The sequence below is a fragment of the Hyphomicrobium album genome (assembly GCF_009708035.1).
In the GTDB taxonomy this organism is placed as follows: domain Bacteria; phylum Pseudomonadota; class Alphaproteobacteria; order Rhizobiales; family Hyphomicrobiaceae; genus Hyphomicrobium_A; species Hyphomicrobium_A album.
On sequence record NZ_WMBQ01000002.1, the window covers coordinates 283156 to 508698 of the forward strand.

A 225543-nucleotide genomic window follows, 5' to 3' on the forward strand; every position below is an offset into this window, starting at 1 on the left:
TCGGCAACGCCATTAGCGGCAACGCAACGGGTCTCGGCGCCAGCCGCTTCGATGACGCCGACCGGAGCACTATCGGCTCCAACAATGTCCAGTTCTCCGGCAGCCTCAGCCAGATGCGCGGCGACGCCGCGCAGGCCCGCATGAGCAAGGACCGCATGGCGCTCGGCGCCGGCGACGGCGGCACACTGCCGCTCGCTTTCGAGGGCACCTCGCCGTGGGATATCTGGGTGGAAGGCCGCTACTCGCACTTCGACGACGACGCCGGCAACCTCGACCGCAACGGCCATGTCGGTGTGCTCTACGTGGGCGGCGACTACCGCGTCGCCCAGAACGTCATCGTCGGCGCGCTCATGCAGTTCGACTGGTCGAAGGACGACTCCTCGGTGCTCGCCTCCAAGGTCGACGGCAACGGCTGGATGATCGGCCCCTATCTGTCGGCTGAGGTGCACGAGAACGTCTACTTCGACCTGCGAGCCTCCTGGGGGCGTTCTGACAACGACCTCACCCTCGGCACCACCACCGGTGCCTTCGACACCTGGCGTTGGCTGGTGAAGGGCGCACTCGCTGGCAACTGGGTGCACGACGCTTGGCGCTTCACACCTTCGGCCGAGCTGGCCTACGTGACCGAGAGCCAGGATGCCTTCACCAACTCGGCCGGCACCTTTGTGCCGGGCCAGGACGTTTCTCTAGGCCGGCTGCAGTTCGGCCCCGAGTTCGGCTACCGCTTCGCGCACACGGCCGGCACGTTCATCGAGCCTTTCGCCGCCATCAAGGGCGTGTGGGACTTCGACAACCCGAACGTCGCCATCATCGACGGGTTCGTCGTCGGTCCCGGCGACTTCTGGGGCCGTCTCGAAGGCGGCCTCAACGTCATGACCACCAGCGGCTGGCTGGTACGCGGGCTGGCCTCCTGGGACGGTGTCGGCTCCGACGACTACAACGGCTACACCCTGCAGGGCATCGTCAACGTGCCCCTGAACTAGGCGGCTCCAAGCCAACCGTAGGTACAATTCCCATTGCCGGCTGCCCGTCGCCCGGCTTAGATCGCCCCGGGGCATATTGCCGATTGTGGGGGTTGGGAGCGACCAAATGATGTTCCGTTGTCTTGCGTTGATTGCCGCCGTGGCGCTGCTGGCGCCTGCTACATACGCCGCCGAGGAATGGTGGATGGTGCATCGCACCGAGGAGGGCGCCCAGTGCGGGCCGCCGCTCGAGGCCGACGGCGTCGTGCTGACGCCCGGCGAAATTCTCAAGCGCTTCGACGAGTGTAAGCTGATGGACGAGACGCCGTCGCTCGACCTCAAGAACGTGATGGTCAACTGCGAAGGCAACCTCAACTCGGTCTTCATCTTCTCCAAGACCAAGGAAGGCTGCGAGGCGATCAAGCCGCAGTAGCCCAACTTCCCGCTGCACAAGCCTAGGGCGCGCTGCGTGACAGGGGCGAGGATGTGCGTATAGTGCGGCCGAAATTCCACGAGGCCGCTCCACCCATGCCGACCAGCGCTGTCGCCAAATCCGCTGCCCATGCGTCCGCCACCGAGGCGGCCGCGCTGCATCCGAAAAAGTCTTTCCAGGATCTGATCTTCGCCCTGCAGCGCTTCTGGGCCGAGCAGGGCTGCGTCGTGCTGCAGCCCTACGACATGGAGGTCGGCGCCGGCACGTTTCATCCGGCGACGACGCTTCGCTCGCTCGGCCCCAAGCCGTGGAACGCCTGCTACGTACAACCCTCGCGCCGGCCGAAGGACGGACGCTACGGCGAGAATCCCAACCGCATGCAGCATTACTATCAGCTGCAGGTGATCATGAAGCCGGCGCCGGCCGACATTATCGATCTCTATCTCGAGAGCCTGCGCCGCATCGGCCTCAACCCCGACCAGCACGACATCCGCTTCGTCGAGGACGACTGGGAGAGCCCGACGCTGGGCGCCTGGGGCCTCGGCTGGGAGGTTTGGTGCGACGGCATGGAGGTGACGCAGTTCACCTACTTCCAGCAGGTCGGCGGCTTCGACTGCGAGGTCGTCTCGGCCGAGATCACCTACGGCCTGGAACGCCTCGCCATGTACGTCCAGGGCGTCGATCGCGTGTTCGACCTGTCGTTCAACGGCCGCTCGGACGCCCGCAAGCTCTCCTACGGCGACGTGTTCCTGCAGGCCGAGCAGGAATTCTCGCGCTTCAACTTCGAGCACGCCGATACGGCACTCTTGCTGCAGCACTTCAACGATGCCGAGAAGGAGTGCAAGGCGCTGCTGGAGAGGGGCCAGACGCCCGAGGGGCGTCACGAGATGGCGCTGCCCGCTTACGACCAGTGCATCAAGGCCTCGCATCTTTTCAATCTGCTCGACGCGCGCGGCGTGATCTCGGTGACCGAGCGGCAGAGCTACATCCTGCGCGTGCGCGAGCTGGCCAAGGCGTGTTGTGCTGCCTGGCTGAACACCGCGGGAGGCGGCGCGTAAATCTCCTGCGGAACTGCCGGCCGCCGCGGCGGAAGTTATTTTTTAGGACGAAGCTCATTCCTCGGCCGCGCATCGAGCGGCAATTTTTCAACGGTTAGCTCGCATGTCAGGTATCGCGCGGTGGATCCCGGGCCCTTGGAAGGATCGCTCTGAGTTCGTCAAGGCAATCGCAGCGACCGACTGCGGCGTCATCGCGGCCGGCGGGATGATGGTCGAGGCCGCGCATCAGCGGCACGCGATGTTCGAGATCCTCGAGCCCGACGGTAATCTCACCAAGGAAATGTTCATCGGTTCGGGGCGCTCGCTCGACGGCGCGACCCTCGAGGCGATCGAAGGTCACAAATCGATCGCCGCGCTGCTGCTACCCGATACGGGAGAAGCCCTGGTCAAAACGCTCGGCGTCTTCACGCGCGCGGTCCGCGCCGCCGGCGGCTTCGCCGTCAAGGTGCATTTCTCGGGCTTGAGCCACGGCTGGGACCGCTGGGAGGGGGAGCTGTCCGCGGAACAGCCTGCCGGCCTTTTCCGCCTCTTGGTCGTGCAGGTCCCCGATCCCGAGGCGGGGGTGGTGAGCTCCTTCGGCATGAAGCAGTTTGCCCTTGCCGATGCGAGCATCGAGGACGACGGGGAAGGCTTCGACGCGGCCTGGGTGCTGTTCGAGTTCAATATCTATCTGCGGGCGCAGCGGCCGTCCCTGCAGGATGGCCACACGTTCTCGCGCCCCATTGAGGGTGCCCCGTGGTATCGATTGAAACATGTATCGGACGGGCGCTATGCAGAGGGGCACCCCTACGTCAATCCGCAAGGGCTCTGGGAGCTGACGTTCGCATAGGCTTTTGCAGCACGACAAAGGATAGCCGCATGATTTCTCCTGAGCTGATCGGCGCACTCACCATCGTCATTCCGGCGATCGTCGTCGCCTACATCGCCTTTTTCTGGCGCCGCCGTCCGATCTTCTGGTTCGTCGTGGCACTGGCGCTCGTCGGCAGCGGCTACCTCTATTCGACCGGGGCGCTGCGCGACATCGGCTTGTCCATCATCGGCGACATCGAGGCCGTCGAGCAGGCGCGTTGAGGCATGACGCTCGTCGCCTATACCGGCAGCGAGTGCCCGCCCGGCGATAAGACGCCGGCCATCAAGCCGCGCCTCGTGTCGTGGACCTCGCGCATCTGGCGCGAAAGCCCCGAGCGCTCGTTCCCGCTGTTCAAGATCGAGGCGCGGCTGGAGATGCGCGACGTCGACGACCGGGCGCTTCAGGAGGCGCTGCGTCCCTACGCGGCGCAGTTGCAGAAGATGGTCATCGTGCCGTTGGCCGGGGAGACCACGCGGTTGGCGCCGTGGGCGGTCGGACGCTTCGACATCGACAGCAAGAGCGCGTACATGTTCTTCCATGACTTCCTCGGCGCGCCCAACGGCATGCTGATGCTCCACCTGATGCAGACGGCCGGTTCGTCGAGCGACATCGTCATTTCGCTGGTGCCGATGATCGTCGAGCCGCAGCGCCTCGCCTTCGCCGTGTCCACCTACGACCTCGGCATCCACGCCCGCATCTCCTGACGGCGCTTGCGTGAGAGGCCCGGCATGCCCACTCACCTCGTCATTCCCGCGTCATGGCGAAGCCATGCTCCGCATGGACGGCGGGAACCCAGGACAAGATGCTTCACGACGGCCGTCCCCGTTGGTTGAAACGTGGCTGGGTCCCCACCTTCGTGGGGATGACGTCTGCGGAGGCGAGGTCGGGCGGCTTCCGGGATGACAGTGGGGTGCCGATCACGTATGTGTTCGCCTCCCTTTGACCCCCGAGACCCCCATGTCTGAGCTGCTGCTCGAGCTGTTCTCCGAAGAGATTCCCGCCCGCCTGCAGGTGCGCGCGGCCGAGGACCTGCGCCGGCTGATGGTCGACGGCCTGACGGCGAAGGGTCTCGAGGTGGGCGAGGCGCGCGCCTTCGCCACGCCGCGCCGTCTGGCGCTCGTCATCGCCGACGTGCCGAAGAAGTCGCCGGCCGTTTCGGAGGAAAAGAAGGGACCGCGCGTCGGCGCGCCCGAACAGGCGATCGCCGGCTTCCTCAAGGGCGCCGGCTTGAAGGCGATCGGCGAGGCGAGCGTCGTCAAGGACGAGAAGAAGGGCGACTACTATGTTGCGCGCATCGACAAGCCCGGGCGCGCCGCCGGCGAGATCGTCAACGAGGTGCTGCGCGAGACGATCCTGAATTTCCCCTGGCCGAAGACGATGCGCTTCAATGCCAAGCTCGACAACGGCGCCGAGCTGCGCTGGATCCGGCCGCTGCATGCGATCGTGCTCTTGCTCGACGGCAAGGTGGTTGCGTTCGAGATCGCCGGCATCAAGTCAGGCGCGACGACGCGCGGCCACCGCTTCATGGGCAACGAGCCGTTCAAGGTGACCGGCTTCGCCGACTACGAGAAGCAGCTCAAGGCGAACAAGGTGGTGCTCGATTCCGCCGCCCGGTCTGCCGCCATCAACGAGGCGGCGCACGCGGCAGCCAAGGACGCGCACCTGACGCTGGTGGAGGACGACGCGCTCGCCGCCGAGAATGCCGGCCTCACCGAATGGCCGACGGTGCTCATGGGCGCCTTCGACAAGTCGTTTCTCGCCGTGCCGGGCGAGTGCCTGACGAGCGCGATGAAGACGCACCAGAAGTGCTTCTCGCTGCGCCATGGCAAGAAGCTGTCGAACCACTTCCTGCTCGTCACCAACCTCAAAGCCAAGGACGGCGGCAAGACCATCGTCGCCGGCAACGAGAAGGTGATCGCCGCGCGCTTGTCCGACGCCAAGTTCTTCTGGGAGACTGACCTCAAGAAGTCGCTCGATCAGATGCGCGACGAGTTGAAGGGCATCACCTTCCACGAGAAGCTCGGCACGCAGTTCGAGCGCACCGAGCGCATCAAGGAGATGGCGCACCAGCTCGCCACCTCGCAGGAGCTGTGCGAAGCGGCGCTGGCCCTGCGCGCCGGAGAACTGTCGAAGGCCGACCTCGTCTCCGGCATGGTTGGCGAATTCCCCGAGCTGCAGGGGCTCATGGGCCGCTACTACGCGGAGGCCGAGCACATGAACCCGGCCATCGCGCGGGCGATCGAGCTGCACTACAAGCCGAAGGGCCCGACCGATAGCGTGCCGCTGGAGAGCGAGGGCGACGGCGCCGCGGTGGCCGTGGCGCTGGCCGACAAGCTCGACATGCTGGTGGGCTTCTGGGCGATCGGCGAGAAGCCGACCGGGTCGGGCGATCCCTACCAGCTGCGGCGCGCCGCACTTGGCGTCATCCGCCTTGTCATCGACAACGAGCTGCGCCTGCCATTGAGGCACACGTTTGTGCTGGCACAGGGTAAGAAAAAAGACGATGCCGCGAGCAACGACCTTCTCGCCTTCTTCGCCGAGCGGCTGAAGGTCTACCTGCGCGACAAGGGTGCGCGCCACGATCTGATCGACGCCATCATCTCGCTGCCCGGCCAGGACGACCTGGCGCTCATCGTCAAGCGCGTCGAGGCGCTGACCGAGTTCCTCAAGACCGACGACGGGGCCAATCTCCTCGCCGGCGTCAAGCGCGCGCAGAACATCCTCACCATCGAGGAGAAGAAGGACAAGACGAGCCACGCCGGCGACTACGACGCTGCGTTGTTGCAGGCCGACGAGGAAGAGGCGCTCGCCGCTGCCATCGACAAGGTGAAGGACGACACGGTCGCGGCGCTCGCAGTCGAGAACTTCGCCGGCTCGATGCGGGCGCTGGCCGAGCTGCGCGCGCCCGTCGACGCGTTCTTCGACAAGGTGACGGTCAACGCCGACGATCCGGCGCTGCGTCAGAACCGCCTGCATCTGCTGTCGCAGATCCGCGCCGCCACCCTGAACGTCGCCGACTTCACCAAGATCGCCGGCTAGCCAAGTCCTCCGCGCATAACCTCTCCCATTGGGAGAGGCTAAGGGTTCGTCGCCACGGCTAAGCTCTCCCGCCCATGCCAAGCATTGGCTCCGTCAGGTAGGCCGGGCATGACGCTTCGGTGACAACAACCCCGTAGAATGAAGCTTTCACGACCAAATTGTAACGTGGGCTCCATGATCGACGCAGACACCTGCCGCTACCTGTTCGTCTACGGTACGCTGATGAGCGGCGCGCGCACTAAGCTCGGCACCGCGCAGCGGCTGCGCCTCGCCGCCGATTCCGACAGCCTCGGCTCCGCCTCGCTCCACTTCGCGCGCCTCTACGATCTCGGCCAGTACCCGGGCGCCGTGCTCTCCGACGGCGAGGAGGAGATCGTGCACGGCGAGGCCGTACTGCTCGCCAATCCACAAGCCGCGCTCGCCTGGCTCGACGCGTACGAGGGCTATGTGCACGGCGGCGGCGACGCCAACGAATACGACCGCCTTATCCGCGAGGTACGCCTCGCCGGCGGCGAGACCTTCGACGCCTGGGTCTACCTCTTGCGCCGTGCACCCGACGAGAAAAAGCGCCTCGTCAGCGGCCGGTGGGTCGGCCGCTGACGGTGCATCTCGCGTTGGGGGAAGTCGTTGAGAGCTGGCCTGCGGACCCCGAACGGCCCTCTACCGCGCAGGCACGGTCCCCGCTTAAGACCGAGGCGGCCAGCTCCCACACGTTCGGTCATACACCTGTCGCGATGCCGCCTCCATTGGGGCAAGCAAAAACAAATTTTCATGTGCAAATCGCGCGGATGTGACTTGTCACGGATTCGTCACGCGATCCTCGCGGCTTACGCTTCCGCAGCGTCCACGCTCGCCGCTTCGTACTCTTCTGATGCCATCAACCACTGCTCTTCCACCTCGTTCAATTTCTTCGCCAGCTGGCCGCGCTCGATGGCGGCGCTCTGCGCGCCCTGCGGATCTTTGGCGTAGAGCTGCGGATCGGCGAGCTTCGCATCGAGACGAGCAATTTCGCCGTTCAGCTTCTCGACCTGCTTCTCTGCCGTCTGCATCGCCTTCTTCAGCGGCGCGAGGGAAGCGCGCTTGTCGGCGGCGGCGCGACGCTGCTCGGCGCGCGTGTCGGCCTTCGCTTCCGTCTTGCCGTTGCTTTTGCCGCGCGTCGTGGCGCCGCGCTCGGCGAGCAGGTCGGCGCGGTAGCTGTCCATGTCGCCGTCGTAGGATTTCACGGTGCCGCCGCGCACCACCCAGAGCCGGTCGGCACATGCCTCGATCAAATGCCGGTCGTGGCTGATGAGGATGACGGCGCCTTCGAACTCGGCGAGCGCGTGGATGAGCGCCTCGCGGCTGTCGACGTCAAGGTGGTTGGTCGGCTCGTCGAGGATCAACAGGTGCGGTGCGTGGAAGGCCGACAGCGCTAGCAGTAGCCGCGCCTTCTCGCCGCCCGACAGCTTGGCGCACTTGGTGTCGGCCTTGTCGGCCGAAAACCCGTACGTGCCGAGCCGCGTGCGCCGCTGCGCCTCCGTCGCCTCCGGCATCAGCGCCAGCATGTGGTCGTAAGGCGTCTTCAGCGGGTTGAGCTCGTCGAGCTGGTGCTGGGCGAAGTAGCCGACGTCGACGCGGTTGGCGCCGAACACCTTGCCGTCGAGCGGCGCCAGCTTGCCGGCGATGAGCTTGGCGAAAGTGGACTTGCCGTTGCCGTTCTGGCCGAGGAGCGCGATGCGGTCGTCCTGGTCGATCCGCAGGTTGAGCCCGCTCAGCACCGGCGTGTCGGCCGCATAGCCGATCGCCACGTCCTCGAAGCGCATCAGCGGCGAGGCGAGCGCCTTCGCCGGGTTCGGCAGGTGGAATGGCTTGACGCGCTCGTCGAGTTGCGCCGCGATCGGCTGCATTTTGGCCAGCGCCTTGACGCGGCTCTGCGCCTGCGCCGCCTTCGTCGCCTTCGCCTTGAAGCGGTCGATGAATACCTGGATGCGGCGGCGCTCCTCGTCCTGCTTCTTCTTGAGCTTCAATTCCAGCCGCTGCTTCTCGCGCCGCGCTTCCTCGAAGTCGTCGTAGCCGCCCGAGTAGAAGGTGAGCTTGCCGCGGTCGAGATGCAGGATCGCCGTCACCGCACGGTTGAGCAGATCGCGGTCGTGGCTGACGATAACGACGGTATGCGGATAGGAGCGCAGGTAGCTTTCGAGCCACATCGCGCCTTCGAGGTCGAGATAGTTGGTCGGCTCGTCGAGCAGCAGGATCTCCGGCTCGAGGAACAGCACGGCGGCGAGCGCCACGCGCATGCGCCAGCCGCCCGACAGCGATCCGCACGCCCGCTGCTGTGCCGCCTCGTCGAAGCCGAGGCCGGCGAGGATCTGCGCCGCGCGGGCAGGGGCGGCATGCGCGCCGATGTCGTTCAAGCGCTCGTGGATCTCAGCGATGCGGTGCGGATCGGAAGCGCGCTCCGCCTCGCTCAGCAGCGCGGCGCGTTCGGTGTCGGCGTTGAGCACCCAGTCGATCAGGCTGTCGTTGCCGCCCGGCGCCTCCTGCGCCACGTGGCCGATGCGCGCCGCGCGGGGCACGGTGATCGAGCCCATGTCGGGTGCGAGGTCACCGGCGATGATCTTAAGAAGCGTCGTCTTGCCCGCGCCGTTACGGCCGACGAGGCCCACCTTGTGGCCGGTCGGAATGCCCGCTGTCGCGCCCTCGAAAATGGGCCGTCCTTCGATGCGGTAGCTCAGGTCGTTGATGTGCAGCATGGGCCGAGGGCATAGCGGCTCGGCGCCCGGCTGTCATCCGGTCCGCCCTCGACTAAATCGCGATGCCGAAGAGCTTGAGAATGCCGAGCATCAGGAAGTAGCAGGCGACGGTAAGTGCAGCGGCGCCGATCAGGCTTGGCGCGAAAGGGACGCCGGCGCGCAAGAGCAACGGCAAAGTGATGAATAGCACGAGCGACGGCAGGACCAGCCAGAAGACGCCCGTGGCCAGGTCGGCCACCTTCTCAGTGCTACCCGTATCGGCGTAGAGCCAGATTATCGCCAGCACGGATGTAAGCGGTATCGACGCCAGTACCGCACCCATCAGGGAGCTGCGTTTGGCCACCTCCGAGATCGCGACCACCAGGACGGCGGTCGCGAACACTTTGGTTGCCGTGGCGAGCATCGCCGTTTTATCCCGAGACAACTGGCTTCAGCGTCTCGACCAGGAGGCGTTCCTGCGTGCCCTGGTCCGCGACGGCCAGATGCGCATTGAACCAGTCCTGCACCATCTTGCAGACCCGCTCCGGCGGCTCGCGCGATAGCAGCGTCGGATTGGAGAACACCTGCAGGTCGGCTTCCTTCCAGCCGAGCTTGGTCAGCTCCTGAACCAACACGTCGTAGTCTTCCTTCAGCGCCTTGTCGTGCGCGGTCGGCGTTTTGCGGCCGTCGGCGATCGCCTCGAAGATGGCGGCGACCTGCGCCTGCACCGCGGCGCCCTGCTCGGGCGACTGCAGCATCTCGAGCACGACCGGCGATGTCTCGCCCTGTGAGATGAAGCCGTAGCAGGCGCCGACGCTCTTCTCGGAAAGCACCTTGAGATTGTTGAGGAAGGCGCTCGCGACCTCCTTCAGCTTCGGAGTGCTGGCCGAGAGCGCATCGTTGGCGTGCTGGCGGCGCAGGGCGACCAGCGCCTCAGTAAGATGCTTGTTGACGGCGGCCTCCGGCTGGTTCTGCGCGGCGAGCGCCGCAGCCTGACGAAGCTGCTCGCCGTACCAGTCGGGGAACTCGCGCTTCACCACGTTCCACGCAGCAAGCTTTTCGAACTTTGTGTCGAGCTCTTGCGCGCCAGCTTCGACGACGGCCTGCGACACGGGTGGGGCTGCGGGCGCGGCGGTGTCGCCGGCAGCCGGCGAAGAAGATGAGTCCGGTGCGGCGACGGTCGGCACTTGCTCGCCTTCCTTCGAGGTCAGCGCGCCGAGGTTGCCGAGCATGCCGCTATGCCAGAGGTACCAGCCGCCGCCGCCGAACAGCGCCAAGAGCACGAGCGCGCCGACGGCGCGGCGGATGCCCGAGCGACCGCCGCTGTCAGCGGATCCTCGTGCGACACGGATACGATCCGGCTCGAACGAGGGTTGGCCCGGTGCCGCGGCCGGTCCGCCACGCGGAGCAGGCTGAGGCGCGCGACCCTGTTGCGTCGTGGGACGCGGCGGAGCGGCGGGCGCCGGCTCCGCTTGCTGGAACGGAAATACGGCCGGCGCCGGACGCCAATCGGCAAACCCCGGACGCCAAATCAGATCGGTCGGTTTGAGATGACCTTGCGCGACAAAAGTGCGCATTTCGGCATCGGACAGCGGGCCGTGCTGTTTGCCTTCGCGTGCGATGTACCACTGAATGTCAGCCTGCTGGCCTGTCATAAAAGTCTCATGTCATTGCGGGGAGCCGTCGGCTTCGAGCACGCCGCACCCAGGCCTAGCATGGCCTTTTTGCATGGCGCCAATGTGGTTCGGCGCACCCCGGCTCGTCAATTGGCCGCACCAGCGCGGGCACGGTAGTCCACGGCGGCATTTTGGCGGCCTTGCTGCGAAGCATGGTCCCAGCTATAAGGCGCCGCAAATCAAGAACATTCGAAACCCTAACAGAGGTCGAGGGATGGCCGTCGAGCGAACACTTTCCATTCTCAAGCCGGATGCCACCGGCCGCAATCTGACCGGCGCGATCAATACGCTGATCGAAAAGGCCGGTTTGCGCATCGTGGCGCAAAAGCGCGTCGTTTGGACGAAAGCGCAGGCGCAGAAGTTTTATGCCGAACACAAAGGTCGTCCGTTCTTCGACGAGCTGTGCTCGTTCATGACGTCGGGCCCGATCGTCGTCCAGGTGCTGCAAGGCAAGGATGCCATCGCTACCTACCGCAAGCTGATGGGCGCTACCAACCCGGACGAGGCCAAGCGCGGCACAATTCGCAAGCGTTTTGCCGAATCCAAGGGCCGCAATTCGGTGCACGGCTCCGATAGCGTGGCTTCCGCCACGCGCGAGATTGCATTGAATTTCAAGTCGGCCGAGATTGTTGGCTAAGGCCGCGCACTCCTGACGCGGCCACCGGGGCACTAACCTCATGGCACGCGTCAGGTTCTACGTTGCCACCAGTCTCGACGGGTTCATCGCCGACCGCGAGGGAAGCGTCGAATGGCTGGCACCGTACGATGCCCGTCTCTACGGCTACGACAAGTTTGTCTCCGAGGTCGGCGCCCTCATCATGGGGCGCCGTACTTATGAGTTGATCTTCGCCATCGGCGAGGATTGGCCATACAACGGCAAGCCCGTCTACGTTCTCTCATCGACATCGCTGGGCGATGTGCCTCCGGGCGTTGTCACCACAACGCGCGGCCTCCGCGCCGCCTTGCAGCAGGCGCGCGATATGACGCGCAACGACATCTGGATCGTCGGTGGCGCCGTGACCATGCAGTCGGCGCTCGAGGAACGGCTCGTCGACATGCTCGAAATCTTCCTCGTCCCGGTGCTGCTCGGCTCGGGCCTCAATCTCCTGAACGACCTCTCGCGGCACCCCACGCTCATCTTCGACGGCATCGAGGCGTTCCCCGACGGCGTGGTTAAGCTGCGCTACCTCGTTCCCCGCTGATGCGCGTGCTGTTCCGATAGGAACAGCGGGACTGATCGCGCCGTGCACACCTCATTGTTCCGGCCACATGCCCGCATTGGCTGTCGGCTAAAGAACCCGCGAGGATGCCGTGAGCGTCAAATACGAAGCCCTCCGCGCGCCGTGGCCGCTGACATTGCCGGCGCGGCCCGCCCTCGATACCGCGACCAACGCCCGCCCGCGTCTCGATTCCATCGATCTGTTGCGCGGCCTCGTCATGGTGCTCATGGCGCTCGACCACACACGCGACTTTTTCGGCGCGAGCGGCATGAACCCGCGCGACGTCGCCGATCCGGCGCTCTTCCTGACGCGCTGGATCACCCACTACTGCGCGCCCATCTTCATATTGCTGGCCGGCACATCGGCTTACCTTTACGGCGCCCGCGGGCGCTCGACCGCCGAGATCAGCCGCTTCCTCATAACGCGCGGATTCTGGCTCATGGTGCTGGAGTTCACCGTCGTCCGGCTTGGCTGGACGTTCGACACGGGCCTCGATTTCTTCGTCACCCAGGTGATCTGGGCCATCGGCGCCTCGATGGTCGTGCTCGCCGGCCTCGTGTGGCTGCCGCGTGCCGCCATCGGCGCCATCGGCATCGCCATGATCGTTGGCCACAACGCGTTCGACGGCGTGACCGCGAGCGACATCGGTATGCACGGCTGGATCTGGAATTTCCTGCACGAGCCGAAGCTGCTCACGCTGGCGCCCGGCTCGCAGCTCTATGCGCTCTACCCGCTCATCCCCTGGGCCGGGGTCATGGCGGCCGGCTATGCGCTCGGGCCAGTCTTCCTGCTGGACGCCAAAGTGCGCCGTCGCCTGCTCCTCGACCTCGGCGCCGCCATCACAGTGGCGTTCGTTGTCCTGCGCCTCAGCAACGTCTACGGCGACCCGGCGCCCTGGGCCGTGCAGGACACCACGTTGTCGACCGCGCTGTCGGTGCTCAATGTCGAGAAGTATCCGCCCTCGCTGCTCTACTTGATGATGACGCTCGGGCCGGCGTTGATGCTGCTCGCCCTATTCGAGCGGGCGCGCGGCGACTTGGCGCAGTGGATCACCACTTTCGGCCGCGTGCCGCTCCTCTACTACGTGGCGCACATTTTCCTGATCCACGCGGCGGCCGTCGTCCTGGCGCTCGTGGTGATCGGCGATGCCGCGTGGCTGCTCGGCGGGCTGCCATCCGCCAAGCCAGCCGGCTACGGCTTGCCGCTGCCCGGCGTCTATGCCGTGTGGCTGATGGTGGTCGTCGCTCTCTATCCGCTGTGCGCCTGGTTCGCGCAGCTGAAGCGCCGCCGCAGCGAGTGGTGGTGGAGCTACCTCTAGGGTCTCATGAACGCGAGCGGCCGCCGGGATCTCACCCGGCGGCCGCATTGCATTTCAGCGATGTGCGAGGCGCTAGCTCAGCTCGCGGATCTTGAACTTGAGGCCGCCCTTGGGCGTCAGTGTCACGGTGGCATTGATGCCCGCCGGATCGGTGCCGACGTACTCGGGACGGAAGCGGCGCAGGAGCAGCGACAGGGCGAGGGTGTTCTCGACCTGGCTCATGGCGCCGCCGATGCAGGAGCGCTTTCCGCCGCCGAACGGCAGGTAGGAGTACTTCACCTGCTTCTTTGCTGCGCCGGCCATCCAGCGCTCGGGGCGGAACTCCTCCGGCGCCTCCCAGAAGCGCGGGTTGTGGTGCGCGCCATAGGCGAACAGCACCACGCGGTCGCCGGGGCGGATTTCCTTGTCGCCGATCACGTCGTGCTCGTTGGCGACGCGGATCAGGCCCCAGATCGGCGGATAGATTCGCATCGTCTCCTGAATGACGGCGCGCGTGTAGGCGAGGGCGGAATAGTCGGCGGCAGTCGGCTCGCGGTCGCCGTATACCTGCTCGCCTTCCTTGCGGATGCGCTCGGCGGCTTCCGGGTGGCGAGCCGTCTCGTACAGCGCCCAGGCCAGGGTCAGCGCCGTCGTCTCGGTGCCGGCCCACAGATATTGCTTCAGCTCGTCGATGGCCTGCTGCTGGTCGAACTCCGGCATGTTCGGATCGTTGACCGCAGCCTCGATCATCTTGAGCAGGGTGCGCTCGCGCTCCTCGCGCGGCTCGGCGCCGAAGACGGCGGGCGGCACGCTGGCCCACACCTCCATCGCCTTGGCGGCATCCTCCTCGGTGATCTCGAAGATCTCGCCGGCCTGCCTCTTGAGGCGGATCTCCTTGTGATTCATCACGTCGGTGTAGGTCTTCACGCACTTGAAGACGAAGTGCGGATTGAAGGGCATGTCGCGGTCGAACAGCGCCTTGCAGATCATGTCGGCGGCGAGCGTCCACGTCTGCTCGACCATCTCGATGGTCTCGCCCGACTTCGCCACGTCCGACCACATGTCCATCTTGGTGCGGATGGCCGCCAGGAAGTACGGGATGTACTCGGCGAACATGTCGGGGTGGAACGCCGGCTGCTGCGGCATGCGGATCTTCTGCCACAGCGCGCCGTCGTTGGTGATCATCGACTTGCCGAAGATCGGCTTCAGGCCGTCGAAATACTTGATGTAGGCGTCAGCCTTGGTGACCAGCACGTGCTTGAAGTGCTCGGGCTCCGACAGGAGCACGATCCGCTGGTTGGCGAGATTGATGGGGATGACCGGGCCGTAGCGCTCGGCCATCTGCATGATGATATGCAACGGATTGTCGAGCCCGCCCTTCAAGAGAGGGGTGAGCTTGAACCAGATGCTCGATTCGTCGCCTAGGCCCTGAGTATGGGCTGGCGCCGAGGTATCCGGTGCGGGCTGCTTTGCCGTCGCGGTCATGACGTCTCTCCCGGCGAGAATGCCGTTCAAACGCACTTCTATGCCTAATCCAGCCAACGGGTTCTAAACTGGGTAACGGGCGGGGCCCGTCTGATACCTTGCGCGGCTAGGCCGGCTCCCCCAAGGCTGCATCCTACGTACCACCCGTCAATCGCAAGTGTCCATGCGACCACGCGTTTCCGCTTCATTTTGGCGCTCGACCGCTGACCTGGGGCAACGCTCCCGGTTAGGGGATGGATGGCCAATACAATGGTTTTGCTTGGTTAATCGGGCCTTGCGGAAGTTGAACGATTTCGCCCGCCACCACGGCTCTGCCTGAGGCAAGAAGCGAAAGTGCATGGGGATAGAGCGTGTGTTCGGCCTCCAGCACCCGGGCGGCGAGCCGCTCGGAGGTGTCGCCCTCGAGCACCGGAACGGCGGCCTGGGCGATGATCGGCCCGGCGTCGAGCTCGGCGCGCACGACGTGCACCGTGCAGCCTGTCAGCTTGACCCCGGCTTCCAGCGCGCGGGCGTGTGTGTCGAGGCCCCTGAACGACGGCAGTAGCGAGGGGTGGATGTTGATCATCCGGTCGCGCCAGCCCTCGACGAAGCCGGCGGTCATTTTCCGCATGAATCCGGCGCAGGCGACGATGTCCACCTCGGCGGCACGCAGGGCCTTGTCGAGGTCGGCCTCGAAGCCCTCGCGCGAGCCGTAGCTCTTGTGGTCGAAAGCGCCCGTGCGAATTCCCGCGGCCGCGGCCTTAGACAGCCCCTCCGCCTCGGGCCGATTGGACAGCACGCAGACGATCTCGGCCGGGTAGTCCAACTCCCGCGCCGCGGCGATCAGCGACATCATGTTGGAGCCGCGTCCGGAGATGAGGATGCCGACTCGCTTCTTGGCTGTGCTCATGGCGCGGGCATAGCACGATGGCTCGCCGGGTACAGCGTCCTCAACGCATGTCGAGCTGCAGCCACCATCCATCACCGATCGAACGCTGAAGAAGGGCGTCCTTGTCGGTGAGTGCCGCAGCGGCCGCGTCCAGGTCGCCGTTAACGACAGTGGCGTCGGCGTCGGCCTGGGGCGCGTGGACGAATGCCTTGGCACTGCCGCTGATTGCGAGCCCGCGCGTGGAGACAATGAAGGTCGCCGTGTTGCCATGGCGGGCGAGCCCGTGGGCAATTCCCGCTCCGGCGAGCCGTGCGCGATAGTCGGCAATCCGCCCCGGCGCCACCGTCAGGGGATCGGGGCGGGTGAAATCCGCAGCGAGGCGTTGGATACCCGGGTCTTGCCCAAGCATGCCGACCAGTTCCTCCAGCGCCGGCCGCTGGGCCGCGAACTGCGCCAGCAACGCGCCGTCAGAGGGATGCTGCGGCCCGCCGAACGGATCGACGATCGCCAGCCAGGCGACGAGAGCCGCAAAGGTGAGCGCGCCGGCGGCGGCGATGCCGGCAATGGAGAGTGCCAACAGTTTGAGATAGGCGCGCGGCGGCATGGTCTTCGAGCGGAGCTTCGGCGGTCCAATACTGCCTGGTGCACGCGGCGACACCGAGGCAGCGGATTGTCGCCGCTGGGCCCCCGTTCAGGTCGGTTCGCCCGTCGCCAGGCGCTTGGCGAACATGCGCGAGAACCCTCCCGACGCGAAATAGAGAACGGCAAAGAACACCCCGACGACGAAGATGGCGATGAAGGCCACGAGCCCGACGTTGGCAGCCACCCATGCCCGCGTTTCGTCGGCCAGCTGCGGCAGCTCGGCGGCGCTGAAGTAGATGGGCAGAATCACGGCCATCTGCACGATGCTCAAGAGCATCGACGCGGCCGTCGCCAGGAGCGCAAAGCGCAACTGCTCGCGGCGCGACAGCGCGCGCCCGTGGCCGGCGACGAACTTCTGTGCAGCCGCTGCGGTGGCGGCGATCAGGATGGCGACCGACACGCCCGTATTGGAATTGAGGTCCAGGTAGACCAGCACCGCGGTCACCATCGCCGACACGATCATATAGGCGATCGAAAACGTGATCAGCGCCGGCCAGAGATTGGCTTCGCCGGAGGTGGGCGTGCTCGTCATTGCAAATCCTCCTTGCCGGCAGCTTCAAATATCGGCGCTGCCCAGGGCGGCATAGCTCTAGCATGCCGTCGGCCTTCCCGCTCGCCGTCCGCCCAATTTGCCGTCGTCCCACGAAAAAGAGCCGCCCTGGCGGGCGGCTCTTCCGGTTGTCGCGGAACTCCAGTGCGGATCAGAACTGGATGCGCGCGCCGCTGATCACCATGTCGAAGTCGTCGATCTCGACCTTGGCGCCCGCCGTGTTGGTGTAGTCGCCCTCGGCGTGGCGGTAGATGACATAGAGGTCCATCGCGGCGGCCTCGATGTTCTGCACGACGCCACCGGCCCAGAACGTGAGGTCGGCGCCGCGCGTGGTCAGGACATTGGCGGTCGAGACGTTCGCGCCTGGGTCGTCCTTGCGGTACTCGGCGAAGATCGTGGTCTTGCCGATGTCGTGCCACTTGCGCTCGATACCCGGCTGCAGGAACCACGTCGTGCTGGTGTCGTCGGCGACACCGGGCAGCGAGTCGATTTTCTGCTCGCCATAACCGGCATAGAGGTAGAGGCCGGTCGGGGTATGCATCGCCGTGCCGGCAGCGCCCCACCAGGTGCACTTGAAGTTGACCGGGGAACCGCCGCAATTGCTCGCCACAGGATCGGTGCTCTCGCCGTAGCCGACCTTGCCGAGCAGCTTGATGCCGTTGAACTCGCCCTTGTACGTCAGCGAGGTGTCCCAAAGGTCATCCTCACCCCACGAGGCCGAGGCAACGAAGCCGGCGAACTCCGGCGAGTCGTAGCGCACGATGTTGCGGCGGCCATCTTGGCCCGGCGTCTTGTTGTTGAAGCCGCGCATCACGTCGCCCCAGCTCAAACCCGTCAGAGCGCCGGCCGAGTTGCGGACGAAGAAGCCGCCCATTGCCACGCCGGCCGCTTCCGCGTCGGAGTAGTTGCGCGTGTTGGCCCCGTCGGCATCGTCGAGCAGGTGATAAGTCGAGCTGCCCTCGAGGCCGACCGTCAGCTTGCCGTAGGTCTTGCTCTTCACCCACCAGTTGCTCTTGCGGAGGGTGAAAGTGTTGGAGCCGGTCTTGTCGCTATCCTGGGTCCAAGCGCCCGACGAGTTGCCAACGATGCCAACCTCGACGGTGTAGCCGGCCGACCAACCATCGGCGATGGTGGCTTCACCGGCGAACTTGAAGCGCGACTGCTCCAGGCTGTTCGTGCCGACGTAGACGTTCTGCTCGGTGCCGTCGTCCCAGAAGAACGCGGCCTCATTGACCCAGCCCGAGATCGTCAGGCTGACTTTGCGGTTGCCCTTGCGGGCGGTCGTCGCCTCCAGCTCGGAAATCCGCTCTTCCAGATCCCCGCAGCAGTCGCCGCCGAGATCGGCGGCCTGCGCGGCTGCGCTACCGAGCGCCAATCCGCCTACGGCGAGGATGGATAGCCATCCTGCCTTCGTTACTCCCCCACGCATACGCAACTCCTACGCTTACACTTACGCCTCAACTCGGACTCGGTCGCCGCAACTGCGATTACGCGACCGCGCCACGCAGCGCCCCAGAACACTCGGCGCGCTTCGCTGATCTCGATCTAAGCTGGGAGGGAAATGGCGTAAACGCTAAAAGCGATTATGACAGTTTATATCAAAAACGCTGTGGCGGGTTCGTCTATTCCGGCTTGCGATTACGCGGCCAATTTCCATTGAGCATGCGGCGGATCACTTCCGGATGAAACGCAGAATCATGCTGATCCACATATCCGCTTTCGGCGAGCTGCGCGCTTATTCCGCGCAGCGTAATTCTTTCGCCGCTCGCTTTGCTCGACTGATAAAGCCGCTTCGCCATCAGCGTCGCTTCGGGGTGCAGCTCGGCGTAGGTCTTGCGGTGCGGCTTGCCGGTGCGGGCGCGGCGCGCAACGCTCACCGAACGGGTCGCCGCGGAAGCTGCGGCGGCGTCAAATTGTGCAGTTGTTGCAAGTACTTGTAGCACGTCTCGGTGGGCATCAGATTCCTGCGCGAAGGCGTCAGGGGCGTCGGCGGCGATCAGCTCGACGCCGCGCTCGCGCAGCCGCTCGTAACCGATGATTCGATCGATCGATTGTTCGGAGAAAAGGGTCGCCGTGCTGACGATGACGGCGCGCACATGGTCCAAATCAATGCGGACAAAAAGCGAAGTTATATTGGCGAGCGTCAATACGGGAGAAGACGTTTCGGAAGCGGCGTCCAAAGCCATACTTAATTCTGAGACTATTTCAAAACCAGAGGCCACCGCAAAAGCGCTGATAGCGCTGCGCTGGGCGACGCCGTAGCCGCGACGCAAAAACGCCATAGCAGGCTGTAGATCGGTACCTACTTTCTTGAGCATAGAAACCGCTGATTTAGTTTCCGATCAGGAATTGAATCCCTATGCGAATTCTGTCTGGGCAGATCGGCCGCTGCGTTCGCGTACGGCCTTCAACGCATGACTGTCTCCCCAGCGACGCACGATGAGCAACGGCAACACTGCCTCGCCAAGTTGGCCGCGACCTTTCCGGCGCCTTACCGATCGGTAAGGTTCGTCCGCGGACGTCACACACCGTCACAGCGCGTGGCGGCATCGTGGAATTGTGGGGGTTGCTCACCCGCAGTGGCGCGCCGCCGCGGCGTGCGCATGACGGCCCGGCGAATTCCGCGGGGTGTCCCCGGAATGCCACGGCAACACGGGGGCGAGTGCCAAGTGATCAGCCGAAGCGCAAGGCGCCCGTGTACTGGACCGCCCAGGCGTTGCCGCGGCCCTTGGCCTCCGACCGCTCGCCGCCGGGCGGTACGATCTCGCCGATGAGGAAGGGCGCTTCGCCCGCTTCCTGCAGCGTCCGCACGACGGACTGGGCCTCCGACTTGGCCACGACCATGACCATGCCGATGCCGCAGTTGAATGTCTTCAGCATCTCCGCATCGGGGAGCCGTCCAGTCTGCGCCAGCCAGCCGAACACCGGCAGCGCCGAGAAGGAGGTGAGATCGATGCGCGCTGCGACGGTTTCCGGCAGCACGCGCGGCACGTTCTCCGAGAGACCGCCGCCCGTGATGTGCGCCAGCGCCTTCACGGCGCCTTCGGTTCCGCCTACCGCCTCGATCGCCGCCAGCAGCGGTTTCACATAAATGCGCGTCGGGGCAAGCAGCGCCTGGGCCACGCTCTGGCCGGGCTCGAACGGTGCCGGTGCCTCCCAGGAAAGCCCGCTCTCTTTGACGAGGCGGCGCACCAGGGAATAGCCGTTCGAGTGCACGCCCGAGGACGCCAGGCCGATCAGCACGTCGCCGACGACGATGTCGCCGCGCGGCAGGATCTCGCCGCGCTCCACGGCGCCGACGGCAAAGCCGGCGAGGTCGTAATCGCCTGGCTGGTACATGCCGGGCATCTCGGCCGTCTCCCCGCCGATCAGCGCGCAGCCCGCCTCGCGGCAGCCGTCGGCGATGCCGGCGACGACCGCCCGGGCGATCTCCACGTCGAGTTTTCCGCAGGCGAAATAGTCTAGGAAAAACAGTGGCTCCGCGCCCTGCACCACCAGGTCGTTCACGCACATGGCGACGAGGTCGATGCCGATAGTGGCGTGCCGGCCGGTGTCTATGGCGATCTTGAGCTTGGTGCCGACGCCGTCGGTGGCGGAAACGAGGATCGGATCGCGGAAACCCGCGCCTTTGAGGTCGAACAGCCCGCCGAAGCCGCCGAGATCGGTGTCGGCCCCCGGCCGGCGAGTGGCCCGCGCCAGAGGCTTAATGAGCTCGACCAGCCGGTTCCCCGCGTCGATATCGACGCCGGCGTCGCGGTAGGTGATGGCCGGGTTGCGTTCCCGATCAGGCTCTGTCATGTGACCTTGGAACCCAATTTTGCCCCGTTGCCCTCGAAAGATGCGGCGTCCTAGCAGCTTCGGCAGGCGAAGCGCAAATCGCGGCGATTCTGGCCTCATGGCAAGAGCGCAACCCAGAAAGGGATATGGCGTGCGGCCGGTTCGACCCAATTTTTTCCACGCCATTCTGGCCGCCGCCGTGTTCGGCCCCGTTGGCCCCGCCCTGGCGGCCAATGACGACGTGTTCACCGTTGGCAACTATCCGGTCGATGCCCAGGCCGCCAACGCCGTCGACGCCAAGAAGCAGGCGCTTGCCGATGGCCAGCAATCCGCATTCCGCTCGCTCCTGAAGCGGCTGGTGCCCGTCACCGACTACGACCGCCTGAAGCGGCTATCGGCGCTCAAGGCCTCGGGCTTCCTCGAAGGCGTCTCGGTCCGCTCGGAGCGCAACTCGTCGACCCGCTATATCGCCAGTCTCGACTTCTCCTTCCGCGCCGACAGCGTGCGCTCCGTCCTGCAGCAGGAAGGCATACCCTTCATCGAGGACCAGGCGCGCGAGATCGTCGTCGTTCCCGTCGTGCGCAATCCCGACGGCTCGATCGAGGCCGGTGCTGCATCGCGCGCCTGGAATTCCGCCTGGAAGAGCCTCGACCAGGAGCACACGCTCGCCCCGTTCAGCCTCCAGGCTGTCAAAGGTGCGATCAACGCCGACACGTTGAAGCAGGCGGCCGAAGGGGGCGGCGGAGCGGAGCGCACTCTCGCCGCTGAGTACGGCTCGCCCTATGTCGTCCTCGCCATCGCCGAACCCGACCCGGCGGCCAAGCGCCTCAATGTGACGCTCTACGGCATCGACGGCGTCGGCGGGTTGTCGCTCAAGCGCAGCTATCGCGTCTACGACGGCGACACCGCCTATTCGATGGAGCTCGCCGCCGTCGTCGGCCTCGGCGTACTCGAGGGCCGCTGGAAGGCGCAGAAGGCGCCGCCGCTCGCCGCGTCGTCCTATTCCCCCGCTTACTCCTCGGCCAATTCCGGTGGCGGCACCGCGGTCGCGATGCGGGCGCAGTACCAAAGCCTCGCCGAATGGAGCGAGATGCGCCGCCAGCTCCTCGACCTGCCGGGCGTCGAGGACGTCCGTATCGAGACGGAATCGGCCCGCGGCGCCGATCTGACCCTCCGCTACCCCGGCGGCGCGCGCGAGCTCGCCTCGGCCCTTTACGGGCGCGGTCTGGCACTTGAGAATGGGACCGACCGGCTCATTCTTCGTTCGGCCAACTAGGCCCCAAGAAACCGCAGCGGCGACAAGCGGCGATACAACAAGGCGCAGGCGCGATTGGCGCTCGCCACAGCGGGTGGATTGCAAGTGGACCGGGCGTTGAACCTACCCAACCTGATCACCCTGCTGCGGGTGATCCTCGTGCCGGTCGTGTTCTGGCTGCTGATCACCGGCCAAACCGAGCTCGCCTTCATCTTGTTCATCGTCGCCGGCATCTCCGACGCGGTCGACGGCTACCTCGCCAAGACGTTCGGCTGGCAGACCGAGCTTGGCGCCTACCTCGATCCGCTCGCCGACAAGCTCTTGCTGGTCAGCATCTTTCTGGCGCTCGGCGTTGACGGCAAGCTGCCGCTCTGGCTGGTCGTCGCTGTCGTCTCGCGCGATATCCTCATTGTCGCGGCGGTGATGCTGTCGTGGGTGCTGGGCAACCCCGTGCGCATCCGCCCGCTCATCGTCTCCAAGGCCAACACCGTGGCGCAGATCGTCCTCGCCGGCACCGTGCTCGCCGACGAGGGCTTCGGTCTCGGGCTCGGCTGGCCGCGCTTCGTCCTGGTCTGGCTGACCGGCATTTTGACCTTCGCGTCGCTGGCTGCCTATTTGCTCAGCTGGCTGCGGCATATGTCGGGCAATGAATCGCCGGATGCACGCGGCTGACGTGCCCATGCGCTTGGCTATCCGCCTCGTGCGCTGTGCCGCTTCGCATACGGCAGCACGAACATGTACAGGCCGGTGAACAGCAGCAGGAACAGCGGGAGCAGCGGTGAATAGACCACCCATGCGGGCGGCTCTCCCAGGCTCATGGCGAAGAAGTTGGCAATGACCGTCACCGTAAAGGCGATGGACAGCCAGCGGTGAAATTGCCGAATCCACGTACTCCAATTCAATGTGACCTCCTCTCTGAAGACGAGCCGAAGCACAACGCGGCAGACGTCAGTCCGTCCGCGCCAGCACCTGCTCCAGGTTTGCAAAGAACTGCTGCCACCCCGCCTTGGCGCCGCCGAACGCCTGCTTCTGCTCCGGCCGGAAGCCCGACTGCTCCATCCGCAGATGCGTCCTCGTGGGCGTCGGGGTGAGCGTAAAGGCCACGACGCTCTGCAGATTGAAGGCCGCGTCGTCGTGCGCAAAATTCCACGTGTAGGAGAGCGTCCTGTTCGGCTCGACGGCGAGGACCTCGCAGTCCAATACGCCGCCCCAGTTGCCGCGAAGATTGAAGCGGTGGCCTACGGCCGCCTTGAAGTCGTTCTGCATGAGCCACTCCGCGATCAGGTGCGGTTGCGTGGGCGCGCGCCAGATCTTTTCCGGCGGATGAGGGATCTCACGTTCGACGACGACGGTGCGGGTTTCGCTCATTGGTCCATTCTCTTCAGCAGGTCTTCGAGGTCGTCGAACCGGCTCTCCCAGAACCCGGCCATCTGGCTTGTCCAGTCGATCAGCGGGGCCAAGGCACTGAGCTGCGCGCTGTAATGGGTCTGGCGACCTTCGTGGCGGTCGCGCACCAGCCCGGCCTGCTTCAGAACGCCGAGATGCTTTGAGACAGCGGGCTGCGAGACGCCGGCCCGGGCCGTCAGGGCCCCGACGGTCTGCTCACCGTCGCGGCACAACCGCTCGAAGATGGCCCGCCGAGTCGGATCGGAGAGCGTTCTGAAGAGCACGTCGTGGGGATTTGGCTTTTCCAATCGATAACCCATTGGTTATTGATTGACGTATAACCGCGGAGTTATGCGTCAGTCAAGCGGGCAGAATCAGCCTCTCGTCGTAGGCAACGCCATGCGGGACGCGCTGCAGGTTGGCGTCACCAAACAGACGCAACTAACCTGCGTCGTCGGCATCGCCCATCGGTCGGCGGTTTCGCGCGGCGTCGACGACAGCACCGTCGCATCGCTGGCTGCCTATTTGCGCAGTTGGCTGCTACATAGTCCGGATATGAATCGCCGGATGCGCGCCGCTAACGTCCGTTGCGCGGGCCGACCGATGGGCCGAGGGGGCTCAAATCCATGCGCGTGGAACGTCAGGTGCTGTTCTGGCTGGCAGCCGCGCTCATGCTCATACTTCTCGTGGCGCTCCTGCGCGGCGTGATCCTGCCGTTCGTCGCCGGCATCGTCATCGCCTACTTCCTCAACCCCGCCGCCGACCGGCTGACGCAATGGGGATTGCCGCGCGGCGTCGCCTCCGCGGTGATCGTTGCCGCCTTCGGTGCGCTGATCACGGCCGCCCTCATCTTCCTCGTGCCGCTGCTGCTCACCCAGGCGCAGCAGTTCGCTGTCGCCCTGCCGGACGAGATCTCGCGCCTGCGGGCACTCGTCGAGGCGTGGGCGCGTGACCAGCTCGGCACGCATTACCCCGATTTCGAGGCCGGTCTCGACCGCACCTCGCAGACGCTGACCGACAACATGGCGAACCTCGCCGGGTTCGTCGCCGGCTCCCTCTGGAGCCAGGGACGGGCGCTCTTCGATTTCCTGTCGCTGCTGCTGGTCGCGCCGCTCGTCGTTTTCTACGTGCTGATCGATTGGCATCCGATGCTGGCCAAGATTGACAGCTGGCTGCCGCGCGCGCATGCGTCGACCATCCGCCGCCTCGCCGCGGAAGTGAACGATGCGGTCTCCGCCTTCATTCGCGGCCAAGGCACCGTCTGCTTCATCCTCGCCATCTATTACGCGCTCGCGCTGGGCGCCATGGGGCTGCGCTACGGCCTGCTCGTCGGGCTCGCGACCGGCCTCATGAGCTTCGTGCCCTTCGTCGGCTGGGCGCTGGGCTTGATCACCGCGACCATCATCGCCATCGTCCAATTCTGGCCCGAGGCCGTGCCGATCCTCACCGTGATCGGCATTTTCGCCGGCGCCCAGGTGCTGGATGCCGGCTTCCTCAGCCCCAACATCGTCGGCTCAAAGATCGGCCTGCACCCCGTGTGGCTGATCTTCTCGCTGTTCGTGTTCAGCTACCTGTTCGGCTTCGTCGGCGTGCTCGTTGCCGTGCCAATCGCCGCGGCGATTGGCGTGCTCGTGCGCTTCGCGCTCAACATCTATCTCGCGAGCCCGCTCTATAGCGGCATCGAGTCTGCGGCACCGGCGCCGGTTCTGCCCACAGCGCCGGCGTCGCTACCGGCGTCGCAGAATTCAGTTTCGCCGTAATCATTCGCGATCACCCTCGGCATGACCGCTGCACCACGCCAACTCGTCTTCGATCTCGCTCACCGGCAAGCGCTGGGGGCGGAGGATTTCCTCGTCAGCCGTTCAAACGAGGCCGCCGTCGAGATGATCGACCGCTGGCCGCATTGGCCGCATCCGGCGTCGCTGGTCGCCGGACCGCAGGGCTCGGGCAAGAGCCACCTCGCCAACGTGTGGCGCCTGCGCTCGGCAGCCGACGTCATCTCGGCTGGCGCCCTCGATGACGCGGCCGTCGCCGCCCTGCCCGATGGGGGCGCGCTGGTCGTCGAGGACCTCGACCGCGGCATCGCCGACGAGAAGGCACTGTTTCACCTGTTGAACCGCGCCCGCGAGAGCAAGCTTGCGGTGCTCATCACCTCGCGCATCCCGCCCGGCGAGCAGGAGTTCCGCGTCCCCGACCTGCGCTCGCGCCTGCGGGCCCTGCCGCTGGTGGAGGTGCAACCGCCCGACGAGGTCCTCCTCAAGGCAGTGCTTGTGAAGCTCTTTTCCGATCGCCAATTGAATGTCGAACCGCCGGTGATCGACTACCTGAGCTTGCGAATGGAGCGGTCCATGGCGGCGGCGAACCGTATCGTCGCGGCCGTCGACGGGCTGGCGCTCGCCAAGCACCGCAAAGTGACGCGACCGCTGGCCGCAGAGGCGCTTGCCAGCCTCGGCGAGACCCGTGAATAACTAGTTTTTGCCGCCGCGGCCGGCGAGCATGTCATATTTGTGACTTAGCGTGCCCTCCGCCCGAACCCGCGGGCGATGGGGCCAAGGATTATCCAAAATGGCGAGCGCGAGGAATAAAGTGCGCGATAAGGCAATCGTACGTAAGGAACTGGCCGAACCGCCGCCCGACGGTCCGGAGCGCTACTACAATCGCGAGTTGTCGTGGCTGCAGTTCAATCGCCGCGTCCTCGAGGAGGCGCAGAACGAGCGCCACCCGCTGCTCGAACGGCTGCGCTTCCTGTCGATCTCGGCATCGAACCTCGACGAGTTCTACATGGTGCGCGTCGCCGGCATCTACGGCCAGATCGCCGCCGGCGTGCAGACGCTCTCGCAGGACGGCCTCAACCCGGCGCAGCAGCTGCGCACCATCAACCGCTTCGCCGCGAGCCTCGTCGCCGACAAGCAGGCCTGCTGGCGCACCATCAAGGCGGAGATGGCGCAGTCCGGAATCCACATTCTCGAGCCGGGCGATCTGAAGCCCGCCGAGAAGAGCTGGCTGCAGCGCCTGTTCCTCACGCACATGTTTCCGATCCTGACGCCTATCGCGGTCGATCCGGCGCATCCCTTCCCCTTCATTCTCAACCGGGGCCTCACCCTTGCCGTCGAGATGCTGCACGAGCGCGACAGCAAAGCGATGAACGGGCTGATCCCCATTCCCGGGCAGCTCGAGCGCTTCATCCGTCTCGGCGGCATGGACGTCGAGCACAAGGATCTGCGCTTCATCAAGGTCGAGACGATGATCGGCCTGTTCATCTCCGAGCTGTTTCCCGGGTTCACGATCAAGAGCCAGGGCGCGTTCCGGGTGCTGCGCGACAGTGATATCGAGATCCAGGAAGAGGCCGAGGACCTGGTGCGCTCGTACGAGTCGGCGCTGAAGCGCCGCCGCCGCGGCCACGTGATCCGTCTCGAGCTCGAAGCGGCGATGCCGAACCGGCTGAAGAAGTTCGTCGTCGAGGAGCTTGAGGTCGGCGAGGACGCCGTGTTCATCAAGGACGGTCTCTTGGCGCTCGCCGACACCGCGCAGCTCATCGTCTCCGACCGCCCGGACCTCCTCTTCAAGCCGTTCTCCAGCCGCTTCCCGGAGCGTATCCGCGAATTCAACGGCGACTGCTTCGCGGCGATCCGCAAGAAGGACCTCATCGTCCACCACCCGTACGAATCGTTCGACGTCGTCGTGCAGTTCCTCCGCCAGGCGGTCGCCGACCCGAACGTCATGGCCATCAAGTGGACGCTCTATCGCACCTCGCGCGACAGCCCGATCGTGCAGGCGCTGAAGGAGGCGGTGGAGGCCGGCAAGTCGGTCACTGCCGTCGTCGAATTGAAGGCGCGCTTCGACGAGGCCGCCAACATCCGCTGGGCCCGCGATCTGGAAAACGCCGGCGTGCACGTCGTCTATGGATTCATCGAATTAAAGACGCACGCCAAGCTCGGCATTATCGTGCGCCGCGAAGGCACGGAGCTGACGAGCTACTGCCACATCGGCACCGGCAACTACCATCCGCAGACGGCGCGCGTTTATACGGACCTCTCGCTGTTCACCACCGATCCGGCGGTCGCCCGCGACGTGACGCGCATCTTGAACTTCGTCACCGGCTACGGCGAGCCGGCGGAGCTCGAAGCGATGGCGGCGAGCCCGCACGGCATCCGCCAGCGAATCATCGCCCACATCCGCGAGGAGATCGAGCACGCCAAGGCCGGCCGTCCCGCGCAAATCTGGATGAAGATGAACGCGCTCGTCGACGGCCAGATCATCTCCACACTTTATGACGCGAGCCAGGCCGGCGTTGAAATCGATCTTGTCGTGCGCGGCGTATGCTGCCTTAAGCCGGGAATCCCCGGGCTTTCGGAGAACATTCGCGTCAAGAGCATCATCGGCCGCTTCCTCGAGCACGCGCGCATTTACTGTTTCGGCCGCGGCCAGGGGTTGCCTTCCCCGAAGGCGGCCGTCTACATCAGCTCGGCCGATATGATGCCGCGCAATCTCGATCGTCGCGTGGAGGCCATGGTGCCGGTCATGAACCCGACCGTGCACGAGCAGGTGCTCGATCAGATCATGGTCGCCAATCTCAAGGACAACCAGCAGAGCTGGAGTATCAAGTCGGATGGATCGTCGGAGCGCATTCATCCGGCTAAGGGAGAGGAAGCCTTCAACGCGCATCAGTATTTCCTCACCAACCCGAGCCTCTCGGGTCGAGGACAGGCGCTCAAGGAGAACTTCCCGCCCCGCTTCAGCCTGCTCGCCAAAGACTGACGCTAAGATCAGAGGCTGCATTTGACGAGCTTGGAACGGTTGTTCGGCGAGCAGAGCCGGGTTCATGAGCTCGAACCCATCGGCGTCATCGATATCGGCTCGAATTCGGTGCGCCTCGTCGTCTACGAGGGCGCGGTGCGGGCGCCGACGCCGGTGTTCAACGAAAAGGTGCTGTGCGGGCTAGGGCGCGATATCGCCTCGACCGGCAAGCTCGGCACCGAGCCGGTCGACCGCGCGCTCGCCGCGCTCACCCGCTTCCGCTCCATAACCCGCCTTCTCGAGGTGAAGAACGTCCGCGCCTTCGCCACCGCCGCGGTGCGCGAGGCCGACGACGGCGCCGACTTCATCGCCCGCGCCGAGAAGGCGCTCGGAATGCGCATCGAGGTGCTGTCGGGCGAGAAGGAAGCGCGGCTCGTCGCCCATGGCATCATGATGGGCTTCGTCGAGCCCGACGGCGTCGCCGGCGACTTGGGCGGCGGCAGCCTGGAACTGATCGACATCGCCTCCGACCGGCTGAAGCAGGCTTCGACACTACCCGTCGGCGGCTTGCGCCTTATCGATGCCACCGGCAACAAGATCGAGAAGGCGCAGCCGCTGATCGACGAGGCGATCGCGCAGGTACCGTGGCTGAGCCAGGGCGCCGGGCGGCCGTTCTTTGCCGTGGGCGGGAGCTGGCGGGCGATCGCGCGCCTGCACATGGAGCAGACGAACTATCCGCTGCACGTCACGCACGGGTATTCTATTCCAACGCTCGAGGCCGTCGTCTTCTGCGAGTTTCTGCGCAAGACCAAGAAGCTCTCCGGTCTCGCCGGCTTCGAGGAGCTGGCGAGAGCCCGCCGTGAGGTGCTGCCCTACGGTGCCTTCGTGCTCGAGCGCCTCTTGAAGACGCTCAACCCGAGCGAGGTGATTTTCTCGGTGTTCGGCATCCGCGAGGGACTGATTTACTCGCTGCTGCCGGCGCACGAGCGGCGCAAGGACCCGCTCCTGTCGTTCTGCGCCGAGTACGCGGGGCTGCGCTCGCGCTCGGTCGAGCACGCCTGGGAGCTGTGCAAGTGGACCGACGCGCTGTTCGAGCCGCCGGGACCGAAGGAGATGCCGGAAGAGCGCCGCCTCCGCTACGCCGCCTGTCTCATCTCGGATATCGGCTGGCGCGAGCACCCCGACTACCGCGGCGAGCAAAGCCTCAACCTGCTCGCCCACGCCGGCCTTTCCGGCATCGACCACCAGGGCCGCGTGTTCATGGCGCTGGCGATCTTCTATCGCCACGCCGGGGCGAGCCAGGAGCATGCGGCCGAGCTCTCCGAGCGCCTCAAGGCCATCTCGACCAAGCGCGCGCAGAAGCGCGCCCGCATCGTCGCCGCCGCCGTCCGCACCGCGCACATGCTGTCGGTCGGCGTCCCGGGCGTCATCGACGAGGCGCCGCTCTCGTATGACGGCGACAAGCTGGTCCTCACCATCCCCAAGGCCTACGCCCAGCTCGACGGCGAGCGCCTGCGCCGCCGCTTCGACACCTTGGCGCAGCTGGTGGAAAAGGCGCCGGAAATTCGCATCGGCCGCTGACCATCCAGCGGAAGGCCAAAACAAAACCGTTTTCGACCGTGCGCAACCATTGCCGACGGCCTGCCGCCGCCATATTTCCTGGTAGACTAATGCTGCCAGCCGGGGGGCTGGATTTGGGGACAGGACGTTTCCGCGATGGCCGATGATCCTTATGCCACCCTGGGCGTAGCAAAGAACGCCTCGGACGAGGACATTCGCCGCGCCTTCCGCAAGCTCGCCAAGGAGCTGCACCCCGACATTTCCAAGGGCAACGAGGAACGCTTCAAGAAGGTCTCCTCGGCCTACGAGATCTTGGGCGACGCGGAAAAGCGCCGCGCCTACGATCGCGGCGAGATCGACGGCCGCGGCGATCCGCGCCATGCCGGCTTCCGCCAATACCGCGGGGCCCGCGCCGGTGCAGCGGCCGGCGGCGGCTTCGATGAGTTCGGGTTCGGCGACATCTTCTCCGACATTTTCAGCGGCGCTGGGCAGCGCGCCGGCGCGCGCTCCGTCTCCAAGGGCCATGACGTCCGCTATACGCTCGAGGTTGATTTCCTCGAGTCGGCGGCCGGCGCCACCAAGCGCGTGACGCTGCCGGGCGGCGGCACGCTCGACCTCAACGTGCCGGCCGGCGTCACCGACGGCCAGGTGCTGCGCCTCAAGGGCAAAGGGCAGCGCGGGGCCAGCGGCGCTGAGGCGGGCGATGCGCTGGTCGAGATTCGTGTGCGCCCGCATCCGCTGTTCAAGCGCGAGGACGACGACATCCTCGTCGAGGTGCCGATCACCATCGACGAGGCGGTGCTCGGCGCCAAGGTCGAGGTGCCGACCATCTCAGGACGCGTGCAGCTCACCGTGCCGAAGGGTACGAGCTCGGGCCGCGTGTTCCGCCTGAAGGGGAAGGGTGTAAAGAGCGCCGGGCGCACGGAGGCGGGCGATCAGCTCGTGACCGTCAAGATCGTGTTGCCCGAGACGATCGACGACACGCTCGCCTACTTCTTCTCCGAGTGGCGGCAGAAGAACGGCTACGATCCCGGCCGCAAGTAGAGCGCGTTCAGCTCACGCGTCGGGTTTGCCGGAGATAAGCACGCGATATGCCGTGATGATCAGCAGGAACGCGGCGATGCCCAGGGTAATCCAGTCGAGCGCTGTCGCGGCTCCGCCGAGCACCCTCGCCAAGTAGACGAAGACGAATATGCCGAACACCAGCAGGTAGGCGAGCTGCGCCAATGGCACGCGCGGCGGAGGGGCCTTGGTCATCGGTTCACGCTACCTACTGCGCGGCTTCGCGGCCGGGCTTCTCGGTGGCGATCGCGACCACCTCGCTCCCGGCGAGCGTCAGCGCGATCTCGCCGCGCTTCAAGCGCAGCGCGTCCTCGCCGAACAGGCGCCGCCGCCAGCCCTTCAGCGCCGGAATGTCCGGCTCCCCTTCGACCGCGATGCGCTCCAGATCCTCGGAGCTGGCGATCAGCTTCGGCGCCACGCGGTTGCGCGCGGCCGACGCCTTCAAGAGCACGCGGAGCAATTCCATCAGCGCCGTCGACTCGGCGGAGAGCTGCGCTCCGCGCGACACCGCCGGCACGGTCTTCATGTCGCGCCCGAGGCCACGGTTCACTGCCTCGATGATGTCGCGCGCCCGTGCCGAGCGCGAGAACCCTTCGCTCAGCGTGCGCAGGTGGCTCAACTGCTCGGCCGACGTCGGCGCCTGGTTGGCGATGTCGTACAGGGCCTCGTCGCGCAGGATGCGCGAGCGCGGCACGTCCTGCGATTGCGCCAGCCGCTCGCGCCAGGCGGCCAGCTCCATCAGCACGGCCAGCGCCTTGCGATTCTTCACCCTGAGCTTCAGCCGCTGCCACGCTTCTTCCGGGTGGGACTCGTAGGTCTTCGGGTCCGTCAGAATGCCCATCTCTTCGTTGAGCCAGTCGGCGCGGCCGGCCTTGTCGATGTCGCCCTTGAGGTGGCGGTAGACGTCGCGCAGGTGGGTCACGTCGCCGAGCGCGTACTCGAGCTGCTTGTCGGACAGGGGCCGGCGGCTCCAGTCGGTGAAGCGCGAGGACTTGTCGAGGTCGGCACCCGTCACGTTCTTGACGAGGTTGACGTAGGAGACGCTCTCGCCGAAGCCGCACACCATCGCCGCCACCTGCGTGTCGAACACCGGCTTGGGCACCAGCCCGGCGCGCGCGTAGACGATCTCGATGTCCTGGCGGGCGGCGTGGAAAACCTTCACCACCGCCTCGTCGGCCATCAGCTGCCAGAACGGCGCGAGGTCGAGGCCCGTCGCCAGAGGGTCGATGATCATCGCCTCGTCCGGCGAGGCGATTTGGACCAGGCAGAGCTGGGGCCAGAAGGTCGATTCGCGCAGGAACTCGGTGTCGACGGCGACGAAGTCGCTGGTCGAGAGACGCCGGACGGCTTGGGTGAGGTCTTCGGAGGTGCTGACGATACGCATGTCGGCGCGGTATAGCGCATCGCACCCGGTTTGTCGCGGGGGCGTGAAGCCACCCGGCTTAGCCGCCGCCGGACCCCTTTTTCCGGCGCCCCAGGGCCTTAGACGGGCACCACCGGGGCCTTCGTCTTGCGCAGCGCCTTTACGGTCTTGGCGTCGATGTTGAGGCTCGCTTCGACCAGCTCCGGCGGCGTCAAGGCCAGCCACTGGTTGAGCGACACGTCCGCATAGTGGGCGCTCTTGAACATCTCCAGGAAGCGCAGCGGGCAGGAGCCGGTGTTCTCCACGTAGTGCCCCATGGCGAAGGGGACGTAGCCGACGTCGCCGGCGCGGAAATCGAAGGTGCGCGCGTTCCCCGTCGAGCCGAACACGCCCATGCGCGCCTCGCCCTCGATGTAGTACTGCCACTCGTCGGTGTTTGGATGCCAGTGCATCTCGCGCATGCCGCCGGGCTCCACCTCAACCAGCGCCGCGGCGATCGCCGTGGCGACGGGGAAGTTGGATGAATCGGTGATGCGTACCGCGCCGCTCTTCGTCTTGATCGGCTTCTGCGCCATCATCTTGTGCGTGTAGGCGAGGGGCGTCGGGATCGCGCCCTTGACGCGGTCGCGCTTCAAGGGCGGCGGCACCTTGCCGGCGAAGATGTAGAGCTGGTCAGGGTCGGGCACGCGCGCGAAGGACTTCGCCGGCACGCCGAAGTTCTTGGCCATCACTTCCGGTGGCGTGTGCTTCACCCAGTCGGAGAGGAGGAACGTGTTGTCCTCGCTGAACGTGCCGTCGTCGAACACGAGCAGGAACTCGCAGCCGTCGGGGCCGAGCCCCTGGATCGAATGCGGCAGGCCCGGCGGGAAGTACCACAGGTCGCCGACGCCGAGGTCGTTGATGAACATGCGGCCCTGCGCATCGGTGATGGTGATGCGCGCGCGACCGTAGAGCATGTACGCCCACTCGGCTTCCTTGTGCCAATGCATCTCGCGGATGGCGCCGGCGTTGAGCCGCATGTCGACGCCCGCCATGTTGGTCGAGATCGGCAGCTCACGCACCGTGATCTCGCGCGTCCAACCGCCGCGCTCTAGGCGCATGTGCGCGTCGGCGAACGAGAAGCGCAGGTTGGGCAGGATACCGGCGTCGGTCTTCGGCGGAATGAAGAGGTCGGGGTTCTGCCGATCGAGCGTGACGTTGCGCGGGCCCGGGTCCGTGCCGCCGCGGCGCGGCCGCGTCGGCTGGCGCGGCGGCTGCAACTTATCGTTGGCGACGGGCACTTTGAAAACGGGCGCCGACTTGCGGGTCGGCTCGCGGACTGCCTTCGCCAGGATCGTCGGTCGCGTCTTTGACGCGCGCTTGCTGGGTTTGCGGGCAGCGGTCATGTCGGTGCGGCTCCCTGCGCGGGAGGCGCCCCGCGATGTTCGCACCAGAGAGCCACAAACGTGGGTAACGGACGGTAAAGACGATGGATTATGCGTATGGTTGGGTCAGTCGGCGCGGCTGACGTCGCCGCGCTTGAGGCGCAGCACCCCGTACACGTCATGGCTTGTAAGAGCGCTGGTGGCCTCTACGGCGGCACCGGATGCCTGGTGGACCCGCCGCCTGACGGCCTCGACGGCCTGCGACTTATCGGGCTCGGCGACGTTGAACTTTAGCGCCGGACTGGGCCCGCGCGGCGTCACCTGCACCACCCAGCCGAAGGCCTTTGCGGTCGTCATGAAGGTCTGCTCCTAGCGGGTAATGGCCCGCGGCACTTCGGCTCAGCATCTGCTTGAAACTCTAAAGGCGCCCGATTTGCCGCGAGTGCAACCCCTTCAAATCAATTCGCCTTATGGGTTGCAGCAGGAAAGATCATTTTACTCGTGGGGTTCGAGGCGGCTCCTTCTGGCTTGCACGTAGCCACTCCGGAGCCATCCCCGATGACCGACAAGAAAACCCTCACCACCACGGCCGGCGCCCCGATCGCCGACAACCAGAATTCGATGACCGCCGGTCCACTCGGGCCACTGCTCATCCAGGACTACCAGCTTGTCGAGAAGCTCGCCCACCAGAACCGCGAGCGCATCCCCGAGCGCACCGTGCACGCCAAGGGCTGGGGCGCCTTCGGCACGTTCACGGTCACCAAGGACATCACCTCGTACACCTCGGCCGACATCTTCGCCGCCGTCGGCAAGAAGACCGAGATGCTCGCCCGCTTCTCCACCGTCGCCGGCGAGATGGGCGCCGCGGACCACGAGCGCGACGTGCGCGGCTTCGCACTGAAGTTCTACACGGGCGAGGGCAACTGGGATCTCGTCGGCAACAACACGCCGGTGTTCTTCGTGCGCGACCCCTACAAGTTCCCCGACTTCATCCACACGCAGAAGCGCCACCCGAAGACCAACATGCGCTCGCCCACGGCGATGTGGGATTTCTGGTCGCTGTCGCCGGAGAGCCTGCACCAGGTGACGATCCTGATGTCGGACCGCGGCATCCCGCAGTCGCCGCGCTTCATGCACGGCTTCGGCTCGCATACCTATTCCTTCGTCAACGCGGCGGGCGAGCGCCACTGGGTAAAATTCCACTTCCGGACGCAGCAGGGCATCAAGATCCACACCAACCGCGAGGCCGAGGAGATCGTCGGCAAGAACCGCGAGTCCTACCAGGCGGACTTGTTCGGTGCGATCGAGCAGGGCGACTTCCCCAAGTGGACGATGTACGTGCAGGCGATGCCCGAGGCCGACGTGGGCAAGCACTGGTACAACCCGTTCGACCTGACGAAGGTGTGGCCGCACGCCGACTATCCGTTGATCGAGGTCGGCGTGATGGAGCTCAACCGCAATCCGGAAAACTACTTCAACGAGATCGAGCAGGCGGCGTTCGCGCCGAAGAACGTCGTCCCCGGCATCGGCTTCTCGCCCGACAAAATGCTGCAGGCGCGCATCTTCTCCTATGCGGATGCGCATCGCTATCGGCTCGGCACGCACTACGAGCACCTGCCGGTGAACGCGCCGAAGTGCCCGGTGCACCACTACAACAAGGACGGCGCGATGCGCTTCTTCGGCCAGCAGACCGGCAGCCTCGACGCCTACTACGAGCCGAACTCGTTCGGCGGCGCCACCGAGGACAAGCGTTTCAAGGAGCCGCCGTTGGCGATCTCCGGCGCGGCCGACCGCTACAACCATCGCGACGGCAACGACGACTACAAGCAGCCGGGCGACCTGTTCCGGCTGATGACGCCCGAGCAGCAAGGGCGGCTGATGGACAACATCGTCGAGGCGATGGCCGGCGTGCCGGTGGAGATCGTCATCCGCCAGATCGGCCATTTCGCCAAGGCCGATCCGGCGTACGGCGCGGGTATCGCCAAGCGCGCCGGCCTCGGCGCCGCCGACCTCGCGCGCTCCGAAGCCGCGGAATAGCGGGCGGCACAGCAATTGTCATCGCTTGCACCGGCACCCGGCAACAAGGTGCCGGAATGACGGGCACAGCGACAGACCTAATTAGAAAGCGAGTACACATGACGATACAGACGCCGAAACCCATCACCGCCGCCGAGACGGTCGGCGAGTTCTTCACCGAGGCGCGGCTCGATGCGCTCAACGCCGCACTTGCCGCCCACGGCGTCGATGCGAGCCGCATCATCACTATCTTCGAGGTCCCGGGGCAGTCTGTCGCCAACGCGCGGCTGCCGCGCTACCACGTGCTGTATCGCAAGCCGTAACCTGATTGAAACGTAAAGGGCCGCGCGGCGTGTGTTGCGCGGCCCTTCTTCGCTCTCGGTGGTTAGCGTCCGGCGAGGCGCCGCAGCAACCCGCCGCCGGCCTTGGCTGCGCCTAGCATCTTGGAGCCGAGGCCGCCGCCACCACCGCCGGACAGCTTGTACTTGACCTTCTCCTTGAAGCCCGCTGCCGCCTTGCTCAGCAGGCCGTCGCCGGACCGGTCCTTTAGCTTGGATTTCAGCGCTTCCTTGGCGCCGGACATCGCCTTGTTGATGCCGCCGGCGCGGTCTTTCAGCTTGTCCTTGAGCTGCGTGAAGCTGCGGGTCTCGAGACTCTCCTTCACTTTGTCCTTGAGGTCGTTCGTCAGCGGCGCCGAAGCCAAGTTGCCGTCATACGTTCCAGGGTTGCCGTCACACGTTCGCCCGTGCACTGAAAAACTCGCGCGCGCGTCTCGTTTTGTGTCACGAGTTGGCGTGAACTTAGCGCTGCACGGCACTGAATTTTAAGCAGATTAGTCGCAATTTGTATGGGTCTTTCAAGCGCGTCTTAGCGCTCCGCGCCCCTTCAGCTCCGAGGACCCCGTCATGCGTATGGCTCCCCTGCTCCCCTTATTACTCTCATCAATAGCGATGCCGGCCGCCGCCGGCGATTACAGCTTCTGCTATGCCCAGCCGGACAGCGTGAACTGCCTCATTCAGCAGATCGAGTTCGAGCGCAGCCAGAACGCGCTCGCCACCGCCTCCGTCGCCCGCGTCGAAGCGAGCCGGGCGCGCGAGCTCGCGCTCAGCCTGACGCACTGCAAGTCGCGCTGGTCGCGCACGCCGCGCTGCATGGCCGAAAAGGCGCAGCGCTTCGCCGCCCAGCAGAACCAGCTCGCCGACGCGTCGATCCAGCGGGTCAACAGGGTCCGCACCGCCGAAGCCGCGCGCAATGCCGAGATGGCCGGCTACATCGCCCGCATCAAGGCGATGCGCCAGAGCCAGCTCGAGATCGAGCAGAACAAGCTCATCGAGGCTTCCCTTGCCGCGGTCGAGGCCCAGAAGCAGATCCGCTTCGCCTCCCGGCAGAACGCCCTCGCGACCGCCTCGGTGATCCGCGTCGAGATCGAGCGCAATCGCCAGCTGGCCTTGAGCCTGTCGCCCTGCAAGTCGGCCGACGATCAGCGCCCGCGTTGCCTCGCCCAGCGTGATCGCGAGTTCGCCGCCGCTCAGAACGCCATCGCCATCGCATCCGCCGCGCGCGTGAAGGCCGAGCGCGAGCGCGCCTTTGCCGCGGCGCGCAATGGCGAGATCAACGCCTCGATCGCCGCGGTTGACCGCAATCGCGCGCAGACGATCGCTTACAACACGTCGCATTGCGCGACGAATGAAGCGAGCCCGCGCTGCGAAGCCGAGCGCAATCGCGAGCTGCAACTCGCCCTGACCCACTGCAAGACGGCGTCGGACACGAGCCCGCGCTGCGCCGAGCAGCTCAATCGCGAGTTCCACATCGCTCGCAACGCCGAGATCGACCATTCGATCGCCGCCGTCGCCGGTGCCCGCGCCCGCCTGCAGGCAAACAACTCCATCACGACCGCCTCGGTGGACACGCCCGCTGCATTGAGCGCTGCCGAGTATGCGGCGCTGACCTCGCACTGTGTCCGCGCCCCGCAGAGCCCGCGTTGCGAAGCCGAGCGGATCCGCGAGTTCGCCGCCGCCCGCAACGCCGAGATCAACGCTTCGATCGCCGCCGTCGAGCGCAACCGGGGATACTCCCCGGCAAACAACTCGATCGACACGGGGGCCACCTGCAAGCCGTACAACTGCAACGTGGAGCAGGCTGACCGGGCGCCCGCGCTGAGCGCCATCCAGTACGCCGCTCTGACCTCGCACTGCATCCGCGTTCCGGCGAGCCCGCGCTGCGCAGCCGAGCGGATCCGCGAGTTTGCGGCGGCCCGCAACGCCGAGATCGATCGCTCGATCGCCGCCGTTGCCGCTGCCCGCGCCCTGAACCGCCAGCAGGCCAACACCGCAACGGGCAGCAACAACACGGACAGCAATTCGAGCTTCTCCGCTTATGGCGACGTGATCGCGCCGCTCGAGACGGGTGCCCTCGGCGTTCTGCCGCGCCCGACGCTCCCCGAGGCACGTCCGCTGCCGGAGTTCGAGCTGCGCCAAGACATCTCCGCCGAGTCCTGCCGCGCCACCGGCACGCCGTTCGGCCCGCTGCATTTCTCCAACAGCCTCGACATCGACGCCGCGATGCGCCCCGAGCTCGATCGCCTCGCCCACCTGGCAGCGACCTGCCCCGGCATGCGCATCGAGGTTCACGGCTACTCCGACGGCCGCAGCTCGGCGTTCATCAACCGCAGCATGGCGCAGGCTCGCGCCCAGGCGGTTGCCGACTACCTGATTACTGCCGGTGTGTCCCCGAACCGCCTCGCCACCATTGGCCGCGGCGCTCTTGCCCCGGTGCTCCCGTACAGCAAGAACATCGATCCGGCTCACGGCCGCCGAGTCGAGTTCCTGATCAAGGACCCGGCGATGGATGCCGCCGCCCGCAAGGTGATGTGGGACTTGGCCGAGCTCCTCGATCCGACCTACGTTCCCGCCGTCGCCGGCCTCAGCCCCTGAGCGCCCCCGACCGCTAAGCCACTCGGCCCCGAAGGTTGCCACCGCCGATCGCCGCCGAGCCTCACGAAGGGCCCCCAAAATCGGGGGCCCTTTCGTTTTTTCGGGCCCTGCCCGCACTTTAGCTGCCAAGTGCGACGTGCTCGTTGTTGAAAATGCCCAGATCGCATGGACAACTGCCCCCCTCGGGGGCCACACCATCGCGGGTGGCCATACAGGATGGGCAATTCAGGGCTGGCGCGCGAAATGCACGCTGACGAGATCGTGCTGCAGGGGCCCGGTGCGTCGCAGACGGCAGAGCACCTGGCTGCGCTGCGTCAGCGGCGCGACCGGGTATTCTGGGGTGGGCTGTGCGCGGCCTTCTTCGTGCACGCTGCGTTCATCGTCGGCATCGGCAGCGCCCACCAGCGCACGCTCGGCACGCCCGAGGGAGCGGCGGACGCCATTGCGGTTGAGATCGTCGACGGCGCGACGCTGAAAGACAGCATGGAGCCGCCATCGCCTGCGGCCGCGCCGCCGGGCGCGGAGCAGACCGCCGCCCTCCAGGCAGAGAAGCCGGGACCTCCGCCTCCCCCGCCGCAGCCGGAAGTGCAGCCGCAGCCCGAGCCGCAGCCGCAACAGCCGCAGCCCGAAGCCGCGCAGCCGCCTCCGCCCGAGGCCCCGCCCGCCGAGAAGGAGGCACCGAAGCTCAGCGCCGAGGCCATCCCGGCGCTCGAGGACGCGGCGCCGGCGGAGATTCCCGAGACACCGAAGGAAGCGGAGAAGCCGCCGGAGGTGAAGCCGGCGGAGACCAAGCAACCGGAAGCCAAGCAGCCGGCAAAGAAGCAGGAGCAGGCGAAGCAGCCGTCGAAGAAGCGTACGCAGACCTCGGCGCTCGATCTCTCGGTGCCCTACGACGATGGCGGTGGCGCCCCGGAAGCCGGCGGCCAGTCGGCCGTACAGCGTCCGCCCGGCATCACCCGATCGGGGGAGAACGATGAGTTCGCGCGCAACGTCATTCGCGCCTTGCAGCGGACCATGCCGCGCGAGCGGGCGCGCGGACGCGTGACGGTCCGCATCGTGCTCAACGAGAACGGCAGCCGCGCCGACGTGAAACTTCTCAACAGCGGCGGCGATTCCGACCTCGACTTCAACGTGGTGTTCGCGGCACGGCAGACCGCCTTTCCGTTCCCGCCGAAGAACGCGACGCTCGTCGACCGCACGTTCACGGTCACCTACATCTATCGCTGACGGGCCGCGCGGGCGCGGTCCGGCTGCGCGCAACGAAACCAGGGGCAACGCATGGACTTCAATCTCACCACTGCGCTCGTCACCGTGGGGCAGCTGTTCATCGGCGCGCTCTACGTCTACGGCGGGTTGAATCACTTCGGCCCCGCGGCGGAGAAGATCGTCCCCGTGCTTACCGCCCGAGGCGTGCCCATGCCGCGTCAGTCGCTCTATGCCGCGAGCGTCTTCCAGGTCGCGTGCGGCGCCTGCCTAATGCTCGGCATCGCCGTCGTGCCCGCGGCGATCGGGCTCGTTGTCTTCACGCTCGCCGCCAGCCTGGTCATGGTGAATTTCTGGGATCTGCCGCCGGGGGAAACGCGTGACCTGCTGCAGGGCGTCTTCGCCTCCAACGTTGCCATCATTGGCGGTCTGCTCGTCGTCATCGCCCAAGTGCTGTGAGGTCCTAGCGTGCGCGCAACCGGCCGATGCTCGCATAAGGGCCGTAACGAAGCCCGCAATTACTGGGGAACGACCTCTTAGGCTCACGCGTTTCAATGCCGTGTCCAACCCCCGGAGGAAATGCGATGAATTGGGACCGCGTCGAAGGCAACTGGAAGCAGTTCACCGGTAAGGTCAAGGAGCAGTGGGGCAAGCTCACTGACGACGACCTGACCCAGATCAACGGCAACCGCGAGCAGCTCGAGGGCAAGATTCAGGCCCGCTACGGCTACGCCAAGGACCAAGTGAAGTCGGACGTCGACGACTGGCTGAACCGCTCCTAAGCCTCAGGCATCTGCCTAAAGATAACGCGGCTTCGGCCGCGTTATTCTTTTTGGGCACAGGGGAGAGCTAATTTATTGACTTCCCTGTCAGACCCCTTGTGAGCCCCCTCGACTCGCCCGCACTATGGCCGTGGGGATTGGGCTGGGGGTTGGCGATGAAGACCTTTCGCGCAACGACGCTTACCGAAACAACTGTTTCGACGGATAAGCGGCGCTTCCAAATGACCTTCGTGGACGCCGACGGGCAAGAGCACGCCGTCAGCATTCCGTCGGCGATTGCCGCCGATCTCGTACCGGTGCTGGAAGCGGTAGCTGCTTCGCAGCCGCGCGCCACCGGCGGCGAGATGACGAGAGTGCCGAAGACGTGCGCCGTGGGGCACGCCACGGGCGACCGCATGGTCCTGCTCCGCTTCGACGACGAGGCGCCCTACGCCATCGAGCTCGAGGTCGCCCAGGCGCTCGCCGAGCAGCTGCAGGAGCAGAGTGCCGAGCTAATCGACGAGCCGCGGCCCGCACTGCACTGAGGGCCCGCATTCCCGCCGACGCGCGCACTCGCAAGTGGCGTCCGTGTCACTCCGCCGTATAGTGGACTTTGCTGGATTCAGCCTTGGCCCCGCGCGGTAGCATCATGCCGAAAAGCCCGACCGTCGAGATCACCTACTGCCGGCTGTGTGGCTGGGGCCTCCGAGCCGGCTGGATGGCGCAGGAGTTGATGCACTCGTTCGCCGAGGAGCTCGGCACCGTGATGCTCACTCCGGACGTCGCCGGCGGCGTTTTCGAGGTCCGCATCGACGGCGACCTCGTCTGGTCGCGCAAGGAGATGGGGCACATCCCGGACATCAAGGAGCTGAAGCGGCTGGTCCGCGACCGGGTTGCCCCCGACCGCTCCCTGGGACACGTCGATCGCAGCTAGCGCGCACGCCTTCTAGCGCGCTACGGGCGCCGGCCTGCGGAGGATGGCGACGGCGGCGAGCGCGAGCCCCAGGATGACGACGCCGAGACCGATGATCGCCAGGTCGTCGCCCGGCCAGACGAGCCCCAAGCCCTCTCCGATCCAGAAGACGCCGAACGCCAAGAGCATCACGCCCACCGCGAACTTCAGCGTGTTCTCAGGTACGCGCGCCAACGGCCGGTGCACGACATAGCCCGCGCCCACGACCAGCAGCGTCGCCGCAATGGCGCCGGCGCTCACCGGCACGAGCAGCTCTGGCCGCGTGCTCAGCGCCAGCACGATGAACACGACCTCGACGCCCTCCAGCAACACCGCCTTGAAGCTCGCCACCGCCGCGAGCCATTGCAGGCGCGTTTGCCGCCGCCGGTCCTCGTCGCGCAGCTGCGCGGTCTCGGCGGCGAACGCCTCGTCCTCGTCGTGCAACGGCTTGCGCCCCGCCGCGCGCAGTACCGCCTTGCGCAGCCAGTTGCCGCCGAAGAGGACGAGCAGGATGCCGATGGTGAGTTGCAGGAGATGTTCGGGGAGGAGCTTGAGCAGCGGCCCGAGTGTCGCCACCAGTGCGACGAGCACCACGAGCGCCGCCACCGCGCCGCCGATCGCCGGGCGCCAGCCGCGCACGATGCCGATGGCGAGGATGATCGTCAGCGCCTCGACCGCCTCGACCAGCGTGGCGAGGAAGGCAGCCGCAACCGCCGGCAGCACGTTCACAAGACCGTCCATTGTTTCTGCGATCCCGGCTCTTGAGCCCTTCCGAGCTAGTGTCGCGCTCGCCGAGAATGTCCCAGTCATAGTAAGGCGAGCCTGCGGTCATACCTATCCCAGCAGCAGATCCGCCTGCCGTGCCGCGCTATCCAAGATGGCGCGAGAGACCTCGGCCAGTCTGGCAGACCTGTTCATCAGGAAATCCGAGATCCGGGATGCCGGAACGACCTCCAACTCATCGTATTCGCGATCCGTCAGCGCGGCGAACAGCTCACGCACTTGGGCGGCCGAATGATTGACGCGAACGATGAGGCCCACGTCAGTCACATGATTTAGTTGGTCTTCGACCATCACGAACGCTTGCGGGGGCTTAGAAACCGCTGCTGCCTGGATGCCGGTTTCCTCTTCCAGCTCAGTAAGAAGATGTGCCCCAAGATCGGGCTGTCCAGTCCCATCCACTCGGGAGCCGTCGACACCGCCGGACGGCACCAACTCCCAAAGACCAGCGTCCATTTCGACGTGGCCTGCGCGACGACCAAGCACAATACCATCGGTGCAACAGAGGAGGCCCGTCACTCCCAACGGCCTGATCTTCAGTACCTGATAGAGGCTCGGGTCCCTCCGCTGAGCGAGGAACCAGCGATACTCGGCAAACCAACCCGTAATCCGTTCCGGACCTGAATGTTCAATGCTGAAGAGCCGCCCATTGAACAGACTGTCACCTCGGCGCTCCTTTTCCGATTTCCAGATTGCCTCGACCCGCGCCAGCACTTCGCTAGGGACCGCTGGACCTGCTGACCCTAACTGCACCTTCAAACTAGCGTTGACGGCATGAACGGTCAGCACGTTCTGAGTATCTCCAGCAGGTCCGGGAGGCCGCTTACAAAGCCGACCTCCGCAGGCCATCCACTGCGGTCAGTCGGGTCGGCCACTACCCAAGTGGAAAGGCCAGCAGCAACCGCCGACATCGCCCCTAGTCGTGAGTCTTCCACTGCGAGCGAAACGGCAGCTGCGCAGTTCACTCGCGAGAGCCCTAACACATAGGGGTCCGGTGCCGGCTTGCCGTTGGCAACCTCATCGCCGCCTACGACAGCGTCGACTCGGTCGGATAGGCCGCTCCGCACCAGCCAATCCCAAGCCGCCGATCGCGCTGACGACGTTACCACTGCGATTTTCCATCCGCGCGTCCGCGCTTCCTGGAGCAATTCAGTCGCGCCCCCAACCGGAGGCGCTGTTTGATGCGCGTGGCGGATCATATCGGAGTAACGGCGTAGTAGAGCGGCTGGTTCGTCACGAAGGCCGTGGGCCTTCTTGAGCACCCGAATAATTTCAGCCAACGGGGGCCCGTTGAGCCTCCCGAACTCGTCGTCAGTTCCTGTGGCGCCCAGTCCGGACAGGAATGCGAAATACACGGCTCTGAGGGCTGGCACGCTGTCCGCCAACGTGCCATCCAAGTCCAGTAGTAACCCCTTGCCGTTCAAGCGCGTCCCTATTCTGCCACCTAATAGCTAGGTCAACCTTCGACAGACGAACAAGCGGTTCTGCCCATAGCTGCCGAAGGTGCCAGTCGCTTCAGCGGCGAGCTCCCTCGACAGGGTCGTCGCCGCCTGCACCAACGGATGATCATAATCAACAGCGCCTCCATTTATGGCCGGCACCAGCACGTAGAGCATAAGGTCGTGCAAGCTGCTGAAATCTTCCACGTCGACAAGTTCAAGGCCTGCTGCTGTGACATGCAGCAGAATTTCATCTTCATCAAAGAATAGATTGAAGTCAGCTGGCTTGCGCGCTGCGAGCCCGAGGGCCTCGCGGCACCGATTTTGTTTGGCATATGAAGTCAAACTGTTTTCGATCATCAAGAGGTAACCGCCAGGTTTCACTTTTGATGCGAGAATCGAGATGGCCTGTTTCTGCAATTCTATCGCGTCCAAATTTATAAGGCACCGATCAGTAAACACCACATCATAAGAGGGCTGCAATTCTGGAAGATTGCCCGCGCCAATTGCATCGCCGACAAAGAAGCGTACGCGATCTTCGACGTCAGCAGACCGGGCGTTTTCAATGGCGGCAGTTACCATTTCCGGGACAAAATCAACCCCGTCGAAGCTCAGGTTGGGGAAAAACTTAGCCAGCTCGACGCAATTAATCCCATTGCCACAGCCCATCTCCAAAATTTTACCGCCACCGCTATCGCCGACGACCGAGCGCAAGCGGCGAGATAACGCGTCGATTTCAAGCGCCTTCGCTGTCCAGGTCTTCGTAGTGGCCCGTAGGGCGGAGCCGTATGTGGTGGCCCAGTTTGTCCAATGCCGGCGTATATCACGGCTGTCCATCTATAGTCGGTTCCTTCGGATGGGCGGCGCGATTGCGCAGTCGCGATACGAGGCGTTGCTCGGCAATCGATACCAGTAGATCCGGGACTTCGATTGTAGCGTGCGCAAACAGGTATCTTCCTTAGGCTGTTTGCGCAACCGTAGGGCATGGCGATTGCGCCTGGCAGCGCATCGACGCGGGCGCCGTGCGGAGGTCCGTGCGAAGCATGGCTGCGCCATGACGCTTTGCCATGACAAGGTCGCCGGAATTTGCAACTGGATGGCGGTCGTTTAGCACCCGCGCTCCCTCGCACTTTGACATCTCTCGAGAGCAGAGCGCAGCGAGGCTCGGACGCCGTCCCGGCGCGGCGGAGAACGCATTTTTGCGACTTCCACAGGGCTCCGCGACGAGGACGCCGACGGCGCCGACGGCAATCCTTGACAACCCCCGGTGCGCATGCGCTTTTCCCGCGAACTTCCAGGACAATTCGCGGTACGGAACGGACGCACGATGGCTGAGCCGAAGGCTAAGGATAAGTCGACCAAGAAGGCGGAAACGGGGGCGGGCGAACTGCACCGCTATCGCTCGCATACCTGCGGCGCGCTGAGGTCGACCGACATCGGCAACAACGTGCGCCTGTCCGGCTGGGTGCACCGGGTACGCGACCACGGCGGCCTGCTGTTCATCGACCTGCGCGACCACTACGGCATCACCCAGGTCGTGGCCGATCCCGACAGCCCCGCCTTCAAGACCGCCGAGAGCGTGCGCTCCGAATGGGTGATCCGCATCGACGGCGCCGTGCGCCAGCGCCCCGAGGGCACGGTCAACGCCGACCTGCCGACCGGCGAGATCGAGCTGTTCGCCTCCGAGATCGAGGTGCTGTCGCAGGCGAAGGAGCTGCCGGTTCCGGTGTTCGGCGAGCCCGACTACCCCGAAGACCTGCGCCTGCAGTACCGCTTCCTCGATCTGCGCCGCGAGAGCCTGCACGCGCTCATCATGAAGCGCCTGCAGATCACCCGCGCCATCCGTCAGTATATGCACGAGGCTGGGTTCAACGAGTTCCCGACGCCGATCCTCACCGCGTCGTCGCCGGAAGGTGCGCGCGACTTTCTCGTGCCCTCGCGCATCCACGCCGGCAAGTTCTACGCCCTGCCACAGGCGCCGCAGATCTACAAGCAGCTCCTCATGGTGTCGGGCTTCGACCGCTACTTCCAGATCGCGCCGTGCTTCCGCGACGAGGATCCGCGCGCCGACCGCCTGCCGGGCGAGTTCTACCAGCTCGACGTGGAGATGAGCTTCGTCACCCAGGACGAGATCTTCTCCACCATGGAGCCGATCATCACGCGCGTGTTCGAGGAGTTCGGCAAGCCGATCGGCAAGGCGCTCAAAACGACGCCGTGGCCCCGCATCCCGTACGACGAGGCGATCGCCAAGTACGGCTCCGACAAGCCCGATCTGCGCAACCCCATCGAGATGGCCGACGTGACGGAGCAGTTCCGCGGCTCCGGCTTCAAGATCTTCGCCGGCATGATCGACAAGGACCCGAAGGTCCGCGTGTGGGCGATTCCCGCGCCGGGCGGCGGCAGCCGCGCTTTCTGCGACCGCATGAACGCGTGGGCGCAGGGCGAGGGGCAGCCGGGCCTCGCCTACATCTTCTATCGCGAAAACGAGGCCGCCGGGCCGGTCGGCAAGAACCTCGGGCCAGAGCGGTCGGAGGCGATCCGCACCCAGCTCGGCCTCAAGGAAGGTGACGCCGTCTTCTTCACCGCCGGCAACCCGGCGCGCTTCTACAAGTTCGCCGGAGAGGCGCGCACGCGCATCGGCGACGAGCTGAAACTCACGGACGAGAGCAAATTCGCCTTCGCCTGGATCGTCGACTTCCCGTTCTACGAGTGGAACGAGGAGGAGAAGAAAGTCGACTTCTCGCACAACCCGTTCTCGATGCCGCAGGGTGGTCTCGAGGCGCTACAGGCGGCGAAGTCGGACGAGGACTTCCTCAAGCTCAAGGCGCACCAGTACGACATCGTCTGCAACGGCTACGAGCTGGCGTCGGGCTCGGTGCGCAATCATCGCCCTGACACCATGGTCAAGGCGTTCGAGGTGACGGGTCTTACGCAGGCCGACGTCGAGGCGCGCTTCGGCGGCCTCTACCGTGCCTTCCAGTACGGTGCCCCGCCACACGGCGGCATGGCGGCCGGCATCGAGCGCATGGTCATGCTGCTGACCGACTCCAAGAATGTGCGTGAAGTCGCGATCTTCCCGATGAATCAGCAGGCCGCCGATCTGTTGATGAACGCGCCGTCTGAAGCGCCGCCCAAGCACCTGCGCGAATTGCACATCCGCGTCGTCGCCCCGGAAAAGAAAGACTAGCCGGCCGCAGATCGTTTCCCCGCGGCAAAGGAGACCAAGATGGCCCATTCGGTCGAGGTGAACATCACCGGTCACCCGCTGAGCCGCGAGGAGAACGGCATCGTCTTCGTCGTCAACGACGGCGAGGGCAAGTTCGGCGAGCTCACCATCAGTAAGGGCGGCGTGCGTTGGCGTCCGCGCGGCAAGCATCAGCCGCATTTCATGACCTGGGCGGCGTTCGACCGCTCGATGCGCGATGCGCGCAAGGACTAGGGCTATCCACCAAGAGCGATGCCGAAACCTGCGGATTGGTGAGTTTGGATGTGGGTCTTCGTCATCAACCTCGATAGGGATCGCGAGCGCCTCGCGCGCATGCTGAGCGAGGGCCAGCGCGTCGGCATTTCCTTCGAGCGTTTCGTCGCCGTCGACGGCAAGCATCTCGACGGCGAGCTGCGCGATCAGTTCTATCAAGGCGCCGCCCCGCACGAGGCCGCCTTCACCGCCGGCGAGATCGGCTGCTACGCCAGCCATCTGCGCATTCACCGGCTGCTCGAGGACAGGACCGGCGAGTTCGCGCTGATCCTCGAGGACGACGTGCGCCTCGCCGATGACCTGGTGCCGACGATCAAGGCGGCGGTTGGGTGCGCCCGCGACTGGGACATCATTCGATTGTCCAACGCGACGAAAAGCGTGGTGCAGCCGGTGGCGCCGCTCGGCAACGGCCGCGATCTCGTGCGCTATTGGACGGTGCCGAACGGCACGGGCGCCTACCTCATCAGCCGCACCGGTGCCATCAAGTTCGCCGACGCCTATGCAAGGCGCACGCTGCCTATCGACGAGGACCTGCGCCGGCCCTGGCGCAGCGGTCTCGTCACCTACGGGGTGGTGCCGCCGCCGGTCGATCCCGACGTGCTCGACACATCGCAGATTGACGCGATGGGCCGCGACCGCAAGCTGTCGGCGCGGGCGCGGTTCAAGGATGCGGCTCCCCGGCGCGACGCGCTGGCCCAATGGCGGTATCGGCTCGCGACGTTCGGCGCGCTAGGTTCACTGCGCGCCGTGGCGCATTCCGCGGCGGCCTCGGTCGTGAAGCGCATGCGCGGGCGCAAGGCGGCCGAGAAGTTCTATAGGCTGTGAGGCAGTCGGCGGATGGATTGGAGCAAGGTCTATAGCTATTGCGAGCGCGGCGGCGACCCAAGCTTCTGGGCGGAGCCGCTCAATGCCATCTCGAACGGCGCCTTCGTCGTCGCCGGGCTGATCGCTGCCTGGCAGCTCGCCCGCGCGCCGCGGCGCGATCCGGCGCTGTGGGAATGGCTGATGATCGTGCTGGTGGTTTGCATCGGCATCGGCAGCTTCATGTTCCACACCTACGCCACGGTGTGGGCCATCCCCTTCGACACGATTCCGATCTCGCTGTTCATGCTCGCCTACCTCGGCTACGCGCTGCGCCGCTTCGCCGGCGCGCCGTGGATCGTCGTGATCGCGGCGCTGGTCGGCTTCTTCTACAGCGTCAAGTACATGCAAGGCATGCAATGCTCGAACGAGTTGCTGCCGATGACGCGCGGGGCGGGCAAGCGCTGCTTCAACGGCACGCTCGGCTATACGCCGGCCTTCGCCGCTTTGCTGCTGGTTGGCACGCTGCTGCTCCTGCAGGGCCATCGCGCCGCCAAATACTTGTTCGCCGCCGCTATTCTATTCCTCGCGGCGATGACCTTCCGCACCGTCGACTACGAGGTATGCCGCTGGGCGGTGCGCGGTGGGCGCGGCGTCGGCAGCCACTTCCTCTGGCACACCTTCAACGGGCTCTTGCTCTACGTTCTGCTGTTAGGTGCCATCCGGCATGGAGCGCCAAAGCGCACCGAGTGATTGCGCACGGTTCGCCGGGGCCTCATAACGGCGCGGCGCGGACGTGGTGGAACTGGTAGACACACAGGACTTAAAATCCTGAGGCGGCAACGCCGTGTGGGTTCGATTCCCACCGTCCGCACCATCCGAATGTATTTCTCAACGAGGTAATCCATGGCCGCTAGGAAGCGCGAGCTCATCGAGCCGCACAAGGGCGACAAGCGCTACGTGCGTCGCAACAAGCAGGGCGAGTTCAATGAGGTGGTCGACGTCGGCCGCTCGCTCTCAGCCGATCGGCGCAGCAAGTCGAAGACCGTCGTCAAGGCGGGACAGGGCGACAAGGGCGATCGCGCCGCGCCGAAGAAGGCCGCGGCCAAGAAGGCCAAGGTGAAGGTCAAGGCCACGCCGAAGGTGAAAGTGAAGCCGAAGGCCAAGGTGAAGACCAAGGCGAAGCGCCGATAGGCGCGCGCGACAAGACTGCCGACTGAGACCGGCACAAACGAAGAGAGCCCCGGACCGATAAGGTCCGGGGCCGTGATTGCCGCGGGAGGGCGCCTCGGGCAATCGAAGATGAAGCCGCGGGGGGATCGGCTTCGTGCAGCAACAACGCGGGCTCTGGGGCACCGTTCCCGCCGCCATAAAAAATCTTCGCCCGACGCGCGGATAGGGGTGGCGAGAACGAATTGCTGCCCGGCGAATCAGCTAACGCTCGGCAATGCTCGATTGGCTGCAAAGTCTCAAGCCCGCCGCGCTCGCAGGCCTCCCGGCGGATCTACCGCCGGTGCTCATATATGCGGGCGCGGCCGGCGCCGTTTTCGTCGTCGCGCTGCTGCTCATCGTCGTGAGCCGGTCGCGGGCCCGCGCCGCGCAGATGGAATTCGCCGAGCTGAAGGGCCGGCTGTCGGCGATGGCCGAGCTCGCCGCCCAGCAAAGCTCCGACCAGGCGCGCGCGCTGAACGACCGCATCGACACCCTGGCGCGGCACCTGTCGCAGACGCTCGATACGACCGCGGCGCGTCTCGGCGACAACCTGAGCGAGGCGGGGCGGCGCACCTCGGAAAGCCTGTCGACGCTGAACGAGCGCCTGGCGCTGATCGACGAGGCCAACCGCAGCTTGTCGGATCTGTCGAACGAGGTCGGCTCGCTGCACGGCGTGCTCGCCAACAAGCAGGCGCGCGGCGCCTTTGGGCAGGTGCGCATGGAGACGATCGTACGCGACGCGCTGCCGGCGGGCGCCTACGAATTTCAGGCGACGCTGTCGAACGGCAAGCGGCCCGACTGCGTGATCCGCCTTCCGGGTGCGCATGCGGCATTGGTGATCGACTCCAAATTCCCGCTGGAAGGCTTCGAGGCGCTGCGCGTGGCGCAATCGGCCGACGAGACGAAGCTCGCCTGCGCCGCCGTGCGCGAGGCGGTCGGGCGGCACGTGGCCGCGATCGCCGACAAGTACCTGATCCCCGGCGAGACGCAGGAGACGGCGCTGATGTTCGTGCCGTCGGAATCGATCTGCGCCGATCTGTTCGAGAAGTTCCCCGACCTGGTGCAAGCGGCGCACCGCGCCCGCGTCATGATCGTGGCGCCCAACACGCTGATGCTGGCGGTGCAGACGGTGCTGGCGCTGTTGAAGGACGCCAGGATGCGCGACCACGCCGACGTCATCCGCCGCGAGGTCGAGCACCTGCTGACCGACGTGGCGCAGCTCGTCGAGCGGGTCGGTGACTTGGAGCGCCACTTCGCGCTGTCGGGCAAGTCGCTGGAGAAGGTGTCGGTGTCGACCGCCAAGATCCTCGGCCGCCGCCAGCGCCTGAACGCCTTCGACGTCGACGCGATGGGCGAGGTCGAGGGCAACGTCACGGCGTTGCCGAGCGCCGCGGCCCCGAAAGAGGCAAAGCGCGGACGCACCGGGTAGCTAGCGCGATAGGATGCCCCGCACGGCGCAGATGATAAGCGCCGCGAGCGCCAAGCCGGCGATCACGTCGCTCGGATAGTGGACCCCCAAATAAACTCGCGACAGGCCGATGCCGCCGATGAGCGCCAGCGAGCAGCCTAGGATTGCGGCGCGCTGCCACCCGCGCGGCGCCGCTGCCGCCAGCATGCCGCCGAGCACGCCGTAAAGGCAGCCGGCGAACAGCGCGTGCCCGCTGGCAAAGCTGTAGCTGGCGGGCAGGTCGCCGAAGAAGGCTTCCGGGCGCGCCCGCGCGATCGACATCTTCACCGCGTTGTTCAAGATGCCGGCCACGGCCATGACCACCGCCAAATGCAGCGCCGCCGGGCGCTTGCCGAGGAGCCAGAGAGCCAATACGGCAATGACGGTCAACGAATAGACTACGGCCGTCGAGCCGAGGTGCGTCAGGCTCTCGAAGTACGACGTGAGGCCGGGCGACGCCCAAGCATTCACCGCCCCTCGCACACTTGCATCGAGTCCGTCGGTGACCCCGAACACGACGCCGAGCGTGGCGCTGGTGAACAGCAGCAGCGAGATCGCGAGGCAGGCATAGCTCCAGCCGGATCGCTCTTCGGTGTCGGGTGTCGCCATCGTTCGACCTGCCGCGCGGTTGCGAACGGTCTATGTGCCTTACCGCGCCGCCGATGGCTAGCTCTGCGCCGGCACCAGCACCCGCAGGGCCAGAGGCAGGATGCGGTAGTGCAGCGGCGAGCGCGTCGCGAACACCTCGCCGTCGTTGGCGAGCTTGATGCGGCGATTCTTGCGCGTCTGCACCCAGAGTTCCTCGACCTCGTTCACCTTGAGCTCGCCCGGGGCCGTGCGTCCGAACAGGGCGCGAAACGCCATCCACATGAGCGTAAGGCGGTCGGCGTCGGGTGCGCGGCACACCCATAGACGTCCGGTGTCGAGCCGCTGCCGCTCGCCGATCTGCAGGCCGTTCGTCTGGTAGGGGTTGTTGCCGACGAAGATGAAGGGCGTGCGGTCGCGTCCGTCGTATCGGCCGTCCGCACGCACCGTGGCGTGGAAGTGGGGCATGCGCCGCAGCACCGTGTAAATGGCGCGCGCGAAGGCCGCCCATTTGCTCATGCCGCGGCTCTGGTGGCGCGAACGCTGCTGCACGATGGCCGGATAGAGCCCGATGCTCGAGTTGTTGACGAAGATGCGCTCGTTGACCTCGCCGACGTCGACGAGCTTCGGCACGCCGTGGATGATGTTCTCCACCGCGGCATCGAGATCGAGCGGGATGCCCATGTCCTTGGCGAAGTGATTGAGCGTGCCGAGCGGCAGAACTCCCAGCGTCGCTTGGGTGCCGACGATGGCCGAGGCGACGGCACTGACGGTTCCGTCGCCGCCGGCCGCCACGACAATGCCCTTGCCGTTCCGCGCGAAACGCCGCGCGACGGGAAGCAACTGGCTGCCGTCCTCGATGACGATGGTCTCCACTCTGACGCCGTGGGCGCGGAACAGCTCGGCCACGCGCTCCGCCAGCTGGGCGGCGGCGTTGGAGCGCGCCCGCTGATTGACGATGCAGGCGATGACCGACTGAGTTGCTATCTGATCCACGCGAACGCCCGGCCCTCTGCCAACCCGGGTAACACCGGGGGCGGCCACTTGTTCCGCTCCCCGGCATAAAGCGACCGGCGCTACCCCGTGATCCAGTCCGAGCACTTCACCGGTGCCGCGGTCTCGCCCCACGGGCTGATCGGCACGGCGGAGGTCGAGTTCTCCGGGCTGCCTTCGATGATCTTGTCGGTATAGGTCATGTAGACCAGCACGTTGCGCTTGGCATCGCAGCCGCGCACGATCTGCATCTTCTTGAAGATGAGCGAGCGCCGCTGGCTGAAGGCCTCGTCGCCCTGCTCGAGCTTGCGCTTGAATTTGATGGGTCCGACCTGGCGGCAGGCGAGCGAGGCGTTCGACAGCTCTTCGGCGAGGCCGAGCCAGCCGGTCCAGCCGCCCTTCTCCGGCACCGTGAAGTAGCAGGTGACCCCTTCGACGTCAGGGTCGTCGATGGCATAGGTGCCGAGCTTGTGGTCGGGCGACAGCAGCTTCCAGACCGTCGTCTTCTTGAAGATGAGGTCGGGGTCCTCCGCAGCCGCGGGAGCGGCGAGCATTAGAAGCAAGCCGAAGCAGGCGGCGATCGTGCGCATGTCTCTCTCCATCCGGTGCGGGCCATCGGCCCGTATCGATGCGAGCACATGGCCCCTCTTGGCGGCGAGTACAAGCGGGCGGAACGTGCTAGGTGATCCACCAAACTGGAGGAGGGCGGCTTGGCGCGGCGACCGATCAACGAGGTGGCAAAGGTGGTGATTGCCGCCGTGGCGCTCGGGCCGCCGCTGGGCGGCATCGTCGTCATGGCGCTGCTGCAGTTCATCCCGGCAATGGAGGGCAACTTCGGCGCGTCGCTGCCGGAGTTCGGCAAGAACGTCTTGAGCGCAATCGCGCTGGCGATCCCGCTCTCCTATGTCGTCGGCGCGACTTCGGCCATCCTCGGCGGCTTGGCGCTTGCTGCGTACATCGCCTGGGGCGGACGACTGACCTGGTGGTCCTGCGTGGTGGCCTCGCTCATCTATCCGGCGCTACTGGCCCTCAACGGCTGGAATTCGGCGAGCGGCTCGCCTGGGACGCTGCCGCCGGTCCTGATCCACGCCGCAATGATCGCCGTCGGCTCGGTATCCGCTGCCTTGCTGACCTATCTCCTGCTGCGCAAGACCGCGTTCGTGCGCAGGCTTAACGCACGAGCCGCGTGACAAGAGGCCGGGCGTGACGGCGCGGGGGGATGTGCTACAAGGCGCCCCGATGCATAACCCGGACCCCGTTCAGGAAGCGCCCGGCTACCGCCCCTTCTGGGAGGTGAAGCCGCTCACCGCCATGTCGCACGCGGAGTGGGAATCCCTCTGCGATGGCTGCGGCCAGTGCTGCCTCATCAAGGTCGAGGACGAGGACACGGGCGGCATCTACCTGACGCGGCTCGGCTGCAAGCTGCTCGATACAACCTCGTGCCGCTGCCGCGATTACCCGCGACGCAAGAAGCGCGTCCCCGACTGCATCAGCATCGGACCGGACGACATCTCGCGGCTCTCCTGGCTCCCGCAGACCTGCGCCTATCGCAGCCTCGCCGAAGGGCGCGGCCTCGAGTGGTGGCATCCGCTCGTCTCCGGCGACCCTGAAACGGTTCATGCTGCTGGGATATCGGTGCGCGGCTGGGCGCGCAGTGAGAAAGGCGTCAAGCCGAGCGCCATCGCCCGCTACATCATCGGCGAGGCGGGCTGAAGCCCGCCCGGATCACACATGCCGCCGCCGCTCCTCCAGCTCAGCGATATCGCGCTCACCTTCGGCGGCCATCCGCTGCTCGACGGCGTCGAGCTGTCGGTCTCTGCCGGCGAGCGCGTGTGTCTCGTCGGCCGCAACGGCTCCGGCAAGTCGACGCTGCTCAAGATCGCCGCCGGGTTGATCGAGCCCGATCGCGGCGAACGCTTCGTGCAGCCCGGCGCCAGCATCCGCTACCTGCCGCAGGAGCCTGACTTCGCCGGCCACGCGACCACGCTCGCCTACGTTGAAGCTGGGCTTGGCGCGAGCGACGACGCCCACCAGGCGCGCTACATGCTGCAGCAGCTCGGTCTCACCGGCGAGGAAGACCCGGCGCATCTCTCAGGCGGCGAGGCGCGCCGTGCGGCGCTCGCGCGAGTATTGGCGCCGCAGCCTGACATTCTCTTGCTCGACGAGCCGACCAACCACCTCGATCTCACCACCATCGAGTGGCTGGAGTCGACGCTCGCGGCGCAGCGCGGCGCGCTGGTTATTATCAGCCACGACCGCCGCTTCCTCGAGACGCTGTCGCGCGTCACCGTGTGGCTCGACCGCGGACACGCGCGGCGCGTCGACATCGGCTTCAAGGAGTTCGAGGCCTGGCGCGATCAGCAGCTCGCCGAGGAAGAGGTTCAGCAGCACAAGCTCGACCGCAAGATCGTGCGCGAGGAGCACTGGGTCCGCTACGGTGTCACCGCGCGCCGCAAGCGCAACGTGCGGCGCATGGCCGAGCTCGGCGCGCTGCGTCAACAGCGGCGCGAGCATCGGCGCGTCACGGGCAAGGCGGTGATCGAGGCGGCCCAGGGGGAGAAATCCGGCGCGCTGGTCGCCGAGGCGAAGGCGGTGTCGAAGGCCTACGGCGAGCGGCCGATCGTCGACCAATTCTCGACGCGCGTCATGCGCGGCGACCGCATCGGCATCGTCGGGCCGAACGGCTCGGGCAAGACGACGCTCGTCAGCGTGCTCACCGGCGTGCAGCCGCCCGACGGCGGTGAGGTGCGCCTCGGCGCCAACGTCGCGATGGCATCGCTCGAGCAGGACCGCGACAGCCTCGACCCCAATTGGACGCTTGCCGAGGCGCTGACCGGCGGCCGCGGCGACCAGGTGGCGGTCGGCAACGGCCACAAGCACGTCGTCGGCTACATGAAGGACTTCCTTTTCCAACCGGAGCAGGCACGGACGCCGCTGCGCGTGCTGTCGGGCGGCGAGCGCGGGCGCCTGATGCTGGCGCGGGCGCTGGCCAAGCCGTCGAACCTCTTGGTGCTCGACGAGCCGACCAACGATCTCGACCTAGAAACCCTCGACGTGCTCGAGGAGATGTTGAGCGAGTACGCCGGCACGGTCATCCTCATCAGCCACGACCGCGACTTCCTCGATCGCGTCGTGCACGCCGTGATCGTTCCCGAGGGCTCCGGCAAGTGGGCGGAGTACGCCGGCGGCTACAGCGATATGCTGACCCAACGCGGCAGCGATCTATCGGGCAGGCGCACTACCAAGCCGGCCCCAAAGGAGAAGGCGCCTTCGTCCGAGGCGCCTGCAGTGAGTGCCGCCAAGCGCAAGCTGAGTTTCAAGGACAAGCACGCGCTGGAGACGCTGCCGAAGCAGATGGCGACGCTGCATGACGAGGCGAAGAAGCTCAACGCCGCGCTCGCCGATCCGGGACTCTACGGGCGCGACGCTAAGGCATTTGCGGACACCTCCGCGCGCCTCGCAGCGGTGCAGGGGGAGCTTGCCGCCGCCGAGGAGCGGTGGCTCGAGCTCGAAATCCTCCGCGAGGAACTCGACCGCGCCTAGCGGCGCGCGAGCCACTGCAGTGCGCCGCGGCCGGCGAGGGCGCCGGTGGCGAGACACGCCTGCAAGAGATAGCCGCCGGTCGGCGCCTCCCAGTCGAGCATCTCGCCCGCGACGAACGCGCCGGGTCGTGCGTGCAGCATCAAGTGCTCGTCGACCGCGTCCCAGGCGACCCCACCCGCCGTCGAGATGGCGGTCTCGATCGGCGCCGGCGCCATGAGGCGCAGCGGCACCGCCTTGATCAAACCCGCCAGTGCCATGGGATTCATTTGTGCCAGCTGTGCGTGCGCACTTTCGTGCAGCAGTCCGATCTCGACCGGCGATAAGCTCGCAACCTTGCGCAGGAAGGTCGAAAGCGACTGCTTGCCGCGCGGCTTCGCCAGGCGCGCCGCGAGGTCGGCGAGCGACACGTCGGGGCGCAAGTCGACGGAGAGCTCTGCCGGTGCGCCCGCAGCGATGGCATCGCGGAGCGCGCCGGAGAGCGCGTACACGGCGCCGCCCTCGAGGCCGCGCGCGGTGACGAGCGCCTCGCCGCGCACGCTGCGGTCGGCGAACGACAGTGCGATGCGTTTCAGCGGCTGGCCCTGGAAGCGGCGGGCGAACTCTTCCGTCCATTCGACGATGAAGCCGCAATTGGCCGGCACAAGCGGCGCAATCCCGACACCCGCGGCACCAAGGAGCGGTACCCAGTCTCCGGTCGAGCCGAGCCGCGGCCAGCTCGCGCCGCCGAGCGCCAGGATCACGGCATCGGCTGTAATGGCCGTTTCGCCCTCCGGCGTGTCGAACGTAAGCCGCCCCGCGTCATCCCAGCCGAGCCATCGCTGGCGGGTGCGAAAGATGACGCCCGCCTGTGCCAGTCGCCCAAGCCAGGCGCGCAACAGCGGCGAAGCCTTCATGGACTTGGGAAAGACGCGGCCGCTCGAGCCGACGAAGGTTGGCTGGCCGAGCCCTTTGCACCAGGCACGCGCTGCGGCAGGCGGGAAAGTTTCCAGGGCCAAACGTAGGAATTTTTCCCGATCGCCGTAACGTGCCGCGAGCCGGGCGAAGTCCTCGCTGTGGGTGAGGTTGAGGCCGCCGCGTCCGGCCATGAGGAGCTTGCGGGCGAGCGTCGGCATCCGGTCGTAGACGGTAACGTCGGCGCCGCTGGCGGCCAGCACTTCGGCCGCCATCAAGCCCGCGGGGCCGCCACCCACGACGGCGATGCTGCAACTCGGGCCGTCCGTCATCGCGCCGCCGCTCCGCTGTCCCATCGAGCCGCCCCGCCTAGCACCGCCCCGGTAGGGCTGGCAACGGCATCCATTAGCGCTGTCCGTTGGTTATCGATATGGATGGTCACAGCTGCTCTAGGCGGCGGCTGTCACACTGTTATAATGTTCCAATTCGACGCCAGAGGAATTCCCGTTTGTCGCTGCGCGGTCGCCTCCTCGTTTCGATCCTTGCCACGCTGCTGCTGAGCCTAATAGCCGGCGGCGCGTTCACCTATTGGCACGCGGTTGCCAAGATCGAGACAGAGATGAACGCGGCCATCGTCGTCGGCAGCCGCATCGCGCGCAACGCCGTCGACGACTGGGAGGAGGCGACCGACCCGGCACGCCGGCTCGCGCTGCTGATTGCCGACTTCGAGGGTGACCGCCATCTGCGCGCGATGCTCGTCGGCCCCGACGGCAAGGTCGTGCATGCTTCGCGGGTGGCGCAGGCCGAAACCCCGGCGCCGGCTTGGCTCGTGTCGCTGCTGGCGGCGCCCGCCAAGCAGGCGAAGATGGACCTGCCGGCCGTCTTCGATCGCTTCGGCACCGTCGTCCTGCAGACTGACCCACGCAACGAAGTCGCCGAAGTCTGGAGCGACATGTGGCTCACGCTGAGCGTGCTCACCATCTTCTGCGCGCTGGTGCTGGCCTTCATCTACTGGACGCTGGCGACCACCATTCGCCCACTGAACAACTTGACGTCGGCGTTTGCGCGCGTCGGCGGGGGCGACTACCGCGAGCGCCTGACCGAGCGCGGTCCGCGCGAACTCAAGCGCCTGTCGCAAAGCTTCAACCAGATGATCGAGCGCCTGGCGCGCGCGGAGGCGCAGAACAAGCGCCTGCAGCAACAGCTCACCAGTGTGCAGGATGAGGAGCGCGCCGACCTCGCCCGCGACCTGCACGACGAGATCGGGCCATTGCTGTTTGCCGCCGACGTCGATGCCGTGGCGATCGAACAGCTCGCCAAAGCGGGTGAGTACGAGGCGATCCCGCATCGCGTCGGCATCATCCGTGATGCCATCGGCCGCATGCAGAAGCACGTGCGCGACATCCTCGGACGCTTGCGCTCGGCGATGTTGCTCGATGTTGGGCTGGCGCATGCGATTGATAACCTCGTCGCCTTCTGGCGCGCGCACCGGCCCAAGCTCGCCGTGAGCGTGGACGTGCCGGAGGAGAGCTTCGGTGAGGCGATCGACGGCACGATCTACCGCATCGTTCAGGAAAGCCTGAGCAACGCCGTGCGCCACGGTTCGCCCACGGCGATCTCGATCGTGGTCAAGGCGGGGGCCGACGGGTCCATCGACATTCGCGTCACCGACGACGGCGGCGGACTGAAAGCCGGCAACGGTGGCAGCGGCTACGGCATCATTGGCATGCAGGAGCGCGTCGCGACGCTCGGCGGCCGGCTCGATATCTCCAATAACCACGACGGACAAGGGGTCGTCGTCTCCGCCCATCTTCCCGCGCCTGCGCCGTCCGCAGCCGCCCGCACCTACGAAACGCACGAGGCAACGCTGCAATGAAGATTCTGCTGGTCGACGATCACATCGTGGTGCGCGAGGGCGTCCGCCGTCTCTTGTCGGGCATGAGCGGCGCCGAGCTGCACGAGGCATCGACGGGCGAGGAGGCGCTCGCCATGTTCCGCGACATAAAGCCGGAGCTGGTGTTGCTCGACTTGAACCTCACCGGCATCGGCGGCCTCGAGCTGCTCCGTCGCCTCCTGAGCGAGGACGAGAAGGTGCGCGTCGTCGTGTTCTCGATGCATGCCGAGCCGATCTACGCCGCCCGGGCGCTGCGCCTTGGCGCGCGCGGCTATGTGAGCAAGAGCGCCGGCGCCGACGAGCTCGTCACCGCGGTCAAGAAGGTGGCGGAGGGCGGCCGCTACGTGGAGCGCGAGATCGCCGGCGAGCTGGCGTTCACGCAGCTCTCGGCCGAGGACCCACTGCAACAGCTGACCATGCGCGAGATCGAGATCCTGCGACTGCTGGGCGAGGGCAACAGCTTGACCGAGATCGCGCAGACCATCGGTGTCGCCTACAAGACGGTCGCCAACACCTGCTCGATCATCAAGAGCAAGCTCGGCGTCGAGCGCACGGCCGACCTCATCCGCGTGTCGATGGAAATGAAGTAGCGCGCACCGCTTGCACGCTGCGACAATGCGCAATCCTGCCTAGGAAATTTTGGAAACTACGGCCGGGAACTTTGCCCTAGCCGCAGTGCTGCGCGTGCCGCTACCGTTTGGTCGCCGCGCACTTCCGGAAGGTCGACGTCGCCCTCGGGCTCCGCCGCCTTCCGTTTTTTTTGCTCAGACGTCGAGGGTGTTGTCACGCTCCCACTGCGTGAAGTGCGAGGCGTACTGGTTCCACTCGGCATGCTTGAGCTTCAGGTAGGCGGCCGCGAACTCCTCGCCGAGCGTCGCCTTCAGCTCGCCGTCCCTGTCGAAGTTGCGCAAGGCGTCGAGCAGGTTGAGCGGCAGCTTCGGCGCGTCCGTCACCGTATGCCCGAGCTGGTACATATCGATGTCGTAGCGCCGTCCGGGGCTTGCCTTGTGGGCGATGCCCGAAAGGCCGGCGGCGATGATCGCGGCCTGCAAAAGATAGGGGTTGGCGGCGCCGTCCGGTAGGCGCAGCTCAAAGCGGCCTTTGCCCGGCACGCGCACCATGTGCGTGCGGTTGTTGCCGGTCCAGGTGACGGTATTGGGCGACCAGGTCGCACCCGACAGCGTGCGCGGGGCGTTGATCCGCTTGTACGAGTTGACGGTCGGGTTGGTGAGGGCGGCGAGCGCCTCCGCGTGGCGCATGATGCCGCCGAGGAAGTGGTAACCCTGCTGCGACAGGCCCATCTCGTCGGAGTTGTCGAGGAAGGCGTTGGTGGTGCCCGACCTGTCCCACACCGAGATGTGGGCGTGGCAGCCGTTGCCGGTGAGGCCGGGGAAGGGCTTGGGCATGAACGTGGCGCGCAGACCGTGCTTCTCGGCGACCGACTTCACCATGAACTTGAAGAACGAGTGACGGTCGGCGGTGATCAGCGCGTCGTCGAAGTTCCAGTTCATTTCGAACTGGCCGTTGGCGTCCTCGTGGTCGTTCTGGTACGGACCCCAGCCGAGCTCCAGCATGTAGTCGCAGATCTCGCTGATGACGTCGTAGCGGCGCATCAGGGCCTGCTGGTCGTAGCAAGGCTTGGCGGCGTTGTCCTTTTCGTCCGAGATGGCGCTGCCGTCCGGACAGATGAGGAAATATTCGCACTCGACCCCGGTCTTGACGAAGAGGCCCTGATCGGTTGCCTTCCTGAGCACGTTCTTCAGGACGACGCGCGGCGCCTGGGCGACGTGCTTGTCCTCCATGACGCAGTCGGCGGCGACCCAGGCGACTTCTTTCTTCCAGGGCAGCTGGATGAGCGCCGCAGGGTCGGGCATGCCGAAAAGATCAGGGTGTGCCGGCGTCATGTCGAGGTAGGTGGCGAAGCCCGCGAACCCGGCGCCGTCCTTCTGCATGTCGCCGATCGCCTGCGCCGGAACGAGCTTGGCGCGCTGGCCGCCGAACAAGTCCGTGTAGGAGATCATGAAGTAGCGGATGCCGCGCTCTTTCGCGACTTGCGCGAGGTCCTGCGACCCGGAGTGAGCCATGTCCTGTGCCATAGGTTCTTCCCCAACCGTGGTGGTGTTGGCGCGCTTCGTGGGCGATCGAAACTTCGCAAACAGACCCAAAATATTCGCCCCAGATCCTAAAGATTGCCCTGGCCCGGAATCCAGCTCGTACCGGCGAGCGGCACGCGCGCCATCGCGGCGGCCTCGATGGTGAGAGCGCAGAGATCCTCGGGCTCGAGATTGTGCACGTGGTTGTGTCCGCAGGCGCGAGCGATGGTTTGCGCCTCCAGCGTCATAACCTTGAGGTAGTTGGCGAGGCGGCGCCCGGCAAGAACGGGATCGAGCCGCTTCGATAGTTCCGGGTCCTGCGTCGTGATGCCGGCCGGGTCGCGGCCCTCGTGCCAGTCGTCGTAGGCGCCGGCCGTGGTGTTGAGCTTCTGGTACTCGCTCTCGAGCGCCGGATCGTTGTCGCCGAGCGCCACGAGCGCCGCCGAGCCGACCGACACGGCGTCGGCGCCGAGCGCCAGCGCCTTCGCCACGTCGGCGCCATTGCGGATGCCGCCGGAAATGATGAGCTGCACCTTGCGGTGCATGCCGAGATCCTGCAGCGCCTGCACGGCGGGACGGATGCAGGCGAGCGTCGGCTGGCCGACGTGCTCGATGAAGACTTCCTGCGTCGCGGCCGTTCCGCCCTGCATGCCGTCGACGACGACGACGTCGGCGCCGGCCTTTACCGCGAGAGCGACGTCATAGTAGGGCCGCGCGCCGCCGACCTTCACGTAGATCGGCTTCTGCCAATCGGTGATCTCGCGCAGCTCGATGATCTTGATTTCCAGATCGTCGGGGCCGGTCCAGTCCGGATGCCGGCAAGCCGAGCGCTGGTCGATGCCCTTCGGCAGCGTGCGCATCTCGGCGACGCGATCGGAAATCTTCTGGCCGAGCAGCATGCCGCCGCCGCCTGGCTTCGCGCCCTGGCCGACGACGACCTCGATGGCGTCGGCCTTGCGCAGGTCGTCGGGGTTCATGCCGTAGCGCGAGGGCAAGTACTGATAGACCAGCGTCTGCGACTGGCCGCGCTCCTCCGGCGTCATGCCGCCGTCGCCCGTCGTGGTCGACGTGCCGGCGATGGTGGCGCCGCGGCCGAGGGCTTCCTTGGCATTGGCGGACAGCGAGCCGAAGCTCATGCCGGCGACGGTGATGGGGATTTTCAGCTCGATGGGCTTTTTCGCATAGCGCGTGCCGAGCGTCACGGTCGTCGAGCACTTCTCGCGGTAGCCCTCGAGCGGGTAGCGCGACATGGAGGCGCCGAGGAACAGCAAGTCGTCGAAATGCGGGACTTTGCGCTTCGCACCGCCGCCGCGGATGTCGTAGATGCCGGTGCTCGCGGCGCGGCGGATTTCGGAAAGCGTGTAGTCATCGAAGACGGCGGATTTGCGGGGCGTGGTCGGCGGATTGTGGTACGTCATCAGTAGGCGTCCGCGTTGTCGATGTTGAAGTTATAGAGCTTGCGCGAAGAGCCGTAGCGGCGGAAGTCCTTGGGCTTCACGCCATTGAGACCCGAGCGCTGCAGGATGTTGTCGACGAGGTCCAGATGCTCGTCGCGCATTTCCTTCTCGACGCAGTCGGCGCCGAGGCTCTTCACCGAGCCGCGCACGAACAGCCGCGCCTCGTAGATCGAATCGCCGAGCGCGTCGCCCGCATCGCCGAACACGACCAGGTTGCCCGTCTGCGCCATGAACGCCGACATGTGGCCGATGTTGCCTTTGACGACGATGTCGATGCCCTTCATCGAGATGCCGCAACGCGAGGAAGCGTTGCCCTCGACGACGAGCAAGCCACCCCGGCCGGTGGCGCCGGCGTACTGGCTGACGTCGCCTTTGACGACGACTTTGCCCGACATCATGTTCTCGGCGGCGCCGGGACCGGCCGAACCGTGCACGACGATGTTCGCGTGCTTGTTCATGCCGGCGACGTAGTAGCCGACCGGACCCTTGATATCGATGTTGAGCGGTGCATCGACGCCCACGGCGACGGCGTGCCTGCCCTTCGGATTGAGGATTTCCCACTGCGTTTCGTTGGTGCCGGCGCCCTGCTTGTGCAGCAGCTCGTTCAGCTCGCGCAGGGATGTGGTAGCGAGATCGACGGTCGGCATCGGATCAGCGCTCCCAGAAATAGACGGTGGCGGGCTCGGGCTCCCAGACGCGGGCGGCGTCGATGCCGGGCAGTCCGGCGAGCGCCCGGTATTCGGAGCCGAAAGCCACGTACTGATTCGTCTCGGCCATCACTGCCGGCTTGCAGGCGATGGGGTCGCGCAGCACGCCGAAGCCGTTCTTGGTGCCGACCACGAAGGTGAAGAAGCCGTCGAGATCTTCCAGGCTCTTCTGCAGCGCCTCGCCGAGGTTCAGGCCCTGCTTCATGCGCCAGGAGATGTAGGCGGCGGCGACCTCGGTATCGTTCTCGGTCTCGAAGCTCATGCCGTCGTGGATCAGGTCGCGGCGCAGGTTGTGATGGTTCGACAGCGATCCGTTGTGCACCAGGCACTGATCTGGCCCCGTCGAGAACGGATGCGCGCCCATGGTGGTGACGGCGGATTCGGTCGCCATCCGCGTATGGCCGATGGCGTGCGACCCCTGCATCTTCGACAGGTCGAAGCGGCTTGCCACCTGGGTCGGGTAGCCGACCTCCTTGAAAATTTCGATTACGTCGCCCGAGCTCATGATGCGCAGGTGCGGATGGCCGGTGCGCAGCGCCTCGCGCGCGGCGTCCACCTTGCCGGCGGGGACGGACAGCACGCCGTGCGTGGACTTACGCTCCAGGCTGACCTCGGCGCCGATTGCCTTGGAGATCGGGGCGGTGAGGCCGGCGAAATCGCGATCCGGGTCGGGGGACTGCAAGGTGATCTTGGCCCGCCCCTTGGTGGCCGGTCCGTAAACGGCAAAACCCGCCGAATCCGGCCCGCGCTCGCACATCGTGGCGAGCATCGTTGAGGTTAACTGGCCCAGTTTTGGTTCGAGCGAGGCGTCTTTAATGAATAGGCCGACGATGCCGCACATTTTCTCCGGTCCCCAAGTTCTTCTGCCGATCAAAACCTAGCAGGCAGTCTCGAAGAGTTCAACTGGCATGAAGACTATTTTCCTTGGAGGCAACTCGCTGACCGTGTTTCCACTCCTCGTAGCGGATGCGGGCGATGCGGTAGGCGTCCGGAATCGACACCGCCCAGACGAACAGGCCGAAGGCCGAGCGGCCGATGAACGAGATGTCCGGCGTCGTCGCGTGCCAGCAGAGGAGTGCCAGGAGAAGCGAGAAAAACGCAAAGCCCAAGCCGCGCTGGGGCGCTCCGGCGGCGACGTGCCCGGCGCCCGGAGCGAGGATGGCAAGGGCGAGGACGATGTAGGGGTTGAGAGGCTGTTTGCCGCTCATGCCGCGCACGCGCGCCCGTAGGCGTCCGTCACCGAACGGATGGCTTCGAGCTGTTCGAGCACGGCGGTGAGATCCTGGCGCGTGGCACTCGTGTTCTCGAACACCGATTGACGCAACAGCAGGTGATCGCCGCGCTTGCCTTCGCCGGCCTGGCGCAGGATGCGCACGCCGCGCGGCGTGACGGCGATCTCCTTGACGTGCGGATCGGCGAGGATCGCGCGCAGCGTGTCGGCGAGCTCGGCGAGCAGCGCCTCGGCGCCGTCATCGCCGCGGATCAGCACTTCGGCGGGGAAGCCGGCCGGCGCCGCCAGTCGCTGGTCGAAGGTCGAAGTGAGCGAATAGAACTCGCTGCCCATTCCGGAGGGGCGAACGAGGATAGCGAAGCCCGGCCTGCCGGGATTGGCCGCGAGCAGAGTGGCCCGCATCCACAGTTGCGGCAGGCGGCGGATGGTCATCGTATCGCAGAGAAGATCGACGCGAGTTTCGCGCCCGCGATAGAGGCCGGCAAGGCGCGGAAAGTGGTCGGCAGCGTGGGAAAGCTCGCAGCGGTCGAGGGCGCCGGCGCAGTCGTCAAGAATGGCGCGGCGGGCGGCGCGGGCGGCGCGGGCATCGCGCATGCCGACGAAGGTCAGCGCGGCAACGCTTCCGGCGGCGAGAAGAAGAGAGACGGACATCTCGTGATCGCTCCGCGCGACTTTGAATTCGGGGCTCTAAAGCGATGGTGGCGATCCCCGCAGAGCCTAGCCGGGGATCGCCGGGGAGGTGCCGCGGACCGTGGGAGTCCGCGGCACGACACTAGTAGCCGACGGGACGTGGCCAGGGCATCGTGAACTGATCGCCGCGCCGCACGTATTTGTAGCGGTGGAAGGCGAACCACGCCGAGGCGGCGATGTAGAACACCATCATCGCCACGAGCTGCGTGCCGTAGCCCAGGAACACCGCGAAGTAGGTGACCGAGCAGATCAGTAGGAGCACGATCGCCGGCAGCGGGTGGAACGGATGCACGTAGCCGCGGCGGATCGAGTTGAGCGGCCACTTCTTGCGGAACATCACCATGTTGAAGGGCATGAAGGTGTATCCGAGAAGTCCCGACAGGATCGAGAACGTGATCACCTGGTCGAGCGGCACGCCGAGCGCGAAGATAAGCGCCACGGGCACCAGGAAGACGATCGACCTGTAGGGCGTGCGATAGACCGGATGCACGGCGCCGAACCACACCGGCAGATACCGGTCGCGGCCCATCGAGAACCAGGCGCGCGAGGCATCGTTGATGCAGCCGTTGGCCGAGGCCAGCGTCGAGAAGATGGTGCCGACGAAGAGGAACACCATCAGCCACAACGAGCCGGTCAGTCGCGCCGCGTCGAACAGCGGCGTGATCGCCTGGCCGAGGTACTCCCAGGGCATCAAACCGACGCAGATGTACCAGGTCATGGTCGCCGCCACGAGGAGGGTGATCATGCCGGTCATCGTGCCGAGCGGCAGGGCGCGCGCCGGAGAGCGGACTTCTTCCGCCGCCTGCGTCGTGCCTTCGATGCCGAGGTAGAACCAGAGACCAAAGTGCAGCGCGGCGATGACGCCGAGCCAGCCGTACGGCAAGCCGGTAAGCAGCTCCGCCGGCTTCAGAACGTCATCGGTCCACGGGCGAACGGCCGCGAACAGCACCACGATCGCCAAGCAGGCGATGGCGGTGATGATGAGGCTGAACGTAAGCGTCGCGAACACGCCGCGATAATTCAGCCAAGCCAGCGCCACGATAGTGAGCACGATGAATGGTTTGTCGTGCACACCCTCGAAACCCGCCATGCCGCCCACCGCCTGCACCAGATAGCCGGCGGTAATAGCGTTGCCGGCCTCCAGCATCGTGTAGGCGAGCACCAGGAAGAGACCGACGTTGAAGGCCATGAGCGGCCCCACGATGTGCTTGGCCTGCGCGTACTGACCGCCGGCGGCTGCGACCGTCGAGGTCACCTCCGAGTCGATCATGGCGACGCAGGTGTAGAGCAGGCCCGCTACCCAGCAGGCGATGAGGGCGGCGAGTGCGCCGCCTTTGCCGACGGCGAAGTTCCAGCCCATGTATTCGCCGACGAGCACGATGCCGACGCCCAAGGCCCAGACGTGGCCGGGGCCGAGAACGCGCAACAGCGAGACTTTCTCGCCGTGGATTGCCGTTGACTGGGTCACCGGTGCCCCCCTTGGTGCGTAGGATCGATGACCAGCACGTCCTCGATTTCACCTTCCTTCGAGGAGAGCAATGTCTGCTCGGAGTACTTGATGTTGGTCTTGATCATGTCGAAGAGCATCCACAGACCGATAACGGCGGAGATGCCCCAGGCTGCGTATTCCAGCAGCTGGAAGTTATTCAAGTTTTCCATTGATGCTCTCCGTTACCGGTCGAACCGCTCGGAGATGACGTCTTTGTACTCCTTCGCCGACAAGCGAAAGACGAATACAAAGTAGACGATCACCACGAGCGCAGTCAGAGCGAGTGCCGGCACGCTGAAGGAGTAGTCGAACCGGGAGGCGATGAGGTCGTGGGCCGTCTCGGCCGTATAGCCGAGCTTCTCCCATTGGGCTTGCATCGTTGCGTTCTGCCCCATGCCCGCCCACGTCTTGTCGGCGAACTCGATCGCCGTCTTGCCGCCGCCGGCGAGGCCGAAGTAGACCGGCGCAAAGAGGCTGGCGACGACGAGGGCGAGGAGGAACAAGGAGTCTATGAGCTGCCCGAATTTGGATTGCTCGGGCGGTTGGTATTTTGGATTGGCCATTTGTCCCTCCCTCAAGCCGTGCCGCGCAGGACGTCGAGGTAGTGGAGGTCGAGGCCGTAGATGTGCTCCTTGTCACCGGCGTAGTGACGGATCATCGCGAAGATGGACGCGGTGTTGAAGAGCAGCACGATGGCGCCCGATATAGCGAGGGCGTACATCACCTCAGGCGTGCCGACGAGCGGCAGAACTTTCCAGAAGACGAATCCGTATGTCGCCCAGAGCGCGGCGACGGCAAAAACCGCCCATCGCACGTCTCCCGCGTACATCGATTGCACGCGCGCTTCATTAGTGCTCTTTTGCATTGAGCTCCCCTTGGCTGCCTTGTCATTCCACCCGAGTGAAGTTGCCTTAGAGGCAACCTATTTTTATATGCGGAAAATTCTGCGACGGGTTGACGCAAGTTGTCAAGCCACGTAATCCCTGTTTTTCCGAGGCATTCGGGAGTCAAGACCATTATTTGCGCAGGATGGTGACCTACTGAGCACTTGAACATGCGGAAATTTTCTTGCACTCTGGGAACGCATTTCGAGACCGCCAGGCAGGACGAAACAGCCGATGCCCTTTGCGCTTTTGAAGTACGGGCTGGCCAAAGAGCACCCTGAAGATCCGCATTTCCGCTGGGCTCCGGAGCTCAAGTCCACCTATGACGTCGTCGTCATCGGCGCGGGCGGCCACGGCCTCGCCATCGCCTACTACCTCGCGGCTCGGCACGGCATCACCAACGTCTGCGTGCTCGACAAGGGCTGGCTCGCCGGCGGCAACACGGCGCGCAACACGACGATCATCCGCGCCAACTACCTGACGCCCGAAGGCGTCAAGTTCTACAAAGAGTCGGTCGACCTCTGGCGCGGCCTGTCGAACCAGCTCGACATCAACATGATGTACTCCGAGCGCGGGCACTTCACGCTCGCGCACACGGACGCCGCGATGCGCACCGCCCGTTGGCGCGCGGAGGTCAACAAGCACCTCGGCGTAAAGTCGGAGGTGATCGACGCCGACGAGGTCAAGCGTCTCTGCCCGACGATTAACATCTCCGACGACGTGCGCTACCCGGTCCTCGGCGCGCTCTATCATCCGCCGGGCGCCATCGCGCGCCACGACGCGGTGGCCTGGGGCTACGCCAAGGAGGCGATCAAGCGCGGCGTCGAGGTGCACACGCAGACGGGCGTCAACAAGATCCTCATCGAGAACGGCCGGGCCGTCGGCGTCGAGACCAATCGCGGCACCATCCGCGCCGGCAAGATCGTACAGGCGGTGGCGGGGTCGTCGAGCGAGGTGGCGCGGATGGCGGGATTCCTCCTCCCCATCCGCACCATACCGCTGCAGGCCTGCGTGTCGGAGCCGGTGAAGCCGATCCTCGACCAGATCATCGTGTCGGGCTCGCTGCACGTCTACATCTCGCAGTCGGCACGCGGCGAGATGGTGATGGGCGGCGCCACCGATCCCTACGGCCTCTATTCGACGCGCTCGACGCTCGACTTCAAAGAGAGCTTGATGGCGCACATGCTCGAGCTGTTCCCGTTCATGGGCGAGCTCAAAGTGCTGCGCCAGTGGGCTGGCATGGCCGACATGACGCCGGACTTCTCGCCGGTGATGGGGCTCACGCCGGTCCAGAACTACTACATCGACGCGGGCTGGGGCACGTGGGGCTTCAAGGCAACGCCGGTGTGCGGGGCGCGCATGGCCGAGTGCATTGTCGATGACCGGCAGCCGGAGCTGCTCAAGCCGTTCGCGCTCGACCGCTTCCGCACGTTCGATCTCGTCGGTGAAAAGGGCGCGGCGTCGGTGGGGCACTGAGAGACGTATCGGGACAAACAACGCCAATGAAGATTCTGACGTGCCCGGTCAACGGGCCGCGCAACATCACGGAATTCGTTTGGGGCGGCGAGGTCAAGGCGATGCCGGACGCGGCGGCGAGCGACGACGCGTGGACCGGGTATCTGTTCCTCGAGACCAATCTCGCCGGCGAGATCGACGAATGGTGGCTGCACGCGCCGACCAACACGTGGTTCATCGCCCGCCGCAACACCGTCACCGACACGGTTCTAGAGACAATGACGGTCGACGCTTACTTCGCGCGTCGTAGCGGGAGCGCGACATGAGCGCAGGCGCCGGACGGCTCGAAGGGTCCGACTACGGGCTGCTGATCGATCGCAAGCGGCCGCTGTCGTTCAGCTTCGATGGCAGGCTGCACAGCGGCTTTGACGGCGACGTCATCGCCTCGGCGCTCTATGCGCAGGGTCGCGTGCTGCTGTCGCGCTCGTTCAAGTATCACCGGCCGCGTGGCGTGCTCACCATGTCGGGGCACGACGCCAACACCATCGTGCAGGTGGGCGGCGAGCCGAACGCACGCGCCGATCAGCACGCTCTCGCCGAAGGCATGGCGGTCGAGTCTGTCAATCGGCTCGGTCCGCTCGACCACGACCTTTTCGCCGGCATGGGCCTCTTCAGCCGCTTTCTGCCGGTCGGCTTCTACTACAAGACCTTCTACTGGCCGCGCGGCGTGTGGCAGCACCTGTTCGAGCGGCCGATCCGCATTATGGCCGGCCTCGGCAAGCTGAAGCCCGAGGCTCCGCACAAGTACTACGACAAGGCCTATCTGTTCGCCGACGTGCTCGTCATCGGCGGCGGTCCGGCCGGTCTCGAAGCGGCAATCGCCGCGGCGGAAGCCGGCGCCGATACGCTATTGGTCGAGGAGTTGCCGCAGCTCGGCGGCTCGCTGCTCTATGGGCGCAGTGGCGGTGACCGCGCCTCCGTCGTCGCGCGCCGCGATGCGCTCATCCAGCGCGCCCGCGCGCTCCGCAATCTGCGGATCATGACCGGCACGACGGTGACCGGCATGTTCACCGACAACTGGACGTCGGCCGCCTCCGGCAGCCGCTTCTTCAAGATCCGCAGCAAGCAGACCGTCGTCGCCACCGGCACCTTCGATCAGCCGCTCGTCTTTGCCAACAACGATCGCCCCGGCATCATGTTCGCGGGCGCGGCGCAGCGCCTGTTGCGCCTTTATGCAGTGAAGCCCGGGCAGCGGGCGGTGATCGTCACCGCTAACCGGTTCGGCTACGAGGCGGCACTCGACCTGCTCGATGCGGGCGTTGCCGTCGCTGCCGTCGTCGATCTGAACCCCGCGGTCGATTCCACCGTCGCGGAGGAGGTGAAAGCACGGGGCGTGCGCATCATCTCTGGCGCCACGCTGGCCGACAGCCGCGGTCGCAAGCGCGTGCGGTCGGTGGCCGTCGCGCGCATCACCGGCAACGGCACGAGCGCGGCGGACCGCGAATGGGTCGACTGCGATGTCGTGCTGATGAGCGTAGGCTTCGCGCCGTCGCTCAATCTCGCCAGCCACGCCGGCGCCAAGGTGATCTTCGATCCGGCGATCAATCTGCATCGCGCCGTCGACCTGCCGGCCGGCATCTCGGTCGTCGGCGCGGCCGCCGGCGTGTGGTCGCAGGCAGCGGTGATCGGCGACAGCCGCCACGCCGGCGCCATCGCCGCGGCCGAGGCCGGATATGGCTCATCGCCGCCGCGACCCCAGCCGACCGCCGATCCCTATGCCGCCCACGTCAGCCATCCCTATCCGGTGTTCGCCCAGAAGCGGGGCCTCGACTTCATCGACTTCGACGAGGACCTGAAGGCGAAGGACATCGTCAACACAATCAAGGACGGCTACGACGACATCCAGCTCGTCAAGCGCTACTCGACCGCAGGGTTCGGTCCGAGCCAGGGGCGCCACGCCAACCTCAACACGATCCGCGTCGTCGCCAAGGAAACCGGCAAGTCGATCGAGTCCATCGGCACGACGACGTTCCGTCCGCCGCTGGTGCCGGAGAAGTTCGCCGCGCTTGCCGGACGCGGGTTCGAGCCGGTGCGTTTCACCGCCATGCATCACCGCCACCTCGAAGCCGGCGCGCAGATGATGCCCGCCGGCCTGTGGATGCGCCCCGCCTACTACGGCGCCAAGGGCGACGCGCAGCGCGCGATCGAGCGTGAGGTGCGTGCCGTGCGCGAGGGCGTCGGCATGATCGACGTGTCGACGCTCGGCGGCCTGGAGGTGCGCGGTCCCGACGCCGCGGCCTTCATCGACCGCATGTACACGTGGGCCTACGAGAAACAGCAGATCGGCCGCGCCCGCTACGCGTTGATGACCGATCAGACCGGCGTCGTCATCGACGACGGCGTCGCCGCGCGCCTGCACGAGCGCCACTACTACGTCACGGCGACGACCAGCGCCGTCGATCAGGTCTACCGGCAGATGACCTGGTTCAACGTGCAATGGAAGATGGACGTCGACGTCGCCAACGTCACGGCGGCCTACTCCGGCATCAACCTCGCCGGTCCGAAGTCGCGCGAGGTCATCCAGAAGCTCGCCAGCGACATCGACTTCTCGGCCGAAGCATTCCCCTACATGGCAGCGCGGGTAGGTAAGCTCGCCGGCATTCCCGTGCGCATCCTGCGCGTCGGTTTTGTCGGCGAGCTGGGCTACGAGATCCACGTCCCGTCTTCTATGGGCGAAGCGCTGTGGGACCGTCTGATGGAGGCGGGCAAGCCGTTCGGCATCGTGCCGTTCGGCGTCGAGGCGCAGCGCATCCTACGGCTCGAGAAGGGGCACATCATTGTCGGGCAGGATACCGACGGCCTCACCCATCCGGCGGAGGCCAACATGGAGTGGGCGCTCGCCAAGAAGAAGCCGTTCTACGTGGGCAAACGCGCCGTCGACATGCAGATGACGAAGGGCGTGACGCGGCGGCTCGTCGGGTTCGCGCTCGTCGATAGGAATGCGCCGTCGCCGAAGGAGTGCCACCTCGTCATCCGCGACGGCGACATCGTCGGCCGGGTCACCTCCGTTGCCCGCTCGCCCACGCTCGGAAAGGTCGTCGGCCTCGCCTACCTGCCGCCCGATCTCGCGGAGCCCGGCAAGCGCTTCGCGATCCGCGTCGACGGCGGCCGCATGGTCACCGCCGAGACGGTGCCGGTGCCCTTCTACGATCCCGAAAACAAGCGCCAGGAAATGTGACGAGGAACTGCGAGCATGATCGATCCCGTCGCCCTTCCGCGCCGTTCACCGCTGCGCCGCAAGCTGCAAGCTGCCGGCGCCGGATGGCGTAAGCTGGATGATATCGCCGTTGCCGACACCGTCGACGAAGGGACCGCCGGCGGGATCGTCATTGCCGACCTGACACCGTTTCCGCGCCTCGGGTTCAAAGGGCGGGGCACCGTTCCTGCCATGCAGGCGCGCGGCATTGCCATCGAGGCCACGGCCAACCGCGCCTTCCGCCAGCCGGATGGAGGGCTGTGCCTAGTCCTTGCCCCCGGCGAGGTCATCCTGCTTTCCAACCTCAACGGCGACGGCGAGCGGCTTGCACAACTCGAAGCCAATTGGCGGATCGAGGACGAGGAGCGTACCTATCCGCTGTCGCGCCGCGACAGCCACGCCTGGCTAGCGGTGGCCGGCGAGGCCCTGCCGGAGATGTTCGCCAAGCTTTGCGCCATCGACCTGCGGCGCGATAAGTTCGCCGATCTTGCCATCGCGCAAACCTCGATCGCCAAAATGTCGGCCATCCTCACCCGGGCCGACATGGGGACCACCCCCGTTTTCCACTTGCTTGTGGACAGTGCCGCCGCCTTATACTTCTGCGATTGTCTCCTCGATGCCGCCGACGAATTTGGTGGGCGCATCGTCGGGTTAAAGGCATTGCAGAAGCTCGCAGGCGGATGAAAAAGACCAAAACACGAGAAAGAGCGCCGGCCAAAGCCCGGATTACCGATAGCCCCCTCGACGCGTTGAGCGAGCCGGTCCGCGGCGCCGACGCGAACGCCAAGCCCGGGCGGGTATCCCGGCACGTCGCGACGCGGAAGGCGTTGCTTGCCGGCGAGCAGGACCCCCACGCCCTGCAAGGCGCGCGTGACAACATGCTCGAGGTCGCCATAGGCCGCGAGGTGCGGGCGTTCCGCAGCAAACTCGGCATCACGGCATCCGACCTCGCGCGCGCCGCCGACCTGTCGCTCGGCATGCTTTCCAAGATCGAGAACGGCGTGACCTCGGCGTCGCTGACAACGCTGCAGCGCCTGTCAAAAGCGCTTGGCGTTCCGGTAACATCGCTGTTCAGGCGTTTCGAGGAACGGCGCGACGCCGTCTTCGTCTCGGCCGGGCAGGGGCTTCTGATCGAACGTCGCGGCACGCGCGCCGGACACCAGTATCAGCTGCTGGGGCACACGGGCGGCTTGTCGGGCAGCGTCGTCGTCGAGCCCTACCTCATTACCCTCACGGAAGAATCGGAGGTATTCCCGCTCTTCCAGCACGGCGGCCACGAGCTGATCTTCATCATCGAGGGCGAGGTCGTGTACCGCCACGCCGACAAGCTCTACCCCATGAAGGCCGGCGACAGCCTGTTCTTCGACGCCGATGCGCCGCATGGGCCGGAGGAGTTGGTGAAGCTTCCCATCCGCTTCCTGTCGGTGATCAGCTACTCCCGCGAATTGCCGTAGCGGCGCAACTGAACGTCGCTTGCAAATCGTTAGACCAAAGAATATCTGTTTTTCCCGCAGGGAATAATCCACGGTCAACAAGCGCCGATGCCTCGCGTCGCCATCTTTCAGCACGCCACGAATTGCCATGCCGGAACGCTCTTCGGGCATTTGGCTGCCGACGGCATCGTGCCGACCATCGTGCGCCTCGATCGCGGCGATCCAATCCCCGACCTCAATCGGTTCAACATCCTCATGGTGATGGGCGGTCCGATGGACGTCTGGCAGGAGGATCTGCATCCCTGGCTCAAGGACGAGAAGGCCGCGATCCGCACCTGGGTCGCCGAGAACGACAAGCCGTTCCTCGGCGTGTGCCTCGGGCATCAGCTGCTCGCCGACGCGCTGGGCGGTAAGGTCGGGCCGGCAACGGTCGGAGAGTTCAACCTGCTCGACATCGCGTTGAGCGAGGAAGGCCGCAGGCATCCGCTCTATGCCGGCTTTGGCGAAAGCAAGCGCGGCGTCCAGTGGCACGGCGCCGAGGTGAAGGCGATGCCGGACGGAGGCGTGCTGCTCGCCTCGACGTCGGATTGCCCCATTGCGGCATTCGCCTATGGATCGTCGGCGTTCGGCCTCCAGTACCACGTCGAGGCGACGGATCAGTCGATCGCCGATTGGTCGGTGTCGGGCGCGGAGGCGCTGCGGCTGCATCCTCCCGGATACGGCGGCAAGCTGCGCAAGCAGGTCATCGAAGGCTTCGCAGAGCTGCTGGGCAACTCGCGGCGCCTCTACGACAACTTCATGCGCATCGCCGTCGAGCGTATCGCCTAGTCGGCGCGCCAGCCGTAGAGCCAATCGTAGCGTGCCATCAGCCGTTGCGCCGGCAGTTTGCGCAGAACGAGATTGCGCGCCTGTGCCGCCAAGCCCTGCAGGTGATAGATGCTGCCGTTGCGGCGCGAGGCTTTGGCGACCCGCATGACACGCGCGCGGCGGCGGCGCTGATACTGCTGCAACGCTAGGGGCACCTGGTCGGGGTTCCGGTGCAGCGCGTCCGCCAGAACCGCCGCATCCTCGAGCGCCATCACGCCGCCCTGCGCCAGGAACGGCAGGACCGGATGCGCCGCGTCGCCGAGCAGCGCGATCGGTCCCTGGGCCCATCGCTGCGGCACGGGCATCGTGTGCAGCGACCATCGCCGCCACGTGCTGGCCCCGAGGATCAGCGTCTGCAGCGCCTCGGCGCACTCGGGCATGCTCTGCTGGATCCACGCCGGCGGCACCGGAGCGCTCCAGTCGCTGCTTTCGTGCCCGTCGTCGAGCACGACGACGACCGCAAGCTCGGTCCCGCCGGAAACGGGGTAGTGCACGACGTGCGCGTCGGGGAACAGCCAGATGGTCGTCTCGGGCCGGTGGAACTCCTCGGGCAGCGTGTCGAGCGGCACGATCGAGCGCGACGCGCTCTTGCCGCAGAACGTCGGCTTCGCCTCCTTGAACAGCAGCGAGCGCAGCGGTGACCAGATGCCGTCGGCGGCGATGAGCGCCCGCCCGGTCCACGCCTGGCGGCTGTCGGCGGCAACCGCGACGAGCCCGTCGCGTGTCGCTACCTCGGAGGCATCGAAGCCCATCGACAGCGCCACCAGCGGCTCCGTGCGCACCGCTTGCAGCAGCGCGGCGTGCAGGTCCCTGCGATGCGCGACCCAGTAGGGGGCGCCGTGGCGCATGGCGAGCCAGCGACCGAGTGGCAGCCGCGCGAGCTCATTTCCCGTAGACCCGTCACGCACGCTCAGCGCCTCGGGCACGCCGACGTGCGGGCGCAACGCATCGACGACGCCGAGCTGACGCAATATGCGCGTGCCGTTTGGACCAATCTGGATGCCGGCGCCGTCCTCATTGAAAGCAGGACGCCGCTCGAGAACGTGCGAGGCGATGCCGCGGCGCGCCAGCGCCAGGGAGGCCGCAAGCCCGCCTATCCCCGCCCCGACGATGAGCACGGGACCGGGCTGGCCCTTGCGGGCATGGGCGAGCGCCGTTTCGGCATTCTCGTTGGCAAGCGGATCGAGCTGCAGCACGCTCATCGGATACTATGAGTTGCAGGCCGCGGCGCGCTCGGTCTGTAAAGTCCGTTAAGCTGTCAGGCGGCGTCCTCGACGCCGCCGACGAGGCATCCCGCCGGGTCGCTCTGATCGGCGGAAAGGCGCGGGTCGTAGATGTAGAGCGTCGAGCAATACGGGCAAAGTATTTGGCCGTCGTCGCCCATGTCGAGATAGACGTGCGGATGATCGAATGGCGGGCGGGCGCCCATACAATTCAGCTCGCGCACGCCGATGAAGATCTTCTCCGCGCCCTGGTCGTTGGCGAGGTGGGGAACGAGGCTCAAGGCCATGGAATTGCCCTGCATTGTCTTGCCGATAGCGGGCCGACCATAGCCGCGCCCGGCGGCAAATGATAGGGGTGCGGCTGGCTGCGGCGACGAGGACAAACGACGGTGCAGACGTTCAGCTCCGACGGCATCGACATCGCCTATCTCGACGAGGGCGCGGGCACGCCGGTGCTGCTCATCCACGGCTTCGCGTCCAACGTCGCGACCAACTGGGTCGACACCCAATGGGTCAAGACGCTGACCGACGCCGGCTATCGCGTCATCGCCTACGACAACCGCGGGCATGGGCGCAGCGCCAAGCTCTATGACCTCGATCAGTACGGTGCGCCGATCATGGCGGAGGACGCGCGCCGGCTGCTCGACCACCTCGGCCTCGAGCGCGCCCACGTCATCGGCTATTCGATGGGCGCCCGCATCGCCGCTTTTCTCGGCATGGCGCACCCCTCGCGCGTGCGCAGCCTCGTGTTCGGCGGCCTCGGTCTCAACATGGTGCGCGGCGTCGCCGGAACCGGGCCGATCGCGCGGGCGCTCGAGGCCGCGAGCATCGACGACGTAAAGAACGATACGGCGCGCACGTTCCGGGCCTTTGCCGAGCAGACGAAAAGCGATCTGAAGGCGCTCGCCGCCTGCATCCGCTCGGCGCGCGCGCCCATCACCGCCGAGGCGCTGGGGGCGCTGCGCTGTCCGGTGCTGGTCGTCGTCGGCGAGAAGGACGTCATCGGCGGGTCGGCGGCCGAGCTCGCCGCGCTCATCCCCGGCGCGCAGGGCGTCGAGCTGCCCGGGCGCGATCACAACAAGGCGGTGGGTGACAAGGGCTTCAAGCAGGCGGTGCTGGCGTTCTTCGCCTCACAGCGCTGACCGCTGCTGCGGCGAAAATACGAGACCCCGGCAATCGCCACTGATACCCAAAAGACAAACGCGGGGTTGCCAAGGGACCAGTGCCGACAAATGCCGGGGCCAAGACGCGGTACACACTCAGGGCGCAGCACATACGCAGTACGAATTGGCCGCTGCCTGAGGGCCAGGATCGCTCCTGACAGCCAATTACTACCAAGCCAACCATGACAGGTCTGTAGGCGGCGTCGGCGTCGCGACATTCCGGCTGTGGATAACCTCCGGCGCGCCGTTGTTTGGCCACGACTCGCCGGGTTCTGCCCTGCCCGAGTCGTAAATGCGCCGGAATGCGCTGGCTCTATGCATTTGGGAAAGATGGCAGATTCATAATCCGTTAGGGTTACCGCGGTTAGTTATTTCGCATGCCATCCGTCCGTTTCTGCGTAGTTCTTGGCATTCTCAGTCCGCTGTTGCTGTCCGGGTGCGGCGGCAGCGGCGGCCAATACTTCGTGGCCAAAGACGAACCTTGGCGGGAGACCGAGGAGCGGGCATGCCTCGCCTCCGGCGCGGTCCGGGAATCCCCCTTCATCAAGACCAAGCTGTCGCTGGGCGGACCGAGCGTCTGCGGCGCGGAGCGCCCATTCGAGCTGGCCGCGACCGATAACGGCCGCGTTAGCATCCGCCCCGTCGCGCTCGTGCGCTGTCCGATGATCCCGCAGATCAATCGCTGGGTCGTCGGCGTCATCGAGCCCACCGCCATGCGGGTCTACGGCGTGCCCCTCGTCGAGGTGAAGATTGCCGGCTCCTATTCCTGCCGTCCGATGAACAACTCGTGGGGCGCGCACCTCTCCGAGCACGGCCATGCGAATGCGCTCGACGTGTCGGGCTTCGTCCTGGCCGACGGACGCACGATCTCGGTGAAGCGCGGGTGGCGGGGCGACGAGCGCGAGCGGGCCTTCCTGCGCACGGTGCGCGCCGGCGCCTGCGAGCACTTCACGACGGTGCTGAGCCCGGACTACGACTCCAACCACCACGACCATTTCCACGTCGATCTGGCGCGACGCGGGTCCGACGGCCTCAAGACGGTCTGCAAGTAGGCGGCGCTAGTCTTCGTCGGGATCGCAGGCGACCGGGAATTCCATGTCCGGATCGACGCAGACGATGTCTGGCTGAATGCGCGCGAACGTCGGCGGCGACGCGAGCGTTGCGGCGGCGAAAACGGCGAGCAGCACGGCACTGCGCATGCGAAAACTCCCCTCGGCCAGAGAGGTTTGTAGCGCTTTTCAGTCGTCGCGGCCAGCGCGCGCCAGGGCGGGCTCGCCGTTTTGCGGTGCATTGGACGCAGACCTGCCGCGTTTCTTGGCAAAATAGTCCTGCGCCTGCGTCATGTCCTCGGTGGCCATTTCGTCGACGGTCCGTTGGCGGAGCGCCCGCATGCCCTCGACGTCGATCTCGACCAGCTTGATGTGCTGCGCATACTGCATGGCGACCAGGCCGCGGCCGTCGGCGGAGCGCGCATACTTGAAGACGTTGAACTCCATCACGTCGCTCTCGGGAGCCCAGGTGAGGAAGTCGATGATCGCCTCGCCGGTCTTGTCATTGGTGACGATGGCGTAGTTGGCGTCCTTGTTGGTTTCCTTCACGACCTTGCCGACGGTCTCGACTGCGGCGAGGGGATCGTCGCCCATTTCCGGGTAGGCGTGAAAGGCGAAGAGCTTCGACCAGTTGTCGACGCTTTCACCGGGCAAGGTGAACTCGGCGATGGCGTCGCCCGCTTCGCCGTCGGGCAGCGTCGCCTGATCCTCGAAGGCCAGCGTGTAGTGCCCATCGTCGAAGACCACCGCCGGCGCAGCGGGGCGGGCGAGCGAGATCGACGCCAGCAGCACAACGAAAAGCGACAGCAGGCGCATCAGGCGATCCTCGAAAGACGGCTCGGGGCTTAGGTTCGGCCGAGCTCGCGCTCGGACACGACGCGATCGAACGGCTCGTTTTCGTGGCGGACCTTGTAGAGGGTGGCACCGTCGCCGAGCGTCAGGAGCTGCTCGATGCGGTACGTCGCTTCCGGCGCCAGCAAGCCGCTCTCCAGGCCTAGGAGATGCACGAAAGATCCGACCTCGAGCTCGCGCCGCGACATGCCATTCCCTCCCAACCCGCGCGGGGCACCGCCCCAGACGAAAAAGCCTAGTCGGCGAGGCTGAAGGATGGGTGTCTGCGGCTCGATAAAATCTATGCAAGCTGCGGCGCGTGGGCGCGCGCACCCTAGCAACTCATAGAAAGCGCAACTATTTGCCGGACAGTGCGAACCTAATAGCAAACCGTTCGTTATGGGCATGCCCGTTATGCCCATAACGGTCCGAACCCGCGCCGTCCGAGCTAGCGTCTATCCGCACCCTCACAGCCAGAGGTCCCCGTGCTTTCAACGCTCCCGGTCCACGCGACCGCCGATTCGCCGAAGAAACCGCGCGCTCCCGATCTCCACGGGCGCCTCCTATCCAGCCGCCAGCTGTCGCTCGCCCTCGCCGCTCCGCTGAGCGACGAGGACCAGACTGTGCAGCCGATGGACGATGCTAGCCCGACCAAGTGGCATCTCGCGCATACGACCTGGTTCTACGAGAGCTTCATCCTGAAGCCGAACCTGCCCGACTACCGCGAGTTCGCCGCCGATTTCGAGTACTGCTTCAACTCCTATTACGAGAGCAAGGGCGCCCGGCAGCCGCGCGGCCGCCGTGGATTGCTGACGCGCCCCTCCGCCCAGCAGGTGCGCGACTACCGCGCCCATGTCGATCGCGAGCTTGGGCGACTGTTCACCGAGGGCTTCGTCGATGACGGCCCAGATCCGCTCGTCGCCATGCTCGAGCTCGGCATCAATCACGAGCAGCAGCATCAGGAGCTGTTGCTCACCGACATCCTCAGCCTGTTTGCCTATCAGCCGTTGCGGCCCGCCTATCGCGAACCGCAGCCCAAGCCCGAGCCGCAGGTTGCGGCCGAGCCCATGCAGTTCATCGCCTTCGACGGCGGCATCCGCGGCATCGGTTACGACGGCAGCCGCTTCTCGTACGACAACGAGGGGCCGCGCCACGACGTGCTGCTCTATCCCTATCGGCTGGCCGATCGCTGCGTCACCAACGGCGAATGGCTCGCCTTCATGGAGGCGGGTGGTTATGGCGAGCCGTTGCTGTGGCTCGCCGACGGCTGGACGACAGTGAAGTCGCAAGCCTGGGACGCGCCCGGCTACTGGGAAGAGCGCGACGGCGTCTGGCATCAGATGACGCTCGAAGGTCTGCTGCCGGTCGACCCGCGCGCGCCCGTCACCCACATCAGCTACTACGAGGCGAACGCCTTCGCCAATTGGGCCGGCAAGCGCCTGCCGACCGAGTTCGAGTGGGAGGCGGCCAGCGCCGGCTACGAGGTTGCCGGCAACGATCTCGGCACCGGCGCGCTGCGTCCCCGTCCCGCCGGACCGGGCAACGGCCGCCTGACGCAAATGTTCGGCGACGTCTGGGAGTGGACGTCGAGCGCCTACTTGCCATACCCGGGCTATCGCCCGGCGCCGGGCGCGGTCGGCGAGTACAACGGCAAGTTCATGGTCAGCCAGAACGTGCTGCGCGGCGGCTCGTGCGCGACTCCCACCGGTCACGTCCGCGCCAGCTATCGCAACTTCTTCTACCCGCAACAGCGTTGGCAGTTCACCGGCCTGCGCCTCGCCGAGGACGCTGCATGAAACTGGATGTCGACGGCAATCTCGCCGAAATCGAGCCGAGCACCGCCGAGAGCGCGACCGACGCGCTCCGCCATGCGCGCGAGCCGCTGAGCGAGTTCGCGCACGCGCTCATCGCCGGTCTGTCGGCGCGCAACAAATCGGTCCCCTGCCGCTTTTTCTACGACGCGGCGGGCAGCGCCCTCTTCGAGCGCATCACCGAGCTGCCCGAGTACTATCCGACCCGCACCGAGATGCGCATTCTGCAGAGCCGCGCCGGCGAAATTCCCTCCCTGGCGCCGTCCGACGCCGTGCTCATCGAGTTCGGCTCGGGCTCGAGCACCAAGACGGAACTGCTGCTCGAGGTCATGCGCGACCTCTATGCGTACGTTCCGGTCGACATCAGCGAAGCAGCGCTGGTCGACGCCGAGGCGCGCATCAAAACGCGCTTTGCCGACCTGCGCGTGCTCCCCGTCGCCGGCGATTTCTCCCGCCCGCTGCGGCTGCCCGACGAGGTCGCCGGCAAGCCCAAGCTCGGCTTCTTCCCCGGCTCGACCATCGGCAACTTGACCGACACGGAGGCGGCGGAGCTGCTCGCCAACATGCGCCGCATCCTCGGCGCCGACAGCACGCTCATCATCGGCGCCGACCTCAAGAAGGACGTGCGCCGCCTCATCGCCGCCTACGACGATGCGGCGGGCGTCACGGCAAAGTTCAATCTCAACCTGCTGCACCGGGCGAACCGCGAGCTCGGCGCCGACTTCAACGTCGACGCCTTCCGCCACCTTGCCACCTACGACGTGCGCCATGGGCGCATCGACATGCACCTCGTCAGCCGCGACGAGCAGACGGTGCAGGTGCTCGGCCACCGTTTCCGCTTCGCCGCGGGCGAGCGCATCCATACCGAGCACTCGCACAAGTACGACATCGACGGCTTCCAGGCGCTGGCCGAGCGCGCCGGGTGGCGCCCGCAAGCGGTATGGACCGATCCCGAGCGGCTGTTCAGCGTCCACGTCTTGCGCGCAGGCTGATAGCGCGCCCCAATAGCCTGAACCGGGCGAATTGCGCTACAAGCGCGCCATGAGTTGGCACAAAGAAGGTCCCGGCGGCCGGCGCGGCTATCACCACGGCAATCTGCGCGAGGCGCTAATCACCGCGGCGCTCGACCTCATTTCCAAGAAGGGGCCGGCGGGCTTCACCTTCGCCGATGCGGCGCGCGCGGCGGGCGTCAGTCCGGCGGCGCCCTACCGGCATTTCCGCGACCGCGACGCGCTGATGGCCGACGTGGCGCGGCGCGGCTTCGATGCGTTCACGGAGGCGCTGACCCGCGCCTGGGACACTGGCCGGCCGACACCGCGCTCGGCCTTCGAGCGCGTCGGGCGCGCCTACCTCGAGTTCGCGGCGAAGGAGCCGGCGCTGTTTTCGGCGATGTTCGAATCGGGCGTGCCGCTCGGCGACTATCCGGAGGTGCGCGAGGCGGGCGACCGCGCCTTCAATGTTTTGCGCCAGGCATGCGAGGCGCTCGCCGCGACGATGCCGGCCGACAAGCGGCCGCCGTCGCTGATGATGGCGCTGCACATCTGGTCGTTGAGCCACGGCATCGCCACGCTGTTCGGCCGCGGCGACGCGGCGCGCCGGCCGATCCCGATGTCGCCGGAGGATCTGCTCGAGGCCGCCGTGCTCATCTACCTCGACGGCCTCGGCGTCCCCGCGGATAAGTGACGTCAGCGCGGAACGCGCGCAACCGTCATCCCGCTGAAGAGCGGGATCCACGCAAGTCGACACAATCGCGACTGCTGCAGTTTGCGGACTCGCTTCAGCGCACATCGAAGACGTCTTTCGTCGGGCCCTTTGAACCTGGCGTGGATCCCGGCCTGCGCCGGGATGACGGCAGCGGTCCTCAGCATTCACGTTCCGCCATTAGCAACCGCGCACTGGGTCCTCGAGACAAGCCCGAGGATGACAGCTTGTAGCCGGGCACCTCTGGTGCTGGGGCGCGGACATCCCATGTTTAGGCAACTCAGGGCCGCCTGCCGCCCGCTGTCCGATTTTCCCAAGCGCGCCCCTTGACGACCGACCACCCACCTGCCAACTATGTAAATGTGATGAACATTCACATGGAGATGACCTACGATGACTGGGGTTGTGGCGACGCTGGACGACTACGGCAAGCCCGCGTGGATTGCCGTCATGGTCCTGAGCTTCATCCTGTTCTGGCCCGTGGGCCTCGCAGTTCTGGCTTTCCTGATCTGGAGTGGACGCATGGGATGTGGACGGCACGGAGACATGAGCCGTTGGCAGCGCCGGTTTACCGACCGCTGGGACAGCAACGTGCAGCGCTGGGGACGTGAGTTCCGCGGCTTCCAGTCGAGCGGCAACGCCGCCTTCGACGAGTACCGCGAGGACGCCATCCGCCGCCTCGAGGAGGAGCAGCGCGAGTTCCGCGAGTTCCTCGACCGCCTGCGCAAGGCGAAGGACAAGCAGGAGTTCGACCAGTTCATGGCCGAGCGCCGCACGCGTCCCACCGGCGGCAGCGAGCCGGCGACCACCTAACGCGACGTTTCGAATTGGCGCCAGGGCGGCTCGCTGCCCTGGCGCTCAAGTGCTCACCCGCAACCGGAGTTGTAGTCCATGGGCTTGGTAATCCTCGGCTTCATCGGCTTCATCCTCGCCACGCTGATCGGCCTCGCGTGGGCCGTGGTGTGGATCGCCTTCGCGCTGTTCTGGCTGGTATGGCCGCTCTTACTGCTCGTCGTCGCCGGCATCGCCTGGCGCCGGCAGGCGCGGGGCTGGCAGCGCGCGCAGCGTATGTCCCCCGAGGCGCCGCAACACGAGGCGTCGCCGAGCGGCAACGCCGCGTTCGACACCTACCGCGCGGAGACCGTGCAGCGGCTCGACGAGGAACGGGCGCACTTCGGCGCGTATCTCGAGCACCTGCGCAAGGCGAAGGACAAGGAAGCGTTCGACAACTACATCGCCGAGCGCCGCGGCGGTGGCGGCCACATCGAGGATATGCGCGGCGCGTCTGCTTAAGCTGCACGTCATCGAAACAGGAAAGCCGGGGCCTACGCCCCGGCTTTTTTGTCACTTCGACGGTCCGCTACGGATCGGAGCGGCGACGCGACATCACCCCACAAACGTCATCCTCGCGAAGGCGAGGATCCACGCAAGCGTCCACAATCTCTTCTCGTGTAGAAGCGGGCCTCGCAGCAGCGCCTGCACCACTTGTGGTCGTAGCGGGTGTTGAAATTTGCGTGGATGGCCGCCGTCCATGCGGAGCCTGGCTTCGCCATGACGCGGCCATGACGTTACTGAGCAGGATGTCAGCGGGACGTCGCCCTGGGTCAGCGGATGGTCTTGTCGAAGTTGAGCGCGGTGGCGAGCCCCTTCACCGTATCGAGCCCCTTGACGCCGAGCAGCGTCGCACCGTCGAGATCGGCGCCGGTGAGGTCCGCACCCGTCAGGTCGGCGCCGGTGAAATCGGCGCGCGACAGGTCCGCGTCGGTGAGATTGGCGCCGGTCAGGTCCGCCCCCGCAAAGCGCGCGAAGGTGAGCACCGCGTGGTCGAGGTTGGCGTTGCGCAGGATCGCCTTGGTGAAGTCGCACGACTTCAGCATGTTCCTGGCAAGCGTCGATAGCGTGCCCTGGCCGGGGCGCAACTCGCGCGGCGTGAAATTCGCGTTCGTCAGATCGGCGCCGTGGAAGTCGGCGCCCGACATGTTCGCCATCACCCGGATGCCGGTGAGGTTGGCGCCGGCAAAGCGCGGCGCGTCGGCGATGTTCTCGGCCAGGTCGGTGTAGATGGTCGGCCGCAGGATGCTGGCGCCGGAAAGGTTGGCGCCAGAGAAATCGGCGCGGATCAGGGTCGCGCGGTCGAGCCGCGTACTTGTCATGTCGGTGCCCCGCAGATTGGCACCGGAGAAGTCGGCACCATAGAGGTTCGACTTGGCGAGCTTCGCGCCTTTGAAGTTGAGCCCCGAGAGGTCGAGATAGGTGAGGTCGTGGTTGGAATAGTCGAGCACCTCGCCGGGCTTCGCCTTGAACAGCCCGGCGGTGATCTCGCGCACCGTCATGTCGGCCGCCGGTGACACCGGCTCGGTCTCTTCCGCCGCGGCGGGAAAGCCGATCGCGAGAGCTGCCGCGAGGATCAGGCCGCGCGCCAAGTGTGTCCGTGCCGCGTTGGTCATTTTGTCCGCCTTCGTGATGGGCGCCCCTGCATATGAAAGGGTCGCGGGACGGTGTGGCAAGGGCCGGCCCACCTTAATTCCACGAAAGTCGGGGGCGGCGAGCCTCTTTGCCACAGAACGGAACGCCGGGCGCGAAAGTTTCAGCTTTGTCCGTAGCCGCCGCCGGTGGGTGTCACGATGGCGATGGCGTCGCCGGCCGCAACCTCGGTCTCGTCGCAGCCCTGCAGCGGCTCGCTGCGGCCATCGGCGCGGCGCACGCTGTTGCTACCGGCCTCGCCGGGCTCACCCCCCGCGACGCCGAAGGGCTGCACGCGCCGGTAACCCGAAAGGATGGCGCAGTGCATGCGTTCCAGGAAGCGGATGACGCGCCGCGTGCCGTCGCCGCTCCGCCACTTGCCACCGCCGCCCGAGCCGCGGCGAATGGAGAATTCCTCCAGCAGCACCGGATAGCGCAGCTCGAGGATTTCCGGGTCGGTGAGCCGCGTATTGGTCATGTGGACGTGCACGGCCGCCGCGCCGTCGAACCCGGGACCCGCCGGCGCGCCGGAGCACAGCGTCTCGTAATACTGCAGCTTGTCGTTGCCGAAGGTGAGGTTGTTCATCGTGCCTTGCGAGGAGCCGAGGGCGCCGAGCGCCGCGAACAGGGCGTTGGTGACGATCTGGCTCGTCTCCACGTTGCCGGCGACGACTGCGGCCGGATAGGTCGGCCGCAGCATCGAGCCTTCGGGGATGACGATCTCGATGGGCTTCAGGCAGCCCGCGTTCATCGGGATCGGCTCGTCGACCATGACGCGGAAGGTGTAGAGCACGGCGGCGCGCGTCACCGGCTCGGGCGCGTTGAAGTTGTTGGCTTGCTGCGCGCTAGTACCGGTGAAGTCGACCTTCGCCGAGCGCGCCGCGCGGTCGACCGTGATCCGCACCTCCACCGCCGTGCCCTGGTCGGTCTCGACGCGGAAGTGTCCGTTCTCCAGGCGCGATAGAAGCCGCCGCACTGCCTCTTCGGCGTTGTCCTGCACGTGCCGCATGTAGGCCTGCACCACGCCGAGCCCGAAGTGCGCCACCATGCGGCGCAGCTCCGCCTCGCCCTTCGCATTGGCGGCGACCTGCGCCTTGAGGTCGGCGATGTTCTTGTCGGGCCGGCGCGCCGGATACTTGGCGCCCGTGAGCAGCGACCGAGTCTCCGCCTCCAAGAAGCGTCCGCCGTCGACCAGCTTGACGTTGTCGATGTAGACGCCTTCCTCCTCGATGGTGGTGGCGCGCGGCGTCATCGAGCCCGGCGTCAGGCCGCCGATGTCCTCGTGATGGCCGCGGCTCGCCACGTAGAACAGCACCTTTCCGCCGGGGTCGCCGAACACCGGGGTGACGACGGTGATGTCGGGCAGGTGCGTGCCGCCGTTGTAGGGGGCGTTGAGCATGAAAGAGTCACCGGGCTGCATCTCGGCACCGCGCTCGCGGGTGATCGTCTCCACCGAGCGGTCCATGGAACCCAAATGCACCGGAAGATGCGGCGCGTTGGCGACGAGCGCGCCGGTCGCGTCGAACACCGCGCAGGAGAAGTCGAGCCGCTCCTTGATGTTCACCGACTGCGCCGTGTTGCGCAGTGCTTCGCCCATCTGCTCGGCGATGGCCATGAACAGGTTGTTGAAGACTTCCAGAAGCACCGGGTCGGCGGCGGCGCCGAGCTTCTCGCGCTGGCGTGGCGCGGCGCGCGTCAGGACGATGTCGTTGCCGGCGGTGAGCGTGAGCGTCCAGCCGGCCTCGACGACAATGGTCTGGTGCGGCTCGATGACGATGGCCGGCCCCGGAACGGCTTTGCCCGCCTGCAACGCGTCGCGCATCAGCACCGGCACGTCGTGCCACTCGCCGCGCGAATAGAACCGCGTCGTGGTCGACGTCGACGCAAGCGTCTTTTCGGGCAATGCGATCGTGCTGTCCGCTTCGCTGCTGTCGCCGCCGCTCGCGGCGACCTCGAGCGCGGCGACGTAGATGTCTTTTTCCGGCGAGATGAATCCGAAGCGCTGCCGGTGCAGCACCTCGAAGTCGCGGCGCATGAAATGCGCCTCCGACAGCGGCACCGGCAGCGCCGTGTCGGTGCCCGCATAGCGCAGGTGCGCGAAGCTCTCGATGGCGATGGCGTCGTGCTCGACACCCTGGTCGAGCAGCTCCTCGGTCGCGTCGCTGCCGAGCTCGTAGGCGAGGTCTTCGAGCTCGCGCATCGTCGCGCCGTCGAGCGGCGCCTCGATGGAGCGTTCGCGGCTCGCCCGCTGCGGCGCCAATCCCATCCCGTATGCCGAGAGCAATCCCGACAGGGGATGCACCAGCACCGTCTCGATGCCGAGCGTGTCGGCGATCAGGCAGGCGTGCTGGCCGCCGGCCGAGCCGAAGCAGTTGAGCGCGTACTCCGTCACGTCGTAGCCGCGCTCGACGGAAATCTTCTTGATGGCGTTGGCCATGTTTTCGACGGCGATGCGGATGGCGCCGTCGGCGATGTCCTCGGCCGTGCGTCCGCCGCCCACCTCGCGCGCCAGTTCCGCGAACGCCGCGCGCACCGCTTGGGCGTCGAGCGGCTGATCGCCGTGCGGCCCGAAGATCGCCGGAAAGAACTGCGGGTCGATCTTGCCGAGCATGACGTTGGCGTCGGTGACAGTCAGCGGACCGCCACGGCGGTACGCCTTCGGTCCCGGGTTGGCGCCCGCGCTCGCGGGTCCGACACGAAACCGCGTGCCGTCGAAGGTGATGATCGATCCGCCGCCCGCCGCCACCGTATTGACGCGCAGCATCGGCACAGCGAGGCGCACGCCGGCGATCTGCGTCTCGAAGGCACGCTCGTACTCGCCGGCGAAATGCGCCACGTCCGTCGATGTGCCGCCCATGTCGAAGCCGATCAGCTTGGCGAAACCGGCGCGTTTGCCCGTCTCCGCCATGCCGACCACGCCGCCCGCGGGTCCTGACAGAATTGCGTCGCGGCCGCGAAATGTCTGCGCCGCCTTGAGGCCGCCGGACGACGCCATGAACAGCAGATTCGGCCGTTCTCTGCCGGAGGTCAGCGCGCTTGAGACGCGGTCGACGTAGCGGCGCAGCACCGGCGACAGGTAGGCGTCGGCAACGGTCGTGTCGCCGCGCGGCACGATCTTGATGAGCGGGGCGACGTCATGGCTCGCCGACACCTGGGCAAAGCCTAGCGACCGTGCCAGCTCCGCGGCCTGCTGCTCGTTGGCAGGATGCGCGTAGGCGTGCATGAACACGATGGCGACCGCGTCGATGCCGTCGGTGCGTGCCGCCCGCAGCTCGGTCTCCAGGGCATCGAGATCGAGAATGCGCTCCACCGTCCCGTCGGCGCGCACGCGCTCGTCCGCCTCGACGACGCGTGCATACAACATCTCCGGCTTGACGATGTGCCTGGCGAAAATGTCGGGCCGCGCCTGCGTGCCGATCTCGAGCTGATCCTTGAAGCCGCGGGTGATGACCAGCAGCGTCCTGTCGCCCTTGCGCTCCAGAAGCGCGTTGGTTGCGACCGTCGTCCCCATCTTCACCGCGGCGATGCGCTCCGCCGGGGTCGCCGCCCCCGACGCTACGCCGAGAAACAGCCGGATCGCCTCCAGCGCCGCGTCGTCATAGGCGCCGGGGTTCTCCGACAGCAGCTTACGGGTGACGAGGCGGCCGTCGGGTGTGCGTGCAACGACGTCGGTGAAGGTGCCGCCGCGGTCGATGAAGAAGTGCCACTTTTCGTCGCTGGGGCGCCCGGCCATCCGGCATCCGTCCGAAAATCCCGCCGTCTCGTGAGCTATCGGGCGCGCGTGCAGGCGTCAACTACGGGCTTCCCGGGGCGCCGCGGGCCAATAGGCGGCATTTGGCGCGACTTTCACGCAGTGGGCCGCAACCAGTGGTTCGCCCTCTTCATGTTGGCCGAGAATGCCGATATGGGAATGCCTATGCCATGGAACGCAATAGCAAGGGCGGTCGGAATCGAGGCGGGTGGCGCCTCGATGCGCGATACGCTGTCGACGCTGTGGAACCGCATCGTCGGTGAGCGCGCCAAGACGCCGGGATACCGCACGGTCGCCTTCACCATCGCGGTGACAACGCTCGCCGCCAAGATGGCCAAGGCGGACGGCGTAGCGCTGCCGGTCGAGGAGCGCGCCTTCGCCCGCGTGTTCAACATCCCGCCCGAGGAGAGGGCGAACTTCGGCCGCCTGTTCGATCTCGCGGCGCAGGACATCGCCGGCTACGACATCTACGCCGGCAAGATCGCCCGCCTCCTGGCCGACGAGCCCGACATGCTGCGGGCGCTGCTGGAGTGCCTTTTCCACGTCGCCGCGGCCGACGGCGTGCTGCATCCCGACGAGGACACGTTCCTTTCCCTCGTCGCCGAGAAGTTCGGCCTGACGCGCGGCGAGTTCCACTCCATCCGCGCCGGCTTCGTCAAAGACCCGTGCAGCCCGTACACCATCCTCGGCGTCGATGGCCGCATTTCGGATGCCGAGCTGAAGCTGCGCCACCGCGCGCTCGTGCGCGAGCATCATCCCGATCGTCTGGCGGCGCACGGCGTACCCCCCGAGCTGCGCTGCGCCGCCAACCGGCGTCTCGCGGCCATCAACGCCGCCTACGACACGATCCTCTCCGAGCGTGGACTGCGTCCGCAGCGGGACGAGCGCCCATGAGCTTCAAGGCGGACAGCAAGCATGTCCACGCGCTGCATCCCTCGTGCAATTGTGGCGACCGCGCCAAGGGCTTTCGCCCCAGTATGATCGTGCTGCACTACACGGGCATGGAGGCAGCGGATCAGGCCGTGCGCTGGCTCGCCGATCCGCGCAGCAAGGTCTCCTCTCACTACGTCGTCGACGAGAAGGGCCACATCACCCAGCTGGTGGAAGAGTGCCAGCGCGCCTGGCACGCGGGCGCTTCGCACTGGGCGGGCGAGACCGACATCAACTCGTGCTCGATCGGCATCGAGATCCAGAACCCCGGCCACGAGCACGGCTACCCGGACTTTCCGCCGGCGCAGATGCAGGCCATCGCCGATCTGTGCCGCGACATCGCGCAGCGCTGGAAGATTCCGCCCGAGCGCGTGCTGGCCCACGCAGACATCGCACCGGGGCGCAAGATCGATCCCGGCGAGAAGTTCGATTGGGCATTCCTGGGAAAGCATGGCGTTGGCCGCTGGATCGAGCCGGCGCCGCTCAAGGACGACGCCCGCATTCTCGATGACGACGCCGGCGCCCGCACCGAGGCGCTGGAGCTATTGCGCCTGTATGGCTACGGCATCGAAAATCCTGGGCGCGACAACTGGTTCTGGCATCTGATCCGCACCTTCCAAATGCACTTCCGTCCGGCCCGCGCCGACGGCCGCCTCGATGCCGGTACGCTCGACACGCTGCGCCGGCTGGTCGCGACGCTTCCCGCTCGCGCCACCTGCTGACTTACCGGATCACTTCGCGGTCAGACGATCGTGTCGGGCCTGACGGTCCTGCGATAAAGGTGCCACGTCGCGTGTCCGAGAACGGGGAATACGACGGCGAGGCCGAAGAACAGGGGCAGCGCCCCCACAACGAGGCCGGCGGCGACATAGCAACCCCACACCGCCATCGTTAGCGGATTGGCGAGCACGGCGCGAACCGACGTGCGTACCGCCGTCGCCGCGCTCACCCGGCGATCGACGAGCATCGGGAACGACACGACGCTGATCACCAGCACTAGGGCGGCGAACAGGAAGCCGACGGCATTGCCGACGACGATCAGTTGGTGGCCTTGCGGCGTCGAGAGTATCTGGCGGACAAACTCGCCAAGCGAGGCCGGAGCCTCAGGGCCCATGATCTGCGTGTACATGGTCTGCGCCACCGCCATCCAGGCAACGAATATGGCCAGCAGCACCAGCCCCAATCGGGCAATGGCGCCGATCGACGGCAATTGGAAGACTTCCGTCAGGTGCCACACCGACGGATCGAGGCCGAGCTCGCGGCGCCGGCTCAAGTCGTAGAGGGCGACGGCTGCAAGCGGCCCGAGCAACGCGGACCCTGCGAGCAACGGATAGACGAGCGGTAGCACCTCGTACCCGAACGACACCCTGAACAGGATCACGCCGAGGATGGCGTAGATGATGCCGAGGAACAGCGCGTGGCTCGGCATCGCCATGAAGTCCGCGATGCCCTTCCTGAGCGCGTCGTTCAAGTCGGCGACGCTGACAGTATTGACCGCCGGCTCGCCGGGTCTCCAGATCGACGACGCTGGCCAGCGCAGATCGACGCCGGGCTGAGGAAGTTCAGAGTGATGGATTGTCTCGAGGTTCGCCATGGCCATACCTCCGGATCGCGTCCGAGCGCACACAGCGCCAAAGAGGGGCCAAGCGCCAATTCGCTTGCGCGGCGCCGTTCCTGAGAGATGCGCTGCGCGCGGCGTCAATTCAATAGGGAAGAGCCCGCTGGGATGCATTAATAAGCCGATCGTGCAGCGTCGGAGCCGCCGCCATCGCCGTCGTCGGACCGCACAAGATCGACTTGATGCTCGATGCTGTCACCGCAAGCGTGAACTGCCGCTTCTGATCCGTCGCGCCGGCGCGCCCCTGGCGATTGTCGCGTCTCGGCTTGCGAGTTACGGATTTTGCACGATCTCCGGTTAGCGTGCGCCTCGTGCATGTGCACGGCGGAGAGACACTATGAAAGCTGGAAGTCTGGCGCTCGCCTCAGCGGCAGCGTTCGTTGGTCTGCTGACGGTCGGAACTGCGCTCGCTGCCGACTTCGGGCCGCCTCCTCCGCCTCCCCCGCCGGAACCCATCGTGTATGCACCGGTGAACTATCACTGCATGCGCTGGACGGAGAGATGCGATCGGCGCTGGGGATTGGGCTCGCCGCGCTTCTACCGCTGCATGTGGCGGCACGGATGCTGACGGAAGGACGGTCTCCGTCGCCGCACCTGAATCGCAGAAAATCATAGAACGCAAAAACGCCCGGGGTTTCCCCGGGCGTTGCTTTGCTCCGTAGCCCTCAATCAGCGGCGATCGAACCGATCATCGCGCCGGTCACGCCGATCGTCACGACGATCATCGCGGTGATCTCGGCGATCGTCGCGTCGCTCAAAGCGGCCATCGTGCCGATCAAAGCGGTCCGGGCGACGCCAGTTCATCGGCGGTGGACCCATGCCGGCGGGCGCGCGGTAGCCTTCACGCCACCAGCCGGCGCGGCGCGGCCCACGCGGGGGCCCGTGCCAGCCGATACGCGGCCGCACTTGGTAGGCGAACCAGCGGTCGCGGTCGCGATACCACGGGCGGCCGACGTAGTAGCGGTCCCAGTAGTCGCGCGCGGCGAAGGTCACGAACGGAATGCGGAAATAGGCGGGCCCCACGTCGGGCAGCGGCACCCAGCGGCCGCGATCGTCGAACGCGAGATACTCGCTGAAGACCCAGCCGCGTCCGCCGTCCCAGCGAACGTCGCACCAGGACTCGTCGCGCAGGCAGCCTTCGATCGACAGCGGCTCGCCGTCGGGAATGACGCCGACGCTCGGGAACTCGATATCCGGGCCGGTGCGGATGTTCACGTTGGCCGTCGCGAAGCCGGGCGCGGCCTGCGCGATTGCCGCGCTCATGGCCAGCGCTATCGCCACGGCAACCAATCTCGAAAGTCTCATTCTGTGCGACGCTCCTGATCCGAGGTGAATCCCTTCAGGGGGTCATGAGGGGCATAACCTTGGCGCCCTTATGACGCATGTGTCGCAACATTTCCGTCGCTGCCCAAATGCGGCTGGAACTTTGTGTGAGCGCGAACTACTTGCGCTCCTGGGCGCGGCGCATGGCGGCGGCAAGCGCGCTTTCGCCGGCACTTTCCGACTTTGGCGGCGGGGCGCTGGAGCGCTGGGTCGACGGCGGTCCCGACGCGCGCGGCGCATCGGCGGCGGAGCGGTCGATGGCGCCCGACTTCATGGTGAGGGCGATGCGCTTGCGGCCGGCGTCGACCTCCTTGACGCGCACCTTCACCACGTCGCCCGCCTTCACCACCTCGCGCGGGTCCTTGACGAAGCGGTCGGACAATTCGGAGATGTGCACCAGGCCGTCTTGATGCACGCCGACATCGACGAAGGCGCCGAACGCCGCGACGTTGGTGACGACGCCTTCGAGCTGCATGCCAGGTTTCAGGTCGGAGATGCTGTCGACGCCTTCCTGGAATGTTGCCGTCTTGAACTCGGGTCGCGGATCGCGGCCGGGCTTCTCCAGCTCGGCGAGGATGTCGGTCACCGTCGGGATGCCGAACGCCGCGTCGGCGTAGTCGGCCGGGCGCAGCGATTTGAGGAACGCGCGGTCGCCGATGATCGACTTCAGCGGCCGCTTGGTCGCCTCCGAAATCTTCTCCACCACCGAGTACGCCTCGGGGTGCACCGCGGACGCATCGAGCGGGTTCTTGCCGTCCATTATGCGCAGGAAGCCCGCCGCCTGCTCGAACGCCTTGGCGCCGAGGCGGGGCACCTTCTTCAAGTTGGTGCGCGCCTTGAACGCGCCGTTCTCGTCGCGGAAGGCGACGATGTTGGAAGCCAGCGTCTGGTTGAGGCCGGACACGCGGGCGAGCAGCGGCGCCGACGCCGTGTTCACGTCGACGCCGACCGAGTTCACGCAGTCCTCGACAACTGTGTCGAGCGAGCGGGCGAGGCCGGTCTGGTCGACATCGTGCTGGTATTGCCCGACGCCGATAGCCTTCGGCTCGATCTTGACGAGCTCGGCGAGCGGGTCCTGCAGGCGGCGCGCGATCGACACCGCGCCGCGCAGGGTGACGTCGAGATCGGGGAATTCCTTCGCCGCCAGCTCCGACGCCGAATAGACCGACGCACCGGCCTCCGACACCATCGCCTTGGTGAGCTTCAGCTCCGGCATTTTCGCCATCAGCTCGGCGACGAGTTTGTCGGTCTCGCGCCCGCCCGTGCCGTTGCCGACGCTCACGATGTCGACCTTGTGCTTGATGCACAGCGCCGCGAGTGCCGCCAGCGATCCCTGCCAGTCGCGCCGCGGCTCATGTGGATAGATCGTCGTCGTGGCGACGACCTTGCCGGTCTGGTCGACGACGGCGACCTTGACGCCGGTGCGGATGCCGGGATCGAGGCCCATAGTGGTGCGCGGGCCGGCCGGCGCCGCGAGCAGCAGATCCTTCAAGTTGCGCGAGAAGACGCCGATGGCCTCCGCGTCGGCGCGCTCCTTCAGCCGCGCGAGCAATCCGGTGCTGAGCGAGCCGGAGAGTTTGTCCTTCCAGGCGCGCTGCACGGTCTCGCCGAGCCATGCGTCCGCCGGCCAGCCGCGGTCGGCGATGCCGAAGGCGCTCCTGATGCGCCCCTCCGCCGGGTGCGGCTTGCCTGCCTCGTGCGCCACGTCGAGATCGAGGTCGAGCACGCCCTCGTTCATGCCACGCAGCATGGCGAGCGCCCGGTGCGAGGGCATGTCCTTGATGCGCTGGCCGAAGTCGAAGTAGTCGGAGAACTTGGCGCCTTCCTCGGTCTTGCCCTTCTTCACGACCGACTTCAGCTCGCCGTCGCTCCACATCCATTCGCGCAGCTGGCCGACGAGCGTCGGCGTCTCGGCGATGCGTTCGATGAGAATGTGGCGGGCGCCTTCCAGCGCCGCCTTGGCGTCGGCTACGCCCTTGCCGGCGTCGATGTACTTCGCCGCTTCCACCAGCGGATCGAGCCCCGGGTTGGCGAGTAGCGCCTCGCTCAATGGCTCGAGCCCAGCCTCGCGGGCGATCTGCGCGCGCGTGCGCCGCTTCACCTTGTAGGGCGCGTAGAGGTCTTCCAGCTCTACCTTGGTCAGCGCGCCGTTGATGGCGCGCGCCAGCTCGGCCGTCAGCTTGCCTTGCTCCTCGATGGTCTTGAGCACGCTGGCGCGCCGGTCCTCCAGCTCGCGCAGGTAGCCGAGCCGCTCCTCCAGCTTGCGCAGCTGCGTATCGTCCAATCCGCCCGTCTTTTCCTTGCGGTAGCGGGCGATGAACGGGACCGTTGCACCCTCGCCCAGCAATTCAACGGCCGCCGCTACCTGCCCAGGGGCAACGTTCAGCTCGGTCGCGATGCGCTGGTTGATCTTGTCCATGTGGCTCCCGGGGCGTGACGTTTTTTTAAGTCGGGTTGGCGTCATACTTCCCGGCGCCCCGCGAGGGAAGTGCCGGTCTGCGGGAAGTGCTACATATCACGTGTGGAGATGGGAGGACGTCACATGCGTTGTCTGTTCGCCGCACTTGCTGCGGCCGTTCTGCTTGCGCCGGGGGCTGCCGCGGCGGGTGAGTATGCGCCGATGAACTGTGCCAAGGCCAAATCGGCCGCCGAGAAGACGATCTGCAAGGACTATGAGCTGGGGCAGCTCGAGGCGCGGATGGCGACGCTCTATGCGGTTGCGACCTCGCTCGTCGCCATGGGCCAGCGCGGCGACATGCTGGGTGCGCAGCGCGACTTCCTGCAGGAGCGCGAGAACTGCGGAGCCGACGCCGCGTGCATCAGGCAGAAGTACGACGCCCGCATTGCCGATCTGCAGGGCACGATCGACGCCATCGCCTCGCGCGGCCCGTTCTGACCTAGTCGAGGCAGTCGAGTTTGACCGCCTCGGCGCAGAGCGCAGCGGGGCGCGCAAGGCTCGTCGGGCGGGCGTTCTTCTATTGGGTCACTCGCAGGAACCTGCGCCACCATGCAAGGCGCCCGGAGGGCGTGGGCGCCTTCACAAGCGGGGCGGCGCATCGTTCGGCGAGGGCATGCAGCTCGTGGGCTCGCGCTACGGCGAACAGGTGAAGCGCTTGGCCGCTGTGATCAATCTGGGTCACGCCGGGCTTCCTCTTTCCACTCTGCGTCATCGCCTAACTCCTGCAGGCAATGCGATGGGGGCATGATGAGGATACGCCTGCCCGATGAACGCCGGCTGAAGGATCGCGGGCCGCGGGTGCCGCCTCGCCGGGGTTGAAAACCGCCTTGGCGTCGCGCGGGTTAGGCTCGAATCGCGCTAACGAGATGGCCGGGCAACCAATGACGCGTGGGACATGGCGCGCAGCGCAACGCGGCGAACGGCGGATAACGGCGGCATCGAGCGGGCGCGCGAGGTTCTCGCCGACGTGTTCGGCTACCGCGATTTTCGTTCCCACCAGGCCGATATCATCGCCACGGTCATCGCTGGCGATGACGCGCTCGCCCTGATGCCGACCGGCGGCGGCAAGTCGCTGTGCTACCAGATCCCGTCGCTCGTCCGCCCCGGCCTCGGCGTCGTCGTCTCGCCGCTCATCGCCCTGATGCAAGACCAGGTGGAAGCGCTGACGCAGGCTGGGGTCAAAGCCGCCTTTCTCAATTCCACGCTCGATTACCGCGAGATGGTCGCGCTCGAGGCGCGCATCGGGCAGGGCGACCTCGACATTCTCTACGTCTCGCCCGAGCGACTGCTGCAGGACCGCACGCTCGCGCTCTTGGCGCGCATCGACCTGGCGCTATTCGCCATTGACGAGGCGCACTGCGTCTCGCAGTGGGGACACGACTTCCGCCCCGAATACCGGCAGCTCAAGGTGCTTGCCGAACGCTTCCCGTCCGTCCCGCGCATCGCACTTACCGCAACGGCCGACGAGCGGACGCGCGAGGAGATCGTTGCCGAGCTGCGTCTCGGCGAAGCGCGGCGCTTCATTGCCAGTTTCGACCGCCCGAACATCCGCTACACGATCTCGGATGCGGGCAGCATGGGCGCGCGCGAGCGCCTGTGGCGTTTCATCGAGACCGAGCACGCCGAGGACGCCGGTATCGTCTACTGCCTGTCGCGCAAGTCGGTGGAGGAGACGGCAGCGTGGCTGTCCGACAAGGGCCGCACCGCGCTCGCCTACCACGCCGGGCTCGAAACGCGCGTGCGCAGCAAGGTGCTCGATCGTTTCCGCCAGGAGAGCGGCGTCATCGTCGTCGCCACCATCGCCTTCGGCATGGGCATCGACAAGCCCGACGTGCGCTTCGTCGCTCATCTCAATTTGCCGAAATCGATCGAGGCTTACTACCAGGAGACGGGACGCGCCGGCCGCGACGGCCTCGCCGCCAACGCTTGGCTCGCCTACGGGCTGCAAGATCTCATCCAGCTCCGCCAGTGGATCGCGCAAAGCGAGGGCTCCGAGGCCTACAAGCAGGTGCAGCGGCAGAAGCTCGCCGCGCTCATCGGCCTGTGCGAATTGCCGAGCTGCCGTCGCCAGTCCCTGCTCGCCTACTTTGGGGAGCGTCGTGCCGAGCCGTGCGGCAACTGCGATAACTGCCTCAACCCGCCGCAGACCACGGACGGCACGGTGCTGGCGCAAAAGGCGCTCTCCGCCGTCTACCGCACCGGCCAGCGCTTCGGCGCCACCTACCTCATCGACGTGCTGCTCGGCCGCGCCAACGAGCGCGTCGCGCGCTCCGGCCACGACAAGCTGCCCGTGTTCGGCATCGGCAAGGACACCGACGAGGCGACGTGGAAGGGCGTCTTCCGCCAGCTCACCGCCGCGGGGCAGCTCACCGGCGACGACGACGGCTACGGGATGCTGCTGCTGACCGATGCGGCGCGCCCCATCCTGCGCGGCGAGGAAAAATTCCTCGTCCGCATCGCGCCGAAGGAGACGAAGACCAAGGCGAAGCGGGCTAGCAAGAGCGCCGCGATCGTCAATGACGCGGATCGGCCCCTGTTCGAAGACCTGCGCAATTTGCGCCGCGATCTCGCCGCTAAGGCGAAGCTGCCGCCCTATATCGTCTGCTCGGACGTGACCTTGGCCGAGCTCGCCATCTTCCGCCCGACCGACGAGGCGGCGCTGCACGGCATCACTGGGCTCGGCAACAGCAAGATCGGCCGCTACGGCGCGGCCCTGCTGGCCACGATCGCCAAGCATCCCCGCCGCGCTTGAGCCCCCTCACCCGGAAGCTCATTTGCATTCGCTTCCGACCTCTCCCCGCCGGGGAGAGGTTAAGGGACGAGGGTCGGCACTCTCTAACCTCTCCCCGCTGGGGAGAGGTCGCGCGCAATCGCGCGAAGCGCGATCAGCGCGGGTGAGGGGGCTACTCGCGGGCGCGGCGCTGCTTGCTGAGATGCCGGCGGAACGCTTCGAGCGTCTCGCGGCTGACGTGATGCTCGATACCTTCGGCGTCCGAATCGGCCGTCTCTGGGTCGACGCCGAGTGCGATCAGGAAATCGCGCACGATAAGGTGCCGCTCGCGCGAGGTGGTGGCGAGCTTGCGTCCCTTGTCGGTGAGGAAGATCGCGCGGTAAGGCTCGCTGGTGACCAGGCCGTCGCGCTGCAGGCGCTGGATGGTGTTGTTCACCGTCGCCTTGGTGACCCCCAGCCGCTCCGACAGTTCGACCAGCCGCGCCTCACCCTTCTCGTCGAGGAGATCGGCAATCAATTCAACGTAGTCCTCGGCCAGCTCCGTCTGGTGCGCGTCGCGCACCCGCTGAAACCGTTCCGCCTGTTGCCGGGCCGCGCGCGCGTCCGGCGCAGCCGGCTTTTTCCGTGTCGAATCCATGCGTGTTTCTAACCGAGCCGGCGTTGACAGCAAAGTTAGCCGCGGCTAACTTAGTCAACACTAACTTTGTTGGTTTGGGCGAATCGTGTCTCTCGTCTTGTGGAGACGACGTCGCCATTCTTGGGGGGAACGGCAGTGATCGCGTCGGCAACCAGGTTTCTGGGGGTTCTACTTTGTGTCGCGGCGGGGGCCGAGATGGCCACCGCGGGCGATGACGACAAATCGCAATACAACCTTTTCAATCCGACGCCGCGCCGCCTGATGCGCGAGATGACGACGGATCGCCCCGACATCACCGAGGTGCCCTTCACCGTCGACGCGGGCCACGTGCAGTTCGAAAGCACCCTGTTCGGCTATACGCGCACGCGCCCGGATGTCGACGGCGCAGAGAGCGATGTCTTCGAGTTCGCCTACACCAACGTCCGCATCGGCCTCACCAACGACGTCGAGCTGAGCCTCGTGTGGCAGCCGTACGGGATCGTCAACACGAACGCGGTCGACCCCGAACCGACACAGAAGCAGTCGGGCGTCGGCAGCGTCGATATTCGCGGCAAGATCAACCTGTGGGGCAACGACGACTTCGAGAAGGTCGGTTCGGCGTTCGCGGTGCTGCCGGTCATCACGCTGCCGACCGATGCGGACAACGGCATCGGTACCGCCGCCGTCGAAGGCGGCGTGGCCGTGTTCCTCTCCCTGGCCCTGCCCGCCGGCTTCGGTCTCGGCCTCAACGCCGGCACCTTTGCCATCGAGGACTACGACACGACCGGCTACCACGCCGAGTATTTGGCGACGGCGTCCGGGTCCTACGAATGGACCGACAAGTTCGCGACCTATGCCGAGATCGTCGCCATCCTCGGCATGCAGGATCCGCGCGGTGACATCCTGCAGCTCGGCGCGGGATGGACCTACGCGCTTACCGACGACGTGCAGCTCGACGGTGGCATCAACTTCGGCCTGACAGATGCGTCCGACCGCTACAATCCCTTCCTCGGACTGTCGATGCGCTTCTAAAGGTCGAGCAGCAGCAGCGCGCGGTTCGGCTTGCGGGCCCGCGCCTGCTTGCCCGGCGTGCGCGGCATCGCGGCGGCGAGCAGGTTGCGCAAGGTCAGCCACTCGAGCTCCTGCGCGAAGATCGGATCGAGCGGCTTGCTCAATATCTCGCTGGCGGTCGCCTGCTTCTCGGCGTCGAGCGCCAGCGCGCGGCGCTCCGCCAGCACCTGGCCGAGCGCGGCCCACGCCTCGCCGCCCAGCTGGTCGAGCGGGATGACGTCGGCGGTGAAAGTGTCCTTCGGATGCTCGGCATCGACCACCACTTGCCGCGTCGCATGCTTGCGCAGCGCGTCCCACACCGGCTTGTGCGCGGAGAGGCGCAGCGGCACGCGCTCGAGGAACGTATAGGCCTGCGGGTGTGGCGCCGCCTTGCCGGCGCGCTTCTTCGCGGGCGCCGCCTGCCGGCCGCGAGGTGCCTTGCTGACTTGTCCCAAGCAGATGAGGCGCATGGGCGTCAGCGCTCCACCGGGCCGATGGCGAGCGTCACGCGCACGTTGCGGCCCTTGCGGTTCTTAAGAGCTGCGGCGCGGTTGTTGTAGTCGCGTGCCGCCTGATGCGCGGTTCGCGTCGCTCGCGCGCAGCGCACGATCACCTCGTCGATCTCCGGGCGGGTATGCACCGCCGCCCCGACCGTTTGATGCAGCACAGGACGCGAGACATTGGCGCTCTTGTACTCGATAGCAATCTCGTACTTGGGCATGACCTACTCATAGCTCTGACTGACAATCATATTACGCAAACGCCCGGCGATGTTGCGCGCGCCGCGCTCGGTCGGCGCGACGATGCGGACGATGACGTCGATGCCCCCGTCGGCGCTCTTCGGCAGATCGTCGACGGCTTCGACAGGAAGGCCGCCGGCGGTGAGGAACTCGACCGACGGCCAGCGCTCCACGGCCTCGAACAGCCGCGCGAATTCTTCCTGATGAAAGCGGATGCCGCGCTCGCGCGGTGTCGGCGAGCTGGCGATGTCTTGCTGGCGCTGGCGGAATTGCAGGATGGCGGAGGCGTCGCGTACGACGGGCAAATCGACTTCGATAGGCGACGAGGAGTCCGCCCGGTACAGCCAATCGACTACGAACTGCAACATCACCCACCCCAAGCAACAGATACAACAAGTTACCTAATGGTTAACGTGTGTACCAAAATTGGATTTTTAGTGATTTGTTCAGCGGCATATACATCGCAATACTTAGTTTGGCGAAGATTTCTCCGCCAAATCAATGGCGTAGATTCTCGAAAAAATTTTCGAGCGGAATCCGAAAGTTAGCTCGGAAGGGCACTCCCGACCGGTCTGCCAGGCTCGCTATTCAGCGGGTTTTAGCGGCGGCGGATCCCATTGGCCGGTCAGCACCTCGCGCTTCGGCGCGTAAATGCGCATCGTCAGCGTGAACGGACCCTTCGGCGCCGGCAACCAATTGGCTTCCTTGTCGGCGCCGGGGCTGGCGTTCTGGAAATAGAGATCGAGCGACCCGTCGGCGTTGGTCTTGAAGGGCATCCAGCTGCTCAGCGCAAAACGGTTCAGCGGATTGGCAACCTGGAAGCCGTCGTTGTCGTAAAGCGTCACCGACCAGAACGCCTCCGCCGGCGGCAGCCCGTCCTTGGCGAAGTGCAGCGTGTAGCCGGCCGCCGCGCCGTCGAGCGGCTTGCCCGTCGCGTCGGCGAGGTTCAGTGGGTAGACCGCGTCCTCCGCCAAGTTGGCGCCGAGACCCAGCTGCGCGACCATCGCGCGCTTCAGATAGAAGTTGCCGTAGACGCCCATGGTGTCGGTATTCATCGACCAGCCGTTGGCGACGCGCGCCAGCGTCGGCGCCTTCCATTGCATCAGCTTCTGCGCGGCCGCGGGAGCGCCGGCGAGCCCTTGCTGCGCGGCCGCTGACGCGCTGGTCGGATCGAAGCTCTTGCCGGCCTCGAAGCCGATCCGCTTCAGGCGGGCGATGATCGGCTCGTCGGTGATGTGCGGCGGATGCAGCTTCAGGAGCTCGGCCGCGTACGCGAAGTAGCGGTCGCCCGGCATCGTATCGACCTGCACCTTCGGCGGCGTTTTCATATCGACGCTCGGATCGACGCTGGCGCTTGGCGCGACCGGTGTCTTTCCCCATTGCGACAGCGGCGTGATCTTGTAGCCGTCCTGGATCTTGTGGACGGCATCGTAGTCGGCCGGGCCGTCCGTCTTCGTGCGCCCGATGACCCACACGTACGGTGTCGGCGCTGCGATGTGCTGCATGTTCTCCGGCAAGCCGGACTCCACGCGCCACCCCGGCGGTGTGACGAGGAAATTCGCCGCCGCCGTTCCGGTCGTGCGCCAGCCCGGAGAGGCGAAGACGTCCGTCCACATGTCGAGCATCGGCAGTAGGTAGTATCGCCCGCCGGTGTCGGGCGCCGACACGACCACAGGCTCCTTGGTGAGATCGAGCCAGGCGCTGGAATAGAGCGTGTCGAAGTTCGGACGCACGACGGCACGCATGTCGGCGCTCGGAAACGCCTGCACGTTCTTGAACGCGTTCGGCGCCCCGCCGATCTCAGAATTCTCCGCGTTAGCGTTGGTGAGTTGGCGCCGCGTCACGTCCATGGTGATGAGCGGGTAGAAGTAGAGATACGCGTCGACGGCGATCGCCCGCGCCTCCGCTTCGGTGATGTCGTCGGCGCCAAGGGGGCTTTGCGGCGCCAGCGCTGCGAGGATGACAGCGGCAGTCGCGGCGGTGCCGCGAACCGTTGCATGAGGCATGGCGTCCTCCCGAGCTACTCGCGACGTGCCGGGCCAGTGTGCGCCGCTAGCCGTTAAATACAATCACCCGGATGGGGGAGGCTTAATTGCGCGTTGACGCGGCTCAGGCGTCTCTAGCTGCGGTCGACCTCGAAGCGCTGGCTGCGGCCGAGGTGAGCCCGCAGCCGCCACGGCAAGAGGCGCCCGGCGCGGATCAGCCACGCCAGCCGGCGCGGAAAGGCGATGTGCTCCTGCCCGCGTTCGAGCCCGCGCTTGATGCGCGCCGCCGTCGTCTCGGCCGATGCAATGAGCGGCAGCGCGCCAACATGCGCCTCCACCTGCGCCGTTTCGATGTGTCCGGGGTTGATCAGGCTCACCTGCACGCCGTCGGGCTCCAAGTACTCGCGCAGCGCTTCGCCGTAGGCGATCAGCCCCGCCTTGCTGGCGCTGTAGGCCGGCGCGTCGGCCAAGGGCTGCAAGGCCGCGAGCGAGCCGACGATGGCGATGCGTCCGGCGCGCCGCGCGCGCATCTGCGGGACCGCCGCGGCGATGCTGAGGATCGCCGCCTCGAGGTTGGTGCGCAGCACCGCGGTGATCTCGTTGCCGTCCTCCATCTCCCGTTCCGGCCGATGCCCGGTGAACACGCCGGCGTTGACGATCAGCAGGTCAAGCGGACGCGCGTCACCGAAGGCCTGGATGAAATCGCGACCCGAGCTGCCGGCGCAGAGATCGCACGCGTGCGTCTCGACGCGTGCCCCGCGCGCCCGGCAAAGCTGAGCGACCACCTGCAGGCGCTCGGCGTTGCGTCCCATGAGGCCGAGCGTGCGTCCGGGCTCGGCGTAGAGCAGCGCCAGCGCGCGCCCCAATCCGGCGCTCGCTCCGGTGATGACTATCGACCTCGGGCTCTCCTGCAACGACCGTCCCCCTCGTTTCCAGCGCCGGCGGTCCTACCGGGTTCTTCGGCCCAGCTTGCCAAACCGCAAGTTAGCGGCGGCTTGCGAGGCTCGCCACGCACTCCTGGCTGCGGTCTATGCACAGTGGCAACGCGCCGATGCTGGCCGTAACGAGCGCTAGGCACGGCCGCCAACCATCAAGACTGCTTGATCAACTGCCCCTGCGGGCGAGGTCAAAGATCTGACCCTTGCTTGAAACCAAAAGGCCACTGGGATGGTAGTCTCTGGCGAGAGACCGAACGATATCGCATTCGCACATGGCACACTGCCGTCCCCGCTTCTTACTATCCTTGGTGGCCGCCCTGGCGGCGGCGCCGGTTGTCGCTTGCTCGGCGATGGCGCAGCCCGCTGAGAGCGAGGTCGTGTCGATCGAGAGCCTATTGAAGGAAGGCTGGCAGATCGCGGGCTATTCCGGCACAGCCGATGGCTGGTCTGCGTTTATTCTGTTTCGGCACCCCAGCGAGCCATATCTGGTGCAGTGCCGCGCCGGCTACGACGTGACGCGCGAAAAGCGCGTGCAAACCAACTGCTATCGGCTGCGCTAAAAATAAAGGGCCGCGCGGTTTCCCGCGCGGCCCTTTGGTGCCAGCATTTGGTTGGCTGGTGTGGATGCAGGCGGCCGAGTCCTGGTCAGTCTTTCGTGAGCTTCGTCTTGCCGCTTGCGATCTCGGCCCACATCTGCGCCCCAAGCGTCGCTGCATAGTGCTCAGCGAGCTCCGGTTGGCTGAGACTGCGCAGCCTATCGATTTCGGACCAAGAGGCCATAAACTCCAGCAGTTTTTCACGCGATGACTTCGAATACGTATCGAACACAAAATCAAAGGCATCGAGCGGATGGTTGATGCCCTTCGACTCGGGCTTCAGCACTCCGAAGAACGTGTCGGGCGATCTCTTATAAGCTGCCATCTCGGCGTCGCTCAAAGCTACCTTGCAAAGTATGTGCTTTCCGTTCTCCAAGCGGTAGGTCCCGTAAGCTTCACTGTCCGGCGGCATGACTTCGCCGTCGACGAGCACCCCTGGAACATGGGTGCCATTGGCATCCGGCACCAGATACGTCTCGCCGACGCGGAGCCGTTCCTTCGGCAACGCGCCGCAGGTTTCCTCGGGCAGACGCTCGTCAAAGCTTTCGGGGATCAGCCGATGCGCCTCAATTGCCTTGAACAGCCAGTGTACCTCGATGTGTTTCTTGCGTGCCTTGTGCATCGCCAGCAGAGAAGCCGCGTTCCGACCCGGCGGGAAGTCATCGATCTTGAAGCCTCCGGCCACGAATTGCTCCACGCGCGCAGCGGCATCGAGCTCGTGCGCATAGGCGCGATTGGTGACGAACAGATAGGCCGACGGCGGGGATGAACCGTCAATCGTCAGCTCACGCTCACATATCTCAAGCTGCTCTTCCACATGCGGTAACCAAGCGGGCGTCCCATCCTCACGAGCCGCGTGCGCGCGGGCGAGTTCGATGAACACGATACGCGGATGCGCGACCTTCTTGCGCAACGCGCGAGCCAACTGCCCCCGGATCTTGGGCGGCTCCGCACTGCCCCCCGACCGTTTTGCCGCCGATGTCACCGCCTTAGCCTCAACCGAAAATTTCCGCCCCGTCTGTTTATGGGTCGCCGTGAACTCGCAATGTGAAGTGGTCGAGTCGCCCTCGTCTTCGAACTCGATTGCGAATCCCGCCTTGGCGAAGCAGCCGATCACGAAGGTTTCATAGACCGCGCCTTCGAACTGATCCGGGTTACGCAGGCGCTTCAAGAGCAACTCCGGAAGGACGGCATTATGCGCGCAGAGGTAAAGGTCATAAGCGAGGCCAAGATAGGCTCGCACCGCCCCGGTCATTACACCGGTAACAACATTTCCACTATTGCCCGCAAGCGCCCTAAGGTGCTCTTCGCGGACCTTCTCATGCCACTTGAAGAGGGGATGGCGGCGATCGGGGCTCTTGGCCAGCTCTGCCGCTCCCCATTCAACTGTCAGCACGTGCTTGACGTAGTGGAAGAGGAAGTCCGTGAAGGTTCGCCAGCGCGCGTCCCACAGCAGCTCGTCGCTAACGGCGACGAAGCGGTGCCCGCTATTCTCCCATGAGATGATTGGGCGCCCGAGCCCCTGCATCAGTCTCCGCTGATGCTCGCGCGCATCGTGTCGCCGCGCCACAAGCGCCATGTGCTCTTGTGCGGCCTGTTTCAAATTAGCCTGCTCGGTCATTAGACCTCCGGTCGCGCCCGCAACAGTGCTTGTGATTTTTGCTATTGCCGTGTGGACCCCGCTCGTTGCTCCTCGCCTTTGCCATCAACGTGCGCCGCGAGGGTGCTCTGTCAAGATGAGCATCGCGGAGACGTGTGGACACAGAAGGGCCGCGCGGTTTCCCGCGCGGCCCTTGTAGTGCCCATCAACCGATGACGGTTCAGCCCAGGCGCCGCTCCAGCGCGCTGAGCTCGTCGGCAAGCTGCTTCGGCAGTCTGTCGCCGAACGTCGCGTAGTGCTCGCGGATCGATGGCAGCTCCGCTTTCCAGCCTTCCTTGTCGACGCTGTTCAGCGCCTGCATGTCGGCCATGTTGACCTTCAGGCCCTTCACGTCGAGCGAGCCTTCCGCCGGCAGGCGGCCGATCGGCGTCTCGACCGCGCCGGCGTTGCCGTCGCAGCGCTCGAAGATCCACTTCAGCACGCGGCTGTTGTCGGAATAGCCGGGCCACATGAACTTGCCGGCCGCGTTTTTGCGGAACCAGTTCACCTGGAAGACCTTCGGCATCTTGGCGCCGCCCTTCTCGCCCACCTTCAGCCAATGGGCGAAATAATCGCCCATGTGGTAGCCGCAGAAGGGCAGCATCGCCATCGGGTCGCGGCGGATGTCGCCTTTGGCGTCGGCGGCGGCAGCGGTTTTTTCCGAGGCCATGATGGAGCCGAGGAAGGTGCCGTGCACCCAGTTGAGCGCTTCCATGACGAGCGGCACCGTCGAGGCGCGGCGGCCGCCGAACAGGATGGCGTCGATCGGCACGCCCTTGGGGTCCTCCCACTCCGCCGCGACGACCGGGCACTGGCCGGCAGGTGCGGTGAAGCGGGCGTTGGCGTGTGCCGCGGTGCGACCGCAGCCCGGCGTCCAGTTGCGGCGCATCCAGTCGACGAGATGGTCGGGCTGCTTCGCCGTCATGCCCTCCCACCACACGTCTCCGTCGTCGGTGAGGGCGACGTTCGAGTAGATGCAGTTCTCGGTCAGCGTGCGCATGGCGTTGAAGTTGGAATCGTTCGACGTGCCGGGCGCGACGCCGAAGAACCCGGTCTCCGGGTTGATCGCGTAGAGCCGGCCGTCCGCGCCGAACTTCATCCAGCAGATGTCGTCGCCGATGGTCTCCGCCGACCAGCCGGGGATGGTCGGCACCAGCATGGCGAGGTTGGTCTTGCCGCACGCCGACGGGAACGCGGCAGCAACGTACTTCACGCGCCCTTCCGGGTTGGTCAGCTTGAGGATGAGCATGTGCTCGGCCATCCAGCCTTCGTCGCGCGCCTTCACCGAAGCGATGCGCAGGGCGTGGCATTTCTTGCCGAGGAGGGCGTTGCCGCCGTAGCCGGAGCCGTAGGACCAGATCTCGCGCGTCTCGGGGAAGTGCGAGATGTACTTGGTCTTGTTGCACGGCCAGGGCACGTCGGCCGCCGTGGGTGTCGATAGCGGTGCGCCGACCGTATGCCGGCCGCGCACGAAGTCCTCCGAGTTGCCGAGCGCCTCCCACACCTTGGAGCCGACGCGGGTCATGATGTGCATGTTGGCGACGGCATAGGCGCTGTCAGTGACCATCACGCCGATGCCGGCGATGGGCGAGCCGATCGGACCCATGGAGTAAGGCACGACGTACATCGTGCGGCCGGCCATGGCGCCGTCGTAGAGCTTCGACAGCGTCACCTTCATCTCCGCCGGGTCGAACCAGTTGTTGGTCGGGCCGGCATCCTCCTTGGAGGCGGAGCAGATGTAGGTCTGGTCCTCGACGCGGGCGACGTCGAGCGGGTCGGAGCGCACGAGGATCGAGTTCGGGCGGAGCTCCTCGTTCAGCCGGATGGCGGTGCCGCCATCGACCAACGCCTTGAGCATCGCCTGGTATTCTTCTTTGCTGCCGTCGCACCAGTAGACGCTGTCGGGCTTGAACAGCGCGCGTGCTTCTTCGACGAATGCAAGGACTTTGGGGTTGGTGGTAGGTGCCGGGCCAGACGCGGCCCCCGAATTGATCGCAGTCTGAACATTCATTGGCAGCGTTTCCTCGAAGCTTTGGATTTTTTCAAAAGTGTCTGGCTTCGAAGGGCATCATTGCAACGGATCGAGCGGCAGGCAATCGCTCTCGTGCCGGCAGAGGCATATCCACGGCAGCGGGGGCCTTATCGAACACCTAATGGTGCAGTGCGGCGAAAGTCTTCGAGCGTTAAGGCCGGAAGCACGGCGCCGTCGAGGCGGCGCTCCCACCACGCGGCGCTTCCAGCAGGTGCGAAGCGATAGTCGTAAAGCTGCGCGCGTATGTACTTCGGCGGTCGCGCGCCGCCGGGCGTCTCGCGAAAGAGCGCCACGACATGCGGACTGCCTTCGAGCAGCCGCTGCATGAGCCGTTCGAGCCATCGTTGCTGTCCGGGGGCGCTATAGCCCGCAAACCAAAGCTGCCAATCGAGGCGCGGCTGGTACGGGATGTTCCACTTCGGAGCACGATCGACGGGGCCGGGAAGAAACGGCAGCACGTATTCGCGCCACGTTCGATTGTCGGCCGAACCTTCGAGGATGAGCACCGGGCGCGTCGTCGTCGTCGTCGCGAAGAGGCCGTAGGGATTGACGATGAGCAGCGGCGCCAGCGCTTCGGTCATCGCGCCGGCGAGCGGGATGTTGCGCCCGGTGAGCGAGGAGTAGACGAGGTTGACGCCGATCGGCACGACGATGACCGCCACCAGCGCCGCCAGCACCGGAGCGACGCGCCCCGGTCGCGGCGCCAGCGCGACTATGGCTGCAGCGAAGTCGGCGCCCATGAAGCGCCGCAGCACCTGATCGTCGAGCAGGAACAGGCACAACAGGATGGTCAGGAGGTTGAACCAGTTATAGCTGCCGGTCAGCATGATCAGCACCTGGAAGCCGATCACCAGCGCAGCGGCGAGCATGCGCGGGCGGCGCGGCAGGAAGATCAGCGCCACGGCGACAAGCTCGATGACGAGTGCCGCGGCAGTGCCCGCCGACAGCAGCCAGTGCGGCAGCTGCGCCGCGTAATAGGCGAGCGGCGACGGCAGCGGCTGCGTGAAAAAGTGATAGTCGAGCGCGGTGAGCTGCTGCCACGTCGGATCGCCCGACGCGAGCTTCACGAGCCCGGCGAGGAACAGGAAGCGGAACAGCAGCAGGCGGTAGAGCCACACGACGATGCGCGAGCCGCCCGTCAGAAATATCGCGAGAAAGCCCGCCTCCACCAGCAGCATGTCCCACTGGTAGGTCATGAAAATCTGGCCGGCGTAGACGAACGACAGGTAGAGCGCGAACAACCCGACAAGCGCGACGCGCTGCAGGATGCCAAGCGTCAGCAGCCCGGCGAGCGCGACGCCCAGCCAGGCGCCGGCGATCAGCGCCGCATCACTCGCGTCGAGCCAGAAGAGCGTCGGCAGGCGCCAATAGGCGTCGGTGCCCCACCCTTGGTGCGCGGCGTCGAGGTATTCGCCCAGCGGCAGGATGCCTTGCGCGCCGACAAGGCCGCGGATCTGCGCGGCGAGCGAAAGGAACGCGGCGAGATAGACGAGCCCCAGCCCGCGCAAGAACAGCCAGGCGACCAGGTCGTAGCGCTCGGGTTCGAGCTTTCGGCCCCAAAGAGCGTGCGTCAGCCAGGTGAGCAACCCGCGTCGCTGTGACAGGACCCGGTACGCGAGTTCACTCGCCGGTTCAAAGCCAGGTGCATGGCGATATAGCCACCACGAGGTGCCCCGCCCCGGTGCGTAGCTTAGCAGCTTGAACGTCGCCGCGGCGCCGGAGAGCACTTCGCCGCCCGGCTCGATAAGCTGGACCGCGTGCCGGAAGGCGTCTGCGGGGATGGCCGCAAACTCGCCCGCCGCCTCCTGGTACGAGCGGTAGACGACCGCGTCGCCCGTCAGCTGGCGCCAGTAATTCACCCACGTGCGGCAGATCCCGCAGTCGCCGTCGAAGATGAACGTCGCGCGCGCATCCGCCATGCGCGGGACTGTACAACATGCAGCACCGCGGCCGGGCCTTGACGCGACGGCCCGCGGGGGGCCTTATTCAGATTGCCAGCTGGCCGGACGGCCGCTGCCGGATTGCGGGCGTCTGTGGCCCATCGAGCAAACCCGGTGGAGGAAAGTCCGGGCTCCATGGAGACACGGTGACGGCTAACGGCCGCCGGGGGCGACCCCAGGGAAAGTGCCACAGAAAGCAAACCGCCTTCGGTTCGCCGGAGGTAAGGGTGAAAGGGTGCGGTAAGAGCGCACCGCGCGGCCGGCGACGGTCGTGGCAGGGCAAACCCCACCGGGAGCAAGACCAAATAGGGATGGCCGGGCGCGCGGCAACGCGGCGCCAGGTCCCGTCTTCAGACCCGCCATCCGGGTTGGTTGCTTGAGGCGCTCAGCAATGGGCGTCCCAGACGAATGGCCGTCGCGGAGGGAATCTTGGCCAACACTCGGCAAGCCGGTGTTGGGCTACCTTCCAGACAGAACCCGGCTTACAGGCCAGCTGGCAATTTACTTCCGGGAATTAGCAGTTGCGCAGACGCTTCTGGACGAAGCGATCCGACATCGTCGCAATTCGGATCAGGCGCCAATCGGACCTTAATTCACGGCGCTTTATCGCTTGATTTAGCTGCGAAATTTCAATTCGGCGGTAAACAATCCCGCTTAGCCTCACAGCACGGCTGATGGAGGTCTTTCAATGCGTAAACTGCTCACTGCTGTGCTGGCCGCTTCGGCTGGCGTCGCGGCTCTCGGCGCCACCGCCGGCGATGCCGACGCCCGCGCTTATCGCTGGTACCGCGACTATGCCCCGATGTATCCGCAGGTCTACTACGGCCCGCCCGTTCTCTACGTCGTGCCGCCTGCCTACGCGTACTATCCGCGTCCGGTCTATCAGGCTTGTTGCGGCTACGTGACCGGGCCCGCCGGCACCTACTACCCGCAGCCGGTCTACGTGCCGCGCCAGCGCTACGTGCAGCCGTACTACTACGCGCCGCGCCGCCGCGGCTGCTGCTACTGAGCCGCGGTCATCGTCACTTCGTCTTTCCACCTGCGACGAGCCACTTCGGATCGAACCATCGATCCGCCGGCCCGTCGTAGGGGAGACGGGTGATGTCCCAGTGGCGGATGTATTTGGCGTAGACGTCCCACACCACCGGGCCGCCGCCGATGAACACGACGCGGCCGGCAAACTTGGCCAGCGTCTCCTCCGGATCCATGTGCGAGCGCAGCTCGACGATCGTCATGTGCTGGCGCTCGTAATCGGGCACCGCGCGCGCCGTCGTCGGTCCGGCGAGCAGCACATGGCCTCGCGTCGTCCTGAAAAAATTGGCGACGTCCTCGCGAAACTCCGGCCCCTTGTTCCCCTCCCAGGGAAGGTGGCCGCCGAGGCCCAATTGGCCCGAAAGGCCGATGGCGCACATCGAGCGCACGTCAGGCATCTGCATCTTGAGAAATCCCGTCTTTTGCCGCTTGCCCGGCCATAGGCGCAGGCGCCCGGCGACGCAAGCTGCGTCCGCCGGTCCACACCCGTCTGTGCAACCAAACGTACCCGGGAAAAACCCTTAACAAACCATTGACGTCCATCTGATCCCATGCGATCCCATATTGGCCCGACCGCACCGGGCAGGGTCCCGTGGCTGGGCGCCGGTCCTGATCGAGGGCTCAGGGCCCCGAGCGACCGCCACGGCCCCCCGGCCGGTGCATCGGCAGACGAAGGCAAGGCCTTCGAACGTGCGTTGGTTTTTCGAGTGGTGCGCGAGGCCGGAACGAAGGGATGGACCGCTTTGTCTCGACATTCACAAACAAGATCGACGCCAAAGGCCGGGTCTCAATCCCAGCTCCCTTCCGCGCCGTTCTCGAGCGCGACGGCTATGCCTCTGGAGGCGCTGGCGGCATCTACTGCTACCCCGCGCTCGAAGCTCCGGCTCTCGATGCTGGCGGCGAGAGACTTGCAAAGAAGATCGATGGGCTTCTCGCGGGCCTGCCGGACTATTCGGACGAGCGCGATGAGCTCTCTGTCGCCCTCTATGGCGACGTCCAGGTTCTCGCGATCGACGGCGACGGCCGCATCAGCCTTCCTGAAGGCCTTCGCGCGCACGCCGGCCTTTCGACCCAAGTCACTTTTGTGGGCCTGGGTGACAAATTTCAGATGTGGAGCCCGGAACGCTTCGCCGAGCGGCGCGAGCGGGCGCGGGAGAAAGTCCACCAGACACGTAAGCTCTTCGGCGCGGGGAACCGTCTATCCTCAGACGAGGATGACGGAAGCGAAGGAGCACGGGGATGACGGCGCGCGGCCGGCCAGGAGGCAAATTCACTGAGCCTGGCCGCGCACGCCACATCCCCGTGCTGCTTTCGGAGGTGGTTGAAGGCCTCCGGCCCGTAGACGGTGCTACCTACATCGATGGAACGTTCGGCGCCGGCGGCTACACGCGCGCCATTCTCGAAGCTGCTGATTGCAGCGTCCTCGCGCTCGACCGCGACCCCAACGCCATTCTCGGCAGCCAATCCCTCAAGCGCGAGTTCGGTGACCGGCTGACGGTCGTCGAATCACGCTTCTCGGAACTGGACCTCGTCGCCCGCGAGCAGGACGTCAGCCCCGTCGATGGGATCGTGCTCGATATCGGCGTCTCATCGATGCAGCTCGACGTGGCGGAGCGCGGTTTCTCCTTCCAGGCCGAGGGACCGCTCGACATGCGCATGTCGTCGTCGGGGACGTCGGCCGCCGACGTCGTCAACAAGACCGATGAGGAAGCGCTGGCCAGCATTCTCTATGTGCTCGGCGAGGAGCGCCGCTCGCGCGCCATCGCCCGCGCCATCGTGAAGCTGCGCGCGGAAGCGCCGATCACCACCACGCGGCAGCTGGCTGAGATCGTCTCGCGCGCGGTCGGCGGTCGCCGCGGCGACCCGCAGCATCCGGCGACACAGACGTTCCAGGCGCTACGCATCTACGTGAACGACGAGTTGGGCGAGCTGGCGCGCGCGCTTTCAGCTGCCGAACGCTGTCTGAAGCCGGGCGGCCGCCTGGTGGTCGTGACCTTCCATTCGCTGGAAGACCGGATCGTGAAGCGCTTTTTGCAGGAGCGATCGGGCAAGGAATCGCAGGGTTCGCGGCATCTTCCTGCGCAATCGATAAAATCCGAGCCCCCAAGTTTTGAAATTGTTAACCGGCGCCCGTTAACACCTCAGAAAGAAGAACTCGAGGTAAACCCGCGCGCCAGATCGGCACGGCTGCGGGCGGCGGTGCGTACGCAAGCACCGGCATGGCCGCTCGACGAAGCAGAGCTCGGGGTGCCCGCGGTCGAGGACTAGCAACGGACGCTAGAGGGGGAGCGATGCGGATCATCATTCTCGGCGCACTGATGCTGACGCTGGCCAGCGCCTTCATTCTCTATTCCAGCAACTACGACACTCGGCAGCTTGAAGCGCGCGTCGAGCAGCAGGAGCGCGCCATCGAGAAGACGCGCGGCGACATCGCCGTGCTGAAGGCGGAACGCGCCCACCTCGCTCGTCCCGAGCGCATCGAGCCGCTCGCCCGCGCGCTCGGCCTCGGCCCGGCCTCCGAACAGCAGCTTGCGGCGACGCCTCAGGCGGCGCTCGACCGCGCGACGGCAACGGGCAGCGTCGCCGCTACCGGCAAGAAGAAGGGAAACTGAGTGAGCGCGGCGCCAGCCAGCGAGCACGAGACGGACGGCGGTGGCCAGCCCGGGGCAGGTGATCCGGGCGGCGCCAACGGTCCGCTGCGTACGCTCATAGCCACGGTGGTGATGGCGCTGTTCTTCATGGCCATCGGTGCCCAGCTCGTGCGCCTCGCCTTGGCGGGGCTCACCGACAGCTCCATTTCGCTGAGCGAGACCGTAGCGCAGAGCTACGCGCGCCCCGACATCGTCGATCGCAACGGGCGCCTGCTCGCCACCGACGTCGTGGCCTACTCGCTGTTCGCCGATCCGGCGCGCGTCCTCGACCGCGACGAGGTGATCGAGAAGCTCGCTGTCGTTTTCCCCGATCTCGACCGCAACGCGCTGCGCCGCGACCTCTCCGATCGGGACCGCCGCTTCGTGTGGGTTCGCCGCGGCTTGCCGCCGCGCACGGCACAAGCCGTGCACGACCTCGGGCTTCCCGGCCTCGACTTCCGCCGCGAGCTGCGTCGCGCCTATCCCGGCGGCAATCTCGCCGGCCACGTGCTCGGCTACGTCAACATCGACAACAAGGGCGTGTCGGGCATCGAGCGCTACGTCGACGACATCGTCGGCGTCGAAGCCGTGCAGAGCGCCACGCGCGCCGAACGCCCGCCCGTACGCCTGTCGCTCGACATCGGCGTCCAGCACGCGGTGGAGGCGGAGCTCGCCGACGCCGTCAAGCGCTACGAGGCGCAGGGTGCCGCCGGCATCGTGCTCGACGTCGACACCGGCGAGATCGTCGCCTCGGCGTCGCTGCCCGAGGTCGATCCGGCGCGGCCCAATATGGACAGTGCGCGCGCCGACAAGATTTCCGGCAGCACGTTCGAGCTCGGCTCCGTGTTCAAGACGCTCACTGTGGCGATGGCCATCGACCAGGCGTTGGCAACGCCCGAGACGATCGTCGACGTCCGCAAGGAGCTGAAATCAGGCGGCTTCACCATCAAGGATTTGCATCCGCTGCGCCGGCCGCTCACCGTGGCGGAGATATTCCTGCATTCCTCCAACGTCGGCGCCGCCATGCTGGCGCTGCAGGCCGGACCGGACCGCTTCCAAGCGTTCCTCCGCCACATGCAGCTCACCGACGCCATCAAGACGGAGGCGGGCAACGTCTCCCCGCCGCAGCTGCCGCCGCGCTGGGGCGAGACCGAGACGATCACCGCCTCGTATGGGCATGGCATCGCCTTGGCGCCCCTGCAGTTTGCCGCCGCGGCGTCGGCCGTCGTCAACGGCGGACGCAAGGTGACGCCGACCTATATCAAGCGCCCGTTCGATTCCGGCGTCGCCGACATTCCGCTCATGAGTGCCGCGACGAGCCAGAAGATGCGCGATTTGATGCGGCGCAACGTCGCCGAGCCGGCCGGCACCGGCAAGCGCGCCGACGTGCCCGGCTACCAGGTCGGCGGTAAGACCGGTACGGCGGAAATGCCGGGTGTTGGCGGCTACCGCGAAAAGGCGGTGATCTCGTCGTTCCTCGCAGCATTTCCTATGGATAAGCCGCGCTACCTCGTGTTCGTCATGCTGTTCGAGCCGACGGCGAACAAAGAAACGGGCGGCGAAGTGCTCGCTTCGCGCAATGCCGCGCCGACTACCGCGCGCGTCATCTCGCGCATCGGGCCGCTGCTCGGGATACTGCCCACGCAGGCCGCATTGTCGGGCAACTCGGGGCTGGCGTTTGACGCTGCCTCGCCCGCAAAATATGAAGCTCGGTGAGTGCCCGTCGATCGGGCCGTCGAGGCGTTGAGTTCCACACAGCACCAGTGTGATGATCGCGAAATTCGTTCTACATCTGCGGCACGAGGCGACGAATTTCGCGATCAGGACACTAGGAGAACCATGCTTCTCTCCTCGCTCATCGGGGCCGACGCTAACGCTCCGCCGGGTGCCGGCAACGTCGAAGTCGCCGGCATCACCTCCGACAGCCGCAGCGTGCGCCCGGGCTACGTGTTTGCCGCCATCGCCGGCAGCAAAGCCGACGGCGCGCGCTTCATCGGCGACGCCGTCGCCAGGGGCGCTGTGGCGGTCCTCGCCGGGCAAGACGCGGAAGTGAGTGTCGGCGACGTGCCGGTGCTGCGTGTCGCCGAGCCGCGCCGCCTGCTCGCGCTCATGGCCGCACGCTTCTACGGCCTGCAGCAGCCGGGTACCGTCGTCGCCGTTACCGGCACCAGCGGCAAAACGTCGGTCGCCGACTTCACGCGACAGATCTATGCGGCGCTCGGGCACAAGAGCGCTTCGCTCGGCACCATCGGCCTGATCAAGCCGGATGCAGCCGTCTATGGCTCGCTCACCACGCCGGATCCCGTGTCGCTCCACAAGACGCTGGCCGAGCTCGCCGCCGAGGGCGTCACGCACTTGGCGTTCGAGGCGTCGTCGCACGGGCTCGATCAGCACCGCCTCGATGGCGTGGTCATCAAGGCCGCCGGCTTCACCAATCTCGGCCGCGACCACCTCGACTATCATCCGACGCTGGAAGCCTATCTTGCCGCCAAGCTGCGTCTCTTCTCCGAGCTGCTCCCCGAGGATGGAACGGCGGTGATCAATGTCGACGCCGACGGCGGCGCGCGCGCCGTCGAGGTCGCCGAGGACGCGGGCCGCCGCGTCTTCACGGTCGGCCGCTCCGGCGGGACACTGAAGCTCGAGCGGCTGGTGCGCGAAGGCTTCGCGCAGCGCATGTCCGTGGCGCACGAAGGCCGCGTGTTCGATATCCGCCTGCCGCTGCTCGGCGAGTACCAGGCGTCGAACGCACTCGTCGCCGCCGGTCTCGCCATCGCCACCGGCGAGGTCGCCGGACGGGTGCTGCCGGCTTTGCAGGGACTGAAGGGCGTCAAGGGCCGGCTGGAAATCATCGGCGAAGTGCGCGGCGGCCTGGCGGCCGTCGACTACGCCCACAAGCCCGAAGCGCTCGCCGCCATTCTCGACGCGCTACGCCCATTCGCCACCGGCAAGCTCATTTGCGTCATGGGCTGCGGCGGCGACCGCGACAAGGGCAAGCGTCCGATCATGGGCGGCATTGCCGTCGCCAAGGCCGATGTCGTCATCGTCACCGACGACAACCCGCGCACCGAGAAGCCAGCGGCGATCCGCGCCGAGATCCTCGCCGCCGCCCCCGGCGCCCGCGAGATCGGCGACCGCGCCGAGGCGATCGCCGCGGGCGTGGCCATGCTGGGCCCGGGCGATGTTCTGGTCGTCGCCGGCAAGGGCCACGAAACCGGTCAGATCGTCGGCGACAAAGTGCTGCCCTTCTCGGACCACGACGAGGTCCGCAAAGCATTGGAGCACGGCTGACCCAAATGACCGGAGCGCTGTGGACGTGGGAAGACCTGGTGCCCGCCGCCATCGGCGCGGCCGACGGCACGCCGTCGGCACCCATTGCCGGCTTCTCGATCGATACGCGGTCGCTGCAACCCGGCGAGGTGTTCGTCGCCCTGCGTGACGTGCGCGACGGGCACGACTTCGTGCTGCAGGCGTTTCGTCAGGGAGCTGCCGCGGCGCTGGTTTCGACGGAATACAAGCGCGTCGACGGCGATGGCCCGCTCTTGCGCGTGCTCGATACGCTCGAAGGTTTGCGCAGCATCGCCGCTGCGGCGCGCCGGCGTAGCGATGCGCGCATCGTTGCCGTCACCGGCAGTGTCGGCAAGACCGGCACGAAAGAGGCGTTGCGCAACTGCCTATCGCGCTTGGCGCCGACACATGCGGCCGAAAAGTCCTTCAACAATCACTGGGGCGTGCCGCTGACGCTCGCGCGCATGCCGGCCGGTGTCCGCTACGGCGTGTTCGAGATCGGCATGAACCACGCCGGCGAGATCACGCCGCTGACGGCGCTCGTGCGCCCGCATGTCGCCATTGTGACAACCGTCGAGCCGGTGCATCTGGAATTCTTCGGCACCACCGACAAGATCGCCGAGGCCAAGGCGGAGATCTTTTCCGGTCTGGAGCCGGGCGGCGTCGCCATTCTCCCGCGCGACAACCAGCACTTCGATCTGCTTGCGCGCCGCGCGCATGAGCATGGCGCCCGCATCGTCTCCTTCGGCCGCCATGAAAACGCCGATGTCCGCCCGGAAGTCTTCGCCCTCGATGCCGAGGGGACGAACGTGGCGGTCGACATTGGCGGACGCCGCATCGCCTATCGCATCGGCGCACCGGGGGCACACCTTGCTCAGAACTCGCTGGCCGTCGTCGCCGCGCTCGACGCGCTCGATGCCGATGTCGAGAAGGCCGTCGGCGCACTCTCCGAGATGCGCGCTGCCAAGGGCCGTGGGGCCCGTCAGGAAATCGCGCTGGGAAGCGGTCCGCTCCTGCTCATCGATGAAAGCTACAACGCCAACCCGGCCTCGATGCGCTCCGCCCTCGCCGCCATGGCGACCGTGCCGCGCACGCGATTTGCCCGTCGCATCGCGGTGTTAGGCGACATGCTGGAGCTCGGCGAGAACTCGGGCACGCTGCACGCGGCCCTCAACGAGCCGGTTGACGCGGCCGAGGTCGATCTGGTCTTTGCCTGTGGCCCCAACATGCAGCGTCTCTTCGAGGCGCTGCCGCAGGCGCGCCGGGGGGCCTGGGCGCCAACGTCGGACGGAATTGTCGCGGCGGTGACGGAGACAGTGCGCGGCGGCGACGTGGTAATGATCAAGGGCTCGCTGGGCTCGCGCATGGCGCCGATCGTCGAGGCGCTGATTGCCAAGAGCGACAGGGAGCGCGTGCGGTCGTAAGTCAGGCCGCGCCGCGGGGGAGATGGCAGATGCCGTTCGGAGAGTTGGATGCTGTATGAACTGGTGAGCTTCAGCGACCAGATTGGTGTGCTGAACGTCTTCAAATACATCACCTTCCGGACCGGCGGCGCGATCTTCACCGCGCTACTTTTCGTCATGCTGTTCGGCCCCGGCATCATCGACCTGCTCCGCGTCAAGCAGGGCAAGGGTCAGCCGATCCGCGACGACGGTCCGAAGTCGCATCTCGCCAAGGTCGGCACGCCGACCATGGGCGGCCTCATGATCCTCGCCGGCGTCACCGTCTCGACGCTGCTGTGGGCAAACCTCGGCAACCCTTACATCTGGATCGTGCTGGGCGTGACGCTGGGCTACGGCGCCATCGGCTTCTATGACGACTACTTGAAGGTGACGCGCCGCACGTCTTCCGGCTTCTCCAGCCGCATACGCCTCGGGCTGGAAATCCTCATCGCCGCGGTGGCGACCGGCTTCGTCATGTATCTGGGGCCGCCGGAGATCAGCAAGGTGCTGACCTTACCGTTCTTCAAGAACGCGGTGCTCGACCTCGGGATATTCTTCGTCGTGGTCGGCGTGCTCACCATTGCCGGCGCCGGCAACGCTGTGAACCTCACCGACGGCCTCGACGGCCTCGCCATCGTACCGGTGATGATCGCCGCCGCCACCTTCGGCCTCATCGCCTACCTCATCGGCAATGCCAAATTCGCCCAGTACCTGCAGATCCACTATGTCGCCGGCACCGGCGAACTCGCCATCATCTGCGGCGCGCTGATCGGCGCAGGCCTGGGCTTCCTATGGTTCAACGCGCCGCCCGCCATGATCTTCATGGGCGATACGGGTTCGCTGGCGCTCGGCGGCGCCCTGGGCGCCATAGCCGTCGCCACCAAGCACGAGATCGTGCTCGCCATCGTGGGCGGTCTGTTCGTGCTCGAGACGCTCTCCGTCATCATTCAGGTGGCCTCCTACAAGGCGACCGGAAAGCGCGTGTTCCGGATGGCGCCGCTGCACCACCACTACGAGCAGCAGGGCTGGCAGGAATCGACCGTCGTGGTGCGCTTCTGGATCATTTCCGTGATCCTGGCGCTGGTTGGCCTCGCTACCCTGAAGCTGCGCTAAGCCTTGGACGTCAATCGGCTCCACTTGCGTTAGATTTCCGCCCATGATTCGCATCACAACGCTCGCGGGCAGGCGCGTCGCCGTATTCGGGCTGGGGGCGTCCGGCATCGCCACGGCGAAAGCCCTCGTCGAAGGCGGCGCCGACGTCGTGTGCAGCGACGACAGCGCCGCGGGCGTCGAGGCCGCCGCTGCGGCCGGATTGAAGACCGCCGACCTCAAGGACGCGAACTGGGCGGTATTCACCGTTCTCGTTCTGGCTCCCGGCGTGCCGCTCACCCACCCCGCGCCGCACTGGACCGTGCGCGCCGCCAGGCTGGCGGGCGTGGACGTGATCGGCGACCTGGAGCTCTTCTGCCGCGAACGCCGGCTGCAAAATTTCGACGTGCCGCTCGTCTGCATCACCGGCACCAACGGCAAGTCGACGACCACGGCCCTCACCGCGCACCTCCTCAAAGAGGCCGGACGCGATACGGAGGTCGGGGGCAACATCGGCACCGCCATGCTGTCGCTCGGTGAGTTCAAGCCGGGCCGCCACTACGTCATCGAGTGCTCGTCCTACCAGATCGACCTGGCGCCGAGCCTCGATGCCTCCGTCGGAGTCTTGCTCAACGTCACGCCCGATCATCTCGACCGGCATGGCACCATCGAAAACTACGCGGCGGTGAAGGCCCAGCTAGTGCTGGGTGCTGCTCGCGCCGTCGTCGGCGTCGACGACAAGTATTGCCGCGCCATCGCCGAGAAGCTGATCGCCACCAAGGGTGCCGACAAGGTCCTGCGCATCTCCGCGCGCGCCGACGCTGAATGCGACGTCGGCGCCGATGGCGGCAAGGTCGTGCTGCGCCAGGGCGGGGCGACGACCGAGATCGCCGACCTCGCAGGCGTCGGCTCGCTGCGCGGGGCGCACAACGCGGAGAACGCCTGCGCCACCGCCGCGGCGCTTCTGTCGCTGCCGCAGCCGCTCACTGCTGCCGAGATCGCGGGCGGCATGAAGACGTTCCCCGGTCTCGCGCATCGGATGGAGGAGCTAGGCCACCAGGGACGCACGCTGTTCGTCAACGACAGCAAGGCGACCAACGCGGATTCGACCGAGAAGGCGCTGCTGTCGTTTCCGCGCGATATCTTTTGGATCCTTGGCGGCAAGCCGAAGTCGGGCGGCATCACCGCGCTCACCCCATATTTCGATCGTGTCGCCAAGGCGTACTTGATCGGCGAGGCGACGGAGGAGTTTGCCGCGACGCTCGAAGGCAAGGTGGCGTTCGACCGCTGCGGCACCCTGGATGCCGCCACTGCCGCTGCAGCACGCGACGCAGCCGCTGCCTCCGGCGAGCCCGTCGTGCTTCTCTCCCCCGCCTGCGCCTCGTTCGACCAGTACCGCAATTTCGAGGTGCGGGGCGACGCCTTCCGCGCCCTCGTTGCCGCCCTCCCCGGGATCAGCATGAAGCGGGGCGGTGCATGAGGCTGTCGCGCGCCGACCGCAGCCGCGTCGCCGACTGGTGGTTCACCGTCGATCACGTGCTCGTCGGCGCCATCCTCGCCCTGGTCGCGGCGGGTTTGATCCTGTCGCTGGCCGCAAGCCCCGCCGTCGCCATCCGCAAGGGACTGCCGACCTACTACTTCGTCGAGCGCCACCTGCTCTTTTCCGCCCTCGGCGTGCTCATCATGCTGACGGTGTCGTTGTTCCCGCCGCGCGGCGTGCGCCGCTTGGCGCTCGGATTGTTCGCCGTATCCATGGCGGGCCTCGTCGCGGTCTACTTCGTCGGCCCGGAAATCCACGGCGCGCAACGCTGGCTCGCCATCGGCGGCCATTCGATCCAGCCGTCCGAGTTCGCCAAGCCCGGCTTCGTCGTCGTCTCCGCCTGGCTGTTCGCCGAGAGCCAGCGGCGCGCCGACATGCCGGCGCTGCCGCTCGCCATTCTCGTTGCCGTCTGCTTCACGGGGCTCTTGATCGCGCAGCCGGACGTCGGGCAGACGCTGCTCGTCACTGCCGTGTGGGGCACGCTCTACTATCTGTCGGGGCAGGCATTGCTCGGCGCCGGCATCATCGGCGTTTGCGGGGCGATGGGGCTCGTCTTCGCCTACTCGACTTTCGCGCACGTGCGCTTCCGCATCGACAAGTTCTTCTCGCCGACGCCGGGCGACAACTCGCAGCTCGACCGCGCCATGCGCTCGTTCTCCGAGGGCGGATTTCTCGGCCGCGGTCCCGGCGAAGGCACGATCAAAACGGCGCTGCCCGACGCGCACACGGACTTCATCTTCGCCGTCGTCGCCGAGGAATACGGCGTCATTGCCTGCCTCGTGCTGCTCGGCCTCTTCGCCTTCATCGTCATGCGCGCGCTCATCGCCGCGGCGCAGGAGAAGGACGCCGCCACGCGCCTGTCGATCCAGGGGCTGGCGCTGCTGTTCGGCCTGCAGGCGCTCATCAACATGGGTGTCAATGTCGGGCTGTTGCCGGCCAAAGGCATCACCCTGCCATTCGTCTCGTCGGGCGGCTCGTCGATGATCGCCGTGTCGATCACGCTCGGCATGCTGCTCGCCCTGACGCGGCACCGTCCGGACGTCGCGCGCGTCAAGAAACCCCCGCTGCTGCCCGACGTTGTCGGTCTGCACCCAACCGGACCCGTACAAAAGTGAATAAGCAGATCGGATCGGTTCTCCTCGCCGCGGGCGGCACGGGCGGGCATCTCTTCCCCGCCCAGGCGCTGGCCGAGGAGCTTGCGCGCCGCGGCATCCCCGTCGATCTCGCGACCGACATGCGCGGCGACCGGTACGGCACCGGCTTTCCGGCGCGCAGCATCCACCGCCTGCCGTCGGCGACGATCGGCTCGAAGTCGCCCGTTGCCGTCGCCCGCACCGCGCTCATGCTGTCGCGCGGGATCGTTGCCTCGTTCAGTCTCCTCGGCACGCTGAAGCCCAGGGTGGTCGTCGGCTTCGGCGGCTATCCGACCTTTGCGCCGTTGAAGGCGGCGCAACTGCGTGGCATCCCCACGCTACTGCATGAGCAGAACGCCGTCCTCGGCCGCGCCAACAAGATGCTCGCCAAGGGTGTCACCGGCATCGCCACGTCGTTCGCGGCGACCAAGTATCTCGCGCCCGAGCTTGCCTCCAAGGCGCGGCTCACCGGCAATCCCGTCCGCACCTCCGTCATCGAGGCGGCGCGCCGCCCGTACTGGAAGCCGCAGGCCAACGGGCGCGTGTCGCTCCTCGTGTTCGGCGGGAGCCAGGGCGCCCGCTTCTTCTCCGAGGCGGTGCCGCCCGCTCTGGCGCTCTTGCCCATGGAGTTGCGTCACCGGCTCGAGGTGGTGCAGCAGGCCCGTGCCGAGGATGCCGAAGGCGTTTCCGCCGCTTATCGCGCCAGCGGCATCAATGCCGAGGTGTCGCACTTCTTCTCAGACCTGCCCGAGCGCATGGCCAAGGCGCAGCTCGTCGTCGGCCGTTCCGGTGCGTCGACGGTCGCTGAGTTAACGGTGGTCGGCCGCCCATCGATCCTGGTCCCGCTGCCGCACGCGCTCGACAATGATCAGCTCCAGAACGCGTCCCGTCTTGCCGAATCAGGTGCGGCTTGGTGTATCGAACAGAAGGATTTGTCGCCGCAGCGCCTTGCGCGGGACATCGGTAAGCTGTTGGGTGATCCAGATGCGTTGGCCACGGCCGCCGACGCCGCCAAAAAACTCGGCCGGCCGGACGCGGTGGGACGCCTGGCCGATCTCACCGAGGAGTTGATGCGGTCGGGTCGAGTAGGGGGCTAAGGGGCGCCCCCGCCATAAGCGGGCCACGAAGCTGGCGGCATTGGTCGACGACGAACGGACGAGGGACCACACCATGCAGATGCCCCGTGAGATCGGGACCTTCCACATCATCGGCATCGGCGGCATCGGCATGAGCGCCATCGCCGAAATTCTGCTGGCGAAGGGCTACTCCGTCCAAGGCAGCGACCAGAAGGATTCCGCCAACGTCCGCCGTCTGCGCGCCAAGGGCGTGCGCGTGTTCATCGGCCACGACGCGGTGAACCTCGTCGGCGCCCGCTCGATCGTCATCTCCAGCGCCGTGAAGGCTGGCAACCCCGAGCTCGAGGCGGCCCGCGCCAAAGGCCTGCCCGTCATCCGTCGCGCCGAGATCCTCGCCGAGCTGATGCGTCTTTACTCGACCGTGTCGGTCACCGGCACGCACGGCAAGACGACGACCACCTCGCTCATCGCCCACATCTTCGCCGCCGCCGGCGCCGATCCGACCGTCATCTCCGGCGGCATCATCCAGGAATGGGGCACCAACGCCCGCCTCGGCAAGGGCGAGTGGATGATCGTCGAGGCGGATGAATCCGACGGCACCTTCGTGCGCCTGCCGACGCAGATCGGCCTCGTCACCAACATCGATCCCGAGCACCTCGACTACTTCAAGTCGGTCGAGAACATGCACCGCGAGTTCGAGACCTTCTTCCGCAACATTCCCTTCTACGGCCTCGCCGTTACCTGCACCGACCATCCTGTGGTGCGCGACATGATCGAGCGCCTGGAGCTGCGCCGCGACGGCCGCCGCCTGCTCACCTACGGCACCACGCGCGGCGCCGACCTCCTGCTGCGCGGCCTGACGCAGGACCGCGGCGGCATCGTCATCGACGCCGACTTGGGTCCGCGCGTGAAGGGTGGCGAGCGGCAGATCCGCGGCTGGGCGATTCCGGTCGCGGGCCAGCACAACGCGCTCAACGCACTGGCCGCCATCGCGACGGCGAGTGAAGCCGGCATCCCCGACAATGCCATCCGCGCCGCGCTGTCGACATTCACCGGCGTCAAACGCCGCTTCGAGCTGACCGGAAACTGGAATGGCGCGTCGATCTACGACGACTACGCGCACCATCCGGCCGAGATCGCCGCGGTGATGGCCGCCGCCCGCGCCGGTGCCCGGGGCCGCGTCATTGCCGTGTTCGAGCCCCACCGCTATTCGCGCGTGCACGACCTCTTCGGCGAGTTCTGCGCCTGCTTCAACGAGGCGGACAACGTCATCGTCGGCCCGCTCTACTCGGCCGGCGAGCAGCCGCTGCAGGGCATCGACCAGCACTACATGGCGGAAGGAATCCGCAAGACGGGGCACCCGTCGGCGATCGCCATCGATCACATCCGCGAGCTACCGGGGCTGCTGCGCCGGATGGTGCGTCCCAACGACATGGTGATCTGTCTCGGCGCCGGAACCTCGACCGAGTGGGCGCACGCGCTCCCCGGCTTGCTCGGCGCCGATGAACCGCGCCGCGCCAACGCGTAAGATCGCCCCCATAGCTCCCACGGAGGCGCACGTTGACGTTGCCGGACCTGAGCGCTGACCTCCAAGCCAAGCTGCCTGAGCTGCGCGGACGGATGTCGTCCGGCGCCAAGCTCGCCGACATCACCTGGTTCCGCGTCGGCGGTCCGGCGCAGGCGCTGTTCTCCCCCGCCGACGAGGCTGATCTCGCCTATTTCCTCGCCGGCATCCCAGCCGATCTGCCCGTCACCGTCGTCGGCCTCGGCTCCAATCTTTTGGTGCGCGACGGCGGCGTGCCGGGCGTCGTCATTCGTCTCGGCAAGGGTTTCGCGTCGATTACGCCGGAGCCCGGCAACCGCATCCGCGCCGGCACCGCTGTGCCGGACGTGAAGGTCGCGCGTGCTGCCGCCGACGCCGGCGTCGCCGGTCTCGCCTTCTACCGCGGCATACCCGGATCGATCGGCGGCGCGCTGCGCATGAACGCCGGCGCCCACGGGCGCGAGACCAAGGACGTGCTGATCGAGGCGCGTGCCGTCGACCGCTCCGGCAAAGTCCATGTCCTGTCGCTCACCGACATGGGCTTCACCTACCGCCACAGCGAGGTGCCGGCCGACTGGATCCTCACCGAGGCGCTGTACCAGGGCACCGCCGGCGAGCCTGCCGCCATCTTGAAGGAGATGGACGAGGTCGCCGACTACCGCGAGAAGAACCAGCCGATCCGCGAGCGCACCGGCGGCTCGACCTTTAAGAACCCACCCGGACATAGTGCCTGGAAGCTGATCGACGAGGCCGGCTGCCGTGGCCTTCGCGTCGGCGGTGCCAAGGTCTCCGAGATGCACTGCAACTTCCTCATCAACGACGCCGGCGCCACCGCCGAGGACATCGAGCGTCTCGGCGAGACCGTACGCGCACGCGTCAAGGCGCGCTCCGCCATCTCGCTGCAGTGGGAAATCATCCGCCTCGGCGAGCCGCTCCCCGGCTGCCCGACCGGCGAAGCGCTCGCACAAGCAGAGGTCATATGATCGGAAAGGCGCCGGAGCGCACGCACGGGCATGTCGCCGTGCTCATGGGCGGCTGGTCGGCGGAGCGCGAGGTGAGCCTGCGCTCGGGCGCGGCATGCGCCAAGGCGCTGGAAGGCGAAGGCTACAAGGTGACGACGATCGACGTCGGCCGCGATCTCGCGCAACGTCTGAAGGAAGTGTCGCCCGACGTGTGCTTCAACGCGCTGCACGGCCGCTTCGGCGAGGACGGCTGCGTCCAGGGTCTGCTGGAGTGCCTCGGCATTCCCTACACGCACTCGGGCGTGCTCGCCTCGTCGCTCGCCATGCACAAGGAGCGCGCCAAGGACGTCATGGGGCCGGCCGGCGTGCCGGTCGCCGACGCCGAGGTGGTGACGCGCCGTGACGCCATGAGCCGCCACGTGCTCGCCCCGCCCTATGTCGTAAAGCCCGTCGCGGAAGGCTCGAGCGTCGGCGTCGTCATCGTCGAGGTCGGCGCCAACGGGCCGCCGGCGAAGATCGGCGAGCTGGGCGACCCGGATGACCTCCTGATGGTCGAGCGCTACATCCCTGGCCGCGAGCTGACCTGCGCCGTCATCGGCGACTTCGTCACCGACGTCATCGAGATCAAGCCGCTGAAGGGTCTCGAGTTCTATGACTACGAGGCGAAATACGCTCCGGGCGGGTCGCAGCACGTGCTGCCGGCCGATATTTCACCGGATGTTTACCAATTGGTCCGGAAATACACATTGGCCGCCTGCCGGGCATTGGGATGCCGGGGCGCTGCCAGGGCGGATTTTCGTTACGACGACACGACCGATGGGGCGGCGGAGCTGATCTGCCTCGAGGTCAATACGCAGCCGGGAATGACCGAGACTTCGTTGGTACCCGAGCTGGCGCAGTACGCGGGCTGGTCCTTTGGCGAGCTCGTGCGGTGGTTGGTCGAGGACGCGAGTTGCAACAGGTAGGGGGCGCGACTGAGATCGGGCAGCAGGTGCCAAGGGCACCGGCGCTAGATCCGAATGCGACCTTGTTCTCCACCCTCACCGCTCCCACTCGCGACGAATCCGAAACACCTCAGCCGCTCACCGGTGTGCTTCCGCGCCGTCGCCGCGCCTCCAAGCAGGCCGCCTACGGCCGCCGTCTCGGCGTCGCCGTGTTCACCGGGCTTTCCGGCGCCCTCGCCTTCTCGCTTTTGACCGATGGCGGCAGGCAGACGCGCGCCGTTGCAACGTTCCTCCCCGAGACGCAGCAGGTGCTGCAATGGACGGGACTGCTCGTCGAGCAGGTGACGCTCACCGGCCAGCGCTTCACCGCCGACGCCGACGTGTTCGCCGCCATCGACATCCCCAACACCGGCTCGCTGATCACCTTCGACGCCGCCGCGGCACGCACCCGCATCGAGGCGCTGCCGTGGGTGCAGACGGCCACCATCAGCCGCATCTACCCGGCCTCTCTAGAAGTGCGCATCTCCGAGCGCCGGCCGTCGGCCCTGTGGATCAACAACGGCCGCGAGTATCTCGTCGACGGTTCCGGGCGCGTCCTCTCGCCCCTCAAGTCCGGGACCAACGTGAAGCTGCCGCGCCTGTCCGGTGCCGGTGCGCCCGAGCAGGCGCAGGCGCTGCTCGAGCTCATCGTGCGCTTCCCACGCATTGCCGAGCGCTTCGAGATGGCCGAGCGCGTCGGCGGCCGCCGCTGGACGCTGCACCTGAAGGACGGCGTCGTCGTGCATCTGGGCTCCGACCGCGAGGCCCGTGCCTTTGCCGCGCTGTCGTCGCCCGACGAGCTCGGCAACCTGCTCACGTCCCGCAATCTTGTCGTCGACCTGCGCTCGCGCGGCCGCGTCACCGTGCGCCCCGCGTCGCAGCAAACCGCCACCAATCAAACGCAGAGTTAGGTCGAGGAAAGCCCCCATGCTGAGCCGCGACAGAGTTGACGCCAGAAACGCCGAGATCGTCGGCCTGCTCGACATCGGAACGAGCAAGGTCGCGTGCATCATCGCCGCGCTCGATGCGCCCGAGCATCCGGGAAGCGGACGTCGCGTGCGGGTCCTCGGCATCGGGCACCTGCGCTCGCGCGGCCTCAAGGCCGGTGTCATCACCGATCTCGCCGAGGCGGAGACTACCGTACGCGCCGCCATCGCCCAGGCGGAGCGGATGGCGCACCTGACGCTGGAGGAGGTATTCGTCTCCGTTTCCTGCGGACGCCTGCAGTCGTCGAACTTCGGCGCCAGCGTCGACGTCCCTGGCGGCGTGGTCCGCGCCGACGACATCGACCGCCTGATGGCCGGCGGCCACGCCTACGCCGAGCGCGAGGGGCGCACGCTGATCCACCTCAATCGGATCGGCTACCGCGTCGACGGCGTCGCCGGGGCGCACGATCCGCGCGGCATGGCAGCCTCGCACCTGGCGGCCGATCTGCACACCGTCGCCGCCGACGAGGCGCCGGTCCGCAACCTGATGTTGGTCGTGGAGCGCTGCTACCTCAACGTGCGTGCCTTGATTGCTACGCCCTACGCTAGCGCGCTGGCGACGACGACCGAGGAGGAACGCCGCCTCGGCGTCACCTGCATCGACATTGGCGGCGGCACGGCAACCGCCGCGGCGTTCGCCGACGGCCACTTCGTGCATGCCGCGACCGTGCCGGTCGGCGGGCACCACATCACCATGGATATCGCCCAAGCCTTGCAGACACCACTTGCGGAGGCTGAGCGAATCAAGACGCTATACGGCACGTTGGTCGTCGCTCAGTCCGACGAGTATGAAACCTTCCCCTATGCCTTGTCGGGCGAGGAGGAAGGGGCGCGCGGGGAGGCGACGAAGGCGCAGCTTGCAGGGGTCATTCGTCCGCGTGTGGCGGGTATTCTCGGCATGGTGCGCGAGCGCATGGAAAAGGCCGGCGTCTCGGCCTTTGCCGGCGAGCGGGTGGTCCTGACGGGTGGCGCGAGCGCGCTCGTCGGCTTCGGCGAATTCGCCGCCAACACGCTCGGCAAGCCGGCGCGCGTTGCCCGGCCGCAGGCGCCGGTAGGGCTGCCGCAGGGGGTGTCTAGTCCGGCGTTCGCGACCGTTGCGGGTTTGCTCGCGGTGGCAGCGTCGGGAAGCGGTGAGGTGCCGGCGTTGCGGAGCCGCGATGGGTTTGGCGGCGGCTACTTGGAACGCGTCGGCGAGTGGTTGAAGACAGGCTTCGCGTAATTCACAAGCCCGAAACGGGCTCGGTCGGGGTGCAAGGAGCGCGGACGCGATGAGCATTAAGCTGCAGCTTCCAAAGCTTACCGACCTTAGACCACGCATCAACGTCATCGGCGTCGGCGGCGCAGGCTGCAACGCCATCAACAACATGATCTCCGCCGGCTTGAACGGCGTCGAGTTCGTGGTCGCCAACACCGACGCGCAAGCGCTCGCCACCTCGAGCGCCGAGCATCGCCTGCAGCTCGGCGTCAACCTGACCGAGGGTCTCGGCGCCGGCTCGAAGCCGGAGATCGGCGAGGCCGCGGCGGAAGAGGCGATCAACGAGATCCGCGCCCAGATCGCCGGCTCGCACATGGTGTTCATCGCCGCCGGCATGGGCGGCGGCACCGGCACCGGCGCCGCCGCGGTGATCGCCCGCGCCGCCAAGGAGCTCGGCATCCTCACGGTCGGCATCGTCACGAAGCCGTTCCACTTCGAGGGCGCGCGCCGCATGCGCATCGCCGAGGTCGGTATCGGCGAGATCCGCAAGCACGTCGACACGCTGATCGTCATCCCCAATCAGAACCTCTTCCGCGTCGCCAACGAGAAGACGACTTTCGCCGAGGCCTTCGTCCTCGCCGACCAGGTCCTCTATTCGGGCGTCGCCTGCATCGTCGACCTGATCATCAAGGAAGGCCTGATCAACCTCGACTTCGCCGACGTCCGCACCGTGATGAGCGGCATGGGGTCGGCCGTCATGGGCACCGGCGAAGCCTCGGGCGAGAATCGCGCCTCGGTCGCCGCCGAGGAGGCGATCGCCAATCCGCTGCTCGACGACGTCTCGCTCAAGGGTGCCCGCGGACTGCTGCTCTCGATCACCGGCGGCCGCGATCTCACCCTCTACGAGGTGGACGAGGCCGCAAGCCGCGTGCGCCAGGAAGTCGATCCGGAAGCCAACATCATCGTCGGCGCCACCTTCGACGAAACGCTCGGCGACCGCGTGCGCGTGTCGATCGTCGCGTCGGGCATGATGCGCCAGGGCGAGCTGGCGCCGATGCCGGCCCACGGCGATCCGCGCCAGCGTGCGGCCCGTGCTCCCGCGCAGATGCCACCGCAAGCGCCGCGTCATCAGGAGATGCAACGCAACTATGCGCCGCCTCCGCCGCCGCAGCAGGACGAGGATATGCAGCGCCGCCTGAGCGAAGCGATCGGCTCGGAAGGCGACGCACATGAGCGGCAAGGGTCGCGCGAGGTCTGGCGCGCGCCCGGCAACGTCGTCATCGAGGAAGGTTTCGCGCACATGCAGTGGGCGGGCCGTCCGCAGGGACCAGCCGCGCCAACCGCGGAGTCCGCCAATCAGCCGACCGGGCACTTTATCCCGGCACCGCCCGCCGAATTGCGCCGCGGCGCGCGCCGCATGCCCGAAGTAGGCGACTTCCCGCCGGTCGCGCAGCGCGAATACCGCGCCAAGGCGGGACACGCGGCGCCGTCCAACCCGCCGCAGCCGCCCCAGCAGCCGTCGCCTGAGGGCGGCCAGCGGCGCGGCATCCTCCAGCGGATCATCAGTCGGGCGCGTGGCGAAGACATGGAAGACCCGCCGACGAGCAATGCCGCACCCGATCCGCGTCGCATGTCGAACTCGTCGTCGGACGACTGGTGGGCCGCCGAGCGTGATTCGCAGAGGCAGGACGACCAGGACGACAGGGCCCCCCTGCCGGAGTTCTTCAACAGGCAGAGCAAGTAGCGCCCCCCACTGCGAAAAAGCGCAGTAAAATGGGCTAAAAGCGGCCTGTACCCCCGCGGTAACACATCGTAAGAAACCGTGATTTGGCTGTCCCGCTAGGCTCAGCGTATCGTTCGATTGTTAACGACAGCGTTCGCTAAGTCCCTGCACTACCAAGGGCGCAGCTCGAAACGACGCCCCGGCAAGTTAACGGTTATCGCGATTTGGGACGCGAACAATGTTGGGGGTGGTGGTCGCCAGGACACACTGGCTGATCGCCGAAGGTCATCGAGGGACGGGCGCATATGTCGAATCGATTCATCGGCGCGCGACAAACCACGATCGCGCGCGAGATCGAGGTGACAGGGACGGGGGTCCACAGCGGAGCGCCAGTTTCGGTTATTCTGCATCCTGCAGCTGCCGACACTGGGCTCCGTTTTCTTGTCACCAAACGCGGTCGCGTGGTCGCGGAAATTCCTGCCAGCGTCGATTACGTAAAGAACCTGACGCTGTGCACAGTCATCGGTAATGATGCCGGCATCACTGTCGGCACCATCGAGCATCTCCTCTCCGCCCTGCGCGGTCTCGCCGTCGACAACTGCATCATCGAGATCGACAGCAAGGAAGTGCCGATCATGGACGGGAGCGCTGCTCCCTTCGTTGATCTGATAGACGAGGCAGGCATCCGCGAGCTCGCGGCGCCTCGCCGCTACATCAAGGTACTGAAGCCCATCCGCGTGCAGGAAGGCGAGAGCTGGGGCGAGCTTGTTCCCCACTCCGGTTTCCACCTCGACGTCGAAATCGACTTCCCGACGCCGCTGATCGGCAAGCAGCGCCTTTCCTTCGAGATGAGCCCGGGTGTGTTCCGCACCGAAATCTGCCGGGCCCGCACCTTCGGCTTCATGAGCGACGTCGAGAGACTCTGGAAAGCCGGTCTCGCGCTCGGAGCCAACCTCACCAACACCATCGCCATCGGCGACAACAAGATCATGAACCGCGAAGGCCTGCGCTATCCGCAGGAGTTCGTGCGCCACAAGATCCTGGACGCCGTGGGCGACTTGGCGCTGGCCGGCAAGCCGCTGCTCGCCGCCTACCGCTCGGTGAAGGGCGGCCACCGCATGAACTCGCTGGTGGTGCAGGCCCTCCTCGCCGACACCGACGCCTGGACCGTCGTGCAGGGCCCGCGGGTACGCGAGACCAAGCCGCAGGTCGACCTCTCGGCTTACGCTATCGCCGCCGGGGAATAAGGCTAAAAGAATCGCTCGGCAAATGCGCGCGGCCCTCTCGGGCCGCGTTGCCGTTTTGGGCAGCGGCGCGCCGGTCACACACCGTCTCAGGAAGCGCTCCTAGTCCCATAACAACCATAATCATCGCCTAGCCGAGAGGGCGGTGTACGAGCGATTGGCCGCGGTATCGCGGCCAGCGTAGTATGTGCTAGGGGTGGTTCGACGCGTGAGGTCTCGGGGGCCGCGAGCGTCCAACGAAAGCAGGCGGATGCCGCACGTGGGGAAAGTCAAAGCCGGCTCGATTTCGCGCCACGCTGCCAAGGTGCTCGCGCTGTGCGCCCTCGCCGGGCTGCTGGCCGCATGCGCCTCCAACGATGCCGTCCGCGCCCTCAATCCAGATCCGCCGAGCAAGATGTTCGCCGACGCCGACGCGCTGCAGGCGAAGGGCAATTTCGAGGACGCCGCCAAGAAATTCGAGGACGTCGACCGCGAGCATCCGTACTCGCCCGAGGCGCGCCGCGCCATCGTCATGGCCGCCTACGCCTACTACAAGGCCGGCAAGCTGCCCGAGGCCATCGCCTCGGCCGAGCGCTACACGACGATGCACCCCGGCACCAAGGAAGCGCCGCTCGCCCACCACATCATCGCGCAGTCCTACTTCGAGGAGATGAAGCAGCCGGACCGCGACCAGGATGCCACGCGCAAGGCGCTCGCCCAGCTCAGGACGCTGAAGACGCGCTACCCGGACAGCACCTACGCCCAGAAGGCCGACAACCAGATCCGCCTGTGCGAGGACACGCTCGCCGCGCAGGAGATGAACGTCGGCCGTTACTACATGGACAAGGGCAACCAGATCGCCGCCATCAACCGCTTCAAGACGGTCGTGACCGAGTACCAGACCACCGCGCACGTCGAGGAGGCGCTCTACCGCCTGACCGCCGCCTACCTGTCGCTGGGCATCGCGCCCGAGGCGCAGAACGCCACCGCCGTGCTGGGGCACAACTTCCCCAACTCGCAGTGGTACAAGGACTCTTACGCGCTGCTGCAGAAGCAGGGTCTGATGCCGCAGGTCAGCCAAGGCTCGTGGATGACCGACGTCCTGCAGGGTCCTGCAAAAAAGGCCCCGCCGCCGCCGCCAGCGGCCACCAAGCCCGCGCCGGCCGCGCCCGCCGCCCCCGATTGGCCGGCGGCGACCACCACTCCGAAGGGACCGGTACCGCCGTCCTCGCTCGGCGGCCCGCAGTCCTGACGTGACGCGGGCCAGCGCCGCCGCGAAGCTGTGCGTGAGCGCTGGCCGCGGTTTGCCTCAGCGTCCGCATCCGATATTTCTGGCGGCATGAGCGACAAGGACCCCAGCGAGAAGCCGGTCGACGCGCTGAAGCGGGCCGAGGCCGAGGCCGAACTGAAGCGCCTGGCCGGCCTCATCCGCCACCACGACGAGCTCTACTACCGCCAGGATGCGCCGGAGGTCTCCGACGCCGAGTACGACGCCCTGCGCCGGCGCAACAACGCCATCGAGGCGCTCTTCCCCAAGCTCGTCCGGCCAGACAGTCCGTCGAAGCGCGTCGGCGCGCCTGCGGTGGAGGGCTTCGGCAAAATCAAGCACCGCGTGCCGATGCTGTCGCTCGGCAACGCCTTCGATGCCGAGGACGTCGCCGATTTCGTCCAGCGCGTGCACCGTTTCCTCAAGCTCGGCGAAGACGCCCCGCTGGCCTTCATGGCCGAGCCGAAGATCGACGGCCTGTCGATCTCGCTGCGCTATCAGGACGGCACGCTCGTCGAGGCGGCGACCCGTGGCGACGGCGCCGAAGGCGAGAATGTCACCAAGAACGTGCTGACCATCCGCGAGATCCCGCACCAGTTGAAGGGCAAGAAGATCCCCGAAATCATCGACGTGCGCGGCGAGATCTACATGACGCGCGACGACTTCGCACGCCTCAACGAGAAGCAGGCGGCGAGCGGGGCCAAGGTGTTCGCCAACCCGCGCAACTCCGCTGCCGGCTCGCTGCGCCAGCTCGATACGTCGATCACCGCGTCGCGGCCCTTGCGCTTCTTCGCCTACGCCTGGGGCGAGGCGTCCTCGCTGCCCGCTGATACGCAGTCGGGTGTCGACGAGGCATTCGCCAAATGGGGGCTGCCGGTCAACAAGGCGGCGCGCGTCTGCAATGGCACGGATGAGCTCATCGCCTACTACGAGGAGCTGGCCGAGAACCGGGCGAAGCTGCCCTATGATATCGACGGCGTCGTCTACAAGGTGAACCGTCTCGATTTGCAGGAGCGCTTGGGCTTCGTTTCGCGCTCGCCGCGCTGGGCCATTGCCCACAAGTTCCCCGCGCGGCAGGCGATGACCGTTCTCAACGGCATCGACATTCAGGTCGGTCGCACCGGCGCGCTTACCCCCGTCGCCCGCCTAGAGCCGGTGACCGTCGGCGGCGTCGTCGTCACCAACGCCACGCTGCACAACGAGGACGAGATCGCCCGCAAGGACGTGCGCATCGGCGACACGGTGATCCTGCAGCGCGCCGGCGACGTCATCCCGCAGATCGTCGGGGTCGTCGCCGACAAGCGGCCGAAGGGAGCCAAACCGTACAAATTTCCCGTGCTCTGTCCGGCGTGCGGCAGCCACGCGGTGCGCGAGGTCGACGAGAAGACGGGCAAGGTCGATGTCGTGCGCCGCTGCACCGGCGGCCTCATCTGCCCGGCGCAGCGCGTCGAGCGCCTCAAGCATTTCGTCTCCCGCAACGCCTTCGACATCGAGGGGCTCGGCGAGAAGAACATCCAGGCGTTCTACGACGACGGCCTCATCCAGTCGCCGGACGACATCTTCACGCTGGCTGCTCGCGACGCTCGCTCCGTGAAGCGCCTGGAGGAGCGGGAGGGATGGGGGCCGCAGTCGGCGACCAAGCTGTTCAACGCCATCGCCGCCCGCCGCACCATCGCGCTCGACCGCTTCATCTATGCGCTCGGCATCCGCCACGTCGGCGAGACGACCGCCAAGCTGCTCGCCCGCTTCTATGGCTCGATCGAACACTTCCGTCAGTCGATGATCGATGCCGCGGCCGGCAAGGACAGCGAGGCGTTCAAGGAGCTCGACAACATCGAGGGCATCGGCGAGGTGGTGGCCGAGGCCATCGCCGACTTTTTCGGCGAGCCGCACAACGTCAGGGTTGTCGACGAGCTCCTGAGGGAAGTGGCCCCGCAGCCACTCGAGGCGGTCGATTCGACCTCCGCGGTCGCCGGCAAGACGGTCGTCTTCACCGGCACCCTCACCCTCCTGACGCGCGGCGAGGCTAAGGCCCAAGCCGAACGCCTGGGGGCGAAAGTCGCGGGTTCGGTATCGAAAAAGACCGATTACGTCGTCGCGGGCGCCGATGCCGGCTCCAAGCTCTCCAAGGCACGCGAACTTGGGGTCGCCATACTCGACGAGGAACAATGGTTGCAATTGACCGGGGTGGCCGATCGCGGCTAGTTGCCAGCTAGTATTACCGCGCCAAGTCCCTACTTAGCGGGGGGACATCGCGCCAACGACAGGGAGCCACAATGCTGAGGAGACGCCGCCTATCGTCCGGGATACGCCTCGGGCCTCCGCTCCCCTTCCGCCTCCTCAACACCCTGGGCCCTTTGGTTAAATCCCTCGGGCTATGGCCGCGAGTCGACGTTGACCGGCAGATGCGCGCCACCGAGAAGAAGTACAAGCGCAACAATTGGACGCCGGAGCTCAAGCGGGCGCTGCCGCCGCGCGCCGAAGGCTTCAACAGCCAGGACGCCGACCTGTCGCTGTTCGGCGCGCTCGTCATTCGCGGCCAGTTCCTGAAGAGCATGGACAACGCGCTGGCGCTCGAGGATCTCATCGCCCGCTACCCGCAGATCCTCGATGAAAAGATCCGCCGCCCGCTGTTCGTGCTCGGTCTCGCCCGTACGGGCACGACCCTCCTGCAGCGGCTGCTGTCGCTGCATTCCGGCGCCCGCTACCTGCCGTTCTGGGAGGGCTACACGCCCTATCCGCGCCAGGTCGGCAATCACCAGGGCGGCAAAGACGGCCGCTACCGCGAAGCCAAGAACCGCCTCAAGCTGCTGAATTGGGTGGGGGAGGAGTTCAACAAGATCCATCCCATCGCGATCGACGATCCGGAGGAGTGCTATCACCTCTTCCGCAACCACTTCCTCGTGCCGCCCGGCTTCGACTTCGCCAACGTCCCGAGCTACTGGCGTTGGTGGGATGATCGCGCCCACGCCGACTGCTACCGCATGCACAAGCGGCAGCTACAGGCGCTGCAATGGCTCAACCCCAACCAGCATTGGGTGCTGAAGTGCCCCAACCACCTGTCGGGCCTGAAGCACCTGCTGGAGACGTACCCCGACGCGCGCATCGTCAATACGCATCGCGATCCGCTGAAGACCGTGCCGTCCTTGTGCAGTCTCACAGCCGTGATGTGGGGCATGACCTCCGATAAGAACGATTTGCCCACCATCGCCGAGTTCGTTCTCGACCTTGCCGAGAACTGCGAGGCCGCCGGGCGCGCGGCGATGCACGTCGTTCCCCGCGATCAGATACTGCATGTCGAGTATGACGAGCTGGTGCGCGATCCTGCGGCGATGGCAGTGTCGATCTACGAGCGCTTCGGCTATCCGGCCGATGCTTCGCTGAAAGCGCGCATGAGCAAGTGGCTGGCTGAGAACCCCAGCGACAAGCACGGCAAGCACACCTACGCGCTGGAGGATTTCGGCCTGACGCCGGAGATCATTCGGAAGCGCCTTGCTGTGCCGCCAGTTCGCTCCGCCGCCGGCGCGTGACGTACGGCTTGAAAGCGCGTGGCGGCTACAGTGGTGCGGTGGCGGCCTGCAGCCAGCCGCGCGCCTCGTCGTCGAGCTCGGGGCCGAGCGCCGCGGCGACGTGTGCGTGATAGGCATCGAGCCACGCCACGTCGTCGGGCGAAAGCATTTCCTTCACGATCAGCCGCCGGTCGATCGGCGCCAGTGTCAGCGTCTCGAAGCCCATCGTCTCGCGGTCGGCGCCCGGCATTTTCTCCAGATCGGTGACCAGCACCAGGTTCTCGATGCGAATGCCGTAGGCGCCTTCTTTGTAATACCCCGGCTCGTTGGAAATGATCATGCCGGGCTCCAGCACTGCCATTCCGGCGCGCGAGATCGACTGCGGCCCTTCGTGCACCGAGAGGTAGCTGCCGATGCCGTGGCCGGTGCCATGGTCGTAGTCCAGCCCCGCTTGCCACAGTGCGCGGCGCGCGAACGGATCGAGATCGATACCGCGCGTGCCCTTGGGGAAGCGCGCCGACGCGACGGCGATATGCCCCTTCAACACCAGCGTGAAGCGCTCGCGCATCTCCGTTGTCGGCTTGCCGATGGCGACCGTGCGCGTGATGTCGGTGGTGCCGTCGAGATACTGGGCGCCGCTGTCGATCAGGAACAGCTCGCCTGGCTTGAGCTTGCGGTTGGTCGCCTCCGAGACCCGGTAGTGGACGATGGCGCCGTTGGGGCCGCTACCGGAGATGGTGTCGAACGAGATTTCGCGCAGCTGGTTGGTCGCACGGCGGAATCCCTCCAGCCGCCGCACCGCCTCGATCTCGTCGAGCGTGTCGGCCGCCGCCGTGTCGAGCCAGGCGAGGAAGCGGGTGATGGCCACGCCGTCGCGCAGATGCGCCGCGCGGGCGCCCTTGATCTCCGCCGCGTTCTTGATCGCCTTCATGGCGATGCTCGGATCGCCGCCGCGCACCGTGCTCTTGGGCCCGAGCGTGCGGGCAAACCAGTACCCCGCCGCGCCTGGATCGATGCGCACACGCTTGCCCGCCTTGCGCAGCGCCTTGAGCCGCGCCGCCAGCCCCTCCGGCGCGCTGATCTTGGCGAACGTCTCGAGCTCTTTGCGAACCGCCGGCTCCAGCTTCTCGGCGCCGACGAACAGCTCCGGCTTGCCCGTCGCCGGGACGATCGCGAACGCCAGCGCCACCGGGGTATGCGGGATGTCGGAGCCGCGGATGTTGAACGTCCAGGCGACGCTGTCGGACAGCGTCAGCACCACCGCGTCCTGCTTGTCGGTCTTCAAGGCCTTCTGAATGTCGGCGATCTTCTCCTGCGCCGCGCGGCCCGCGAATTTCAGCGGGTGCAGCGCGACCGGGTTCTTCGGCGCCGGCGGGCGCGCGCGCCCCCAGACGCGGTCGACGAGGTTGCGGTTCGTCGGCACCAGCTTGATGCCGTGCGGCTTCAGCGCCGCCGTGAGCCGCTCCACCTCGGCCACCGTATGCAGCCGCGGATCGAACCCGATCCGGTGCCCGCGCGAGGCATGCTCGGCCAGCCAATCGCCGAGCTTGGCGCGCGGGACGCTCGATACCTCGATCAGCCCCGGCTCGACCTCGGCCCGCGCCTGCACCGTGTAGCGGCCGTCGGCGAACAGCGTCGCCGTCTTCTTGCCGATGACCGCCAGCCCGGCCGAGCCGGTGAAACCGGTGATGAACTTGAGCCGCGCCGCGGACTCCGGCACGTACTCGCCCTGGAACTCGTCGGCGCGCGGCACGAGATAGGCGTCGAGCTTCGCGGCCGCCATCAGGCGGCGCAGCTCCTTCAGGCGAGCTGGTGTGGCGCCGCGCTCCGCCTGGTTTTCGAAGGTCTGAAACATGGCAGCTTGTTTAAGCGCCTTGGCGGGAGCGGGCAATTCGCATTGCGCCCGACCACACAGCAGCGCCTACACAACTCAAGCCCGGCGGCGCAGGGTCAGCGTCGTCCAGTCGCCGATCTGCCGGCGCTTCAGTACCTGGAAGCCGTGCGCGACATAGGCGGCGATCACCGCCGGCGCCTCCGGATTGAGGATGCCCGACAGCACCGCGTGGCCGCCCGGGCGCACCGCCCTGGCGACATCGCCGGCCAGCATGCGCAGCGGCCCGGCGAGGATGTTGGCGATGATCAGGTCGAACGGGGCTGCATGACGCAGCCAGGGATGCTCGAGGCCCATTGCGCAGGCGGTGACGATGCGGCGCGCGCCATTGGCGTCGGCGTTGGCCCGCGCCACGTCCACCGCGATCGGATCGTTGTCGGAGGCCATGACCTGCGCCCGCGGCATGGCCCGCGCCGCGGCGATCGCCAGCACGCCCGAGCCGCATCCGAGATCGAGAACGCGGCCGATGCCGCCATTGCGTGCCAGCCCGTCGATGGCCAGCAGGCAGCCGAGCGTCGTGCCGTGGTGGGCGGTGCCGAACGCCTCGCCCGCATCGACGAGGATCGCCCGGGGCCCATACGGTATCCGGCCGCGATCATGGCTGCCGTGCACGACGAACCTGCCGGCGATCACCGGCGGCAGCGCCGCCTGCGAGATCGCCACCCAGTTGAGGTCGGGGACATCCTCCAGCTGCAGCGGCAGCGCATCGGCCACCTCCGCCGCCACCATCTGCGCGGCGGCGTCCGCATCGGCACGAATCTGCGAATAGCCCTCCACCCGCCAGGCGCCGGGGCCGTCCTCGAACAGCGTCACCGCGTCGAGCGCCGGATCGGCGGCGGCGAGCGCGGCCTCGATCGCCTGCGCCACGCCGAGGTCGGTGGCACGCACGGAGAGCTTGGTGCTGGTCATCGAGCTAGAGCTGCGCCTCTTGCGCGAAGCGTTGGAGGCGGGTCATGCCGTGGGCGGTGATAGGGGCGGCTCCCCGCCGCCGAACTCCATGCCCTCGGCACTGATCGGATCGGGTAGCTCGTCGAGGAACAGGTCCCACTTCTGGTCGATATGCTGCGCCGCCGCTTTCGGCGGCATCGTCAGGAACCGTCCGTCCGGCTGCTCGATCACCAGACCGTCGGCGGTGAGCCGCTCCAGCGCGTCGGTGATGTCGAAGTCGACACTGACCCCGAAGCTCGCGGCGAGATACTGCTCGATCGCCGCGTCGATGTCGGGGATGTCCTGGCGGCGCGCGTTCTCCTTGGTGAGCACGGCGTACAGCAGCATCTCCTCCTTGATGTCCTCCTCGGCGGCGCGCGCGGCGAGCTTCAGCATGACGCCGCGATTGTCGGCCATGGCGTGGAAGTAGAGGTTCTGCGCCATCACCACCATGTAGCGCTGCTTCTGGTTCATGAAGTTCACGCTTTGGCGGAAGGCGATGCCGCCGAGGCCGACCATGGCCCCGAGCGCGGCGATGGGGTTCGTCGCGAGTAGTGCGATCTTGCCGGCCGCGCCGAACAGGCCGAGGCCGAGGCCGCCGCTGGCGGTCGCGCCGAGGCGAAGCTTGTCGTAGAAGCGGAAGCGCACGCGCGTGTTCGGGAACACCATCTCGAGGTCGCTCCTCGGGATGTTCTTGAACAGCTTCATATAGATGCAAGTTTCTTTCATCTGCGGCGGAACGCCATCGCGGGCTCGCTTCACCTGCTTCTCGGCGTCGCGCCGCGAGAGGTTTTGGGCCTGCATCACCTCGCGGACGTGCTTGTCGAACGGCTTCAGCTTGAACAGCACGAACAGCCGCTGGAAGATCGGCACGTCGAACTGTTCGCGCAGATAGAACTTCTGCCAGCGCCGCCGCAGGTCACGCTTGGAGGAGGCGCCGCGGTAGAACAGGAGCACCTCGTCGAACACATTGAGGTCGACGTGCAGGTCGAGGCCATAGGCGGAATCGCGCGTCAGAACCTGCGCCACGTCCTTGTGGTCGATATGGACGTAGTTGGCTTGCTGAAGGATGCGCTGCATGCCGTCAACGACGCGCGCCTGCATCACGTCGCGCTCTTCGGGAGTGAAGGCGCGCGTCATCAGCAGGTCGCTGTCGGGGCTGAACGGCTCGTAGGTTTCCTCGAGCACATTCAGTTGGGCGTTGTACTGCTGCCGGCGCCAGTGATCGAGATAGCGGAAGAAGCGCCGTGCCTCCTTGGCTTGCCCGGCCGGCCAAGCGGTGGGCGACGTCAGTCGGTCGAGGAGCGCAAACCGCGTGACGGGAATGAAGCGCTCCTTGCCGCGCGCGCTCTCCGGCATCACGGCATCGAAGGCTGAGACCGCTTCCGCTTTGCTCTCGGCAACGGGCTCGCCGTTCGTCCGGGAGAAAAAGCTTCCGGCGGCGGGCGGCGCCTGCACGTCGGCTGAAGACATGGTCGGGCTCCCCTCATCACGCAACGCGGGCGAATGCCACCTTCGCGCGTCTCCCGATGGCATCCGCGCGCCCAGGCACTTCTATGGTGGAAGCACTTGGATTGTCGAGACTTCGCCGGGGCGCCCGGCAATTTTGGGGCGCCCTTGTGGCAGCGGATTCCGCCGGTCCCAAATCGGCGAGCGAGAATGTCAAGACAAGTGCGATAGCCAACTAAATGTTTGCGTGGACAAGCCGCTTCTTCGCCACAGTCGCGCCCTTGTTCACCATAAGAACAAAAGCGTGCGTACCAACATGAGAGGGCATAGCGGTGCGTGGTGTTTCCCGCTTTTTCTGGGCGATCAGCCTGGGCGTTTTACCGTTTTTTCCAGTGGAGGCTCGGGAGCGGCTGGTTATGCCGTTCGACTGTTCGCTGGAGGGAGGCGACATCCATCTCTCCCCTGCGGCGGAGACGAGCTACCGCATCGTCGGGGCGCGTGAGGAGCAGACCGTTACCACCTGCACCCGTCCGAACGGCGCCGGCTGCCGCACGGTGATGGTGCACCGGTTCACGGTCTCCTGCGCCGGCACGTCGGTCGATTGGATGCGCATTGCCGCCGCCATGCGCAGCACCTCCGCCAACCGCGCCTGGATCGAGAACGGCCAGCTCAACCTGGTGATGCCGACGGGCGGTGCGCTCGATAGTCCGTCGCCCTGCCCTGGTACGCAGGCGGCCCGGCTCGATCGGAATGTGGTGTTGACGGGCGACTGCTTGCCGTGGTCGCGCCGCGCCGTGTTCGAGCATCTGGTGCTCCCCGGGGGGTATGCCCCGGTCGGCGAGCTTGGTGCCAGGTTGATGGTCGGCGCCGCCGCCGACGAATTCGAGATCGCGTCGCTCGCTCCGTCGATGACGCAGGTTTCCATGAGCGAAGGGGAAATCGTCCTCGCCAAGGCCGACCCGGACGCCACGCTGGAGCCGCGCGCCGAGCGCCCGTCCTTCGAGACGGCGCTCGAGCCTAATCTCGCCGGCGACGACTGGATCACCGTGGTGCGCGCCGGCCCCGATGCCGCGCCCGCCGTGCGTGCCGACATCACCGGCTCGCGTACCTGGGCGTGGCTTGCCGTCACCGCTTCCGCGGTCGTCGTCGTCGTGCTGCTCGCCATGCGCTTTGCCCCGCTTCTCTATGGGCGCCGGACGCCGGCCGTCTCGTTCAGCCTGGCACGCCGCGACCTCAACGTTGCCAACGCCTCCGCTGCGGTCGCCGCCCTTTTGCAGCAGACCGAGGCGGCGGCACGCGAGCTCAAAGGCGCAGGCCCCTTGCGCGAGGTGCTGCAGGGCGAGCTCGGCCACGTGCGCGAGCGTCTCGCCAACATCGAGAAGCTTGCGGCCAAGGGCGAGCAGCCGCTGGAGAAGTCGGCGCCGCAGTTCCGCGCGCTCGTGCGTGAATTGGAGCGTATCAGCCGCATCGTCGACAGCGCGGTCGCGAGCATGGCCGGCACCAAGAAGCCGACGACGCTGCCGCGCACCACGAGCGAGGCCTACGAGGTGCTTGGCGTCAATGCCGAGGTCAGCGATGGCGTGCTGAAGAAGATCGTCGATGCGCTGCGCATGAGCTGGCACCCCGACCATGCGCGCGACGACGACGACCGGCTGATGCGCGAGGATCGCATCCGCCAGATCAACATCGCCTGGGATATCATCAACGGGAAGCGCGAGGCCGCCTGACCGCGGCTTCGCTCAACTGTCATCCTCGGCCGCAAGCCGAGGATGAGCGACTTGCAAGCTCAGCCGTAGGCGTGGGCCTGCGTCTCGGGGTTCTCGAGCTGCGGTGCGACCTCGGCGGCGTTGGTCACCTTGCGTGAGCGGCCGTCGAAGCTGGCGCCCTGCTCGATGGTCAGCGACTGGCTGTGGATGTCGCCCTCCACCTGGGCGCTTGGATGCAGGACCACGTGGGCACCGAGAATGGCCCCCTGCACCTGGCCGAACACGCGCACGGTGTCGGCGGCAATCGAGCCGTTCACGACGGCTTCCTCGCCAACGACAAGCTCGGTGCAGTGCAGATCGGCGGCAATCGCGCCGTTGACGCGCAGCGACCCCTTACAGCGCACGGTGATAGACTGCCCCTCGATGGACATATCCTTGCCGATGACGGATTCCGCCATCCTCACGCCCGAACCGGCGTGGGGGGATAGTGCTGTGACATCGGCTGGAACGACGGTGAGGGTCTTCGGCTCGCTCTTACGCTGAAACACCATAACTTACTCCCTCGGCTTATGATCCGCCGCCAGAAGGCCGCGCCCGCGTGGTGGAATTATGATGAATCGGCGATTGCATGCGTCGCTGGCGCAAATTTCTGCCGGGCCGGGCAGGCGGCGCTTGCGGCGCTCGCTGCTGCCGCCTCTACTGCTGGCACTGTCGCTGATCGGGCCCCCCGGCATGACTTCCGCGCATGATTTCCGCGCCGACGAGCGCCAACGCATGATCGACGAGATCGTGCATATCGCCCGTTCGGCCGGGGAAGTCGGACGGCCGGTGCTCGACGACCGCGTCATCGCCGCGATGGCGAAGGTGCCGCGCCACGAGTTCGTGCCCCCCGAGCATCGTCACGCCGCCTACCGCAACCGGCCGCTGCCTATCGGCGAGGGGCAGACCATCTCGCAACCCTACATCGTGGCGCTGATGACCGATCTGCTCCGGCTCGAAGGCGGCGAGAAGGTTCTGGAGATCGGCACCGGCTGCGGCTACCAGGCGGCGGTCCTCGCCGAGATCGCGGGCGACGTCCACACCATCGAGATCGTCGACCGCCTCGCCGACCAGGCGGCCCGCACTTTGAAGCGCCTGAAGTACCGCAACGTGCAAACCCGCACCGGCGACGGTTACGGCGGCTGGCCCGAGGCGGCGCCGTTCGACGCCATCATCGTGACCGCCGCGCCCGACCACGTTCCGCCCGCGCTTATCGCCCAGCTGAAGCCCGGCGGCCGCTTGGTCATTCCCGTTGGCACGCTGTTCCAGGAGCTGATGGTGGTTCAGAAAAAGGCGGACGGCACGACCATCAACGAGCAGATCGTGCCCGTGCGCTTCGTGCCGCTCACCCGCGAGACTGACTAACTCTGGTTGAGAATGCGGTGACTTGCGTGGATCCCGATCCCCGTCGGGATGACGGAATAGGGCGATCAGGGCGCCCCACACACGTCACCCGGCGCAGGCCGGAGTCTATGCCAGCTTTAGCAAGCTGTTTGGTGAAGCGGGACACAGCCAGTGAGCTCGCAGCAGCGCCCTTACTGCCACTTCCAGGTGATGTCGGCCTGCCGGTATTCGGCCGCGTGCTCGAACGACGCGTCCTCGTTCATGTCGAGCTCTTTGCCGGCGTCGTCGTAGATGTGCACCGTTCCTTCGATGGCGAGCTTCTTCTTGCCGATCTCGCACTCGAAGGGCACCGCCCGCGCGCCGCCCAGGTTGCGCCACTGGCCGCCGAAGCGCGAGCCGACGCAGATCACCTCCTCGGCCTTGAGGTTCTGCGCTTTGAGCTCGGCGAAGATTTCGGCGGTGAGCTTCTCCTGGTCCTGAAGCTGCTCGATCACGTCGTCGAGCGTGATCGAGCCCGGCGCCCACGCCGCGCTGCTGCCGATGACGATGAAAGCAAGCGTGCCAAGCGCCCGTCGCAGCGCCGTCGAAAGCCCGTGCATGGTTGTTTCCCCGTTCGCTTCCATCTCGAGCTTACCAGCACTTTTGGCCGCCGCCGCCAACGAAAAGGCCCCGCGCGGGACGGGGCCTTTGAAACCTTGCAGTCCTGACCGGGCTCAGGCGACCGAGGTGTTGATCCAGTCCTCGAGCTTCTTCTTCTGCACCAGCGCGCCGGTGTGCTGCGCCGTCACCTGCCCGTTCTTGAACAGGATCAGCGTCGGCATGGCACGGATGCCGTACTTGCCGGTCACGCCCGGGTTCTGGTCGACGTCGAGCTTCACGACTTTGACCTTGCCCTGCATCTCCTTGGCGACCTGCTCCAGCGCCGGGGCCATGGCCTTGCAGGGGCCGCACCACTCCGCAAAAAAGTCCACGAGAACCGGCTCCGTGGACTTCAAAACCTCCTGATCGAAGGTGCTGTCGGACACTGCGTTTGCCATCGTGTTTTTCTCCTTTCGAGGTGCTAAGGCCGCTGGCGGCGGCCGACACCTCTTCGACGCGGAAGTTAGGAATGCGGCCCGCTAGCGTCAAGGTGACTAACGTCCAGCGCCCAGAGCCGACCGGTAAATTCGTCTAACAGCAAATCAGGGATCGGCATGATGCGCGGGCCGTCCGTCCAGAGCAGCGCCGTCTTGACGCGGCGGCCTGCATAAATTTCGCGCAGGGCCAAACGGTAGGCGGCGAGCTGGAATAAATAAGCCGCTGCAACCTGTTCTACCTTGGCGGGAGGCGGCCGGTTGGTCTTGTAGTCGACGATCAGAACCTCGTGGCCGAGGTCCACGACGCGGTCGAGCTGGCCGGTGAGCTTGAGCGGCGGACCCTTGCCGTGCGGGTTGGGGATCACGGCGACAATCGGCACCTCGGCCCGGCTCTGCGGCCCGAACAGGGGGGCGAACTCCGCCGAGGTGAGGATCGCCAGCGTCTCCTTGGCGATGCCCTTGCGGGTGGCGCTCGACAGGGCGCCGCCGCGCAGGTCGAGGAAGCCGCGCGCGGCCTTCTCCCAGCCGGCAGACGGCAGCGCCGGCAAGTGCTGCAGCAACGCATGCGTCAGCGTTCCGCGCAGGAAGCGATTGTCGCCCGTCTGCCCCGCCGGGGAGGGTGGCGGCGGCTCGTCCTGGGTCGGGCGGTGGCGGGCAGGTTGCGTGGGGAGGGGATCGCCACTCTCGTCCGGCGCATAGGCTTCGAGCCGCGACGGTGCCAGCGGAATGGACAGCGAGACCTCGCGCGGCGCGGCGCTGGTGGCCCACGCCGGCAGCTGCGCTGCCGCCGCGTCCTGCTTATGGGCTGAATCGCGCGGCTTCGCCGGGGTCGATTGCGGCTCGACCGTGCGCCACACACGGCTGCCGTCGGCGCCGTCCGCTTCTTGCATGTCGCCACGCAGCGCGCCGGTGATCAGCTCGTACCAGCAGCCAGTGGATTGGCCGGCCTTGCCCTCGAACCCGGCGATATAGAGCCGGTCGCGCGCGCGCGTCATGGCGACGTAGAGCAGGCGGTTGCGCTCCTCCGTCTCGCGCTCGGTGCGCACGCGTTTCGCGGCGGTGATCGCGGCGTGTCCGCTCGTGCCTTTGACGCTCCACACGAACGGCGTCCCGTCGATGACCTGCGGCAGCTCCAGGTTTTCGATGTCGAGCAGCGACGTGATCGGGCCACCCGTCGCCGTCGAGCAGGTATCTGGAAGGAACACGATGGGCGCCTCGAGGCCCTTGGCGCCGTGCACGGTCATCACCCGGACCTCGTCGCGCCCATGCTCCATATCGCGCTTCACCTCGCGGTCGGCTTCCCGCAGGTACGCGAGGAACCCGGTCAGCGACGGCGCTTCGGCATCGTCGTAGCCGAGCGCCAGGTTGAGGAATTCGTCGATCGGGTCCGCCGCTTCGGCGCCGAGCCGGGAAAGAAATTTGGCGCGGCCGCCCTCGCGGTCGAGGATCGATGAGAAGAATTCGAACGGCGGCACGAAGTCGGCGCGCGCCCGCCAGCGCTTCAGGGTGTCGGCCGCCACCCGGTAACCGGGGTTGCCGCCCGCATTGTCGATCAGCGCCTTCCACAGCGTGCCCTTGCGCCCGGCCGCTAGCGACAGAAGGTCGTCGTCGTCGAGCCCGATCAGCGGGCTCTTCAAGACCTCGGCCAGCGCCAGGTCGTCCTCCGGCAGGGTGAGGAAATCGCCCAGCGACAGCAGATCCTCCACGGCGATCTGCTCGCTCAAGCGCAGGCGGTCGGCGCCGGCCACCCGGATGCCGCGCATCTTCAGGGCGGCGACCATCGGTCCGGCGAACGGGCGGCGCTTGCGCACGAGGATCAGAATGTCTCCGGCGCGCACCGGCCGGCCCTCGGAGGCGAGCATCTCGCCGCTGTCGAACCAGCGCTTGATCGTCGTGGCGATGCGATCGGCGAGGCGCTCGGCCGGGGCGCGACCGGTCTTCTCGTCGAGGGGCAGCCACGGGTCGGCGCTAGTGTCTGAGTCGGGCACTTCGGTCGGCCAGATCTCGACGACGCCGCCATGCCCCAATCGGTGCACCGCGTGGCGCACGATCGCGCCCTCGGTCGAGAGGCCCGGCGTGCGTCCATGATCGGCGAACACGCGGTCGACGGCGCCGAGCACCGGCGCGACGGTGCGGAACGACAAATCGAGGGGAACGCGCCGCCAGCTCTCCTTGCCGCTCATCTTTTCAAAGCGAGCGCCCATCTCCGCAAACTGATGCGGCGCGGCGCCCTGGAACGAGTAGATCGACTGCTTCTCGTCGCCCACGGCGAACAGCGTGCGCGCGACCTCCTGCTGGCCGGTGCCGGTGAAGAACTCGCGCGCCAGCGACTCGACGATCTGCCACTGCTCGGGGCTTGTGTCCTGCGCCTCGTCGACCAGGATGTGGTCGATGCCGCGGTCGAGCTTGAACATCACCCAGGCGGCGAGATCCTGGCCGCTGAGCAGGTAGACGCTCTTGGAGATCAGGTCGTCATAGTCGAGCGCGGCGCGGCGCGCCTTTGCCAGCGTGTAGCGCTGCAGCACTGCACCGGCGAGGCGATGCAAGGCGATGGTGGCGACGATGGCGCGCAGACCGCGGCGTTCCTCATGCAGTGCGGTGAAGCGCAGCTGCGCCGTGCCGAACGCCGCGTCGAGGTCGGGATACTCCGCCTTGACGGCGTTGGTCATCAGCCGGGTGCGCGCGCCCTTGGCCGTGCAGAAATAATCTTCGAGCGCTGCGGCGCGCGCGGGACTCGACGTTGCGGCCAATGCCTCGCCGATGCTGTGGGCCAACTCTTGATCGCTTTTGCCGCCGCTGCTCAATGCTCCTTTGAGCCGCGCGAGGTCGGCGTCGCTGACCACGTCGGCCATGTCGCTGACGATGTCGTCGAGCGCGACGTCAGCGCGGACCTTGAAGCTCTTGCGGTAGGCGGCCTCCAGCCCGGCCAGCTCGTCGGCGTGATCGCCGAAGTCGATGCGCACGGCGCTGTCGAGCCAGCGGCGCTCGGCCAGCGCGGCGCGCAACACCTCGTCGAACCGGTCCTCGGCCGCGTACGGGATCACCGCTTCGAGCGCCCGCTTCTGCTTGTCTGAGCTGCCGCCGGTGGCCTCCATCAACGTTGCGTCGATCGCCTCGCGCAGCAGCACCTTGGACGTCATGTCGTCGAGCACCGTGAAGCCCGGCGCGACGCCCGCCTCCAACGGGAAGCGCTGCAGCAGGCGCTCGCAGAACGAATGGATGGTCTGCACCTTGAGGCCGCCGGGTGTCTCGATCGCCACGGCGAACAACGTGCGTGCGAAGGCCACTTCCTCCATCGTCACGGGCCGGTCGCACAGCTCGGCGATCTGGGCCGCGAGCGGGGCGTCCGCCGCCGTTACCCATTTGGCAAGCGTATCGAACACGCGCTTCGCCATCTCGGCGGCGGCAGCCTTCGTGTAGGTGAGGCAGAGGATACGCTCCGGCTTGGTGCCGGCGAGCATCAGGCGCAGCACCCGCTGGGTCAGCACGTGCGTCTTGCCCGTGCCGGCGTTGGCGCTAACCCACACCGACGCGCGCGGGTCGGCAGCGTCGCGCTGCGCACGCTTCGTGCGATCCAGATCGCTCTCTGGGCGGCGGAGGCTCATACGATCGTCACCTCGTCCTCGCCGGGCACCGACCACTCGGCGACGCGCGCCAGGTGCGCATAGTCATCGTAGTCGTAATCGAAGCGCGCCCGGCGCAGGGCCTTGTAGGGCGTTGCCTCGTTGTCGAAGTGCTTGATGAGGTCGGCAAGCTTGGCGAGGGCCTCGCTGGCGAGATCCGCAATGTCGCCGGCGGCGACCAAGCGATCCTCACCCGGCGGCTCGGCCCCCGTCGCGCGCACGTAGCGCAGGCCGGCGACGGGCACGCGTGGCACCCCGGCAAAGCCCGCATCGCCGAGCGCGACCGCCGCTTCGAGTGGCAATTGCGGTTTCATGCCGGCGGCGATCTGCCGGTCGTTCGGCACGCTGCCGGTCTTGTAGTCGGTGATGACCATGCCGCGCTCGGTGAGGTCGATGCGATCGGCGCGTGCCGACAGCGTGAACGGACCGGCGGGCGCCGGAATGACCAGCTGCCCCGAAACCTCCGGCAGGACGCGCTGGACGTTCGAACGCCGCCCCGGCTCACTGTCGGCGAACCACTGGGAATAGCGCTCGAAGCGCGTCAGCCAGAAGGCGGCGACGCGCGGATTGCGGACGTAGTTCTCCAGCACCTCGCGGGCGAGGCGCATCAGCGCGGCGTGCGCGTCGGGCGGCAGCTTGTCGGGAAATGCTTCGGCGAAGCGGCGCATGATGTCGTGCACGACGTTGCCGCGCAGCGCCGCGCTCGGGTCGGCGCCGAGCGGGGGCAGTTTGTCCAATCCGAGGATGGTCTGCGCGAAGATCGCGTAGGGGTTCGCCAGCCAGGTCTCGACGCGCGTCACGCTCATGCGGCGCGGACGCAGGGCGAGCGGCGGGCGCGGCTCCGGTGCACTGATGCGCGGGCTGCGCTGCACGTGATCGCGCATGCGCGCCCAGCCGAGCCACGGCTGATCGGGATGCAGCGCGTCGCTCAATTCCAGACCCGCCAGCAGCGCCTGCAGGCGCATCAGCCAGCGCGAGGGCACCGTCGGCACGCCGTCGATCTTCTCGGCACGGGTGATGTAGACGCGCTCGGCGCCGAGCAGCGAGGTGAAATCGTGCGCCGCGTGGCCGATCGTCTCCTCGGGCGACGGCAGGCCGAGCTCCTGGCGCATCGGCCGGTTGAGCCAGGCACCCGGGTCGGCGGCCTCCGGCCAGGTGCCGTCGTTGAGCGAGCCGAGAATGATGACGTCGGTCTGCTGCAGGCGCGCCTCGAACGGCCCCCAGATGGATAGGCGCGGATGCACGGCGACGCGCGTGCGCACGTTCTGGCCGACGATGAGGCTGCGGTAGAGGTCGGGATAGTCGGGGGCGGTCACCTGCAGCGCCGGCAAGTTCGGATCGATGAGTCCGGTGAAGAAGCTCGCTGCCGCCGTGCCGGCTTCTCCGAGCCACAGCGGCGAGCCCGCCTCCGTTGCTTCCGTCTCGGGCAAGGCGCACAGCGCTTCCGCCGCGGCGACGTGCGCGGCGGCGATGGCTTGCAGCGACTGCTCGCCCTTGTGGCGGAAGACCGCGAGCAGCGGCGCATAGGCCTTCTGTAGGCGGGCGACGAGATCGTGCGCGCCCTCCCAGTCGGCGGGCCACAGGCGGCGTGCCGCCGTTTGCCGCCGCCGCCCCGTGCCGACGTTCTCCTCGGCGCGAATGAGCGCGTCGGCGATGCCGTCGAGGCCGCGGCCGAGGTAGACATCGCGAAACGCGGCGATCTCCAGCGCGCGGGCGGCGCGGCGCACAACGAAGGCGTCGAGGCCGAGGCGCGTTAGCGGATGCTTCAGCAGCGCCATCGTGGCGGCCGGCGTAAAATCCTCCGCCGCCGCGGCAATGACGAGGTCGAGGAACGTGCCCGGCGGCGTTTTGGCGAACGGGCGGCCGGCGGAATCGTCGACGCGGATGCCCCACGCTTCGAGCCGCACGCCGACACGCCGCGCCAGCAAGCGGTCCGGCGAGACAAGTGCCGCCGTACGCCCCGGCGTCTCTGCCGCCTCGCGCAAGATGAGGGCGATCGTCTCCGCCTCGTCCTGCGCCGAGGGTGCATCGATCAGGCTGACGTTCGAAAGCGCGCGCCGCACCGCCGCGCGGTCGGCACCGGCAATGTACTGCTGCCACAGCCCGGTCTTGCCTGAGGGTCGCATGGTCTCGGCGACTAGCGCCTCGCGGTCCTTCTGTTCCGGCGACAGCTCGGCGCCCGTCAGCACGTGGACGTCCGCACGGTCGGCGCCAAGCGCCTTCAACAGCTTGTGGAAGCCGAACTGCGGATGCTCGGGATGCTCGCCGATCGCCGCCCAGCTCGTGTCGTCGAGATGCAGATCTAGCCCCGGCAGCACGATGGCTCCGTTCGGCAGCCGCGCCACCGCCGCCATCAGCTCCACCGTCGCCGGCACCGATCCGGTAACGCCGGCAATAATGACGGGCGCCTTCGAGGCAGATTTCGTCAGCCGCTCGGCTTCGGCCAAGATCGCCTGATTACGCCGCGCCGCCGGCGACAGGAGCTTCTTCTCCGCGAGATGCTCGGGCCAGAACGCGGTAATGATCTTGAGGAACTCGAGCGTCTTCTGCCAATGCTCGGAGTGCTCGTCGGGCACGAGCTTGGCGAGACCGTCGAGCGGCACGTTCTCCGTCTCGACCATATCCATGAGCCGCGCCAGCTCGGCGGCGAGATGCGCTGCCTGCGCCGGCGTGTTGGCGCCCGCCGCCGCGGCGTGCGTGCCGAGGTGCGCCGCGTCGCCCGCATCCCGGCGCATCGTCTGCGACCAGCGCTGCACCAGCATGGTCAGCACCAGCCGCCGCTCGACCTCGCTCACCGCGGGGGGAAGGTCGAGCGCGTCGGTGCCGAGCGCCCCGGGGCTGGCGAGGCCGGCGAGCAGCGTTGCGTCCTCCTCGCTGGCCGAGATCGGGCGGATCTGCGGCAGCGTCATCGCCCGTCCGCCGCCCGCCGCGAGGAAAGCTTCCTGCATGGAACGCGTGGCGCGCCGGGTCGGCAGCAGCAGCGTTATGTCGGGCAGCTCGAGCGGGCTCGGCGCACGGCCGCCGGCGGCAGGCAGATCGCCTTCGAGGATCGCCTTGGCGACGGCGGCGAGGAATGGACGCCCGGCCGGAACGGTGAAGACGCGAGCGCCTTCGGCCGCGTCACGGCCGGCGCCATCCGCACCGCTCTTAAGCCACGTCCTCACTCTCGATCCACCTTTCCGCCTCTATCAAGGCTTCCGGCGTTCCGACATGCATCCACAGGCCGTCGAGGCGGATGCCGAACAGTCGTCCGTTGTCGATCGCGGCATCCCATAGCCGGTTCATCGAGAACGGTCCTTGCGGCGCACCCTCGAACATGCGCGGGTGCGCGATCGACACGCCGGTGAAGACGAACGGCGCCATCTGCCGCTCGCCGCGCCGGACCAGCCGGCCGTCCTTGTCCATGGCGAAATCGCCCGAGCCGTCGTAGCCGAGGCTCGTCGCCGCGGATGCGAGCAGCATGACGCTGTCCATGCTGTCGGGGTTCCAGAAGGAGAACAGCCTCTCCAGGTTGGAGCCGACACCCTCGATCCACACCGAGTCGGAGTTGTGAATCAAGAACGGCTCCTTCCCGAGCAGCGGCAGCGCCTTGGTGACGCCGCCCCCGGTGTCGAGAAGTTGTTGGCGCTCATCGGAAATCAGGATTTCCGGCTGCTTGCGTTGTTTGACGTGCGCTTCGAGCTTGTCGGCGCAATAGTGCACGTTGACGACGGCGCGATGCACGCCCGCAGCCGCAATCCGGTCGAGCACATGGTCGATCAGTGTGCGGCCCTTGAGCCGCACCATCGGCTTCGGAATGTCCTTGGTCAGCGGCAGCATGCGTTTGCCAAGGCCGCCGCCGAGGACCATCGCCGCCTCGGGGCGCCAGGTTTTGGAAGCGGTCATTGCTGCGCTCTCTGCTCAGGCCGTGGGAACGGCGCGCGCGCCAGCGGGAAAGTGCCGCTCGTACCAACGCTTGAGCGGCGCCAGCTTCGGGTGCGCGAGGTCGCGATCGAGGTAGCGCCACAGGCGCGGGATGTGGTGCAGGTACCCTGGCTTGCCGTCGCGCTTGGCGAGGCGGGCGAAGATGCCGACGATCTTGGTGTTGCGCTGCGCGCCGAGCGCGGCATAGGCGAAGGCGAATGCATCCCGATCGAACCCTCCGCGCGCGGCGACGCCGGAACAGTAGTGGTCGAACAATTGCGCTTCAAGCTCGGGCGGTACATCAAGGCGCGCATCCTGCAGAAGTGAGACGAGGTCGTAGGCGGCGGGGCCACGCATGGCATCCTGAAAGTCGATCACGCCGACGCGCGCAATGCCCTGGCGATCCGGCAGCCAGAGAAGATTGGGCGAGTGGTAGTCGCGCAACACCCAGCCGGGCGGCGCTTTTGCCAGCTCGGTGAATACGTCGCTCCACAGACCGACGAATTCATCGCGCTCTGCCGTCGGCACGGTCGCGCCGCGCACCGCCGGCCAATACCAGTCGACGAGCAGCTCGGTCTCGATCGACATCGCGCCGGCATCGTAGGCCGAAACGCGATGCTCGCCGCCACCGGCCACGGGCAGCGTGTACGGCGCCGGCGCTTCCTGCAGCGCGACCAGCGCCTCGGTGGCGGTGCGCCACAGCGTCGCCTGATCGGTCGCGCCGGTCTCTACCTCGCGCCCGAACACGCGGTCGCCGAGGTCGTCGAGTAGCAGGAAGCCGTTGTCGAGATCCTGTGCATGGATGTGCGGCACCGTGAGGCCGGCGGTGTCGAGCGCCTGCGCGACCGCCACGAAGGGCCGCACGTCTTCCGCAAGGTGTGCCAGGCGGCTGTACGGCAATCCGTTGCGGATCGCCGGACCGTCGGGCTGGCGCGGCCAGTCCATGAGGATGGCGCCGGGCTGGGCGCGGCGCACGAGACGTCCGTAGCGGCGCACGGACGCGTCGCCCTGCAGGTAGCGCAGTTCGCAGCCGTCATCGCCGCCGACGAGGTCGCGCATGGCGACAAACCGGTTAAGACGCGACGCCCAATCGCCGTGGCCCGTCAGCGTCACCCGCCGGCTTTCTGCACTGCCGTTGTCGTCGATGCGGATGTCGAGCCGGTCGGCGGGCAGCAGTTCGTTCGCATGCTCCGGCCACTCGACGATGGCGATCCCGCTCTTGAGCGCTGGGTCGAGGCCCAGCTCCTCCAGCTCCGTCGGAGTGCTGAGCCGATAAAGATCGAAATGCGCCACCGGCATGCGTGGCGTCGCATAGGTCTGCACCAGCGTGAATGTCGGGCTCGGAATCTCCTCCCGTTCCGCGCCGATGAGCGCATGGATGATGGCGCGGGCGAGCGTCGTCTTTCCGGCGCCCAGCTCGCCGCTCAGCGCGAAGAGATCGCCGCGGCGCGCGATGAACGCGATCTGCTCTCCCAGCCGCAAGAGCTGGGGCTCGCTGACATTTTCAATGACGTGGGAAGCCGGCATTACATTTCACTTCAGCCGCGGGTGCCACTGGCCGTTAGCGAACCCTCGGGGCCTTCTTGGGGCAGCGCCAGGGGTGCTTTATCAGGCCGCCCGGCGACGGGAAGGCGCACAGTGACGCGCGTGCCGTGCCCCGGCTCGGATTCGAGCGAAACGTTGCCGCCGTGCAGCTCCACGAGGCTCTTGACGATCGACAGCCCCAAGCCCGCGCCGCGGTGGCTGGAGCCGTGGCTGCGGCTCTCGAAGCGATCGAAGACCTTCCACTGCTCGTCCTTGGGAATGCCGACGCCCTGGTCTTCGACCGTGAAGGCCATCATCGGGCCATCGCGGCGGCAGGTGATGGTGATGGTATCTCCAGGCTTGGAGAAGCCGACAGCGTTGGAAAGCAGATTGAACAGGATCTGCCGCACGCGCGCCTCGTCGGCGATGAAGCTCGTGGCGCCGTCGGCGACGCCGATGTGCAGCGACAGGCGCGCCCGCTGCGCCGCCTCGCGGACGCCGAGGATGGCGGCGTCGATGACGGCGGGTATGTCGACGCGGCTCTGCTTCAGTTCCATCGTACCGGCGTCGATCGTCGCCAGGGTGAGGATGTCGTCGATGATCGCCAGCAGCTCCTTCGACGAGTTGGAGATATCGCCGAGGTACTCCTGCTGCTTTTCGTTGAGCACGCCGATGTGGGGGTTGCCGAGCAGGTCGCTGAACCCGATTATGTTGGTCAGCGGCGTGCGCAGCTCGTACGACACGTGGCTGATGAAGGCGTTCTTCATGCGATCGGCGGCGACAAGCGCGTCGTTGCGCTCTTCTAGGGCCCGCTCGTAGTCTCGGCTGCGGGTGACGTCGGCAAAGGTCACCAGTGTCGCGCCGTCGAGCAGCGGCATCGACACGTAGTCGATGATCTTGCCGTCCGAGCGGAGCATCTGGCCGCCGAACTCCTCGCGCACTTCGTTGAATGCCGTCACGGCGCGGCTGAGGCGCGACCACGTTTGCGGCTCGTCGAACAGCTCGTGCGCCAGGGCGATGAATTCGTCGACATGCGGCTCCTCGGCCAAGGTGCGGGGCGAGATCTGCCAGAACTCGGCGAGCGCCAAGTTGAACAGCTTGAGGCGCCCGTCGGTGCCGAACAAGGCGACGCCTTCCTTGAGGCTGTCGAGCGTTTCGCGCTGCACGCCGATGAGCGCGGTATGGTCGCGCTCCATCGCCAGCCGTTCGGTATCGTCGACGAAGAGATAGGTGATACCGCCGTCGGAGCGCTTCTCCGGCCGCACCTGCAGGGTGCGCCCGTCGGGCAGCAGCCAGGTGTCGTCCTCGATCGGATCTTCCCCGTATCCGGCCAGGATGTTCGCCTTCCACTCCGAGTAGTTGACCACCTGCGGCAGGCGTCCCAGCTCGCGCAGCCGGTCGAGCACGGCACCTTCGGTGGGGCGCGTCTTGAGCCAGGCGTCGTCGAGCTGCCACAGCTTGCGATACGCCTCGTTGAAGAACACGAGCTGTTGCTGCGCGTTGAAGATGGCGACCGCGGTCGCGACGCGATCGAGCGTGCGATCGTAGGGCACCGCCTGCCGTTCGAGCTCGCCCTGCGACTTCTCGATGGCCAGCACGTCGACGGCGGCAGCGGCGGTGGCGTCCTCGAACGGGATGACCGTGACGTCGTGCGGACGCCGCTCGCCGCCGACGATCAACGGAACGCGGGTCCGATAGCTCTCGCCGCGGGCCAGCACACGGGCCGCGGCCCGGCGTTGCCGCTGCTCCAGGAGCTCGATCTGCCGCTCCTGCACTTCCGCCCGGCTGCGCGCCTCCACCGCCCGCACGTAGGCGCTGTTCACCCAGGTGAGGCGCCCGTCCTTGGCCCGCAGCCACACGGGGATGGGCAGCGCGTCGAGCAGGGCGCGGCTGGCGCGCACCTCGCGCGCGAGCCGCTGATGCTGCGCCAGGATGCGGGCGACCTCGTCGCGATGCCCGGCGACATCGCGGAACCGCAGCACGGCGCGACCGCCGGCGGTGCGTCCCTCGGCCTCGACGTGACCGCCCGATGCCGTTCGCACGATCAGGTTGAAAGGCTGGCCGCGGGAGAACAGCGTATCGATCGCCGGTTTCAGGTTCGCGGCCGATGCGGGCTCGAGCCAGTGGCCGAAGCGCAGGAACTTATCCGGCGTCTCCGGCAGGCCGGGAATATCCCTCAGCGTGTGAGTGACGACCCGCAGCGGCTGGTCCTGCTCCCAGAACAGCAGCACCTGCGGCTCGGAGCGGATGATCGAGTCGGCCGCCGCCAGGCTGCGCTTCAGCCCGGTCGCCTCGGTTACGGCGCGCCGCTCCTCCCGCTTGGCGCGGACCACCGTCAACGCGATCAGCGCCGCGGCGAAGAGGGCGAGGCCGGCGAGCAGGCCGGCGGCGGCGGCCGGCTGGTCGCCCAAGGCTGGCAGCGGCAGGACGCCCCCCGAGACGATGCCCGCCGCAACGACCAGCACGCAGGCAAGGCTCGCCGCCGCGAGCGCTATGAGCTCGCGAGGTTTACCGGCCAGTCGTTTGCCAGCGGCAGCGTGCATCGGGGTCCGTCGAAAGCAGGGGGGACCCGAGTCCAGAGAAGCTACGAGCAACAGACAAAGGCTCGGCGGCATCGCCCCCGGAGGGAGGCGAATCGACTTGAATTATGGGGACCGGATAGGGGTGTGGCCAGCGTGCGCCTGGGGCCGGGGCACCCCCGGCGGCATTTGCCGGGAGGGTGCTGCCCCCAAGCCGCACGCGAAGTCACCAGGAAGCTGTCATCCCGGATGCCGCGCCCAAAGCAAGCGGCTATCCGGGACCCAGCATAAAGCGGTCGCTCAGTAGCGGTAGTGGTCCGCCTTGTAGGGGCCCTCGACTGGCACGCCGATGTAGTCGGCCTGATCGGGGCGCAGCTTGGTGAGCTTCACGCCGAGCTTGTCGAGGTGCAGCGCTGCGACCTTCTCGTCGAGCACCTTCGGCAGCGTATAGACCTTCTTCTCGTACTTGCCGGGGTTAGCCCACAGGTCGATCTGCGCCAGCGTCTGGTTCGAGAACGACGACGACATGACGAAGCTCGGGTGGCCCATGGCGTTGCCGAGGTTCACCAGGCGGCCTTCCGACAGCAGGATGATGCGGTTGCCGGACGGGAACTCGATCTCGTCGACCTGCGGCTTGATGTTGTTCCACTTGAGGTTCTTGAGGCCGGCGACCTGGATCTCGTTGTCGAAGTGGCCGATGTTGCAGACGATGGCCCGGTCCTTCATCTGCCGCATGTGCTCGACGGTGATGATGTCCTTGTTGCCGGTGGCGGTGACGTAGATGTCGGCGCGGCTGAACGCGTCCTCGATGGTCGCGACCTCGTAGCCTTCCATCGAAGCCTGCAGGGCGCAGATCGGATCGATCTCGGAGACGATGACGCGCGCGCCCGCCTGGCGCAGCGAAGCCGCCGAGCCCTTGCCCACGTCGCCGAAGCCGGCGACGAACGCGACCTTGCCGGCCAGCATCACGTCGGTGCCGCGGCGGATGGCGTCGACCAGCGATTCACGGCAGCCGTAGAGGTTGTCGAACTTCGACTTGGTGACGCTGTCGTTGACGTTGATGGCCGGGAACAGCAGCTTGCCCTGCTCGGCGAGCTTGTAGAGACGGTGCACGCCCGTGGTGGTTTCTTCCGACACGCCGCGGATGGACTTTGCCGCCTCGGCGAACCAGCCCTTGGGCTTCTCCTTCAGCAGCCGCTTGATGAGGGCAAAGAAGATGGTTTCTTCTTCGGACTCCGGCTTGTCGAGGAAGGCGGTGTCGCCCTGCTCGGCGCGCAGGCCGTGATGGATCAGCATGGTGGCGTCGCCACCATCGTCGAGGATCATGTTGGGGAAGCCGCCGCCGTGCCAGTCGAACAGGCGAGCGGTGAAGTCCCAGTACTCGACCAGGGTCTCACCCTTGTAGGCGAACACGGGCGTGCCGGCGGCAGCAATGGCCGCTGCGGCGTGATCCTGGGTCGAGAAGATGTTGCACGACACCCAGCGGACGTCGGCTCCGAGCGCCTTCAGCGTCTCGATCAGCACCGCGGTCTGGATGGTCATGTGCAGCGAGCCGGCGATGCGTGCGCCCTTGAGGGGCTGCTTGGGCCCGTACTCGGCACGGATGGCCATCAGGCCCGGCATCTCCGTTTCGGCGAGGTCGATTTCCTTGCGGCCCCATTCGGCGAGGCTGATGTCCTTGACCACGTAGTCCGTGGGCTTACCCATGAGGTCTCACTCCCTTGCGGATGGGCGCCAATGGCGGCGCGGGGCGCGGCGAGGGCCGCTTCATGCGCCCTTCTAGCGACCCCCGGGCGCCCTCGCAACAAGATATAAACAAGTCCTTATATGTTAGCCAGGGCTGCGGCAACGGCAATTATATACGAGCTTGACCCAATCGGCGAAACCGGCTAGTGTTCAGTGAGATAGCCGAGGGATCGCCCGATGACCGTCCGCCAGATCAACAGCCTCTACGACTTCTTCGAGGTGTTCCCCGACGAGCAGGCCGCCATCGACCATCTCCGGGGCATCCGCTGGAAGAACGGCGCCTTCTGCCCGTACTGCGGCTCCACCCGGGTGATGCACTTCTCGGACAAGAAGACCCACAAGTGCCACGACTGCCGCCAGCGGTTTTCCATCAAGGTCGGTACCATTTTCGAGGATACGAAATTGCCGCTGCGCAAGTGGTTCGCCGCCGTCTGGCTGATCACGTCGCACAAGAAGGGCATCGCCTCGACGCAGCTCGCCAAGGACCTCAAGATCACGCAGAAGTCGGCTTGGTTCGTCCTGCACCGCCTTCGCCACGCCGCTCGCACCCGGTCATTCAACCGCCCTTTAGAGGGTGAGGTCGAAGTCGACGAAAGCTACTTCGGTCCGAAAGAGAAGAACCGCACCAAGGCGAAGCGCGCCGCCGGTCAGGCGCCCAAGCCCATCGTGTTCGGCTTGCTGGAGCGCGGGGGCGAACTGCGCGCCAAGACCATCAAGGACCTCCAAGGCTGGCGCGTGCGCGGCCGGGTTCTCGACAACGTTAAGGACGGCGCCAACATCATGTCGGACGAGCACGCCAGCTATCAGCGGCTCAAGCCAACTTACAGCGTGCACAGCGTCAACCACTCGGCTGGTGAGTATGTGCGCGACTACTTCTGCCACACCAACGGCATCGAAGGCGCCTGGAGCCTATTCAAGCGTCAAGTATACGGTATCCATCATCACGTTTCGGCCAAGCACCTTGACGCCTACCTGGGCGAAATGTGCTACCGGTACAATCGCCGCGACATGGGCGAAGGTGACCGCGTCAATGACCTCCTGTCGCAAGTCGAAGGACGACTGACGTACAAGGCGCTGACGCATGACAAAGCGGAAATATCAGAAGCCACTTCGAATTGAGTTGCCATTCGACGAGGCGCTAGGCCGGTTTGCGACCACAGCTCCTTCAGAAGTTCCGGCGAAGCCCACGAGGAAGCGCCCGACCGTAGGTGACAAACCTACTAAGCCGCGGCAGAAGACCTAGCGCTGCGCTCCCGGTTTCCGGCTAACCCTTATCAGGCTTTTTTCCTTCGGGTTCGCCAGACTGGCTTTGGGACGAAGGAGACTTTGCGTCGCCTTGGTCTGACGGGTCGGGCGCTTTGCTTCTCGCGATGGATTCGACATAACTATCAACCTTGTCGATGATTGACTTTTGCAGCTTGGCTTCACCTGTCCGCATCCGGACGTACTCGTCCTTCAGCTTGGACTGTATGTCTAGTCGTACTTCATCAAATTTTCCGGGTTGTGAACCCAGTAGGAACAGATCGGTCTCCGCGCCCACCCCCGGAGCCGTCTCAGCTCGACGCTTGGCGATGTAGGTGTTCACAAGCGTCTCCGGCGCCGACACCATCCAGGAATGTCTCGACAGCATCAGATGTGACTCGGCGTGGCGCGCTCCAATGCCAATGGCCGCAAAACCGATAGCGTCGTGGCAGGTCGCAACACCCTCCTCGACCATGAATATACGAGGGCCGGAGTCATCCACTCCCGCTACGATGACGCTTACGTGGGGCACATCGAAGTTGATCAAATCCTCGGCGATACGTTCCACCAATCCTGAAGGCAGGGTTGACGCTCTCTGCAAGTACGTTTCGCTGGTCAGGCCCAGAGGCTGAAGAACCTTTGCTTCCGCGCGCTTCAGCTTCGCTGCGTTGCGATGCTTCACGTAGAGGTCAACAACGGTCTGCACAGGCAGCCACGTATCAAGGTCCTTTGTGAGAGCCGCCACCTCACGCCGAACCTCGCTTATGATCTCTCCCTGGAACGAGGCGTCGCCACTTTGCATCACTGCGATGGATGACGTTATGGCGATAGTCTTTGACGCGGTCGGCTCAAACTGGATGTCGCCCGAGGTGAGCATTCGATCAGACGCCATGATGATCATGCCCTCGTTGCAGACGGTCGCGATGCAAACGGTCACTGGTGCCCCCGCGGTGTGCTTGATCCTCTGACGCAGCAAGCTGCCCGGTCTGCGGGCACCGCGTCTCATAGCACAACCTCGTCCTGGGTCACTAACGTATATAATTGCCGCGGCAACGGGCCTGCGGCTGCCAGTCATTCCCCAAGTAAAGTCCAGAAAACCAGCGGCGTCGCAAAACAAACAGCTAAGTAACATTTTGTTAGGCAACAATAATAAATTTTAGCGCTTTTAAGAACTTTCAATATTCGGCCGACCCATATTGCCGAAAACACAAGAACGATGTTCGCAGGAGAGGCGAAAAATGCGCAGTTTCTTCGAGGGCCCGGTGCGTGCGTCGGCGCGTTGGGCGCGGTTCCGGCACGACCAGTCCGGGAACGTCGCCATCGTGATGGCGCTCATGGCCGTGACGATGATGCTTTGCATCGGCGCCGCGGTCGACCTGGGCCGCTGGCTGCATGCGCGCGACCAGACCGTATCGGCGGTCGACGCGGCCGTTCTCGCTGGCGGGCGCGCCCTGCAGATCAACAACAAGGACGAGGCCGCCGCCGTCGCCGCGGCCCAGAAGTACTATACCCAGAATGTCACCAGCCGCCTGCCCGTCGTCGACGACACGGTGAGCTTTGCCGTGGCGCCCGACGGCATGGGTTTGGTCGCCTCCGGCAGCGCCTACATCAAGACGCCGTTCCTGCAGTTCGCCTCTATCGACAAGCTGCCGCTCATCAGCCCCTCGCAGACGCAGTTCTCCAAGTCGCAGATCCAGGTCGGCGGCAACGGCGGCGAGAACATCGAGGTCGCGCTGATGCTCGACGTGACTGGCTCCATGTGCAACTCCGCGCCGGGCCGGACCCAGAAGGCTTGCACCAGCGGCCGCAAGATCGACGCAATGAAGAAGGCTGCGAAGGACCTCATCGGTATCGTCGTGTGGCAGGATCAGTCCAAGTTCACCTCGAAGATGTCGATCGTTCCCTTCTCTGACTCTGTGCGCCTGTCGACGTCTGCGGTGGGCAAAGCGTGGGGGGGGCCGACGCCTGATAAGACCGTCACCAAGACAACCGGCTCGGGCTGGAACGCGGCCACCTACTACTACAACCGCACCTCCAACTGCGTCGTCGAGCGCGGCGGCAGCAACAGGTACACGGATGTGGCTCCCAGCTCGGGCAAGTACTCTTTGCCGATCCGTTGGAGCGTCGATGCCAGCAAGAAGTCGCAGGTCGCAGACTGCACCCTCGACGCCGCAAGTGAGATCCTGCCGCTCACGAGCAACAAGGATACGCTGGTGGCCAAGGTCGACACTCTGACGGGCAAGGGCGGCACCGCCGGGCAGGTCGGTACGGCCTGGGCGTGGTACACGCTGTCCCCCAACTGGAGTTCTGTGTTGGGTGCGAGTTCGTCGCCGGCGGCCTACGGGACGAGCAATCTGCGCAAGATCGCCATCCTGATGACCGACGGCGAATACAACACTCAGTATGACGCCAACGGTATCAACACCAGCGATCCGGGCGCGGGCACCGCTGTCAACGGCTCATCTGCCACACAGGCGAAAGAGCTCTGCAAAGCGATGAAGAAAAAGGATGGGACGGGGGATCCCAACATCACGATCTACACGGTCGGTTTCGAGGTCGGCAACAACGCCAGCGCTCTCGACGTGCTGACGAGCTGCGCCACCGATCCGGGGAAGTACTACGACGCCAAAGACGAGGACGAGCTGCAACAAGCTTTCCGCGACATCGCGCTGAAGCTGTCGTCGCTCTACATCTCGAAGTAGGTCGGCAGCCCGGCAACGACATCAGAAGGGGAGCGCTGGGAAACGGCGCTCCCTTTTTTCATGCATCTTCGATGCAGCCTAAGTCATGCATCTTCGATGCAATCTTCGCCGAACCCATCCTCGACGAGCGCGATGAGCGCCTGCAGCGCCTCGGGTCCCTGCGGACCCGTTGCGGTCATGTGCAGCGTCGACCCGGGACCCGCGGCCAGCATCATCAACCCCATGATCGAGGTGCCCCCGACCTGATGCCCGTCGCGCGTCACCGTGACGATGGCGTCGTAGCTCTCGGCGCATTTGACGAACTTGGCGGAGGCGCGCGCGTGCAGGCCTTTGCGGTTGCGGATGGTGACCACCGCTTCGGGACGTGCACTGTCCTTGATCTCCGGCATACTTTTAAGTCGACCCTTCGCCGGACAGCTCCTGGCTGGCGACCTTGATGTACTTGCGGCCCGCCTCCCGCGCGCTGGCCACGGCCTCGGCGATGGGCATCTCGCTGCGCACGCTGGCGAGCTTGACGAGGATCGGCAGGTTGATCCCGGCGATGACCTCGACGTTGGCCTCGTCCATCGCCGAGATGGCGAGGTTGGAGGGCGTGCCGCCGAACATGTCGGTCAGCACGATGACGCCCTCGCCGGTGTCGGTCCGGTGAATCGCGTCGACGATCTGCCCGCGCCGCACGGAGGCATCGTCATCGGGACCGATGGAGACCGTCTCCAACTGCGCCTGCGGCCCCACCACGTGCTCGAGCGCCGAGCGGAACTCTTGCGCCAGCCCGCAATGCGTCACGATGACAAGTCCGATCATGTATTAGAGCCGATCTCGTCTTTTCCCTGCTCCACGACGGAGTGCGGGCTTGACCGTGGGGATCGCTACTGCGGCTTCGCCGGTATCTCCCGGAGGGGAGCCTCTTTGGCGGCGCGGCAGAATTTACAAGTGTTCGGCCCCGGCGCAAGTGGATTTGCTGTCATGAATCCTAGGGCTTGGCGCCCACCTACTGGGCCCTTGCCAGCGCCAGGAGCAGCTTTACCGGGGCTGAGGCCTCGAAGGGCGCCAGCCGCAAAACCGGGAGGCTGACACCAAGGAAGGCGCTCTGCGGCGGGGGATCGGGCAGGCGCTCTATCGCTTCCGCCTGGGCCAGCTCGACGACCAGCACCAGATCGGCACTCTCCACGCAGTGGATATCGAGGATACCCATGCCGCGAACCTCGAGCCGGTCGCGGATGGTTGCCGGGGCCGAGACGCGCAGCCGGCCGGCCTGTGGCGAAAGTATAACGCGATCGTCGGCCACCAGCCGTGCCGGTTCTGGCAATAGGGGCGAGGGCGCGAGTGCCAGGCACCGCAACGCCAGGTCGGACTTGCCGGATCCTGAAGGTCCGACGATTAGCGCCGCGCGGCCAGCCACGGCGATCGCGGTGCCGTGCGTCGTCAGCCCCTCAGGTGCGCCGGCCACCCGTCGTTCCTCCGCGTTGTGGCCCACCGGCAATCGGCAGCCGCACCGTGAAGCGTGAGCCGCTCGGCTTGGCGCCCGGCTGTTCGTCTCCGTCGTAGCGATTCTCGGCGATGATAGCGCCGCCGTGCGACAGGACGATCTCGCGCGAAATGCTGAGGCCCAGTCCCGAGTTCTTGCCGCGGCTGGTGTCGGTCGCCGGCCGGTCCGAATAGAAGCGGTCGAAGATGATCTCCAGCCGGTCTTCGGGAATGCCGGGGCCCTCGTCCTCGACGAGGATCTCGACGAACGGCGCCGCGACCCGCGAGGTGACCGTAACGGTGCCGCCGTCCGGCGAGAACGAGATCGCGTTGTCGATGAGGTTGGTCAGCACTTGGCCGAGCCGTCCCTCGTCGCCGGCGACATTGAAAGCTCCGTTGAATGGCTCTCCGGCAATGGCCAGCATTAAGACGCGGCTGTCGTCGCCGATGATGTCGCGGAAAATGGAGACCACGTTGCGCAGCATCGCCGTCACGTCGACCGGCCGCATCTCCTTGCGCGCCAGCTCGGCATCGAGGCGCGAAGCATTCGACACGTCGGTGATCAGCCGGTTCAGGCGTTTCAGCTCGCCCTGGATCTGCGCAACGAGATGCATGCGCTCTTCTTCCGTCTTGGCGTAGCCGAGCGATTCCGCCGTCGAGCGGGCAGCGGTGAGCGGGTTCTTCAACTCGTGCGCGACGTCGGCGGCAAACTTTTCGCTCGCCTCGATGCGACGGCACAGCGCCCCGGTCATTGCATGGAAGGCCGCGGCCATCTGCGCCACCTCGTCGTTGCGCCCGGAGTATTCCGGCAGCTGCGTGCGCTCCTCGATGTTGTGGCTCACGCGCTCGGCCGCGGCCGAGAGGCGCCGAATGGGTCCGGCGACCGTGCGTGCGAGGAGGAGCGAGGTCACGACCGTCGCGAGCAGCGCCACCGCCGCCAGCACGAGGATGACGATACGTTCTTCCCTGAGAATCTTGTCGATCTGGCCCGGCCGCGTCGACAAGAGCAGCACACCCTGCACCTCGTTGAAGCGCGTGATCGGCTGGGCGATAGACACGATCTGCTCACCCTTGCGGTTGAGCAGCAGCATGCTCTTCTCTTGCCCGTCGAGCGCCTCGCGCACTTCCTTGTAGACCATGCCGTTGCCGGTGCCGATCTCCTGGTAGACGGGTAGCGGCTCCTTGAAGAAGTAGCGCGTCAGACGCGTCCACATGTTCTGCGTCTGCGTCGAATCCTCGTCGTTGCCGGTAGGCTCGTTGCGCATCGCCTTCCAGCGCGCCAGCGTCTGCGCGGTGTCGACGATCAGCGTGCCGTCGCGGCCGTAGATGCGCGCGCGCGTGTTGGTCGGCTGGATGAGCTTGCGCAGGATCGGGGTCACATCCTCGGGATGGATGGACAGCTCGAGCGAGGCGAGCCCGTCGTCCGGGAAACGGTTCACGGCCGGCGGCGAGTCGGGAATGGCGTTGGGATCGATGACGATCTGCTCGCGCACCACCTTGGCGTTGGCGGCGATCGCGTCGGCGATGATCTTGCCCTGGGTTTTGAGCGCGTCGAGCTTGGCGTCGATCAGCCAGGTGTGGAACCAGCCGAGATAGAGGATGCCGCCGACGAGAATGAAGAACCCGATCAGGTTGGAGATCAGGATGCGGCGCAGCAGGCTTGCCGAGAAGAAACGGACCAGGGCCGAGCGCCCGATCCACGCCTGGATGGGCGCAAGCGCCTTGGGTGTCTCGGCGCCGTCGACGCGGGCGGCGGCATTTTGCGCGCCGAGTGCGATGGCGCCGGCCGTACGGCGCGCGGCGTGCGCCGTCTGCCGCGCCGCCGAACGAGCCGACGTCAGCCCGGCGGCGGCGGCCGTCCGCATGGACGTCGCAGCCGTGCCCGCTGTCTTCGTCGACGACGATGTCAGTCGCTTCGCCGATGCCGAAGCAGCAGACCGGATGTCGTTCGCGAAGCCCTTGAGCCCAGCGAGACCGTTCGACAGGCGTTGCTGCTCGGATCGCTCGGTGTCGTCGAGCGCCATCCTACCTCCGCGCCTCAAGCTTCCTTGAAGCGGTACCCGACGCCGTACAGAGTTTCAATGACGTCGAAGTTGTCGTCGACCTGCTTGAACTTCTTGCGCAGCCGCTTGATGTGGCTGTCGATGGTGCGGTCGTCGACGTAGACCTGGTCGTCGTAGGCGGCGTCCATCAGTGCGTCGCGCGTCTTGACGACGCCCGGGCGCGAGGCCAGCGCCTGCAGGATCAGGAACTCGGTGACGGTGAGCGTCACCGGCTTGTTGTCCCAATGGCAGTTGTGGCGCTCGGGATCGAGCTTGAGCTTGCCGCGCTCGAGGACGCGGGCGGCCTCGAGCTCGGGAGCGGCGCTCGGGTCCTTCGGCTGGAAGCGGCGGAGCACGGCTTTGACGCGTTCGACGACGAGGCGCTGCGAAAACGGTTTCGCGACGTAATCGTCGGCGCCCATCTTGAGACCGAACAGCTCGTCGATCTCCTCGTCCTTCGAAGTGAGGAAGATCACCGGCATGTCGGAGCGCTGGCGCACGCGGCGCAGAAGCTCCATTCCGTCCATGCGCGGCATCTTGATATCGAAGATGCCGAGATCGGCCGGGTCCTCGGCGAGGGCCTCGAGCGCCGACACGCCGTCGTTATACGTGCGCACCTTGTAGCCTTCGGCCTCGAGCGCCATGCGCAACGAGGTAAGAATGTTGCGCTCGTCGTCGACCAGCGCGATCGTGCTTTTTTCTTTCATCATGTCCCGACCCTGCGGCAGACTGGCACCCTGCCGCGCTTTATGGCTCCAAGGTGTATCAATTGTGGCGAAGCCAATTTCGTGATTTCTGTCTGAACGTTATCTGAATAGGTTGCCCGCCGGAAGCTTGGAGGACCGTATGTCTGTTGAAGAGGCAGCGAAACGCCCGAATATTTCGAGCGTTAAGGAAATCGCGGCCGAAGCCCGGACGATGGTGCGCGCGGCGCTGAAAGCGTCGCTCGGAACGCTTCTGCAGTCCTCTGGACATCCGTATGCGTCGCTATTGCTCACCGCGACCGAGCCCGATGGAAGCCCGGTATTCCTGATCTCCAAGCTGGCTTTGCACACGAAGAACCTCACCGGCGATGTGCGCGCGAGCCTGCTCGTCGACGCAACCGGCACCGACGCCGACCCGATGGCCGGAGCGCGAATCACGCTGATCGGCGAGGCGCGTCCAACGACGAGTGCGACCGCTCGTCGCCGCTTCCTCGCACGCCATCCGAACGCTGGTTACGCCGATTTTCCCGATTTCTCTTTTTATGCATTCGATATCACGAGCGCGCACTTCATCGGCGGCTTTGGCCGCATCCATGATCTGCCGCGCAGCGATCTCCTCATCGATACGAGCGGCGCCGAGGCGCTGATCGACAACGAGCCCGGCATCGTCGGCCACATGAACGAGGACCACGCCGACGCGATCGAGCTCTACGCGACGCGCCTGCTCGGTGGCGCACCGGGCGCGTGGCGCATGACTGGCATCGATCCGGAGGGCTGCGATCTCGTGCTCGGGGCGCGCGCATTGCGCTTGCCGTTCGCCGCGCGCATCACCAACGGCGAGGAGGCGCGCCGCGAGCTCGTCCGTCTCGTCGGCGAGGCCCGCGCCAAAGCCGCTTAGGCACGCCATCCGCCACTTGTCATCTTCGGGCCATGCCGGAGGCATGCCTTCAGCATGACCCCGAGGACCCAGCCATCAGCAATTTCAGGCGTCGACCTTAGTCCGCCGAAACGTGCGCAACGACGAGCGTCGGAGCAATCGTATGCATGGGTCCTCGGCCTAAAGCCGAGGATGACAGTGTAGGCAATCACGACTTGAAGTCGTCCAGCGTAAGCAGCGGCCTCAGCGTGAGGCCCGCAGTCCCCTCTTTATCCGCGCCCGACGTTTCTTGGACCAGATGAGGATGCCTGTAATAGACAGGATGGCAATTGCGACACCCATGACGCTGATGAAGATGCGACCTGCTAGACCACCGATCCGTCCCGAGTGCAGCGGGAACTGAAGTTGCAGGAATACGTCGCCACCGCTTCCGACACCAGGAAGTTGGGTGCCAAGCAGCCTTCCAGTCGACGCGTCGAACGCGGCCCACGCGAAGCCGAACATGAACGGCGATTTGTTCTCGAAGTCGACGAGATAAATTTTTGCCTCCCGGTCATAGTAGATACCGGTCGCGGCAAATCCTCGATCGACCAGCTCGCTGGTCTTTGCGCTGAGTTGAACGATTTCGTCGAACGAACGCTGCCCCAGCGACGGGTCAGCGGGTGCGCGTGCCTGATCGTACGGTGTCGGCGATAAGGTGGAGACTGCGCCCGTAATTGGGCGAACGATTTCATCGCCGAGGTTAAGATAGATGCTCGTGAACGCGAGAACACCGAGAACCAGCCAGGTCCACAACCCGGCTGCCCGATGCAGATCAAAGGTGATGCGGTAGCCGGAGGATCGCCACCTCACGTGCAGCGCAGTTCTCCATCGGCGCGCTGAAAAGACATGTCGCGGGGATGCAAGCGCGAGCGCCACAAAGCAATCGAAGAACCACAGAATGGCGACGCCGCCCATCAGCCAGTCTCCCCAGTGTCCGGGCATGCTGAGCCGCCTGTGGAGGTTGTAAAGAAACGGAATGGCCGCTCGTCGCTCAAGGCAGCATCCCCCATGTTCGCGACGTCCGAGAATCTGGCCGCTCGAAGGATCGACAAACACCTGATTGTACTCGAGGCCCGTCACCTCCGCTTTCGGCTCGACGAAGATTGCTGCTGATCGGCCGGGCTCGACGCTGATCTCTACAAAGGCGACGTGAATACGAGGATCAGTCGCTTCCACGCGCCGTACGAGTTCAGTGGTGGGGAGATCGAGACGCTCAAGTACATAGAAGAGGTCTGGATTCGCCCAAGCATCCAGCTCTTTGTGAAACGCAATGATGCTGCCGGTGAGGCCTGCCACGACAAGGAAAAGCGCGATGGTCAGGCCGAGATACCGATGTAGCGCAACCAGCGGCCCGTACATACTACCACTTGTAAGTGACGGAGCCGATCACAGATCGACGATTTCCGTAGTAGCAGCTGCCCTCCGAGTAGCAAACCGAGACGAATTCCTCATCGAAGACATTGTTTGCATTGATGGCGAACAGCATGTCCTGAAACTCGTAGCGAATGGCCGTGTCCCATAGCGTGTAAGATGGGACGTAGAAGGTGTTCAGCATGTCTCCCGGAGTATCGCCAACGTAGCGAACGCCAGCTCCAAAGCTCAACCCATCGAATGGTCCATTCTTAAACTCGTAGTTGCCCCAGAACGATGCCATATGGGCGGGAACGGTGGTCGGCCGCTTGCCGAGGTCAACGTCGTTGCTCTTCGTGACCTCAGCGTCGTTGTAGGTATACGTCGCGATGAAGGTGATCTCCTCGGTCAGATTGCCGAGGCCTTCGACCTCGATGCCCTTCGTTCGGATCTCGCCGGTTTGGATGAGAAAATCGATATCTACGGGGTCGGGCGTCAGCACGTTGCTGCGGGTCAGATCGAACGCCGCGAATGTGATCGAGGTTCGAGATCCAACGGGCTGATACTTGAGGCCTGCCTCGTACTGCACGCCGGTTTCGGGTTGAAATAGGCTTCCCAACCGATCGGTGCCGGATACCGGCGTAAACGACTCCGCATAGCTTACATAAGGCGCCAATCCCATCGGCGTGTCGTAGATCGCTCCAAGACGGTAGGTGACGGCATCGTCCTTCTGCTCGGTCGCCGTGTCGCCGATCTTGTCCCTCAGCCTGTCACTCGCCCAGTCTTTGCGCACGCCTCCAACAATGTTGAGGCTGTTCCACAGCTTCATCTGATCCTGGACATAGAGGCCCGTCTGATCCGCCGTCTCTTGATCGTCAAATAGCAGGTCGGGTGTGGTGACGGGTGCGCCGTAGACTGGATTGAAGATGTTCAACCCGTCGATGGCACCCTGGTACATGTTCGTCTTGAAGTACGCCTTCGAGTAATCAATGCCGGCGATGACGTCGTGCTTCATGAATCCGGCATCGAACTTATACTGGGCACGAGAGTCGACGGCGAAGCGCTCGGACTCTTGGAATCCCAACCTTGCGCGTCTCGCTATCGTTTGCTGGTCGGCTTGCAGACCGCGGTTTTGAATCTGATGCCGGTCGTAGCTAGAAGAGGCGAAGCGCGCGATCTGATGAAGGCTGAAGGCGTCTGTAACCTGAGTGTCGAAGATGTAGCCGGCCGTGTAACTCGTCCGCTCGAAATCCGACCAGGCTGGCTCGCCGGTAAACCGACTGACTGGAATCTTGCCGTTTGGGTTGAACAGCACTGTTCCCATGGCGGGTAGGCCATCGAGAAACGATGTATCGTCGCGCTGGAAGCTCGAGAGAAGCGTTAGCGTCGTGTCCCTCGAGTCGGACCGGAACGTCAGCGATGGCGCAAGATACACACGATCATCGGGCACGTAGTCGACCTGAGTATCGCTGTCACGTCCAAGGAAGGTCAGTCGATAGAGGACATTGTCCGTGTTGGAGGCACGACCGCTAAAATCGAACGCGGCTTGGTACCGGTCGAACGATCCTGCTTGGAACTGTACTTCGCGCAGATCAATGTCGGTCGGTCTCTTAGTAACTAGATTGACGATGCCTCCGGGCATCCCCTGCCCGTAGAGTACTGACGCCGGACCTTTCAGGACCTCTATCCTTTCCAGACCATACGGCTCGGTGACGCTATCGAAGCCGCGAAACATTTCGCGCAATCCGTCCCGATAGACCGACAGATAAGGCGTTGTGAACCCGCGAATAGAAAACGACTCTGTCGTCGTATCGGCCGTATCGCCAGCTTGAACACCAGCGGTGTACCGCAGCGCTTCGTTGAGATTCTGAACGTTGCGGTCGTCCATCTGCTGGCGCGTGACGACGGAAATCGCCTGCGGGATTTCGATGAGGGGAGTGTCGGTCTTGGTACCTGTCGCGGTGCGCGTCGCAACGAGCCCATCAACGGGGCCGTACGCCGTTTCGCCAGAGCCATCGGAGGGCATTTTCTGAGGCGGCGCAGGTTGCGGGCTTGCGACAGGCGCCGCAGCCACGGGGCTCTTTTTGGCAGATTGCTTTTTGGCTTTCTTCTTCGCCTGATCACCCTCAACGACAAGCGGCGGTAACTGACTGTTTTCGGGCGCCAGAGCTGGTGTCGGCGCAGCCGGGGTCTCGCCGGCTGTCTGTGCTAGGACGGCAGGACTGAATGGAAGGAAGACGGAGCACGCAACGACAACGAGAATACGCAACTGATACATGACGCCCTCACACGCAAGCGCCCCTTTCTATACTTTGCGAGTACAGGATCCGAGGCCCTTAAATCAATTTCGAGGCCATCGTGTCCAAAGAGACACTGCCACGCGCCCATCCAGCAGTCGCCGGAGCTCCGGTCGAAGTTCCAGGCGGACGTTCTTTCGCAATTTGCGCGTCCTTGACGACGCGACCGCTTGTGGCCGTAGCTGGCGTGCCGCGGGCTGGCGCTTTCTTCCGCTTCTGACCCTAAGCTGAGGACTGAGATGTCAGCGGCGAACGTCTGCTGTTGGCCCCCAAGCGAACTCCGGAAAGTGAGCACTAACCTCCGGTATGGAATTCGGCGGGCTGCGTCCCGCCCGTCCATGGCCGGTCTACCCCATGCGCTTGAATCATGTCGTGCTCTAATGGGAAGTGGACTCCCGAGCATCTGCACGGGATGCGCGGGATGCAAACCAGTAAAGTCGCCAAATGCGAGAAATTACGTCGCGTCGACCAACCGGCTCCGACGGCGTCATGGGCAAGATGATCGATGCGCAATCTATCGTCGTCGCCTCGAGGCGACGAGATGGTACGGTCACGAAGGCTCGATCCTGCGCTTTCGTGTTTTCCATTCGATAGCGCTGGCGGTTCTCGTCGGCATTGGTCATGGGGCAGGGCTACGCCTGCCTAGCCGTTCTCGCGCCTTGGAAAAAAGCAGTAGAGCCGATTTCAACGGATGCGCTACCCTGGGATGGACAATCGGCGCCCCTTCACAGCCGTAGATCGGGAGAGCGAAGGCCATGGCAAACCTCACCGTGAATGGAGAGAAGCGCACTTTCAGTGGCGATCCGAACTTGCCACTGCTCTGGTACCTGAGAGATGAGGTCGCTCTCACGGGCACCAAATTCGGCTGCGGCGTCGGCGTCTGCGGCGCCTGCACTATCCATCTCGATGGCGAGGCTGTGCGCTCCTGCTTGACGACGATCGCCATGGCGGACGGCAAGTCGGTCACGACCATCGAGGGCTTGAGCCCCGACGGCGAGCATGCCGTGCAGAAGGCATGGCGGCAGCTCAGCGTCCCCCAGTGCGGCTATTGCCAGGCCGGACAGATCATGCAGGCGGCGGCACTCCTCACCAAGAACCGCGCCCCCTCCGATGAGCAGATCGTGGAGGAGATGTCGGGCAATCTCTGCCGGTGCGGTTGCTATCAGCGCATCCACGCGGCGGTTCGTCTTGCGGCGGGAGGAGTTTGATCATGTTGCACTATCTGGAGCAGGAAGGGCGCAAGGCGCCAACGCCGCCATCGACAGCGATCATTGAGAACGTGAGCCGGCGCCACTTCGTTGGCGGGGTGCTGGCGGCGTCGGGTCTGGTTCTCGCGGTCCGCATTGCGCCCGCGAGCGCACTCGAGCCCCTGAAGCCCTACCCGACCGGCGGACAGACGATGCCGCACGGCTACGGCATGGCCCACGATCCGCACGTCTACGTCGCGATCGCCCCCGACGGCGCGGTCACCATCGTCGCGCACCGCTCCGAGATGGGCACCGGCATTAGAACGAGCCTCCCGCTAGTGATCGCCGACGAGATGGAGGCGGACTGGTCGCGCGTGAAGCTGGTGCAGGCGCCAGGTGATGAGCCGCGCTACGGCAACCAGGACACCGATGGCTCGCGCAGCATGCGCCATTTCATTCAACCCATGCGGGAATGCGGCGCCGCGATGCGGCAGATGCTGGAGACGGCGGCCGCCACCAAGTGGGGCGTCGATGTCTCGCGCTGCCGCGCGAAGGCGCATCACGTGGTGCAGCTCGATCCGGCGAAAAAGGAAACCGGGGAGAGGCTCGGCTTCGGCGCGCTGGCGGAAGCTGCCATGGCGCTACCCGTGCCGGCGCGTGAGACGCTACTTTTCAAGACGCCGGACGAATTCACGCTCATGCGCAAGGGCGAGACCAAGATCGTCGACCTTCACGACATCACCACCGGAAAGGCCGTTTACGGCGCCGACATCCGCTTGCCGGGCATGAAGTTCGCAGTGATGGTGCGACCGGCGGTCGTGGGCGGAAAGGTCAAATCCTTCGACGACGCCGCGGCCATGAAAGTGCCGGGCGTCGAAGCCGTCCACGAGATCGAGGGCGTATTTACTGTGCCGCGCAAGTTCGGCCAGCTCGGTGGCATTGCCGTCGTCGCCAGCTCGACATTCGCCGCCATCCAGGGCCGCGACGCTCTGCAGGTCGAATGGGATGACGGTCCCAACGCCAGCTACGACTCGGCCGCTTACAGTAAGGCCATGGCGGAGACGGCGGCGAAACCCGGCAAGGTGATCCGCAAACAGGGCGACGCCGATGCGGCCTTCAAGGCGGCAAAGACCACGTTCACCGGCGAGTACCACTCCCAGCATCTCGTGCAGGCGTCGATGGAACCGCTTGTCGCCGTCGCACGCATCGCCGACGGGAAGGCGGAGGTGTGGGCGCCCATTCAAAGCCCTTATGGCGCGCGCAAGGACATCGCCGAGGCGCTCAAAATGCCGATCGAGAATGTCACCGTGCATGTGACGCTGCTCGGCGGTGGCTTCGGGCGCAAGTCGAAGTGGGATTTCATGATCGAGGCGGCGCTCATCTCGCAGAAGCTCGGCGGCGTGCCGGTGCTGCTGCAGTGGACGCGCGAAGACGATATCCGCCACTCGTTCTACCACACGACATCGGTTGAGCGCATCGAGATGGCCATCGATGATGCGGGCAGCGTAACGGGTTGGCGGCATCGCACCGTGGCGCCCTCGATCATCTCGACTTTCCAGGAGGACAACGGCTACCAGTTCCCGATCGAGTACGGCATGGGCTTCGTGAACACGCCGTTCGACATCCCCAATGTCAGTTGCGAGAACGGCCCGGCGATGGCGCACACGCGCATCGGGTGGTATCGCTCGGTGTCGAACATCCCGCGCGTATTCGCGGTGCAGTCGGCCGTGTGCGAGGCGGCCCACCAGCTCGGCCGGGACCCGAAGGATTTCCTGCTCGAGCTCATCGGCCCCGATCGCAAGCTCGACCCCAAGGCCCTCGGGTTCCCCGAGGACTTCTGGAACTATGGCGATCCCTACGAGGAGTTCCCGATCGACACGGCGCGCCTCAAGCACGTCGTGCGCATCGCGGCCGAGAAGGCCGGCTGGGGTAAGAAGCTGCCCGAGCGGCATGGCCTCGGCATTGCCGCCCACGTCGCCTGGCAGACATGTGTCGCAACCGTCGTGCATGCGGCCGTCGACACGGATGGAACCATCCGCGTCCCGGAAGCCACGACGGCGGTCGATTGCGGCTTTTACGTCAATCCCGAGCGCATCCGCTCGCAAATCGAGGGCGCCGCCGTCATGGGCATGTCACACGCGCTCTACAGCGGCATCACCTTCAAGAACGGCGCCGTGGAGCAGGGCAACTTTTCAGACTTCAACATCGCCACGATGGGCAACTACCCGCAAAGCGTAACGGTGCACATCGTCGAGGCGCCTCCCGGCACGCACGCCGGCGGCATAGGAGAGCCGGGCCTGCCGCCGTTCGCGCCCGCGCTCGCTAATGCCGTTTTTGCCGCGACGGGCAAGCGTCTGCGCAACATGCCGATGGGCGAGAAGGTGACTTGAAATGACCCGCTGAAGCGGACACCAAACCGGCAGTGCCCCGTAGCCGTTGCACGTCAGTGGTGAAACAGACTCATAGATCGTTGTAGGCCCGCTCGCCGTGCTCCGTAAGATCAAGGCCGACACGCTCGCTTTCATATTTGGGACGCAAGCCGATCGTGTAGTCCAGGACCAAGTAGATGATGGCGGAGCCGAAGCCGGACCACACCAGCGTCAGGAGCACGGCTTTGCACTGCGCCAGCATCTGCGTGCTCATCACATAAGTGGCCACCGCCTCGCCCGGCCGCGAGACATACTCGGCTACACCGGTGCCGCCGAGGTGCGGATTGACCAGCAGGCCAGTGCCGAGCGCGCCGATGATGCCGCCGATGCAATGGACGCCAAACACATCGAGGCTGTCGTCGTAGCCGAGGGCGCTTTTCACCGCCGTGCAGAAGAAGAAGCAGACGCCGCCGGTGACGACGCCGAGTGCCAGGGCGCCCATCGGGCCGGCGAACCCGGAAGCCGGTGTCACGGCGACGAGGCCGGCGACGGCGCCGGTGATCAGCCCGAGCATCGTCGGCTTACCTTTGGTCGCCCACTCGGCGAACATCCAGGAAAGCGCCGCCGTCGCCGTGGCGCCGAACGTGTTGCCCATGGCGAGCGCGGCTGTGCCGTTCGCCTCAAGGTTCGAGCCGCAGTTGAAGCCGAACCATCCGACCCACAGGAGCGAAGCGCCAACCATCGCAAGCGTCAAGGAATGCGGTGGCATCGGCTCCCGGCCATAACCCACGCGGGGCCCGAGGATCATCGCGCCGACGAGAGCGGCGATGCCGGCATTGGTGTGCACCACCGTCCCGCCGGCGAAGTCAATGGCCCCCCATTGGAAGGCCAAGCCGGCATCGTGCAGGACCACGTCGAGGTGGTTCTGCGCGTCGATCCTGGCGAGACCCGTCGCTTGCGACACCTCGCGCGCCGCATTGGCGATGGTATCGGGACCGGCCCAATACCAGACCATGTGCGCGACGGGGAAATAGACGAACGTGACCCAGAGAACCGTGAACACGATCAGCGCGGAGAACTTCATGCGCTCGGCGAAGGCGCCGACGATGAGCGCCGGCGTGATAGCGGCGAACGTCATCTGAAACCAGACGTAGGCGTATTCGGGCACGTAGACGCCGTTGGAAAATGTTGCCGCTTCCGAGCTTGGCGTCACGCCGCGCAGGAAGGCCTTCGAGAATCCGCCGATCCAGTCGTTGAACTGGCCGCCGTTCGTGAAGGCGAGGCTGTAGCCGTAAAGCATCCAGAGGACGCACACGAGGCAGACGATCGTGAACACCTGCATGAGCATGCTGATGGCGTTCTTGGTGCGCACCAGGCCGCAGTAGAACAGCGCCAAGCCCGGGATGGTCATCAACAAGACCAGCACCGTCGAGATCATCAGGAAGCCGGTGTCGCCCTTGTTGGGAGCGGCGAGCGCCGCCGTCGGCACGAGCACGAGCGCGAGGCTCAACGGCAACCAGGAGCAAGACCTCGCGTTGAGCGGCAGCATCATGTTCTCGTTCCCCCGGGGCGCGATGCCCGACGCTGACATTAGCTGCGAGCGCGGGCAGAAACGACACCCACCACTGCACGCGATTTGAGCACGCTGCTTTAAATGAAGTCAGCACAGCAACTTAACGCGGCCACAAATCCGAACTACGAATACTTTTGCACGTGCGAGAACGTGAACGTCTTTGTTACGGATTCAATTGCACCATTCGTAGTGGAACACGTCGTCTGCAATTTCTGCGACGCGCTGATGGGACAAACGGCATGGGGCGCCGTGACGAACCGGAACTGGATGAACTATCGAAGCTGCTGAGGCGCCTCGAGACCATGGAGGTCGCGCCCAGGCAGGAGAGTTCGCGCAAGCCCGAGCCCGATGCTGCTCAGCCGCAGGCCGAGTATGTTGGCGCGTTGCGCGGCGCTGCGCCCGCCAAAGTTTCCGATGACCGGCGCGGATCATCTCACGACAAAGGTGCGCATCGCGGGCTCGACGCGCAGTCGCAAGCCGACGGGAACGCGCGCTCATCCAGCACGACGGCGATTGTCATCGGCGCAACGACGGCGGCCGTCGTGTCATCGGTCATCGTTGCCGGCCTCGTGATGTGGACCAACGGCGGTCAAAAGAACGACGACGAGCGCCGCCTGACGTTCTACGCGCCCTCCGGGCCGGCTGCGAAAGCGCCTGCAGCCCGGCCCACGGATTCCTCGCCGCCGACGAACGCACAGGTGCTTCTGCAGCGCGCCGATACATACCTGCGCAGCGGCAAGCCCGGCGAGGCGCGGATCGTGCTGGAGCAGGCGGCGCAGCTCGGCTCAGGCGTTGCCGCACTGACGCTGGGCGCCATGTATGATCCTGGCCGTACCACCCAGTTCAGCAACCTCGAGATCAAAGCCGATCCGACCGTGGCACGTGCGTGGTACGAGCGCGCCAAGGACCTCGGCGTCGCCGAGGCTAACGATCGCTTGGAAGAACTCGCCGCGAGATGAACGTAGTCGGGGGATGGGATCGTTCGGACTGAGCGGCCCGATTGTAAGTCGTCGCCAAAAGTTTGGAGTTGGCGCATGGGGGAAGGCTACATCAACGGCGCGCGAGCGTTTGGCCTCGGGCCGGCGTTGCGCGTACCGGCGCCGACCGACGAAGATGAAGTCGGTGCTTCATTGGCGACAGCGCAGCAGCAGATCGTCAACTGCGGACGATCGCTCGCCGGGCTCGTGGAACCGGCCGGGCAGGCGCTCATCGGCGAGGCCATCAATCGGCTGGGCCAGCAGGTATTCCGCATCGCCGTCGTTGGGCAGATCAAGTCCGGCAAGAGCTCATTCATCAACGCGTTCGCACGCCAGCCGAGGCTGCTGCCGACCGACGTCACGCCATGGACGACGACCGTCACCCATCTGCACTTCGGCGGCCGCAAGCCGGCGTCGGGCGCCGCGTCGTTCCAATTCTTTTCTGCCGAGGAATGGCGCGATCTCGCCAACGGCGACCGACGCATCCGCGAGCTGACACGGCGTTTGGATCCGGACTTTGCGCCGGACCTGCTGCACCGCCACGTCGAAGCGATGAAGCAGCGCGCCGTCATGCGGCTCGGAAGGGATTTTGCGGAGTTGCTTGGCAGTGCGCACAGCTTCGAGAGCTTCAACACCGAGCTATTGGCGCGCTACGTCTGCTCCGGCGACTTCGCCGGCAACTCCTCGCTCGGTCAATTTGCGGACATCACCAAGCAGGCCGACCTCTATTTCGATGGGGGGCCATTTGCCTTTCCTGTGACGCTCACCGACACGCCGGGCACCAACGATCCGTTCCTCATCCGCGACGAGATCACCCGGCGCAGCCTCGAATCCGGCGACCTCTACATCGTCGTGCTCACCGCGCGCCAGCCGTTGTCGGAAGCCGACGTCAATCTCATGCGTCTCATGCATGGGCTGAGCAGCGAACGGATCATCGTGTTCGTCAACCGCGTCGATGACTTCACCGATGTCGGGTACGACCTCGCCGAAGTCCTGATGTACGTGGAGAAGAAGCTGCACGCCAACTTCCCGGGCGCGCGGATCCCCGTCGTCGCCGGCAGCGCCGCGTGGGCCAATGGCGCGCTCAAGGGGGACGATGAGACCCTCAGTCGCCTGATGCAACGTTCCTCGCTCGGCTACCTCGCCGACATCGGCCTCGTGCACCCGCAAGATTTAACGCCGGATGCACTGCACGATGCCGGCAGTCGCGAGCGGCTGCGCGGCGCCCTCTTTGCTGCCTCGGGCCTTCCCGCCATGTATCGGGCTGTGGCCGACTCCATGGTCTCCAGTCACGTGGCGCACATGCAGATGCAGACGGCCCGCTGGTTCGGCGACATGGCGAACGCCAGCGCCAAAGCCGCCAACTTCGAGCTGGAGTCTTCGCGCGCCGAGGTCCCGTCGGCGGGGGTGCGCGCTTCCGACGAGCGCATTGCGCTTGAGCGGGAGACCGGTGTGCTCAACGAGGTCGCCGCCAACATGGAGCGATCGGCAAAGAACATCGACCTGCAGTTTTCCACGATCATCGGCGAGGAAATGACCGACCTGCGCCGGGCGCTGCAAGCGGTCGTCGACGCCCATGCCGCCAAGGAGCGCGACGTGCTCATTGCGACGCTGGAAGGGGGACGCGCGCCGCGCACCTGGACCTTGGAAAGCGTTGCGCTGCGGCGCGCGCTGGCCACGGACTTCAAGGCTCGCTTTGACGATGCTGCGGCACGCGTCCTCGAGCTGCAGAGCAAGGTAGCGCCGGAATTGGCGAGGCTCATGAGCTTGATCGCCCCCGAGATCTCCATGCCGACCGAACCGGAGAAGCGCTTGCTGCTCATTCCGCCGCCGTCGACAGCAGCGCTCAGCCGCTTCGTTGCCTTGGACATCGAGGATTCCTGGTGGTCGTCGCTATGGAAAGGGCGCACCTCGCCGAGCGCTTACGGCGAGCAGATCGAGAGCCTCATCAAAGAGGAGTTCCAGCCGGTTGCCGACGATCTCGTCGCCACCGCCGAGCGCGTATTGAGCACCTACGCGATGACGTCGTCCAAATGGTCGTTTGCCCTATGCACCAACATCATCCAAGCCGTCACGCGCCGCCGAGTGCAACTGATCGGGAAGCTTGGCGGCGATGCGCAGGCTCCGGCTCCCCGAAGCGACGACCTTGTTCGCGAACGTAAGCTACAGACGCAGTCTCTGACCGATCGGCTGAAGCGGTGCGGGGCCCTCAACCACCAACTCGAAATCATCGTCCATGATCTGGGCTCGCGGCGGCAGCGCCAGACCGAGATGGCGCAATGACCGGCAGCGCTTACGACCTTTTGACGGCATTGCGGGAGGCACGCCGCCAACTCGAAAGCCTGCACCGCTACGATCGGGCACTGGCGGCTTGTGCCGCCGGTTTGGCGCGCATGGAAGCGGTGCTGGCGCGGCCACCGCGCGTGGTCATCCTCGGCGAGGTCAATTCGGGAAAGACTTCGGTTGCCGACCTGCTGCTCGGGGTAGGACTGCTTCCTTCAAGCGTCGTCGCTAACACTCGGCTGCCGGTTCTCATCCGCTATGCAGAGACGACGACACTCCACGCGATCGGCGGCAATACGCGCCTGTTGCTGACCAACGAGGATCTCGACGCGCTGCCGGCGAGTGTGGAGCTCAAGGCCCTGGAGATCGGCCTGCCCAGCGAACGTTTGACCGAATTCGAGATCCTCGACACGCCGGCGTTGTCCGAGGCCGGCGGCATGAATGTCGACGGCGACATTCGCATTTGGTGCACCGTGGCGACGCGCGCTTGGACGGAAAGCGAGCGAGCCTTCTGGTCCGCACTTCCGCGCCGCAGCTGGCGCAATGCCCTGCTCGTGGCCACCCACAAGGATGCTCTTGAGGATCCAGGCGACGCTCTAAAGATAGAGTGGCGGCTACGCGCAGGGGCCGGCGACATGTTCCGCGACGTCATCCTCGTGTCTGCTATCGACGCAGGGAAGTCTCGGCGCACCAACGGACGCACGTCCGACGCCAGCGCGATCAGCCTCCTCGGACAGGTTCGCGTCTGGGCCGCGGAAATCCGTGACCGGCGTGCGCGTAAAGTCGAAAGGATCGTGCGGCGACTGGCACGATTGACCTTCCATCAGCTGGCACGCGCCCGGCTGAAATCCACCGAGGCCAGTGTTCTCAGGGATTGGGAAGCCGATTGTGCTAGCCTGCTAGGTGGCCTTGGTAGCGCGCCCGATGACCTTGGCGAGGTCATGCATGAGATGTTGCGGCGGTTCGCGCGATCGTTGGAGCTGGCGCATCCCGGCAGTATTGAGCGTGACGACCACTGGCCTGCTGCGGCCGACGACAGATACCGGCGCGTTCCCCGGCAGGGGATGCCGGCGCGGCGGTACGCCGGACTGATCGCCGCCGACCTCACCGCGCTATTGCGTTTTGAGCTTGCGCGCTCCGCCCTACGCGATCCAAGCTTATTTGCCGACTACGCTGCCGCGCGAGCAGTCCTGCTGCCTCTCGCCCGGCTCGACGTCGAATTCGATAGACTGGAAAGCCTGCTGGCTTCTGGCAGCAAGAACGAAGTTGCAGTCGCCGGCGCGCCTCCCGATCAAGCGCTGCTGGCCCTCTCGCGCACTCGCTGAATTTGTCGTCTGCTTCGGGCCCCTAGCAATCAATCGCGAACGCGGATCATGTGTCTGCTCGCAGCCGCGACGCGTCGATGTCCGCTTCTGGCCCATAGGAGACCTCGGCGGGCAGGCGCCGATGGCGGACTTTCCGCCGCCGAGTGGGCCGCTCAGTACCAGCCGCTGTCAGCGTTACTTGAAGTCGGTGAGGGTGAGCAGCGGCGTGAGCGTGAGGCCCGCGGCGGCGAAAGCCGCGTCCGCACCTTCCTCGCGATCGACGATGGTGACGACGCCGACAATCTCGGCGCCCTCGGCACGCAGTGCCTCCGCCGCCTTGATCGCCGAGCCGCCCGTCGTCGTCACGTCCTCGACGATGACGACGCGCTTGCCCTGCATGCTGTCACCCACCGGCAGGCCCTCGACCAGGCTCTTGGTGCCGTGTTCCTTCGCCTGCTTGCGCACGAAGAAGGCGTTGACCGGCCGGCCCTCCGCGCGGCTCACCGCGGCGACGGCCGACGCGATCGGCACCGCGCCCATCTCCAAGCCGCCGACGAGATCGGCTTTCATGCCGGAGATCGCATCGAGGATAAGCGTGGCGATGGTGTGCGCGCCTTCCGCGTCCAGCATCGTCGGCTTCATGTTGAAGTAGTAGGTCGAGGTCCGCCCCGAGGCGAGCTTGATCTCCTTGCCCGACTGGAACGAGCGCGCCTTGATGATCTCGATGAGCCGCGCCTTCAGCGCCTCGTCTCCGCCAGTCGACATTGTGCCGGCCCTCGCCTCGCCCGCCCTAGTGTCCCGATTCCGAAGTTCGCCAGGATTTTCGGCTAGGACCGCGAGCGAACTTCGGAATCATAAGGGCCACTAGAAGCCTAAACTAGCTAGTGTGATTCAGATCGAGAAATTCGCTGGGTACCCAGCGGCGCGTGGTGGCGAATTTCTTGATCATCACACTAGCTTGCGCAATCGCCTAACTGCGCTATCAGTGTCAAGCCCGCGGGCTGCCCGTGGCAACGGAAATCCCAGAGCCACAGGCTCGCAACCGCCCGCACATGAGCCTCATCCCCACGATGCTGGAACGGCTGGAGCGCGGCTCGGCGCAGCTTCTCGACAGGCTCGCCGCCCGCCCGCGCCTGGCCGCCGCGGCGCTGCTCGCCCTGGCGCTGTTCACCTACCTGCCGGGCGTCTTCCTGCTGCCGCCGGTCGACCGCACCGAGATCGTCTACGCGCAGTCCTCGCGCGGCATGCTCGAGCGCCACACCTGGACCGACGCGAGCTACGAGGGCGAGCGCTTCGCCTTCCGACCCATCGGCATCTACTGGCTGCAGGCCGCCACCGGGAAGGCACTGGGCAAATGGTCGTGGCACGACATCGCCACCTACCGGCTACCTTCGCTCATCGCCGGCATCCTCGCCGTGCTCGCCACGTGGTGGCTGACGCGGCCGATCATCGGCCAGCGGCGCGCCATCATTGCCGCGGCGCTGTTCGCCGTGTCGCCCATCGTGGCGCTGCAGGCAACGCTGTCGATTCCGGAAGGGCCGCTGCTCTTATCCATCGTCGTCGCCCAGCTGTCGCTGCTGCGGCTCTACCGCGCGCTGCCCGGCGAGCGGAAGGAGGAGCCGTGGCTGGCGCTCGCCTTCTGGGCGGCGCAGGGCTTCGGTATGCTGCTCAATGCGCTCGCCGTGCCGATCCTGTCGCTGTCGACCGTCGCCGTGCTCTACGTCTTCGACCGCCGCCTCGACTGGCTGAAGCGCCTGCGCCCGCTCGTCGGCGTCCCGCTCATGCTCGTCATCGCCGCGCCGTGGATCCTCATCCGCGCGCACTACGACGGCGTGCCGTTCTCCGGCCTCACGTTCGGGGAGCTCATCCGCGCGCTGGGCGGTGCCCAGGACATGAAGTGGAAGGCAGCGCCGCTCACCTTCACGCTCGCCTTCGCGCTGGGCTTCCTGCCGGGCGCGCTGCTGCTGGTGCCGGCGCTCAAGAACTTGTGGCGATCGCGCTCCGCCGCCATCGAGCGCTTCCTCTTCGCGTGGATCGTCGGCTACTGGCTCTACCTGGAGCTTATCGCCTCGAAGCCCGCGCTCTACACGGTGCAGGCGATGTTCCCCGCCGCCGCCGTCGCCTGCGCGCTCGTGCTCGACCGCGAGGGCAAGCTGGCGCTGCCGCCCTACATGCTGCGCCTGCCCTGGTGGGCGACGCTCGCCGGCATGCTGCTGCTCTACGTTGGCGGCCTGTGGTTCGCCGGCGTGATGCCCGGGGTCGCCGTCGTCATCGGCGCGGCGCTCGTCACCGCGCTGTTCACGCTCTCCTCCCTCGCCGCCACGCGCGGCCTCGCCGCCGCGTGGCTCGCCACCGCCGTCGCCGGCTTCGCGCTGTTCGCCACCTTCACCTTCGCCGTGCTGATGCCGCACATGCGCATCGGCTGGCCGGCGCCGCGCATCGCCGAGGCGGTGGCGCCGCTGCGCCGCTGCGTCACCGGGCCGGTTGGCGTCGTCGGCTTCCGCGAGCCGTCCACGACGTTCGTGCTCGGCCGCGGCGCCAACACCAACATCGAGAGCATCGCCGGATGGATGGCCGGCGGCGACGACGCCATCGCCGTCGTCGAGGACCGCTGGCAGCCCGACCTCGCCAAGGCGCTCGCCGCCCGCGGCGCCAAGGCGCCGCCGCGGCTCGGCTGCGTCGAGGCGTTCAACGTCATGCGCGGCTGCCCGCTGGCCTTTTCCATCTACAACACCGGCCCCGACCCGCTCGACCCCGGCTGCAAGATCGACGCCCGCTTCACCTGCATGACCCCCATGCCGTTGGCGCCGGAGGATTCCGACCCCAGATCACGCTGCAGGTAGCAGCGTGCGTCCGGGCCGCCTTGAGTGGGCCGGTCGAAAGCGCTATGCCGCTTGCAAGCCAACCCGCACCCCGCGCCAGAAAGGTCGCCCATGGCCGCCACCCAATTCAATCCCGAGCAGCCGCCCGAGCTCGTCGCCTCGCAGTGGTTCAACTCCGAGCCGCTCAGCCTGAAGAAGCTCAGGGGCAAGGTCGTCGTCGTCGTCGCCTTCCAGATGCTCTGCCCCGGCTCGCTGCGCCATTCGCTGCCGCAGGCGCAGCGCATCGCCCGCGCCTTCAACAACGACGAGGTGGCGGTCGTTGGCCTGCACATGGTGTTCGAGAACCACGCCGACATGTCGCCCTCGCAGCTCGAGCCGTTCCTCAAGACCGAGCACATCGAGATCCCCATCGCCGTCGACAAGCAGGGCGCCTCGGGGCTGCCCGAGACGATGGAGGCCTACGGCATGCAGGGCACGCCGACGCTGCTCGTCTATGACCGCCAGGGCCGCCTGCGCCGCCATTACCTGGGCGCCGTCGACGACGTGCGCCTCGGCGCCGAGATCATGGCGCTGTGCATCGAGGACAAGAAGGCACCGCGCGAAGCCTCCGTCGCCATCGAGAAGAAGCTGCACGCCGCGCTCGTCGATCCGAACGAGCATCACCATCATCACGACGGCGAGTGCTGCGGCGGCCATGGGCACGATCACAGCCACGACCATGACCACGTGCATGCGCACGACCACAGCCACGAAGGCGGCTGTTGCGGCGGCAAGCAGGCGCACGATCATGACCACGGGCATGACCCCAAGCGCGAGCACGAGCACGGCGAGGGCTGCGGCTGCAAGCACTGACGTTCGCGCCAGCTGAGGATTGGCGGCGTCGGGCCAAGTCGGCCCGGCGCCGTCGTTTTTTCAGCGCCTTCAATCCGCCCCCCGAATCGCTGCATGGTCGCGCATGCAAGTCGAGGCGGAGCCTCGCGAGCAAGTTTGAGCGCGGAGCAGGCCGATGATCGAGCGCGTGGCGGACGGCGACGAGCGGAACGACGCTCCCGAGGACAAGGCGTCCGAGCGCCATAAGGCGGCGTTCGGCAAGAAAACCATCGCGCTCGTCTACGACTTCGACGGCACGCTGTCGCCGCGGCCCATGCAGGACTATGCGTTCCTGCCGCAGATCGGCATCGACCCCGAGGAGTTTTGGAAGGAATCCAACGCCATCGCCCGCCGCGAAGGCGCCGACGGGCTGATTTCCTACATGCGCCTCATGTACCAGAAGGCGAAGGCTGCCGGCGTGCGCATCGACCGCGCCGATCTGGTCGCGCAAGGCAAGCACGTCGAGCTATTTCCCGGCGTCGAGGAATGGTTCGACGAAATCGACGGCTACGTGAAGGTGCGCAGCGAGACGCACGGCATCGCGCTGCGCCACTACGTCGTCTCGGCGGGCCTCACCGAGATCATCGAAGGCACGCGCATCTACAAGCGCTTCCACAACGTCTTCGCGTCCGAATACTGGTTCGACGCCTACGACCTGCCGTACCCCAAGCGCGTCATCACCGACACCGGCAAGACGCAGTACCTGTTCCGCATCAACAAGGGCATCGAGGACCTCGGCCAGGGCATCAACGAGCACATGGACGAGGGCCAGCGCCCGATCCCGTTCGCCAACATGATCTATTTCGGCGACGGCGACACCGACGTGCCGTCGATGGCGGTGATGCGCAAGAACGGCGGCCATGCCATCGCCGTGCACACGCCGGGCAAGTCGCGCCGGAAATGCGTCGAGCTATTCAAGGCGGGGCGCTGCGATTTCTTCGCGCCGGCGGATTACCGCCGCGGCTCCGACCTCTTCAAGCGCACGTGCCTGCTGCTCGACCGCGTCCTCGCCGACATCCGCGTGCAGGAGGAGGTGTGGCGGCTCAGCCGTGAACTCCGGTAAGGTAGGTTACTCGCAACAAATTGGTGCTCCCTATGAGCGTAGACTATGAGTACGACGTCGCGTTCTCATTCCATTCGACGGACGAGGCACTCGCCACTGAACTGAATGACCTTCTCGAGGGGCGCTTCAAGACATTCCTTTACTCGAAGAAGCAAGAGGTACTCGCTGGGTTCGATGGCGAAGAAAAGTTCAATGCCATCTTTGGTGCCCAGGCTCGATGTGTAGTCGTTCTGTATCGGCCCGAGTGGGGGGAGACACCATTTACGAGAATTGAGCAGACGGCTATCCGCAATCGAGGATACGAGCATGGTTACGATTTCTCGCTCATCATCCCAACCAGCACACCGCCCGCAGTTCCACCATGGTTGCCCAAAACGAGACTTTGGTTCGGGCTCTCACGTTTTGGAATCAAGGGCGCAGCCGCTGTTATCGAGGCGAGGGTACAGGAGGCTGGCGGCGAGCCCCGCGTCGAAACTGTCGCCGCCCGAGCTGCTCGGTATCAGCGGTCTGCAGATTTGCAGGAGGCCAAACGGAATTTCCGTGAAAGCGTTTTGGGCGTGCGAGAGGCCAAATTGGCCTATGAACGCCTAACTGAAAGCCTCACAAGCAAATGTGCTGAAATTGCCAACTCTCATCAGCACCTCCAACATCTGAAGCTCACCAAGCTACAGGAGTTCAGGCTGCTGAGCGGGCTCGGGCTCTTCATGAGCTTCTGTTGGAGAGGGATGTATGCAAATTCTCTCGCTGAATCGAGCCTCACTGTCGATCTCTTCGACAATGTTCCGAAGCTTCCTGGGTTGCATGTGTGGGAGAACGCTAGGAGGCTTCAAGCATTGAAGTACGATTATGAGCTCGTTGGTCATGATCGCCACGGGTACGTTGAACGGAGTGGCGATCAACGTGATTTGACGGCCGAGGAGTTGGCTGACCACCTATTGCAACTTTACATGGACAGGTGTGCAAAACTTTAGCTCCGGCATTAGCTCGATGCTCACGAGCTAACTACCTGCGCGCGCCGACGGCATTCCGCGCGCCTGAAGGCGCGCTAGCCGCGAAGCGGCGCTGCTAACGCAGCAGGAATGCCGTCGGCGCGCGCAGGTAAAAACTTCGCCGTGCGGATAATGGTTAGTCGCAGGCTGAACGCGTTGCACCGCACCTACCCGCGGCGTGATTGAAACCCTACATCTTCGGCATCGGTTGCTCGCACAAAGGAGCACGGAGATGCTCGCATCCACCCCTCCCACGCGCTTTGCCGCCATCGCACTGGCGCTAACCGCTTCGATGATCGCCGCCACCGCGGCGCAGGCCCAGTTTCGCCGCGGCGTGAAACCGTACTACTCGGAGTCCTACGAGACGCGCGGCCCGCAGCGCGGCTACGAAGGGTACGTCGCCCCCGACTACTACTGCTCCTACAAGCGCTTCCCCAACCGCGAATGCACGACTGGCGCGGGCGGCAAACAGCGCTGCCGCGTGGTGAGCTGGCGCCTCGAGCAAACGTGCCAGTGACGTGTCGGGGCGGACAGCGCGCGGCGACTCCCCCTAAGTAATCCCCGCGCCCTTATCCGCGCGTATGCTTTCGCCATCCCGCCCCGCGCAAGGGGTCGGTCTCGAGGCGTTCCTGTATCGAGGGCGGGCTGCAGTGTCGGGTACACGCGCGCTCACGCGGCGCCCGACTACCTGAGGCTCGCCGCGCCCACCGGGTGAAAGTCCCGGAGGGGGAAACCCCTGAAATGCCGCGGGTATGCCCCAAATCCTGCGCGGGGCGGCGAGGTGCCGCTCAAAAAAACAAATCAGCTCGCGGCGTTTCCCCGCCCCGCGCCCCTTGCTTCCATTCCAATCTCAGGCTCGCAGCCGTGAGAGCGAGATGCCGTGCGCAACCGGCGGATCAACTACACGCGGTTGTGGATAGGACTTGGCGGGCCCACTTGCGGTGCGCCGTTTCGGCTAACCTCACTGCAACGATTCTGCGTAGCTCGCATTGATCCGCGCGGCCGATGCCGCAAGCGCCCCCTGTGCTGCGTTTCAAGGCGCCGACCAGAACGCACTCGGGAGGGGTATCCATGAAAAAGACCGTCACTCTCGCGCTCGCCGCAGCGCTCGCCTTGCCGCTCGCTCCGTTGCCGGCGGCGGCAACCGACTGGGACTGGAGCATGGGCTCCGGTACTCCGACGTCGCGGGCGAAGAAGGCGCGCGTCAAATACGCGAAGCGCTATAACAAGACCAAGACCGCGAGCTCGAGCAACGACGCCACCAAGGTCATGGCCTACGTGAAGCGCGAGGACGTTGCCGGCAAGCAGGAGGTGACCTGCGCCGACAAGGTGCGCGGCCTCGGCACGCAGTGGATCGGCACCGAGGGCGCGATGGACGCCGCCAAGAAGGATTGGATGGAGCGCGTCCGCTACGACTATGGCGAGAGCTATCTCGACATGAACAATTCCAAGGACTTCGTTTCCCGCTGCGGCCGCGTGTCGATCGGCGAGACGATGGGCCAGGTGATGTACCGCTGCGAGATCGTCGCCCGGCCCTGCAAGGGTCTGATGGCCGACACCAAGGCGGCCTCGAAGTAACGGCGCTAAGGCGAGTAAAACTTGCGGGCGGGGCAGGGGAATGCTGCACCCGCCCGTCTTGTGTCTAGGGCCAGACGTGAAACTTATGGCCGAAGTGAGCGTTTCCTGCCAAACGTGAACGCCACGCGAGGCAAGGAGGCTCACCATGTCCGTCAACGATCCGCTCAGCCAACCGTTGATGCGCGTCCGCCAGGGCAAGCTCATCGCCGGCGTCTGCGGCGGCATCGCCAAGTGGCTCGGCTGGGACCCGACGCTCGTGCGGCTGGGCTACGTGGTGCTGACGGTGCTCTCCGTCGGCTTCCCGGGCATCCTCATGTACATCGTGCTGTGGATCCTGATGCCGCAGGAGCCGGTCTAGCCGGTCGCCACGTAACGCGCGATCGCGATCTGCGTGTCGCCGTAGGCGCGCTGGTCGAGCTCGGTGAAGGCCGCCGGCAGCGCGATGGAAGTCCCCGCCCGCTCCTCAGCGACGACAATGGCGCCCGGCACCAGCCATTTTCCGTCGGCGAGTGCCGCCAGCGCCTTCTCGGCCAGCCCCTGATCATAGGGCGGATCGAGAAAGGCCAAGTTGAACGGCGGCACGGTTCCGGCGGGGCCGAGGTCGTCCGCATCGCGGCGGAAGATGCGCGTCACGCCGGTCAGCCCGAACTTCTCGATATTGGTGCGGATGAGCGCCCGCGCCTCGGCATCGTTGTCGACGAACAGGCAGAAAGACGCGCCGCGCGAGATGGCCTCGAGGCCGAGCGCGCCGGTGCCAGCGAACAGGTCGATGACGCGCGCGCCGTCGAGCGTGAAATCAGGGACGCCGTGGGCGAGGATGTTGAACAGGCTCTCGCGCACCCGGTCGGCGGTGGGACGCAGGCCCAAGTGCTGCGGGCCGGTAATCTGGCGCCCGCGCAAAGTGCCGCCGACAATTCTCATGCCGAGCCGCCGCGCTTGGCGTTGCGCGCCTTGCGCTCCGCGCGCATCCCGTCCGCCACCTCGTTGAGGTTGAGCTCCGCCGCGAGGCGGGCACCCATCTGGTCGGCCAGCACGTGGCGCCGCACCGGCTCGGCCGAGCCCGGTTTCATGTCGAGCAGCTGGAACGGTCCATAGGAGGTGCGGATCAGCCGGTTCACCTCGACGCCGAGGTGGGCGAGGATGCGGCGCACCTCGCGGTTTTTGCCTTCGCGCAGGCCCATGGTCAGCCAGGTGTTGGCGCCCTGCACGCTTTCCACGCTGGCTTCGATCGGGCCGTAGCGCACGCCTTCGATCTCGATGCCGTCCTTCAGCTTGTCGAGGTCGGCCTGCGACACGCGGCCGTGGGCGCGCACCTTGTAGCGGCGCAGCCAACCGGTGGCCGGGAGCTCCATGTGGCGGGCGAGGGCGCCGTGATTGGTGAGCAGCAGCAGCCCTTCGCTGTTGAAATCGAGACGGCCGACCGAGATGACACGCGGCAGCCCCTCGGGAAGGTTATCGAATACCGTCGGGCGGCCCTGCGGATCGGCGTGCGTGGTGACGAGGCCGCGCGGTTTATAGTAGCGCCACAACTGCGGGGGTTCGGCCGTCGGCAGCGGCTTGCCGTCGACCAGAACCTTATCCTTCGCCGAAACCTCGAAGGCTGGCGTCGTCAGCAGCTTGCCGTTGACGTTGACGCGGCCCTGCTCGATCCAGCGCTCGGCCTCCCGACGCGAGCACAGCCCCGCCCGCGCCATCGCCTTGGCGATGCGCAAAGGCTCGTCGGGGCCGGCCTGGGGGGCTTCCGGCGCTGGCCTACGGCCGGGGCTGCCGCCGGGCCTTACGACCAGTTTTCGGCCCAGCTTGACGTGCGATTGTCCCCGCGGGGCACCGGAGGGCTTACTCTCCGGCTGGGCATACGGCTTCCCGCCGCCACGTTCGTCTTTGTCGCGCGGCTTGCCCGCCGCATGCCCGCCCCCATGGCCAGCCGGGCGGGGCCGCTTGCCATGGTGCTTGCCACCCTGCTTATTGGCCGCCGCAGCGCCCGGCTTGCCGGCGTGCTTGCCGTCCCGGTGGCCGGCTGGCCTCTCGCCGGGTCTGTCTCCGGGCCGGCGCGGGCGTAGTCGTTTCGTCGGTCGTTCGGGGGGCATGGTTTTATCGGTTGTGGTTGGATTGAGCCCCTTATGACACTGCAGCGCGATCAGGGCCACATGCTGCGCGCGCTATCCGAAGCGGAGGCGGCTGCAGCGCGCGGTGAGGTGCCGATCGGCGCCGTCATTGCCGGGCCGGACGGGGCGCTGCTGGCCGCGGCCGGCAACCGGACACGGGAGCTGAACGACCCCACGGCCCACGCCGAGCTGCTGGTGATCCGCGCCGCCTGTGCGCGCCTCGGAGCAGAGCGTCTGACCGGCTGCGATCTTTACGTGACGCTGGAGCCGTGCCCGATGTGTGCCGCGGCCATCTCGTTCGCGCGCATCCGGCGGCTCTACTACGGCGCCTCCGATCCGAAGGGTGGCGGCGTCGAGCACGGTGCGCGCGTCTTCAGCCAGCCGACCTGCCATCACGCTCCCGAGCTTTATGCGGGTATCGAGGAGCAACGAGCCGCCGGAATCCTGCGGGCGTTCTTTGCGGACCGGCGCTAACGCCGGACGCTTCTTAAAGATGTATTCAAATCTGGTCGATATCTTTCAGCATACGTCGTGCAGCGGATTAGCCGCGGACGTCGCCGCAAGGGAGGCCTCGTGGTGGACGTCCATCGATATTTTCAATTTTATTGGGAAGAATGAAATGTTCGCATGGGGCTCCGACGACAAGGCGATCTTGGCTGCCATCAGCAAATCGCAGGCTGTCATTGAATTCGATCTGACCGGCAAGATTCTTCAAGCGAACGACAATTTCTGCAAGGCAGTGGGCTACGACCTGGCCGAGATTCAGGGCCGGCACCACTCCATGTTCGTGGACCCGGTCTACGCGGCCTCGTCGGAGTACCGTGGTTTTTGGGCGGGACTCGGCCGCGGCGAATTCGACAAGCGCCAGTACAAGCGGATCGGCAAGGGCGGCAAGGAGATCTGGATCGAGGCCTCTTACAATCCCGTATTCAGCGGCGGCAAGCCCTACAAGGTCGTGAAGATCGCGACCGACATCACTGCCCAAAAGTTCAAGGCCATGGAAGATGCAGGCAAGCTCGCAGCGCTTTCGCGCTCGCAGGCCGTCATCGAATTCACGCCTGCCGGCGAAGTGCTGACGGCGAACGACAACTTCTGCTCTGCCCTTGGCTATCAGCTCGCCGAGATTGTGGGTCGCCACCACTCCATGTTCTGCGAGGCGAGCTACGCCAACTCGCCGGTCTACAAGCAGTTCTGGGCCGATCTCGCGTCCGGAAAGTTCCAGTCCGACGAATTCAAGCGGATTGGCAAGGGCGGCAAGGAAATCTGGATCCAGGCGACGTACAATCCGATCTTCGATGAGCAGGGCAAGGTCTTCCGCGTCGTCAAGTTCGCCAGCGATGTGACAGCCCGCGTGCACGCCGTCGAGGCGCTGGCCGGCGCGTTGCAGGCACTCGCCAACGGCGACCTGGAGCAGCGCATAAACCTGGCATTCCCCGCAAACCTCGAGAAGCTGCGGGTCGACTTCAATGAGTCGGTCAACAAACTGGACGAGGCGGTGTCTGAGATCGGTTCATGCGCTTCTGCTATTGGATCGGCAGCTGATCAAGTTCGCTCAGCCGCCGACGACCTCTCCAGGCGTACCGAGCAGCAGGCGGCATCCGTCGAGGAAACGGCGGCTGCCCTCGATCAGATCGCGACAACGTCGTCGGATTCGAGCCGCCGCGCCGAGGAAGCCCGTCGCATCGTCGACGATACACGCGGAAACGCAGAGCGTTCCGGCGAGGTGGTCACCGAAGCTATCGCCGCGATGAGCGCTATCGAGGGCTCATCGAACGAGATCAGCAATATCATCGGCGTGATCGACGACATTGCCTTCCAGACCAACCTGCTGGCTCTCAACGCCGGCGTCGAGGCGGCGCGCGCCGGTGACGCGGGCAGAGGCTTCGCAGTCGTGGCGCAGGAGGTCCGCGAGTTGGCGCAGCGCTCGGCCAAGGCGGCGAAGGAGATCAAGAGCCTGATCACCAAATCCGGCGAGCAGGTCAAGAAGGGCGTGTCGCTGGTCGGTCGCACGGGCAGCGTGCTCGAGCAGATCGTCGTGCAGGTCCGCGACGTCAGCACGAACATTGGCGCCATCGTAACGGCTGCCCACGAGCAAGCCGCTGGGATCAAGGAGATCAACGTGGCCGTTGGCTCAATCGATCAGGGCACCCAGAAGAACGCGGCGGTAGCCGAGGAATCGACGGCGGCGAGCCACTCTTTGGCGACTGAGGCGCAAACTCTCAACCAGCTGCTGTCCCAGTTCAAGACCCAAGGCCTGGCGAATGCTCACCGCGTGACGCGCATGCCCACCGTCGCGAAGCCGAACGCCAAGCCGGCGCCATCGCCAGCCCGGCAAATCGCCAACAAGGTAGCTCGCGCCTTCACCAACGGCAGTGGCGCGACTGCAGCGGCCGCAAACAAGTGGGAAGACGTTTGATCATGGCACCCTTGGCAAGCACCACGAGACCCTCCGGCGAGACTCTCGATATCATTGCCTTCCGCCTGCGCGATCAGGAGTTCTGCGTGAAGACGACGACCATCCGCGAGATTCGCGGATGGGCCCCTTCGACGCCGATCCCGCATGCACCGGCCGAGGTTGTCGGCGTCATGAACCTGCGCGGTTCGATCATTCCGATCATCGACCTGGCTCTCAAGCTCGGCATGAAGAGCACGGAGGCCGACCAGCGCAGCGCGATCGTCGTTGCCGAGGTCCACCACATGGTCATCGGTATGCTCGTCGACCGCGTCTCGGACATCCTCACCGTGGCGGCCAGTGAGATTCAACCGATTCCGGATGTTGCCACCTCCCTGAGCAGCTGCTTTTCCGAAGGCATTATCGCCAACGGGGACAGCATGATCTGCTTCCTCAATCTGTCGAGGATGTTCCAAGAAAAAGAGATGGAAGGCCTGGCCGCTTAGGTTCGCCCCTGGGGAGTATTCTTGTGCCGCGCCAAGCAATAGCGCCTAGCGCTTGTCGGAGCGGGCGCGCTTCAAGAGCGGGCGGCGCACCTTGCGCGGCGCGGGCAGTTCTTTCACCGGGTCGGCGTGCTCGAGGGGGCGCAGCGTCTCCGCCTCCAGCATGCGGGTGAGCGCCGCCTTGGCGCGCTCCTTCGCCGGCTCGGCGGCGGCGAGGATTTCGTCGACTTTCAGGAAGTCGAGGATCTGGAAGCGGCTGGTGCCGGCGTCGATATACAGGTCCGGATGTCGGTGGCGCAGCTTCTCGCGGATGATCGTCCGCTCGAAAATGAAGTGGCTGGCGAACAGCGTCTCCCAGGCTTTCGGCGTCGCCTGTCCCGGGCGGCGCGTCGGCGCGCCGCTGACGTCGACGGCGACGGTCAGATCGGCCTCGTTGGCAACGAGATCGAAAGGGAGCGGATTGACGAGCCCGCCGTCGATGAGGATGCGGCCTTCGATTTCGACTGGATGGAAGATCACCGGCAGCGCCATGCTCGCAGCCACCGCCTGCCGCAGTGGTCCAGACGAGAATATGACCGCTTCCTGCGCATAGAAATCCGACGTGACGATCTTTAGCGGTATGGAAAGGTGCGCGAAGTCGCGCGCCACCCGCGGCGGCAGGATGGCGTCGAGGAACCGCTCGGGCGAGATGAACGCCGGGCGCGGCGTCAGGGCGCTGAACAGTCCGCGCGGCGTGCGCACGCGCGCCGCGTAGAGGTCGCGGACCAGGTCGAGGCGCTTTTTCAGCACCTCGAAGGCGTGCAGGCGGATCTGCTTGCCGCTCAGACCCGATGCGTAAGCCGCGGCGAACACCGCGCCGATGGATGTGCCGGCGATGATCTTCGGGCGCAGGCCGAGCTCGTCGAAGGCTTCGAGGATCGGAATGTGGGCGAGCCCGCGGGCGCCGCCGCCGCCGAGCGCCAGCGCAATGCTCGGCGCGCCGGATGGCACGGCCGGAGGCTTGGCGGGACTGACGGGGACCGGCTGCTTGCTCATCGAGGTCTCGTGGCGGGTAGCGGAGAACGACCTTACCGGCGAAAGTGTACGCTTCTATGCCGATACGTCGCGCGCCGGCGTCGCATGGCTCAGGCGCTGGCCTTCTCGCGCTCGACGGCGCGCCAGCCGATGTCGTGCCTATAAAACCCGCCCGGCCAGTCGATGCGGGCCGCGGCGGCATACGCCCGCGCTTGCGCCTCGGCGACGGTCTTGCCGCGGGCGGTGACATTCAGCACCCGGCCGCCTTGCGCCAGTAGCCGGTCGCCATCGCGACGCGTGCCGGCGTGAAAGATTTCCACGCCGTCCACGGCTGCGGCACTATCGAGACCCTTGATCTCGGTGCCGACCTCAGGAGGACCGGGATAGCCGTTGGCGGCCATGACCACGGTCAATGCCGGGTCGTCGTGCCAGCGCAGGTCGAAGGTATCGAGCACGCCGTCGGCGGTGGCCAGCAGCGCCGGCAGCAGGTCGGACTTGAGCCGGAGCATGAGCACTTGGGTCTCGGGATCGCCGAAGCGCACGTTGTACTCGATGAGCTTGGGTCCTTCGGCGGTGATCATCAGGCCGGCGAACAGCACGCCCTTGAACGGCGTGCCGCGCTTCGCCATCGCATCGACCGTCGGGCCGATGATCTCGTCCATGACGCGCGCGAACATCGCCGGGGTCATCATGGGTGCGGGCGAGTAGGCGCCCATGCCGCCGGTGTTCGGCCCCGTGTCGCCGTCGCCGACGCGCTTGTGGTCTTGTGCCGTCGCCAGCGCCAGCGCCGTCGTGCCGTCGCAGAGCGCGAAGAAGCTCGCCTCCTCGCCTTCGAGGAATTCCTCGATGACGACCTCGCTGCCCGCCTTGCCAAAGGCGCCGGCGAAGCACGCGTCGATCGCCGCCTCCGCTTCGGTGCGCGTCGCCGCGATGGTCACGCCTTTGCCGGCGGCGAGACCGTCCGCCTTTACGACGATCGGCAGCTTTTGCGCGTCGAGGTAGCTCTTGGCGCTCGCCGCATCCGTGAACCGGCCATAGGCCGCTGTGGGGATATCGAACTCGCGGCACAAGTCCTTGGTGAAGCCCTTCGAGCCTTCGAGCTGCGCCGCCGCCTGCCGCGGCCCGAAGCACTTGATTCCCGCCGTCGTGAGATCATCTACAAGGCCGGCGACCAGCGGCGCCTCGGGTCCGACGATGACAAGGTCGATGGCGTTGTCCGCGCAAAATCGAATAACCGCTGTGTGGTCGGCAACCGGGAGCGGCACGCATTCGGCCACCTCCGCAATTCCGCCGTTCCCCGGCGCACAATAGAGCTTGGTCAGCAGCGGACTGGCGGAAAGCTTCCAGGCAAGCGCATGTTCGCGGCCGCCGGAGCCGATGAGGAGTACGTTCATCGCTGCTTATCTCGTGGTACTTAAGGGGACTTTCGCTACACCGGTGTGATGATCGAGAAGTCCGCTACGTCGCGTGTGGCTGGGCAGTGAGGCGGACTTCTCGATCTGAATCACACTGGAATCATTAAGTTGGCTAGTGTCCTTCAGATCGCAAAATTCGTTCCAACCTTGCCGCACACCGAGACGAATTTCGCGATCAGGACACTGGGCATTGCCCGGACGCGGTCTGATGTATCATTGAATCGAGATGCCACAAACGAGCCCCGCAGCGTGAACCAGCCTGCCCCGCAGTCGCAGCCCGGCGGCAACGTCGCCGAGTACACCGTCTCCGAGCTTTCCGGCGCCATCAAGCGCGCGCTCGAGGAGGGATTCGGTTACGTGCGCCTGCGCGGCGAGATCTCCGGCTTCCGCGGCGCGCATGCGTCCGGCCACTGCTACTTCGCCCTGAAGGACGACAAGGCGAAGATCGAAGCCGTCATCTGGAAGATGACCTACGGCCGCCTCAAGGTGAAGCCAGAGGAAGGCATGGAGGTGATCGTCCAAGGGCGCGTGACGAGCTACCCGGGATCGTCGAAATACCAGATCGTCATCGAGAGCCTGGAGCCGGCCGGCCTCGGCGCGCTCATGGCGCTGCTCGAAGAGCGCAAACGCAAGTTCGCCGCCGAGGGCCTGTTCGCCGAGGAGCGCAAGAAGGCGCGCCCGTTCCTGCCACGGCTCGTCGGCATCATCACCTCGCCGACCGGCGCCGTCATCCGCGACATGCTGCACGGCTTCACCGAGCGCTTTCCCACACGCGTCATCGTTTGGCCGGTGCGCGTGCAGGGCGAGACCAGCGCCGCCGAGGTCGCCGCGGCCATCCACGGCTTTAACGCCCTCGCGCTCGCCGGACCGATCGCGCGTCCCGACGTGCTGATCGTCGCGCGCGGCGGCGGCTCGCTCGAAGATCTGTGGGGCTTCAACGAGGAGATCGTCGTGCGTGCGGTGGCGGCCAGCCGCATCCCCGTCATTTCCGCCGTTGGCCACGAAACCGACTGGACGCTCATCGATCTGGTCGCCGATGCGCGCGCACCGACGCCGACCAAGGCCGCCGAATGGGCGGTGCCGAAGTACGCCGAGCTGGCCGACAGTACCGACAAGTGCGGCACGCGGTTGACGACCGCGGCGCGGCGCGTGCTGCAGCACTCGCGCGCGCATTTGAAAGCGGCGACCCGCGGCCTGCCGCGCCTGGAAGATCTTCTCGCGATGCCACGCCAGCGCTTCGACGCTTGCGAGCGCCGCTTGGGGCGCGCGCTCATCGCCAACGCCCGCATTCACCACACGCGCTACGCGCGCATCGCCGCGCGGTTGCGCCCGGCACCGCTGCTCAACCGCATCGGCGTGTGCGGCGAGCGCGCCGGCGTGCTGCAGCGGCGCGCGGCGCGAGCCCTCCGGAACACCCTCGTGGCGCGCCGCCGCCAGCTCGAGGGTCACGGCAAGTTGCTCGACACGTTGAGCTATCAGAGCGTCCTGCAGCGCGGCTTCGCGCTGGTGCGCGACAGCGAGGGTCGGACCGTTCGCGCTGCGGCATCCGTGCATCCCGGCGATCGCCTCGACATCGAGCTTCACGACGGGCGCATCGAGGCGGCGGCGCAAAGCATCCGAACGGCAAGCGGTACGGAAGCGCCGCCTGGCCCGGCCGCACCGCAACCCGGCGTGCGGCGCCCGCGCGGACGCAGCGGTGGTGGCCAAGGCTCACTGTTTTAATCGGCTTGCCGGAGGCGGAGCTTGACGCGCCAGCCGCGATTGGCATTGTGGTCTGCTGGCATGGGCAAGAGACGTATATGAACAGGATCGACCGGTTCTTCGGCCTCCGCGGCGAGGCGAAGGTGAAGTTTCTCAACGGAGAGTTTCAGGTTCTCTCGCCGGGCGACTTCGTGCGCTGCGCCGTCACCGGCGAGCCGATCATGCTGCCCGACCTGCGCTATTGGAGCGTCGATCTGCAGGAGGCATATGCCTCGCCGGAAATCTCCATGCAGCGCTTCTTGCAGATGCGCGACAAGCTCCCGCACGACGAGGCCTAGCGCGGAGGCGGCCGCTGCCGTCGCGTGGTTTCCTGCAGCGCCGCGTCGATCAGCGAGTTGAGCCGGGACAGGTCGCGCTCGTCGATCGTCAAGTCGATCGGCAGCGCGCGCGCCTCCGTCGCCAGGGCGGCGAGTGCGACATCGCTCTTCAGGCGCGCGTGATCCTTCTCAGTAGTGACGAGCTGCGCGCCATTCGCTTGCGCCGCCCCCAGCAGCCGCGTGGCGTCGGACGTCTTGAACGGGTGATGGTCGGGAAACGAGATGCTGTCGACCAGACGGGCGCCGAGGCGTTCGAGCAGCCGGTAGAACCGGTGCGGATTGGCGATGCCGGCGAAGGCAACCACCGGCTTCTCCTTGAGCCAGGTCGTGTCTCCGACGGCCGCCACGTGTCCCACCAGCACGGGGCCAGGAAATCCGCGCCGCAGCACCGCGTGCACGCCGCGCTCGTCGGCAAGATCGGGCGGGTCGCGCACGACGATCGCGTCGACGAGGCCGATCTGGAAGTCGATCGGCGCGCGCAGCGGTCCTGCGGGAATGACCTCGCCGTTGCCGATGCCGCGTTTGCCGTCGACCAGGGCGATCGACAAGTCCTTGGTGACGCTGCCGTTCTGCAGGCCGTCGTCCATGATGACGACGCTCAATGGCCGGTGATCACCCTCGATGGCGATAATCCCCGCCCGCCGGTCGCGTGCGACCATCGTCGGTGCGACGGCGGCGAGCAGCAGCGGCTCGTCACCGAAACGCTTGGCCGCCCCCGGGGTGTCCTCGACCCAGGACGGGCCGGACGTCGTCCCGCCATAGCCGCGCGTGAGGAACACCGGACGTTCGCCCCGTGCGATCAGCAGGCGGGCAATTGCCATGGAGAGCGGGGTCTTGCCGGTGCCGCCGGCGGTGAAGTTGCCGACGCAGATGATGGGCAGGCGCGACCGATACGGCTGATGGCGATAGTAGCGGCGCTCGGCAATCCAGCCGTAGAGCTGGCCGAGTGGGGCAAGCAGCCGCTGGCGGATGTCGCCGGCGCCGCTGTACCACCAGGACGGCTCGTCAAGACGCACGCTTCAGTCTCTCATCGGGAAGGTAGAGCAGCAGCGCTGCGACGGTCTTGTCGAGCGCACCCGAAAGCGTCGACAGGGCCTGCGTTGCGCCGGCGCGCATGCGCTGCAACTCTGCCGGGCTTTCGAACAGCCTGGTTACGGCGGCGGCGATGTCGGCCGAGGACTTGACCTCGATGGCGCCGTCGTGCCGCAACAGCGTGCGATAGGCGTCGCGGAAGTTTTGCCAATGCGGGCCGGTGAGCACGGCCACGCCGTGGCGTACCGCCTCGATGGGATTCTGTCCGCCGCGGTCGATCAGCGAGCCGCCGATGAACGCCACGGGTGCCAGCGCGTAGAGCGTGCCGAGCTCGCCGATGGTGTCGGCGATGTAGATGTCGGTGCGCGGCCCCGGCACGGCCCCCAGCGACCGCTGCACCACGTTGAAGCCGAGGTTCTTCAATGTCTCCGCCAGCGCCGTACCGCGTTCGGGATGGCGCGGGGCGATGATGGTGCACAGGTGCTCGAACTGACGGGTCAGTGCCCGGTGCGCGGCGGCGATCGTCTCCTCCTCGCCCTCGTGCGTGCTCGCGGCGGCGAACACGGGGCGCTCGCCGAGCGCCGCTTTCAGCCGCTCCAGCTCGTTGAGGTCCACAGGCGGCGGGGGCGCGTCGATCTTCAGATTGCCGACCGAGTGCACGTTGCGCGCCCCGAGTGCGGAGAAGCCGACCGCCAAGCGGTCGTTCTGTGCCAGCACAATATTGAAGCGTCCGAACAACGGCATCGCCGTCGTCTTGTTGCGCTGCCAGCGGCGGCGGCTGCGGTGCGAGAGCCGGCCGTTGACCAGCGCCATGGGAATATTGCGCGCCGCCGTCTCGAGGATGAGCGACGGCCAGATCTCCGATTCCGTGAACACGGCGAGGTCCGGCTTCCAGTGCTCGAGGAAGCGCGCGGCGTACTCGGGTGCGTCGAGTGGCACGTACTGGTGCACGGCGCGTGGACCGAGGCGGCGTGCGGCGAGCCCGGCCGACGTCACCGTTCCCGTGGTGAGCAGGAAGTTGAGGTTGGGTCGCGCGTTGCCGAGCGCCTCGATGACGGGCAGTACCGCGTTCGTCTCGCCAACGCTCGCCGCGTGCACCCAGCACAGCACGCCGTTGGGTCGCGCCATCGAGGCGATGCCGAGGCGCTCGCCACGGCGGCGGGGGTCCTCCTTGCCGCTCCGTTCGCGCAATTTCAGCAGCAGTGGCGTAAACGGCCGCAGCAGGCTCATACTCGTGCGGTAGGCCTTCAGCCGGAAGTCCGGCGCAGCGGGGGGGGCGGCGGCATCGGTGCCATGCGGCGTCGCCCGCGCGAGGTCGGCGCCGGCGATCTCATAGGCGCGGACGGTAGCGGCGTTGAGCGCGCGCTCGAGCTGCACACGCGCAACCTCCAACTCGGTCTCGCCCGCATCAGGCGGTACCCAGATCGGATCGCCGGCGACGTAGGCGAGCTTCGAGCCGGGCAGGTTGATCGTCATCCGGCTCCAGGTGTTCAGCGACTTGAAGCGCGAGGTGGCGGCGGCGCACGGGACGATGGGCCGGCCCGAAAGCCGCGCCATCATCACGATGCCCATGCCGGCGCGCCGGGCCGGCCCGGGCGGTACGTCGGCCGTCATGACGATGGAATATCCGTCTTTGAGATAACGCACCGCCTGGCGCAACGCGTAGGCGCCGCCCCGGTCCTTGCGCCGGCCACCGGCCCCGGCGCCGCGGATCAGCTCGACGTCGAACCGGGCCATGGCCGCGCCGATCAGCTCGGCGTCGCCGTGGCGGGCCACCATCGCCGCGACCTTCGTCTCAGGCGACGGCCGAAAGCCCGACGACATCATGAATTGACCATGCCACACGGCAACGATGCACGGATGGTCGCCGGCGAGGCGCACCAGCGCGTTCTCGGGCTCGTAGACGGCCCGCGACGTGCGTTTGACAAGAGAAATCATGCCGGCAAGCGCGCTGCCGGCGAGGCGATTGAGCTTGCGTGTGGTGTCAGGCGACCGTGCCATCCGCTAATGTCCCGCTTGCGAAGCTCGCCGGAGCTCGCGGCTGGGATCTGGAGCGAGCTTTGGAAGCATTGGGGACACTAGGATATCGGGCCCGCCAGTGTGATTCAGACTGAGAAATTCGCGCGCCACCTTACCCCTTATGCTGGCGAATTTCTCGATCATCACACTAGGTGCCTCGGCGCCAGATCGCCTCATCGAGCAAGGGGTTGTGCGCGAACCACTTGCAGCTGGTTCCTATAGCGAATATTTAGCGATGGCAAACTGGGACGTACGGGCACACACCATCAAATGCGGTGGTCGCCCATTTCGCGGCCCGCGCCCCCTAACTCTCGAAATCAGCGGACTTTAATGGCCGGATTGGTGAAGCGGGCGAAACGCTCCTGGCGGCGCCTCGGGCGGAGCCTTCGCCACCGCGTGCGTGACGCGCTGCCGCCGAGCGTGCGCCGCGTCGCGGGCGGCCCCGCGTCCTATGTCGACTTGCTGTTCGTCGACCACGGCATTTTCCGGATGCTCTACTCCAACAGCCATCGCATATCGGACAAGGCCTGGCGCTCGGCGCAGCCCGCTCCGCACCAGATCCGTCGATTTGCCAAAGCCGGCATCCGCACCATCGTCAACCTGCGGGGCGAGCGCGACTGCGGCAGTTATTGGCTGGAGCGTCGCGCCTGCGAGCGCCACGGCATCAAGCTCGTCAATTATCAGGTCCGCTCGCGCGCGGCGCCGACGCGTGAGGAGCTCAAGGGCGCCAAGCAGCTATTCGATGACGTCGAATACCCGATGCTGATGCACTGCAAGTCGGGCGCCGACCGTGCCGGCCTGATGAGCGTGCTCTATCGGTACCTGCACGAGGGCGTGCCTCTCGAGGAGGCGAAGGGGGAGCTGTCGCTCAAGTATGGGCACATACGCCAGGCCCACACCGGCATCCTCGACTATTTCTTCGAGCGCTACCTCGCCGACAACGCGCGCCGCCCGATGCCGTTCTTCGAATGGGTCGATACGGTCTATGACCCCGACGAGCTGAAGAGCACCTTCCGCTCCAAGGGCTGGGCCAACCGTCTCGTCGACAGCGTGCTACGGCGCGAGTGAGCTGCTGGTGGTTTCGGCGACGGGCGAGGTCGCCAGCGCCTGCGAACGCACCAGCCGGGCGTAGGGACCATCAGCCGCCAGCAGCTGCAGGTGCGTGCCGGTTTCGACGATGGCGCCGTCGTCCATCACGACGATGAGGTCGGCGTTCTGCACCGTCGACAGGCGATGCGCGATTACCAGCGTCGTGCGGCCCTTCGTGAAGCGCGCCAACGCCTCCTGCACCAGCCGCTCCGATTCCGTGTCGAGCGCGCTGGTTGCCTCGTCGAGCAGCAGGATGGGCGCATCCTTGAGGATCGCGCGAGCGAGCGCCAGGCGCTGCCGCTGACCGCCGGAGAGCCGCAACCCGCGGTCGCCGATCTCCGTGTCGTACCCGTTCGGCTGCCCCAGGATGAAGTCGTGCGCGGCGGCCGCCCGTGCCGCAGCAACGATGTCGGGTTGCGGCGCACCGAGCCGTCCCAGGGCGATGTTGGCGCCGATGGTGTCGTCGAACAGGGTGACGTCCTGGGCCACGATGGAGATCGCGTCGCGCAGGGACGCCAGCGTGACGTCCCGTATGTCCTGGCCGTCGATGCTGATGCTGCCGCGCTCGACGTCGAACAAGCGCGGCACCAGGTTCAGCACCGTCGATTTGCCGGCGCCAGAGCGGCCGACGAGCGCAACCGTGCGTCCGCCGGGGACGGTAAGCGTGAAATTGGTGATCGCGTGCACGCCGCCGCTCCCCTCGTAGGCGAAGTCGACGTGCTCGAAGCGAATGGTCGCGTCGGCGATGGCGAGCGGCTTGGCCCCCGGCTTGTCGACGATCAGCGGCTTCTCGTCGACGAGCTCGTAGAAGCTCTCCGTCGCAGCGAGGCCTTCGTTGATCTTCCCCGAAAGGTTGCCGAGCGCGCGGATCGGCTGCGACGCCATCAACAGCGCGGTGACGAAGCCCATGAAGTCGCCGACCGTCGAGATGCCGCTGGCGATGCGCCAATAGGCGAGGGCGATGACGCCCGCGATGGCGATGCCGCCCAGGGCTTCAAGCAGCGGGTCGATGCGGGCGCGGTTGATCACCGCCTTCATGCGCAGCTTGTAGACGTACTCGAAGCTCTTGTTCAGCCGCTCGGACGCATAGTCCTCCAGGCGAAATGTCTTGATGAGCCGGGCGCCCGAGAGCTTCTCGGTCAGAAGTGAGGTCATGCCGCCAAGCTCGTCCTGCGTCTGCTTGGCGACCTTGCGCAGCTTCTTGCTCAGCGTCGCGACGGGAAGTGCGGCGATCGGGTAGACGCACAACACGATCAGCGACATTACCGGATCGAGGTAGATCATCGAGGCGACGAGGGCGACGATCGACAGGGCATCGCGGATGGCGGTGTTGAGCGCCGCCTGGACAGCGCCCTGCACGAAACCGATGTCGTTGGTGAGCTTAGAGACAAGCCGCCCCGGCGTGTCGCGAGACATGCGGGCGAAGTCCGAGGTCATCAGGTGCGCGAAGCCGATACGCTGCATGTCGGTCGACAGGCGCATGACGATGCGGTTCGTTTCCACCGTTTGCGCGTAGAGCAGCAAGCTGCGCATCAATGTGGCGCCGACGATCGCCGTCAGCACATAGGGCAACATGCCCGACTGGTCCTTCATCAGCATGTCGAAGGACGCTTTGATGATCATCGGGTAAGCGCCGGTGATCGCGGCCAGGAGCCATGTCAGCACCATGGCGACGATCAGCTCGCGCCAGCGCGGGTAGATCCACTCGCGCATGAAGCGCTTGAGCACGCCCCGCTGCCGCTCGCTGAGGGCGAGCGGGCCGGCGGGCGTCTTCAATGGCGCGGCCGGCGCCGGTGTCATGTCGAGGCCTTGGCGTTCTGCTCGTCCGGTTCCAGGAGCCGGTGCATGTGAACGACGAAGTAGCGCATCATGGCGTTGTCGACGGTGCGCTGGGCGGCGGCCTTCCAAGCGGCGTGCGCCTCGGCGTAGTTGGGGTAGATGCCGACGATGTCGAGGTCGGTCAGATCGCGGAACTCCACGCCGTCGAGCGATGTCAGTTCGCCGCCGAAAACGAGGTGCAGCAATTGCTTCGGCGTGGTCGACTTGTCGCTCATCGATGGTTCCCCTCGGGTCGTTGCTCGAATGCTAGCGACCGGAACAGGCCGCGCGGTTACGGCGAATTTACGCTATCTCTTAAGCCTGCAGGAAGCCGGATGTGTCATTCTGCCTGCATGGTCGCACCCAGACGGCTGCTCTGAAGACACAGGCGAGGCTCACGGTTTCGGCTTGAATCCCGCGGCACGGGTTCAAGCCGAAATTGCTTAATGGGTGTCCCTTCGTGGACCTAGCTGAGGCCCGCCATGCGCGACAGGATCATGTCGGCGGCGAGGCCAAGGAAGATCACCAGCCCCACATCGCGATTGGAGCGAAAACGGCGCAGGCAGTTCTTCGCGTCGGTCGTGTCCATGGTCGTCACCTGCCAGGCCATCTGCAGGGAGGCCAGCACCACCGCCATGAAGAAGATCAGGTGCGTGCCGGCGAGATACCCGGCGAGCAGCCAAAGGACGATTGCACCCGCGTAGAAACCGCCGACCCAGCTGATCGTGTTCTCCCCGAAGCGGATCGCCGTGGAACGCAGGCCGAGCAAGAGGTCGTCCTCGCGGTCCTGATGGGCGTAGATCGTGTCGTAACCCATCGTCCACAGCACCGAGCCGGCATAGAGCAGCAGCGCCGGAATGCCGATGGAGCCCATGACGGCGCTCCACCCCACCAGCGCGCCCCAGTTGAAGGCGAGGCCAAGCACGAGCTGCGGCCAGTAGGTGAAACGCTTTAGAAACGGATAGATGCCGACCAGGATGAGCGAGGCGGCGCCCAGCTTGATGGTGAAGGCGTTGAACTGGACGAGGACCAGGAGCCCGCCCAGGGCGCAGATGGCCGCGAAGGCCAGCGCCTCGGAGGGCGTGACCTGGCCCGACGGAATAGGGCGGCTCGCCGTGCGCGCCGAGCGCGCGTCGAAATCGCGATCGACGTAGTCGTTGTAGGCGCAGCCGGCGGCACGCATCAGCAGGGCGCCGATCGCGAACAGGGTCAGCAGCCAGGGGTTGGGGTAGGGCTGGTTGAGGGTGACGTCGGCGAGCCCTACCGACCACCAGCAGGGCAGCAGCAGCAGCCAGAAGCCGATGGGGCGGTCGAGGCGGGCAAGGCGCAGGTAGGGCCGGACCGATTCCGGCGCGTAGCGGTCTGCCCAGTTGTCGGGCGGCGCATCTGCAACCTGGGGCGTGCGGTCCGTCGTCGAGGGATTGGCGTGCATGTCCGCTCTTGCTTGCCGCGTCTTCGGTCGACCCTAGCGGGCACGCGCCCGGCGATCAAATCCGCAGTCCGCGGCGGTCTCGCGCGGTCGTGCCCTGCTAAATGAGGAGCCGGGTGCTTGCAGAACAGCTACAAGCGTCATCCCCGCGCAGGTGGGGACCCAGTCCACCGCGCCTGGATGTAACGCCGGGCATCCAGCCGGGGCGCCTCCACCTGGACGTTGTGCGTGCGCGTAAATTTGACTGGGTCCCCGCCTGCGCGGGGATGACGGTCAGACGAGGCGCCGCGGAACCATATCGCCCGTTAGCTCGCGTGGCGGGCGATGATTTTGCGCACCTCGGCGACGAGGTCCTTCGCATCGACCGTCACCTGTGCCGGCCGCTGCTCCTTCCACGCCGCGTTGTCCTTGATCGCAGCCGCGGCCTTGGCGCCCTCGACGAGATCCTTCAGCGTCACTTTGCCGGCTGCTAGCTCGTCCGAGCCCTGGATGACGACGCACGGCGCGCCGCGCTTGTCGGCGTACTCGAGCTGCTTGCCGAATTTTTTCGGGTTTCCGAGATAGAGCTCGGCGCGGATGCCGGCTTCGCGCAGCGCCTGCACCATCTTCTGGTAGTCGGCGATGCGCTCCTTCTCCATCACCGTGACGATGACGGGACCGTCAGACGTTGCGGGCTTGTACTTGTTGAGTGCGTTCAGCGCGGCTTGCAACCGCGAGACGCCGATGGAGAAGCCGGTGGCCGGCACCTTCTGGCCGGTGAAGCGGGCGACGAGGTCGTCGTAACGGCCGCCGCCGCCAACCGAGCCGAAGCGGACGGGATTTCCCTTCTCGTCCTTCACCTCGAACGTCAGCTCGGCCTCGAACACCGGGCCGGTGTAGTACTCGAGGCCGCGTACGACCGACCGATCAAACTTTATCCGCCGCGACCCGTATTCACTTGCCCGTGTCAGTCCGAAGAGTGTTCTGAGTTCAGAGATGGCTTCACGCCCGGAGTTCGTATCGCCAATCAGTGCTTCCAGCGCGGTGATTGTGTTCTGGTTTGAGAAAGGCAGATTGCTAATGCTGCTTAACTCCTCGTCACCCTTTACAAGGTCGGGTGACTCGACGTTGCCTTCATAGCCTTGGAGGTATGTCGAAACTAGGTAGTCAGAGACGATGTTGATCTTTTCCGACGGTAGTTCTGCGCCACGTGTGAAATCTCCGCTCAAATCCCGGCGACCTTTCCCGAGCAGTTCTTTGACTCCATCGATGCCGAGTTTATCGAGCTTATCGAGCGCGCGCATGGCGATGAGCCACTGACGATCGAACCGAGCGTCTCCAATGCCGATGCGCTCCCTTAGTCCGTCAAGTGCTTTGCGGTTGTTCACCTTGATCACGTAGTCGCCGCGCTTGATGCCAAGGGCTTCCAGCGTGTCGGCGGCGAGCATGCACATCTCGGCATCGGCGGCGACGCTCTCCGCGCCCACGGTGTCGGCGTCGAACTGCATGAACTGGCGGAAGCGCCCCGGGCCTGGCTTCTCGTTGCGCCACACGGGCCCCACCGCATAGCGGCGGAAGGGCTTGGGCATATCCTGATAGTTCTGCGCCACGTAGCGGGCGAGCGGCGCCGTCAGATCGTAGCGCAGGCTCATCCATTGCTCGTCTTCGTCTTGCAGTGAGAACACGCCCTCGTTGGGACGGTCCTGGTCGGGCAGGAACTTGCCGAGCGCGTCGGTGTATTCGAACGCTGGCGTCTCCAAGGGCTCGAAGCCGTACAGCTCATACACCGAGCGGATTTTGGCCAGCATGTCCTGCTGCTGGCGCAGCTCGGTGGCCTCGATGTCGCGAAGCCCGCGCGGCAGGCGCGGGGATGGCCGCGCGTCTTTGGTCGGTTTGCTCATGGATCTGCTTGCTCGGCGCGGGGTTGCGCAAGGACGGCGCTATATAACGCATGGGTATGGTCGCGCAAATCGCTAGCTCGCCACTTGGCCCGAAGGGCGGCGGGGCGGGAGGCCGAAGCCGCGGCGCAGGACGGCGTAGGTCTCGCGCGCCGGCACCGATACAAGCTCGCGCTCCGGCCAGCGCAGCGCCGTCAGCTTGCCGCCGAACACGCAGCCAGTGTCGATGCACATCGTATTGTTGAGCCATTCCGGCTCGGCGACCGGCGTGTGGCCGTAAACGACCGGCGTCTTGCCGTCGTAGTCGGCCGCCCAGTCGAAGCGCTCGGGCAACCCGTTCTCGTCCGCCCGCCCCGACGTGTCGCCGTAGAGACAGAACGAGCGCACCTTCGGCGAGTTGCGGCCCAGCATGTTCTCGCGCACGCCGGCATGCGCGATGGCAAGTGCTCCGCCATCGAGCCAGGCGTGATACGGCAGGCTCTCGACGAACGCGGCGATACGCGCCTTGAACGCCTCGCTGGCGCCGTCGAGCTGCGCGACGGTGCGCTCCAGCCCGTGGCCGATCTTGACCTCGCGGCCCTTGAGCCAGCGCAGCAGCTTGTCGTCGTGGTTGCCCGGGACGCAGAACGCTTGGCCCGCCGCGGCCATGTCCATGACGATGCGCAAGACGTCGGGTGAGTTCGGCCCGCGGTCGACGAGATCGCCGACGAAGAACGCGCGTCGCCCTTTCGGCGCGGTCGTGACGGCGCGGCGCTTGTCGCCCTCGCCATCGAGCCGCACCGTGTAGCCAAGCTTGCGCAGCAGCTCGACCAGCTCGTCAGCGCAGCCGTGCACGTCGCCGATGATGTCGAACGGCCCGCGCACGTCGCGCCAATCCGTGTCGGCGGCCTTGGGATTGGTGGTCACGCGTGGATGAAATCTTCGCTGCGGCGCCTGGGCTCGGGTACGTTCGACACAAAACGGGCCAACTGTTCAAGCCCCGGCGGCACCGGGCCGCCGAAGGCCCAGTCGAGCAGCTCGATGGTGTGCACGACCGGCACGTCGAGAGAACCGGCGAGTTGCGTGATGCAACCGATATTGCCGGTGGCGACGAGGTCGGGCTTCATCCGCTTGATGTTCTTCGCCTTGCGGTCGCGCAGCTCGCCGGCGATCTCCGGCTGCAGGATGTTGTAGGTTCCGGCCGATCCGCAGCAGATGTGCGATTCCGGAATGTCGACGACGCTGTATCCCGCCTTGACGAGCTGATCGCGCGGCAGCTCCTTCACGCCCTGCCCGTGCTGCAGCGAGCAGGCGGGATGGTAGGCGATGCGCAGCGACGACCAGCGTTTCGGCGGGCCAAGCTCGTACTTGCCGAGGAACTCGGAGATGTCGAGCGCCAGGCTGGAGATGCGGGCGGCGCGCGCCGCGTACTCCGGCTCGCGCTTCAGCAGATGGCCGTAGTCTTTCACCGTCGTGCCGCAGCCCGAGGCGTTGATGACGATTGCGTCGACCGGACCCTTGGCGAACTCCCGCGACCAGGCATCGACGTTGCGCTTGGCGAACTCAATCGCCCCCGCCTCGTTGCCCAGGTGATAGGTGAGCGCGCCGCAACAGCCGGCGCCGGCCGCGACCACGACGTCCACGCCCCGCCGGGCAAGCAGGCGGATGGTGGAATCGTTGATCCCCGGGCGCAGCACCTGCTGCGCGCAGCCCGACAGCAGGATGACGCGGGCGCGCCGATCGTCCTCTGTGGCAGCCGTGCCGGGACCTTCGTACTTCGGCGCCGGCGGAAGCACGGTGGGTGCCAGCTCGATCATTGCCGCGAGTTGGTCGAGCTTCAGCCGCCGCAGCAGCTTCAGCCACGGCCGCCCGAGCGGGGCGAGGCGCAGCGCCAGGCGGAACCGTTCCGGATAGGGCAGCACGGCAGCCAGCAGCTTGCGCACGAAGCGCTCCTTGAACGGGCGTCCGGCGGTCTGCTCGACGTAGCCGCGTGCCAGGTCGATCAGGTGCATGTAGTCGACGCCGCTCGGGCAGGTCGTCATGCAGGACAGGCACGACAGGCAGCGGTCGAGGTGGAGCTGCACCTCCGGGCTCGCCGGGGCGTTGTCCTCCAGCATGTCCTTGATGAGGTAGATGCGTCCGCGCGGACTGTCGCGCTCGTCGCCGAGCAGCACGTAGGTCGGGCAGGTCGCGGTGCATAACCCGCAGTGCACGCAACGGCGCAGGATCGCATCCGCTTCCGCGATGCGTGCGTTGGTCAGTTGCTCGGGGCTGAAGTTGGTCTGCATGCGGTGGCGCCTAGTGTCCTTCAGATCGCGAAATTCGTCGTCTCGTGCCGCAGATGTAGAACGAAGTTCGCGATCTGAAGGACACTAGGACAATCGATAAGCTAGTGTGATTCAGATCGAGAAGTCCGCTTCTCGACCCAGCCGCACATGATATCGCGGACTTCTCGATCATCACACTAGCCCTAGAGGTTGGCGTACATCCGGCCGGGGTTGAGAATACCCTCCGGATCGAAGGCAGCTTTGAGGCCGCGGGTCAGTCGCTCCACCGGCGGGCTCAAGGGCTGAAACACCTCTACCGCGGCGCGGACGCTCGGCTCTGCGCGAATGAGCATGGCATGGCCGCCATGGATGGCGGTGACGCGGCGGATCTCGGCCGTGCCGGCATCGGCAGCTGCCGGAACCTCCAGCCAGATGAGGCCGCCGGCCCAATCATAGTACGCTTCGGCCGGCATGTAGCGCTTGATGGCAGCGACGAGCTTCGGCGCCGTGGTCGGCTTGGTCAGGATGCGCCACAGCAGCGTCTGCCGGTTCGGCATCACCGAAAGGCGACGCAGCTCGCCCCAGAAATCCAGCGTCTCCCGGTGGTCGAGCTCGAGCGCCTTGCCGTAGACCTTGAGTGCTTCTTTCAAGCGCTGCTTGCGGCCGACTACCGCGCTGGCAAAGTTCTCCAGCCGCAGCGCGGTCACCGACTTGTTCATCGACTTGAGGCCAGGATGGTTCAGGCGGGCGGCGACGGAGGCATGCAGGTGCACCGCGCCCGAAACCTCGACCGGTAGCGTCATCGCCCTGGATAAGAGCTCGATCGCGAGATTGTCGGGCAGGCCGAGATAGATGATCGTCGCCGCCGTCTCCGGCCAGGGGATGACCTTGAACGTGACCTCGGTCATCACCGCGAGCGTGCCCCAGCTTCCTGCCAGGCCGCGTGAGATGTCGTAGCCGGTGACGTTCTTCATCACCCGGCCGCCGGCCTGGAAAAGCTCGGCGCGGCCGTTGACGCCTTTAACGCCGAGCAGGTGATCGCGGGCGGCACCGTACTGGATGCGGCGGGCGCCCGACATGTTCGTAGCGAATACCGCGCCGATGGTCTGCGCGCCCTGGGGACCGCCGGTGGCGGGTGCCAGATCGATCGGCTCGAAGGGCAGCATCTGGCCGCGCGCGGCGAGCTCCGCTTCCACCTGCGACAACGGCGTGCCGGCGCGCGCCGACATGACGAGCTCGTTCGGCTCATAGAGGGATATGCCGCGCAGTGACGCGGTGGTGATCGTGACGGTGCCGTCGACGGGACGGCCGACGGCGCGCTTGGAGCCCGAGCCAACGATCTCGATCGGCAGGCGCCTCTCGGCGCAGCCGGCGATTACGAACTGAAGCTCCCAGTCGGCGCCGGGGCGCTGCAAATCGCTCAATTCCGTCTCCTCAGGCCGCCTGGTCCGCGGCCGGGCGCTCGCTTGCCTCGAGCGCGCTCAGCGGAAATACCTTCCCACGGTTCAACAGCCATTGGGGGTCGAACACGCTCTTTATCCGCATCTGAACGGCAAGGTCGGATGGCGAGAACTGCACGTCCATCAGATCGCGCTTCTCGATGCCGACGCCGTGCTCGCCGGTGAGGCAGCCGCCGACCGACACGCACAGCTTCAGGATCTCGGCGCCGGCCAGCTCGGCACGACGCGCCTCGTCGGCGTCGTTGGCATTGTACAGAATGAGCGGGTGCAGGTTGCCGTCGCCGGCGTGGAACACGTTCGCCACCTTCAGACGCTGCTCGGCACAGATCTGCGCGATGCGGCTCAGCACCTCCGGCAGGCGCGACAGCGGAATGGTGCCGTCCATGCAATAGTAGTCGGAGATGCGGCCCATGGCACCGAATGCCGCCTTGCGCCCCTTCCAGATGCGGGCGCTCTGGTCGGCAGAGCTGCTCGCCTCGACGACCTTCGGATCGAAGGCGCGCGCGATCTCGACGATGTCGCGCAGCAGGCGGGCGATCTCGTCCTCGAAGCCTTCCACCTCGACGATGAGCAGTGCTTCCACGTCGAGCGGATAGCCCGCCTTGGCGAACGCCTCGCATACCGCGATGGCCGGCCGGTCCATGTACTCGATGGCGACGGGGATGATGCCCGAGCCGATGATTGCGGCGACGCACTGGCCGGCGGCCTCGCACGAATTGAAGCCGAGCATCACCGGCCGAGCGGCTTCCATCTTCGGGATGATCTTCAGCGTCGCCTCGGTGACGATGCCGAACTGACCCTCGGAGCCGACGATCAGCGCCAGGAAGTCATAGCCTTCGGAATCGAGGTACGGCCCGCCGATCTCGACGATCTCGCCGTCCATCATGACGAGCTTGACGCCCAGCACGTTATTGGTGGTCACGCCATACTTCAGGCAGTGCGCGCCGCCGGAATTCATCGCGAGGTTGCCGCCTACCGTGCAGGCCAGCTGGCTCGAAGGGTCGGGCGCATAGAAGAAGCCCTCGGCCGACACCGCATCGGTAATTGCGAGATTGGTGATGCCGGCTTCAACCGTGATCGTGCGGTTGACGAAGTCCGCCTCGATCACCCGATTCATTCGCGACGTGACAATGACGATGGAGTCGGCTGTAGGGAGCGCGCCGCCGCACAGCGATGTTCCGGCACCGCGCGGCACGACCTTAAGCCCGTTCTCGTAGCAGTACTTCAGAACCTTGGACACGTGCTCGGTCGAGCGCGGCAGCACCACGACGAGCGGGATCTGCCGGTAGGCGGTGAGCGCATCCGTCTCGAACGCGCGCCGACCTTCCTCGTCGGAGATCACGCCATCGACGCCGATTAGCGTCTCGAGATCCTTGATGATGGCGTCGCTCCGGTCGAGCACGGTCCGGTCGGGTTCCGGCATCCTCGCCAACGTCATGCAGTTCTTTGGCTCCACGATTCCAGGCGGCGACGGTTCTGAAGCAGACCTAGCGTTGTCCAGATTTAATTATCGCCGCGCAACCGATTGCTGGCATACTGGAAGGATTGAACTACAGTACAGCTATTCGGTTGGCTCAGATACATTATCCTCGCCGCTCAGTTATTCAATTCGTTTGCCGTCCGGCACTTGCACCAGGGGCCGGGACCCTTTTTCGACGGGGGACAAGTGACTTCAATCAGTGATCTAGACATTTTCGCACGCGTCGCCCGCACGGGCAACATGTCGGCCGCCGGCCGCGAGATGGGCCTTTCACCTGCTGTCGTTTCCAAGCGCATCAGCCAGCTCGAGGAGCGGCTCGGCGCGCGCCTGTTTCAGCGCACGACACGGCAGCTCATGCTGACCGAGACGGGTGCCGGCTACTTCAAGCGCGTCGTCGACATCCTGAGCCTGTGCGATGAGGCCGAGGACTTTGTCAGCCGGCGCAATACAAAGCCGCGCGGGCTCCTCAAAGTCACAATGCCGACCGCGTTCGGGCGGCTCCACATCGCGCCCTATATCGACAGCTTCCTCGCCCGGTACCCGGAGATAGAGCTGCACGTCAGCGTCAGCGATGCGTTCGTCGACATCATCCGCGAAGGGTTCGACTTGGCGATCCGTATCGGCGAGCTGGAAGACTCCTCGCTCGTCGCGCGGCGTCTGGCACCTGACACGCGTGTCCTGTGTGCTGCGCCCGCGTACATCGAGAAGCACGGTCTCCCGGCGACCACCGTCAACCTCGAGGCCCACAACTGCCTCGTCGCCGATGCGATCGAAATGTGGAAGCTGTCCGGGCCAGAGGGCGACGTCCAGGTCCGCCCATACGGAACGGTCCGCTCGGACTCCGGCGAGGTCATCCGGGAGCTGGCGTTGTCGGGCGTCGGCATAGGGCTGTTGTCGATCTGGGATATCGGCCCGGCACTCCGAAGCGGCGCTCTGCGTCTCGTTTTGCCTGCCTATCGCGGGGCGTCGGCTGGCGCCGTACACGCGGTGTACCCGAGTCGCGAGTTCATGCCGGCCAAGGTAGACGTGCTCATCGAGTTCCTCGCCGAACTCTACGGGGCGGTGCCGTACTGGGAACGGGAAATCGACATCGACAAGCTCGGCGCGCGCCAGACCCCACGGGGAGCAACTCGCCGGATCGGCAAAGCCGCTGCCCAAGCAGTGGCGCCGCGCTGAGGAAGCACTACGCTCCGGCAAATCCCTATCCCTGGCCTCGGCATAACTCATCCTCCCTTGCTTGGTGCCGCGGCATTTGCTGATGTGGGCGGCAAGCCGGGAGGGCAAGCAGATGCGCAGAGGATGTCTCGCACTTATCGGCGTGATGCTCGCCGGTCTGCCTGCCACGGCGCAGGATGCATCCAAAGGCGAAGCCGTCTTCAAGCGGTGCCGCGCCTGCCACGCGATCGGTCCCGCCGCGCAGAACAAGGCGGGGCCTGCGCTTACTGGCATCGTCGGCCGCAAGGCCGGCACCGTCGCCGGTTTCAACTACTCGGATGCCATGAAGGACGCGGGCTCTGGCGGTATCGTTTGGACAGAGCAGACGCTCGAGCAGTTCCTGGCATCGCCCGACACATTCGTGCCGAACAACGTCATGGCTTCTCCGGGCATCAAGAACCCTGACGACCTCAAGGATCTCGTCGCGTTCCTCAAACTTCACAAATAGACGCCGCCACCGTCGCGTGGGGAGGCGATAAGAAACCAGGCGGACCTGCGATGACCGAAGGCTATGCCAGACGGCCGCGTGTCGGCCTTTTCGTCACCTGCCTCGTCGATCTGCTACGGCCGTCCGTCGGGTTCGCCGCCGTGCGCCTTTTGGAGGCGGCCGGCTGCGAGGTCGTGGTCCCGCGTAGACAGACCTGCTGCGGTCAGCCGGCCTACAACAGCGGCGACGAGGGAAGCGCCAGGGCGCTGGCAGTGCAGACGATCGAAGCTTTTGACGGGCTCGACTACGTGGTGGCACCGTCGGGATCGTGCGCGGCCATGCTCAAACTCCACTATCCGCGCTTGATGCACGGCGACGAGGAGGCGCAAGCGCGTGCCCGGTCATTCGGCGAGCGGGTGCACGAGCTGGTCTCATTTTTGGTGGACGTGCGCGGCGTCACTGCCGTTCCCGGCAGCTTCTCCGGGCGTGTCACCTATCACGACGGCTGCTCGGGTTTGCGCGAGCTCAAGATCAAGCAGCAGCCGCGCGCGCTGCTCGCCGCCGTGCCGGGGCTGCAGCTGGTCGAGATGCACGGAACGGACACGTGCTGTGGGTTCGGTGGGCTGTTCTCGGTCAAGTTTCCCGACATCTCCAACGCGATGGTCGAGGCGAAGGTGGCGAATGCCGCCGCGGTCGCGCCTGACCTCGTGCTCGCCGGTGACCTCGGTTGCTTGATGAACGTCGCCGGCAAGCTCGCGCGGCAGGGTTCGGCCATCGGCTGCCGTCACGTGGCGGAGGTGCTTGCCGGCGAAATGACCGAGCCGCCCATCGCGCACGCCGCCGAGCGGGGCGCATCGTGACGCGCGCAGCAGCCTTCGAGGCGGGCGTCGCGGCGGCGCTGGCCAATCAGTCCCTGCAACGCGCCCTCGCCGACGTTCCCGCGGGCTTCGTCGCCGCCCGGGCGCGGGCCAAGGCCGCGCTGCCTGAGTTCGAGGCCCTGCGGCGCACCGGTCGCGATATTCGCGACCACACGCTGGCGAACTTGGACGTTTATCTGGAAGCGTTCGAGGCCAACGCGACGAGCGCCGGCAGCGTGGTGCACTGGGCGCAGACCGGCGCGGAAGCCTGCGAGATCATCCTCGGCATCTGCCGCGAAGCGGGGGCGCGCGTCGTCACCAAGAGCAAGTCGATGGTCTCCGAGGAGATCGCACTGCGCGAGCGCCTGCAGGAAGCGGCCCTAGAGGTGGTCGAGACCGATCTCGGTGAATACCTCATCCAGATCCGCAACGAGACGCCGAGCCACATCATCGCGCCGGCCATCCATCTGCGCGCCGATGATGTTGCCGACGAGTTCCGCCGCCATCACGGTCACCTGGACGCCGGACGCGATCTGTCGACGCCCGAGATCCTTGTCGGCGAGGCGCGCAGCGTCCTGCGCGAGAAGTTCCTCGCCGCCGAGGTCGGGATTACGGGCGCCAACTTCCTTGTGGCGCAGACCGGATCGGCGATCGTCGTCACCAACGAGGGCAACGCCGACCTGACCATGACGCTGCCCAAGGTGCATATCGTGCTGGCGTCGATCGACAAGGTGATCCCGACGCTCGCCGATGCCTGGCCGTTGCTGCGCCTGCTCGCGCGCTCGGCCACCGGGCAGGACTTCACCGCCTATACGACGCTCGTCACCGGGCCACGCCGTCCGGCCGATGCCGACGGCCCAACGGCTTCCCACGTCGTCATCGTCGACAACGGGCGTTCGGCGCTGCTCGGCAGCGAGCTGCAGCCGGTGCTGCGCTGCATCCGCTGCGGCGCCTGCATGAACCATTGCCCGGTCTACTGTACGATCGGCGGCCACGCCTACGGTTCCGTCTATCCCGGACCGATCGGGGCCGTTCTGTCGCCGGCGCTCGCCGGCGTGCCGGAAGCCGGTCACCTCGCCCAGGCGTCGACCTTCTGCGGTCGCTGCGAGGAGGTATGCCCGGTCGAGATCCCGCTCGTCTCGCTGATGCGCACCTGGCGCGAAGCAGCGCTCGCGCAGCCTTCTTCGTGGACGGCGCGGGCCATGCTGCGCGCCTGGGCGGGGCTCGCCCGCCGGCCGCTGCTCTATCGACTTGCAGCCCGGATCGCCGCCGGCATGCTCGCGCTGCTTGGGCGCGGCACGGGCCGGCTGGCGTGGCTGCCGATGGGTGCACCCTGGACTCGCGATCGCGATTTTCCAGCGCCTCAAGGCCGAACGTTCCAGGACATGTGGGCGCGGCGGATACGGGAGCCCGCGCCATGAGCCGCGCGCGAATTATCGACGGCATCAGCGCCACCTTGGACGCGGCGACCGACGCGACGGTGCGCCGGCGCAGCGTCGCACAGAGGCTGGCCCAACCGCTCACGCACCCCCGACCGCGGCGCGCAATGCATGAAGGCGTGGAGCGCGTGACCCAGTTCAAGCAGTTCCAACGCGCGCTCGGCGTCGACGTCGTCGATGTCGCCACCGACACGGAGATCCCTGCGGCTGTCGCCGGCTATCTTGCGGCGCTGGGGCTGCCGCTGCGCCTGCGTTGCGGCAACGATCGGCAGCTTGCGGCGCTGGCGTGGGCAAGCGTCGCGCCGCTCGGCATCGATATCGGTGCGGCGGAGGAAGGTGATGCCGTCGGGCTGTCGCGCGCCATCGCCGGCGTAGCGGAAACAGGCACGCTGATGCTCGCCTCGGGGAGCGGCAACCCGGTGACGGTCGGTCTGCTGCCGGAGACGCACATTGTGGTGCTTCACGCCGATACGATCGTTGCCAGCTATGAGGAGGCGTGCGCGCGCGTGCTTGAAGCCGACGCCGGCGCCATGCCGCGGACGCTCAACCTCGTCACCGGCGCATCGCGCACCGGCGATATCGGCGGCAAGATCGTCATGGGTGCACACGGACCGCGGCGGCTCGCCGTGATCCTCGTCTCAAGTGATGCCTGATGGCTACTTGCCGACGATGCAGCTCTGCATGCACCGCGTAAAGGCGATCTCGCAGCTCGGCGAGCCCTTGGTGGAGATGCGGCACTGATTGTAGTCGCTCTTGCATCCGGCGCCGCAGGAGCCGGCGGCCACGCGGTCACTCGATCCAATGCCGATGGCGAGAAGCGCCCCGACAATTGCCAAGCCGCCCAGCAATGCCCAGTTCAACTTGTGTCCGAGCAAGTTCCTTCTCCCGCCGCTGCGGCATACGCTTCGGCCAATGAAACGGATACCAGAGAAAGCCCCACGCGCCCTAGGACCCGTTTAGGTGCTCTAGGATGAACACAAGCTGAACCGCTGCGCTAGAGTTTTAGAACGCAAATTCTTCAAATACATGGTCGATCTGGCGGCCCCACGGACCGTGGTAACGTTCGAGCAGCCGGTCGGCCAGCGTGCACCCTGAATGGGCGACCTCGTCCAGCGGATCGAGGTAAATCCCCTCGTCCTGGCTGGCGGCATTGATGCGCCGCCGCGCGCGCAGTCCCCGTCGGGCAATTTGTAGAACGTCGCGCGCGATGTGCTGCACGGTCGTGTCGCGGAACGGCGTCTGCAGCGCGGACTTGGGGACGGCGTTACGAAGCGCCTCGCGTTCGTCCGCCGTCCAATCCTTGACGAGTTCCCACGCTGCATCGAGCGCTTGCGCGTCATAAAGCAGGCCGACCCACAGGGCAGGTAGCGCGCAGATGCGCTGCCAGGGACCGCTGTCGGCGCCGCGCGTCTCGAGAAACCGCTTCAGGCGGACTTCAGGGAACAGCGTGGTCAGGTGATCGGACCAGTCGTCGAGGGTCGGCCGTTCGCCCGGCAGTTGCGGCAGGCGGCCATCGACGAAGTCCTGAAAGGAGGCGCCGGAGGCGTCGACGTAGCGGCCGTCGCGGTAGACGAAATACATTGGCACGCCGAGCGCATAGTCGACATAGCGCTCGTATCCCATGCCGTCCTCGAACACGAACGGCAGCATGCCCGTGCGCCGCCGGTCGGTGTCGCGCCAGACCTCCGAGCGCATCGATTTGTAGCCGTTGGGGCGCCCGTCGGTGAACGGCGAGGAGGCGAAAAGCGCCGTCGCAATCGGCTGCAACGCCAGGGAAACCCTGAACTTCTTGACCATGTCGGCTTCGTCGGCGAAGTCGAGGTTCACCTGGATCGTCGCCGTCCGGTACATCATGTCGAGGCCGCGCGCGCCGACCGTCGGCATGTAGCGCGTCATGATCGAGTAGCGCTCTTTCGGCATGTGCGGCGTCTCGGCCAGCGTCCACTTCGGCGAGAAGCCGAGCCCGAGAAACCCGATCCCTAACGGCTCGCCGACGCTCAGCACCTCGCGCAGGTGCTGGCGCGTCTCGGCCGCCGTGTCGTGCAGGGACTCGACCGCGCCGCCCGACAGCTCAAACTGGCCACCGGGCTCGAGGGTGATGTTGCCGCACAGGTCGCAGTCCTGCTTCTTCAGGGCGATGATCTTGCCGCCCTCGACGATCGGCTGCCAGCCGAAGCGGGTGATCAGAGCTTTCAGTAGCGCCGAAATGCTGCGCTCCCCTTCGTAGGGGACGGGCGTCAGGGTGTCGGTATGGAAGACAAACTTCTCGTGCTCGGTGCCGATCCGCCACCCTGCCTTTGGCTTTTCACCCGCAGCGATCCATGCCACGAGGTCGTCCTTCGAATGGACGAGGCGGCTGGGCGCACCTTGTTGGCGGGTCGACATGCAGCGGGGCCTCGGAGGGGTTCCTAAAGGACGAAGTCGTTGCAGATCCGGGGGTTGGCAAGCCGCTCGCGCTAGCGGGCAGGGCACAGTCTACCGTTTACCCGTTGAGGTATTCGCAACGCGAGCCCTCTAAGGCCTCGGGGACGAGTGCGCAACCCATTGCGGCGATGGCGCGACACAGGCAGCTACCATAAAAAAACATTATTGCGAGACACGAATTGCCCGCCGGATCGTTTTGGTGTCTCGACGGCTTTGACCGCTCGCCGCCGTTGTAGGTTGGGTATATGCACTGACGGGTCGACAACACCGCCATGCCAGTCGTCGCATCGGTTCCAACTCTGCTCGAAACCCTATGGGAGACTTCAATGAAAAAGTACCTGGCCGCCTGCGCCCTCTGCGGCCTTTTCGCTGTGCCGGTCCTTGCCGCCAACGCGGCGGTGGATACGGCCGTGAAGACCTTCGAGGCCGTCGGCAATGACCCGGCGAAGCTCAAGACGTATTGCGAGATGAGCAAGGTTATGTCGTCGGCCGATGCCGAGGACGACAGCAAGGCCGAGGCGCTGGACAAGCAGATGGACGGCTTCATGAAGCAGCTCGGGCAGGACTTTCAGACGGCCTTCGAAGCCGGCGCCGACCTCGATCCGGAATCGGCCGACGGCAAGACCTACGATGCCGCCATGGATAAGCTCGACGACAAGTGCGGTAAGTAAGCTCCAGGATCTCACGTCATCGAGATGCGACGAGGCTGCCCGACCGGCGGCCTCGATTGCGTTTGACGCCCGCTAGCGCCGGACCTTAGCGCCAGTCGCCGAGCGCGGCGTTGACGAGGGCCAGCGCGGCGACGGCGGCGGTGTCGGCCCGCATCACGCGCGGACCGAGCGAGATCGCGGTCGCGTACGACTTCTCCAGCAGTAGCGTGCGCTCGGCCGGATCGAAGCCGCCTTCCGGTCCGATCAGCACCGCGAGTGGGCCGCTCGCCATGCCGGCGAGTGCCGCGAGCGGGCTAGCGACCTCCGCGGCTTCATCGCCGAAGATCAGCCGCCGGCCAGCGTCCCAGTTTGCGAGGAGCGCTTCGAGCTTCAGCGGCTCGCCCACCGTCGGCACACGCAACACTCCGCACTGCTCCGCCGCCTCGATTGCATTCGCCTGCATGCGCTCCAGGTTGACCCGCGTCGCCACCGTCCGCCGCGTCAGCACCGGCTGCAGGTGTGCGACGCCGAGCTCAGTTGCCTTCTGCACCATGTAGTCGAGGCGCGCATGTTTCAGTGGCGCGAAAACGTAGTGCACGTCGGGGCCGGCCCGCTGCGGCCGTACCAGTGCCAGGCATTCGAGCGAGCAGCGCCGCTTGCCGACCTCGGCGAGGCGCGCGCGCCATTCGCCGTCGCGGCCGTTGAAGACGAGGATTTCGGCGCCCGCCGCTAGCCGCATGACGTTGACGAGGTAGTTAGCCTGCTCCGGCGTGCAGGTGACGCTCGCGCCGACACTGAGCGGTGCCGCGACAAACATTCTTACGTCGGTAAGTTTTTCGGCGGTCATGCCGCTATTAGCCAGCAAGTGCGGCCCTGCGCAACGTGGACGTCAGCGGCTGCACGAGCTGGCGATCGTCGCGCGCAGATTGTCGGGGATGGGCGGTGCCGGTCGGTAGCTTTTGCACAGCGCGCCGATCTTGCCGCCGTCCTTGTCGGCACCCGGACGGCAGTACAACCCCGTGCCGTCCTCTTGCGGCGTGAACAGCACGCCTTGCGCCTTCGCCCCGTCACCGAGGTCGGCGCTGAGGTAGTTGAGAGCATAGATGTGCGCGGCGCCGGCCTCACCGGTCAGTCGGCGCGGGCGAAAATGCGTGTCGGTGACGGGGATCGCTTCTACCGCGCGTAGAACCAGCTTGCCGCTTGGCTCACGCTTCAGGTGGACGCGCGCCATCAGACCATAATCGCGGCAGATGCCCTTCCCGGTGATGTCGGCGGTGCCTTGATGCAGGAAGTTGCCGAGGCCGTAGAAGATCAGCGAGTTGCCGGCCATTTCGACACCGCGCACGACGTGGGCGTGGTGGCCGACGATGAGATCGATGCCGTCCTTCTCCGCCGCTATGGCGCGCCATTCGGCGATCTGCTTGCCGTCGGTGCGCACCCTGCCTTCCTCGCCGTAGTGGATCGACAGAATGCGATAGTCGGCAGTCGATTTGACCAGCCGCCGCCGCACCTCGGCGAAGTCTTCGTCGAACCGGTAGGCGCTCTGGCCAGGCTTGTCGGGACCCGCGCGGTGGCGCTCGAGGTTGTTCGTGACGATCCCGGTGGCGGCAAAGGCGACCTCCGAACCCTTCACCGTGACGCGCTGCGGGCGGCTCGCCTGCTCGCTGTTCATGCCGACGCCCGCGGCAATTGCCAGGCGTTCCTCCTGCAGCTTGCCGACGTGCTTCAACGTCTCCTTGAGCCCGTCGACGCCGTAGTCCATCGAGTGATTGTTGGCGAGCGACAGCACGTTGAAGCCGCGCGTCACGAGGTGGCGGATGCCGTTCGGGTGCGTGCGGAAGTTGAAGGGCCCGCGCTGCTCCTTGAGATCGGGAGGCAGGTCGTTGCGGTCCGTCACCACCGTCTCGACGTTCATGAAGTTCAGATCACCGTTGACCTGGTCCTCGATGCGCGACGTTGTTTCGGCCCACGTCTGGAATTCGCCGCGGCGTACGCCGTCGGCTTCGACGGGCTGGTTGGAGCGATTGAGCCCAACGTCGCCGACGAGCGTGATCGCAACTTCGTCGTCGGTCGCGGCGGCGAAACTATAGGTCGCCAGGGGCGCCGCGACGGCGGCGGCGGCGAGCACGGCAATGAGAGTGCGTCGGCGGTTTTTTGCGTTCATTCCGGGATAGAGGCCCTGCAGAGGCGACCGCGGCCAGCGCAATCGCGTGGTTTGCTTAAAGCTCCACGGCACCCTTACGTTTCGCCTTGTGATCGGGCTCGACGTGGATGACGACGTCGGTGTTTGCCAGCTCTTTTTCGATGGCGTCCTCGAGCCGGTCGCAAATGTCGTGCGCCGCTTCGACCGTCATCTCACCCGGCACCACCAGATGGAACTCGATGAACGTCTGCGGCCCGGCGGTGCGCGTGCGGATATCGTGGGCCTGCAGCGCACCCTCCCCGTTGGCGCGGATGGCTTCGGCGATGCGCGCCTCGATCTCCGGGGAGGCCGCCTGATCCATCAGCTTGCTCATCGATTCGACGGCGAGGTTGTAGCCGATGCGCAGGATGTTGAAGGCGACCGCGCCCGCGAGCAGAGGGTCGAGGATGGTCCAGCCGGTCAGCGTGGCGAGCGTGAGACCTGCCAGAACGCCGACCGAGGTGAACACATCGGCGAAGAGGTGGTGGCCGTCGCCTTCGAGCGCCGGCGAGCTCCAGGCCCGGCCGCGGCTGATCAGCACCCACGCCCAACCGGCGTTGATCGCCGTGGCGAGCCCGCTCACCAGCATGCCCGCGGCCGGATCGGTCAAAGCGCGCGGCTGTACTATTGCCTGGTACGCCTCGTGAAAGATCATCATCGCCGCGACGATGATGAGGGCACCTTCCAGCACGGCGGCGAAGTATTCGGCCTTGTGATGTCCGAACGGGTGGCCGCGATCGGGAGGCTGCGAGCTGATCCTCACGGCGATGAGTGCAGCTACGGCCGTCAGCACGTTGACGATGCTTTCGAGCGCATCGGAGAACAGCGCCACGCTCCCCGTCATGAGGTAAGCGACGTACTTGATGCCGAGCACCGCCAGGGCCACGCCGATGCTGATGGCGGCGACGACCTGGTTGCGCCTGTTGAGGGGCTCGAGGAGGCTCTTCATCCTGCGCCCTTAAGCCGTGCTGGCGCGGCGGGCAAGCTCTTTGCGACGCCCGAGAATGCTCGTCCTGCGGCGCTTTTCCACACGCCAGGCGGGCGGCTCACTCCCGTCTTCGCCCCGAATCTGATGGGTGGAGCAACGCGCACTAGGCGCGCAGGCCGGAAAGTGCGGGAGGCACCGTCCATGGCAAATTTCCCAACTCATATCGTCGTCGGTACCGTGGTAGCCGGTTCGCTGGCCACGTTGACGCTGGCAGCGGACGTTATCGCGCCTGAAAATCTCGTCGCCGTGACCATGGCCGGTTCGCTCGGCTCGGTGCTCCCCGACATTGACCTAAAAGACTCGCGTCCGAGCCGCGCGCTGTTCGCCGGTCTCGCAGTCTTCTTTTCCTTTGCGCTGCTCTTCCACTTCGCGCCGAAGCTGTCGATTGCCGAGATGTGGATCATGTGGCTCGCGACGCTTCTCTTCGTGCGCTACGGGCTGCACACGGCGTTCCACAAGACAACGAGCCATCGCGGCGTCTGGCACACGTGGATCGCCGGCATCGCCTGTGCCTTCGCCTCGGTCATCATCTTCTATTACGTGTTCGATCGGCCCGACGGCGTCGCCTGGCTTGCCGGTGGCTTCCTGCTGATCGGCTTCCTAACGCATCTCATTCTCGACGAGATGTACTCCGTCGACGTGCTCGGCAATCACATCAAGCGGTCGTTCGGGACGGCCTTCAAGCCGATCGACTTGCGCAACCCCTGGGGGTCAGCGCTGATGGGCGCAGCGGCGGTGGCCCTGCTCTTCATGACGCCGTCGATCAGCACCTTCTACGACGGCCTCACGTCTCGGCCGATGTGGTCGGCGCTCAACCAGCGTCTGCTGCCGCAGGAAAAGTGGTTTGGAGTGATCGGCCCGCGCAGTCAGGTCGCCGTGACGCCGGCTCCGGTGGGCCAAGCGATTCCGCAGACGACCGGGTCGATCCCCGAGACGACGACGCAACCGGCGCAACCCTAGGACGTACCGCGCCTAGTGCGCGGGGCAGCGCCTCTCCAGGCCGGCGAGGTAGGTCGACACGAGGTCGTCGACCAGCGACCGGCCTGAGTGCGCGGTGATGCCCGCGAGCTTGTCCGCGGTCGACAACGACGTCATGCCATGCACGCTCGCCCACAGGGTGCGTGCATGGCGCTTCTGTGCTGCCGGGTCCGAGTTGTTCAGCAGAGGCGTCAGTGCGTTCTCGAGCGGCGCGAGCAGGCTCTCGACCTTCTGCTGGTACCACTCAGGCACCTCGCGACCCGCGGGCATGCGATGTTCGTTCAGCAAATTCCACAGCTTGGGGCGCTCCTGAGTGAACGAGAAGTAGGTGCTCACCAGCCGGCGCAGCCGATCCGCCGGCGGTCCGGCTGCATCGGTGCTGGCCAGCCGGCCGGCCAACTCGTCGAGCAGCCGCGCTTCAATGATGAGCAGCAGGTCGTCCAGGTTCTCGAACACGTTGTAGAGCGTGCCGGGCGAATACCCGACACGCTTAGCTATCTCGCGCGCCGATAAGCCCTCGAGTCCAACCTGTTCTACGATCTCGGTTGTGGCCTCGATGATCAGCTCGCGCAGCTCATCGGGAGTATGTATTGAGCGCCGGCCCATTTATGGTATCCACACGCTAAAGTAGTAGTTTGAGGACGGACAATATGACTACATTAAGCCACGCGCGCGCCGCGGCAAGACAATTAGAGTTGTGAAAGCATAACTCCCTCTTCTTGCGCCGACTGTGGCGCAGGAGAGCGGATAAACGTCGTTTGTCAGCAAGGGTTAAGGCAGTTGTCGCCCTTTACGTAGTCTACGCAGGAGTTGCGCGGGCTATGGAAGGATTTTTCCTTCAGCTCCCCCAAAGACCCGAAGCCAGGCACATAATCGCCGAACAGCGGGGTGAAATTGTACTGCGCGTCGACGACGATCACGCTGCCGCCCTTGTTTACCAGGTTTGGAGGCAGCGCGTACGCTTGGCACTTGGTGGGCACCGGCATGCCGCCCTGGTAGGAGAAGCTCCACACGACCTTGGTGTTGGACGCATCGTTTGGGGACGCCTGCACCGAGAATACGCCGATCTTCAGCTTCGACGGGTCGTAGGGGGCCATCAGGTGCTTGATGGACTCCATCATATCCTTGAGGTTGTCGGTCGCGATGGCGCTCGAGGTGCCGAGATTTTCTTCGCGAGCCACGAGATCGCCGGCGGTGTTGACCGCCGAAGTGAATTGCCGGTCGATGTTGATGGCGCGTCCGCCTTCCATGATGCCGAGCAGTATCAGCATCAGCAGGGGGGCGAGGAAAGCGAACTCTACGGCGGCGGCGCCTCGAACGTCGCCGCGAAGACTCTTTGCATTCCGCAGCAATTTTTCGAACCAGCGCATGTCTTCCCCGCGGGACATCAATTGTACGGCTCGTTCTTGAAAGCCGTTGCAGCCTGAATGATGGTCGGGCCGCTGGCGGAAAACTTCATGAACTTGAAGCTGTCGGCGAGCGCCCAGCGATAGCAGGCGGTGACGAGCACGACCTCGCTCGCGCTTCCCGAGTAGTCAGACAGCGCGTCGCCGACGTTTCCGCTGGACCCGGTTTGGCTATTGTTGGTGACGCAGGCTTGCGGCTCGATGCCGGTCCAGGTCTTTGCGTGTTTGATGATCACGGTGACCTTCGAACAGTCGATGCCGATCGCTGACGCGCAGATGAGGCTCTTGAATCCGCCGACGGTTAGGGCGCTCTTCTCGGCCTCGCCCGTGCGGATTTTGCGCGCGGCGGATTCCACGCCGTACTCGAGCGAAATGAGGGCTAGGTAGTACAGCCCCATTCCGAGAATGCCGAGGACGAAAAGCAGGAACGGCATGGCGACCATGCCGAATTCGACGGCGGTCGCGCCGTTTTCATCCTTCAGCAATGACCGCTTGGGCCCTCCACGGCGAGCAGCCGCGGCTAGCGTCGACCTAAGGATACGCATACATGATGGTCTCGCGCGAACAGTTGCGCTGACGCTATGTTGCGTCCCTGAATTATGTATTACTTGCCTCTCAATTGATTGGTGTCGGTTAGCAGACCGTTAAGCGCCGCTCCGGCGCCACCGCACCAAATCCGTGCCGCCCTACTGCGACTGCGGAGACTGCTGCGCCGGTGCCGATCCGCCGGTCTTGGTCTGCCCCATCCTTGTTACGGCATCGAAGAACTTCGGGTCGTCGCCGATCACTAGTGCAGGTGTGCAGACGGGTGCGCAGGTGAACGTCTGCCGCAGCGGGCCCCTATAGACGGAGACGGTGCGGCGGTCGTCCTGGTCGACGATGACACGCTGGTCCTGGATCACGTTGCGGTCGGCGTCGAGCGCGATGATGTTGGTGACGCCGAAGGTCTTGCCGGTCACCACCAATAGATTCCCGCCCTGCACCGTCACGTCGGCGATCGAGGGATTGCCGATAATGACCTCCGACACCGGGCGCGGCAGGCGCAGGAGCTGGGACTGGTCGTAGCGGACGACGAGATCTGCTGCAGTGGCAGGTGCCAGCGCGCTCGCGGCGGCCACGAGTCCTGCAGCCGCCAGGACATTCAGAGTACGGCGGGCATAGGCGAAGCTAGGGGCACAGGGCATGTCAACGCGTCCTCGTGATTGCCCCGCATTACTTCAGCAAATGGTGAAGAAAGCGGAAATTCGGCGCGCCGCTGTTCCATGAGCGACGTTCTTGCACGCGAAGTGCACGGTTGACGGGCCATCGAGTTAAACTATCCGATGATAAAACCTTCGAAAGACTGTGCTGCCACAAAGTATAATCCGGGGAAAGAGCTAGTTTAATCTCGCTTGAAACAACGGAATATGCACGCCGCCCGTATGATAAACTTGGCAGGCGCTGCACTTATGCTTTATTGTTTTAGGTTGCGGCCGAGCTTGCACGGTTTATTCGATTTCTATGTAGTATATTAGCGAATTCGTAACGGACATTTATGAGAAAATTAGTGCGATTTACTTAGGTTTAAGGGGTCCGGGCCCATAGAGGGACCAGCCCACGGCGAAGACCTCAGCAGCCGTCGTGGTGGGCTTCGCGAAAGCGACCAAAAAACAGGGAGTGTTGTCATGAAGACGTTTTTTGCCCGTTTCGCCCAGGACGAGTCCGGCGCGACGGCTATTGAATACGGCCTGATCGCTGCGCTCATCGGCGTCGCCATCGTCGGCAGCGCCCGCCTCGTGGGTACCAACCTCAACGCGCTGTTCGGCGAAATCAACACGGAACTCACAAGGTAGTAGGGCCGTGCGAACGGCTTGAGATTGGTTCGCCCGGCGCCTGCCGCGCCGGGCGAATTCATTTCGTACTGAGCCCGCGACCGAGGAAGCCCGAACACGTAGAGAGGGACTCCCCGCGGGTCGTCAGGGCTTTGTTTAGCGTTCGGCGCTTCAATCCCGATGTGCAGACAGTTGCAGGGGACTAGCGTGAGCCTCGCCTACTCGTTGCTGTTCGTCTTCCCATTCATCATGCTGTATGCAGCAGCGATGGACGTGCTGACGATGCGTATCGCCAACACGATCACTATCGGCCTGGTTGCCGCCTTTTTTGTCGTCGCAGCGATCGCTGGAATGTCTGCGCAGCAAATGCTGGTGCACGTCAGCGTCGGCTTGGCGGTTCTCCTCGCCAATATGCTGCTGTTCCAGCTGCGGCTGGTCGGGGGCGGCGACGCCAAGCTGCTCGCCACCGCAGCTTTGTGGATCGGGTATGAGCAACTCATCCCGTTCGTCGTCTACGTCACGATCTTCGGCGGCGTTCTCGCGCTCCTCATCCTGGCTTATCGGCGCGCGCCGGCCAGCGCGCTGCCGCTCCCCGAATGGGCGAGCCGCCTGCACAACCCAAGCGAGGGCATGCCCTACGGAGTCGCGATCACTGCGGGCGCCCTCATCGTCTATCCGCTGACCCCGCTGCCCGGGCTCCTTGCCGCTTAAGCCAACAGCGCCGTGGGGGCCC

210 protein-coding genes, 1 tRNA gene, 1 other RNA gene and 1 pseudogene (1 of these 213 only partly in view) are annotated in these 225543 nt (G+C 66.0%); 112 read left to right on the forward strand and 101 right to left on the reverse strand.

The genetic code is table 11. The features are described 5' to 3' along the window. The 8 genes from GIW81_RS13460 to GIW81_RS13495 form a co-directional block, all read left to right on the forward strand. Positions 1 to 983, forward strand: the 3' portion of a protein-coding gene (locus tag GIW81_RS13460) for an autotransporter outer membrane beta-barrel domain-containing protein (RefSeq protein WP_154739896.1). Its footprint begins 553 nt before the window's first position; the window shows 983 of its 1536 coding nt (coding positions 554–1536); its start codon lies beyond the left edge, outside the window; its stop codon occupies positions 981 to 983. A 106-nt stretch (positions 984 to 1089) separates the two neighbouring features. After that, positions 1090 to 1395, forward strand: a complete 306-nt coding sequence (locus GIW81_RS13465; RefSeq protein WP_154739897.1) for a hypothetical protein — start codon at positions 1090 to 1092, stop codon at positions 1393 to 1395. Positions 1396 to 1490: 95 nt separating this feature from the next. Continuing rightward, positions 1491 to 2453 carry a glycine--tRNA ligase subunit alpha gene (locus tag GIW81_RS13470; RefSeq protein WP_154739898.1) on the forward strand — a complete coding sequence of 321 codons (963 nt, stop codon included), beginning with the start codon at positions 1491 to 1493 and terminating at the stop codon, positions 2451 to 2453. 103 nt (positions 2454 to 2556) lie between these two features. Further along, positions 2557 to 3282, forward strand: coding sequence for a hypothetical protein (locus tag GIW81_RS13475; protein WP_154739899.1), 726 nt, complete (start codon positions 2557 to 2559; stop codon positions 3280 to 3282). 29 nt (positions 3283 to 3311) lie between these two features. Then, positions 3312 to 3524: a hypothetical protein gene (locus GIW81_RS13480; protein WP_154739900.1), complete on the forward strand. Its 213-nt coding sequence runs from the start codon at positions 3312 to 3314 to the stop codon at positions 3522 to 3524. Between the two features lie 3 nt (positions 3525 to 3527). After that, positions 3528 to 4007: a hypothetical protein gene (locus GIW81_RS13485; RefSeq protein ID WP_154739901.1), complete on the forward strand. Its 480-nt coding sequence runs from the start codon at positions 3528 to 3530 to the stop codon at positions 4005 to 4007. Positions 4008 to 4260: 253 nt separating this feature from the next. Further along, positions 4261 to 6342, forward strand: a complete 2082-nt coding sequence (glyS, locus tag GIW81_RS13490; RefSeq protein ID WP_154739902.1) for a glycine--tRNA ligase subunit beta — start codon at positions 4261 to 4263, stop codon at positions 6340 to 6342. Positions 6343 to 6516: 174 nt separating this feature from the next. Next, positions 6517 to 6942, forward strand: coding sequence for a gamma-glutamylcyclotransferase family protein (locus tag GIW81_RS13495; RefSeq protein ID WP_195930569.1), 426 nt, complete (start codon positions 6517 to 6519; stop codon positions 6940 to 6942). 227 nt (positions 6943 to 7169) lie between these two features. Here the strand turns inward: GIW81_RS13495 and GIW81_RS13500 are convergent, their stop codons facing one another. From GIW81_RS13500 to GIW81_RS13510, 3 genes are read right to left on the reverse strand one after another with little or no spacing between them, the layout of a single operon-like run. Next, complete coding sequence (locus GIW81_RS13500; RefSeq protein ID WP_154739904.1) at positions 7170 to 9074, reverse strand: ABC-F family ATP-binding cassette domain-containing protein; 1905 nt, start codon at positions 9072 to 9074, stop codon at positions 7170 to 7172. 52 nt (positions 9075 to 9126) lie between these two features. After that, a complete protein-coding gene (locus tag GIW81_RS13505; RefSeq protein WP_154739905.1) occupies positions 9127 to 9477 on the reverse strand; it encodes a DUF3147 family protein in 351 nt (116 codons plus the stop codon). A 7-nt stretch (positions 9478 to 9484) separates the two neighbouring features. Then, positions 9485 to 10708 carry a DUF4339 domain-containing protein gene (locus tag GIW81_RS13510; RefSeq protein ID WP_154739906.1) on the reverse strand — a complete coding sequence of 408 codons (1224 nt, stop codon included), beginning with the start codon at positions 10706 to 10708 and terminating at the stop codon, positions 9485 to 9487. Positions 10709 to 10943: 235 nt separating this feature from the next. Here GIW81_RS13510 and ndk point away from each other — a divergent pair, with 235 nt between their 5' ends. The 3 genes from ndk to GIW81_RS13525 all read left to right on the forward strand — a co-directional run bounded on the left by ndk (position 10944) and on the right by GIW81_RS13525 (position 13267). Beyond that, positions 10944 to 11366 carry a nucleoside-diphosphate kinase gene (gene ndk / locus GIW81_RS13515; RefSeq protein WP_154739907.1) on the forward strand — a complete coding sequence of 141 codons (423 nt, stop codon included), beginning with the start codon at positions 10944 to 10946 and terminating at the stop codon, positions 11364 to 11366. Positions 11367 to 11406: 40 nt separating this feature from the next. Continuing rightward, the gene (locus GIW81_RS13520) at positions 11407 to 11931 is read left to right on the forward strand and encodes a dihydrofolate reductase family protein (RefSeq protein ID WP_154739908.1); all 525 of its coding nucleotides are present in this window, start codon (positions 11407 to 11409) and stop codon (positions 11929 to 11931) included. A gap of 109 nt (positions 11932 to 12040) precedes the next feature. Continuing rightward, on the forward strand, positions 12041 to 13267 hold the full coding sequence (locus GIW81_RS13525; RefSeq protein ID WP_210251942.1) for a DUF1624 domain-containing protein: 1227 nt from the start codon (positions 12041 to 12043) through the stop codon (positions 13265 to 13267). Between the two features lie 72 nt (positions 13268 to 13339). On the opposite strand, the gene GIW81_RS13530 is transcribed toward GIW81_RS13525, so the two are convergent. The 7 genes from GIW81_RS13530 to purM all read right to left on the reverse strand — a co-directional run bounded on the left by GIW81_RS13530 (position 13340) and on the right by purM (position 20589). After that, positions 13340 to 14731 carry a cytochrome P450 gene (locus GIW81_RS13530; RefSeq protein WP_154739909.1) on the reverse strand — a complete coding sequence of 464 codons (1392 nt, stop codon included), beginning with the start codon at positions 14729 to 14731 and terminating at the stop codon, positions 13340 to 13342. 226 nt (positions 14732 to 14957) lie between these two features. Beyond that, positions 14958 to 15620: a phosphoribosylglycinamide formyltransferase gene (gene purN, locus GIW81_RS13535; protein WP_154739910.1), complete on the reverse strand. Its 663-nt coding sequence runs from the start codon at positions 15618 to 15620 to the stop codon at positions 14958 to 14960. 40 nt (positions 15621 to 15660) lie between these two features. Next, complete coding sequence (locus GIW81_RS13540) at positions 15661 to 16203, reverse strand: hypothetical protein (RefSeq protein WP_154739911.1); 543 nt, start codon at positions 16201 to 16203, stop codon at positions 15661 to 15663. Between the two features lie 87 nt (positions 16204 to 16290). Continuing rightward, positions 16291 to 16773 carry an ABZJ_00895 family protein gene (locus GIW81_RS13545; RefSeq protein ID WP_154739912.1) on the reverse strand — a complete coding sequence of 161 codons (483 nt, stop codon included), beginning with the start codon at positions 16771 to 16773 and terminating at the stop codon, positions 16291 to 16293. 169 nt (positions 16774 to 16942) lie between these two features. Then, a complete protein-coding gene (locus tag GIW81_RS13550) occupies positions 16943 to 18220 on the reverse strand; it encodes a porin (RefSeq protein ID WP_154739913.1) in 1278 nt (425 codons plus the stop codon). 193 nt (positions 18221 to 18413) lie between these two features. Next, a complete protein-coding gene (locus tag GIW81_RS13555) occupies positions 18414 to 19109 on the reverse strand; it encodes a serine integrase family protein (protein ID WP_154739914.1) in 696 nt (231 codons plus the stop codon). Positions 19110 to 19464: 355 nt separating this feature from the next. After that, positions 19465 to 20589, reverse strand: a complete 1125-nt coding sequence (gene purM, locus GIW81_RS13560; RefSeq protein ID WP_154739915.1) for a phosphoribosylformylglycinamidine cyclo-ligase — start codon at positions 20587 to 20589, stop codon at positions 19465 to 19467. Between the two features lie 130 nt (positions 20590 to 20719). On the opposite strand from purM, the gene GIW81_RS13565 reads away from it, so the two are divergent. Next, the gene (locus GIW81_RS13565) at positions 20720 to 21844 is read left to right on the forward strand and encodes a DUF2066 domain-containing protein (protein WP_324615035.1); all 1125 of its coding nucleotides are present in this window, start codon (positions 20720 to 20722) and stop codon (positions 21842 to 21844) included. A gap of 96 nt (positions 21845 to 21940) precedes the next feature. Beyond that, complete coding sequence (locus GIW81_RS13570) at positions 21941 to 22495, forward strand: CDP-alcohol phosphatidyltransferase family protein (protein WP_154740760.1); 555 nt, start codon at positions 21941 to 21943, stop codon at positions 22493 to 22495. A gap of 17 nt (positions 22496 to 22512) precedes the next feature. Here GIW81_RS13570 and GIW81_RS13575 read toward each other — a convergent pair whose 3' ends face one another. The 3 genes from GIW81_RS13575 to GIW81_RS13585 are packed head-to-tail and all read right to left on the reverse strand — an operon-like array spanning position 22513 to position 23529. Beyond that, entirely contained in the window at positions 22513 to 22725 is a 213-nt protein-coding gene (locus tag GIW81_RS13575; protein ID WP_154739917.1) for a hypothetical protein, read from the reverse strand. Between the two features lie 46 nt (positions 22726 to 22771). Then, a complete protein-coding gene (locus GIW81_RS13580) occupies positions 22772 to 23191 on the reverse strand; it encodes an SRPBCC family protein (RefSeq protein ID WP_154739918.1) in 420 nt (139 codons plus the stop codon). Next, positions 23188 to 23529 (reverse strand): ArsR/SmtB family transcription factor, encoded by a 342-nt coding sequence (locus GIW81_RS13585; RefSeq protein WP_154739919.1) that lies wholly within the window; start codon positions 23527 to 23529, stop codon positions 23188 to 23190. The genes GIW81_RS13580 and GIW81_RS13585 overlap by 4 nt, the downstream gene beginning before the upstream one ends. Positions 23530 to 23835: 306 nt before the next feature. Here GIW81_RS13585 and GIW81_RS13590 point away from each other — a divergent pair, with 306 nt between their 5' ends. The 5 genes from GIW81_RS13590 to GIW81_RS13610 all read left to right on the forward strand — a co-directional run bounded on the left by GIW81_RS13590 (position 23836) and on the right by GIW81_RS13610 (position 30550). Next, entirely contained in the window at positions 23836 to 24969 is a 1134-nt protein-coding gene (locus GIW81_RS13590; protein WP_154739920.1) for an AI-2E family transporter, read from the forward strand. A 21-nt stretch (positions 24970 to 24990) separates the two neighbouring features. Then, on the forward strand, positions 24991 to 25677 hold the full coding sequence (locus GIW81_RS13595) for a P-loop NTPase family protein (RefSeq protein ID WP_154739921.1): 687 nt from the start codon (positions 24991 to 24993) through the stop codon (positions 25675 to 25677). A gap of 97 nt (positions 25678 to 25774) precedes the next feature. Continuing rightward, the gene (locus GIW81_RS13600; RefSeq protein WP_154739922.1) at positions 25775 to 27967 is read left to right on the forward strand and encodes an RNA degradosome polyphosphate kinase; all 2193 of its coding nucleotides are present in this window, start codon (positions 25775 to 25777) and stop codon (positions 27965 to 27967) included. Between the two features lie 21 nt (positions 27968 to 27988). Further along, positions 27989 to 29527, forward strand: a complete 1539-nt coding sequence (locus GIW81_RS13605) for a Ppx/GppA phosphatase family protein (RefSeq protein ID WP_229309297.1) — start codon at positions 27989 to 27991, stop codon at positions 29525 to 29527. A gap of 135 nt (positions 29528 to 29662) precedes the next feature. Beyond that, on the forward strand, positions 29663 to 30550 hold the full coding sequence (locus GIW81_RS13610; RefSeq protein WP_154739923.1) for a DnaJ C-terminal domain-containing protein: 888 nt from the start codon (positions 29663 to 29665) through the stop codon (positions 30548 to 30550). A gap of 12 nt (positions 30551 to 30562) precedes the next feature. Here the strand turns inward: GIW81_RS13610 and GIW81_RS13615 are convergent, their stop codons facing one another. The 4 genes from GIW81_RS13615 to GIW81_RS13630 form a co-directional block, all read right to left on the reverse strand. Next, a complete protein-coding gene (locus GIW81_RS13615; protein WP_154739924.1) occupies positions 30563 to 30763 on the reverse strand; it encodes a hypothetical protein in 201 nt (66 codons plus the stop codon). A 13-nt stretch (positions 30764 to 30776) separates the two neighbouring features. Beyond that, positions 30777 to 31946 carry a ribonuclease D gene (rnd, locus tag GIW81_RS13620; protein WP_324615106.1) on the reverse strand — a complete coding sequence of 390 codons (1170 nt, stop codon included), beginning with the start codon at positions 31944 to 31946 and terminating at the stop codon, positions 30777 to 30779. A 104-nt stretch (positions 31947 to 32050) separates the two neighbouring features. Next, on the reverse strand, positions 32051 to 33316 hold the full coding sequence (locus tag GIW81_RS13625; protein ID WP_154739926.1) for an oxalate decarboxylase family bicupin: 1266 nt from the start codon (positions 33314 to 33316) through the stop codon (positions 32051 to 32053). 105 nt (positions 33317 to 33421) lie between these two features. Continuing rightward, positions 33422 to 33652 carry a hypothetical protein gene (locus tag GIW81_RS13630; RefSeq protein WP_154739927.1) on the reverse strand — a complete coding sequence of 77 codons (231 nt, stop codon included), beginning with the start codon at positions 33650 to 33652 and terminating at the stop codon, positions 33422 to 33424. Positions 33653 to 33853: 201 nt separating this feature from the next. Here GIW81_RS13630 and GIW81_RS13635 point away from each other — a divergent pair, with 201 nt between their 5' ends. Together GIW81_RS13635 and GIW81_RS13640 are read left to right on the forward strand one after the other, a co-directional pair. Then, complete coding sequence (locus tag GIW81_RS13635) at positions 33854 to 35332, forward strand: catalase (protein WP_154739928.1); 1479 nt, start codon at positions 33854 to 33856, stop codon at positions 35330 to 35332. Positions 35333 to 35430: 98 nt separating this feature from the next. Further along, positions 35431 to 35634: a hypothetical protein gene (locus tag GIW81_RS13640; RefSeq protein WP_154739929.1), complete on the forward strand. Its 204-nt coding sequence runs from the start codon at positions 35431 to 35433 to the stop codon at positions 35632 to 35634. A 62-nt stretch (positions 35635 to 35696) separates the two neighbouring features. Here GIW81_RS13640 and GIW81_RS13645 read toward each other — a convergent pair whose 3' ends face one another. Next, positions 35697 to 36062 carry a hypothetical protein gene (locus GIW81_RS13645; RefSeq protein WP_154739930.1) on the reverse strand — a complete coding sequence of 122 codons (366 nt, stop codon included), beginning with the start codon at positions 36060 to 36062 and terminating at the stop codon, positions 35697 to 35699. 199 nt (positions 36063 to 36261) lie between these two features. Here GIW81_RS13645 and GIW81_RS13650 point away from each other — a divergent pair, with 199 nt between their 5' ends. From GIW81_RS13650 to GIW81_RS13675, 6 genes are all read left to right on the forward strand, one after another. After that, a complete protein-coding gene (locus GIW81_RS13650) occupies positions 36262 to 38244 on the forward strand; it encodes an OmpA family protein (RefSeq protein WP_195930571.1) in 1983 nt (660 codons plus the stop codon). A 243-nt stretch (positions 38245 to 38487) separates the two neighbouring features. Continuing rightward, positions 38488 to 39471 (forward strand): energy transducer TonB family protein, encoded by a 984-nt coding sequence (locus GIW81_RS13655; RefSeq protein ID WP_154739932.1) that lies wholly within the window; start codon positions 38488 to 38490, stop codon positions 39469 to 39471. A 51-nt stretch (positions 39472 to 39522) separates the two neighbouring features. After that, positions 39523 to 39906, forward strand: coding sequence for a DoxX family protein (locus GIW81_RS13660; RefSeq protein ID WP_154739933.1), 384 nt, complete (start codon positions 39523 to 39525; stop codon positions 39904 to 39906). A gap of 125 nt (positions 39907 to 40031) precedes the next feature. After that, positions 40032 to 40229 carry a CsbD family protein gene (locus GIW81_RS13665; RefSeq protein ID WP_154739934.1) on the forward strand — a complete coding sequence of 66 codons (198 nt, stop codon included), beginning with the start codon at positions 40032 to 40034 and terminating at the stop codon, positions 40227 to 40229. A gap of 155 nt (positions 40230 to 40384) precedes the next feature. Next, positions 40385 to 40753, forward strand: coding sequence for a hypothetical protein (locus tag GIW81_RS13670; protein WP_154739935.1), 369 nt, complete (start codon positions 40385 to 40387; stop codon positions 40751 to 40753). A gap of 104 nt (positions 40754 to 40857) precedes the next feature. Beyond that, positions 40858 to 41142 (forward strand): SelT/SelW/SelH family protein, encoded by a 285-nt coding sequence (locus GIW81_RS13675; protein ID WP_154739936.1) that lies wholly within the window; start codon positions 40858 to 40860, stop codon positions 41140 to 41142. A gap of 12 nt (positions 41143 to 41154) precedes the next feature. Here the strand turns inward: GIW81_RS13675 and GIW81_RS13680 are convergent, their stop codons facing one another. The 4 genes from GIW81_RS13680 to GIW81_RS13695 form a co-directional block, all read right to left on the reverse strand. Continuing rightward, positions 41155 to 41901 carry a COG4280 domain-containing protein gene (locus GIW81_RS13680; RefSeq protein ID WP_154739937.1) on the reverse strand — a complete coding sequence of 249 codons (747 nt, stop codon included), beginning with the start codon at positions 41899 to 41901 and terminating at the stop codon, positions 41155 to 41157. Positions 41902 to 41994: 93 nt separating this feature from the next. Then, positions 41995 to 42729 (reverse strand): NUDIX hydrolase, encoded by a 735-nt coding sequence (locus tag GIW81_RS13685; RefSeq protein WP_154739938.1) that lies wholly within the window; start codon positions 42727 to 42729, stop codon positions 41995 to 41997. Next, entirely contained in the window at positions 42723 to 43364 is a 642-nt protein-coding gene (locus GIW81_RS13690; protein WP_154739939.1) for an HAD family hydrolase, read from the reverse strand. The genes GIW81_RS13685 and GIW81_RS13690 overlap by 7 nt, the downstream gene beginning before the upstream one ends. Before the next feature lie 27 nt (positions 43365 to 43391). Continuing rightward, the gene (locus GIW81_RS13695) at positions 43392 to 44216 is read right to left on the reverse strand and encodes a class I SAM-dependent methyltransferase (RefSeq protein ID WP_154739940.1); all 825 of its coding nucleotides are present in this window, start codon (positions 44214 to 44216) and stop codon (positions 43392 to 43394) included. Between the two features lie 550 nt (positions 44217 to 44766). On the opposite strand from GIW81_RS13695, the gene aspS reads away from it, so the two are divergent. The 7 genes from aspS (at position 44767) to GIW81_RS13730 (ending at position 50299) form a co-directional block, all read left to right on the forward strand. Then, complete coding sequence (gene aspS / locus GIW81_RS13700; protein ID WP_154740762.1) at positions 44767 to 46566, forward strand: aspartate--tRNA ligase; 1800 nt, start codon at positions 44767 to 44769, stop codon at positions 46564 to 46566. A gap of 39 nt (positions 46567 to 46605) precedes the next feature. Continuing rightward, a complete protein-coding gene (locus GIW81_RS13705; protein WP_154739941.1) occupies positions 46606 to 46818 on the forward strand; it encodes a hypothetical protein in 213 nt (70 codons plus the stop codon). Positions 46819 to 46866: 48 nt separating this feature from the next. Further along, positions 46867 to 47682, forward strand: coding sequence for a glycosyltransferase family 25 protein (locus GIW81_RS13710; protein WP_154739942.1), 816 nt, complete (start codon positions 46867 to 46869; stop codon positions 47680 to 47682). Positions 47683 to 47694: 12 nt separating this feature from the next. After that, positions 47695 to 48411 (forward strand): ceramidase domain-containing protein, encoded by a 717-nt coding sequence (locus GIW81_RS13715; RefSeq protein ID WP_154739943.1) that lies wholly within the window; start codon positions 47695 to 47697, stop codon positions 48409 to 48411. Between the two features lie 37 nt (positions 48412 to 48448). Then, positions 48449 to 48535: transfer RNA gene (locus GIW81_RS13720), tRNA-Leu, on the forward strand. Positions 48536 to 48564: 29 nt separating this feature from the next. Further along, positions 48565 to 48852 carry a hypothetical protein gene (locus GIW81_RS13725; protein ID WP_154739944.1) on the forward strand — a complete coding sequence of 96 codons (288 nt, stop codon included), beginning with the start codon at positions 48565 to 48567 and terminating at the stop codon, positions 48850 to 48852. Between the two features lie 253 nt (positions 48853 to 49105). Then, positions 49106 to 50299 carry a DNA recombination protein RmuC gene (locus GIW81_RS13730; protein WP_154739945.1) on the forward strand — a complete coding sequence of 398 codons (1194 nt, stop codon included), beginning with the start codon at positions 49106 to 49108 and terminating at the stop codon, positions 50297 to 50299. Here the strand turns inward: GIW81_RS13730 and GIW81_RS13735 are convergent, their stop codons facing one another. The 3 genes from GIW81_RS13735 to GIW81_RS13745 form a co-directional block, all read right to left on the reverse strand. Further along, positions 50300 to 50926, reverse strand: coding sequence for a phosphatase PAP2 family protein (locus GIW81_RS13735; protein ID WP_154739946.1), 627 nt, complete (start codon positions 50924 to 50926; stop codon positions 50300 to 50302). It lies immediately after the preceding gene. Between the two features lie 57 nt (positions 50927 to 50983). Further along, entirely contained in the window at positions 50984 to 51898 is a 915-nt protein-coding gene (locus tag GIW81_RS13740; protein ID WP_195930572.1) for a diacylglycerol/lipid kinase family protein, read from the reverse strand. 80 nt (positions 51899 to 51978) lie between these two features. Further along, positions 51979 to 52485: a CreA family protein gene (locus GIW81_RS13745; RefSeq protein ID WP_154739948.1), complete on the reverse strand. Its 507-nt coding sequence runs from the start codon at positions 52483 to 52485 to the stop codon at positions 51979 to 51981. A 120-nt stretch (positions 52486 to 52605) separates the two neighbouring features. Here GIW81_RS13745 and GIW81_RS13750 point away from each other — a divergent pair, with 120 nt between their 5' ends. From GIW81_RS13750 to GIW81_RS13760, 3 genes are read left to right on the forward strand one after another with little or no spacing between them, the layout of a single operon-like run. Further along, positions 52606 to 53085 (forward strand): hypothetical protein, encoded by a 480-nt coding sequence (locus tag GIW81_RS13750; RefSeq protein ID WP_154739949.1) that lies wholly within the window; start codon positions 52606 to 52608, stop codon positions 53083 to 53085. A gap of 49 nt (positions 53086 to 53134) precedes the next feature. Next, the gene (locus GIW81_RS13755) at positions 53135 to 53608 is read left to right on the forward strand and encodes a YcgN family cysteine cluster protein (RefSeq protein WP_154739950.1); all 474 of its coding nucleotides are present in this window, start codon (positions 53135 to 53137) and stop codon (positions 53606 to 53608) included. An 18-nt stretch (positions 53609 to 53626) separates the two neighbouring features. Then, entirely contained in the window at positions 53627 to 55438 is a 1812-nt protein-coding gene (locus tag GIW81_RS13760; protein ID WP_154739951.1) for an ABC-F family ATP-binding cassette domain-containing protein, read from the forward strand. Here the strand turns inward: GIW81_RS13760 and GIW81_RS13765 are convergent. After that, entirely contained in the window at positions 55435 to 56661 is a 1227-nt protein-coding gene (locus tag GIW81_RS13765) for a BaiN/RdsA family NAD(P)/FAD-dependent oxidoreductase (protein WP_154740763.1), read from the reverse strand. The genes GIW81_RS13760 and GIW81_RS13765 overlap by 4 nt on opposite strands. Positions 56662 to 56837: 176 nt before the next feature. Between GIW81_RS13765 and GIW81_RS13770 the strand changes: the two genes are divergently transcribed. Both GIW81_RS13770 and GIW81_RS13775 read left to right on the forward strand, forming a co-directional pair. After that, positions 56838 to 58205, forward strand: coding sequence for a sensor histidine kinase (locus GIW81_RS13770; RefSeq protein ID WP_195930573.1), 1368 nt, complete (start codon positions 56838 to 56840; stop codon positions 58203 to 58205). Further along, the gene (locus GIW81_RS13775; protein WP_154739953.1) at positions 58202 to 58813 is read left to right on the forward strand and encodes a response regulator; all 612 of its coding nucleotides are present in this window, start codon (positions 58202 to 58204) and stop codon (positions 58811 to 58813) included. Before GIW81_RS13770 ends, GIW81_RS13775 begins: the two co-directional genes overlap by 4 nt. A 174-nt stretch (positions 58814 to 58987) precedes the next feature. On the opposite strand, the gene glnT is transcribed toward GIW81_RS13775, so the two are convergent. The 10 genes from glnT to GIW81_RS13825 all read right to left on the reverse strand — a co-directional run bounded on the left by glnT (position 58988) and on the right by GIW81_RS13825 (position 66755). Next, positions 58988 to 60319, reverse strand: coding sequence for a type III glutamate--ammonia ligase (gene glnT / locus GIW81_RS13780; protein WP_229309301.1), 1332 nt, complete (start codon positions 60317 to 60319; stop codon positions 58988 to 58990). An 86-nt stretch (positions 60320 to 60405) separates the two neighbouring features. Further along, positions 60406 to 61734, reverse strand: a complete 1329-nt coding sequence (locus GIW81_RS13785) for an FMN-binding glutamate synthase family protein (RefSeq protein WP_154739954.1) — start codon at positions 61732 to 61734, stop codon at positions 60406 to 60408. After that, entirely contained in the window at positions 61734 to 62420 is a 687-nt protein-coding gene (locus GIW81_RS13790) for a protein GlxC (RefSeq protein WP_154739955.1), read from the reverse strand. The genes GIW81_RS13785 and GIW81_RS13790 overlap by 1 nt, the downstream gene beginning before the upstream one ends. Before the next feature lie 4 nt (positions 62421 to 62424). After that, positions 62425 to 63321 carry a class II glutamine amidotransferase gene (locus GIW81_RS13795; protein ID WP_154739956.1) on the reverse strand — a complete coding sequence of 299 codons (897 nt, stop codon included), beginning with the start codon at positions 63319 to 63321 and terminating at the stop codon, positions 62425 to 62427. A 58-nt stretch (positions 63322 to 63379) separates the two neighbouring features. Next, positions 63380 to 63688, reverse strand: coding sequence for a hypothetical protein (locus GIW81_RS13800; RefSeq protein WP_154739957.1), 309 nt, complete (start codon positions 63686 to 63688; stop codon positions 63380 to 63382). Next, a complete protein-coding gene (locus GIW81_RS13805) occupies positions 63685 to 64362 on the reverse strand; it encodes a hypothetical protein (protein ID WP_154739958.1) in 678 nt (225 codons plus the stop codon). The genes GIW81_RS13800 and GIW81_RS13805 overlap by 4 nt, the downstream gene beginning before the upstream one ends. A 121-nt stretch (positions 64363 to 64483) precedes the next feature. Further along, positions 64484 to 65869 carry an APC family permease gene (locus GIW81_RS13810; protein ID WP_324615036.1) on the reverse strand — a complete coding sequence of 462 codons (1386 nt, stop codon included), beginning with the start codon at positions 65867 to 65869 and terminating at the stop codon, positions 64484 to 64486. Beyond that, positions 65866 to 66060 carry a hypothetical protein gene (locus GIW81_RS13815; RefSeq protein WP_195930575.1) on the reverse strand — a complete coding sequence of 65 codons (195 nt, stop codon included), beginning with the start codon at positions 66058 to 66060 and terminating at the stop codon, positions 65866 to 65868. The genes GIW81_RS13810 and GIW81_RS13815 overlap by 4 nt, the downstream gene beginning before the upstream one ends. 12 nt (positions 66061 to 66072) lie before the next feature. Next, entirely contained in the window at positions 66073 to 66453 is a 381-nt protein-coding gene (locus GIW81_RS13820; RefSeq protein WP_154739959.1) for a hypothetical protein, read from the reverse strand. Positions 66454 to 66464: 11 nt separating this feature from the next. Then, positions 66465 to 66755, reverse strand: coding sequence for a hypothetical protein (locus GIW81_RS13825; RefSeq protein ID WP_229309303.1), 291 nt, complete (start codon positions 66753 to 66755; stop codon positions 66465 to 66467). A 253-nt stretch (positions 66756 to 67008) separates the two neighbouring features. On the opposite strand from GIW81_RS13825, the gene GIW81_RS13830 reads away from it, so the two are divergent. The 6 genes from GIW81_RS13830 (at position 67009) to GIW81_RS13855 (ending at position 73746) form a co-directional block, all read left to right on the forward strand. Beyond that, a complete protein-coding gene (locus GIW81_RS13830) occupies positions 67009 to 68250 on the forward strand; it encodes an FAD-dependent oxidoreductase (RefSeq protein WP_154739960.1) in 1242 nt (413 codons plus the stop codon). A 26-nt stretch (positions 68251 to 68276) separates the two neighbouring features. Next, complete coding sequence (locus GIW81_RS13835; protein WP_154739961.1) at positions 68277 to 68555, forward strand: sarcosine oxidase subunit delta; 279 nt, start codon at positions 68277 to 68279, stop codon at positions 68553 to 68555. Beyond that, entirely contained in the window at positions 68552 to 71467 is a 2916-nt protein-coding gene (locus tag GIW81_RS13840; protein WP_154739962.1) for a glycine cleavage T C-terminal barrel domain-containing protein, read from the forward strand. The genes GIW81_RS13835 and GIW81_RS13840 overlap by 4 nt, the downstream gene beginning before the upstream one ends. 15 nt (positions 71468 to 71482) lie before the next feature. After that, complete coding sequence (locus GIW81_RS13845; protein WP_154739963.1) at positions 71483 to 72169, forward strand: aminomethyltransferase family protein; 687 nt, start codon at positions 71483 to 71485, stop codon at positions 72167 to 72169. Beyond that, positions 72166 to 72939, forward strand: coding sequence for a helix-turn-helix domain-containing protein (locus tag GIW81_RS13850; protein ID WP_229309304.1), 774 nt, complete (start codon positions 72166 to 72168; stop codon positions 72937 to 72939). Before GIW81_RS13845 ends, GIW81_RS13850 begins: the two co-directional genes overlap by 4 nt. Positions 72940 to 73026: 87 nt before the next feature. Continuing rightward, positions 73027 to 73746, forward strand: a complete 720-nt coding sequence (locus tag GIW81_RS13855; RefSeq protein ID WP_154739964.1) for a type 1 glutamine amidotransferase — start codon at positions 73027 to 73029, stop codon at positions 73744 to 73746. Here GIW81_RS13855 and GIW81_RS13860 read toward each other — a convergent pair. Together GIW81_RS13860 and GIW81_RS13865 are read right to left on the reverse strand one after the other, a co-directional pair. Beyond that, positions 73743 to 74987: an FAD-dependent monooxygenase gene (locus GIW81_RS13860; RefSeq protein ID WP_154739965.1), complete on the reverse strand. Its 1245-nt coding sequence runs from the start codon at positions 74985 to 74987 to the stop codon at positions 73743 to 73745. The two genes, GIW81_RS13855 and GIW81_RS13860, sit on opposite strands and share 4 nt — an antisense overlap. Positions 74988 to 75043: 56 nt before the next feature. Beyond that, positions 75044 to 75295 carry a zinc-finger domain-containing protein gene (locus tag GIW81_RS13865; RefSeq protein WP_154739966.1) on the reverse strand — a complete coding sequence of 84 codons (252 nt, stop codon included), beginning with the start codon at positions 75293 to 75295 and terminating at the stop codon, positions 75044 to 75046. Positions 75296 to 75397: 102 nt separating this feature from the next. Here GIW81_RS13865 and GIW81_RS13870 point away from each other — a divergent pair, with 102 nt between their 5' ends. Both GIW81_RS13870 and GIW81_RS13875 read left to right on the forward strand, forming a co-directional pair. Next, complete coding sequence (locus GIW81_RS13870) at positions 75398 to 76150, forward strand: alpha/beta fold hydrolase (protein WP_324615037.1); 753 nt, start codon at positions 75398 to 75400, stop codon at positions 76148 to 76150. Positions 76151 to 76548: 398 nt separating this feature from the next. After that, on the forward strand, positions 76549 to 77223 hold the full coding sequence (locus tag GIW81_RS13875) for an extensin-like domain-containing protein (RefSeq protein ID WP_154739968.1): 675 nt from the start codon (positions 76549 to 76551) through the stop codon (positions 77221 to 77223). Positions 77224 to 77229: 6 nt separating this feature from the next. Here the strand turns inward: GIW81_RS13875 and GIW81_RS13880 are convergent, their stop codons facing one another. The 3 genes from GIW81_RS13880 to GIW81_RS13890 are packed head-to-tail and all read right to left on the reverse strand — an operon-like array spanning position 77230 to position 78260. Beyond that, positions 77230 to 77370 carry a hypothetical protein gene (locus GIW81_RS13880; RefSeq protein WP_154739969.1) on the reverse strand — a complete coding sequence of 47 codons (141 nt, stop codon included), beginning with the start codon at positions 77368 to 77370 and terminating at the stop codon, positions 77230 to 77232. 39 nt (positions 77371 to 77409) lie between these two features. Continuing rightward, entirely contained in the window at positions 77410 to 78036 is a 627-nt protein-coding gene (locus GIW81_RS13885; protein WP_154739970.1) for a hypothetical protein, read from the reverse strand. A gap of 29 nt (positions 78037 to 78065) precedes the next feature. Then, on the reverse strand, positions 78066 to 78260 hold the full coding sequence (locus GIW81_RS13890) for a hypothetical protein (protein ID WP_154739971.1): 195 nt from the start codon (positions 78258 to 78260) through the stop codon (positions 78066 to 78068). Between the two features lie 276 nt (positions 78261 to 78536). Between GIW81_RS13890 and egtB the strand changes: the two genes are divergently transcribed. The 5 genes from egtB to GIW81_RS13915 all read left to right on the forward strand — a co-directional run bounded on the left by egtB (position 78537) and on the right by GIW81_RS13915 (position 82856). Beyond that, on the forward strand, positions 78537 to 79847 hold the full coding sequence (gene egtB, locus GIW81_RS13895) for an ergothioneine biosynthesis protein EgtB (protein ID WP_324615038.1): 1311 nt from the start codon (positions 78537 to 78539) through the stop codon (positions 79845 to 79847). Beyond that, positions 79844 to 80854, forward strand: coding sequence for an L-histidine N(alpha)-methyltransferase (egtD, locus tag GIW81_RS13900; protein WP_154739972.1), 1011 nt, complete (start codon positions 79844 to 79846; stop codon positions 80852 to 80854). The genes egtB and egtD overlap by 4 nt, the downstream gene beginning before the upstream one ends. Before the next feature lie 49 nt (positions 80855 to 80903). Further along, complete coding sequence (locus GIW81_RS13905) at positions 80904 to 81545, forward strand: TetR/AcrR family transcriptional regulator (protein ID WP_154739973.1); 642 nt, start codon at positions 80904 to 80906, stop codon at positions 81543 to 81545. Between the two features lie 411 nt (positions 81546 to 81956). Next, entirely contained in the window at positions 81957 to 82376 is a 420-nt protein-coding gene (locus GIW81_RS13910; RefSeq protein WP_154739974.1) for a DUF2852 domain-containing protein, read from the forward strand. Positions 82377 to 82454: 78 nt separating this feature from the next. Then, on the forward strand, positions 82455 to 82856 hold the full coding sequence (locus GIW81_RS13915) for a DUF2852 domain-containing protein (protein WP_154739975.1): 402 nt from the start codon (positions 82455 to 82457) through the stop codon (positions 82854 to 82856). 311 nt (positions 82857 to 83167) lie between these two features. On the opposite strand, the gene GIW81_RS13920 is transcribed toward GIW81_RS13915, so the two are convergent. Both GIW81_RS13920 and GIW81_RS13925 read right to left on the reverse strand, forming a co-directional pair. Further along, positions 83168 to 84010: a pentapeptide repeat-containing protein gene (locus tag GIW81_RS13920; protein WP_154739976.1), complete on the reverse strand. Its 843-nt coding sequence runs from the start codon at positions 84008 to 84010 to the stop codon at positions 83168 to 83170. A gap of 140 nt (positions 84011 to 84150) precedes the next feature. Next, complete coding sequence (locus tag GIW81_RS13925) at positions 84151 to 87759, reverse strand: hydantoinase B/oxoprolinase family protein (RefSeq protein ID WP_154739977.1); 3609 nt, start codon at positions 87757 to 87759, stop codon at positions 84151 to 84153. A gap of 237 nt (positions 87760 to 87996) precedes the next feature. Here GIW81_RS13925 and GIW81_RS13930 point away from each other — a divergent pair, with 237 nt between their 5' ends. Together GIW81_RS13930 and GIW81_RS13935 are read left to right on the forward strand one after the other, a co-directional pair. Then, positions 87997 to 88671 (forward strand): molecular chaperone DjiA, encoded by a 675-nt coding sequence (locus GIW81_RS13930; protein WP_210251943.1) that lies wholly within the window; start codon positions 87997 to 87999, stop codon positions 88669 to 88671. After that, positions 88668 to 89429, forward strand: a complete 762-nt coding sequence (locus tag GIW81_RS13935; RefSeq protein ID WP_154739979.1) for an N-acetylmuramoyl-L-alanine amidase — start codon at positions 88668 to 88670, stop codon at positions 89427 to 89429. The genes GIW81_RS13930 and GIW81_RS13935 overlap by 4 nt, the downstream gene beginning before the upstream one ends. Positions 89430 to 89449: 20 nt before the next feature. On the opposite strand, the gene GIW81_RS13940 is transcribed toward GIW81_RS13935, so the two are convergent. The 3 genes from GIW81_RS13940 to GIW81_RS13950 all read right to left on the reverse strand — a co-directional run bounded on the left by GIW81_RS13940 (position 89450) and on the right by GIW81_RS13950 (position 94067). Further along, positions 89450 to 90301, reverse strand: a complete 852-nt coding sequence (locus GIW81_RS13940; RefSeq protein WP_229309306.1) for a DUF2189 domain-containing protein — start codon at positions 90299 to 90301, stop codon at positions 89450 to 89452. A gap of 693 nt (positions 90302 to 90994) precedes the next feature. After that, complete coding sequence (locus GIW81_RS13945) at positions 90995 to 91588, reverse strand: SH3 domain-containing protein (protein WP_229309308.1); 594 nt, start codon at positions 91586 to 91588, stop codon at positions 90995 to 90997. A 178-nt stretch (positions 91589 to 91766) separates the two neighbouring features. Beyond that, the gene (locus tag GIW81_RS13950; RefSeq protein ID WP_154739982.1) at positions 91767 to 94067 is read right to left on the reverse strand and encodes a Tex family protein; all 2301 of its coding nucleotides are present in this window, start codon (positions 94065 to 94067) and stop codon (positions 91767 to 91769) included. 123 nt (positions 94068 to 94190) lie between these two features. Between GIW81_RS13950 and GIW81_RS13955 the strand changes: the two genes are divergently transcribed. Together GIW81_RS13955 and recQ are read left to right on the forward strand one after the other, a co-directional pair. After that, positions 94191 to 94544 carry a lysozyme inhibitor LprI family protein gene (locus GIW81_RS13955; protein WP_154739983.1) on the forward strand — a complete coding sequence of 118 codons (354 nt, stop codon included), beginning with the start codon at positions 94191 to 94193 and terminating at the stop codon, positions 94542 to 94544. Between the two features lie 457 nt (positions 94545 to 95001). Continuing rightward, positions 95002 to 96858, forward strand: coding sequence for a DNA helicase RecQ (gene recQ, locus GIW81_RS13960; RefSeq protein ID WP_154739984.1), 1857 nt, complete (start codon positions 95002 to 95004; stop codon positions 96856 to 96858). Positions 96859 to 97009: 151 nt separating this feature from the next. Here recQ and mntR read toward each other — a convergent pair whose 3' ends face one another. Then, complete coding sequence (mntR, locus tag GIW81_RS13965; RefSeq protein ID WP_154739985.1) at positions 97010 to 97474, reverse strand: manganese-binding transcriptional regulator MntR; 465 nt, start codon at positions 97472 to 97474, stop codon at positions 97010 to 97012. Positions 97475 to 97669: 195 nt separating this feature from the next. Between mntR and GIW81_RS13970 the strand changes: the two genes are divergently transcribed. Then, a complete protein-coding gene (locus GIW81_RS13970; protein ID WP_154739986.1) occupies positions 97670 to 98485 on the forward strand; it encodes a transporter in 816 nt (271 codons plus the stop codon). On the opposite strand, the gene GIW81_RS13975 is transcribed toward GIW81_RS13970, so the two are convergent. From GIW81_RS13975 to GIW81_RS13995, 5 genes are all read right to left on the reverse strand, one after another. Beyond that, positions 98482 to 98973, reverse strand: a complete 492-nt coding sequence (locus tag GIW81_RS13975; RefSeq protein WP_154739987.1) for a hypothetical protein — start codon at positions 98971 to 98973, stop codon at positions 98482 to 98484. The genes GIW81_RS13970 and GIW81_RS13975 overlap by 4 nt on opposite strands. A 5-nt stretch (positions 98974 to 98978) precedes the next feature. Beyond that, entirely contained in the window at positions 98979 to 99224 is a 246-nt protein-coding gene (locus tag GIW81_RS13980; RefSeq protein WP_154739988.1) for a hypothetical protein, read from the reverse strand. A 3-nt stretch (positions 99225 to 99227) separates the two neighbouring features. After that, the gene (locus tag GIW81_RS13985) at positions 99228 to 99611 is read right to left on the reverse strand and encodes a hypothetical protein (RefSeq protein WP_154739989.1); all 384 of its coding nucleotides are present in this window, start codon (positions 99609 to 99611) and stop codon (positions 99228 to 99230) included. 216 nt (positions 99612 to 99827) lie between these two features. Further along, positions 99828 to 101249: a DUF1254 domain-containing protein gene (locus GIW81_RS13990; RefSeq protein WP_154739990.1), complete on the reverse strand. Its 1422-nt coding sequence runs from the start codon at positions 101247 to 101249 to the stop codon at positions 99828 to 99830. Positions 101250 to 101362: 113 nt separating this feature from the next. Beyond that, complete coding sequence (locus GIW81_RS13995) at positions 101363 to 102142, reverse strand: SDR family NAD(P)-dependent oxidoreductase (protein ID WP_154739991.1); 780 nt, start codon at positions 102140 to 102142, stop codon at positions 101363 to 101365. A gap of 374 nt (positions 102143 to 102516) precedes the next feature. On the opposite strand from GIW81_RS13995, the gene GIW81_RS14000 reads away from it, so the two are divergent. Beyond that, on the forward strand, positions 102517 to 102726 hold the full coding sequence (locus GIW81_RS14000; protein WP_154739992.1) for a hypothetical protein: 210 nt from the start codon (positions 102517 to 102519) through the stop codon (positions 102724 to 102726). Between the two features lie 85 nt (positions 102727 to 102811). Here the strand turns inward: GIW81_RS14000 and GIW81_RS14005 are convergent, their stop codons facing one another. The 3 genes from GIW81_RS14005 to GIW81_RS14015 form a co-directional block, all read right to left on the reverse strand. Further along, positions 102812 to 104383, reverse strand: coding sequence for a hypothetical protein (locus tag GIW81_RS14005; protein ID WP_154739993.1), 1572 nt, complete (start codon positions 104381 to 104383; stop codon positions 102812 to 102814). A 199-nt stretch (positions 104384 to 104582) separates the two neighbouring features. Beyond that, positions 104583 to 106412 (reverse strand): phosphoenolpyruvate carboxykinase (GTP), encoded by a 1830-nt coding sequence (locus GIW81_RS14010; protein ID WP_154739994.1) that lies wholly within the window; start codon positions 106410 to 106412, stop codon positions 104583 to 104585. Between the two features lie 128 nt (positions 106413 to 106540). Beyond that, positions 106541 to 108352 carry a lipase maturation factor family protein gene (locus GIW81_RS14015; RefSeq protein ID WP_154739995.1) on the reverse strand — a complete coding sequence of 604 codons (1812 nt, stop codon included), beginning with the start codon at positions 108350 to 108352 and terminating at the stop codon, positions 106541 to 106543. A gap of 75 nt (positions 108353 to 108427) precedes the next feature. Between GIW81_RS14015 and rnpB the strand changes: the two genes are divergently transcribed. Together rnpB and GIW81_RS14025 are read left to right on the forward strand one after the other, a co-directional pair. Beyond that, positions 108428 to 108874: RNase P RNA component class A (gene rnpB, locus GIW81_RS14020), an RNA gene on the forward strand. A gap of 187 nt (positions 108875 to 109061) precedes the next feature. Beyond that, positions 109062 to 109382, forward strand: coding sequence for a hypothetical protein (locus GIW81_RS14025; RefSeq protein WP_154739996.1), 321 nt, complete (start codon positions 109062 to 109064; stop codon positions 109380 to 109382). A 13-nt stretch (positions 109383 to 109395) separates the two neighbouring features. Here GIW81_RS14025 and GIW81_RS14030 read toward each other — a convergent pair whose 3' ends face one another. Beyond that, positions 109396 to 109809: a diacylglycerol kinase gene (locus GIW81_RS14030; protein ID WP_154739997.1), complete on the reverse strand. Its 414-nt coding sequence runs from the start codon at positions 109807 to 109809 to the stop codon at positions 109396 to 109398. Between the two features lie 329 nt (positions 109810 to 110138). Between GIW81_RS14030 and GIW81_RS14035 the strand changes: the two genes are divergently transcribed. The 20 genes from GIW81_RS14035 to GIW81_RS14130 all read left to right on the forward strand — a co-directional run bounded on the left by GIW81_RS14035 (position 110139) and on the right by GIW81_RS14130 (position 135012). Continuing rightward, on the forward strand, positions 110139 to 110648 hold the full coding sequence (locus tag GIW81_RS14035) for a division/cell wall cluster transcriptional repressor MraZ (protein WP_154739998.1): 510 nt from the start codon (positions 110139 to 110141) through the stop codon (positions 110646 to 110648). After that, positions 110645 to 111673, forward strand: a complete 1029-nt coding sequence (gene rsmH / locus GIW81_RS14040) for a 16S rRNA (cytosine(1402)-N(4))-methyltransferase RsmH (RefSeq protein WP_154739999.1) — start codon at positions 110645 to 110647, stop codon at positions 111671 to 111673. Before GIW81_RS14035 ends, rsmH begins: the two co-directional genes overlap by 4 nt. 23 nt (positions 111674 to 111696) lie before the next feature. Beyond that, positions 111697 to 112017, forward strand: coding sequence for a cell division protein FtsL (gene ftsL / locus GIW81_RS14045; RefSeq protein ID WP_154740000.1), 321 nt, complete (start codon positions 111697 to 111699; stop codon positions 112015 to 112017). Further along, complete coding sequence (locus GIW81_RS14050) at positions 112018 to 113751, forward strand: peptidoglycan D,D-transpeptidase FtsI family protein (protein ID WP_324615039.1); 1734 nt, start codon at positions 112018 to 112020, stop codon at positions 113749 to 113751. It abuts the gene before it with no gap. Positions 113752 to 113874: 123 nt separating this feature from the next. Beyond that, a complete protein-coding gene (locus GIW81_RS14055) occupies positions 113875 to 115323 on the forward strand; it encodes a UDP-N-acetylmuramoyl-L-alanyl-D-glutamate--2,6-diaminopimelate ligase (protein WP_154740001.1) in 1449 nt (482 codons plus the stop codon). A gap of 5 nt (positions 115324 to 115328) precedes the next feature. Next, positions 115329 to 116744, forward strand: coding sequence for a UDP-N-acetylmuramoylalanyl-D-glutamyl-2,6-diaminopimelate--D-alanyl-D-alanine ligase (locus GIW81_RS14060; RefSeq protein ID WP_154740002.1), 1416 nt, complete (start codon positions 115329 to 115331; stop codon positions 116742 to 116744). A gap of 48 nt (positions 116745 to 116792) precedes the next feature. Further along, positions 116793 to 117875: a phospho-N-acetylmuramoyl-pentapeptide-transferase gene (gene mraY, locus GIW81_RS14065; protein ID WP_154740003.1), complete on the forward strand. Its 1083-nt coding sequence runs from the start codon at positions 116793 to 116795 to the stop codon at positions 117873 to 117875. Positions 117876 to 117918: 43 nt separating this feature from the next. After that, the gene (gene murD / locus GIW81_RS14070; RefSeq protein ID WP_154740004.1) at positions 117919 to 119331 is read left to right on the forward strand and encodes a UDP-N-acetylmuramoyl-L-alanine--D-glutamate ligase; all 1413 of its coding nucleotides are present in this window, start codon (positions 117919 to 117921) and stop codon (positions 119329 to 119331) included. Next, on the forward strand, positions 119328 to 120506 hold the full coding sequence (locus GIW81_RS14075) for an FtsW/RodA/SpoVE family cell cycle protein (protein WP_154740005.1): 1179 nt from the start codon (positions 119328 to 119330) through the stop codon (positions 120504 to 120506). The genes murD and GIW81_RS14075 overlap by 4 nt, the downstream gene beginning before the upstream one ends. Next, positions 120503 to 121621: an undecaprenyldiphospho-muramoylpentapeptide beta-N-acetylglucosaminyltransferase gene (murG, locus tag GIW81_RS14080; RefSeq protein WP_324615040.1), complete on the forward strand. Its 1119-nt coding sequence runs from the start codon at positions 120503 to 120505 to the stop codon at positions 121619 to 121621. Before GIW81_RS14075 ends, murG begins: the two co-directional genes overlap by 4 nt. Before the next feature lie 73 nt (positions 121622 to 121694). Further along, a complete protein-coding gene (gene murC, locus GIW81_RS14085) occupies positions 121695 to 123128 on the forward strand; it encodes a UDP-N-acetylmuramate--L-alanine ligase (RefSeq protein WP_154740006.1) in 1434 nt (477 codons plus the stop codon). 32 nt (positions 123129 to 123160) lie between these two features. Continuing rightward, positions 123161 to 124126, forward strand: a complete 966-nt coding sequence (gene murB, locus GIW81_RS14090) for a UDP-N-acetylmuramate dehydrogenase (RefSeq protein ID WP_154740007.1) — start codon at positions 123161 to 123163, stop codon at positions 124124 to 124126. Next, a complete protein-coding gene (locus GIW81_RS14095) occupies positions 124123 to 125070 on the forward strand; it encodes a D-alanine--D-alanine ligase (protein WP_154740008.1) in 948 nt (315 codons plus the stop codon). The genes murB and GIW81_RS14095 overlap by 4 nt, the downstream gene beginning before the upstream one ends. Positions 125071 to 125132: 62 nt before the next feature. Continuing rightward, positions 125133 to 125999, forward strand: a complete 867-nt coding sequence (locus tag GIW81_RS14100; RefSeq protein WP_195930576.1) for a cell division protein FtsQ/DivIB — start codon at positions 125133 to 125135, stop codon at positions 125997 to 125999. A gap of 16 nt (positions 126000 to 126015) precedes the next feature. Continuing rightward, positions 126016 to 127293 (forward strand): cell division protein FtsA, encoded by a 1278-nt coding sequence (ftsA, locus tag GIW81_RS14105; RefSeq protein WP_154740010.1) that lies wholly within the window; start codon positions 126016 to 126018, stop codon positions 127291 to 127293. A 49-nt stretch (positions 127294 to 127342) separates the two neighbouring features. Further along, positions 127343 to 129013, forward strand: a complete 1671-nt coding sequence (gene ftsZ, locus GIW81_RS14110) for a cell division protein FtsZ (RefSeq protein WP_154740011.1) — start codon at positions 127343 to 127345, stop codon at positions 129011 to 129013. A gap of 284 nt (positions 129014 to 129297) precedes the next feature. Then, positions 129298 to 130239 (forward strand): UDP-3-O-acyl-N-acetylglucosamine deacetylase, encoded by a 942-nt coding sequence (gene lpxC, locus GIW81_RS14115; protein ID WP_154740012.1) that lies wholly within the window; start codon positions 129298 to 129300, stop codon positions 130237 to 130239. 256 nt (positions 130240 to 130495) lie between these two features. Then, entirely contained in the window at positions 130496 to 131467 is a 972-nt protein-coding gene (locus GIW81_RS14120) for an outer membrane protein assembly factor BamD (RefSeq protein ID WP_324615041.1), read from the forward strand. A gap of 87 nt (positions 131468 to 131554) precedes the next feature. Beyond that, entirely contained in the window at positions 131555 to 133687 is a 2133-nt protein-coding gene (gene ligA / locus GIW81_RS14125) for an NAD-dependent DNA ligase LigA (RefSeq protein WP_154740014.1), read from the forward strand. A gap of 200 nt (positions 133688 to 133887) precedes the next feature. Continuing rightward, positions 133888 to 135012, forward strand: coding sequence for a sulfotransferase family protein (locus tag GIW81_RS14130; protein ID WP_195930577.1), 1125 nt, complete (start codon positions 133888 to 133890; stop codon positions 135010 to 135012). 25 nt (positions 135013 to 135037) lie between these two features. Here the strand turns inward: GIW81_RS14130 and GIW81_RS14135 are convergent, their stop codons facing one another. The 3 genes from GIW81_RS14135 to GIW81_RS14145 form a co-directional block, all read right to left on the reverse strand. Further along, on the reverse strand, positions 135038 to 136846 hold the full coding sequence (locus tag GIW81_RS14135; RefSeq protein WP_154740016.1) for an aminopeptidase P family protein: 1809 nt from the start codon (positions 136844 to 136846) through the stop codon (positions 135038 to 135040). A gap of 75 nt (positions 136847 to 136921) precedes the next feature. Then, positions 136922 to 137791: a 50S ribosomal protein L11 methyltransferase gene (locus GIW81_RS14140; RefSeq protein WP_154740017.1), complete on the reverse strand. Its 870-nt coding sequence runs from the start codon at positions 137789 to 137791 to the stop codon at positions 136922 to 136924. Positions 137792 to 137833: 42 nt separating this feature from the next. Further along, entirely contained in the window at positions 137834 to 139282 is a 1449-nt protein-coding gene (locus GIW81_RS14145) for a TMEM143 family protein (protein ID WP_154740018.1), read from the reverse strand. Positions 139283 to 139674: 392 nt separating this feature from the next. Between GIW81_RS14145 and GIW81_RS14150 the strand changes: the two genes are divergently transcribed. Then, the gene (locus GIW81_RS14150) at positions 139675 to 140985 is read left to right on the forward strand and encodes a J domain-containing protein (RefSeq protein WP_154740019.1); all 1311 of its coding nucleotides are present in this window, start codon (positions 139675 to 139677) and stop codon (positions 140983 to 140985) included. A 59-nt stretch (positions 140986 to 141044) separates the two neighbouring features. Here GIW81_RS14150 and GIW81_RS14155 read toward each other — a convergent pair whose 3' ends face one another. Beyond that, positions 141045 to 141515: a bactofilin family protein gene (locus GIW81_RS14155; protein WP_154740020.1), complete on the reverse strand. Its 471-nt coding sequence runs from the start codon at positions 141513 to 141515 to the stop codon at positions 141045 to 141047. Positions 141516 to 141576: 61 nt separating this feature from the next. On the opposite strand from GIW81_RS14155, the gene GIW81_RS14160 reads away from it, so the two are divergent. Next, positions 141577 to 142368 carry a protein-L-isoaspartate(D-aspartate) O-methyltransferase gene (locus GIW81_RS14160; RefSeq protein WP_154740021.1) on the forward strand — a complete coding sequence of 264 codons (792 nt, stop codon included), beginning with the start codon at positions 141577 to 141579 and terminating at the stop codon, positions 142366 to 142368. A 170-nt stretch (positions 142369 to 142538) separates the two neighbouring features. On the opposite strand, the gene GIW81_RS14165 is transcribed toward GIW81_RS14160, so the two are convergent. The 8 genes from GIW81_RS14165 to ahcY form a co-directional block, all read right to left on the reverse strand. Then, positions 142539 to 142946: a hypothetical protein gene (locus GIW81_RS14165; RefSeq protein ID WP_154740022.1), complete on the reverse strand. Its 408-nt coding sequence runs from the start codon at positions 142944 to 142946 to the stop codon at positions 142539 to 142541. A gap of 114 nt (positions 142947 to 143060) precedes the next feature. Continuing rightward, complete coding sequence (trxA, locus tag GIW81_RS14170) at positions 143061 to 143384, reverse strand: thioredoxin (RefSeq protein WP_154740023.1); 324 nt, start codon at positions 143382 to 143384, stop codon at positions 143061 to 143063. 65 nt (positions 143385 to 143449) lie between these two features. Next, complete coding sequence (addA, locus tag GIW81_RS14175; protein WP_154740024.1) at positions 143450 to 147028, reverse strand: double-strand break repair helicase AddA; 3579 nt, start codon at positions 147026 to 147028, stop codon at positions 143450 to 143452. Then, positions 147025 to 150210, reverse strand: coding sequence for a double-strand break repair protein AddB (gene addB / locus GIW81_RS14180; RefSeq protein WP_324615042.1), 3186 nt, complete (start codon positions 150208 to 150210; stop codon positions 147025 to 147027). The genes addA and addB overlap by 4 nt, the downstream gene beginning before the upstream one ends. Further along, positions 150194 to 150931 carry a nucleotidyltransferase family protein gene (locus tag GIW81_RS14185; RefSeq protein ID WP_154740025.1) on the reverse strand — a complete coding sequence of 246 codons (738 nt, stop codon included), beginning with the start codon at positions 150929 to 150931 and terminating at the stop codon, positions 150194 to 150196. The genes addB and GIW81_RS14185 overlap by 17 nt, the downstream gene beginning before the upstream one ends. Before the next feature lie 15 nt (positions 150932 to 150946). Continuing rightward, positions 150947 to 152476, reverse strand: coding sequence for a tRNA (adenosine(37)-N6)-threonylcarbamoyltransferase complex ATPase subunit type 1 TsaE (gene tsaE, locus GIW81_RS14190; protein ID WP_154740026.1), 1530 nt, complete (start codon positions 152474 to 152476; stop codon positions 150947 to 150949). Positions 152477 to 152487: 11 nt separating this feature from the next. Further along, positions 152488 to 155016 (reverse strand): sensor histidine kinase, encoded by a 2529-nt coding sequence (locus GIW81_RS14195; RefSeq protein WP_154740027.1) that lies wholly within the window; start codon positions 155014 to 155016, stop codon positions 152488 to 152490. 276 nt (positions 155017 to 155292) lie between these two features. Then, positions 155293 to 156699, reverse strand: coding sequence for an adenosylhomocysteinase (gene ahcY, locus GIW81_RS14200; RefSeq protein WP_154740028.1), 1407 nt, complete (start codon positions 156697 to 156699; stop codon positions 155293 to 155295). 216 nt (positions 156700 to 156915) lie between these two features. On the opposite strand from ahcY, the gene GIW81_RS14205 reads away from it, so the two are divergent. After that, positions 156916 to 157857, forward strand: coding sequence for an IS1595 family transposase (locus GIW81_RS14205; RefSeq protein ID WP_154740029.1), 942 nt, complete (start codon positions 156916 to 156918; stop codon positions 157855 to 157857). Positions 157858 to 158002: 145 nt separating this feature from the next. Here the strand turns inward: GIW81_RS14205 and GIW81_RS14210 are convergent, their stop codons facing one another. Continuing rightward, positions 158003 to 158917, reverse strand: coding sequence for an Ntn hydrolase family protein (locus tag GIW81_RS14210; RefSeq protein ID WP_154740030.1), 915 nt, complete (start codon positions 158915 to 158917; stop codon positions 158003 to 158005). A 301-nt stretch (positions 158918 to 159218) separates the two neighbouring features. On the opposite strand from GIW81_RS14210, the gene GIW81_RS14215 reads away from it, so the two are divergent. Continuing rightward, on the forward strand, positions 159219 to 160682 hold the full coding sequence (locus GIW81_RS14215; RefSeq protein ID WP_154740031.1) for a TadE/TadG family type IV pilus assembly protein: 1464 nt from the start codon (positions 159219 to 159221) through the stop codon (positions 160680 to 160682). 83 nt (positions 160683 to 160765) lie between these two features. On the opposite strand, the gene GIW81_RS14220 is transcribed toward GIW81_RS14215, so the two are convergent. The 5 genes from GIW81_RS14220 to GIW81_RS14240 form a co-directional block, all read right to left on the reverse strand. After that, complete coding sequence (locus tag GIW81_RS14220) at positions 160766 to 161071, reverse strand: HPr family phosphocarrier protein (RefSeq protein ID WP_154740032.1); 306 nt, start codon at positions 161069 to 161071, stop codon at positions 160766 to 160768. A 4-nt stretch (positions 161072 to 161075) separates the two neighbouring features. Next, complete coding sequence (locus tag GIW81_RS14225; protein ID WP_154740033.1) at positions 161076 to 161486, reverse strand: PTS sugar transporter subunit IIA; 411 nt, start codon at positions 161484 to 161486, stop codon at positions 161076 to 161078. Between the two features lie 187 nt (positions 161487 to 161673). Continuing rightward, on the reverse strand, positions 161674 to 162132 hold the full coding sequence (locus GIW81_RS14230; protein WP_324615043.1) for an HPr kinase/phosphorylase: 459 nt from the start codon (positions 162130 to 162132) through the stop codon (positions 161674 to 161676). Further along, positions 162116 to 164173, reverse strand: a complete 2058-nt coding sequence (locus GIW81_RS14235; RefSeq protein ID WP_154740034.1) for a stimulus-sensing domain-containing protein — start codon at positions 164171 to 164173, stop codon at positions 162116 to 162118. Before GIW81_RS14235 ends, GIW81_RS14230 begins: the two co-directional genes overlap by 17 nt. A gap of 14 nt (positions 164174 to 164187) precedes the next feature. Next, positions 164188 to 164898 carry a response regulator transcription factor gene (locus GIW81_RS14240; protein WP_154740772.1) on the reverse strand — a complete coding sequence of 237 codons (711 nt, stop codon included), beginning with the start codon at positions 164896 to 164898 and terminating at the stop codon, positions 164188 to 164190. A gap of 139 nt (positions 164899 to 165037) precedes the next feature. On the opposite strand from GIW81_RS14240, the gene GIW81_RS14245 reads away from it, so the two are divergent. Beyond that, complete coding sequence (locus tag GIW81_RS14245) at positions 165038 to 165793, forward strand: HugZ family pyridoxamine 5'-phosphate oxidase (RefSeq protein WP_154740035.1); 756 nt, start codon at positions 165038 to 165040, stop codon at positions 165791 to 165793. A 222-nt stretch (positions 165794 to 166015) separates the two neighbouring features. On the opposite strand, the gene GIW81_RS14250 is transcribed toward GIW81_RS14245, so the two are convergent. Continuing rightward, positions 166016 to 167173, reverse strand: coding sequence for a PepSY-associated TM helix domain-containing protein (locus GIW81_RS14250; protein WP_154740036.1), 1158 nt, complete (start codon positions 167171 to 167173; stop codon positions 166016 to 166018). A 1-nt stretch (position 167174) separates the two neighbouring features. After that, positions 167175 to 169442 carry a TonB-dependent siderophore receptor gene (locus tag GIW81_RS14255; RefSeq protein WP_154740037.1) on the reverse strand — a complete coding sequence of 756 codons (2268 nt, stop codon included), beginning with the start codon at positions 169440 to 169442 and terminating at the stop codon, positions 167175 to 167177. Between the two features lie 496 nt (positions 169443 to 169938). Between GIW81_RS14255 and GIW81_RS19120 the strand changes: the two are divergent. The 3 genes and pseudogenes from GIW81_RS19120 to GIW81_RS14265 form a co-directional block, all read left to right on the forward strand. Further along, a pseudogene (locus tag GIW81_RS19120) lies at positions 169939 to 170198 on the forward strand (L-lactate permease); the annotation flags it as partial. An 18-nt stretch (positions 170199 to 170216) separates the two neighbouring features. Then, a complete protein-coding gene (locus tag GIW81_RS14260; RefSeq protein WP_154740038.1) occupies positions 170217 to 170669 on the forward strand; it encodes a (2Fe-2S)-binding protein in 453 nt (150 codons plus the stop codon). Between the two features lie 2 nt (positions 170670 to 170671). Further along, complete coding sequence (locus GIW81_RS14265; RefSeq protein ID WP_154740039.1) at positions 170672 to 173038, forward strand: xanthine dehydrogenase family protein molybdopterin-binding subunit; 2367 nt, start codon at positions 170672 to 170674, stop codon at positions 173036 to 173038. 70 nt (positions 173039 to 173108) lie between these two features. Here GIW81_RS14265 and GIW81_RS14270 read toward each other — a convergent pair whose 3' ends face one another. Then, on the reverse strand, positions 173109 to 174566 hold the full coding sequence (locus tag GIW81_RS14270; protein ID WP_229309310.1) for an ammonium transporter: 1458 nt from the start codon (positions 174564 to 174566) through the stop codon (positions 173109 to 173111). 263 nt (positions 174567 to 174829) lie between these two features. Between GIW81_RS14270 and GIW81_RS14275 the strand changes: the two genes are divergently transcribed. The 3 genes from GIW81_RS14275 to GIW81_RS14285 all read left to right on the forward strand — a co-directional run bounded on the left by GIW81_RS14275 (position 174830) and on the right by GIW81_RS14285 (position 179175). Then, complete coding sequence (locus GIW81_RS14275) at positions 174830 to 175549, forward strand: SEL1-like repeat protein (RefSeq protein ID WP_154740041.1); 720 nt, start codon at positions 174830 to 174832, stop codon at positions 175547 to 175549. Between the two features lie 75 nt (positions 175550 to 175624). After that, the gene (locus GIW81_RS14280; RefSeq protein ID WP_154740042.1) at positions 175625 to 177850 is read left to right on the forward strand and encodes a dynamin family protein; all 2226 of its coding nucleotides are present in this window, start codon (positions 175625 to 175627) and stop codon (positions 177848 to 177850) included. Beyond that, complete coding sequence (locus GIW81_RS14285; protein ID WP_154740043.1) at positions 177847 to 179175, forward strand: dynamin family protein; 1329 nt, start codon at positions 177847 to 177849, stop codon at positions 179173 to 179175. Before GIW81_RS14280 ends, GIW81_RS14285 begins: the two co-directional genes overlap by 4 nt. A gap of 174 nt (positions 179176 to 179349) precedes the next feature. Here GIW81_RS14285 and pyrE read toward each other — a convergent pair whose 3' ends face one another. Then, positions 179350 to 179919 (reverse strand): orotate phosphoribosyltransferase, encoded by a 570-nt coding sequence (gene pyrE / locus GIW81_RS14290; protein ID WP_154740044.1) that lies wholly within the window; start codon positions 179917 to 179919, stop codon positions 179350 to 179352. Between the two features lie 287 nt (positions 179920 to 180206). On the opposite strand from pyrE, the gene GIW81_RS14295 reads away from it, so the two are divergent. From GIW81_RS14295 to GIW81_RS14325, 7 genes are all read left to right on the forward strand, one after another. Then, complete coding sequence (locus GIW81_RS14295; protein ID WP_154740045.1) at positions 180207 to 181997, forward strand: ArnT family glycosyltransferase; 1791 nt, start codon at positions 180207 to 180209, stop codon at positions 181995 to 181997. 90 nt (positions 181998 to 182087) lie between these two features. Then, positions 182088 to 182828 (forward strand): TlpA disulfide reductase family protein, encoded by a 741-nt coding sequence (locus GIW81_RS14300; RefSeq protein WP_154740046.1) that lies wholly within the window; start codon positions 182088 to 182090, stop codon positions 182826 to 182828. 154 nt (positions 182829 to 182982) lie between these two features. Continuing rightward, complete coding sequence (locus GIW81_RS14305) at positions 182983 to 183909, forward strand: HAD family hydrolase (protein ID WP_154740047.1); 927 nt, start codon at positions 182983 to 182985, stop codon at positions 183907 to 183909. A 32-nt stretch (positions 183910 to 183941) separates the two neighbouring features. Continuing rightward, positions 183942 to 184880 (forward strand): hypothetical protein, encoded by a 939-nt coding sequence (locus GIW81_RS14310; protein ID WP_154740048.1) that lies wholly within the window; start codon positions 183942 to 183944, stop codon positions 184878 to 184880. Between the two features lie 250 nt (positions 184881 to 185130). After that, positions 185131 to 185415: a hypothetical protein gene (locus GIW81_RS14315; RefSeq protein WP_154740049.1), complete on the forward strand. Its 285-nt coding sequence runs from the start codon at positions 185131 to 185133 to the stop codon at positions 185413 to 185415. A gap of 554 nt (positions 185416 to 185969) precedes the next feature. Beyond that, positions 185970 to 186476 carry a hypothetical protein gene (locus tag GIW81_RS14320; RefSeq protein WP_154740050.1) on the forward strand — a complete coding sequence of 169 codons (507 nt, stop codon included), beginning with the start codon at positions 185970 to 185972 and terminating at the stop codon, positions 186474 to 186476. A gap of 145 nt (positions 186477 to 186621) precedes the next feature. Continuing rightward, on the forward strand, positions 186622 to 186834 hold the full coding sequence (locus tag GIW81_RS14325) for a PspC domain-containing protein (RefSeq protein WP_154740051.1): 213 nt from the start codon (positions 186622 to 186624) through the stop codon (positions 186832 to 186834). On the opposite strand, the gene rsmD is transcribed toward GIW81_RS14325, so the two are convergent. Then, positions 186831 to 187397 (reverse strand): 16S rRNA (guanine(966)-N(2))-methyltransferase RsmD, encoded by a 567-nt coding sequence (gene rsmD / locus GIW81_RS14330; RefSeq protein ID WP_154740052.1) that lies wholly within the window; start codon positions 187395 to 187397, stop codon positions 186831 to 186833. The genes GIW81_RS14325 and rsmD overlap by 4 nt on opposite strands. Next, the gene (locus GIW81_RS14335; RefSeq protein ID WP_229309311.1) at positions 187394 to 188188 is read right to left on the reverse strand and encodes a pseudouridine synthase; all 795 of its coding nucleotides are present in this window, start codon (positions 188186 to 188188) and stop codon (positions 187394 to 187396) included. Before GIW81_RS14335 ends, rsmD begins: the two co-directional genes overlap by 4 nt. Positions 188189 to 188596: 408 nt before the next feature. On the opposite strand from GIW81_RS14335, the gene GIW81_RS14340 reads away from it, so the two are divergent. The 3 genes from GIW81_RS14340 (at position 188597) to GIW81_RS14350 (ending at position 191479) form a co-directional block, all read left to right on the forward strand. After that, positions 188597 to 189055 (forward strand): nucleoside deaminase, encoded by a 459-nt coding sequence (locus GIW81_RS14340; RefSeq protein ID WP_229309312.1) that lies wholly within the window; start codon positions 188597 to 188599, stop codon positions 189053 to 189055. 145 nt (positions 189056 to 189200) lie between these two features. Continuing rightward, positions 189201 to 190997, forward strand: coding sequence for a methyl-accepting chemotaxis protein (locus tag GIW81_RS14345; protein ID WP_154740054.1), 1797 nt, complete (start codon positions 189201 to 189203; stop codon positions 190995 to 190997). Between the two features lie 2 nt (positions 190998 to 190999). Next, on the forward strand, positions 191000 to 191479 hold the full coding sequence (locus tag GIW81_RS14350; protein WP_154740055.1) for a chemotaxis protein CheW: 480 nt from the start codon (positions 191000 to 191002) through the stop codon (positions 191477 to 191479). A 45-nt stretch (positions 191480 to 191524) separates the two neighbouring features. Here GIW81_RS14350 and GIW81_RS14355 read toward each other — a convergent pair whose 3' ends face one another. Beyond that, a complete protein-coding gene (locus tag GIW81_RS14355) occupies positions 191525 to 192511 on the reverse strand; it encodes a patatin-like phospholipase family protein (RefSeq protein WP_154740056.1) in 987 nt (328 codons plus the stop codon). Between the two features lie 89 nt (positions 192512 to 192600). Beyond that, positions 192601 to 193884 carry a phosphoribosylamine--glycine ligase gene (purD, locus tag GIW81_RS14360; protein WP_154740057.1) on the reverse strand — a complete coding sequence of 428 codons (1284 nt, stop codon included), beginning with the start codon at positions 193882 to 193884 and terminating at the stop codon, positions 192601 to 192603. A gap of 270 nt (positions 193885 to 194154) precedes the next feature. Here purD and xseA point away from each other — a divergent pair, with 270 nt between their 5' ends. Together xseA and GIW81_RS14370 are read left to right on the forward strand one after the other, a co-directional pair. Beyond that, entirely contained in the window at positions 194155 to 195627 is a 1473-nt protein-coding gene (gene xseA / locus GIW81_RS14365) for an exodeoxyribonuclease VII large subunit (RefSeq protein WP_324615044.1), read from the forward strand. A gap of 77 nt (positions 195628 to 195704) precedes the next feature. Further along, complete coding sequence (locus tag GIW81_RS14370) at positions 195705 to 195944, forward strand: DUF2093 domain-containing protein (protein ID WP_154740059.1); 240 nt, start codon at positions 195705 to 195707, stop codon at positions 195942 to 195944. On the opposite strand, the gene lpxK is transcribed toward GIW81_RS14370, so the two are convergent. Together lpxK and GIW81_RS14380 are read right to left on the reverse strand one after the other, a co-directional pair. Continuing rightward, on the reverse strand, positions 195941 to 196999 hold the full coding sequence (lpxK, locus tag GIW81_RS14375; RefSeq protein ID WP_154740060.1) for a tetraacyldisaccharide 4'-kinase: 1059 nt from the start codon (positions 196997 to 196999) through the stop codon (positions 195941 to 195943). The genes GIW81_RS14370 and lpxK overlap by 4 nt on opposite strands. Then, positions 196989 to 199016, reverse strand: a complete 2028-nt coding sequence (locus GIW81_RS14380; protein WP_154740061.1) for a glycosyltransferase N-terminal domain-containing protein — start codon at positions 199014 to 199016, stop codon at positions 196989 to 196991. Before GIW81_RS14380 ends, lpxK begins: the two co-directional genes overlap by 11 nt. 414 nt (positions 199017 to 199430) lie before the next feature. Here GIW81_RS14380 and GIW81_RS14385 point away from each other — a divergent pair, with 414 nt between their 5' ends. Continuing rightward, complete coding sequence (locus tag GIW81_RS14385; protein ID WP_324615045.1) at positions 199431 to 200102, forward strand: fused DSP-PTPase phosphatase/NAD kinase-like protein; 672 nt, start codon at positions 199431 to 199433, stop codon at positions 200100 to 200102. Here the strand turns inward: GIW81_RS14385 and GIW81_RS14390 are convergent. From GIW81_RS14390 to GIW81_RS14425, 8 genes are all read right to left on the reverse strand, one after another. Continuing rightward, positions 200088 to 201923 carry an ABC transporter ATP-binding protein gene (locus tag GIW81_RS14390; RefSeq protein WP_154740063.1) on the reverse strand — a complete coding sequence of 612 codons (1836 nt, stop codon included), beginning with the start codon at positions 201921 to 201923 and terminating at the stop codon, positions 200088 to 200090. The two genes, GIW81_RS14385 and GIW81_RS14390, sit on opposite strands and share 15 nt — an antisense overlap. Then, positions 201920 to 202177: a DUF4170 domain-containing protein gene (locus GIW81_RS14395; RefSeq protein ID WP_154740064.1), complete on the reverse strand. Its 258-nt coding sequence runs from the start codon at positions 202175 to 202177 to the stop codon at positions 201920 to 201922. The genes GIW81_RS14390 and GIW81_RS14395 overlap by 4 nt, the downstream gene beginning before the upstream one ends. Positions 202178 to 202407: 230 nt before the next feature. Next, positions 202408 to 203373, reverse strand: coding sequence for a 4-hydroxybenzoate octaprenyltransferase (ubiA, locus tag GIW81_RS14400; RefSeq protein ID WP_154740065.1), 966 nt, complete (start codon positions 203371 to 203373; stop codon positions 202408 to 202410). Between the two features lie 302 nt (positions 203374 to 203675). Next, entirely contained in the window at positions 203676 to 205250 is a 1575-nt protein-coding gene (gene hisS / locus GIW81_RS14405) for a histidine--tRNA ligase (protein ID WP_154740066.1), read from the reverse strand. Between the two features lie 72 nt (positions 205251 to 205322). Next, on the reverse strand, positions 205323 to 206153 hold the full coding sequence (locus GIW81_RS14410) for a metallophosphoesterase (RefSeq protein WP_324615046.1): 831 nt from the start codon (positions 206151 to 206153) through the stop codon (positions 205323 to 205325). Next, a complete protein-coding gene (gene glcF / locus GIW81_RS14415) occupies positions 206150 to 207514 on the reverse strand; it encodes a glycolate oxidase subunit GlcF (RefSeq protein WP_154740067.1) in 1365 nt (454 codons plus the stop codon). Before glcF ends, GIW81_RS14410 begins: the two co-directional genes overlap by 4 nt. A gap of 182 nt (positions 207515 to 207696) precedes the next feature. After that, the gene (locus tag GIW81_RS14420; protein ID WP_154740068.1) at positions 207697 to 208917 is read right to left on the reverse strand and encodes an FAD-binding protein; all 1221 of its coding nucleotides are present in this window, start codon (positions 208915 to 208917) and stop codon (positions 207697 to 207699) included. Positions 208918 to 208927: 10 nt separating this feature from the next. Beyond that, positions 208928 to 210391 (reverse strand): FAD-binding oxidoreductase, encoded by a 1464-nt coding sequence (locus GIW81_RS14425; protein WP_154740069.1) that lies wholly within the window; start codon positions 210389 to 210391, stop codon positions 208928 to 208930. Positions 210392 to 210619: 228 nt separating this feature from the next. Here GIW81_RS14425 and GIW81_RS14430 point away from each other — a divergent pair, with 228 nt between their 5' ends. The 5 genes from GIW81_RS14430 (at position 210620) to GIW81_RS14450 (ending at position 215024) form a co-directional block, all read left to right on the forward strand. Further along, positions 210620 to 211609, forward strand: coding sequence for a LysR family transcriptional regulator (locus GIW81_RS14430; RefSeq protein ID WP_324615047.1), 990 nt, complete (start codon positions 210620 to 210622; stop codon positions 211607 to 211609). A 112-nt stretch (positions 211610 to 211721) separates the two neighbouring features. After that, positions 211722 to 212096 (forward strand): c-type cytochrome, encoded by a 375-nt coding sequence (locus tag GIW81_RS14435; protein ID WP_154740070.1) that lies wholly within the window; start codon positions 211722 to 211724, stop codon positions 212094 to 212096. Between the two features lie 50 nt (positions 212097 to 212146). Further along, positions 212147 to 212935 (forward strand): (Fe-S)-binding protein, encoded by a 789-nt coding sequence (locus tag GIW81_RS14440; RefSeq protein WP_154740071.1) that lies wholly within the window; start codon positions 212147 to 212149, stop codon positions 212933 to 212935. Further along, a complete protein-coding gene (locus GIW81_RS14445) occupies positions 212932 to 214353 on the forward strand; it encodes a lactate utilization protein B (RefSeq protein ID WP_324615048.1) in 1422 nt (473 codons plus the stop codon). Before GIW81_RS14440 ends, GIW81_RS14445 begins: the two co-directional genes overlap by 4 nt. After that, the gene (locus tag GIW81_RS14450) at positions 214350 to 215024 is read left to right on the forward strand and encodes a LutC/YkgG family protein (protein WP_154740072.1); all 675 of its coding nucleotides are present in this window, start codon (positions 214350 to 214352) and stop codon (positions 215022 to 215024) included. Before GIW81_RS14445 ends, GIW81_RS14450 begins: the two co-directional genes overlap by 4 nt. Positions 215025 to 215027: 3 nt before the next feature. Here the strand turns inward: GIW81_RS14450 and GIW81_RS14455 are convergent, their stop codons facing one another. Next, positions 215028 to 215246: a hypothetical protein gene (locus GIW81_RS14455; RefSeq protein WP_154740073.1), complete on the reverse strand. Its 219-nt coding sequence runs from the start codon at positions 215244 to 215246 to the stop codon at positions 215028 to 215030. 127 nt (positions 215247 to 215373) lie between these two features. Then, on the reverse strand, positions 215374 to 216756 hold the full coding sequence (locus GIW81_RS14460; RefSeq protein WP_154740074.1) for a glutamate--cysteine ligase: 1383 nt from the start codon (positions 216754 to 216756) through the stop codon (positions 215374 to 215376). 365 nt (positions 216757 to 217121) lie between these two features. On the opposite strand from GIW81_RS14460, the gene GIW81_RS14465 reads away from it, so the two are divergent. After that, positions 217122 to 217466, forward strand: a complete 345-nt coding sequence (locus tag GIW81_RS14465; protein WP_154740075.1) for a hypothetical protein — start codon at positions 217122 to 217124, stop codon at positions 217464 to 217466. A gap of 85 nt (positions 217467 to 217551) precedes the next feature. On the opposite strand, the gene GIW81_RS14470 is transcribed toward GIW81_RS14465, so the two are convergent. The 3 genes from GIW81_RS14470 to GIW81_RS14480 are packed head-to-tail and all read right to left on the reverse strand — an operon-like array spanning position 217552 to position 220576. Next, positions 217552 to 218292, reverse strand: a complete 741-nt coding sequence (locus tag GIW81_RS14470; RefSeq protein WP_154740076.1) for a 16S rRNA (uracil(1498)-N(3))-methyltransferase — start codon at positions 218290 to 218292, stop codon at positions 217552 to 217554. A 42-nt stretch (positions 218293 to 218334) separates the two neighbouring features. Beyond that, complete coding sequence (locus tag GIW81_RS14475) at positions 218335 to 219609, reverse strand: CapA family protein (RefSeq protein ID WP_154740077.1); 1275 nt, start codon at positions 219607 to 219609, stop codon at positions 218335 to 218337. 55 nt (positions 219610 to 219664) lie between these two features. Beyond that, entirely contained in the window at positions 219665 to 220576 is a 912-nt protein-coding gene (locus GIW81_RS14480; protein ID WP_154740078.1) for a cation diffusion facilitator family transporter, read from the reverse strand. Positions 220577 to 220756: 180 nt separating this feature from the next. Between GIW81_RS14480 and GIW81_RS14485 the strand changes: the two genes are divergently transcribed. Beyond that, positions 220757 to 221575, forward strand: coding sequence for a metal-dependent hydrolase (locus GIW81_RS14485; protein WP_154740079.1), 819 nt, complete (start codon positions 220757 to 220759; stop codon positions 221573 to 221575). A gap of 12 nt (positions 221576 to 221587) precedes the next feature. On the opposite strand, the gene GIW81_RS14490 is transcribed toward GIW81_RS14485, so the two are convergent. From GIW81_RS14490 to GIW81_RS14505, 4 genes are all read right to left on the reverse strand, one after another. Then, a complete protein-coding gene (locus GIW81_RS14490; RefSeq protein WP_154740080.1) occupies positions 221588 to 222199 on the reverse strand; it encodes a TetR/AcrR family transcriptional regulator in 612 nt (203 codons plus the stop codon). Between the two features lie 155 nt (positions 222200 to 222354). Beyond that, positions 222355 to 222963, reverse strand: a complete 609-nt coding sequence (locus tag GIW81_RS14495; protein WP_195930578.1) for a TadE/TadG family type IV pilus assembly protein — start codon at positions 222961 to 222963, stop codon at positions 222355 to 222357. Positions 222964 to 222980: 17 nt separating this feature from the next. Next, complete coding sequence (locus tag GIW81_RS14500; protein WP_195930579.1) at positions 222981 to 223484, reverse strand: TadE/TadG family type IV pilus assembly protein; 504 nt, start codon at positions 223482 to 223484, stop codon at positions 222981 to 222983. 201 nt (positions 223485 to 223685) lie between these two features. After that, positions 223686 to 224183, reverse strand: a complete 498-nt coding sequence (locus tag GIW81_RS14505; protein WP_154740083.1) for a pilus assembly protein N-terminal domain-containing protein — start codon at positions 224181 to 224183, stop codon at positions 223686 to 223688. Between the two features lie 480 nt (positions 224184 to 224663). On the opposite strand from GIW81_RS14505, the gene GIW81_RS14510 reads away from it, so the two are divergent. Together GIW81_RS14510 and GIW81_RS14515 are read left to right on the forward strand one after the other, a co-directional pair. Continuing rightward, the gene (locus GIW81_RS14510) at positions 224664 to 224831 is read left to right on the forward strand and encodes a Flp family type IVb pilin (protein WP_154740084.1); all 168 of its coding nucleotides are present in this window, start codon (positions 224664 to 224666) and stop codon (positions 224829 to 224831) included. A gap of 186 nt (positions 224832 to 225017) precedes the next feature. Next, positions 225018 to 225521, forward strand: coding sequence for an A24 family peptidase (locus GIW81_RS14515; protein WP_324615049.1), 504 nt, complete (start codon positions 225018 to 225020; stop codon positions 225519 to 225521). The last annotated feature ends 22 nt before the right edge of the window (positions 225522 to 225543 follow it).

Bases quoted from the DNA above. Each gene is read 5' to 3' on its own strand.
- GIW81_RS13760 (WP_154739951.1), top strand. From the start codon at position 53,627: ATGCCGCCGCCGCTCCTCCAGCTCAGCGATATCGCGCTCACCTTCGGC.
- GIW81_RS14235 (WP_154740034.1), bottom strand. From the start codon at position 164,173: ATGGCGCTCGACGACACCGAGCGATCCGAGCAGCAACGCCTGTCGAAC.
- GIW81_RS13765 (WP_154740763.1), bottom strand. From the start codon at position 56,661: ATGACGGACGGCCCGAGTTGCAGCATCGCCGTCGTGGGTGGCGGCCCC.
- GIW81_RS14380 (WP_154740061.1), bottom strand. From the start codon at position 199,016: ATGGCACGGTCGCCTGACACCACACGCAAGCTCAATCGCCTCGCCGGC.
- GIW81_RS14285 (WP_154740043.1), top strand. From the start codon at position 177,847: ATGACCGGCAGCGCTTACGACCTTTTGACGGCATTGCGGGAGGCACGC.
- GIW81_RS13630 (WP_154739927.1), bottom strand. From the start codon at position 33,652: ATGACGACCGCAAAGGCCTTCGGCTGGGTGGTGCAGGTGACGCCGCGC.
- GIW81_RS13910 (WP_154739974.1), top strand. From the start codon at position 81,957: ATGACTGGGGTTGTGGCGACGCTGGACGACTACGGCAAGCCCGCGTGG.
- GIW81_RS13530 (WP_154739909.1), bottom strand. From the start codon at position 14,731: ATGACCGCGACGGCAAAGCAGCCCGCACCGGATACCTCGGCGCCAGCC.
- GIW81_RS13465 (WP_154739897.1), top strand. From the start codon at position 1,090: ATGATGTTCCGTTGTCTTGCGTTGATTGCCGCCGTGGCGCTGCTGGCG.
- GIW81_RS14135 (WP_154740016.1), bottom strand. From the start codon at position 136,846: ATGTTTCAGACCTTCGAAAACCAGGCGGAGCGCGGCGCCACACCAGCT.
- GIW81_RS14245 (WP_154740035.1), top strand. From the start codon at position 165,038: ATGTCTGTTGAAGAGGCAGCGAAACGCCCGAATATTTCGAGCGTTAAG.
- GIW81_RS14370 (WP_154740059.1), top strand. From the start codon at position 195,705: ATGAACAGGATCGACCGGTTCTTCGGCCTCCGCGGCGAGGCGAAGGTG.
- GIW81_RS13600 (WP_154739922.1), top strand. From the start codon at position 25,775: ATGGCGAGCGCGAGGAATAAAGTGCGCGATAAGGCAATCGTACGTAAG.
- GIW81_RS13755 (WP_154739950.1), top strand. From the start codon at position 53,135: ATGCATAACCCGGACCCCGTTCAGGAAGCGCCCGGCTACCGCCCCTTC.
- GIW81_RS14425 (WP_154740069.1), bottom strand. From the start codon at position 210,391: ATGACGTTGGCGAGGATGCCGGAACCCGACCGGACCGTGCTCGACCGG.
- GIW81_RS13590 (WP_154739920.1), top strand. From the start codon at position 23,836: ATGCGCGTGGAACGTCAGGTGCTGTTCTGGCTGGCAGCCGCGCTCATG.
- GIW81_RS13795 (WP_154739956.1), bottom strand. From the start codon at position 63,321: ATGTGCGGCATCGTCGGCCTATTCATTAAAGACGCCTCGCTCGAACCA.
- GIW81_RS13860 (WP_154739965.1), bottom strand. From the start codon at position 74,987: ATGAGCGTGCTGCAGCTCGATCCGCTTGCCAACGAGAATGCCGAAACG.
- GIW81_RS13815 (WP_195930575.1), bottom strand. From the start codon at position 66,060: ATGGAAAACTTGAATAACTTCCAGCTGCTGGAATACGCAGCCTGGGGC.
- GIW81_RS13545 (WP_154739912.1), bottom strand. From the start codon at position 16,773: ATGACGAGCACGCCCACCTCCGGCGAAGCCAATCTCTGGCCGGCGCTG.
- GIW81_RS14450 (WP_154740072.1), top strand. From the start codon at position 214,350: ATGAGCCGCGCGCGAATTATCGACGGCATCAGCGCCACCTTGGACGCG.
- GIW81_RS14160 (WP_154740021.1), top strand. From the start codon at position 141,577: ATGAATCGGCGATTGCATGCGTCGCTGGCGCAAATTTCTGCCGGGCCG.
- GIW81_RS13970 (WP_154739986.1), top strand. From the start codon at position 97,670: ATGGCCACCGCGGGCGATGACGACAAATCGCAATACAACCTTTTCAAT.
- GIW81_RS13705 (WP_154739941.1), top strand. From the start codon at position 46,606: ATGGCCCATTCGGTCGAGGTGAACATCACCGGTCACCCGCTGAGCCGC.
- GIW81_RS13890 (WP_154739971.1), bottom strand. From the start codon at position 78,260: ATGTCGCGGCGCGAGCTCGAGGTCGGATCTTTCGTGCATCTCCTAGGC.
- GIW81_RS13985 (WP_154739989.1), bottom strand. From the start codon at position 99,611: ATGTTGCAGTTCGTAGTCGATTGGCTGTACCGGGCGGACTCCTCGTCG.
- GIW81_RS13875 (WP_154739968.1), top strand. From the start codon at position 76,549: ATGCCATCCGTCCGTTTCTGCGTAGTTCTTGGCATTCTCAGTCCGCTG.
- mntR (WP_154739985.1), bottom strand. From the start codon at position 97,474: ATGGATTCGACACGGAAAAAGCCGGCTGCGCCGGACGCGCGCGCGGCC.
- ftsA (WP_154740010.1), top strand. From the start codon at position 126,016: ATGCTGAGCCGCGACAGAGTTGACGCCAGAAACGCCGAGATCGTCGGC.
- GIW81_RS14310 (WP_154740048.1), top strand. From the start codon at position 183,942: ATGAGCGTAGACTATGAGTACGACGTCGCGTTCTCATTCCATTCGACG.
- GIW81_RS14015 (WP_154739995.1), bottom strand. From the start codon at position 108,352: ATGGCGGATGCGCGCGCGACGTTCATCTTCGACGGCGACTGCGGGATC.
- GIW81_RS13915 (WP_154739975.1), top strand. From the start codon at position 82,455: ATGGGCTTGGTAATCCTCGGCTTCATCGGCTTCATCCTCGCCACGCTG.
- GIW81_RS13695 (WP_154739940.1), bottom strand. From the start codon at position 44,216: ATGGACAGCCGTGATATACGCCGGCATTGGACAAACTGGGCCACCACA.
- trxA (WP_154740023.1), bottom strand. From the start codon at position 143,384: ATGGCAAACGCAGTGTCCGACAGCACCTTCGATCAGGAGGTTTTGAAG.
- GIW81_RS13550 (WP_154739913.1), bottom strand. From the start codon at position 18,220: ATGCGTGGGGGAGTAACGAAGGCAGGATGGCTATCCATCCTCGCCGTA.
- GIW81_RS14250 (WP_154740036.1), bottom strand. From the start codon at position 167,173: ATGTACGGGCCGCTGGTTGCGCTACATCGGTATCTCGGCCTGACCATC.
- GIW81_RS14005 (WP_154739993.1), bottom strand. From the start codon at position 104,383: ATGACCGAGCAGGCTAATTTGAAACAGGCCGCACAAGAGCACATGGCG.
- GIW81_RS13920 (WP_154739976.1), bottom strand. From the start codon at position 84,010: ATGACCAACGCGGCACGGACACACTTGGCGCGCGGCCTGATCCTCGCG.
- GIW81_RS14325 (WP_154740051.1), top strand. From the start codon at position 186,622: ATGTCCGTCAACGATCCGCTCAGCCAACCGTTGATGCGCGTCCGCCAG.
- addA (WP_154740024.1), bottom strand. From the start codon at position 147,028: ATGAGCCTCCGCCGCCCAGAGAGCGATCTGGATCGCACGAAGCGTGCG.
- GIW81_RS14280 (WP_154740042.1), top strand. From the start codon at position 175,625: ATGGGGGAAGGCTACATCAACGGCGCGCGAGCGTTTGGCCTCGGGCCG.
- GIW81_RS13940 (WP_229309306.1), bottom strand. From the start codon at position 90,301: ATGGCGAACCTCGAGACAATCCATCACTCTGAACTTCCTCAGCCCGGC.
- GIW81_RS13715 (WP_154739943.1), top strand. From the start codon at position 47,695: ATGGATTGGAGCAAGGTCTATAGCTATTGCGAGCGCGGCGGCGACCCA.
- GIW81_RS13500 (WP_154739904.1), bottom strand. From the start codon at position 9,074: ATGCTGCACATCAACGACCTGAGCTACCGCATCGAAGGACGGCCCATT.
- pyrE (WP_154740044.1), bottom strand. From the start codon at position 179,919: ATGTCGACTGGCGGAGACGAGGCGCTGAAGGCGCGGCTCATCGAGATC.
- GIW81_RS14010 (WP_154739994.1), bottom strand. From the start codon at position 106,412: ATGAATGTTCAGACTGCGATCAATTCGGGGGCCGCGTCTGGCCCGGCA.
- GIW81_RS14435 (WP_154740070.1), top strand. From the start codon at position 211,722: ATGCGCAGAGGATGTCTCGCACTTATCGGCGTGATGCTCGCCGGTCTG.
- GIW81_RS13640 (WP_154739929.1), top strand. From the start codon at position 35,431: ATGACGATACAGACGCCGAAACCCATCACCGCCGCCGAGACGGTCGGC.
- GIW81_RS14165 (WP_154740022.1), bottom strand. From the start codon at position 142,946: ATGCACGGGCTTTCGACGGCGCTGCGACGGGCGCTTGGCACGCTTGCT.
- GIW81_RS14140 (WP_154740017.1), bottom strand. From the start codon at position 137,791: ATGACCAGCACCAAGCTCTCCGTGCGTGCCACCGACCTCGGCGTGGCG.
- GIW81_RS14505 (WP_154740083.1), bottom strand. From the start codon at position 224,183: ATGCCCTGTGCCCCTAGCTTCGCCTATGCCCGCCGTACTCTGAATGTC.
- GIW81_RS14295 (WP_154740045.1), top strand. From the start codon at position 180,207: ATGAGCCTCATCCCCACGATGCTGGAACGGCTGGAGCGCGGCTCGGCG.
- GIW81_RS13470 (WP_154739898.1), top strand. From the start codon at position 1,491: ATGCCGACCAGCGCTGTCGCCAAATCCGCTGCCCATGCGTCCGCCACC.
- GIW81_RS13635 (WP_154739928.1), top strand. From the start codon at position 33,854: ATGACCGACAAGAAAACCCTCACCACCACGGCCGGCGCCCCGATCGCC.
- GIW81_RS14465 (WP_154740075.1), top strand. From the start codon at position 217,122: ATGAAAAAGTACCTGGCCGCCTGCGCCCTCTGCGGCCTTTTCGCTGTG.
- GIW81_RS14155 (WP_154740020.1), bottom strand. From the start codon at position 141,515: ATGGTGTTTCAGCGTAAGAGCGAGCCGAAGACCCTCACCGTCGTTCCA.
- ahcY (WP_154740028.1), bottom strand. From the start codon at position 156,699: ATGGGTAAGCCCACGGACTACGTGGTCAAGGACATCAGCCTCGCCGAA.
- GIW81_RS14490 (WP_154740080.1), bottom strand. From the start codon at position 222,199: ATGGGCCGGCGCTCAATACATACTCCCGATGAGCTGCGCGAGCTGATC.
- GIW81_RS13835 (WP_154739961.1), top strand. From the start codon at position 68,277: ATGAAGATTCTGACGTGCCCGGTCAACGGGCCGCGCAACATCACGGAA.
- GIW81_RS13775 (WP_154739953.1), top strand. From the start codon at position 58,202: ATGAAGATTCTGCTGGTCGACGATCACATCGTGGTGCGCGAGGGCGTC.
- GIW81_RS14260 (WP_154740038.1), top strand. From the start codon at position 170,217: ATGGCAAACCTCACCGTGAATGGAGAGAAGCGCACTTTCAGTGGCGAT.
- GIW81_RS13540 (WP_154739911.1), bottom strand. From the start codon at position 16,203: ATGCCGCCGCGCGCCTATCTCAAACTGTTGGCACTCTCCATTGCCGGC.
- GIW81_RS13585 (WP_154739919.1), bottom strand. From the start codon at position 23,529: ATGGGTTATCGATTGGAAAAGCCAAATCCCCACGACGTGCTCTTCAGA.
- GIW81_RS13850 (WP_229309304.1), top strand. From the start codon at position 72,166: ATGAAAAAGACCAAAACACGAGAAAGAGCGCCGGCCAAAGCCCGGATT.
- ftsZ (WP_154740011.1), top strand. From the start codon at position 127,343: ATGAGCATTAAGCTGCAGCTTCCAAAGCTTACCGACCTTAGACCACGC.
- purN (WP_154739910.1), bottom strand. From the start codon at position 15,620: ATGAGCACAGCCAAGAAGCGAGTCGGCATCCTCATCTCCGGACGCGGC.
- murC (WP_154740006.1), top strand. From the start codon at position 121,695: ATGCAGATGCCCCGTGAGATCGGGACCTTCCACATCATCGGCATCGGC.
- GIW81_RS13615 (WP_154739924.1), bottom strand. From the start codon at position 30,763: ATGACCAAGGCCCCTCCGCCGCGCGTGCCATTGGCGCAGCTCGCCTAC.
- GIW81_RS13820 (WP_154739959.1), bottom strand. From the start codon at position 66,453: ATGGCCAATCCAAAATACCAACCGCCCGAGCAATCCAAATTCGGGCAG.
- GIW81_RS14305 (WP_154740047.1), top strand. From the start codon at position 182,983: ATGATCGAGCGCGTGGCGGACGGCGACGAGCGGAACGACGCTCCCGAG.
- GIW81_RS14060 (WP_154740002.1), top strand. From the start codon at position 115,329: ATGACCGGAGCGCTGTGGACGTGGGAAGACCTGGTGCCCGCCGCCATC.
- GIW81_RS13825 (WP_229309303.1), bottom strand. From the start codon at position 66,755: ATGCAAAAGAGCACTAATGAAGCGCGCGTGCAATCGATGTACGCGGGA.
- GIW81_RS14220 (WP_154740032.1), bottom strand. From the start codon at position 161,071: ATGCCGGAGATCAAGGACAGTGCACGTCCCGAAGCGGTGGTCACCATC.
- murD (WP_154740004.1), top strand. From the start codon at position 117,919: ATGATTCGCATCACAACGCTCGCGGGCAGGCGCGTCGCCGTATTCGGG.
- GIW81_RS13475 (WP_154739899.1), top strand. From the start codon at position 2,557: ATGTCAGGTATCGCGCGGTGGATCCCGGGCCCTTGGAAGGATCGCTCT.
- rsmD (WP_154740052.1), bottom strand. From the start codon at position 187,397: ATGAGAATTGTCGGCGGCACTTTGCGCGGGCGCCAGATTACCGGCCCG.
- GIW81_RS14480 (WP_154740078.1), bottom strand. From the start codon at position 220,576: ATGAAGAGCCTCCTCGAGCCCCTCAACAGGCGCAACCAGGTCGTCGCC.
- GIW81_RS13800 (WP_154739957.1), bottom strand. From the start codon at position 63,688: ATGAGCGGCAAACAGCCTCTCAACCCCTACATCGTCCTCGCCCTTGCC.
- GIW81_RS13745 (WP_154739948.1), bottom strand. From the start codon at position 52,485: ATGCGCACGATCGCCGCCTGCTTCGGCTTGCTTCTAATGCTCGCCGCT.
- ligA (WP_154740014.1), top strand. From the start codon at position 131,555: ATGAGCGACAAGGACCCCAGCGAGAAGCCGGTCGACGCGCTGAAGCGG.
- GIW81_RS14000 (WP_154739992.1), top strand. From the start codon at position 102,517: ATGGCGCAGCCCGCTGAGAGCGAGGTCGTGTCGATCGAGAGCCTATTG.
- GIW81_RS14145 (WP_154740018.1), bottom strand. From the start codon at position 139,282: ATGTCTTCAGCCGACGTGCAGGCGCCGCCCGCCGCCGGAAGCTTTTTC.
- GIW81_RS14345 (WP_154740054.1), top strand. From the start codon at position 189,201: ATGTTCGCATGGGGCTCCGACGACAAGGCGATCTTGGCTGCCATCAGC.
- GIW81_RS13680 (WP_154739937.1), bottom strand. From the start codon at position 41,901: ATGGACGGTCTTGTGAACGTGCTGCCGGCGGTTGCGGCTGCCTTCCTC.
- GIW81_RS13830 (WP_154739960.1), top strand. From the start codon at position 67,009: ATGCCCTTTGCGCTTTTGAAGTACGGGCTGGCCAAAGAGCACCCTGAA.
- GIW81_RS13665 (WP_154739934.1), top strand. From the start codon at position 40,032: ATGAATTGGGACCGCGTCGAAGGCAACTGGAAGCAGTTCACCGGTAAG.
- GIW81_RS14320 (WP_154740050.1), top strand. From the start codon at position 185,970: ATGAAAAAGACCGTCACTCTCGCGCTCGCCGCAGCGCTCGCCTTGCCG.
- GIW81_RS13990 (WP_154739990.1), bottom strand. From the start codon at position 101,249: ATGCCTCATGCAACGGTTCGCGGCACCGCCGCGACTGCCGCTGTCATC.
- GIW81_RS14355 (WP_154740056.1), bottom strand. From the start codon at position 192,511: ATGAGCAAGCAGCCGGTCCCCGTCAGTCCCGCCAAGCCTCCGGCCGTG.
- GIW81_RS14485 (WP_154740079.1), top strand. From the start codon at position 220,757: ATGGCAAATTTCCCAACTCATATCGTCGTCGGTACCGTGGTAGCCGGT.
- ftsL (WP_154740000.1), top strand. From the start codon at position 111,697: ATGCGGATCATCATTCTCGGCGCACTGATGCTGACGCTGGCCAGCGCC.
- glyS (WP_154739902.1), top strand. From the start codon at position 4,261: ATGTCTGAGCTGCTGCTCGAGCTGTTCTCCGAAGAGATTCCCGCCCGC.
- GIW81_RS13880 (WP_154739969.1), bottom strand. From the start codon at position 77,370: ATGCGCAGTGCCGTGCTGCTCGCCGTTTTCGCCGCCGCAACGCTCGCG.
- GIW81_RS13955 (WP_154739983.1), top strand. From the start codon at position 94,191: ATGCGTTGTCTGTTCGCCGCACTTGCTGCGGCCGTTCTGCTTGCGCCG.
- GIW81_RS14315 (WP_154740049.1), top strand. From the start codon at position 185,131: ATGCTCGCATCCACCCCTCCCACGCGCTTTGCCGCCATCGCACTGGCG.
- GIW81_RS14195 (WP_154740027.1), bottom strand. From the start codon at position 155,016: ATGCACGCTGCCGCTGGCAAACGACTGGCCGGTAAACCTCGCGAGCTC.
- purM (WP_154739915.1), bottom strand. From the start codon at position 20,589: ATGACAGAGCCTGATCGGGAACGCAACCCGGCCATCACCTACCGCGAC.
- tsaE (WP_154740026.1), bottom strand. From the start codon at position 152,476: ATGCCGGCTTCCCACGTCATTGAAAATGTCAGCGAGCCCCAGCTCTTG.
- GIW81_RS13505 (WP_154739905.1), bottom strand. From the start codon at position 9,477: ATGCTCGCCACGGCAACCAAAGTGTTCGCGACCGCCGTCCTGGTGGTC.
- hisS (WP_154740066.1), bottom strand. From the start codon at position 205,250: ATGAGCAAACCGACCAAAGACGCGCGGCCATCCCCGCGCCTGCCGCGC.
- GIW81_RS13670 (WP_154739935.1), top strand. From the start codon at position 40,385: ATGAAGACCTTTCGCGCAACGACGCTTACCGAAACAACTGTTTCGACG.
- GIW81_RS14340 (WP_229309312.1), top strand. From the start codon at position 188,597: ATGACACTGCAGCGCGATCAGGGCCACATGCTGCGCGCGCTATCCGAA.
- GIW81_RS14185 (WP_154740025.1), bottom strand. From the start codon at position 150,931: ATGACCGCTTCCAAAACCTGGCGCCCCGAGGCGGCGATGGTCCTCGGC.
- GIW81_RS14025 (WP_154739996.1), top strand. From the start codon at position 109,062: ATGCGTAAACTGCTCACTGCTGTGCTGGCCGCTTCGGCTGGCGTCGCG.
- GIW81_RS13845 (WP_154739963.1), top strand. From the start codon at position 71,483: ATGATCGATCCCGTCGCCCTTCCGCGCCGTTCACCGCTGCGCCGCAAG.
- GIW81_RS13735 (WP_154739946.1), bottom strand. From the start codon at position 50,926: ATGGCGACACCCGACACCGAAGAGCGATCCGGCTGGAGCTATGCCTGC.
- GIW81_RS13925 (WP_154739977.1), bottom strand. From the start codon at position 87,759: ATGGCCGGGCGCCCCAGCGACGAAAAGTGGCACTTCTTCATCGACCGC.
- GIW81_RS13975 (WP_154739987.1), bottom strand. From the start codon at position 98,973: ATGCGCCTCATCTGCTTGGGACAAGTCAGCAAGGCACCTCGCGGCCGG.
- GIW81_RS13710 (WP_154739942.1), top strand. From the start codon at position 46,867: ATGTGGGTCTTCGTCATCAACCTCGATAGGGATCGCGAGCGCCTCGCG.
- GIW81_RS13520 (WP_154739908.1), top strand. From the start codon at position 11,407: ATGGCACGCGTCAGGTTCTACGTTGCCACCAGTCTCGACGGGTTCATC.
- GIW81_RS14460 (WP_154740074.1), bottom strand. From the start codon at position 216,756: ATGTCGACCCGCCAACAAGGTGCGCCCAGCCGCCTCGTCCATTCGAAG.
- GIW81_RS13495 (WP_195930569.1), top strand. From the start codon at position 6,517: ATGATCGACGCAGACACCTGCCGCTACCTGTTCGTCTACGGTACGCTG.
- GIW81_RS13785 (WP_154739954.1), bottom strand. From the start codon at position 61,734: ATGACGTACCACAATCCGCCGACCACGCCCCGCAAATCCGCCGTCTTC.
- lpxC (WP_154740012.1), top strand. From the start codon at position 129,298: ATGTCGAATCGATTCATCGGCGCGCGACAAACCACGATCGCGCGCGAG.
- GIW81_RS14350 (WP_154740055.1), top strand. From the start codon at position 191,000: ATGGCACCCTTGGCAAGCACCACGAGACCCTCCGGCGAGACTCTCGAT.
- GIW81_RS13865 (WP_154739966.1), bottom strand. From the start codon at position 75,295: ATGGCCTTGAGCCTCGTTCCCCACCTCGCCAACGACCAGGGCGCGGAG.
- GIW81_RS13480 (WP_154739900.1), top strand. From the start codon at position 3,312: ATGATTTCTCCTGAGCTGATCGGCGCACTCACCATCGTCATTCCGGCG.
- GIW81_RS13885 (WP_154739970.1), bottom strand. From the start codon at position 78,036: ATGCGCCTGCTGTCGCTTTTCGTTGTGCTGCTGGCGTCGATCTCGCTC.
- GIW81_RS14205 (WP_154740029.1), top strand. From the start codon at position 156,916: ATGACCGTCCGCCAGATCAACAGCCTCTACGACTTCTTCGAGGTGTTC.
- GIW81_RS14495 (WP_195930578.1), bottom strand. From the start codon at position 222,963: ATGCGCTGGTTCGAAAAATTGCTGCGGAATGCAAAGAGTCTTCGCGGC.
- GIW81_RS14510 (WP_154740084.1), top strand. From the start codon at position 224,664: ATGAAGACGTTTTTTGCCCGTTTCGCCCAGGACGAGTCCGGCGCGACG.
- GIW81_RS13595 (WP_154739921.1), top strand. From the start codon at position 24,991: ATGACCGCTGCACCACGCCAACTCGTCTTCGATCTCGCTCACCGGCAA.
- GIW81_RS13675 (WP_154739936.1), top strand. From the start codon at position 40,858: ATGCCGAAAAGCCCGACCGTCGAGATCACCTACTGCCGGCTGTGTGGC.
- GIW81_RS14075 (WP_154740005.1), top strand. From the start codon at position 119,328: ATGAGGCTGTCGCGCGCCGACCGCAGCCGCGTCGCCGACTGGTGGTTC.
- GIW81_RS13950 (WP_154739982.1), bottom strand. From the start codon at position 94,067: ATGGACAAGATCAACCAGCGCATCGCGACCGAGCTGAACGTTGCCCCT.
- GIW81_RS13855 (WP_154739964.1), top strand. From the start codon at position 73,027: ATGCCTCGCGTCGCCATCTTTCAGCACGCCACGAATTGCCATGCCGGA.
- GIW81_RS13935 (WP_154739979.1), top strand. From the start codon at position 88,668: ATGAGCTTCAAGGCGGACAGCAAGCATGTCCACGCGCTGCATCCCTCG.
- GIW81_RS14225 (WP_154740033.1), bottom strand. From the start codon at position 161,486: ATGATCGGACTTGTCATCGTGACGCATTGCGGGCTGGCGCAAGAGTTC.
- GIW81_RS13625 (WP_154739926.1), bottom strand. From the start codon at position 33,316: ATGACCGCTGCCCGCAAACCCAGCAAGCGCGCGTCAAAGACGCGACCG.
- GIW81_RS13510 (WP_154739906.1), bottom strand. From the start codon at position 10,708: ATGACAGGCCAGCAGGCTGACATTCAGTGGTACATCGCACGCGAAGGC.
- GIW81_RS14035 (WP_154739998.1), top strand. From the start codon at position 110,139: ATGGACCGCTTTGTCTCGACATTCACAAACAAGATCGACGCCAAAGGC.
- GIW81_RS13580 (WP_154739918.1), bottom strand. From the start codon at position 23,191: ATGAGCGAAACCCGCACCGTCGTCGTCGAACGTGAGATCCCTCATCCG.
- rsmH (WP_154739999.1), top strand. From the start codon at position 110,645: ATGACGGCGCGCGGCCGGCCAGGAGGCAAATTCACTGAGCCTGGCCGC.
- GIW81_RS13805 (WP_154739958.1), bottom strand. From the start codon at position 64,362: ATGTCCGTCTCTCTTCTTCTCGCCGCCGGAAGCGTTGCCGCGCTGACC.
- GIW81_RS14300 (WP_154740046.1), top strand. From the start codon at position 182,088: ATGGCCGCCACCCAATTCAATCCCGAGCAGCCGCCCGAGCTCGTCGCC.
- GIW81_RS14255 (WP_154740037.1), bottom strand. From the start codon at position 169,442: ATGTATCAGTTGCGTATTCTCGTTGTCGTTGCGTGCTCCGTCTTCCTT.
- GIW81_RS14395 (WP_154740064.1), bottom strand. From the start codon at position 202,177: ATGAGCGACAAGTCGACCACGCCGAAGCAATTGCTGCACCTCGTTTTC.
- GIW81_RS14275 (WP_154740041.1), top strand. From the start codon at position 174,830: ATGGGGCGCCGTGACGAACCGGAACTGGATGAACTATCGAAGCTGCTG.
- GIW81_RS13730 (WP_154739945.1), top strand. From the start codon at position 49,106: ATGCTCGATTGGCTGCAAAGTCTCAAGCCCGCCGCGCTCGCAGGCCTC.
- GIW81_RS13485 (WP_154739901.1), top strand. From the start codon at position 3,528: ATGACGCTCGTCGCCTATACCGGCAGCGAGTGCCCGCCCGGCGATAAG.
- GIW81_RS13790 (WP_154739955.1), bottom strand. From the start codon at position 62,420: ATGCCGACCGTCGATCTCGCTACCACATCCCTGCGCGAGCTGAACGAG.
- purD (WP_154740057.1), bottom strand. From the start codon at position 193,884: ATGAACGTACTCCTCATCGGCTCCGGCGGCCGCGAACATGCGCTTGCC.
- GIW81_RS13840 (WP_154739962.1), top strand. From the start codon at position 68,552: ATGAGCGCAGGCGCCGGACGGCTCGAAGGGTCCGACTACGGGCTGCTG.
- GIW81_RS13555 (WP_154739914.1), bottom strand. From the start codon at position 19,109: ATGCTCAAGAAAGTAGGTACCGATCTACAGCCTGCTATGGCGTTTTTG.
- egtD (WP_154739972.1), top strand. From the start codon at position 79,844: ATGAAACTGGATGTCGACGGCAATCTCGCCGAAATCGAGCCGAGCACC.
- GIW81_RS13930 (WP_210251943.1), top strand. From the start codon at position 87,997: ATGCGCGATACGCTGTCGACGCTGTGGAACCGCATCGTCGGTGAGCGC.
- GIW81_RS13980 (WP_154739988.1), bottom strand. From the start codon at position 99,224: ATGCCCAAGTACGAGATTGCTATCGAGTACAAGAGCGCCAATGTCTCG.
- GIW81_RS13945 (WP_229309308.1), bottom strand. From the start codon at position 91,588: ATGAGCGCGGCAATCGCGCAGGCCGCGCCCGGCTTCGCGACGGCCAAC.
- GIW81_RS14130 (WP_195930577.1), top strand. From the start codon at position 133,888: ATGCGCGCCACCGAGAAGAAGTACAAGCGCAACAATTGGACGCCGGAG.
- GIW81_RS13650 (WP_195930571.1), top strand. From the start codon at position 36,262: ATGCCGGCCGCCGCCGGCGATTACAGCTTCTGCTATGCCCAGCCGGAC.
- mraY (WP_154740003.1), top strand. From the start codon at position 116,793: ATGCTGTATGAACTGGTGAGCTTCAGCGACCAGATTGGTGTGCTGAAC.
- GIW81_RS14390 (WP_154740063.1), bottom strand. From the start codon at position 201,923: ATGACACCGGCGCCGGCCGCGCCATTGAAGACGCCCGCCGGCCCGCTC.
- GIW81_RS14055 (WP_154740001.1), top strand. From the start codon at position 113,875: ATGCTTCTCTCCTCGCTCATCGGGGCCGACGCTAACGCTCCGCCGGGT.
- GIW81_RS13660 (WP_154739933.1), top strand. From the start codon at position 39,523: ATGGACTTCAATCTCACCACTGCGCTCGTCACCGTGGGGCAGCTGTTC.
- GIW81_RS14095 (WP_154740008.1), top strand. From the start codon at position 124,123: ATGATCGGAAAGGCGCCGGAGCGCACGCACGGGCATGTCGCCGTGCTC.
- GIW81_RS13655 (WP_154739932.1), top strand. From the start codon at position 38,488: ATGCACGCTGACGAGATCGTGCTGCAGGGGCCCGGTGCGTCGCAGACG.
- GIW81_RS14240 (WP_154740772.1), bottom strand. From the start codon at position 164,898: ATGAAAGAAAAAAGCACGATCGCGCTGGTCGACGACGAGCGCAACATT.
- GIW81_RS14030 (WP_154739997.1), bottom strand. From the start codon at position 109,809: ATGCAGATGCCTGACGTGCGCTCGATGTGCGCCATCGGCCTTTCGGGC.
- GIW81_RS14470 (WP_154740076.1), bottom strand. From the start codon at position 218,292: ATGACCGCCGAAAAACTTACCGACGTAAGAATGTTTGTCGCGGCACCG.
- GIW81_RS14270 (WP_229309310.1), bottom strand. From the start codon at position 174,566: ATGCTGCCGCTCAACGCGAGGTCTTGCTCCTGGTTGCCGTTGAGCCTC.
- glnT (WP_229309301.1), bottom strand. From the start codon at position 60,319: ATGGCACAGGACATGGCTCACTCCGGGTCGCAGGACCTCGCGCAAGTC.
- GIW81_RS14440 (WP_154740071.1), top strand. From the start codon at position 212,147: ATGACCGAAGGCTATGCCAGACGGCCGCGTGTCGGCCTTTTCGTCACC.
- recQ (WP_154739984.1), top strand. From the start codon at position 95,002: ATGGCGCGCAGCGCAACGCGGCGAACGGCGGATAACGGCGGCATCGAG.
- GIW81_RS14475 (WP_154740077.1), bottom strand. From the start codon at position 219,609: ATGAACGCAAAAAACCGCCGACGCACTCTCATTGCCGTGCTCGCCGCC.
- GIW81_RS13610 (WP_154739923.1), top strand. From the start codon at position 29,663: ATGGCCGATGATCCTTATGCCACCCTGGGCGTAGCAAAGAACGCCTCG.
- ubiA (WP_154740065.1), bottom strand. From the start codon at position 203,373: ATGCACGCCAATCCCTCGACGACGGACCGCACGCCCCAGGTTGCAGAT.
- glcF (WP_154740067.1), bottom strand. From the start codon at position 207,514: ATGCAGACCAACTTCAGCCCCGAGCAACTGACCAACGCACGCATCGCG.
- ndk (WP_154739907.1), top strand. From the start codon at position 10,944: ATGGCCGTCGAGCGAACACTTTCCATTCTCAAGCCGGATGCCACCGGC.
- GIW81_RS14265 (WP_154740039.1), top strand. From the start codon at position 170,672: ATGTTGCACTATCTGGAGCAGGAAGGGCGCAAGGCGCCAACGCCGCCA.
- GIW81_RS13905 (WP_154739973.1), top strand. From the start codon at position 80,904: ATGAGTTGGCACAAAGAAGGTCCCGGCGGCCGGCGCGGCTATCACCAC.
- GIW81_RS14215 (WP_154740031.1), top strand. From the start codon at position 159,219: ATGCGCAGTTTCTTCGAGGGCCCGGTGCGTGCGTCGGCGCGTTGGGCG.
- GIW81_RS14150 (WP_154740019.1), top strand. From the start codon at position 139,675: ATGCCGTTCGACTGTTCGCTGGAGGGAGGCGACATCCATCTCTCCCCT.
- GIW81_RS13725 (WP_154739944.1), top strand. From the start codon at position 48,565: ATGGCCGCTAGGAAGCGCGAGCTCATCGAGCCGCACAAGGGCGACAAG.